The sequence below is a fragment of the Halomonas sp. N3-2A genome, assembly GCF_002216165.1.
Classification (GTDB): domain Bacteria; phylum Pseudomonadota; class Gammaproteobacteria; order Pseudomonadales; family Halomonadaceae; genus Vreelandella.
The window spans coordinates 302,780-533,465 of record NZ_CP022286.1; the positions used below are offsets into that span (position 1 = coordinate 302,780).

Consider the following 230,686-nt stretch of genomic DNA (forward strand, 5'->3'; position numbering starts at 1 on the left):
CGCTGCGCCCGGGTAAGACCACTAAGCGAATTCTTTGGGTGCCGCTTGGGGTTAAAAAAATTGCGTTTTCGTTTCTAGCCAGTGAAGCCGCGTTGGCGAACTTAACGGCAGAGTGGGTGTGGTTAACACCTTGGTTCGCCCGGAGCCGTTTGGCACGACGCTTAATCAATAACCACGCCAGTTTCAAAGGCATGAGAACGCGCGACGTTGTACGGCACTTTCACATTGAGTCTGTGGCTCAAGGGTGCAATTGGCGTCGAATTGCCTTGGCGGAATATAACCAAACCCACGCAAAGCAGCATGTGTCTGAAGATTATGCGCGTTGGGTAAGTACCACCGAGAAAGAGGCTGTTGAAGATCCTCAATCGATTATTGCGGGCCTGAAAACCGCGCCGCTATTCTCGATTATCATGCCGGTTACGCTGAGTGATTTAGAGCAGGGTGAAGCGCCTTTCATTGCCACCATTAACTCTTTAAAAGCACAAAGTTACTTTTTTTGGGAAGTCTTTATTGTGCTTTCCGCTGAGATCACCGATGCGCAGCGAAAAGCGTTAGAGCGTTATATTCCCACCACTAGCCGTATTAACTTGATCCATAGTTATCATCGCACCTTGGCAAAGTTAGACCATCAAGGGTTCATTCAAACCCAGGGCGATGGGGTCATGCGGATTAGCTGGGGCGACCAGTTAGCGAAGGAAGCGTTGTGCCAACTGGCAAGAGCCTGGAATGATCATCCTGAAGCACAGCTGTTTTATAGTGATGAAGATGTACTGGGAGCAGATGGCAAGCGTTGCAAGCCAAACTTCAAACCTGGCTGGAATCCGGATTTATTGCTTTCGACCAACTACATTGGTCGTGTAGCGCTCTATAAACGGCGGTTGCTATGGCAACTGGAGTCTGAGCAGACGGATTTGCTGTCTCATCTGACCAGCCGAGCCGCGGTTGATTATGCGTTGGCACTCACCTTTATGATGTGGAACGTGACTCATGGCAATGAAAAGTCGGTGTGTCATTTGCCTGCCATGTTGTATCACCGTAGTGAAGACTTTCCTCATCCGCTTCACCAGCAGGATGCTATTTCGTTGGTCAGTAGCGTATTGAAGCAGCAAGTGGCTAGCGCAAAAGCGGTAGTCCACCCTGGTTTGTTGGAAAGCTCAGTGCGAATTGAGTGGCCAATTCCTAATCCCGCGCCGCTAGTGAGCTTATTAGTGCCTACTCGCAATGGCGTTGATATTTTGCGGCCATGTGTGGATGCCATTTTAGAGCGCACCGCCTACTCTCACTTTGAGCTGCTGATTCTGGACAACCAGAGCGACTGTCCTGAAACCATTGCCTACATGGATGCTGTGGCAAAGCGCGATCCGCGTGTTCGGGTATTGCGTTGGGATCATCCGTTTAACTACTCAGCGATTAATAATTTTGGCGCGGCGCATTCCCATGGCAGCATCATTGGTTTGATTAATAATGATGTGGAACCGGTAAATGAGCATTGGTTAACCGAGATGGTAAGCCAGGCCTGCCGCTCTGAAATTGGTTGTGTCGGGGCCAAACTCTATTACCCAAACGGTATGCTGCAGCATGGTGGGGTAATACTTGGTTTGGGAGACGTAGCAGGCCATGCGCACCGCTTCTTCCCACGTGAAAGTGATGGTTACGCGGGGCGTTTGAAGTTGGTTCAGAACTTATCCGCGGTGACCGCTGCTTGCCTGCTGCTGCGCAAGAATGTGTTCAATAACGTGGGCGGCTTAAACGAGAAGAAATTAAGCGTTGCCTATAACGATGTTGATTTGTGCTTAAAGGTTAGACAAGCAGGTTACCGTAACTTGTGGTCTCCGTTTGCTGAACTTTACCACCATGAGTCTATCTCTCGCGGAGCTGACGATACACCGACTAAACGCGCCCGCTGGCTGAGTGAAGTTGCTTATATGCGCCGTACTTGGGGAAAGCACTTGGACAGCGACCCTGCTTACAATCCCAATTTAACGCTTGTGCATGAAGATTTTTCGCTCAAGTGAGGGGGGAGAGTGAGGAGGAGTTACTCCACGCGTTGGGTCGTTCTTAGCGATGGTGGTCTGCCGACTGAAGATATCTACTTTCTTGAGTCGGCTGCTCCGGCAATGCGAACTCAGGGGGCAATGATTGAGCGCGCTGTTACTTCGCGCTCTTTTGGTGCAGCTTGGCGTCATGGCCGCTCTTTTTTACACCAGTATGCTGGCGCAAATGTGTTGCTATGCCGCTCGCTGCCGTTGAGCTGGCTGCGCTGGCTTGAACGGCATCGCCAAGCATTCGGCTATATCGGTTATCTCATTGATGATGATATTGGGGCGGCCGCCAATGACCCTACTTTGCCGCCAGCTTATCGAAAGCGTATGGCGCGCGTTGCTAAGCTTCAACCCCGCTTAGTGGCATTAAGCAATGAAGTAATTGCTTGCAGCGCTGTTTTGGCTGAGCGTTTTCGTCCTCTTCACCGCTGCGTCTCAGTCTTAACGCCTCCTCTTATCGCTACGCTGCCAATAAAGACCCACTTTGAGTCATCTCCTTCATCCTCAGCACCGTGGCGGATCGGTTTCCACGGTACTCGAGCGCACCTGAATGACTTAATGAACATTGCTCCTGCGTTGCAGGCTATTCAGCAAACTCGCAACGACACACAGCTTGAGCTGATGCTGGGTAAGCATACGCCAACAGCTTTGGTAGAATTACCCAACGTTTTGGCACCAGACCCGTTACCTTGGCATGCTTTTCGCACTTATCAGGCTAAGTGTCAGTTGCACATTGGTTTGGCGCCGTTGTTAAACACACCCTTTAATCAGGGCAAGTCATTTATTAAGTTTCTCGATATTGCTGCGATGGGCGGAGTGGGTGTCTATTCTAACCGTTATCCTTATACCGAGGTGGTTAGACATGGAGTCAATGGGCTGTTGGTAGAAGATTCACCGCAGGCATGGCAGGCTGCCATCGAGCAGTTACTTAATGATCCAACCGCGACGGCTAAAATGGCGCAGCAAGCCGCAAAAGACGCCAGTGAAATCGGTGACCCGCAGCGTGCACTAAGGTTTTGGCAAGCGCGTGCGGGTTAGCCAAATATTAATCAGGGAGCAATTAGAATGGATGCCATCGTTAAGGCGTTTTTTGATGAAACTCCAGATGCCAACATTGCCAAAGAGCGTGTGGCATTTGGAACCTCTGGTCACCGAGGGCGTGCCACAGATCGCACCTTTAACGCTGCGCACATTTTCGCGATTACTCAAGCGGTGGTGGATTACCGCTCTGAGGCAGGCTATCAAGGCCCTATGTTCCTTGGCTACGACACTCATGCACTTTCAAAGCCTGCATGGGAGTGTGCGTTGCGGGTGCTGGCCGCCAATAAGGTGCCTGTATTCATTGAAAAAGATAGTGGTATTACTGCCACTCCACTGGTCAGTCGGGCAATTTTACAGCATAACCAGCTCAATCATCAGGCAACATCAGACACTGCGTTAGCCGATGGTTTGATTATTACGCCTTCGCATAATCCACCTGAAGATGGCGGTATAAAGTACAACCCGTCGCATGGTGGGCCAGCGGATACTGAAGCAACGAAATGGATTGAGCTGCGTGCCAATGCCTATTTGCTACGTCAGTTATGTGATATTTCGCTGGTGCCCTTAGAGCAGGCGCTGGCGCATGCGCAAGCGTATGATTTTACCGCCCACTATGTAGCTCAGTTGGGCGAGGTGGTGGACATGGCCGCTATCCAAAACGCTAACCTCACTCTTGGCGTCGACCCCATGGGTGGAACAGCGCTGCCAGTATGGCAAGCAGTGGCTGAGCACTATGGCTTGAACCTTGAGGTGGTCAATACATCAACAGATGCCAGTTTCGATTTTATGCCGTTGGATCATGACGGCAAGATTCGTATGGATTGCTCTAGCCCTGATGCCATGGCTAACCTGTTAAAGATCAAAGACCGCTTTGATCTCGCTTTTGGTAACGACCCTGACGCTGATCGTCACGGCATTGTGGATGCCAATGGTCTAATGAACCCGAACCACTTTTTAGCGGTGTGCGTGGATTATTTGATTGGCCATCGTCCTGAATGGGCAGAAACGCTCAACATCGGTAAGACGCTGGTATCTTCTTCAATGATTGATAGGGTTGTGGCTTCCCATCAGCGTGAGCTTTATGAAGTGCCGGTTGGCTTTAAGTGGTTTGTTGAAGGGCTGCACGATGGTTGGCTCGCTTTCGGTGCTGAAGAGAGTGCTGGTGCGAGCTTGTTAACGCGCGATGGAAAGGCTTGGTCTACTGATAAAGACGGCATTGCGCTTTGCTTGTTAGCGGCTGAAATTACGGCGGTCACCGGGAAAACGCCCAGTGAGTACTACCGTTCATTAACCGAACGCTTCGGCGAGCCATTCTACAAGCGCGTTGATACTGCCTGTACCGCTGAAGAAAAAGCAGCTTTTAAGAAGCTAACTGCTGACAGTGTTACGGAAACCACCTTAGCCGGTGACCCGATCACCGCGGTATTGGTTAATGCCCCCGGCAACGGCGCAGCCATTGGTGGTTTGAAGGTGACGACTAACAATGGCTGGTTTGCTGCCCGCCCCAGTGGTACTGAATCGCTCTATAAAGTGTACGCTGAAAGCTTCAAAGGCCCGCAGCATTTAGATGAGTTAATTGAAAGCGCCACCGCGCTGCTTTCTGGCGTGCTAAAAGAGTAAGCGTGACTTATTCGTTGGTTCCTAGCGAGAGTCGTTACACCGCGCTACGGTAGGTGCAGAATATTTATTTTATTGGTTTTGCAGTGCGAGGTAAGCCCACAGCGCACCCGCAATAGAAAGGACGTTAATGATGACCCAAGTGCGTAAAGCGATTATTCCGGTAGCCGGTTTTGGTACACGCCTGCTACCCATCAGCAAGGCGATTCCCAAGGAGATGGTACCCGTTGTGGATCGTCCGCTCATTCAACACGTGGTGGAAGAAGCGCTAGCGGCGGGTATTAATGAAATCATTCTGGTAACTCGGGCTGGGAAATCAGCCATTGAGGATCATTTTGATGCTCACTTTGAGCTTGAGCATTCATTGGCCAGTAAAGGCAAGAGTGCGTTGCTGGAGACGCTATCGGCCATTTCACCCAAAAAACTCAAAGTGACCAGCGTTCGCCAACCAAACGCAAAAGGCTTGGGCCATGCGATTTTCTGTGCTGCGCACCTGTTAGACAAAGACGAGCCATTTGCCGTCATCCTTCCTGATGTATTGGTAAAGCCCCAGGTTGGTAGCAATGCCTGTGATTTAGGCAGCATGGTAGAGCGCTGGGGTGCCAACGATGCTTCGCAAATTATGGTGGAAGCGGTGCCTAAGGAAGACGTTTATCGTTATGGCATTGTTGACTGTGATGAGCCTGCTGCCGGTGAGAGCGCCAACATGCGCGGTGTGGTAGAGAAGCCAGCGCCCGAAGATGCGCCTTCACGCCTTTCTGTTATTGGTCGCTATGTGCTGCCATATCGCATCATGGAGTTGCTGCGTGACCAGCCACCTGGTGCGGGTAATGAAATCCAGCTAACGGATGCCATCGACCGTTTGATGCAGGAAGGAAAAACCGTGCAGGCGTTCCGTATGCATGGCCGCACCTTTGACTGTGGTCATATTGAAGGCTGGCTGCAAGCTAACACAACGCTTGCCCGTGAAGCAGGTTATGACGTGTAAGGTCAACGGCCAATAACATTGGTAAAAGAAGCCGCTCAGCTCACCCTGCAGCGGCTTTTTTTTGCCATTAACACCAGACGCTGCACCGTTTTCTCGCCTATTGTTCACCCGCCGCGGGTGCCTCATTCGCTCGTTCCTCGCGAGATTCGTTACACCGCGCTACGGTAGGTGCTGTAGGCTGATTTAGCGGGTTTTGTAGCGCGGCGTAAGCGTCAGCGCACCCGCGGGGGAGTATGGAGCGTTGCTTACGTGGCTAATACGACGCGGGTGCCTCATTCGCTCGTTCCTCGCGAGATTCGTTACGCCGCGCTACGGTAAGTGCCGTAGGCTGATTTAGCGATGTTTGTAGCGCGGTGTAAGCGTTAGCGCACCCGCGGGGGATTTTGGATTCGAAAAGCGCCTTGGCTAAAAAATAACATCGACAACAATCATATCGGTGTAGGTGCCCGCTGGTGGTGTGTTTTGTCCCGGTAGAATGTCGCCTCGGTAAGTGAAGCCCTGGCTTGTTACGCCACTGGGCGTGCCGGGGTTGTTGTCGGCAGAGGAGGAGGGGCGTCGTTCGCTGCCGGTATTGCCCCAGCGGTCGTTACCGGTAGTGCCTTTGTAAAGTTGGTACTCCAGGTAGTGACCATTGTTCTCCATGCGGCGGATGTTGGCAGCAGGATGCTGACCATCACTCAATCCTACTGAGTAGTCGCTACCTTTTGTGCAGGTAATATCGATGGTTTGCGTCACTGGGTCGAATCCGGCGATCAGTGGGGAACTTCCAAAGTTCAGGTCGGGCGCTTGAATGGCGCAGTCTGGAGTGACGGTCAGGTTAATGGTGATGGTGTTGGTGCCCGAGCCGGTACGATAGCTGAGACACACAAGCGCGCCTAGATTACAGATGCGCCAGTTCCAATTGACAGTCAAGGTGTCAGTGTACGTGCCGGCGGCTACATTGGCCGTGGGTTGGGTGCGAAACTCCATGGGGATGTCGACGTTTTGGCCGCCAAGCAGGCCGAGTAGATCGATGAGTACCGAGTTGAAATAATTGTAGGTTGTGTTGAGAAAGATCTCTTCATTCTCTGAGGCCAGCGCGAAGATGCGAAAAGGAATGGCGTCACCGCTGGCAACATTGACCAGCTCCCCTTGGTTAGCGCTAGTGACCGTTGCGCGAATCCATTGGTCAGACACAACCGCGAGCCCTAGCACAGACCCACGGCAAACAGCACCCGCATTGGGTTGGGCGGATGTGTCGTGTGGTGTATTAGTGATGGCGAAGGAACTGATGTTACCAAAGCTAGCGCTGGTGCTTGGGCTTACCGTGCATGCCCAAGCCGTAGGCGTAATCGATAATAAAATCAGCAATATAGCTCCGGTCAGCCAGCGGTGATAGCAGCGATAAGTTGTGAGTGGCATTGGTTGGCGCTCCTCTAAGTACAGGGGTGAGGCTCTAGTCGCTGGATATCATCGATGCGGGTATCAATAGATAGGCTGAGCACGCACGCGCTACCATTGGGCAGTGTTACTTGTAGTTGATTGTCACTCTTTAGGCCTTCGAGATACGTCAGTCCATCCCAGCCCACCAGCGCGCTTGCACCGCTGTCAGTGATAACACGAGAGCCTAGCGGCAGTGGCTCGCCTTGCCTGTCTAGAATGGCCAGTGTCGCAGCAATAACACGTTCAACCGGGAAGCGCAGCAGGTAGCCGCTACCTGGGTTTACCGCTACGCGCTGCTCAATTGTTGGGACATTGAGGTTGGCGGAAAGGATCAGTGGGTCGATCTCGTATTTACCAGCGTAGTAGGCGCGGGCCCAGGGGACGAGCAGGTGGCCGCTGCCACGGGTATGGCCGACTAATTGATTCTCGTAGCGAACCGGCACGCCTGCTTGGCCATCGGTGCTGACGACGACAAATCCATCGCGCACGTAATTGGTCGCGAACCACTGGTTGTCCATGTGTACCAGCGATCCTCTGGCATCGGCATAACGTGTGTCATTGCCGCCGGTGCCGAAAATGCCACCGCGTAATTCAGTGGAGGCTCCCCGCCAAGCTACCTCAGCCTGACGGTAGCTGCTTTCGGTGTCGCGGTGTTCATAGGCGAGGTTCCAGCCCCAGCCGCCTTGTATGGGTGGGGCGTGAGCATATTGGACTCTGCTGGTCATTCCTCCGTTATTGTCTCGGCGTACGCTGGTGCTTAATGTGCCAGGACGGCTGCTTAGCGGCACTGTTATCTGGGCTAGGGTGTTCCAGCCACCGCCTATCTCACGGTTGGCAGAGAGCGAGAGATGCATGCGATCCCATAGAGAGCGGTTGTACGACAGGTTAAACAGCTGAGTACGGCTATCGTCACCGGTCTGGATGTCAAAGTAGCCGCCAGCAAGCGACCCGTGCGTGCCAAGATTTAACCCCCCGGTAAACTGGGTAACTTTCCGCTGCGTATTTTCGCGTGCCGCGTTGTGAATGTGGCGAGATAAATCGGTGAAATCAGCCTGTTCTACTTGGTGGCGCAGGGCGATGTTAAAGCGGCGACTCCGGTAGCGGTATCCGGCCGTGTAGGCATTACCGGTGACGCCTTCGCTGCGGCTTTGGCGGTAGGCTGTCTCTAGCGTGCCTAGCTGCCATAAGCCAAACGTGCCACCAGCGCCTGCAGTGGTTAAATCGTCGCTGGCTTCGGTTTGCAATTCCATGGTGAATTGATTGTTGATGCCGCGCCGATAGCTGCCGGTGGCGGCCATTCCGCTATAGGCAAAATCACGCTGGCCGAAGTGGCGGCGCGGGGCACCTGCACTGAAACTGAAGGTGCTTAAGCCGGGTTGTAGCAGTTCGCTGGAAACATAAAACGGTAGGCTAGTGGACACTCTTCGCCCCAGGCTATCGGTGGTCACAATGGTGGCTTCGCCAGCGCCGGTGACCATGGGCATATTGGTGACAGTGAAGGGACCCGGCGCTAGTTCCATTGAGGATTGCTGCGCGCCATCGATGAACAGATCGAGGGTCGTGGGAATCGCTACTTCGCCGCTGAATTCAGGTAGTGGGTGGGTGATGATATCGGGGCGAAGGGCAAAGTTCCGGGAAACCTGGATGCCGCCAAGACGCACTGCATTCGTCCAACCCAGTGGTCTGGTGATGACGTCTCCTGCGCTGTACTGAAGCATCCGCTGTTGATCTGCGTACTCCCAGCGGGTATCGAAACGCCGGTAGCCGTTATCTTGTCCACTCTCTCCTGTCACTGCCTCGCGGTAAATGCCAGAGGTGCTTAAAGTTCCCGCTGCACCAAACACTCGCGCTTCGTGCCCTAAGCTGGCAAGTGTCGCGCCACCCGGAGTGTCGCTGATATAAGCGTCGTAGTTCAGCAACGCGCCAGGGCTGGTGTTGAGTGCGAATATCTCGTTTTGAGGTGAATTAGTATGAAACTGGTGAGGTAGCCAATGGGGAGGTACTTCCAGGTATAGCCGTTGGCTGGGGCTGTGATAGCGCGCTTCTAATCCATCTAATTGGCTGATATTAATGATGTTATCTTGATGGTTCAGGTGTTCATTAGGAAGGCCTAGCTGTTGGAGTACCTCTCGCTTGATGAACAGTTCGCCGCTCTGTTGGGTAACGTGCTCGATACGCTGGGTGGAGCGTTGATTGACGATGATCTCCAGGTGGAGTTCCGAAACTGCCTGGATATCACCCGCGCGTGGCGGTGGAGGCAATGCCTGGCCGATAGCAGGAAAAGACACCACCGTTAAAAGTAAAGCGCAACTGCCCAACATGAGCCATATCGGGAGATGCCAATGGATACGTGGGAGCATGCTGGCGCCTACTCGGCCGCAATGCGATAACTGACTCCCGAAATATGAGCACGAAGCTCGCCAGTAGGTCTTATGTCTTGAGGTAGTGGCCAGCGTCGTACCTGCCCGGGCAGTACATAACCAAGCAGCCCATTAGTGACTTCGTTGCGTTGCCCTGGTTGCTCAAAGGTAACTTGGCTTAGGCGCACATGATGCTGACCCGTGTTGCGTATTTCTAGTTGCGATTGCCCCTGATGTGTTACGAGTCTCCAGGTTAGGCCGGGATAAGGTGTGTTACTGGAGGCTGGGCGTTCGGGTGGCAGTGCTCCTTCACCATATAAAAACAGTGGTAACGAGTAGCGCAGCTGCAAACGGATGGCTGCGCGCGACGCATGCTGAGCTTCGTCATCGGGGGCTAATGTTGGGATTTCGTCAACAATAATGCGATAGGCTTGCTCTTCGCCAATTGGCGAGGGTTCTTGGCGGATCAAGCGCACCATCTGGCGTTCCCCGGGGGCAATCGCCGTCATGGGTGGGCTACCCACAACGCCTTGTTGAGATTGGTAGTGATTTTCTCCTCCTGCCTGAGACCAAGAAAAAATCCGCACCTGCATATTGACCGTTTCGCTACCTCTGTTTTCCAGCCAAAGTGCACTCGCCTGTTGATGGCTTTCGATCATCGGGTAAATGGGCCAAATCAGCAGAGAGTTAGCTGAGGAAGGACCTGCAAGAAGGCTTAGCAGGATGAAAATCCCAATGATGTGGCCAAAGCGCCTTTCCAGCATAGCTGTTCTCCTCAATCGAGCTTGAACCCTTCGCTGCGATGTCACCACTCCAGCGTAAGTACGAGTTCGTCGCGGTAACTACCTGCTGGGCGGTTGCCTGGCAGCGTTAACCTGCCCCAGATGGGGAGGGTAATATCATTAGGGCTGGACGTGGTGTCTAAGGTGATGGGCTGGTCAATGCCAATCGCGTTCTGTGAAGCGGCATCCTGGTAGAGTTGGTAGGCCAGTGTTTCGCTGCCATTTTCCCGCTTGAGCTGTCGATCACTATCTGGCTGAAGTCCGCCATCAATACGCATATTTAGTGAAATTCCTGGTGTGCAGCTGAGCGTAAAAGACCCGGAGGCAAGCAGCGCTACATTGCGCGTTTCCTGGGAAAGCGCTGAGGCGGTGCCAAAGGCTAGGCTTCCTAGCACCCCAACCTGGGTGCCTTCTGAAGGAACTTCGTTATTGATTAGGCAGCCAGGCGTAATGGTGGCTGACACCATGAACGTGTCGGTGGGAGAGGCCTGCGCCAGTCCCGCCGCTATCATCATCGGGGCGACGAGTCGCAAACGCCGAGCCATTCGAGAAGCTACCAGGACAGTTCAACATTCAGTGTGTCTTCATAAGTGCCTGCAGGTAGGTTGCCAGGGTCACCAAAGGCGCGCCCGTAAAGCTCAATTGCCTGTGGAGCATTGGCGAATGCGCTGAGTACGATGGTGTCATTTACAGCCAGTGCCGTCGTTCGTGCTGTATCCGTGTACAAGGTGTAACCGACAAATGCCGTTGCGGCAGTATCTTGCATGGCATGGACAGCGGGGGAGGCTTGGTTGTCATGCAGGCCGCTGAGCAAGGTGAAGGTGGGGGTTACTCCAGGTGAGCAGAGTACTGAGATGCCTCCAGCACCAGCTACTTGAGCATCTGACTCATCAAACAGCGCAGAGTGGGTGCCGAATGCCAAGCTGCCGAAGTCGACGGCAGCACCTTCCTCGTTATTAATCGAGCAGGCGTCTTCAAGGGTGATTGAGGCATCGATGGTTCCACTAACGGTCTGGGCTTCTAGTGAGGAGGGAGAGAAAATGAGTGCAGCAATGACAGTGCCTAGTCCGGTGGCTCGAGAGTAGCTTGAGGTCAGCATAATAAACTCCTTAGAGATTAACTGCTTACAGCGTTGCCCATAGGAAGGAGCATTTCGCTTGATTGACTCAAGGTCTGACTCAAGACCTGATCTAAGACCTAAATGCTCAGTAGAATTTGTTAAATTCACACATATTCTTAAGTTAGCACGTAATACTAAAAAAGCACTGTCGGAGTATTAGGAGCTTAAAAAATGGATCGGCGACATCATTTGTGTGTTTAAACACTGATTGAACTGACTTCCCAGCAAGCGTGCACTGTTGTTTACCTGACGTTTATTTTTCGTTTATTAGCGTTCGTTAATTGCACCAAAGCGGGGCGATAAGGCTACCACTTTAGTCTATTTTTAATGTTTTTCTGGCCTATACCGAACCGGCATAGGGTATGCAGGTTTGCGTGCTCGCAGTTAAATACGTCATCGCTCTGGCCAGCAAATCGACGTTTTTAACTATAAAAGGGTGTCTGTATATGCCTTATGTTCACGATACGCTGACACGTTTAGCGAAAAGTAGCCCTGCACAAACTGAGTTTTATCAAGCCACTGAGGAAGTGCTTGAGTGTCTTCGCCCACTGTTCGAACGTGCGCCGCATTACCATCAGCACAGTATTATTGAGCGCATTGTTGAGCCGGAGCGTCAGGTCATGTTCCGGGTGAGCTGGGTGGATGATGCTGGTCGTGTACAAGTCAACAAAGGCTATCGCGTGCAATTTAATTCGGCGCTTGGCCCTTACAAAGGCGGTTTGCGTTTTCACCCCAGCGTGACGTCGGGCACCATTAAGTTTTTAGGGTTTGAGCAAATCTTCAAAAATGCGTTAACGGGGTTACCGATTGGCGGTGGTAAGGGCGGCGCTGACTTTGACCCAAAAGGGAAGTCTGACAACGAAATCATGCGTTTCTGTCAGGCGTTTATGTCGGAGCTTTATCGTCATATTGGGCCGCATACCGATGTGCCCGCTGGGGACATTGGCGTTGGTGGACGAGAAATTGGCTATCTATTTGGTCAATATAAGCGTTTAACGGGCCGTTACGAGGGCGTGTTGACGGGGAAAGGCCTAAACTGGGGTGGTTCCCTCGGTCGCAAAGAGGCGACTGGCTACGGTGCGGTTTATTTTGCCGAGAACATGCTGGCAGCGAAAGGCGAAGCCTTGCGTGGTAAAACCTGCTTGGTATCTGGCGCGGGCAATGTGGCGATTTATACGATTGAGAAGCTCTATGAACTGGGTGCCAAGCCCGTTACCTGTAGTGATTCCAAGGGGACTATTCACGACCCTAGCGGTATCGATTTAGGCTTGCTAAAACAGTTAAAAGAAGTCCAGCGTGACTCGTTGGAAAGCTACCTGCATGAGCACCCGGAAGCTCAGTATGTTTCGGCTCGGGATTACCCGCAGGATGGCCACGCGGTTTGGCGTATTGAAGGCGAGGCAGCATTTCCTTGTGCGACGCAAAACGAGCTGACCGAAGCCGATGCCAAAACACTGTTGGCGAATGGCGTTACCTGCGTGAGCGAGGGAGCTAATATGCCTTCCACTAAAGAGGCGGTAGATGTCTTTTTAGAAGCTAAGATTGCCTATGGCCCCGGCAAAGCAGCGAATGCAGGTGGCGTGGCGACGAGTCAGTTGGAGATGGCCCAAAACAGCAGTATGGAGCAGTGGCCGCTAGAGAAAGTTGACCAGAAGCTTAAACAAATTATGGCGGATATTCATCGTCAGTGTGCGGATACGGCAAGTGAGTTTGGTGAACCTGACAATCTTGTGTTGGGTGCTAACATTGCGGGCTTCCGCAAAGTGGCCGATGCGATGATTGAGCAGGGCGTTATCTAATCGCTTTTATTAGCTAAACCACATACACTGTCGTAACACAGTCCTTTCCCTCTGGGGAAGGGCTGTTTTCGTTGGTGCGTTTTATGCTCACTGACATCACTATTGATTGCTTTCCAAGGAGAGTAGAGATGGGGCAGCGTCCTCCTATTATCATTAATCGTCTTGATGCTGAACGACTTCAGCGCCTGATTGATAATGCATCTGAAAAAGACATGATGGTGGCGGAGCTACTGGAAGAGGAGCTGGAGCGCGGAGAGGTGCTTGACCCTCAGGATATCCCTGAGGATGTGGTCAGTATGAACAGCCAGATACGCTTTACGGACCTGACCCGCGAACGTCAGATGATTCGCACATTGGTGTATCCTCATGCGCTTGAAAGCGTTGAGGATGGCATTTCGGTGATGGCGCCAATTGGCGCGGCGTTAATTGGCTTACGCGTGGGCGATGTTATTGAGTGGCCGCTACCGAACAACACCGAAGTACGCCTACGCATTGATGCGATTTTCTGGCAGCCCGAGCGGGAGAAGCAGTTTCATCGCTAAGTAAGTAGTGACAAGTAAGTGGTGGCGACTCTCGGCCCTGGAGGGGAGTGTTTCAATAAAGCTATCAAGTACGAACTGATGCCTAATGGCGAACGGGTCGCAAAGCGCGCCAGTTCGCCGTGTCCTTATCACTACTGCCCTTATCACTACTGTCCTATCAACTCAGCTAGCTGTATCGCGGAAATCTTTACCTCGCGAATTGCTCGCTCACTATCCAGGTCATCCATCGCGACGACCCCAACACACGCTTCCATACCACTGCGAGACCGGGTAGTCGGGATGTGGGTGGCTACGCCAACCGCGCCGCGTTGCAGTTGCCCCCGCGTGAGGCTATAGCCTTCAGCGCGGGCTTGCTTTACCTCAGGGCTGTCCTCTTCCTGCGGTGCTCGTCCTGCCAGAATTGCGATACCCGCCGCGCCTTGTGTTAATGGATGACGGCTGCCAACGCGATATCCCACACGCAGCATTCCTTCTTCAGGCTCAGCGACCAGCGTCACCATGCACTCTTCCCCTTGGGCTAGCGAAATAAACGCAGTCGCGCGGGTTGCTTTGGCCAGGGTTTTTAACAGTGGCAGGGCGACCGCATGGAGCTGGGGTTCAAAACGAGAAGCTAGCAAAGTAATGCCTGCGCCTAGCCTAAGGGTGCCTCCCTGTGTGCGGGTAAGCAGGGCATGTGACTCGAGCGTAGCGACGATGCGGTAGGCGATAGTCCTGTGTACTTCAAGCTCCTCAGCAAGCTTAGCAATGCTGATACCTTCATTATGCTCGGAGACTATTTTTAAGGCGAGCAGGCCGCGATCAAGCGTTTGAAGCGTGGACGACATCAGTGGAGAACCTCGAACAGACGTTTGCGTATGGGTAATGAAGGATCGACAAGTATGGCGCAGTACCTTGGGGCTGCAAACATGTATTGACGGTGCGCGACTCTTCATCTATTTTTTTGTCTCTATAATAGATTATAGTTGTGCGTTAATAGATACAAAAAATAAAACAAACAGTTTGTCGAGCGTTCCCTCCTTGGAGACATCATGACCACACCTGTACGCCAGCCCGATGGAATGGCAGAAGGCTGTCCTTTTCATCAGCCCGCTCATGCAACTAGCCATGCCACTAGCCAAACAACGCTGACATCACCGACGGGGTGCCCCGTCTCGAGTGATGCTGCTGCCTTTGATCCTTTCGGTGCGTCTTACCAGCTCGACCCCGCCGAGGCACTACGCTGGTCTCGCGAGCAGGAGCCGGTATTCTTCAGCCCTAAGCTCGGTTACTGGGTTGTCAGCCGCTATGAAGAAGTAAAAGCTGTTTTTCGTGACAATCTGACCTTTTCTCCCGCTATCGCGTTGGAGAAACTGACGCCAGCGCCTCCCGAGGCGGTAAAAATTCTCGAAAGCTATGGCTTTGCAATGCGTCGCACCATGGTCAACGAGGATGAGCCAGACCACATGGAGCGCCGCCGCCTGCTGATGGAGGCTTTCCTGCCTGAGAACCTCGAGAAGCATGAGGCATGGGTTCGCGAGTTAGTGCGTAGCTATATGGATCATTTCATCGATAAAGGCCGCGCGGATCTGGTAGAGGAGATGTTTCGGGAAATTCCCATGACCGTGGCGCTGCGCTTTCTGGGGGTGCCCAGCGAAGATGCCAAAGAGCTTCGCAAATTCTCCGTTGCTCACACGCTTAACACCTGGGGCCGCCCCTCGCCAGAACAGCAACTGAAGATCGCTGAAGACGTAGGGCAATTCTGGAAAACGGCGCAGACTATTCTCGATCGCATGCGTGAAGATCCAACGGGCGAGGGGTGGATGTATGATTCGATTCGTATGCATAACCAGCACCCCGAGGTTGTGCCTGAGAGTTACCTGCGCTCAATGATGATGGCGATTTTGGTAGCTGCCCATGAGACGACGGCTTTCGCCACCACGAACGCTTTCCGCATCCTGCTATCGAACCGTGATTCTTGGAATGATATCTGTGAGAACCCGACGCTAATTCCCAGCGCCATTGAGGAGTGTCTCCGTGCCGCTGGCTCGGTGGTGGCTTGGCGACGTATCGCTACTGAGGATGCTGACGTAGGGGGTGTGACGATCCCCAAAGGCGGCAAACTGTTGTTGGTGCAAGCGTCGGCGAACCGTGACCCACGACATTTTGAAAACCCTGACGAGTTTGATATCTACCGCCATAACTCAGCAGAGCATTTCACCTTTGGTTACGGTGCGCATCAATGTATGGGTAAGAATATTGCCCGCATGGAAATGCGTATTATCCTTGATGAATTTGTCCGCCGTTTACCCCATATACATCTCATTGAGGACCAAGCATTCGAGTATCTGCCCAATACGTCTTTCCGTGGTCCAACCTCGCTTTGGGTGGAGTGGAATCCTGAGCAGAACCCTGAACGTCGTAACCGTGCGGTACTTGAGAACCCGACACATTTCCATATTGGTGCGCCTATTAAAGAGGATATTGTGCGTCGGGTTTTAGTCGCTGAGGTAGAGCGCGAAGCCGAGGAAGTCGTTCGGATCGATCTTGTCGACCCCTATGGCCGTGAGTTACCGGACTGGTCACCTGGCTCACATGTCGAGCTGGTCTCAGGCGAATGGCGGCGCTATTACTCGCTGTGTGGAAAGCGCAATGACCGGCATCGTTTGTCTATTGCTATTTTACGTGAGCCTACGGGGCGTGGCGGGTCATTACATTTTCACGAAATGATCAAACCAGGTGACGTGCTGCACATTGCTGGCCCAAAGAATCATTTTCACCTGGATGAGACGGCAGAACGCTATACCTTGATAGCAGGCGGTATTGGTATTACGCCGATTCTTACCATGGCGGATAAACTTGAGGCATTAGGTAAACCTTACACACTCCACTATTGCGGCGCCGGGCGGCAAACCATGGCCTTTTTGGAGCGCGTCGAGCGTGACCACAGCGCAGCGCTAACCGTTCATGCAAGCGATGAGGGCTGTCGGCTTGATATCTCGACCGCACTTAGTAACGTAGCCAAGGGTGACCAGGTCTACTGCTGTGGCCCTGAACGAATGTTAGAGGCGCTCGAGGTATTGGCGCAGAACTGGCCTGAAGGCGTCTTACATGTTGAGCATTTTTCGGCTCGCTCAAACATCCTTGATCCTGAGCAAGAGCATGCCTTCGAGGTAATGCTTAGCGACTCTAACGTGACACTTCAGGTCGGGAATGACCAGACCTTGCTTGAAGCACTGACAGCGTTTGGCGTTGATGTGCCCAGCGACTGCTGTGAAGGTTTGTGCGGTACCTGTGAAGTCGCTGTTGTCGAGGGGGATATTGATCACCGTGACTTGGTACTCAGCCGTGCTGAGCGGGCTGCCAGTGATCGTATGATGACCTGCTGTTCGAGAGCTAAGGGGGATCGTCTTGTACTCGCTCTCTAATCGCTAACAATTTACCAGCAACAACTAACAACACTAAAACGCAAGACGTTGCACGCTAATCCTGTAATCAAAGAGAGGACATTAATAATGAAAAAACTCGCCACACTGACAACACTGTCTGCCTTGATGGCATTAGGCACTTTACAGCATGCCACCGCCGCGACTGAATTGCAGATTAGTACTTGGGCGGGCCCTAATCACGGCGTTAACACTATTGTTTGGCCAACATGGGGGAGTTGGGTTGAGGAAGCTACCGAAGGGCGCGTCACTGTTAACGTTGTTCACGATATGGGGCCGCCAGGCTCACAAATGGAATTAATCGCAGATGGCGTTGCCGACGTTACTTGGCTTTTTCATGGCTTAATGCCGGGGCGTTTCGAACTGACCAAACTGCCCGAGCTACCCACGTTTGAGGATTTCTCGTCCGAGTCTGCGTCGGTGGCTTATTGGCGCACCCATAACGAGTTCCTAGCCGAGGCTAATGAGCACCGAGGGGTTGAGGTGATCGGGGTTGGGGTACATGGGCCGGGTGCGCTTTATCTTGGCGAAGAGATTGATAGCCTTGGCGACCTAGACGGTAAGCGTGTTCGCATTGGTGGCGGCATTATGGCAGACATTTCGAATGCACTTGAGCTGACCGGCGTAGCACTACCCCCCGCCAGCACTTATGAGGCTGCTACACAGGGCGTTATTGATGGCGCAATGCTAACACTTGAAGGGCTCAAAAGTTTTCGTCTAGCGGAAGTGTTGCCCTACACCGTTCAGATGCCGGGTGGTTTTTATCGAGGCAGTTTCTCGCTGGTTATCAACCCTGATACATGGGCCTCGCTTTCTGAAGAGGACCGCACAGCCATTGAAAGCGTGTCGGGAGAACGACTTTCTCGTTTGTTTGGCTACATGATGGATGTGGTGGATGAGCGTGGCGTCGAGTTCGCGCAACAGCAGGGCAACACGTTTGTGGAACTGCCCGCCGAAGAGCTTGAGCGTTTCCAACAAATAGCCGCAGATCTTCCAAGTCAGTGGGAGGCCGAGGCTAATGAGCGTGGTGTTAACGGTGAAGCCGCACGCAGTTTCTTCCTGGAGCAGCTCGACGTTATAGATAGTGAAGAAGGGTTGAGTGCTGAGGAAGTGGTTGACCAGAGCATGTGATGTGTCCCTGCCCGAGGCGCTGTTGTGCTTCGGGCAGCGGGTTATTTTTTCTGTAGGTTATCGACAGAGATCTCGACATCCTGAGGGCGTTGTAGCACGTTAAGCAGCACGATAGCGCGTTCTTCGCCTTTGCAACGTTTGAAAACGGCTTCTAGATCTTTGAAGGGGCCGTCGGTGATCGTCACTTTTTCCCCAGCGCAGAAGTAGCTGTGGCTGCCTTCTTGATGATGCGGCTGTGCGCGAAGGGTATCTACCAGGGCATTCGGTACGGCGATCGGCGTGTTGCCAAAGGTGAGTAGGCGCAGCACGCCGCGGGTAGAGCGAATTGGCCGCCAGTTGCTGACGGTCTGATCCAGCCGAATAAACAGGTAATAGGGGAAAAGTGGCTCGGTTACCAGCGTGAGTTTGCCTTGGCGCTTACGTTTAGCGTTTAGCACTGGGTGGAACACCTCGTACCCTTGATTGGTGAGGTGTTCTGCGGCGCGAAATGATTCGCCGCCTTTGCATTGAATCACATACCAGCAGGGGTTAGCCCGCTCTGCTTGGGTTTCGAACTCCTCCATAAATCACCCTTTGGCGTTTGCGAGCAGTAGCGCGAGTGCATCCAGCGTTTGGTCAACATGGTCTTTCGTGTGTTCACAGGAAAGAAAAAAGCGTAGTCGAGCACTTTTTTCAGGAACCGCAGGATACAGAATAGGCTGCACGTTAATGTGCTGTGCAAACAGCGCATGGGAGAGGTGTGCCGCGAGCGGCGAGCTACCCACAATAACGGGTACGACGGCAGAGCCAATGCTATGACCGGTGTCCATTCCCCTGGCTTGAGCCTGCTCCAGGAAGTAGTGCGAGATTGCCTGTAGCTGGGTAACGCGCTCGGTTTCCTGGGGCATTAATTCCAGTACTTTAAGCGAAGGCGCGGCCACTTGGGCGGGCATGCCGACACTGTAAAGAAAACCGGGTGCAAAGTAGCGCAGTGTTTCAACCAGCGCTTTATTGCCGGCAATATAGCCCCCGCAGCCTGATAGCGTTTTGCTCATAGTGCCCATCCATATATCAACATCGGCTGGGTCAATCGCAAAGTGTTCTCGTAAGCCTAGGCCAGTGTCGCCCATGACGCCAAACGAATGCGCTTCGTCGACCATCAGCCACGCCTGATGGCGCTGCTTTAGTTCAATAAAGCGGGGTAGGTCGGGGATGTCGCCATCCATGCTGTAAAGCCCTTCAATGACGATAAGAACGCGTTCAAATTGATGGCGATGGCGGCTTAACAGAGCATCGAGTGCGGCGGGATCGTTATGGCTGAAGGATATACGCTTGGCGCCGGAAAGCTGTGCGCCGACTAACGAGCTGTTGTGGATGTACTCGTCGTGAAGCACAAGGTCTTTAGGGCCCAATAGGTAGCCAAGGGTAGACACATTTGTTGCGTGACCGCTGACAAAAACAACCGCGTCTTCAACACCATAGATGTTGGCGATTGCTTGCTCTAGTTCGCCGTGAATAGGTCGTTCACCCGAGACGACGCGACTGGCAGAAACGGAGGTGCCGTAGTGAGCCGCTGCGTCGGATGCCGCTTGAACCACCCGTGGGTCACCGGAGTAACCCAGGTAGTTGTAGCTGGCGAAATTAATGCACTCATGCCCATCAATCACGCTGGTGGCACCGGCGAGGCCGTCATGGACTTTAAAGAACGGGTCTATCAGCCCGAGCTGTTTAGCGCCCTGGCGCATCATGACTAGCTGCTGATAACCCGGGTGGGCATCAAATCGTGTAAAGCGCTCGGGAACAGTCCGAGTTGCCTCGACGCCTGAGATAGCAGGGGCCTGGGTGCTGGTGGCACGGGGCGTTGGGCGCTTGCGTGCCTGTTCCAGCAGCTGTCGTTTCAGTTCAGAGCGCTTTACGGTCATGGTGTCTCGGTGGTAGATGTTGAAGCCGACTCATTGTTGAGCCCGTCCGCCCCGTGGCGAGCGGCCAGAGAGGCTAACGCATCTTGTGGCGCTTCTTCAACATCATTGTCATGCTGATGTAATTTTTGAATCAGCACACCTGCCAGTTTGCTAAGTGTTGACGCTTCACTCAACACCATCACCGGTACTTGCACGTTCAGGCGGTTCTCGATGGCGGTCATCAATTCAACGCCCATGAGCGAATCAAACCCCATATCGTACACCGAGCGATTGATGTCGATTTTCTCTTCATCAATCAGCAGGATACTAGCCAGTTCTGCGCGCAGTAGGTCGGTAATGGTGCTGTGCAGCTCTTCCGGTGAGAGGTCGGCCAGTAGCGCGCTGATATCGTCATCGTGGTCAACGCTGCCATCATCATCGCTGGTGCGGGCAATTTCGTTAAATCGTGGTGCCTGGGCGGTGGGCAAGAAACGCGCCAGTGCTCCCCATTCAAGCTCAAGAACACCAAGGCTTGGCCCAGGCGTCAGCAACATTTGTTCGAGCACCTTGAGGGCGTCATCAGAGCGCAGCGCAGAACCGCCTAAGCGCTCTTGCAACGCATCGCGGGTGCGCGTGTTGCGCGCCAGGAAACCGACATCTTCAATAGCCCCCCAGCGGACGCAGGTAGCGGGTAGTCCAGCGGCGCGACGGCGGGCAGCAAAGGCTTCTAGCCAGTGGTTGGCGGCAACGTAATTGGCCTGTCCTGGGTTACCAAATAGCGTGGTCGCCGAGGAGTAGAGCACAAAGAAGTCGAGTGAGATATCCTGGGTGAGAGCATCCAGGTGACGGGCACCGTCAATTTTAGGAGCCAGCACCTTTTGAATACGCTCGGCATCTAAGTTGCGAATCAAGCCGTCGTCGATCACTGTGGCGGCATGCACGATGCCACGCAGCGGGCTAAGTTCGCGTTGCACGCGCGCCATAACGCTTGCTAGCGCGTCGTAATCGGTAATATCACAGGCTGCAGCCAGTACCTTCACGCCTTGGGCTTCAAAGGCCGCAATAGCGGCTTGGGCTTCTTCGCTAGCGGGGCCGCTGCGGCTTAGCAGGATAAGCTGACGTGCACCTTTGCTGACTAACCATTGAGCCGTTTTTAGGCCAAAGCCACCCAAGCCGCCGGTCACTAGATAGCTGGCGTCGGCTGAGAGTGTCATAGCGCCGGTGCCTAATAGCTCGTTACGCGGTGGAGCAATCGGCTGTTCGTAGGTGACTACCACTTTGCCGATCTGGCGTGCTTGCTGCATATAACGGAAGGCATCAATCACTTGGTTGTGACTGAACGCCGTGAACGGCAGCGGGCTGAGTGTGCCATCGTTAAATAGCGCCATCATTTCACCGAACAGGCGCTGGGTGAGGGCAGGCTGCACTTTCATCAACTGGTCGGAGTCGATGCCGAAGTAGCTTAAGTTGTTGCGGAACGGGCGTAGGCCAATATGCGTGTTTTCATAGAAGTCCCGTTTACCTAATTCCAGGAAGCGACCAAACGGACGTAGTGCGCGGAGGTTTTGGTTAATCGCTTCGCCTGCCAATGAGTTCAGTACGACATCCACGCCTTCGCCTTGCGTATCCTCTAGGATCTCTTCGGCAAACGTCAGCGAGCGGGAGTCGTAGATACGCTCTTCACCCATAAGGCGCAGGAAGTCGCGCTTCTCTTCAGAGCCAACGGTGGCGTAGATATCGGCACCCAGCCACTGGGCAATTTGCAGCGCGGCAATACCCACACCGCCAGCGGCACCGTGAATCAGCACTTTCTCACCGGGCTCCAGACGTGCCAGATGTTTTAGCGCGTAGTACACGGTGAAGAACGTGGTCGGTATCGTCGCGGCGGCAGCATAGCTGACGCCTTCAGGCAGAGGTGCGACAGCGTGCTGGCTGGCAATCAGTTGGTCGCTGAAGCTAGCGGGTCCAAAGCCCACGACCGCCTGGCCAGGAATGACGTGTTGAACATTGGCACCAACAGCAAGCACCTCGCCCGAGAACTCAAGCCCCAGGGTCGGGCCAGCGAAGCCATTTTCAATCGCTTCATCAGACAGTAAGCCCAGGGTGTACATGACATCGCGGAAGTTGAGTCCCGTCGCTTTAACGCGAATTTCTACCTCATCCGCGCCAAGTTCAGGCAGTGGGCGTGGCCGCCACTGTAGCTGACGCAATTGCCCGGGTAGGGCAAAGCCCAGCGTCATTGCCTGATGAGGCGCAGTACTTGCCTGCTTGACCGGGTGAGGAGCAGGCAGGGTGCGCAGGCGGGTAGCAAACCGCTCGCCTTCAACCGTTATTACCAGCTCGTTTTCGCTATCTGGCGTAGCAAGTGACGCTGCAAAGGCGTTTAACGTCGCATCGCTGGGCGCGTTGGGTAGATCGATCAGCGTGACGCTATGGCCAACCGCTTCATTGGCGAGCGAACGACCAAAGCCCCATAGCGCGGCGTCATCGCCTGTACTGGCAGCCTGGGTCGGTAGCCAAAGCGTGACACGGCTGCCTTGGCTTTCCAGCCCACTGGCTTCTAATGCCAGTGACCACTGTTGTGCCGTGTGGCAGCGCTGAGTTTGAGCAGCGGTTGTACAGCCCTTAAGCCCACGCAGATCGATCACATTGAGTGCGGCAGGTACGTCTTGGCGTTCACCTAACGCTGTATTTAACAGGGCTTGCGGGATTGCGTCGCTGACGGTTAGCCATGTATTGGCGGTGCCTAACCGCTCTGCGAGCTGGGCAGCAAGTGCTTCGTGCTCAGCGTCAGAGACAATCAAATGGTAGGCCTCTGCTGGCGTTGGCGTCAGCGAGTCATTGTTTGCTGTGTACTGGCCATGCAGTAGGTAAGCACCATTCTCTTCCAGCTCAACCGGCGGCGAAACGCTGAGACCTTGTTGCGCTAACCATTCGACTAGGTTGTCTTGTTCCAGGGCAGTTTGGTCGATGCCGGGAGTGGCCAGTAAGTCATCAAGCCAACGGCTCGGGTGAACACCAATCAGCATTACCTGGGCGCCAGGCGCAAGCTGGCCAGGCAACGCCTCAATCAACTGGCGGGTACGTTCAGGCTGGGTCACGTCCACGCTGATAAACGCCAGCTGGGCTTTCTCAGCAGGGCTAAGCGTCGGCAGTGAATCTTCCAGTGGCTGAATATCCATCAGCGGGAAACGCTCTTGCAGCTGTTCCGCCTGATGGCGAGCCGTGTCGCTGGTAGTGATGGCACGGTAGTGGTGCGCATCTTTAGCGATAGCCGTATTCGCTAGCTGTTCAAGCAGTCGCTGGCCAAGAGCGGGGGTGCAGGGGCCGGCTTCTAACAACTGCAGCCGCTGACCGGCGGGCAGCGTGGCTAGCGTAGCTTCCATTAATGCGCCAAGCTCGGCAGCTAACACTTGCCAGCCGCTTTCGCCGATAAGGACGCGATTAATGCCTGCTAGGTGCTCAGCGGTAATGCCTAGGCTTTCAAGCGTGTCGTTGCCGCTGGTCAATTGCTTACGGTGTAGCCCTAAGCGACCCACCATATGAATCGGGGCAAAATAATCGGGGTAATCCTGCACCAGTAACTGCCAAATGGTTTCCGGTGCGAGCTGATCTTCGCCAGCGTTAACATTAACACCAGCAAAGGCTTCGCTAAGGCTATCGAGCAGCGGTGATACTTCTTGGGCATAGCGTTGACCGGTACTGGCGGTAAACGCATCGCTTAGCCCAGCCAACCGGGCGATTGCACTGCCTGGCAGTGAAAGCGTCGCAGCGTTTAGCGGAGCAGGCGTTAACTCTACATCCAGGTAGCTAAAATGCTGGTGATGGGCGCGGTTTAAGCGAATCGCCTTGAAGCGGGTTTCGCTAAGCACGGCCACGGCGTTACCGGCAGCGTCATACAGTTCGAAGTCGGCGGTGAAGGAGTGGGGCGCGCGCTTACCCATGACTGCTCGCGCTAGCACCGGGGCACCGGCTTCAGCGTTCACCTGGATGCGTCCAACACGAACCGGCACGAAGGCTAGCTGGGCTGCAAACTCGCTGTGCTGAGCCAGCAGCGGAATGAACATCTGAAAAGCACTATCCAAAATGCCCGGATGAACGTGCAGCGTATCGAGCTGCGACTGGACACTATCGGATAGGGTAATTTCACCAATAACGCTGTCGCCTTCAATCCAGCCACGGCTAATGGCTTGGAACGCAGGTCCGTAATGCAGCCCGATACGTTCGGCCATCTGCAAGTGCTCGGCCAGGGTATAGTCTGGCGCGCGGCTTGGCAGGCTTGGTGCTTTTCTGTTGAGCAAGAAGCCGCGGCTTTCGCGCATGCGGCGGGCAACGGCATTTAGCTGCCATTCGCTACCGGTGGCTGGCTCGCGGGAGTGGATGGCTAAGCGGCCGTCGTCTGGATCCAGCGTTAAGCGCATGGTGCGCCCGTTGTGGCCATCCAGCAGTAGCGGAGCGCGAATCTCCAGCTCTTCAATGTCCAAAAGCGGTGTGTCTTTCTGCTGCAGGGCCGCTGCTAGCGTTAGCTCGACAAACCCCGCGCCCGGGAAGACGGCGCCTTCGCCGACGACGTGGTCGGCCAGCCATGGCTGGCGCTTGGTATCCAACTGGCTTTCCCAGGTGTGATCCTGCTGCGCCAATGGGTAGCCAAGTAGCGGGTGCTGATAATAGCGGGAAAGCAACCCTTGACCATCGTTGGTGCCTTGCACCCAAAGCTGGGTGCGTTGCCAGGCGTAGTGTGGCAGCAGGGCGCGCTGGCCTTCTACGGGGAAGAAGTGGTGGCTATCGAGGCTTAAGCCGCTTAGCAGCACTTGGCCGAGGCAGCGGATTAAACCATCTGCGCCTGACTTATGCCGTTCAATGGTGCCTAGCACTAACCCGCTGCGCTCTTGCTGGCGTAAAGAGTCGTTTAGATAGCGGCGCAGGATGGGGTGTGCACCGACTTCCACAAAGACGTTGTAACCCTGCTCAATAAGCACCGTAGCGGCGTTATCAAATAGGACGGGCTCACGAATATTGAGCCACCAGTAATGGGCATCCAGCTGTGTGCCTTCACTGATGGTGCCGGTAACGGTGGACACATAAGGAATCTGCGTGGCGCCTGGACGAATGTCAGCCAAGGCTTCCACGACGCCTGCTTTGATGCTGTCCATGGCGGGGCTGTGGAAGGCGTAGTCCAGTGGCAGGCGCTTTGCGAAGGTGCTCTGTTCGCTAAGGGCTGCTTCAATGGCGCTTAGCTGGTCACGGTCACCCGCTAACGTAATGCCTTTGGGGCTGTTAATGCCTGCCAGGCTAATGTTGCTAAATTCGGCTTTTTCAAGCCAAGGGGCGATCTCTTCCGCGCTGATGGCGACAGCAGTCATTTCCCCAAGGCCACGGGTTTTGCCCTGGTAGAAGCTGCGGTAATAAATAACTTTAACGGCGTCTTCTAACGTTAATGCGCCGGATGCCCACGCGGCAGCAACTTCGCCAACGCTGTGGCCGAATACGGCGGTGGGCACGATACCCTTGGATTTAAGCCATTCGGTTAACGCGACCTGCAGTGCGAACAGGGCGGGTTGAGCGATTTCGGTGCGCTCAAAGCGGCCTTCTTCGCTGGATTCTTCCTGGTTACGGCCCGCAAGCTCGTCACGCAGCGAAAAATCACCATGCTTCTGGAACAGCGCATCCACACGATCAATGGCGTCGCTAAACGCGGGTTCGCTGTCTAGCAGGTCATGCCCCATGGTTTCCCATTGGCAGCCGTTACCGTCGTAAACAAACACCGGACCCCGGGCGTTAGCTAAGCGCTCCAGTGTCACAACGCTGTTGGCTTCACCTTCAGCAAACTGGCTGAGCGCGCTGGCGGCGGCTTCCGGTGTTTGGGCGAAACACAGCGCGCCAAAGGTGTGTTGTTCGCGGTGGCTGTTCAGCGTGTGGGCGATATCATAGAAAGCATGGTCGCTTTCGCGTAGGAAGTTAGCTAGCCCACGGGCATTCGCCGCCAAAGCTTCCTGGCTTCGTGCGCTAACGCGAACGGGTAGCGCAAAATCGGGCACTTGGCGGGGTGCTGGTGCTTTTTCGGGGGCACTTTCCAGGATGACGTGAGCGTTGGCGCCACCAAAACCAAAGGAGTTAACGCCAATGACCAAGCGGCCTTGCTTTTTGAGCGCTTGGGCTTTGGTGACAACGCTAATGTTCCACTCATCAAATTTGATGCGTGGATTAAGATTGCGTATGCCAATCGTAGCGGGCACTTCACGGTGCTGCAGGCTGTACAGCGCTTTAGCAAGCCCGGCAACGCCTGAAGCCGTTTCTAAATGACCCAGGTTGCTTTTCACTGAGCCTATCAGCAGTGGTGTTTTACGATGCTTGCCGAGTGCTTCGCCGATAGCTCGAGTTTCAATGGGGTCGCCAACGGCGGTGCCGGTGCCGTGAGCTTCAAGGTAGTCGATCTCGTCCGGCGAAATGCCAGCATGTTCGTAGGCACGGCGCATTAAATCAATTTGGGCGCTGGGGTTGGGCACCGTCAGGCCAGATTTGTGGCCGTCAGTGTTCACCGCTGAGCCTGCTACCACGGCCAGGATATTGTCGCCATCGGCCACGGCTTGATCATAATCTTTTAGCAAAAACAGCCCGGCACCCTCGGAGCGCACGTAACCATTACCGGCCTCATCGAAGACTTGGCAGCGGCCGGTGGGCGAGAGCATGCTGGCCTTAGAGAAAATAATAAAACCATAGGGGTGCAGGTGCAGGCTGATGCCACCTGCTAGCGCCATATTGGTTTCGCCGCTGCGAATCGATTGGCATGCCTGGTGGAAGGCCACCATGGAAGAGGAACAGGCGGTATCCAGCGACATGCTGGGGCCGTGTAGATCAAAGACGTAAGAAAGTCGGTTAGAGGCGATACTTGAGGTATTGCCTGTCGCGGTCGAGGCATCAATCGCCGCCATGTCATCGGCAAGGCGATAGGAATAATCAAGGCTGGCGATGCCAAGGAAAACGCCGCACTGGCTGCCGCGCAGGGTGCTGGGCACGATGCCCGCGCTTTCCATGGCTTCCCAGCTAAGCTCTAACAGCATGCGCTGTTGCGGGTCCATGTTCGCCGCTTCACGGGGCGAAATGCCGAAAAACTCTGCGTCGAATCCGCTGATATCGCCTAGGCTACCCGCGGCAAAGGTGACGCTGGTGCCGGGATGGCGTTTGTCCGGATGCTGGAAAGCATCGAGGCTCCAGCGGCCGGGGGCCACTTGGGTGACGAGGTCTTTTTCGGCTTGCAGGTCCTGCCAGAACGTTTCAGGTGTGGTGCCGGGGAAACGATGGGCGGCGCCGATAATGGCAACGCGTTTAGTCATTCTTGCTCCTGAGGTTCTGGTTCTGCCTTGATCACATCGCTACTTATATCGCGTCCAAACGCTCGTTTAAATAGGTAGACGCCAAGTTCGTTTGCTTCCAGCGTGCACGACGTGCGCTCAATAGGCGTCTTATCATGCAAATTACGATCTACTTCCGTTGACCATATCATGTACGGGGTGCTGCTAGCAGGAGGCGAATAGTGCCTATATGCGGCAGGCAGTATGGGTACGTGGTCACCGTACCAGCCCAGCAGCCCTGGTCTTATAGCAGAGTTTAGCGCTGCTTTAACGCTTCCGAGCATTTTATCTGATTCACCCAAATGGTGCAGGTAAACAGCCAAATCGCGTAAATGATGCGGTAGCGGCCACGGCGCTGCTGGCAATGTTGACGCTACACTGGCCTTTTCCGGTGCTTCTAAGTGTAAAGGGCCGTGATTCTCCATGGTAATCACAAACACAAAGAGAGGCCTATTATCGTTATCTTCAAGCAGGCGTCCAACTCTTCGTGCAACGGCTTGGTCGCCAATGTACTGACCATGCTTATCCTGGCTTTCGAATGCGCTAATGTCGATAAACGTCTCAAACCCCAGTTTGGGAATAACGCTGTCTCGCATGTAGAAGGTAGCGGGATAAGGATGAACACAAACCGTTCGATAGCCTTGGGCTTTGAATGCGCTAGCAATGCTGGGCAGTGTGTGGCGCGACAGCGTACGGTAAGGATTAAACTGGCGCGGTCCCCAGGCATCAGGCGCTAGGCCCGTTAAGACAGCGCATTCGGTGCGCACCGTGTTTGCGCCCCATGCGGGCACATTCAGCGCTCCCTGCACGACAGCTTCCTGGCAGGTAGCATCATAATTCGGCAGTAAGTCAGCGGCAATCTCGCTACACCATGGGCGAGGATCAAAAAACGATTCACTTTGTACCAGTACAACGTTTGGCTTGGCCGCATCGGCGTCTAGCTCAAGGCTGTGCTGATCAAGTGACGTATGTTGAGCAAGTGGCTGAAAGGGCGATGCATCGGCTGTGGGCGGTTGTGAGCGCATCAGGGCAATGCCGTATGCCCACAGGCTGGAAAATAGCCCCAGTCGATCTAGGTCAACGGTAGGGGTAAGCGTGATAGGCGGCAGTTTGCGCCACCCTAGCCAAACGAGCAGCGTACCGGTTGCTATCAGCATTAGGCTATTCGCTAGAAACGCTGTGCCGCCCCATTGGCGGACCAGTGATGGTTCAAAAACCAAAAAGCTACCAATGGCAACCGCACCGGCGCTGCTAGCCGCAATGGCGAGACCAATGCCGAAAAAAGGCACGTACAGACGCGGGTGCAAGATAGCATCCCAGAAGTATTCAAAATCGTGACAGATAAAGGGTTCGTTCAGCGTGCGTGATTTAGTGTTGCTGGACTGCACGACCACGAGTTGCAGCGATAAGATAAAAACAACAGCAAACCAAGGGCGTTGCAGAAGCAGCATAAAGGCGCCAAACAGCAGTAACCAGCTACCAAGGTGCAGCGTGTTTGCGGCTATGCCGCGTTTCCAAAACGGTTGTGGGCGAGGGCTCAGCAGCGCCTCGAACAGCACACTACCTAACAAGCCTACTAAAAGTGGGCTAATAAAGGTGGATGATAGAAAGAACGCCACGCTACGCGCCCCCGATATGATTAAAGCCAAGGCGTTTGATGAGCCATTGAGAAATGCCTGCCGGTAGCACGGCCAGCCACCAAGTACCGAAATTCAGCGGGAAGGGAAAGCTGATACGGGCGCGGTTAGCGGTGATGCCACGTTGTATGGCGTTGGCGGCCCGCTCTGGCGGCCATTCCCAAGGCTTGGGGCCAGGCATGGCATTGCACATGGCGGAAGTGACGTAGCCAGGCATTACCACGGTCACACCAATGCCATGGGGTTCGAGTAAGCCTCTTAGACCTTCTCCGTAGGCTTTGATGCCTGCTTTGCTGGCGCTGTAGCTTGGCGTTGTCGGTAGGCCGTGCCAGCCCGCCAACGAGCTAATAAACACCAATTGACCGCTGCCGCGTGCTTGCATGGCGGGAACCAGTCGTTGGGCCATTGCAATGGGGGCTTTTAAGTTGACATCGAGTAGCGCTTGAACCTCGTCCCACGGTTCTAGCGTGTTTGCGCTTGGATGAGTATTGATACCCGCATTGGCAATCACAATATCTGGAACGTGCTCGGCACATAGCGCATCAAGCCATGCGTTGAGCTCGCTTGCGTCGGTCAAGCTGGCTGATGATAGCGACACCTGTGCGCCTTTTTCTCGACACGCCATCGCCAACTCTTCAAGCGCCTGCTGGTTGCGGCCATGTAGCACCAAGTGCGTAGCAGGGGCTGCATAAGCACGGGCTAGCGCCCCGCCTATTGCACCGGTGGCACCGGTAATCAGTACGCAGCGGGGTGCATTAGCAGGGCAAGAGGTCGTTACATCAACGTTCACACCAACGCTCACAGCAACGTCTCCAGTGGTGAAGGGCAGGCTTCTAGTATACGCGCTGCATTGTTCACCGCTAAATCGATACTGGGTTGGCAGTAAAAACCACCATTAATTTGCGTCGTGTACATCACCGTGTTGCGAAAATAGCCAAACAGCGCTTGGCTGGGCAGCGGCGGTTGGTGCCAAAACTCATCTAAAGAGCCTTCGTAGGTGAGGCCCGCTAAATTGTAGATGGGGTCGCTGAGCGCAAAGGTAGGGCACTGTTTTTCAAGAGAAACAATGCCGACCGTGCTGTTTACTGTGACGGTGCCCGTGGCGTGTTTAAGCAATGGATTGAGATTGCCTGACTCTAGGTAAACGATGCGTCCATGTAGGCCGTAAAAACCTTCCAGCCGTTTAATAATGTTCGGGTAATTAACCAGCCCCATATCCAGCGGGTGGTTTTTTATACACAGCAGCGCATCACTAGGGGCGTGTAGCGCAAATGATCCCATCACGTGATCCATCACCTCTTCCATATTGGCATAAGGTGAGTGGTCGCGAATCTGCGCATCGGTGTTGAGCTGCAGCGGCAACATAAAATAAGGCTTTCCGCCTTCGATAAGATTTTTAATCCGCGCAGCATCACGCTTTTTCCAGTACTTAAGTAAGGTAAAGCGTTTGGCGTAGCCCGCATACTCCACCGGCGCAGTGATGGGCGCATGGTTACGATAGTGGGGAGCCACCAGGGGATTCGCTAGCCCCGCTAGGTGATAGCACATGTCGTGAGCGGCACGGATTTTAAAAGACGAGCGAAAGCGAACCGGTGCAGGGAGTTTGGGCAGCGCTTTACCCGTTTCAAAAAACCACTTGGGGTCTCTGGGGAGTAGTGAGTGGCCATTAACACCCTCGCGTTCAAGGGTGACCCAGAAAGGGCGAAAGTAGCCTTCTTCAAAGACATGGGTACGAATGCCAGCCGCGGCTGCCAAGTCAACCGCGGGGCGGTGAATCGGACGCCGGTCACCAAACAGCACCTGATCAGTAATGTCGTAACGTTGCCACAACGACTGGATATAAGCCGGTAGCTCGCTAAGCGGGCCGCGAAACAAATGGTTTTGGCTGTGGGTACGCTGCCAGTAGACGATATCGCCAGCGTTGAAGTTAACCTTTACCACGCGGTGACCATCGTCGGTTAGCCGACGGGCGAGACGCTGGTAAAAGGGCGAGCAGACGCCTTGGAGAAATAAGAATGCACGCTTTTGCTTCAACTTAATGACTTCCAATGAATAAGTTACGATAGCAGCGATATAGCCGCTGCTTCCATGTAAGCATGTGTTTTTGAGACTTAACTTGTTCTAATTTAGCCTGCTCCAACAGGCTGACTACCGTTTCAGCATTACACAGCTGTCGAGAGCCGGGATCGACATAGCTTGGGTATAGCAGCAGTGTTCCTGCGACTAGCGCATCCAGCGACAGCGCCCGGTTGCGTCGTGGGCAGTGCATGGCATCCTGGGTTAGCCCCCAGCCAGCGTAAAACGGAAGGCCATAGGTGCATACCAGGCGTCGACGAAGTAGCGCTTCAAAGCCAGTGAGCGAGCTCATGGTATGCACCGCATCAACGCGTGCTAACAATACGGTGATATCGATATGACTAGCGTCGAGATCATACAGGCGTTTGGCGTTGGTATCGAGTGCTCCGATACGCGCACCGGTAATCACGTCAGGGTGGGCTTTGTAAATAATAAAAGCATCGGGGTTGGTGTCCCGTACGGCTTTTAACAGCGCACTGTTAGTACTTATCTCTGGCGACCCTGTGGCAATTGACGCATCGCTTTCTACCTGGCCAGGCACCAAAATAATGTGCTTATTGGCGGGCAATTCAATGGCTGCTTTGCCCGGTACATTATATTTGGAAAGCTTCAATGCGACCAAACGTTCGCGCAATCGTTCCGCTCGCTCTAATAAGTCATCGCTGAAATCAGCGCTATTGAGCAACGTTTCAAGCTCGCTGGGCTGGCTTGGGTCGTAGTAAATGCCCTGTCGATCAATGACCAAAGAGAGTGGCTGAGTGAGGTCTACCCCCAGGCCCACGGAGCGTATAAAGCCGTCTTCCATTCGCCATAGTGCATCTAGATGGTCTCGGTGGCGGGCTTTAAAGTCATCGTTAATACGGCTGGACCACACCAGTAGGTTGGGTTTTTCAGCCTCCGTTGAGAAAGCGGCTGGCAACTCTTTTTGATATTCAATGCTTGCCGCTGGGCCAAGAAAGTGGCCAATGAAGCGCTTCTTCCATGAAGAGAAGCCACAGGCTAACCACTCACCACGCAGGCGCTCTTGCTGACGCTTTTGGTCGGCAATCAGAGCAATCGTTTCTTCCAGCGTCGCGGCCTTGCCTGTGTAGGGGTTGGCATATCGGGTGTAACGAAGATAGGCGGCGGCAAATACCTCTTCCAAACGCCGAGAGACTCTTCTACGTGTACAGCTGAGCTGATCGTGCGTTAATCCCCATCCCGCATAGAAGGGCAGGCCAAAGCAGTGCACTTGCTTACCGGCCATCAAGGCTTCGAAACCTAACTGGCTGGTGACGACATAAACGGTTTTGACTCGGTCAAACAGTGCCCAGGGGTTAATGTTATCGCTGATGATATGGCAACGAGGGTGATCGTGAGCATCTGCTAGATGCCCCTGCTTTTTGCCTGCGATAACGTCAGGATGTACTTTAATAAAAATATCGGCATCAGGGTGGTTGTTTAAAGCGCAGGCTAACATTTGCCGAAAACTGTCTGCGTTAGCGCCGCCATAGTGAATAGAGGCATCGCCTGCCGTTTGATCCACCACTAATACATTGTTAGTCCCAGAGACAGTGTCAGTCCCAGCAACGGGAAGCGAGTAATCAGGCGCGTGGTTGTATTTCGATAAGCGATAACGCGATAGTTGCTCAATGCAGCGCGTGGCCTGGGCAAGCTCTTCGGCGTCAAAGGTGGCATGATTGAGCCAGTTTTCTAAATCACTAGGTCGAGAGGCGTCATAATAGATGCCCGTGTAATCGACGACCATGCTATGCGGCTGATAGCCTTCGACGCCTAGTCCTAAAGAACGAAGAAAGCCATCCTCAAGAGCGACATACGGAAGGCGGTGACGAGCGGCATAATGGCGAGCACCATCACTTGTGGGTTTGAGCCCCCAGCCAATCACCGCATTCGGTTTCGAGCTCAGTGGCCTAATGCGTGAAAAATGCGAGTATTCAGGCAAAAAAGAAGCAAGCGCGTTGATCTTGGTAATACCGGGAGATGTATAGCCTGCTATTAGTTTTGCCATGAAAGAGCCGAAATAGTGTCAAAAACAAGCGGAAATATAAACGCAAACAATTAAAGCGGCGAACATACGTGAAAAGGTCTAGCTTATCAATTAAGCCTAAAGTGGTCTTACGGTAAGAGGGTTCCTTGTTACATAATGATACATATCAAAAGCACAACCACGTTGAATTTCACCAACGCGCACTTCTTCCTCCATTTTGGTAAGTTGTCGGTTTGTAACGCGATTGGGGCAGGCTCATTGAACGAGGACGTAGCAAGCGTTAATAAAATGGTGGTGATTGGTGCGTCTGGCTGCTGCCTGCAAACGATCGATGTTTAGGAAATCGATGCTGAGTAAATCAATCCTTAGTTCTTTAAAAGGCCGGCTGCTGCTGGGGCTTTTGTGTGCGCTGTTGATACTGGCTGGGTTGGTATTAGGGATGGCGTGGCAGGTGGGCAAAACCATGGTGCAAGAAGCGAATATGGCCCACATGCGTTATGAAGCCGACCTGATTGCGGACGAAGTTACCCAGCAAATCGACCACCGCTTTCAAGCGTTAGAGCGACTAAGCGACATCCTTGGAATGTCGAACGACCCTGAATGGCTTGGCTATGAGCTGCGCAAAAACGATGCACTATTGGCATGGTTCGACGCTATCGTTGTCAGCAATAGCAACGGCAGAATTGTGTCTGATTGGCCAGCAGTGGCGGGGCGTGTAGGCCTTGAAACAGCAGAACTTGAATATTTTAGAATGCTCAGAGGCACGCGAAGGCCTTATGTGAGCGAGCCGTTTGTTGGCCGGGCTAGTGAAATGCCAATGGTGTTAGTCAGTGTGCCCCGGCTAGACAGCGATGGGCGGTTCGGGGGCATGATTGGCGGGGTCGTCAGTTTAAATAGCAGTGGATTATTCAAACGCCTAGCAACCATTCGATTGGGTAGTGAAGGTTATGCCGCGGTTTCTACTGCCACTGGCCGAATATTATATCACCCGAATAGGGCGCTCATTAACAACGATAGCTTTGATGCAACGTCTATCCCGTTGTTGGACTTAGCGCTCGATGGCTGGCAGGGCGATGGCGTTGGTAAGTTGCTTGATGGCCGAGTGGGTCTACAGTCCTATGCGCAGGTATGGTCGGCGAACTGGGTGGTAGGGCTTTACCTTCCTCTAAAGCAAGCTCAATTACCGCTATCTGGTTTTATCCATAAGCTATGGTGGATTTGGTGCGCCGCTGCGGTCTTAATGATGCCTGTTTTATGGTGGTTGCTGGCACGTATTTTAATGCCATTAAATCTGCTTGAAACACAAATTGATGAAGTAGGGCTTGGCCGCCGTTCAGGCGTTGATCTTGCGACCAATATGCAAGAGCTAAAACAAGTAGCCAGTACCTTTAATCGTGTTGAGAACGAGCGTCAGCTGCTAGTAGGGCACCTTCAAGAGCGTGAAGCATTTTTGGATTCGGTGCTCAATGCCTCGCCCCAAGGAATGTTTGTAGCTGACTTTGGCGGCGACATTACCTATATGAACCCCGCGCTATTAGATATCTTGGGTATTGAGCCTGATCTGCCTATGGAAGCTTGGCTTGAGCAAATCCATATAGATGATCGTTCCGGCGCGAAAGATATGTGGATACATAGCTTAAAAACCGGCAATGACTACGTGCGTCAACTGCGCTTTATACGCAGTGACAAAGAGATGCTTTGGCTTGAGATTCACGCCCGTGTGGTCATGCTTTCCCAGGGGGGGAACTCGCTTGGCTTGGTGGGTGTGGTAAAAGACATTACCGAACGCCGAGAGCAGGAAGCGCTTCAACGTTGGGAAGCCGAGCATGATCCATTAACTGGTCTGCTCAACCGCCGTGGTTTTGAGCGTCGTCTTGAAGAGGCCTTTGCCGACTTCCGGAAAACCAGCACGCCGTCAGCGCTGCTACTGTTCGACCTTGATCACTTCAAGCCGATTAACGATGAAGGTGGACATGCGTTAGGGGACGAAATGCTGCGACGTATTGCCCAGGTAGTCGCGTGGGAGGTTCGCCGCAGCGACCACGTAGCACGCCAAGGTGGCGATGAGTTTGGGGTGCTGCTGCCGAGCTGTACCTTAGGCCAGGCAGAACGCATTGCTGAATCGCTACGCCAAGCGGTGAGCGAAGTGTCGGTTTCCCATGAAGGCAAAGAGTACACCGTGACGTTGAGTATTGGTGTGACCAGCTTCGATGAGAACGACACTAACTACAACGTGGCACTTTCCCGAGCGGATGCCGCCAGTTACGAAGCCAAAGCGCATGGACGTGACAGTGTGGTGGTCAAACTGCCAAAGGCACTAGACCCAATGTCGTTATTTGAATAACGGTGACATTTGAAGTGCCTTTGGCCTTTGCGTCTTCGGGTTAGTCTTCTACTAAGACCCTTATTTATTCCCATCAGTCGACAAACCCCGAGTGACGGTAGAATATAAGCGCCTGCTTATTCGAATGAGAGTGCTTTCGTGAACCTACTTGAGCTATTTTCCCGCACGCTGGATATCACATTACCTGTTTTTACCATGGTGTTCGTCGGCATCGGCTTAAAGCGCCTAAAGTGGATCGACAGAGAATTTGTTTCCACAGCGTCCGCTCTCGTCTTCAAAGCAACGCTCCCCACGCTGATTTTTTTGAGTTTAATAAAAGCTGATCTAAGCGTTGCGTTAGATGTGCCGTTACTGCTGTTTTTTGCCGCCGCGACACTTGGCCAGTTCCTGATCAGTTGGCTATGGGCGAGCTATCGGGTGCCTAAAGCCGACCGCGGTATTTATGTTCAGGGCGCGTTCCGGGGTAACTGCGGCATCGTAGGGTTGGCACTGGCAGCGGGAATGTACGGTAACTACGGGCTTTCTGCCGGTAGCCTGCTACTTGGCGTGGTGATTGTGATGTATAACGCGCTTTCGGTGGTGGCTCTGGCAGCTTACCAACCTGGGCAATCGACAAATTGGCGCAGCCTGTTAAAGCATATCGTCACTAATCCACTGATTATTTCTGTGATCGCCGCGCTGCCATTCACAGCGTTCTCAATTCCACTGCCCAGTTGGCTGATTACCTCAGGCGATTACTTCGCCTCGCTAACGCTACCGCTGGCATTGATCTGTGTCGGCGCCACGCTCTCGGTCGCCACCATGCGCAGCGGCAGCCAAATCGCATTAAGCGCCAGTAGCATGAAAATGATTGTGCTACCGCTGCTTTCCACGCTAGCAGCGTGGGCGGTGGGGTTCTCTGGAGAGCAGCTAGGGTTGTTATTTCTATTCTTCGCCAGCCCAACCGCCGCCGCCAGCTTTGTGATGGTAAAAGCAATTAACGGCAATGTAGCGCTGGCCGCCAATATCATCGCGATAACTACCTTAATGGCCAGCGTCACCGTCACCAGCGGTATCTTTGTGCTGCGCCTGCTAGGATGGATTTAACTGCGCGGTTGGCTGACACTCTCCAACACGCTATACTATGCGCCCCATAAGTCCCTGTAGCTCAGTAGGATAGAGCAGCCGCCTCCTAAGCGGCAGGTCGCAGGTTCGACTCCTGCCAGGGACGCCAACGGCCATTCTTGAGACGTCCTGAGAAGGCCTAAAAAAGAGTACAATACTCTGAAATACAAGGTTTTTGGCTCCTCATCGTTCCTCGCTGTTCCTTCCAAATCCCGCTGCTAAATGGTATACAGAATGGTATATGCCTCCATTCGAAGATGCTCGGTATACCGCCATGGCACTAACTGTTCGACAGATAAACTCAACCAAACCTAGCACGAAAATTTTAGCCCTCAACGATGGCCAAGGATTAGAACTTAGGATCTGGCCCGATGGCCGCCGTGGCTGGCGTTTGCGCTACACACGCCCTAACGGCAAGCGCAACATGATTAGCCTTGGAAAATACCCAGAAGTGAGCCTTGCTGAAGCCAGAGAGAAGCGGGCAGATATCAGACGGCTAGTATCCCAAGGCGTCGACCCCGTTGAGCAAAAGCAAAACGATAGGCGGCAGCAACAGTACGCTGCACAAAACACGTTTGAGGTGCTGGCCATGGAGTGGCACGCGAGCATGGTGCCGCGTTGGAAAGAGACCTCTAAGCGGGCCAACGATAGTAAGCGGGTGCTAGAAATGTACGTTTTCCCGAAGGTGGGTAGTCGCGCCATTGAGAGCATTTTGCCCCTTGAATGGCTGGAAATCCTGCGCACGTTGGAAGACTTGGGGAAATTTGAGCAAAGACGCCGCCTACATGCCTTCTGCAGGGATATCTATCGCTATGCCATCATAACGGGAAGGGCTAGTTTTAACCCTCTCACCGACCTCAATACAGCGCTTAAACCCTATAAGCGAGGAAGCTTTCACCACATATCTCAGGAGGAGCTACCCGAGCTTGTGCGTGATATTGAGGAATACGATAAAAGCCCGATGGTGCGTATCGGCTTAAAGCTATTGTTACTGACTGCTGTGCGCCCAGGTGAGCTGCGCATGGCTGAGTGGAAAGAATTCGACCTGCAAGCCGCTGTTTGGAAGATCCCCGCCGAGCGTATGAAGATGGCAAGGGCGCATCAAGTACCTTTGCCCACTCAAGCTATTCACGAATTGCGCTATCTGCACAAGTTAACGGGCACATTCAAATTACTGTTCCCAGGTCGCAACAACCCCCGTAAGCCGATATCCGATGCCGCCTTTAACATGGCCTTAAAGCGTCTTGGCTATGAAGGGCGGCACGTACCCCACGGCACTCGCCATGTGGTGGCCACCGGCTTAAAAGAGTTGGGCTACCCCAGAGAATGGATAGAACTACAGCTGTCGCACAAGCTGCCAGGGATCGAGGGCGTTTACACCCATGCCCAGCACATGGCCCCGGATCAACGGCCCGCCATGATGCAGTTTTGGGCGGATTACCTAGATAACATTAGCGCCGAGGTTTAAATGCGAATTAAGCTGCCTATCAAATGTCCTGAATGCGGAACGAAAACCCGGACTAGATCAAGCCGTAAAATGACAGATGGGTATCATGTTTTATACCAAGAGTGTACTAACAAGAAGTGTGGCATTAAGTTTAAAGCTGAGGAGGTATTAGGTGATACGACAATCGATGCAGTAGCGGAAAACTTCGATTTAACGAGTTTAAACCCCGATGCATGTGCGTTGATGATTATCGATCAGCAGCAGGCGGATATGTATTATCCCTATTTTAGAAAGCGCAATAACGAGCGCGCAGAGTACAACATGCATCGGCTGCTGAGTGCATGGCGTGAAAACTCGCTGCCTATCATCCATGTTCGTCATCTCTCTGGTGATCCAGAATCTCCCTATTCCCCCGGCCATCCTGGGGTCCGTTTTAAACTTGGTTTAGAGCCTCTCGCTAACGAAGAGATTTTCGATAAAAGCATCACGGATGCTTTTTTACGCTCCAACATTGAGGATTGGCTGCTTAAGCGATCCATTCGCCAACTCGTAGTGGTGGGATCGACCAGTGAAGGGGCGGTAGAGGCGACGGTAAGAAGCGCCTCTAACTTAGGGTTCACCGTATGGGTTCCCGATGACGCTTGCTACACCTTCGAGAAATTTAGTTACGACGCCGTGGATATTCTTCCCGAGACCATCCATACCCTTGCCATGACGAACCTGCACCAGGGTAATTCTACGGTAGTGGATACCACGTTAGTGCTTCACGCAATCGAGCATGCCATTGCTACCAAGGAGGGGTAGAGCAATGGCCAGCGCCGTAGCTGAGTGACGATTTAGGCAACTGCGTGTTGTAAATTTTCCGTTTTCTACAACAGGTGAATACTGGCTGGTTTTTATGTAACATTTTGAATTTAAAATACAAAATAAGTTTGCCCAACGGGTGACGCTTTATCAACGTGTTATAAAGAGGTTATTAAACACTTTCTGTTGTATATCCATACAGTTCTTACAACAGCGCTTTCTGGTAGTCCTCCTCGTTCCTCGTCAAGCTAGTGGTGTCTCAAGCGTAAGGCTTGCAACGTCACCACTAGCTGAAGGAACCCACCTTATGGCTCATCAACAACCAATGTCCTCTCTGTCATCCAAAGCCGCTTTGGATACGCGGCTAGCTGCCCGGAATCGTTCGCGTGCCATCCCGTTGTGCGGGAATCGTGGCACAACGCGCATCGATGGCGCGTCATTTCGATAACCGTCAAGCTTCATAGGGCCACTAGGGCACTTGCCTGGAATGACACCGCGAGGACACAAATCAATGCCTGAACTCACCACTCACACACCGCCTTTCAGAACGGTGAATAAGATCCAGCTAGGTAATCGTCTGCTGCGTCGCAAGGAGGTCGAGCAGAAAACCGGTAAAAGCCGTTCGGCCATTTATGACGGTATTCGCCAGGGCACTTTCCCGGCCCCAGTGCCGATTGGCGGCAAAAGCGTTGCTTGGCTAGAGGAGGAGGTGGATAGCTGGATTGCTAACTGCCTGGAGGAACGCAAACGCCAAACCTTGGGAAGCCGCCCAGCACCGCTACGCATGACCACACACCAACCGGAGCGCCACGTATGAGCCAGTTTGAATTCACCATTAACGGAACAACGCTGAAGCTCACCGCTGACGATGTGGTCAAGCTTGAAGCCGCCATGGTAGATGCCACCAAATCACCCAGCCGAAAGGCCTTCCGTAAAGGGTCGACTGGTGATATCAGCGCTAAATGGTTAGATGGCCAGCGTGATGGCCTGGAACGCTTCAACCGCCATCAGCCCCCCACAGAAATATTGACCGACTGCTAACCCCCTAAACCTGCCAATGCCATAACGCTGCTGGGCCAAGCCCAGCGGGTATGGGGAAGTTTTGTCCAGAGATCGCAAAAAAGGCCCCAGAGCGGGGAGCGCTGGGGCCAAAGGGAACAGATAAACAAGGAGAGATGAGTGAAAAATCTTAGCAGGGTGTTTGCCGTTTTCGAACTGAAAGACTTGCGAGGAACGCTCGGGAATGCTTATCATGGTTTTGCTGTAGCAAAATCTACAGCCGGGCGTGAGAACCCGACTTCACAAAGGCGCTACAGCGCCCCTACCATTGCAGGCGCTTTTTTCATGCCTGTAATGTGTCGTTATGGCGGCTGTGCGTGGGCACGCTTCGGCGTGGCCGGTTTTCTTTGTGGCCGGTTTCTCACCCCGCGTACGGTCGCCTCCAATCGTGTGAGAACGGTTGTTGGTGACTCCAAACACAAAGGAGTCTTACCCATGGCCAATCACAGCCAAGGTGCGTCTACGCACACCCACGTTTCCCCCTCGCATGTTGCTATCGCGCTAATCGGTGCAAAACTGATTGCCTACCGTGTTAACCGTAAGCCTGCACAGCTTCACCAGCTGTTGGGTATGGCACGCATGGCCACCGCGCTAAATCTCCTCTCTTACCAAGAACATGACCAACTTCTCGTCGAGCTTGAGCGCTTGTGTGTCGAGGAGGTGGCTCATGACTAAGTTCACGAATTCCCCACGGCTTGAAGATGCGGTTTGCCTAACAGAAGCCGAATGCTTGTTAGTTGATCCTCGCGCCGATGGCGACACGCTGTTTGAACACGCAGAAATGCGCCTGGAGGCCGTCAGCAATTTGATGCTGTCGCTTTGCCAACTGGATACGCCAGGGGCCAGCGCCGATGCGCGTGATTTAGCCAATGTGGCTATCGCATCGCGAATTTTACTGGCCGATGCGTCTGACCTTTTCCTAGTGGCGCGCAAAACCGTCAGCCGCCAAATACCGCCTGCCAAGAGGGAGGCGAGTCATGGCTAAGACGACCGTTCAAAAGATTCAGCAAGTGGCCATCGCCGCATTAAACGACGCTGAAACATTACTCGCCGAATGGCTACCCGATGGGGCACGCCAGGGCAGTGAATGGGTAGCACGCAACACGGCCCGCGATGATCAAGGAAAAGGCTCGTTTGGTGTCTCGCTCACCAGCGGCAAGTGGAACGACTTTGCTGACTCAGACGCCCATGGTGGCGATTTGGTGTCGCTACTTAGTTACTTGCGCGGCTGTCGGCAGGTAGACGCCGCCATGATGATCGATCAGCGCTTAGGGCTGGGTATTTTCCATCGCAACGGTGAGGCGCAAGCCTCACCCCCCATTGCCGTTACCCCCACCAAGACCCAGCTACGCCAGCAGGCGGAAGCGCAACGCCTGTTGGCCCTGCAAAAGGCCGCAGAGTTAGCCAAAAAGCTGTGGCTGAGTGGCCAGCCCGCTTGCCCTGGGCATGCGTATTTGGTGCGTAAGGGGATTAGCGCTTACCGCCTACGCCAAACCCCCAAAGGGCAGCTAATGGTGCCCCTTTACGCCAACGGTGAATTGGTCAATGTGCAGTTGATCGATGCTCAAGGGAACAAGCGCTTTTTAAAAGGCGGGCAGGTGCAGGGGGCTTACTCACCCCTTGGCCATGTACTGCCTGGAAAAACGCTGTACGTCTGCGAGGGCTGGGCAACGGGAGCCACTATCCACGCCCATACCCGCGAACCCGTAGCGTGCGCCATGCATGCGGGCAACCTTGAGCCGGTGGCGCGTGCGTTATGTGAACGCTATGGCCACCTAGAAATGGTCATTGCAGGCGACGATGACCGCGCTACCCCTGGAAACCCTGGACGTCATGCCGCCAATGCTGCCGCGCTGGCAGTGGGGGCATTGGTGTTGTTCCCGGCTTGGCCGACAGAAGCCCCGCATAGCCTGACCGATTTTAACGACTTGGCGTGCTGGTATCGCCAACAAGGGGGCCGCCATGAGTGAGGTTAAACGTGAGCAGCAAAGCCACCTTGCGCTTGTTGGCCAACCGACTGCGCCGGAGATCGACACGTTAGAGCGCCCAAGCTATGCCGTGTACGAAGGGCAAACCCTGGTGGATGGCAAGCTGTTTCGAGCGGGCACATGGTTTCACGGCATCAAACAAGGCCAGGGTGATGATATTGGTCAACCGTTTGATCTATGGATTTGTGGCCCACTGCATGTGGATGCTGAAACGCTCAACAGTGATGACGGCAGCGTCGGCCGCTTACTGCGCTTTAAGCACCGGGGCAAGGTCATTGAATACGTCATGCCCATGGAAGCACTGGCCGGGAAGGGCGAGGAGATCCTAAAAGCCCTTTTCCGCCAGGGCTTAAAAGTGGAGTACCACCAGCGCCGCTATGTGCCTGCCTATATCGCCAGTCACCACGACTTAAAGCGCGTGCTGGCCACCACCACCAAACCGGGCTGGCACGATGCAAGCGGGGCGTTTGTACTCCCCGGCAAAATTTTAGGCGGTAAGGACGTGCGCTTTCAGGACAGCGGCAAGGGTGCCCACCTATTTTCTGAACGGGGCACGCTGGAAGGCTGGCAAAGCGAGCTAGCCCACTACTGCCAGGGCAACCCGGTACTGATTCTATCGGTTTGCTGCGCGTTGGCGGGGCCGCTGCTTTCAAAGGTAGGCGTAAACGGTGGTGGTGTGCATTTGGTGGGTGACTCATCGAGCGGTAAGTCACTGGCCCAGGCTATCGCCGCCTCAGTATGGGGCGACCCCAGTCGTTTTGCCGCGTCTTGGGATATGTCGCGGGGCGGTATCGAGATTGAGGCATCGTCCCGTAATGACACGGTGCTGATTCTGGACGAGATAAAACGTGCTGACCCCAAGCGGGTACAAGAAATGGCCTACGCCATCGCTAACGGCACCGGTAAAGGCACCATGACCCGCGAGCGGGAAGGGCGAACTAAGCTCTACTGGCGTGTTTTAGCGCTTTCCAGTGGGGAGCGGTCACTGTCTGAACATGCGGCCATTTCAGGTAATGCCGCCCACGCCGGGGCAGAGCTGCGCATGGTGGATGTTAACGCGGGCACACGCACCTACCGTGCCTTTGATGACGTTCACGGCATGAGCGGGGCTACCTTTCATAGAAAGCTAACCACAGCCACTGCACACCACTACGGCATGGTGGGGCCTGCGTTCGTGGAGCACCTCATTAAGGAAACCGACCCTGACTACTTTTATCAGCGGTTCGCTGAGGTGCGGGGAGGATTCAATTCTGACGGCCCGCAAGCGGGCAGGGTCGCGGATCGCTTCGCCATTATTGGACTAGCGGGAGAGCTGGCATCCACCTACGGGATTTTACCGTGGGAAGAAGGCACCGCCGCTAACGCATGTAGTCAGCTATTCCGCGAGTGGGTCGCCAGGGTTGGCGATGGGAACGCCGAAGATCGACAAATACTTAGCGCGCTATCGGACTTTATCGCTATGCACGGTGATAGTCGCTTTTCCAACATCGCCGCTGAGCTGCCTAATCCTGGCATCAAGCACCGTGCGGGTTACTACGAGATAGAGGACAGAAAACGCCTTTATCTGTTCAACCGTGCCTCACTAACAGAAGCGGCCGCGGGGTATGGCAGAGACCGCGTGATACGCACTCTGGAAACCTACAACGTGTTGGCCAAAACCGATAGTGGCCGCCGCCAGAAAAACTACCGCCTGCCAGGAGGAGGGAGCACGCGCTTTTTTGTCATTGATCCCGACAAGTTGGACGGCGAGCGAGGGGGCGAATGATGCAGAGGCTTTTTACGCGTGAACCTAGTTTCTGTGGCAACACTGGCTACAACGGCAACGCCCAGCAACCATGCGGGTTACAGGTGTTGCCTATTAATAAGAGAGGTGGCTACAAAGGCAACACATATCTTTATATCTATATAGATCCTGACTCTGTCTGTTGCCGTTTTAAAAAAGCGGCTACAGGTTGCCAAAAAAAATATCAATTAAATCAATGCTATTGCCGTTGTTGCCACGTTGCCCCCGTTTTTCAAAATCAGACAGGGGAATTATATATGGGAGGTATTGAGAACTATTCCCATATTTGCAAGGAGGCGACCCCTTTCCCTTCCTGGCAGGCGTTTTTCACCCAGCTAAACATTTCCCGTTGGTGGGGCCTTGGCTCCACCGTTTCACCCGCGCACCCATGCCAACCGTGAGGCCAACATGACCCAGCAGTCACCAGAAACCACCCCAGCCGCTAAACCGGAGAGTCAAAACATGGAAGCAGCCAACATGCGTTACTTTAAAGCCCCCGACATTGTTGCTACCGGGGTCACAGCGGCAGAACTAACCGCACAGGTGAATAGGGAGAGAGCCACTTACTTAATACGTCGTGAGAAGCTCGAAGATGTGACTAATGAGCTAACAAAATTACGGAAAACGCTGAGTGCGTTAGGCCAGCAAGAGAAAGGAGTGGATGCCGAATGGCGGCAAGAATTCGTGAAGGGCTTCGGCAAACAGAGCAAAGCGGTACGTGACAAGCTCAAGCAAAAGGGGCAGTGGGCCTCAGAAGCTAGCCAGATCAAGGAAATGATAGCGCTGCTGGAACCGCAAGCGGAATGGCTCAAAATGCAGACCCACGCTGCGCGCCTCTCGCTACGAATAACCGCGCGTCGCCTTGATGATCTTTCATCGCACAATCAGCTAATGAATAGCCTGAAAGAAATGAGTGAAAGCGAGAGCATGGCAAAATTTAGCGCTGCTGTGCCGCAGCTTTTTGAGCGTATCGAGGTAGGCACCTATAACGATACAAGTTTCATGATTGGACTAGGTATTGATGTTGCTATCCAGCCAGGGAAAAGCATCACGCCACACATGACCAATGATGATCACAGGCACGCATCCCGTGAAATTCGCCTGCGTCAGTACGCAGCGCTGGGTGAACTGCTGGTTAGTTTCTTGCCAGAAGTGGGTGGCCAACAAGCCATGCCAGCGACCCAGCTACCGCCGCGCCTCGAATGTGAGGCGGTAAAGGGTGAGTACGCATCAAGCCTGGGCTTTGCCCGCCGTTTAAAAGACCTTGAGCTGCAAATGGAGTATGTACCGAGCCTGGACGATTTAGATAGCGCCCAAGCCTAACCTCTGCTATTCACTAGCTTACGGCCAACGCCCCGCCTTTTTGCGGGGCTTTCGCATGTTAGGGCTAGGAATCCAAGCTCTGGCTGTCGTCCACCCGTTCAAGCGGGAGAGACGCATGTGCTAGTTTATATCCATTATTTTTTGGAGAAAAACAGCAATGGAAGTCACTATCGGTAATGATTCTGAATTGATCAGGCAGGCTCAAGGTATCCGTTATCAGGTGTTTACACGTGAACAGCAGATTCCTGCAGAGCTTGAACTGGATGGACTGGATGAGGAATCATTCCACGCGCTGGTAACGGACAACGGTGAACCCATTGCAACGGCCCGGCTAACAGTGAAAGAAGACGGCTCTTCTACCATGGCCAGGATAGCGGTCAGTGAGGTATGTCGAGGAATGGGCGTCGCTTCGAAAGTTGTTCAGGCAATGATGCAATATGCCCAGGAGTTAGGTGTCACTTCCATTGAGATCCATGCCCACACTTACCTTAGAGATTACTACGAAAGGTTTGGATTTGAGTTCATCAAGGAAGTAGAAGTCGTGGGCGAACATCAACTGATTGAAATGCGGTATCAGACAGCGCATTCATAACCAAACATTCTCAAGGTCGCTCTAGCGGCAGTTTTGACAGTCATAGGCGTTCGCCCTAACCGCGACCTACGGCGCGCTATCGCTTCGCAGCTCAGAAGATAAGATCCGTGGCCGCCAGTACACCGCGCTAAGTAAGGATGCTGCATCGGCGAAAGAAGCTGGTAGGTGACCAACGCCCCGCCTTTGTGCGGGGCGTTGTCGTGTTAGGCAGGTAGAAAGGAGGGCGGAAGGGTAGCCAGCCTTGTACGAGCGCCTACAGGCCTTCATGCGGCGATGTTGCCAGCCAATCTGCCCCACACCGGCCGCGACCCACGCCGCGCCATCGTCACCCCGCCCCGCCCGCGCGCTAAATGTAGTGGTTTTTATGCACCTCTGCACCCGCCGCCAAGCCGCGCCACTGCTGGGCTGGCTGGTGGAAAATCGGTGCATGAAAATCATGCGTTTTCATGCGAGGTTATGCAGTTTCAATGGATAGGATGGGGAGCAATTAGCTAAAGCTGGGCTATCGGCTGGCCGATAGCTAAAAAGGGCATTCTTGATAAGGCCTAGCAGTACCGAGGTGTTACGGTGAGTAGTGACACAAAATGATCTAAAGTCTCAGATCATTGGGTTGTACAGACCTAGAAAAATGGTGAATACTGCTTAAATATAATGAAGCATGAGTGCATGACTGATGAGAGTTTACTAGCTTGCAATTATTGAACTTTTGAACACCAACCCCTCAATTGGAGTTGCTGAGACGCATTATCATTATTTTTTTACAGGGGCTTAGCCGCTCCAGCTAAGCTTTTCCATGAGCCATTAAACTCAATGTTCAGGTTAGTCCAGACGCGCAGTGGGTATGCAGGAAAATGGAGCAAGCACAAAAAAAACAAATCTTAAATATAATTATTTTAATGGGTAGTAGCATTATAGGATTGAGTGATCTTGCAGGCTGTATTTACAGAAGAAAGTAACGATATGTTTTAAACATAGAATGAACCGTTTAGTAAATGTTAATTTCAAATAAGAGCATATATGACGATAAATTACAGACCATTAATCGAATCTTTGGCTTTATGGCTAAAAGAACAGGCTCATGCAGTACGTGTTATAGGCGGGATATTTCTACTTTTGGCCTTGGTTCTGGGGATTGTTTGGAGCATGGGTGTAGAGCTGGAGCCTATTGCGTTCGTTTTAAGCTTGTTGGCGTCTGTATTTCTCTCCTTGCCTTCTGTAGCTGAGTACATACTTCCTGACCGAAAGCCAATCCGTCATATGTCTTTCGATGAGCTTTTGCGCTTGATTGACGAAGAAGAGCCAAGTGCTTGGAAAGTTTTGCATACAGATTGGGCTGCTGAAGCATTTCTACGCTCTGATCCTAGATTGCGCTTTAGAACGAGGAACGACGAGGTGGGCGTCGAATGTGATGATTTTAAAGAGCCTTGGGCAAATCAACATCCCAACCCTAGAGCGATTACTTATTGGTACGACTACTTTTATGATGGGAATTTAATTGAGAGATTCATACTAGTTGATGTGGATGGCAATAGGGCGACATTGCCGCTTCCAAAGCCGGGAACTACATATGTTCCCATGAGGCTATATCGTATAGCCAAGATATTTGAGAGAAATAATGAAGTTGATGACTATATGCAGCGTTCGGGCTTATCGATTCATGACTCTTAATCGTCAGTACAGCAACAGATTTTTCGTTGTAGCTTTAAAGCCATGCTTGCTGAGTGTCTTAGTTATTCACTAAAAAGTTGGATTAAAATTGAAACTATTGAAATCTCTTCTACCTGAAATACTAGGAATGCTTTTTGGTATCATCATATTGGCATTTTCTTATTTGTTGATTTTATTTGTGCTTCAAGTTGAAAGATCAGGTTTCTACTTGGAGATTATAAGTGGTATGAATGCAACGTCAATAAGTATATTTGTGGCTGTTTTTCTTTTTCTTGTTAAAGAAGTGCTGGAGTATAGAAGGAAAAGAAAAGCAAGATTAAGAAAGATTGGCGCGCTGAAAGCTATTATCTCAGAAGAGATAGAGTTGAATCATTGGACTTGGCTAAAAATCAAAGATTTAATAGAAACAGTAAAGAGTGAGCCTAGTGATACGCTATACAAAATAATTAAGTCAACATCAGGCACAGAGAAGTTCGAGTACTATAATAAAGATGGTGGAGGTGGGCAGTCTTTCCCAAAAGTATATGAGCATTTAATAGATAAACACCTCACTGAAATTGCTGAGTTAAATGAGAATTTTTATATTGCTGCCATTAACTACACTAAAGCTTTGGCAGAACTTAGTCATTTGAGGGCTGGTGCATACGATTTTATTCATGAGACACCGCAAGGAAGGCATTATGTCGAAGGTTTTGTTAGCTACGCATCGGATCAGCTTCCAAAAATATTCACAGATATGGAAAAGTGTTATCAAATTTGTAGTGGGGAGGAACTTTATAAACACCGAATGCGATGAAGGAACGCTTGATGATTTTTGTTAAGTGTTATGCACAGGAATAATATCCTTTTTACTATGTTACATAATAGAGAGTTATTTATCACTGTTTAGCAAAGTGCTATGTAACTAGGAGGCCTTAAAATGTTTGAAAAGCTATTCGATGTTTTTTCAAGACGTGAGCAGAAGCCCTCGAAGGTGGTGGTTAAACCGCTAACTAAGGAGTTTCGAAACAGGGTTTTGATGTTGCTGCATGACACTCTGCAATATCAATTTTACGCATTTTTGGGTGGACTGCACCAGAAGGCTGCATATCTCTATGGCACATTTGGGCTCTCCGAAACATCTTCTCATTCATCGCCGGAAGATGATTTGCTGAATTTTTTAGACACCTGCAGTGATGAACATTTTCTTGATATGATTGAGCTAATCTTTCGCTCGAATCTCCCTGGTATTACGTGGCCTGATAATCCACTAATTCAGGGCATCAACGATTTTTTACGTATTGACGCACTGCCTTACCATCTGACCGGATACTCAATGGAAGAAATTGAATCATCTTTCCATGGCACTCCGGCCATGTCGATGCGAATTGCTGAATTTCCTCAAATCATTCGTAAGGATAGCGAGGTGTTGCATCAAAGCGCGATGGAGCCCGCACTTACACTGTTGAATGCACCAGAGTTTAAGCATGCAAATGACGAGTTTTTGAAGGCGCTGGAAGATCATCGAAAGAGAGATCATCGAGATTGCCTCACTAAATGTGGCAGCGCGTTTGAAAGTGTAATGAAAGTGCTCTGTGCTAAGAACTCGATTCCATTCAGGGAAACAGACTCCGCTTCTGTGCTGCTCAAGGCGTTGTTGGGTAATGGACAGCTTGATCAATTCTGGGAACAGCCTTTGATTTTGATAGCAACTCTTAGAAATCGCCTAAGTTCATCGCACGGGGCCGGAGCTCAAGCCAAAGTCATATCGGAGCATGTGGCCACATACACAGTGAATTCAACGGCCTCTGCTATACTACTCCTTTGCTCTGAGTTTGGGTGAAAAGTGTCACATAACAAATATTTGGAAAACTATTTTAGTTGAAAAAATTAAGATTAACTGGGGTGCACAATTTGCTTTTGAAGTTGTACTGTTCCAGCTTGATCCACAGCAAGCTATATATTATTCGTTGTTGTTGGCGGTATTAGACAATTAGATAAGGCCCAAACTAGAGGGCGGTATCAAAAGGAGATCAAGATAAAAAATGGCTAACTTTATAGAAACTGAAATGTTGCCCGTCAGCAAGTATTTGGCTACCTCTAAGATTGTTAGGGTTCCAGAGTTTCAGAGAAGCTACGCTTGGACAGAAGAAGAAGTGTCCCAGCTCTGGGATGATGTCGTAGAAGCTATTGAAAATCAGAGAGGTGAGTATTTTATAGGCCCAATAGTCGTTAAGAATTCAGGCGAATTTTTAGAGCTTATTGACGGGCAGCAACGATTAACTACGGCCCTGATTTTGATCAGTATTATTCGCAGAATGTTCAGGTTTTCAGGAGATAATGAACGAGCGGACTGGTTTAGAAATAAGTTTTTTGGTGAACAGGATATAATGACACTAAAAACTTCCGAAAAATTTTTTATGAATGAGGAAAATAATGATATTTTCAGAATTTTCGTCATTGCGGACGCAACAAAAGATCAGATTAAAGCAAGACAGAAAGTTTATCTCAAGAAAAACTCAAACTATCTGCTCTTGCAATCAATTTTATCGCTTTGGGATCTTGTGGAAAGTTATATAGCAGGTAATGAAAATAAGTTGTTGGAACTGCATAATTACCTTTTTGAGAAAGTGAAAATACTAGTGCTGAGTGTTCAAGATGAAGCTGACGCCTATGTTATTTTTGAGACTTTGAATGATCGTGGCAGATCTCTCGATACTATGGATTTGCTTAAAAATCATTTGTTTTCAAAATCAAAAAGCTATATTGATGAAGTAAAAGAAAAGTGGAGTTCAGTTAAAGAGAATTTGTTGGAAATAGATCCTAAAAACAGGTTTTTGTCGCATTTCTGGTCTTCGTTCTATGGGAGAAGTTCAAAAACAGGTTTGTTCAGACTTATTAGAGATCAAATATCTTCACCACAAGATGCAGTAGGGTTTTCTAATAAGATAGCTAGCGCTTCACGCATATATTCTGCTTTACAAAATCCAAGTAGTTCATATTGGGATAATCACGAACAAGAAACACGAAAGCATGTGCTGACATTGAGGCTTTTAGATTCGCAGCAAAGCTTGCCTGTTTTGATGGCTGCATCAGACAAATTCGAGATCAATGAGTTTAAAAAATTAACTCACGTCTTAGTGGTTATGGCTGTTAGATACAATCTCATTTGTGAAGGTCGAACAGGTGTGTCATCCAATTATTACTCGGAAATACCGAAGAAAATTAGAAACGGAGAGTACTCTAAATCTGCTCATGTATTTAGGCATTTAAAACCGATTTATCCCAGTGATGATGAGTTTTTTACTTCATTTATTACAAAAACGCTATCAGATACAAAACGTGCTAGATACTTATTGATAGAGATTGAGAACAATTTATCTGGCGAAGAAAAAGTTGTGAATTCTGACCCAGATAAAGTAAATCTGGAACATGTTATGCCGAAAAACGGAAATCAGTTTTGGACTTCTGAAATGACAGGTATTGATAATGAATCTAAAGGCTATTACGTGAATCGCCTCGGAAACATGGCGTTGGTATCGAAAGATAAAAACAAAAGGGTCGGTTCAAAGTCGTTTGAAGAAAAGAAAGAACAATTATTTTCTTTACAAGTTGAATTCAAACTAACACGCATTATAGCGGAAGCCAAGACATGGGATAAAGAAGCTATTGATAATAGACAAACGTTGTTAGCTAACGAGGCGATTAAAACATGGGCAGTTGAAGTCGTATAAAAATGGCGTATTCGGCTAGCTAAGCCTGTGGCTTCGCTAGCCACATATCCGACTGTTATACGAGTGTCGGCTAAAATATTCCATTGGGCTAAATAACCCATATGTGTTACGAAAAAAGCCGTCAGTGATTGGGGCTATATAAGAGAAGCCGTTAGCTGCTACCGACGTAGGTGCTGGTATACAGCGTGGTATATTGTTTTTTTATTATTTAATTTAAGCACATTAAAATCATGTAGTTATTTGATTTTATCGACTCCTGCCAGGGACGCCAATAAAATAGTTATGTTTTTCATTCCTTTCTAGAATTCACCTTCTTTGTGTTTCGACCCCACAGACGACACCATAAGAAACGCTTGCTTAAAAGCTCGTATAAGCTGCTTCCATCAGCAGGGCTAACTAAGTACGAGTGCCAGCCAGACGCCCAGCCCTAGCTTATTTTTGGATTGGGCATCATGTGGTTAATCGTTAATAACCGCACTACACTTTGACCCACGTTGGGTTTTGCAATGGGCCTAGTCGCATTAATGGTGTGCTCAGCATCACTTTGGGTACCGCATGACTACTCCCAATTGATCCAATCACACGAAGTCCTTTAACTCCACGCGATTGAAGTCTCCTGTTTTGGCCGTTCTTTCTTGCGATTAGCTCTCTGTTTTTAGCAAGCAGATAACCGGTTTTTCTGAGTATCAAACACATCCATGAGGATAGGAGATACGTCCTTGAGCCATCACGAAATTCATAGAACTAATCGCGTCGGGTGGTTGCGTGCGTCTGTGCTTGGTGCCAATGATGGCATCGTTTCTACAGCGAGCCTTATTATTGGCGTGGCAGCAGCTTCAGCGTCACAAGAGAGTATTCTTTTAGCAGGCGTTGCTGGTTTAGTGGCAGGCGCTATGTCCATGGCAGCGGGTGAGTATGTATCCGTAAGCTCCCAGTCAGATACTGAAAATGCAGACGTAGCACTGGAAAGAAAATCGCTAGAAGATGATTTTGAGTTCGAGCAGCAAGAGCTTGCCGACATCTATGAACAAAGAGGTGTAGAGCCTCGGCTGGCACAACAGGTTGCAGAACAATTAATGAAACACGATGCGCTTGGTGCGCATGCCCGGGATGAAATTGGCATTTCTGTCGATGGCAACGCACGGCCAATTCAGGCTGCTCTTTCGTCAGCAGGGTCTTTTTTAGTAGGTGCGGCGTTGCCGTTAGGGGTCGCATGGTTAGCACCTGTGCATCTACTTATTGTGCTTGTCGCACTTTCATCATTAGTTTTTCTGGCGGCTCTGGGTAGCGTGGCTGCTCGTGCAGGCGGTGCCTCCACGATGGTTGGTGCCATCAGGGTAACCTTCTGGGGGGCTTTAGCCATGGCATTAACGGCAGGTGTCGGACGGATTTTCGGTGTCGTTGCATAACGTTAGTTGGATAAGGCTGGTTTTCGTTCAAGGCGGCGCTTCGTGATTACGGATAAGCAATTGCCAGCCCTAGACTGAACACCGTTGGCTGATGTCCAGCTCGCTCTGGTAGACCATCGTCGATATATCCAGCAGTTCCAGTACGCTGTGAACAGGTGGCCATGCGATGCAGGCGTTTCGGCAATCTGGCTTAAACACTCGATATCAATATTCCCGCGTTGAACAAAATCAGATGATAGCTACAGAGTACAAAAATTAACGGACGCTTAACGCAAGATTTTCCTAGTTAAATTTAGATTCTGTAGAGTGCTTTATTAATTTTTTATTTTGCATCGGCGATATTAAGGACTGCTTCGAATCCATCTTGTTTGCCTTTTGCAGGAGACTGCAGGTGTAAATGTATGTTGGCACCTGTGGCAATGGCATCTGCAATAGCGAGACCGAGACCAGAGCCAGACGCATCGGTTTTTGAGCGAGTAAAGCGGTTACGTAGCAGGTTGAGCTCATCTGCTGGCACGATATTTCCGCTATTGCGTACCCGAAAGTTACCGTCAGCGGATAGGATAACCTCCACAGGATGTTGGTGTGAGCCATGTTTGATCGCATTCTCGATCAGATTTCGAACCAGAATGGCGAAGGCATCAGGGTCGAGAAAAGAGTTCATTTCTCCCGCGGGCAGTGTCAGTGAAATTCTTCCCGGAGTCTGGCTTTCAAAATCCGCCACTATCAGGGCCAGAATGGGCACCAAGTTGTGCGTACGTTGCGCAATAGCGCCACCGCCTTCGGCTTTGGCCAGTTCGAGTAGTTTCTCCGAGAGTGCTGATAGGCTACGCAGTGCGACCTCCACTTCAGTAACATTATCCCTTAGCGCGTCACTATGGAGCTGGGTTTTCAAACGTTGAACCTTGGCAAGCGCCGTTGCCAAAGGGGTGCGTAATTCATGGGCACTATTAGCCGTAAAGCTGCGCTCAGCCTCAAGCGCACGCTGTAATCGTTCCAGCAAGCGGTTGACTGCGGCGGCAATGGGTTCAAATTCTCTAGGTAACTGATCAGCCGCTAAGGGAGTAAGATCTCCCGCCCCTCGGGATTCTATCGATTGCTTGAATTCAACCACTTGCCGCAACGAGCGCCAGACAATCCACCAGACCCCCAACAGGCTAATCGGAATCAACAATATCAGTGGCAGTAGCAATGCCAAGCCTGCTTCCAGGGCGGCTTCGTGTCGGTGGGTTAGCGGCTCGGCTACTTCTATGAAGAGGGTGCCACTAACAGCGGATGCGCCGTATATCCTGTGTGTAGAGGTATTTGAAAATCCTTCCAGAGGAAATGCGTTAAAAGCGCTGAGGTCGGCATCGTGAGATTGTAATAATAGGTTGCCTTGGCTATCTCTCACCAAATAAGTGAGGTATTCGTCGTGCTTTTTTAGGGTGGGCGCTATTCGATTTCTCGAATTGTTTTCTCGGTTCAGAATGTCAGTAACGGCCAATGGCAGAATGCGTTGGGCGGTTTCTTCAAGGGCGCTGTCGAAAACTTCATTCATTTCGTGTTGTGCGATAAGTCCAGAGGCCGTCACACCGCACAACCAGAGTAAAGTGACACCCAGGGTGAGGCCAACGCCGAGGCGTTTTTGTAAACTATTTTTATTGGCCATGTATTTCCAGTCGGTAGCCCATACCTCTCACCGTGACAATAGCATCGTGCCCCAGCTTTTTACGCAAACGGCTGACATAAACTTCGATGGTATTACTTTCTATTTCTGCCCCGAATGCGTAGAGGCGATCCTCAAGCTGTGAGCGTGACAATAAAATGCCGGGTCGCTGGATGAAACCTTCGAAAATCGCCCACTCTCGGGCTGTAAGCTCGACAGGCTGACCGTTGCGATGAATGCGGTGATCGTTCAGATCCACCACCAGGTTCCCAACATGGATGATTGGATTGGGATTGCCCCGGTAACGACGAGCTACCGCTGATACCCGAGCAGAAAGTTCAGAAAGATCAAAGGGCTTTATCAAATAGTCGTCGGCACCGGCGTTAAGTCCTTCTACTCGGTCAGAGACTTGGTCTCTGGCCGTTAGAATAATGACAGGTGCTGAATTTCCAGCGGTCCTGAGCTTGCGTAAAAAAGTCAGGCCATGGCCGTCCGGCAGCATAAGGTCGAGCAGGATAAGGTCGTAGGCAGTGGCCTTAACGCTGGCATCGGCAAAGCCCAGGGTTTGTACCCAGTCTACTGCGTGACCGTCATCGGCGATCTGATCGCGAACCGCTTCGCCAAGGCCGACCGTGTCCTCAACCAGTAGTACCCGCATTATTCACCTCTTATCTCACTTTCATATCTTCTTGTGGAAAAGATATTACCGCAAGTACCTGACATTGGCCTGAACAACACGGCTATGTCTGTTCTTTTGTCTGTCTTGCTTACAACCTGCATTTCAGCTTTCTGCGGATTATTAGCCGCGTTCAGGTCAGTGTCAGGTAAAGCTCATAACGTACGCGTTGTGACCTCTCGAGGAGATATCAAATGAAGACGAAAACAGTGGTTTTAAGCCTTGCCTTAGCCTTCATGAGCGCATCGCTGCTGGCAGATGATGACTGTAATGATCCGATGACCAACTGGCAGCCCCAGGAAAATTTACGCCAAAAACTGGAAGCTGAAGGCTGGACGGTATACCGCATCAAGGTGGACGACGGGTGTTATGAAGTGAAGGGGGAAGCACCTGGGGGCTTTCGTGCAGAAGCATCGTTTTCTCCCGCATCACTGATGTTGATGGAATTGGAACGAGAGGATGACGACGAAGATAACGATGATGATCGTTACCGCAATAACAGCGAAAAACGTGAAGGTACGCCGGGCAGTAACCCTTCGGCAGTATCTCGTAATGGCATTGTCAGTGGTCGCCCCAGCGTAACGGTTGAATGACCGGAAAGATGTTTAGCTGACCACCCTTTTATCAGGAGAGCGAAGATGAAACAGATTTTATCAGCCGTTGGCTTGGTCATCGCACTCGCCACCGCTTTAGCCATGCCTGCTTTTGCTCAGGCGCGTGAAGTAACTTTTACGATTGAGATGAAGAACTACGGTGGCGATGGTGCGTATCTGGCACTGTACCTTGCTGATGGGGAGGGACAGTATCAAGGGACTCTCTGGGTAGCTGGGGAAAAATCCAAATACTACAGTCACTTGAGTGGCTGGGCGCGTGGGAGTGGGTTGAATGCGGCCGAATATGATGGTCTAACCGGTGCGAGTTTAGCCAGTGGGCGCACTCTGAAAATCAACCTAGATCTAGATGATGCATTGATCGACAGTGGCTACGAGATACGGATTGATACTGCCGTTGAAGATATGCGCGATCATCGTGACGACATCGCCGTGCCGCTAACCAGCGAAAGCGCCGGACAACCGCAGGCAGGGCGTGGTTATATTCAATCGTTTCAATACGACCTTTGACAGGTGTGAGCAGGAGATAGCGCTATGTTACGACGGCTGCATGGACTCCCTGGTCTGCTTGTCGCATTGATTCTTACGGTGCTGACCATTTCGGGAGCAATTCTGGCACTAGCACCTGCGATGGATCGCGCTGCGGCAATGATTCCTGCTGCTGGTGAAGTGAGCGTGGCTGAGCTGGCAGGGCGGGTGGTGACCCATTACCCGGGAACCGAGCAGATCGTGCGTGGCGCGTCTGGTGAGGTGATCGTCTATTACTACCGCGATGGCCAGCCTGGAGCAGACCTAGTTAGCCCGTTGACCGGAGAGGGCATTGCACCCTTTGAGCCTTCGGTGTTTTTTATCTGGATGAAGGATCTGCATCGTTCGCTTCTGCTTGATAACGCCGGGCGAATGCTGGCTGGAATCATGGCCGCGGTGATGGTACTGCTGTGTATATCGGGAGTTTTGCTACTGGTTCGGCGTAGCGGTGGCTGGAAGGGACTGTTAAAGCCATTAACCGGTTCCGGTGGCACACGTATTCACACTGAACTGGCGCGATTTGCCGTTCTTGGGTTGCTGTTGTCGGCATTGACTGGCAGCTATATGTCAGCACAGCGTTTTGGTCTATTGCCCGAACCTATTGAGGCCGAGCCCATCTTTCCGGCTGAGGTCTCGGGCGGGCAGCCAGCACCGGTGGCAAGCCTGAATGCCCTCAAGAATGTTGACCTCAGTGATCTGCACGAATTGGTGTTTCCTTATCAGGGTGACATCCAGGATGTCTATTCTCTAACGACCCGAGAGGGAGCTGGGTTTGTCGATCAGGCGAGTGGCGAGCTGCTGAAGTATCAGCCGCGCTCTAAGGGTAGCGTGTTCCAACAATGGATGGTCGGTCTGCATACCGGTGAGGGGCTGTGGTGGTTGGGTCTAATACTGGGTGCGTCGGCGCTTACCGTACCGGTGCTTTCATTGACTGGGGTGAGCATCTGGTGGCAACGGCGGCGGTCATCAGGGCTGATGCTGGATAACGCCGATGTTGCTCAGGCGGATATCATTATTCTCGTTGGCTCTGAAGGTAACACCACCTGGGGCTTTGCCCGTGAGCTTCAGGCGAGCCTGAAAAAAGCAGGTTTTCAGGTGCATTGCAGCGAGATGAACGCATTGGCTGATCACTATCCACAGGCGTCCATGCTGTTTGTGCTGACGTCGACCTATGGTGACGGCGATGCACCTGGGACAGCACAGCGGTTTATGACCAAGCTTAATGATTTCGAGGATAAGAAAGCGCTGAAATACGCAGTGTTGGGTTTTGGCGACCGCCAGTTCCCGAAATTTTGTCAGTTTGCTGTGGATGTGGATGTCGCGCTGGATAAAAAAGGGCTGGCACGCTTATATTCCCTCGAACGGATTGATCGGTGCAATGCTGCGCAATTCAGTGAATGGGGCGACAGAATCAGCGAGCAGATGGGCGTTCCATTTACGCTTACCTATGAGCCATTGCCACCCGCGACGGTAACGCTGGAATTGGTAGAGCGCGCGGATTATGGGCTGGCTGTTCAGGCGCCGACCAGTATCATGCGTTTCAAAGCGACAGGCGCGAAGCAGGGGCGATGGTCGACGTTTCTCTCGCGAAAAAGCTCGCTACCGCTATTTGAAGCTGGCGACCTGCTTGGCGTTATACCTCCTAATGGGCAGACAGCTCGGTTCTATTCTTTGGCATCTTCTGATTCAGACGGGCTACTGGAGATATGTGTCCGCAAACAGCCCGGCGGCTTGTGTTCTGGTTATCTTCACGGGCTTAAACCGGGGGACTCTATCAATGGCTTTATTCGTCATAATCCCGAATTTCGGCCAGCGATGGGGAGTCATGCGACTATCTTGATTGGGGCGGGGGCTGGGATTGGCCCGCTGGCGGGGTTTATTCGCCGTAATACCGCCCGCAACCCGATGTATCTATATTGGGGTGGGCGCAATGCAGAATCGGATTTTCTCTATCAACCCGAACTGGGTAATTATCTCAACGACCGCCGTTTGACCGGGCTCAGTACGGCATTCTCTCAGTCTGATCAGCGAGTTTACGTTCAGGATAAGCTTAGGCAGGATCAGATAGCGGTGCGTCGCATGGTCGATGCTGGCGCTCAGATTCTGGTTTGTGGTGGCAGAGGGATGGCTGCCGGGGTTAAGCAGGCTCTGGAAGATATTCTCAGGCCGTTAGCTATTGACGTTGCAACGCTAAAGTCCCAAGGACGATACCTTGAAGACGTTTATTGAAATGATGAGGCAACTGATACGCCGATATTGATCTCGATCAACTAACGGTGCTGCGCTGATTGAAACTCCTCGTACAAGTGCGGTCGGTGAACTATCTTGTCCAAGCAGGTTTGAGCTGGGCAATGCCGCTGACTGCCGAGTTGTTTAGACGCTCAGAAAGGCTTTGAGTGTGAAGTTGACGACAGGAGACGCACCATGGCTAAGGATGATAAGTCAACGCCTGTATCGGAAAGTGATCTCGCCTCGCGGTTCCCGACTGCCTATACCATCCTCTTCGGCCTGATCATTGTCGTCGCTGCTTTGACCTGGATTATTCCGGCCGGACAATATGATCGTGTCATGAATGAGGAGGTCGGGCGCGAAGTGGCCGTGCCCGGCACTTATCAAACCGTTGACCCCAACCCCCAGGGCGCGGTCGAGGTTATGCTGGCTCCCACCGCCGGGTTCTACGATCCGGACAGTTACGTGGCCAATGCCATTGATGTGGCGCTGTTCGTTTTGTTCCTGGGGGGCTTTCTGGGGGTGATGAACGCAACCGGCGCCATCGATACCGGCATCCGCAGTGCCATGAGACATCTGCAAGGCCACGAAATCTGGGTAATCCCTATCTTGATGACCCTGTTCGCCCTGGGTGGAACGACTTATGGTATGGCGGAGGAAACACTCGCCTTCTACGCCATCCTGATACCGGTGATGCTGGTGGCTGGATACGACACTGTTACTGGTGTTGCCATTATTCTGCTCGGCGCCGGGATCGGCGTACTGGGCTCCACCATCAATCCCTTTGCCACCGTTATCGCGGCTAACGCCGCAGGCATACCGTTTACCGATGGTATCGTGCTGCGTTTTATCCTGCTGATTGGTGGCCTGCTGATCTGCATCGGTTATGTCATGCGCTATGCCCACCGTGTCAAAGCCGACTCCTCCCGCTCGGTGGTGGCCAAGCAGTGGGGCGCCCACCGTCAACTGTTTCTGCAAGGGCACGATGAAGAGAGTCATAGCGCAAGCCTGACCCGGACTCAGATCATTGCGCTGATTATCTTCGGATTGACTTTTGTCATCATGATTTGGGGCGTCTCCTCCCAGGGCTGGTGGATGGCGCGTATGGGAGCTCTGTTCTTTGGTGCCGCCATTGTGATTGGCCTCATTGCCCGGCTGGGCGAAAAGAAATTGACCGGTAGTTTCGTCGATGGCGCCCGGGATTTGCTCGGAGTTGCACTGGTGGTGGGCCTCGCCCGTGGCATCGTGGTGATCATGGAGCAGGGTATGATTGCCGATACCATTCTGCACAGCGCAGAAACCTCGCTGGGTGGTCTGCCGGAGCTGGCGTTTATCAACCTCATGTTCTGGATTGAGGTCGGCATGAGTTTCTTCGTGCCGTCTTCCTCCGGGCTGGCCGTCCTGTCCATGCCGATTCTGGCACCGCTGGCGGATTTCGCCAATGTTGGGCGCGATCTGGTAGTGACGGCTTTCCAGGCTGCCAACGGGCTGGTCAATCTGATCAACCCTACCTTTGCGGTTGTGGTTGGCGGACTTGCTATCGGGCGGGTGTCCTACGATCGCTGGCTCGCCTTTATCTGGCCTTTGCTGCTTATTCTGACCGTGTTTATCAGCGTGATTATCAGCATCGGGACACTGTTTTAAACACTATTTTAAACACTGTTTTGAACACTGGTTAAAAGGAATTTTGTCATGTCTGAACAAACTCTTGGAGTGCACTCAGAAACCGGAACTCTGCGCCAGGTGATTGTCTGTCGGCCCGGGCTGGCCCATCGGCGGCTAACGCCGTCAAACTGCGACGCCTTGCTGTTTGATGATGTGTTCTGGGTTAAGCAGGCACAAAAAGATCACGATGTGTTTGCCAATCTGATGCGCAGCAGGGGGACCGAGGTACTGGATGTCAATGAGCTACTGGCACAAACGCTGGAGATTCCCGAAGGACGGGGCTGGATTCTGGATCATCGGATTAACTGGAATCATATCGGCGTTGGCATGGTGTCGGATCTGCGGGCCTGGATGGACGAGCTGCCCGGTGGTGAGTTGGCGAAGTTTCTGATCGGAGGTCTTGAGGTAACGGATCTGCCTTTTGATTCGGCGGGGCTGTTTGGTAACCATCTCGGACCATTCGGATTTGTATTGCCTCCGCTGCCGAATTTCCTGTTTACCCGGGATAACAGTGCCTGGGTTTATGGCGGGGTAACACTGAACCCGATGCACTGGGCTGCCCGCCAGCCAGAAACCCTGCTGATGACCGCTATTTATAAATTTCACCCGAAATTTGCCGGCAAGGTGACGGTGCATTGGGGGGATCCGTTGCAAGACCATGGCCTGGCCACCCTGGAGGGTGGGGATATCATGCCCCTAGGTAATCGCACGGTGCTGGTGGGCATGGGTGAGCGATCTTCGCCCCAGGCCATTGGTCAGCTGTCAAAGGCTCTGTTCGATGGCGGCATGGTCGATCGGGTGATTGCCTGCCAACTGCCCAAATCCCGCTCAGCCATGCACTTAGACACGGTATTCACCTTCTGTGGTGGCAACGTGGTGACGGCCTTCAAGGAGGTGGCGGATGCCGTGGTCTGCTATGACCTGAGGCCCGGCGAAGGTGGCAAAACATTGGCCTTCAAGCAGGATCGCCGCCATCTGTTTGAGGTGGTGGCCGAGATTCTCGGGTTCCCGGCGCTGGAGGTTGTACCCACGGGGGGGGATAGCCCGGAAGAGCGCGAGCGCGAACAGTGGAACGACGGTAACAACGTACTGGCACTGAGCCCCGGGGTGGTGGTGGGTTATGACCGCAACGACGATACCAATGCTGCGCTTGAAGCAGCGGGCATAGAAGTGCTGGCCATACCCGGCGCAGAGCTGGGCCGGGGCCGAGGCGGAGGGCGCTGCATGAGTTGCCCAACCATCAGGGATGCTGTCTGACTGCTAAGGAGAAGGTCCATGGCATTTAATCTCAAGAACCGACATTTTCTGACGCTGCGGGATTTTACGCCGCGCGAAATCAGTTTCCTGCTGAAATTGTCCGCTGATCTTAAAACCGCCAAGTACGCTGGCACTGAGGTGCCAAGGCTGCAGGGCAAGGACATTGCGCTGATCTTCGAGAAGAACTCCACGCGAACCCGGGTCGGGTTCGAGGTGGCCGCCTATGACCAGGGTGCGCGAGTGACTTATCTGGGGCCCACTGGCACCCACATAGGCCACAAAGAATCGGTGAAAGACACCGCGCGGGTGCTTGGACGGGTCTACGATGCCATTGAGTATCGAGGTTTCGGGCAGTCGGTTGTGGAGGAGCTGGCCCAGTATGCTGGTGTGCCGATCTACAACGGTCTGACCAACGAGTTCCATCCGACCCAGATTTTGGCAGATTTACTAACCATGCAGGAGCAGGTGGAAAAACCGTTGCGCGAGATAGCCTTTGTGTTTATCGGCGACGCCGCCAACAACATGGGCGATAGCTTGCTGATCGGCGGCGCCAAAATGGGTATGGACGTGCGGCTGTGCGCGCCTCAGGCCTGTTGGCCGAAACAGGCGGTGCAAGACGAGGCAAAGGCGCTGGCGGCGGAAACCGGAGCTCGCATCACCATCACCGATGATATTGACGCCGCCGTTGCCGGTGTCGACTTTGTTTATACCGATGTCTGGGTCTCGATGGGTGAACCACAAGAAAAGTGGGCCGAACGCATCAAGCTGCTGATGCCTTACCAAGTCAATGCGGCCCTGATGGCGAAAACCGGCAATCCCCGGGTGCGATTCATGCACTGTTTGCCAGCTTTCCACAACACCGAAACAGTGGTTGGCAAAGAGATTCAGGAGGCTCATGGCATTGATGCCATGGAGGTGACTGACGAAGTATTTGAAAGTCCGGCCTCCATTGTTTTTGATCAGGCCGAGAACCGGATGCATACCATCAAAGCCGTCCTCGTGGCGACCCTGGGAGACTGACATGTTGGTGGTCGCAGCTTTGGGCGGTAACGCTCTTCTGAAACGCAGCGAGCCGCTGACTGCGGTGGTTCAGCGCAACAATGTGAAAACGGCGGCACTGTCGCTGGCGGATATCGTTCGAGCCGGACACGACCTGGTGATTACCCATGGCAATGGGCCGCAAGTGGGGTTGCTGGCGTTACAGGGCGCGTCCTACAAGCCGGATGAAGCCTACCCGCTAGATGTTCTGGGCGCGGAAACCGAAGGTATGATCGGCTATATGATCGAACAGGAACTGGAGAATGCTCTGGAGCATGACCGACCCGTCGCGACGCTGCTGACGCAAGTGGTGGTAGACCCGAAAGATCCGGCTTTTGCCAAACCGACCAAGTTTGTCGGGCCTGTCTATGAGCGCGAGGAAGCTGAGCGCCGGGCGGCTGGTGCGGGCTGGAGTATTGCGCCGGACGGTGACAAATGGCGGCGTGTGGTACCCTCTCCCAAACCCCTCGAAATACCCGATCTGCGCGTGCTGCAGCTATTGCTGGAGCAGGGCGTGGTCGTGGTCTGCACCGGCGGTGGCGGAATACCGGTGCTGCGGCAGGAAGACGGCAGCCTGATGGGCGTTGAAGCGGTCATCGATAAGGATGCCGCCAGCGCATTGTTGGCCAGAAAACTGGGGGCGGATGCGTTGCTCCTGTTGACCGATGTGGATGCAGTCTACCGAGACTTTGGCACCGATCAGGCGACACCGGTTTCCGCATTGACGGTGGCTGAGGCGCGAGCATTGGAATTACCTGCTGGCTCCATGGGCCCCAAACTGCGTGCCGCCTGTGAATTTGCTGAAGCGGGGGGGCTCAGCGGCATTGGCCGGCTGCAGGATGCCATTGCCATTCTTGACGGATCGGCAGGCACGCGGGTGTCTACCGATGCATAGTACGTGATGATGACTCAACATGACGCCCACGATCGGGTCGAACCAGACAATGACACTGGGACTATTGTCGCCATTCGTGGGGGAGTCGTCGATGTCAAGTTCGCGAAGCTGGTACCTGCTATCCGAGAGCTCTTGTATGTCGGGAAAACAGCCCTGGAGGTTGCCGGCCTTGAGGATAATGGCATCGTTCGTTGCATGGCGTTGGGGCCGGTCAGGGGGCTAGGGCTAGGTATGTCGGTTCGGGCCACCGGCGCTCCGATCAGCGTGCCGGTCGGCGACGCTGTCCTGGGCCGCATGCTTAACGTGTTTGGTACGCCTATCGACCGCAAGCCCGCACCAGTGACGGTGGAGCGCCGCGCCATTCACCAAGCACCGCCACGGCTGGAAGATCGTGTCGTTCGCAGTAAAGTACTGGAGACCGGCATCAAGGCCATCGACCTACTGTCTCCCATCGAACGAGGCGGTAAGACTGGCCTGTTCGGTGGTGCTGGTGTGGGCAAGACCGTGCTGATCACCGAACTAATCAACAATACGGTGCAGCAATACAAGGGGGTAAGCCTATTTTGCGGCATCGGCGAACGTTCCCGCGAGGCGGAAGAACTCTACCGTGAAATGGGCGAGGCTGGCGTACTTGATAACACTGTCATGCTATTCGGGCAGATGAACGAGGCGCCAGGTGTGCGGTTTCTGATTGGCAAAACGGCCCTCACTATGGCGGAGTATTTCCGCGATGAGCAGCACCGAGATGTGTTGCTGCTGATCGACAATATTTTTCGCTTTGTCCAGGCGGGCTCTGAAGTATCTGGGCTGCTGGGTCGTATGCCCTCGCGGGTGGGCTATCAGCCGACCTTGGCGACCGAGCTGGCGGAGCTGGAAGAAAGAATCACCTCCACTCGCAGCGCAGCGATCACCTCGATCCAGGCCGTTTATGTGCCCGCCGACGATTTCACCGACCCAGCCGCTGCCCATATCTTCTCTCATCTTTCGGGCTCGGTCGTGTTGTCCCGTAAACGCGCCAGTGAAGGCTTGTATCCGGCCATTGATCCCCTGGCCTCGTCCTCAGTAATGCTCACGCCGTCGGTGGTAGGGCAGCGTCATTATGACATCGCTCGGGGCGTGCGCCGAACCCTGGCCGAATATGAGGAACTGCGCGATATCATCGCCATGCTGGGCATCGAGGAACTGTCAGCCGCAGACCGGGCAACCGTTGCCCGCGCTCGCCGGCTAGAGCGGTTCCTGACCCAACCCTTCTTCACCACGGCGGCCTTTACCGGTACCGAGGGACGACGCGTGACCACCGTTGAGACCCTAGAGGGTTGTGAAACCATCCTGAACCAGACCCATTTTGAGCGTAACGAAAGCGACTATTACATGATCGGCGCACTTTCCGATCTGGAGACGGTGGTATGAGCCAGTCAACGATGATGCAGGTGACCTTGAGACTGCCAGCCATGACCCTGCATCAGGGCCCGGCAAGTCGGCTGTTTGCCGTGGCGGAAAACGGTGCTTTCGGGATGCTGCCAAACCATATCGATTTCGTCACCGCCCTGGTGCCTTCGGTGTTAATCCTGACTCTAGCCGATGGTGAGGAGCAGATATTTGGCATCGACGAGGGGATACTGGTGAAAAAGGGCCATCAGGTCGAGATTGCTATCCGGCGAGGTGTCCAGGGAACGGATTTGGCCTCGCTGAAGGAAACCGTGCAAAGAAACTTTATTGAGGTAGATGAAGATGAGCGCGTGGCACGTTCCGCCCTGGCGCGTTTAGAGGCGGGCATGGTGCGGCGGTTTGCCGATCTGCAGCGACCCAAAACGCCATGACCAAGCCGCGAAAATCTCCGGTGGATGACATCGGCCGTCGTGCGAGGCGTCTGAGAAAGGCACGGGAGGAGCCCGGTACAAGTCCCCTGCGGGGCCTGGGTGTATTCGGCATGATCGGCTGGTCGATCGCGGTACCCACCGTGGCAGGCGCCTTTTTTGGCCTGTGGCTTGATCGCAACATGCCGCAGGATTTTCAGTGGACCATTGCCTTGATTCTGGGGGGCGTAGCCCTCGGCGGCTTCATTGCCTGGGCCTGGGTCAGCAAGGAAAGCGGGAGTGACCGTAATGATGATTGATTGGCATGCTGTGATCATCGGCTTTGGCACCGGTGTTACCGTCAGTATCCTGTATTTCTTGGGCTTGGCACTGAGTGTCCGTCTGGCGCTGCGCCTGACACGCCCCGTCTCTTTGCTGCTGCCTAGCGCCGCGCTACGGATCGGCCTGCTGCTGTTGGCAGGCTGGCTGGTGACCGATGGAGGAACCCTGGGCTGGGCGTTCGCTGGTTATGTGTTGGCCTTCTTCATCGTGCGTTTCAGCGCCACCCTAATGGCCCGGTTACCCCGGGTGAAGGAGGCCAAATGCAACTGACACCCGACGAAACGACGGTCTTCACTCTCTGGGGCCTCGGTATTAATGAAACCGTCGTCAACACGTGGATTCTCATGGCCTTGCTGACCGGCGCTTCGATCCTCGTGACCCGGAGACTACGGCCGGATGTACCGCCGAATCGCTGGCGAACCACCCTGGAAGTGATCGTCACCGGGATCCAGAGGCAGATCGAGGAAATCTCGCCGCAGTCGTCTCGCCATGTCCTGTACTTTTCGGGAACGCTGTTTCTGTTCATTGCATTATCAAATCTACTACTCGTAGTGCCTGGCTTCACGCCGCCTACGGCTTCGCTCTCCACTACCGCCGCCCTGGCCTTGGCGGTGTTGATTGCCGTCCCGCTGTTTGGCATCACTCAACAGGGCATTCGCGGTTACCTGAGAACCTACATCCAACCATCGGCCATCATGCTGCCCTTCAACATCATCAGTGAGTTCTCTCGGGGCATTTCGCTGGCTATCCGCCTCTACGGCAACGTGATGAGCGGCGCGGTCATCGCCGGCATACTGCTCGGCGTGGCGCCGTTCTTCTTTCCCGTAGTGATGGACGTGCTGGGCCTGCTGACCGGTCTGATCCAGGCTTACATCTTCGCCATCCTGGCTACCGTCTATATCTCGTCGGCAACGGCCATTGTCAAGAAACCGGAAAACAAGGAGGAAGATCAATGACAGATGCAGCCTTTATTGCGGCCATTTCTATCTTCACTGCGGGACTGACGGTGTCGTTCGGCGCCCTTGGCCCGGCGCTGGGTGAAGGCCGCGCCGCAGCGGCCGCTCTTAACGCCATCGCTCAGCAGCCGGACTCGGCCTCCATGCTGTCGCGAACCCTGTTCGTGAGCCTAGCAATGATCGAATCTACCGCGATCTACTGTTTTGTGGTGGCGATGATCGTGCTGTTCGCCAACCCGTTCCTGGATCAGTTTATGCAAGCCACCCAAACGACAGCAGGCTAGGCCATGTCGATTGACTGGGTTACGGTTCTCGCTCAGATCGCCAATTTTCTGGTGCTGGTCTGGCTGCTCAAGCGTTTTCTTTACAAGCCTATTTTGAATGGCATCGATTCCCGCGAGGCCGAGATCGCGGAGCAGATGGGGGAGGCGGCACGCGCCCAGCAGAAGGCGGAAGCTGCTGAGGTGGATTTCGTAACACAGAAACAGCAGCTACTGGCCGATCAAACCGCTCTGGAGGCACAGGTTCGCCAGGAAGCCGAACAAAAGCGGAACGCCCTGTTGGTTGAGGCCCGGGAGACACTGGAGCAGGAACGGCTGGATTTGCAGGCGCACCTGGCGCGTGAGCAGGAACGCTTCACGACGGAGTTGTACAAGGCGAGTGCCGAAACGCTTTACCAACTGGCTAGCCGGGCGCTGCACGATTTGGCCGACGAACGTCTGGAGGCGCGCATTGCCCTACACGTCATCAGCCAGCTGGCGCCGCCGCTGTCGGAAGAGTTGGCCGCCGCGGCTAGCAATGCCCAAGGCGCGGTTGTCACCACTCATGCCCCGCTGCCGGAGGGCGCACGGCAAGAGGTGGAAGCCGCTCTCCAGGGGCTAGTGCCAGGGCTTTCCTTGCGTTTTGCCACAGATGACAGTCAGTCCCCCGGGATGGTCCTGCGAATCGGCAGTATCCAGCTCGACTGGACGGTGGACAGCTATACCGACGAGCTGGTGGGTCTGCTGGAAGAGCGCCTAGCAAGTGGCGAGTCGGGCAGGGTGCACAATTATGGCGGATGAATCGCGGCTGACTGGCGTGCAGGGGTTTATCGACCTTCTGCTGGCCAGCTCAGCACCCTCGCCGGTACTGGCCGAAGTAGGCACGGTGGCTGCAGTGGGGGATGGCATTGCGGTGGTAGCCGGGTTGGGGCGTGCCTTGGTGGATGAGCTGCTGGTGTTTGCCTCTGGGGTTCGCGGCGTGGTGCTGGATCTTGAGCCGGATCGGTTAGGGGTCGTTTTGTTAGGCCCTTCCGAGCAGGTGAAGGCCGGAGAGGATGTCTGGCGTACCCGCAAGGTAATCAGTGTGCCGGTGGGGCCGGGACTAATGGGACGTGTGGTCGATGCCACGGGCCAGCCCCTGGATGGCAAGGGCAAGGTGACCGCCGTGGCCGAACGACCAGTGGAAGCCCGGGCACCCGATATTCTCAGCCGCGCTGCTGTTAGCCGCCCCCTGGCGACCGGTCTCAAGGCGATCGATGCTGCGGTGCCCGTCGGCCTGGGGCAGCGAGAATTGATCATCGGTGATCGGCAGACAGGCAAGACGTCTATTGCCGTGGATACCATCCTTAATCAGGCCCGTTCAGAGGTCCTGAGTATCTATTGCGCCATCGGCCAGCGCGGGGATGCGGTTGCCAGAGTCATCGAAACGTTGAGGGCGAGCGGACAGATGGCGAAGACGATCGTGGTAGTTGCCGGTGATGAGAGCGCGCCAGGCCTTGCTTACATCGCTCCTTATGCGGCGATGACGATGGCGGAGTACTTCGCCGATCAAGCCCAGGATGTATTGGTCGTCTTCGATGACCTCACGCACCATGCACGGTCCTACCGTGAACTCTCGCTGCTGCTGCGGCGCCCGCCGGGACGCGAGGCATTTCCGGGGGACATCTTCTATGTGCATGCCCGGCTGCTCGAACGCGCCGGACAGTTCACCCCAGAGGCCGGAGGAGGTTCCATTACCGCCTTGCCCGTGGTGGAAACCCAGGCGGAAAACCTGTCGGCCTATATCCCGACCAACCTCATCTCAATCACCGACGGCCAGATCTATCTGTCACCGCGGCTGGTGCGCAAAAACCAGTTCCCGGCAGTCGATCTCGGAGTGTCAGTGTCGCGGGTAGGCGGCAAGGCACAGCACCGCGCGTTTCGGGAAGTTGCCGGTAACTTACGCGTCACCCTCTCCCAGTTCGAGGAGTTGGAAGACTTTGCCCGCTTTGGCACCCGGCTGGATGACGCCACTCGGGCGCGTCTGGTCCGAGGTGCTGCGGTTCGGGCGGCTTTGCGCCAGCCTGAGCGGGACCCGATACCGGCGGTGGAGCAGCTAATGGTGTTGCTAGCGGCGATGGACGGCATGTTCGACGGGCTGTCGGAAGCCGAGGTGGTAGCTGCTATGGAAAGCGTTAGGGCATCGGTGGGGGACACCTTGACTAGGATCGCAACGCGAATCGCCGATAACCAGCCTCTGGATGAGGATGACCGCGCTTCTCTGTTGAAGGTAGCACGTACCGCCCTGAGTGTACCGGAGCACGGCCGTGACGCAGACACTTGAAGCCCTGACCCGCCGTGATGAGACGCTCACCAGCATTCGCGGGATCGTTCACACCATGAAGACCATCTCCGCCATCAATGCCATGCCCTATGAGCGTGCCGCCAGATCTATCGAGGCCTATCATCGGACGGTGCGAAGTGGGCTCAGAGCCTTTGTCGCCAGAACCGGCTCCATCGCCTTGCCACAAGCGGAACCTGTCGACACCATCGTGGTGGTGTTCGGTTCCGACCATGGTCTGTGCGGTAACTACAACGAGGTACTTGCCGAGAAAGTTCAGACCGAAATCGCGCCGCTAAAAGCAGCAACCTCGGGTGTTCGGATATTGTGTGTTGGCGCCCAGATGAATGATGCCCTGGCGGGGCAGGGTCTCAGTCCCGAAAGTGTTTTTTTGCCACCGGCCTCGGCGGATGGCATCGGACGCCTAGCGAGCAGCATCGTAACCCGGCTGGATGACATCGGGCACGGCGAGCCTCACAACCGGAAAGTCACGCTGGCCTTTACCCAGCGAGCCGGTCGCGGGCAGCACGAGCCGGTGCTGGTGCCGCTGCTACCCCTGGGGCAGGCGTTCCTGGCGGAGCTCGCCGATCGACCCTGGGAATCCCGCTCCCTGCCCGACTATTCAATGCCGCCACCTGAGCTGTTTGCCGCCTTGTTGCGCAGCCATATCTTCGCCAGTGTCTTTCACGCCTCGGCGGAGGCCATGGTCACCGAAAATGCCGCACGGCTTGCTCTGATGCAGCAGGCAGAACAATCAGTAGACGACCGGCTGGACGAGGTCAAAGGGCAACTGAGGTCGGTTCGTCAGGATGACATCACCACTGAGCTGCTGGATGTCATCATTGGCTTCGAGGCATTGCGCAGCAAGACGCGCTGAACCAAAGGCCATGAGTGCGGAGACAGATGCTACTGACGCTCAATAAGACTGCCACTGACGCATAAAGCCCCACACCCTTTACCCGCAAGGAAAAGAACTGATGGCTCACCATCACGATCATGCTCCCCGCAGTTTCGGCCGGGCGTTTACCATCGGGGTAACACTGAACCTGGCATTTGTGATAATCGAAGCTTTTTATGGCTGGAAAACTGGCTCCCTGGCCTTGCTGGCCGATGCGGCTCATAACCTGAGTGATGTAGGAGGGCTGCTACTGGCCTGGGCTGCCTTTGGTGCGGCGCAATTGCAGCCTAATATGCGCCACAGCTATGGTTGGCGCAAAGGCTCCATCCTGGCCAGCTTTGTGAATGCGGTGGTCCTGCTGGTCGCTATGGGTTACTTGGCTTGGGAGGCCATTGATCGCTTGCAAATGCCGTCGCCAGTGGCCGCGGGTACCGTGATGGTGGTAGCCGGCATTGGGGTGGTGATCAATTCGGTGACCGCCTGGTTATTTCTGGCTGGCAGCAAAGGCGATCTGAATATACGAGGGGCCTTTCTGCATATGGCAGCCGATGCCCTGGTGTCCCTGGGTGTGGTGGTCGCTGGTGCCGCTTATCTTTGGCAGGGCTGGGGCTGGATTGATCCAGTCATGAGTCTGGTCATTGCACTGGTGGTCGTCGTCGGCACCTGGTCGCTGTTCCGCCGATCGCTGCACCTGCTCTTTGATGGTGTTCCCGAAGAAATTGATTTGGAGAAAGTACAAACGGAGCTGCTGGCATTACCCAGCGTGGTGTCCGTTCACGATCTCCACGTGTGGGCTATGAGCACAAGTGACAACGCCATCACCGCTCACTTGGTCATGGCAGACGGTGGGGGTGACCATGACCAGCTGCTGACGCTGGCGACAGAGATGTTGCACGAACGTTTTGAAATCCGTCACACGGTGCTGCAACTGGAGGGCGAGGCCTATGCCGCAAATTGTCCCACCGCTTGCGGCTGTTAAGGCCAAAATGGCTTAACGGGTTTGACAAGAAGTGGTGGCAATGAAGCCGTGGCCGCGATGGCCTATCGACTGAATGAAACCATCTGCCAGTGATTCAAGTACAGAGTTACCGACGCCCCCAGCCTCGATGACCTCGATAACGCCTAAGAATGACCTAGCTAGTGTATGACCAACGCCTCGCCTTTGTGCGGGGCGTTCGCATGTTAGCGCTAGGAATCCAAGCTCTGGCTGACGCCCACCCATTCAAGCGGGAGAAACCCATGTGCTAATTTATAGCTATTATTGTTTTGGAGAAAAACAGCAATGGAAGTCACTATCGGTAATGATTCTGAATTGATCAGGCAGGCTCAAAGTATTCGTTATCAGGTGTTTACACGTGAACAGCAGATTCCTGCAGAGCTGGAACTGGATGGACTGGATGAGGAATCATTCCACGCGCTGGTAACGGACAACGGTGAACCCATTGCAACGGCCCGGCTAACGGTGAAAGAAGACGGCTCTTCTACCATGGCCAGGATAGCGGTCAGTGAGGTATGTCGAGGAATGGGCGCCGCTTCGAAAGTTGTCCAGGCAATGATGCAATATGCCCAGGAGCTAGGTGTCACTTCCATTGAGATCCATGCCCACACTTACCTTAGAGATTATTATGAAAGGTTTGGATTTGAGTTCATCAAAGAAGTAGAAGTCGTTGGCGAACATCAACTGATTGAAATGCGGTATCAGACAGCGCATTCATAACCAAACTTTCAAGGTCGCTCTAGCGGCAGTTTTGACAGTCATAGGCGTTCGCCCTAACCGCGACTTAGAGCGCGCACTCGACACCCCGCCCCGCCCGCGCGCTAAATGGTGTGGTTTTTATGCACCCCTGCACCCGCCACCAAGCCGCGCCACTGCTGGGCTGGCTGGTGAAAAATGGGTGCATGAAAATTATGCGAATTCATGCGGGTTTATGCGCTTTTAACGAATAGGATGGGGGACAACAATCAAAAGCTGGGCTATAAGCTGGCCGATAGCTAAACAGGACATTCCTGACAAGGCCCTGAAGAGCCAAAGCATACCGGCGCAGGATGGCCTAAAGTCGCAGCTTAATGGGTTGCACAGGTGTAAAGGAATGGGCAATACTGCTAAAAATAATTAAAACGGTAAGGGAGCTTATAAATATCAATACGCTAGTGCCCATTATCTGCAAATCACCAGTATCCGAAAAGGGTGCCAAGGAGAGATATCATTGTTTGGCTACAGATTCTCTCAGCTGTTCCGGTTCAGGAACCGTTGCATCTCATCTTTACAGTGGCTTTCGATCTAAAGCGGGTATGGCTACAAAGGCGGTAAGCAAGGTCATTGGGGGTATCATGCATGCACGACAATCGGTGCTATGTAGCCGAATAAGGCTTGGTTTAATTAACTTTCAGAGTTTTAGAGGGTCTGCATACTGACGGTATAACATTCTTAAACGCGGGTGTTCGCTCAAGTCAAAAAACGAGCATGATGTCTAGCTACCGTTCGCTCTACAGATGGAGATTTATGCCACATAAACTTACAGGCAGGGATGGAATAGCTATAACTATTCCTGATGGAGGACACGGGCTTCAAGGCCGTGACGGACACATGGTTGCGATTCCAAAAGATGGGCATGGTTTGCAAGGCAGAGATGGACGAATGGTAGCAATTCGAGCTGGTGGTCATGGCTTACAGGGGCGCGACGGAAGGATGGTTTATATCCCTAAAGGTGGACATGGCCTTCAAGGACGCGATGGAAGAATGGTCGGAATTCCTGCTGGAGGCCATGGCCTTCAAGGACGTGATGGAAGAATGGTCGGAATTCCTGCTGGAGGCCATGGGCTGGAAGGTCGCGACGGCCGTATGGTAGCTATACCAAAAGGAAAGTATGGTGTTGAAGATGAGAAAGGTCGTATTCGAGTCAAGAGTTAACAAAGTAATTAATTTGCTCCCTGCGGTCGTCGTACACTCGTTACTCGCGCCGTATATTGCTGGCGTTAAATGTGAACATAAGAGGTACGGGTGAGTATATCGAAAGAACTATTTGAAATAGCTGCTACCCTCCGACAATACGAAGAGTTTTCAGCGCCGGAATTGGATGAACTTAATTCTGCTGCTAAAGCTATTGGTAAGGCATGGTCGGGATCGTGGTTTGGTTATCACTCGAAGGTTTACTACGCGGATTTTCAAGAGCCGCCTCCTGGAGCTGTCTTTAGTCAAGAATGGGGCATGCAGGATGCTTTTTCGATGGGTAGCCGTGGAGATTGGAGAGAGTACAACTATGATGACGTTGTGTCTCTGATTAAACATGAAGCGGGTGAGCCTGAGTTATCTGAGTTATCTGAGAAGGCCGATATCGCAAAAAATGCGTATGAAGACGCCAAGGCTAAGGCCGAGTCGCTTGTGTACGCCAATATTAATATAGAAGCAGACAAGTTTACTAAGCGACTAGTGGATGAAATAGAGTCTGATAAGATTCTAACGGCGACGGATTTAATTAAACACCTTCGCCCAAGTGGAAAGATGATCTCCCGTGACATGATCGCGATTGAAAAGGGATTAGTTACGCCACCACATGTTTCAGTGATTTCTAGAGTTTTCGCACTGAAACAGCCATTTATGGCATGTGGGAATCTTAAAGAAAAAATTATAAAACTTGCAAGTCATATGCAAAATTTGGAGAAAAGTAAAGCTGTAGAAGAAAGGATTGGCACAAATGTTTTTATAGGTCATGGGAGGTCTCACTACTGGAGGGAGTTGAAGGACTTCGTGAGTGATCGATTAAGCTTGCCTTGGGACGAATTCAATAGAGTACCTGTTGCGGGTGTAACTAACATTACCCGACTAGCACAAATGCTTGACCAAGCATGTATAGCCTTCCTTGTAATGACCGCAGAAGATGAACAAATAGATGGCAACTTGCATGCAAGAATGAATGTTATTCATGAAGTGGGGTTGTTTCAAGGACGACTTGGATTTGGTAGGGCAATTGTACTTTTAGAAGAAGGTTGTCAGGAGTTCAGTAATATCCAAGGGCTTGGTCAAATTCGATTTCCGAAAGGTAACATCTCTGCGATTTTTGAAGATATAAGGCAAGTCTTAGAGCGAGAAGGGATCGTTGAGTAATAGGTTAGCAAATGGTAATGCAGATGACGCTCTTTTCTTACGTGATTGATTATAATGTTACCCTTTGAGGAGGTGAAAATTGAGCTACAAAAATAAAACTTACGTCATTTTTGATGGTGATGAAGATATGTGGGCATACCGGTTTATGAAAGGGTGGAAAGCTAACGATAATGTTGATTTTAACTTCTTTGATGCTCATGATTTAAATCCACTTACCGATCGTGCAGGAGAAAATACGGTTAAGAAAAGATTGCGAGAAAGGCTCGGGGACACTAAGCAGGCAATAGTTCTTGTTGGAGAAAAGACAAAGTTTTTATATCGTTTTGTGCGCTGGGAAATTGAAACCTGTATAAATCTCAATATACCAATTATCGTTGTAAACTTGAATGGAATGAGGAGCCAAGACGGAGATCTTTGCCCTCCAATTATTCGTGATGAATATGTAGTCCATATTCCTTTCAAGTTGAAAATAATTCAGTATTCCTTGGATCATTTTCCAAACGAGTACCATCAGCGCAGTCAAAGTGATAAAGGGCCAAGATTATATAACGATTCCATCTACACTGGGCTTGGACTCTAATGGAAGACAAACAGTATCCGGCTTTATATTGTGCGACGAACAAGGCGTCAATAGATGCCCAGAACCAGTACTTGAACTTTGTTAGAATGTATTCGTTTCTTCTTATTGCGGCATCGGGCTTGGGTGTTTACGGGATAAATGAAAAGTCATCTGCAATTATAGCGGCAGTGCTCGTTATAGGATCTATTTTCCTTTCTGTGATGATGCTTTTAAGAAGAGATGAAGATACGTGGTATCGGGCCCGGTCAGTCGCTGAGTCTGTTAAAACTAGTTCTTGGCGCTTCATGATGAGATGTGAGCCATATCTTGATGCGACTGATGTACGGGAAGTGAAATCTCGCTTCAGGACGCGATTGAACAGAATCTTGAGTGAGCATAAAAACTTAGCAGAGCATTTTGGTGGTGAGGTATCTGAGCAAGAGCAGATTACTGATAAGATGTGTGAAGTAAGAAGTCTTACTTGGGAGCAAAGAGTCGACTTTTATCGTACATATAGAATTGATGAGCAACGATCCTGGTACGCAAATAAATCTGACTGGAATCGAAGAAAAGGAAGGCTCTGGTTTGCTATTTTAATTGGCTGCCAAACCTTAGCTGTTTTGTTTTTGATTTTAAGGGTAGCTTATCCAGACTGGGGATACTGGCCAGCAGATGTATTTGTTGTTGCAGCGGGATCGGCTTTAACTTGGATTCAGGTCAAACGATTTAAGGAGTTAGCTGCCGCATATGGATTGACCGCTCAAGAAATTGGATTTGTAAAAGTTGAGTTAGGGAAGATCGATTCTGAGAAAAAATTGGCTGATTTTATTGCTGACAGCGAGAACGCATTTTCTCGTGAGCATACCCAATGGCTGGCTCGTAAGGACTCATTATAATAGGGGCATCAAGCGCATCTGTTTGACTGGTTTTCACCTGCGCTCCAATTCAGTCTAAAATTCGGGTTTTTTAAAAGGTTAGCAAGAGTCTATGCAGAAACCAACAGTATTTATCAGTCACTCTTCTGTAGACAAAGATTTGATTTTTCAAATTAAATCCTTGGTAAGAGGACGTACTTCTGGAACAGTTGATCTATTTCAGTCAAGTGATGGTGAAAGTATTCCTTTTGGTAATAACTGGATTCATCAAGTAGAAGAGAACCTGAATAAATCCAAAATCATGTTTGTCTTTGTTTCACCAAGATCTGCGATGTCTAGCTGGATTTATTTTGAGGCTGGATTCGCCTATTCTAAGGGCATTAAGGTAATTCCGATTGGAATAGATGGGGTCGATATAGGAAGCCTGAAACCACCATTGAATTTGCTTCAGGGGTTTAATGTTTCTAGTGCTGAAGGACTAAATAATATAATTGCAGTGCTTAATCGAGAGTTCGGCTGTAGCTATTCTGAGTCTTTTTCCAATTCAGATTATGATCGGCTGTCAGTATTTATTTCCAATGATAAAGAATCAAGTAAAAAGGTTCTAAATATAATTGACAATGTAGAGCTTTTGTTTCCAAATAAAATGCGTCGCGATAATGAAGGCTTTTCAATCATTGACGATCCACTTGCACAAGTTGAAAAGCTTTTAACCGATAGTGATATTGATTTTAGACGTGTAGATGAAAATACAGTGCATACTCACGGAACCATAATTAGATATAAAGAAGGGAGTGGAAGTGGGGTTGTCATAGTATTAGACCCCTTTTGCCTTAAGTTAAATGAACAACTGATTAATGATCTCGTGAAAGTGTTGTATCCGGAAGAATTATTGATTAAGCACTGGGCTAGAGTTTTTTTTAATGAAGATGTATTGTTATTAACAAAAGATTTTAAGGTTTCTTCTAAGCTACATGTTTATGGCTTTTCTATGTCTGACTTGAATGGGAAAATGCATAGATATGAATCGCTCGATTTTGCATTAGAACCTGCCTTTGGTACTGCAAGAAATAGAGATTATGAAAGTGAAAACTTGCGGGTTGTATATGATGCTGGCCAGTTTGACACCGATTTACTGTGTTCATTAATAGAAGAACTTATGAAAGCGGGAATTGTTCTGCCATCAAGAAATTCGTAACAATCGGTTGCGCAGCGTCTATTGTCTCGAAAATTCGCCGCTCTAGACCGGTTATTAAACTGTAGGATATATCAAGCCTGCTCTGAATGTCCGCGCTTCAAGACGAAAACCGCATATGTGTGTTTTCAACAGTAGACACAGTGATTGGTGTTATCAATTGTAGACTGTTAGAGGGCTGAAAATAAGGTGCTGGTATACTAGGTGGTATATTGATGCTTGGTAATTTTGTTAAATTATATATATTTCATAATCTTATGCGTTTTTTTTAGCTCCTGCCAGACCCCGACTCCATTCTCCCTTTATCATCTATTTCTCCATTTCGACAGTTAGTCTCTCTTGACTGCCCCAACTTTGCCGGTATCAGGTATGCTCTTGGTATGCCATTTCTGCTGCACCTGCTAAGGACATTGCTATGCGTTTCCAACCCGCTATTGCCATTACGTCGCTTGTGATGATGTCTTCGTTACTGCTGCCTACTTCGCTTCTGGCGCAGGATGCCCATATTGGCAGCGTGCGAACGGAGTTTAGGTTGATTGGCCCGAACAGTACGATTGAAGTGGAGCGCTTCGACGACCCAAAAGTACAGGGAATCTCCTGCTATCTCTCTTACTCTCAGGTGGGCGGCTTATCTGGTGCGGTCGGGCTGGCTGAGGAAGCTAGCGAGGCGAGCGTGGCTTGTCGGCAAACGGGAGAGATCGTCTTCGACCCTGACGAGGTAGACGAGCAAGAGGTCGTTTTTAACCAGCGCCGCTCTGCGTTGTTTAAGAATATGCGCGTGGTGCGCATGCACGATGCTGAAACCGAAACCTTTGTGTACTTAACTTACAGCACCAAGCTAGTGGATGGTTCGCCCAAGAATGCGATTTCGGCGGTCCATTACGGTGGATTTTAAGAAGGGTTAGCGGGGGTTCCCCAGCATCTGTGTCCAGAAGGTGGTATAGCGCGAATCAGCATTGCTGGCCTTGGCCATGCCCATTTCGGTGAAGGTGCCATTCATCATATTGCGGCAATGGCCGGGGCTCTCTAACCAGCCGTTTACCACGGCGGCGGCAGATGTATGCCCAGCGGCAATATTTTCACCCAAGGCTTGCCACGTGTAGCCATGTTGATTGGCGCGTTGCTCAATTCCTGTGCCGTCAGTATCGGTATGGCTAACGTAGTCGTTGTTGGCCATGTCGCTGGCGTGCATTGCGGCAGCGGCCTCCAGTTGGCAGCTCCAGGTTAGTGGGCTGGCTGCTGGAAATGCTTGATCGCCACATTGACGGGCGTTGTTTCGTGCCTCGTTCACCAGTCTTAGCATTTCCTGTTGCTGATCAGTCAGGCCACACGCGCTGTTGGTGCTGTCGCTATAAGTAATGTCGCCGTGTGAATCACCCACGGCCTGAGTGCCGCTGCCTATCAACATCAGTGCTATCACGCTGAATAGTGCCCAGTGGGTAGGGCGCTTTAAAGTGGGGTTAGCCGTTAAGTTGTTCATTTTCGCCCATGTAGGGGCGGCCTCTTTTTTAGATTAATTTTATCCGAAAGCGATACCCGATAAAGGCCTGCTTGCGGGTCGGAAATGCTGAGGCACGCGCCTTGATCGCTTTTTGTACCAATCCTGCCTGCAGCCTAGCCACCATTTTCGGTGTCATCCAACCCCATCGTCCAGTTTTTAGTGTATATGCTAAAAATATATTTTGACGTTTTTTATAAATGTAGATATTTTTGTTAGTCATTACGGTTGATGCTGCCTATCTGAAAATGAAGAAGCTGGCTCGCTAGTGCTTTCGGAAGTACAGGCAATGGCGTTGTAGCGAGTTCGTGGGAGGCGCGGCCAGCGTTTGAGAGCACGCTCTAATGTCATGGCAAAAAGGAAAACAAGATGAGTGAGTTACCCGATATTTTGATACCTGACGCATTTATTGGCGGAGAGTGGTGCGGTGCTGAAAAGCGCTTTGCGGTCACTAATCCGGCAAATGGTGAGCTATTAGCAGAAGTCCCTGACCTGGATGCTGATGGTGCACGAGCAGCGGTTGCCGCAGCAGAGGCAGCAGGGCCTGGCTGGAAAAAGCGTACTGCTAAAGAGCGTGCAACGCTGTTGCGCGCCTGGTTCGACGCCATCATGGCGCACCAGGAAGACCTGGCTCGGCTAATGACGTTGGAGCAGGGCAAACCACTGGCAGAGTCCCGCGGTGAAGTGGCGTATGGCGCGTCATTTGTCGAGTTTTATGCCGAAGAGTCCAAGCGTATGGCCGGTGAAACCTTGCCGGGCCATGGTGTCGATAAACGCATTCTGGTGTTTCGCGAACCGATTGGCGTTGTGGCCGCCGTTACGCCCTGGAACTTCCCGCTGGCAATGATTACCCGTAAATGTGCCCCCGCTTTAGCGGCAGGCTGTACGGTGGTTATCAAACCTGCAGAAGCAACGCCACTGACGGCGTTGGCGGTGGCGCGCTTGGCTGAACTTGCTGGCCTGCCCGCTGGGGTGATCAATGTGGTCACTGCCAGCCAGCCTGCACCGATTGGCGAGGTGCTAACCACCGATCCGCGCGTGCGTAAGTTCTCTTTCACAGGCTCAACGCCGGTGGGTAAAAAGCTGCTTGCTCAGTGTGCCGGTACGGTCAAAAAAGTATCGTTGGAGTTAGGCGGTAACGCACCTTTCATCGTGTTTGATGACGCCGATCTAGACGCCGCCGTTGAAGGAGCTGTTGCCTCTAAGTATCGCAATTCTGGCCAGACCTGCGTGTGTACCAACCGCTTCTTGGTTCAAAGTGGCGTTTACGACGCTTTTGTCGAAAAGCTGGCTAAGCGCGTGTCGCAACTGAACGTGGGCAATGGGCTGGATGAAGGCGTTATGCAAGGCCCATTGATCAATCAGGCCGCAGTTGAAAAGGTCGAGTCCCACATTGCTGATGCGTTGGAAAAGGGTGGCCGTTTGGTCTGTGGTGGCAAGCCCCACACGTTGGGCGGTACGTTCTTCGAACCGACGATTATTGCTGATGTGACCGACAGCATGCGGGTTGCCCGTGAAGAGACGTTTGGTCCCTTAGCGCCTGTGTTCCGTTTCGAGACGGACGAAGAAGCCATTGCCATGGCGAATGCGACTGAGTTCGGGTTGGCAGCTTACTTCTATGCCCGTGACTACCGCAGGATTTGGCACGTTATGGAAGGGCTGGAGTACGGCATGGTGGCGGTTAACGAAGGCATTCTGTCTACCGAGTTAGCGCCCTTTGGTGGGGTGAAAGAGTCTGGGCTGGGCCGTGAAGGCTCACGTCATGGGCTTGATGAATTTACCGAGTTGAAATACGTCTGTGTTGGCGGCCTGTAAGCGATTTTCACTAATTAACTGAGGAATGCAGTAAATGAAGATGAGCAATGCACAGCTGAATGAGCTTAAACAGAAATATGTCGCTAATGGTGCCGCCAGCCCTGCAACGCAATTTGCGGACCGTGCTGAAAACGCGATTATCTGGGATGCGGATGGTAACCGTATTATTGATTTCGCGGGTGGTATTGGCGTGCTTAATATCGGCCATTGCCATCCTAAAGTCGTCGAAGCGGTTAGGGAGCAGTTGGGCCGGGTGATGCACACTTGCCAAACCGTTATTCCTTACGAAGGCTACGTGAAAGTCGCTGAAAAACTCAGTCAGCTCACGCCTGTGCGCGGCCATGGCAAAGTTATGCTGGTTAACTCCGGGGCTGAAGCGCTAGAGAATGCCGTTAAGATTGCGCGTGCCGCCACCGGCAAGAATAACGTGATCTGCTTCGATGGCGGCTACCATGGCCGTACCTTTATGACCATGGCAATGAACGGCAAAGTGGTGCCTTACTCGGCTGATTTCGGCAGCATGCCGGGGAATGTTTTCCGTGCGCCTTACCCCGTTCCGTTCCATGGGGTAAGCGAAGAAGACGCTATCCGCGGTCTTAAAATGACGCTGAAGACCGATGCCAATCCAAGAGACACCGCGGCTATCGTGATTGAGCCTGTGTTGGGTGAAGGTGGGTTCTATCCTGCACCAGCCAGCTTCCTTAAAGCGGTGCGTGAAATTTGTGACGAGCACGGCATGCTGATGATCGTCGATGAAGTGCAGTCTGGTTTTGGCCGTACCGGTAAGCTGTTTGCCATTGAGCACAGTGGTGTTGAGCCTGACCTTATGACCATGGCCAAGAGCATGGCTGGTGGCATGCCGATTTCAGCCGTGGTGGGAACGGCTGAGCATATGGATGCGTGTGGCCCTAACTCGCTGGGTGGCACCTATTCAGGTAGCCCGGTTTCTTGTGCGGCCGTGTTAGCGGTACTTGAAGTATTCGAAGAAGAAAAGATTCTTGAGAAGAGCCAAGCCTTAGGAGAGGTTCTGGGGCAGCGCTTTACCCAGTGGCAGCAGCGCTTTGCCTGTGTTGAAAACGTGCGTCACTTAGGTTCGATGGCGGCACTGGATCTTGTTGCAGCTGATCAAACCCCCGACCCAGAGCTTGCAGCGGCCATGTGCAAACGTGCCCGGGAGAAGGGGCTTATCCTGCTGTCGTGTGGGCTTTACGGTAATACGCTCCGCTTCTTGATGCCGGTCACCATTGAAGACAGCATCCTTGAAGAAGGGTTGGCGATTGTTGAAGAATTGCTTGAAGAGCTTACAGCGTAATAGCTGGAGTCTCATTGGTTAGTTAAGCGCCAATAGAAGCTTTTGTAGAGAGCGCTGATAAGTGTGCTGATATATAGAGAGTGTTGATAGAAGCCGGTGCAGCTAGTCTGCATCGGCTTTTTTTATTGCTTGTTGCCGTTGTTATTGAGTGCGAGGGCAGAACACGTTCAAACAGCTGTTACAAGGTGTGCTATTATTTTGACCCACTTTGCAAAATGCATACTCATGAATTCATCTTTCTTCCCAGACGAAAAGGCGGATGCCAAGGAAAACTTGGGTATTCGTGCCTACAAGCTACTTAAAATAGATATTATTAAAGGCACTTTTCAGCCTGACGAAAAATTACGGATGAGTGTGCTTAAAGCGCGCTATGACCTGGGTATTGGTCCTCTGCGAGAAGCACTTTCCCAGCTTGTTGCTGAGCATCTAGTGGTGGCTATTAGCCAGCGTGGCTATCGTGTGGCACCCATGTCGCTCGCTGAGCTTAACGATATATACGATGCCCGGGCGCAGGTTGAAGCGATGATGTTGGGGCTTGCGATAGAGCGTGGCGATGATGCCTGGGAAGCTAATATCTTGGCAAAGTCTTATCAATTAGCAAAGCTGACGGAAATGAGTTCGTCAGAAGGGCTGTTAGATATTTGGGATAGACGGCATAGTGATTTTCACACCGCGATGGTGGTTGGCTGCAACTCTCCGCATTTGATGAAAGTGCGCGCTGGGCTGTTTGATAAAGTTCAGCGCTACCGCTTTTTGTGGCTTAAGGAAACCGTGTTTTCTGCTCAAGCCCTTGAAGCAAAGCGCCAAGAGCATGCCGCCTTAGTAGATGCCACGCTTGAGCGCCGAAAGGATGAAGCAGTGGCATTGATGCACGAACACTTGATGTCTCCTGTGCCGATTATTGCCCAGGTGATGCGCCAACAAAGTGTTGCATAAGGCAACAGAAGGCAGCGAAGAAACGTTAAAAGAAAAGGCCCTAATCATTAGGGCCTTTTTAGTTGGGTTTCTGCCGATAGCCGTTTGATACGCTTGTTTAGAACAGTAAGTTGGGCAACCACAGCGCAATACTTGGGAATAGTACGATAATTGCTAACCCCACTATCTGTAGAGCAACATACGGCAGAGCTGAACGATAGATATCGACGATAGTAATGGATTTTGGTGCGACTGATCGCATATAGAACAGGTTATACCCAAAGGGCGGTGTCAGATAAGCGGACTGCATACTGATAATAAACAGCACCGCAAACCAGGTAGTATCGAACCCTAAGTCACGTACGATTGGCACATAAAGCGGAATCGTGATGAACAGGATCGCAAAGTCATCGAGGAACATGCCCAGTGCAAAAAAGCTAATCAGCATGATGATGATGACGGTATAGGGCGACAGCGAGAAGTCATTAATAAAATCACTGACGATCATACCGGCGCCTAAGCCCATATAGATACGGCTAAAGAATACCGCGGCAATGGCAATCCAGAGCAACATACCGGTTATTTTGGCCGTGCTGAGCATCGCGTAGCGCAGCAGGCTCCAGTTAAGCCGGCCTCTCAGCGCTGCAATCAGCATGGCACCGCCAGCCCCGACTGCAGACGCTTCGGAAGGCGAGGTTACCCCTCCGATAATGCAGCCCAATACGGCCGTGACCAAAAGGCCTGGGGCAATCACATGGCGCAAAGACATCAGCTTTTCTTTGGCACTAAAGCGTTCTTCTACTGGCGCAGCGGGACCTAGAGAAGGGTTTATGCGGCAGCGTATCAATATATAGGCCATGTAAATAGCGGCAAGCATTAGGCCAGGCACTAAGCCAGCAGCAAATAGCTTTCCTACCGATTCACGGGCCAGAAACGCATAGACAATCATTAAGATGCTAGGTGGGATGAGAAAACCCAATGCACCACCCGCCATGATAGTGCCGGTGACTAGCCGCTTGTGATAGCCCCGCTTGAGCATTGCCGGTAATGCAATGATCCCTAGGCTGACGGTAGCTGCCCCTGAGACTCCCGCCATGGCAGCGATAAGGGCGCAGATCAGAATGGTGCCAATCCCGAGCCCGCCAGGAAGGCTGCCCATCAGCTTATGCATCATCTCGAAAAGATCATCGGTAATACCGGAACGTTCCAGTACCAATCCCATAAAGATGAACAGCGGGAGGGCCACCAGGAGAAAGTTGTCCATGGTGCTGTATGCCGATGAGAGCAAGAAGTCCAAGCCACCAGGGCCAAACATCATGTAGGCACTTCCCATGCCCGATATCATCAACGCCCACGCTAGCGGAGCGCCTATTGCCATTAGGACGATCATGGAGAGAAACATGATCGCCGTAATTATCATGGGGTCTAAATTTAACATAGGGATACCCTTTGCATGGCATATCCACAAGGACGTGCCGGGGTGTGTCTCTTATTTTTCACGGTAAAACCACGTTGAAATAGAGCGAGGGTTAAGCAGCTCTCTGTTTAAACAGAGTCGGGCTGTATTTAATCAGCGTCGCTAATGTCGTCTCGCGGATCATCATAGGGAATGCCAAGTAAACGCACGATGGCCCTCACTAGCTCTGCTACGCTCTGCAGAATTAGCAATCCAACGGCAATTGGAATGGTCGCTTTTATCGGCCAAAGTGCTGGACGCCAAATGCTTCGGTTGGAATACTCACCAATTAGCCAGGAGCGGTGGGCAAATTCCACGGCCATGGTGAAAAATACACTCAGCACCAAGATACCCAGTGAGAACACAATCACGTCACACAACGCCTGCATGCGGAAGGGCAGCAGGCGATAGATGACATCACTGCGCACGTGGCTTTGGTGGCGTAAGGTATAGCTGCCAGCCAGGATACTCAGCGCACCGAAGAACATCGTCGCTAGTTCGTGCCCCCACACAGTGGGGGCATTGAGTACATAGCGAGCGACTACTTCATAGAGCAGTACACCGATAATACCTAGCGTCAGCCAAGCGGTGACTCGTCCGACCCAGTCGGAAAGCCCATCCTGAAAGCGTAGATATCGGTTGATCTTACTCACTCAATCTTCCTTGCGCTTTGGCGTTATTAATCAAGATTTCAACGGCTTGGGCATTTCGCTCAGAGCGTGCCGCTTCCTCTTCCCAAATCGGCAAAGATGCTTCGGCTAGGCGTTGTGAATCTTCTGCTGGCAAGGTGGCGAATTCAAACAGCTCACCTTCATCGATGATGCGTTGGTTGCCTTCTTCCAGCCAGTTGTGAACGTCTTCCAGGTACTGAGCCAGCTCATCTACCAAGATCTGCTGCTGCTCTTCGCTCATCCGTTCCCAGGTGCGGGGGTTGATGAATGCGTTTTCTGTCCAGCCTGGGTTGAGTAAGTTGATATCGGTGTAGTAGCCCGCCACTTCATTAATGCGTAGCTGTTCGTACTCAACAGGGCCACCGTAAATGGCACCGTCGATAACGCCTGTCGAAAGCGCGACGTAGAGTTCTTCACCTGGAATAAAGGCTGTTGGAATATCAAATTTTTCCAGCACCGTTGCAATGGAGCTGGTTGCGCGGATGCGCATGCTGGAAAGATCTTCCAGGCTGGAAACAGGCTCTCGGGTGACTAAGCCATAATCGCTACCAAAGCCGCGGCCAATCAGCTTAACGCCTTGCTCTTCGTAAGCTTCTGCGATGAGCTCATCAAGGCCTTGGTTGGCAAATATATCGTGTGCTTCTTCAGCGCTTACCCATGCTCCAGGTAGGCCCCCTTCGATCGTGCCGATACCCACCGTGCCAGGCCAGTAACTACCTACACCATGGCCGATATCGATGCTCCCACGGGCAACGGCTTCGACAAACTGGTCGCTGCTGACTAGTTCGCCGCCACGGAAAAATTGAATGTTGATAGTGCCATCACTCGCTTCACTTACCCGTTCCCGCAAATCAGCTGCAATCTGATCCACTTCGGTGCCATAAAACGTGTGCATGCGTAAACGAACGGTATCGGCATAGAGCGCTTGGCTAGCCATGATGGAAGCGGCGATGGACGTCGCTAGGGCGCATTTCACGGATGTTGAGAGCTTCATAAAACCTCTTTGTTGGTAGCGATTAGAGTTATAGAGGGCATCCATGCTTCAGTTTCGAAACCATGTTGCGCCCCCAGTTTAATCACACGCATGGTGCTCAGGCTATAAAAAATTTCTATAAAATCGTCTAACATCAACATTTTTGCATTACGTTGACTGATGTCAAACCAAACTGAAACTGCGTCTATAAATTAATTTTTTATTAATTTTCATTGAGTTATTGTATTTTTGAGCGATAGATTGCTGATCAGGTGTATTAGGTAAGCGTTGATAAACGGTGTAGCCAACAGATCGTCGAGTCTGCTATTGGCCTAAATCCTCTTTGGGTGAGGCCTTAAGACAGCACTTGAAACAGGGTTTGAAACAGAGCTTGGAATACTTGCGGGTTTTAATGAGTTTTGGCGCTTGAATACACGCAGATTTGAATACATGCCGAGCAGAAGAGCTGCCCCGCCTACAGGCAGAGCAATCAGCGAAAGAGCCTTCCTTCTCATTAGGTTATTGCGTCCTAGCGCTGCTTTTTTTAATAAACGCGGCACGCGCTATCGTTAAGAATTGTTTAGTAGAGGTAGTGTGAGCGGTGGGGTCTTAACAATGAAAACGAATCAAGGATCTGATAATGAAATATCCACTAACCCTGTTAGCTGCCGCTGTTGCTGCCACTGTTACTTCTACCAGTTATGCGGCGCCGTTGCTGAGCGACCAAGCATTGCTCGTTGATAGCCCGGAACACTTGAGTGCCAATGCCTGGGTAGAAATCTCACAATCGGCTTTTGAAGGGAACGTGCGCGGTGTTCTGGAATTATTGGGCGAAGAAGCGGAGCTTTGCGCCATTATGAAAGCCGATGCCTATGGTCACGGCATTGCTAATTTAATGCCTTCCGTGATCGCGTTAGGTATTCCTTGTATTGGTGTGGCGAGTAACGAAGAAGCGCGAGTTGTTCGGGCATCTGGTTTCGATGGGCGTTTAATGCGCGTGCGCAGTGCGACACCAGAAGAAGTGCGCGGTGCCTTTGATTACGGCATGGAAGAGTTATTCGGCGATATAACGGCCGCTCGTCAAGCATCCAGCGATGCCGCTGAGGCAGGGGTAACACTGCGCTATCATTTGGGTCTGAATGCTGGCGGTATGGGGCGCAATGGCATGGCGCTTGATAATGAAGCAGGACGTCAGGAAGCGTTAGAACTTCAAGACTTAGCGTCGTTAGAACTGGTGGGCATCATGACCCACTTCGCCTTTGAGGATGAAGATTTTGTTCGCCAGGGTTTAGCAGCGTTTCACGAGCAAAGTGATTGGTTAATCGAGACGGCTAACCTGGATCGCGAGGCGCTAACGCTTCACGCCGCCAATTCATTTACCACCATGGAAGTGCCTGAAGCTCGCCTTGATATGGTGCGCCCGGGTGGCTTGCTGTATGGCGATCTACCCCATTATGAGCAGTTCAAACCGGTGATGTCGTTTCGCACGCGGGTAGCGTCGGTTAACGATTACGCGCAAGGCAGCGGAGTTGGTTACGATAACGTCAGAGTGTTGGAGCGCGATAGCTTATTGGCGAACTTACCTGTTGGCTATTCTGACGGCTATCGGCGTGTTTTCACAGACGCTGCCTTTGTGCTGGTCAACGGTGAGCGAGTGCCAGTCATGGGTAAAGTGTCAATGAACACAACCATGGTAGACGTGACGGATGTCGAGGGAGTGGCAGCGGGTGATGAAGTGGTGCTTTACGGGCTCCAGGGTGACGAGCGAATTACCATTGGAGAACTTGAAGACCTCAATGGCGCGCTACTTGCCGACCTTTACACGGTATGGGGAAACTCCAACCCGAAGGTGTTGCGTCCAAGCGATAGCGATACAGATACAGGTAGCGATAGCGAGTAATTATTGCCAATAAAGGTAGTAATGTACTGTGTTTGCTGACGACGCCACCCCGCTCAACTGAGCGGGGTGGTTTCGTTTGGGGGAAGGATTATTGCGCTGAGAATCGGGGCTGAGCGTCATAGGATCATGGCGGCTATCCAGCCAAAGGCAATCAGCGGAATATTGTAGTGCAGGAAGGTCGGTACAACGCTGTCCCAGATATGGTCGTGCTGGCCGTCGGCATTGAGACCGGCGGTTGGGCCAAGCGTTGAGTCGGAGGCCGGGGAGCCTGCATCGCCCAAGGCGGCTGCGGTGCCTACCAGTGCCACGGTGGCTAGCGGCGAAAAGCCAAAATTCAGCGCCAGGGGTACGTAAAGTGATGCGATGATCGGGATTGTTGAGAAGGAAGAGCCGATACCCATGGTAATGAAAAGGCCCACAAGCAACATAATCAATGCCGCTAAGCCCTTGTTATCACCAATTATCTCTGTAGAGCTGCTGACCAGCGCTTCAACCTCGCCACTGGCCTGCATCACACTGGCGAAGCCCGCCGCGGTGATCATGATGAACCCAACCAAGGCCATCATGCGCATGCCTTCGGTGAAGATGCCGTCCTGTTCGTGCCAGCGGAAGACGCCGCTTAAAGAGAGCAGTGCAAAGCCGAAAATTCCCCCCAGCACCATTGAACCGGTGTAGAGCTGAACGGCCACGGTGCCAACCAGTGCGATTGCCAGAACGGCTTTTTGCCAGCCTTTCAAATGCTGGGCCGCTTGCGCTGGGGTTTCATCGCCCTTGGCCAGGTCTCGGTCTTGGTAGTTACGCCCTTTGCGATAGCTAAATAACACAGCTACGGCAAGGCCCAATGCCATGCCACCAATAGGAATCACCATTGCCATGGGTACCATCTGACGGGTGACTTCCAGTCCAAATTCGGCACCACTTTCATTGAGGTTGGTGAGCAAAATATCGTTCAGAAAGATAGCGCCAAACCCTACCGGTAACAGCATATAGGGGGCGGTAATACCGAAGGTAATCACACAAGCAACGAGCCTGCGGTCGAGCTGAAGGTGATTCATTAGTTTCAGTAACGGCGGAACCAGTACAGGAATGAAAGCAATGTGTACCGGAATAAGGTTCTGAGAACTGACCGCGGCGGCCAGTAAGGCGGCCAGCAGGGTATAGGTCACCATACGGCGACTGCTGCCAGAATCATCAACATGAAAACGCGCAATGGCGCGGTTTGCCATTACTTCAGTGATGCCCGAACGTGATAGCGCGACGGCGAAAGCGCCCAGCACGGCATAGGCCAGGGCCACGGTAGCGCCGTTGCCAAGACCGTCATTAAAGGCATCAAGGATGGCATTGATCGGCATGCCCGCATAAAGCCCACCCACCAACGTTGCGACGATTAAGGCAAAGACAACGGAAACGCGAGCCAAGCTGAGGCTGACCATCACTAAAATGGCCAAAACGATAGCATTCATGAATAGCTACTCTTGTCGTTGGATTTAGATTTAGCTGGATTTAGATTTAGCTGGAATTGAATGCGGTGAAGCCCCGCAGCTTGTTGCTGCGGGGCAAGAATGGCCGCTTAGTGCTGGCTTGGCAGGGTGCCAGGGCGAAGCAGGTGGCTCAGCGTTCTGGCTGCCAACAAGTTGCTGGCTGCTTCAATGTCTGGCGCAAAGAAGCGGTCCTGTTCGTAGTGGGTGACATGTTCACGCAGCAACTGCTTGGCTTGTTCCAGCGGTGCAGTGGTGGTTAGGCCGTGGCGCATGTCCAGCCCCTGGCAGGCGCCTAGCCATTCAATGGCGAGAATGCCACGCACGTTATCGGCCATTTCCCATAAGCGTTTGCCCGCTGCCGGGGCCATGGAAACATGGTCTTCCTGGTTGGCTGAAGTGGGCAGGCTATCCACGCTGTGCGGGTGCGCTAACGCTTTGTTTTCACTGGCAAGCGCGGCTGCAGTTACCTGGGCGATCATAAACCCAGAGTTGACGCCGCCTTTCTCGACCAGGAAGGGCGGTAACTGGGACATGTGTTTGTCCATCATCAGCGAGATGCGTCGTTCCGCCAGTGAGCCAATTTCGGCAATCGCCAAGGCTAAGTTATCAGCCGCCATGGCCACCGGTTCGGCATGGAAGTTGCCGCCGGAGATGATGTCGTCGGTATCTTCAAACACCAGGGGGTTGTCGGATACCGCGTTGATTTCCACCGCCAGTATGTCGGCAACATGGCGAATCTGTGTCAGTGCTGCACCCATCACCTGTGGCTGGCAGCGCAAGGAGTAAGGGTCTTGCACTTTATCGCAGTTGGCGTGAGAGTTGCCGATGTCGCTGCTCTCGCCGAGTAAATGTCGGTAGGCCGCCGCCGCATCGATCTGGCCACGTTGGCCACGTACTTCATGAATGCGCGCATCGAACGGTGAGCGTGAGCCCAGCGTGGCTTCAACCGTCAGTGAGCCGCAAACCGTGGCGGCAGCATAGAGGTCTTCGGCATCGAACAGACCGCGTAGCGCGTAAGCCGTTGACACCTGGGTGCCGTTGAGCAGCGCAAGACCCTCTTTGGGGGCCAGGGCAATCGGGCTAAGACCGGCGACTTTTAGCGCTTCTTCGGCACTGAGCCACTCGCCTTTGTAGCGTGCTTTGCCTTCACCAATCAGTACCACACTCATATGGGCCAGTGGCGCGAGATCACCTGACGCACCCACAGAACCTTTGAGCGGAATATGCGGATACACCTCGGCGTTGATCAATGCGATAAGGGCATCAAGCACTTCACGACGAATACCGGAAAAGCCGCGTGCCAGGCTGTTAACCTTAAGCACCATGATCAGCCGCACAAGGCTGTCATCCATCGCAGCGCCCACGCCGGTGGCATGGGAAAGCACTAACGAACGCTGCAGTGCTTCCAGGTCTTCATCGGCGATACGTGTTTGAGCAAGCAGCCCGAACCCGGTGTTAATACCGTAGACCGTGCGGTTTTCCTCGACTACCCGATTGACACAATCGACGCTTTTTTGGATCGCCTCGTCGGCACTGCTAGGCAGGCTAACCGTGACGGGGGATTGAAAGACCTGGCGCGCCTGCGCCAGTGTCACTTTGCCGGGCTGAATATCGAGATGGGTCATTATGAGTGCTCCTTGTAGTTGTTGAATTAGCTCTTCAGCATCGGCAAATCGAGGCCGTTTTCACGGGCAGATTGTTTGGCAATGTCGTAGCCTGCATCGGCATGGCGCATAACGCCAGTGCCCGGGTCGTTGCGCAGCACGCGGCCAAGGCGTGCGTGGGCATCATCGGTGCCGTCGGCGACGATAACCACCCCAGAGTGTTGTGAATAGCCCATGCCGACACCACCACCGTGGTGTAGCGATACCCAAGTCGCGCCACCGGCGGTGTTAAGCAGGGCATTCAGCAGCGGCCAGTCGGAGACCGCGTCGGAGCCATCCATCATCGCCTCGGTTTCGCGGTTGGGGCTTGCCACGGAGCCGGAGTCCAGGTGGTCACGGCCAATCACGACGGGTGCTTTAAGCTCGCCGTTTTTGACCATCTCGTTGAAGGCTTGGCCAAGACGCGCACGATCTTTCAGGCCGACCCAGCAGATACGTGCCGGAAGGCCTTGGAAGCTGATGCGCTCGCGGGCCATATCCAGCCAGTTATGCAGGTGCGGGTCGTCAGGGATCAGCTCTTTGACTTTCTGGTCGGTTTTGTAAATGTCTTCCGGGTCGCCTGAAAGCGCGGCCCAGCGGAAGGGGCCAATTCCCTGGCAGAATAAGGGGCGGATATAGGCGGGTACAAAACCAGGGAAGTCGAAGGCATTTTCAACGCCTTCTTCTTGAGCCATTTGGCGAATATTGTTGCCGTAGTCGAAAGTGGGTACGCCCATCTTCTGGAAGTCGAGCATGGCTTGTACATGCACGGCCATCGACTGCTTGGCCGCTTTTACGGTGGCTTGTGGTTCGGATTTACCACGTGCCACGTACTCTTCCCAGGTCCAGCCTGCAGGCAGGTAGCCGTGTAGCGGGTCGTGGGCACTGGTTTGGTCAGTCACCATGTCGGGCTTAACGCCACGCTTGACCAGTTCGGGTAATACATCCGCGGCATTCGCACATAGGCCAATCGAGACGGCTTTGCCTTCGGCAGTGTAGCGTTCGATACGCGCTAACGCATCGTCGAGATCGTCTGCTTGTTCATCTAAATAGCGCGTGCGCAGGCGGAAGTCGATGCTGGTTTGCTGGCACTCGATATTTAGCGAGCAGGCGCCGGCCAAGGTGGCGGCGAGTGGTTGAGCGCCCCCCATACCACCCAGACCCGCAGTGAGAACCCAGCGGCCTGTCAGGTTGCCGTCGAAGTGTTGGCGGCCCGCTTCCACAAAGGTTTCGTAGGTGCCTTGGACAATGCCTTGAGAGCCGATGTAAATCCATGAGCCTGCGGTCATCTGGCCGTACATCATTAGGCCTTTACGATCCAACTCGTTGAAGTGTTCCCAGTTGGCCCAGGCGGGGACCAGGTTGGAGTTGGCAATAAGTACCCGCGGGGCGTCTTTATGGGTTTCAAATACGCCTACCGGCTTGCCGGATTGCACCAGTAAGGTTTGCGTGTCCTCCAGGCGCTGCAGGGTCTCAACGATTTTGTCGTAGCACTCCCAATCACGCGCAGCGCGGCCAATGCCGCCATACACCACCAAGTCCTCGGGGCGTTCGGCCACGTCAGGATGGAGGTTGTTCATTAGCATGCGCAGCGGGGCTTCGGTCAGCCAGCTTTTGCAACTGAGCTGGCTGCCGGTAGGGGCAGCAATCTTACGGGATGCGTCGTGACGTTTGTCGTTAGTGGACATGGCGAAACTCCTCTTGAGTCATCGGTTTGTTATTAAAGGGCTAGTAATAGATGGATTAACGAATCCAGGCGCTAGGTGTCGAGCGCCAACTGAAAGACAATTCGTGCTGCCGCGCGGGCCGTACGGCTATCGATATCGTGATCTGGATTTAGCTCGGCGAGATCAGCTAAGCGCAGCTTGCCGCTGTCGCGAATGGTCTCAATCAGCGGTTCAATCAGTGCGAGTGAGACGCCGCGAGCGGCGGGAGCACTGACGCCAGGGGCTTCCCCAGCGGGCAGTACATCCAGATCGATGGTCAGATAGAGGTGATCGCAACGCACCATGAAGCGCTCCAGGTCGCGCCGAATGCACTCAAGGTGGGCCGGTTGAAAGTCCCGGTCTTCACGAACCATGACGCCGAGTTGTGCAGCACGGTTAAACAGTGCGCGCGTGTTGGCAGCGCGGCTTACACCTAAGCAGGCGTAGCGAAACGGCCAGCCGCGCTTGGCGCATTCATCAGCAATTTGCGTAAAGGGGGTGCCCGAAGAGCGCACATGAGAGGGATCGCGCAGATCGAAGTGGGCATCAAAATTGATAATGCCGATGCGTGGTGCTTTTTCACCGCTATCAGCGAGATGCTGGGCAAGCCCCAGCCAGCTACCGTAGGCCACCTCATGGCCGCCACCTAGCACAACGGGAAAGTGTTCAGCCTTAAGCAACGCTGCTAATCGATCGGCGAGGGCTTGTTGGGCGGTTTCCAGGGCGTCGCCTTCGCAACGTACATTTCCCGCATCATAGGCGGGGCCTGTACGGTGCCACGCCAGTGGTGCTAGCGCTTTACGCAGTGCCGAAGGGCCTTGTGCGGCACCGGTACGCCCTTGGTTTCTGGCTACACCGGCATCGCTTTCAAAACCTAGTAAAGCACAGCCCGGTGCTACCGTTGGGCTAAGCGGTTGGATCTTTTGATGCCAGCGCTCACTGTTGGGTTCTGGGTCTGTTCGGCCCGTCCAGAGTGACATGTCGAGTTCAGGGGCAGTGGCTTTACTGTTAATGGCCATGGGTAAGCACTCCCTGGAACATGCGCTGACGAAGGCGTCCTGGTTGTACGGCGTAAGCGAGCTCGGCGGGTGCATCGATATCCCATACACAGAGGTCGGCTTCTGCACCTTCGTGGATGCGCCCTTTGCCCGATAGGCCTAGCGCAGTTGCCCCATGGGCTGTCATGCCCGCCAGTGCCTCTTGGGGAGTCAGGCGGAACAGCGTGCAGGCCAAGTTGAGCATTAGCGTGGGCATAAACAGTGGGGAGCTGCCGGGGTTGGCGTCGGTAGCCACCGCCATTGGAACGCCTGCGCTGCGCAGCGCCGCAATCGGCGGTTGTTGCGTTTCACGAAGGGTATGGAAAGCACCGGGCAGGATTACCGCCACACTACCGGCCTCATGCATGGCAGCGATGCCAGTGTCATCCAGGTACTCAATGTGGTCAGCAGATAGGGCTCCGTGGCGTGCGGCCATGGCCGTTCCGCCCAGGTTAGAGAGCTGTTCGGCGTGTGCCTTGATGGGTAGGCCGTGGGCCTCGGCGGCTGCAAACACTCGCTCGCACTGTTCCACCGAGAAGGCGATTTTTTCGCAGAACACATCAACCGCATCTGCCAGGCCTTCAGCCACTGCTGCGGGGATCATTTCCTGGCAGACAAGATCAATATAGCCGTCGCTGTCATCTTTGTATTCTGGGGGGAGGGCATGGGCGCCCAGCAGCGTCGTGACGACGTTGACTGGCAGCATCTTGCCGAGACGGCGCGCGACACGCAGCATCTTCAGTTCATCTTTGACGGTAAGCCCGTAGCCAGACTTAATCTCCACGGTGGTAACGCCGTCAGCAATCAGTGCTTCAAGACGCGGTTTAGCGAGTCTTAGCAGCTCATCTTCGCTAGCTTCACGCGTGGCACGAACGGTACTGAGAATGCCGCCACCGCGTTTAGCAATCTCTTCATAGCTAGCCCCTTCAAGCCGCGCTTCAAACTCTTCAGCCCGGGAACCGCCAAAGACAAGGTGGGTGTGGCAATCCACAAGACCAGGGGTCATCACACCGCCACTGCCCATCTCTGTGCAGTTATTGGCGAGTTGCTCGTCGAACTCACTCATGGGCGACAAGGTGATGATGTGTGCCCCTTCGGTAATAACGGCCATGCGGTCGGGCAATGTCCGCAAGCCATCGAAGACGCTGATATCGCGCCAGAGGCGACGATCCGTTGCATTCGGCATGAGGAGCTCCTTTCAAAGGCGATGTTCAAAAATTTATTTTCAAATCTTAATGTATATACAATTAAGGTCAATATGAGCCAATTCGTCAAGCTGCTTGTTACAAAATAGCGCGAAGGGTGAAATACATGAAAAGATGAGGTGTTGCTGTTTTTGGTATTTTAAACAGTTTGTTATGTGTTTTTTGATGTTAATGAAGGCTGTTTTTAGGCTGATTTATTAGACTAATGTCTATTTATATTGGCTGGGAGTGCTCTTCAATTGGTGTGTATATGTATATACATTAAGTGTTGAAGATACGTGGAAGGCTCACTAAACGCTGTTACACAACAAGAGGCATGCTCATGCTCCCTCCCAATACTACAACCCGCCAGCGGCCCAGCGCCGCGCTGATCCTCAAACTGTTTTTGCCAAGTGCGCTGGGGATTTTGATTTTCTTCGTGCCTGTCGAAATTGGCGGTCGCAGCACTATATTGCTCGACCACATGGTGACTGGTGCCCGGAGCTGGCTAGGAGATGCAAGTGGCTTCTATGCGCTGGCGCTGATTGCCGCTGGGGCTGCGTACCCGTTGATTCGAGGCTACTGGAATCGAAACGTTACCGAGCGCATTTTTACCGCACTAAAATTGCTTGGGGTAATGGCTGCCCTGATGGCGCTGACTGGCTGGGGGCCTGCCTTTCTGCATGAACCCGATATGCTGCCTTTCCTGTTTGAAAAGCTGGTGATTCCCGTTGGTTTGATCGTTCCTATTGGCGCGATTTTCCTGGCCTTGTTGATCAGTTATGGGTTGCTTGAGCTTATTGGCGTGCTGGTTCAACCCGTAATGCGGCCCATTTGGCGAACGCCAGGACGTTCGGCAATCGATGCGGTCGCTTCATTCGTGGGCAGTTACTCTATCGGATTATTGATTACCAACCGGGTGTATCAGGCGGGTCAGTATTCCGCGCGGGAAGCGGCCATTATCGCCACGGGGTTCTCTACCGTCTCGGCAACGTTCATGATCATTGTGGCGCGCACGCTGGATTTAATGGCGGTGTGGAACGCCTATTTTTGGCTAACGTTAGTGATCACGTTTATCGTCACGGCGGTCACCGTTCGTTTGCCGCCATTATCGCGTATGGATGACAGCGCTGAAGATGGTGAACCGACGGCGGAGCCAGGCAAACGCTTGCTAACGGCATGGCAGACCGGGTTGGAAGTGGCCGCCCGAGCACCGGCGTTGCATAAAAGTGTCGCGATTAACTTTAAAGAAGGGCTAGTGATGGCGATTAGCATCCTACCTTCGATCATGTCGGTGGGTTTGCTAGGCTTGCTTGCGGCTAAATACACGCCGCTATTTGAGTGGCTGGGTTGGCTGTTTTACCCCTTTGTGGCTGTGTGGGGCATTGCTGATGCTGCCGCGCTTGCCCAGGCATCCGCTGCTGGCCTTGCCGAAATGTTTTTACCGGCACTGTTAATGGCAGAAGCGGACTTTGTCGCGCGTTTTGCTGCAGGCGTTGTATCAGTATCTGCTGTGCTGTTCTTCTCCGCCTCAATTCCTTGCATCCTCTCTACGAGCATTCCGCTTTCTGTAGGGCGCATGGTGGTGGTGTGGTTTATTCGCGTTGCATTAAGCTTGATGCTCGCCATACCCACCGGATATTTGATGCAAGCGCTTATCAGCTAGGTTTTTACCAGCTAAGCGCTTATCCTCCAAGCCCTTCATTAAGACGCTTGGCGATGCACCGAGGAGCGCAGCTTGTAGCGGTCGCCTGGGTGCAGTAGGCGGGCATAGCTGATGAGCTGCTCGCCTGACCACGTGCGCCGTACCATGCTCAGGCAGGGGGTGGCGGTATCAATAGCAAGCCAATCGGCAGTTTGCTGGTCGACAAGCACGGCTTCGACAGTGTGCTCTACGTCAGTAATCGGGCAGGCCGCTACCAATACTTCATTGGGTGTGTGCAGTGAAAAATCACTGGTTAAGTAGTTGGGTACCCAGCGAGGGTTAACATAGCGGTTTTCAAGCTGAATAGGCGTGTCGTCTTCCAAATGTACCAGCAGCGTTTGAAACACGCGGCTACCCAAGCGAACGCCTAGCCGTAAAGCGACTTCGTCATCCGCTTCAATGGCTTCGCATACCAGTACGTGATTACTGTAATGGTGTCCCCTGAAGCGCACTTCATCGGCAATGTTATAGACCTCGACCAGGGATGACTCTGCCTTGCGATCTGTCACGAAGGTACCTAACCCAGGCTGGCGTGTTAGGTAGCCTTTTTGGACGAGATCACGAATCGCTTTATTAGCTGTCATTCGGCTTACCCCAAAATCTCGGGCAAGTTGCTCTTCGGGAGGGATCTGGTGGTGTGCTGGCCAGGCACCGCCCTGGATTTTCTCTAACAGGTGCTGCTGTATTTGCAGATAAAGTGGGGGAGCGCTGGTCATGAAGTGCCTTTCAAATGAATCTAATGTCTAACCCTATCCAGTGTACCTTGTGCAAAGGCCCAGGGCATCCTGTTGCTGGTTGGGCGTGTATTATGTACGAGGATTCATTGGCGTTGCCTGATTCGTTTAGTAATCGTCAGCATCGATAAGAAAGCGCTTATTTTAGGAGTTATTTTGCGCCTAAACTATTCTGGAGCACTGCCAGAGCGCGTTGGTTTTTTATTATTACCGCGCTTTTCAATGATGGCATTTTTTTCTGCGGTAGAGCCGCTACGCATAGCCAATCGTATCAGCGACCAAACGCTGTTTGAGTGGACGCTATTTAGTCGTGATGGTGAGCCAGTCACCGCAAGCAATGGCATGACGCTATTAGTCGATCAGACCATGGGTGGTGGTCTCGACCTGCCATCGTTGGCTGTATGTAGCGGCTTTGAGCCTGAAGACCATTTAAGTCGAGCGCTCATTTCATGGCTACATCGGCTTGATCAAGCCGGATGTGCTCTGGGTGGGTTGGACACCGGAGGGTTTATATTAGCTGCTGCCCAGTTATTGAAGGGGGAGCGGGTCACCTTGCATTGGGAGAGCTTGCCGGTCTTTCGTGAGCGTTTTCCAACGATTGAAACCACCGACGAGCTATTTGAGATCGGGGAGCGGCGTTTTTCCTGTGCGGGCGGTGCCGCAGCCATGGATATGGCCTTAGCCGTCATCGCCAGACGTCACGGGAGCAAATTAGCCGTCGATGTCTCGGAACAGCTTATTCATGAGCGGTTACGTAGCCGCAGCGACCAGCAACGGATGTCGTTAGCGCAGCGGTTAGGCACTCATAACCGGCGTTTAGTGGAAGCCGTTGCATTGATGGAAAGACATTTAGAGGAGCCTCTTGCTTTGGCTGAGATTGCACGCCGAAGCGGTGTGTCATCTCGTCAGCTGCAGCGGTTGTTTGAGGATCATCTTCATCAAACACCGCGCCAGTGGTATTTGTCACTTCGTTTAGCGCGGGCAAAGCGTTTGCTGATTGAAACTGATATGGAGATTTTAGCGGTGGGCGTTGCGTGTGGGTTTGGTTCGAGCTCCAGCTTTGCACGTGCTTTCCGTGCCCATTTTGGCTGTTCGCCGCGTGCCTCACGCGGTGCTTGAAAGGAGAGTTGTTGCTAAAAAGGGAAAGTACGCCAGGCGTCGCAGCTAAGCGCACCTGGCGTGACAGGGCAGAGTGCTAGGCCATTTTTCTGCGTCGGGCATCGAGCGTCTCGCGGAACAGCGAAATCAGCACACCAGCCGTCATCACTAGCACTACAACACTGAGTGGCAGGGCGGCTGCAATAAGGGCTGTTTGCAGCGCCGTAAGACCACCGGCAACCAGCAGTACCGCCGCCACTAAACCAATCACCACGCCCCAGAACACTCGGAAGCGTTTAGGCGGTTCATTGTCACCTAACGATAAAATGGTGGTTAGCACTAATGTGCCGGAGTCTGAAGAGGTGACAAACCAGCTCATTAGCAGAAATACCATCATGGCGGAGAGTATCCAGCCAAACGTGCCGCTGCCGACAATGCCATCAGCCGTGGCAAACAGTGCTGAGGGTAGGTTCCAAGCGTTAACCAGCTCAATAATACCGGCGCTACCAGGGCCATTCGTTGCATATAACTCCTGATACATGGCGTTGCCGCCAAAGATGATCAGCCAAACAAAAATGATCAGGGTAGGTACTAACAGAACGCCCAATACAAACTCGCGTAAGGTACGGCCTTTAGAAATTCGCGCGATGAAAAGACCGACAAAGGGAGCCCAGGCTAGCCACCAGCCCCAGTAGAAGATTGTCCAACCTTGTTGCCAAGCGGCGGTGCCTTCTTCATCCGCGTACCAAAGCCCCATGGGAATAAAATTGATAGCGTAGTCGAGCATGGTTTCGCCGAATGCCATGATGAGCCACAGCGTGGGGCCTGTAATTAGGAAAATGCTCACGACCACTAGGGACACCCAGATATTCATCTCGGAAATAAGACGAATACCGCCGCGTACGCCGGATACGGCTGAGAGTATTGAGATAACTGAAATACCCGCGATAAGTATTAACTGGGTATTTAGCCCTGGGTCGACCCCTATTAGCCGTTCTAAGCCAACGGCCATTTGGCTAACCCCAAGCCCCAGCGAAGTAGCGACGCCAAAGACGCAGCCCAGCACCCCAAGGATATCAAACAGGTGGCCGATAGGGCCGAAGATGCGTTCACCGATAAAAGGATAAAGCGCCGAGCGCAGTGCGAGCGGCAACCCTTTTCGATAAGCAAAATACGCCAGCGACATACCGACAATCACGTAGATGGCCCAGCCGTGAAGGCCCCAGTGAAAAACGGTGACGCGTAACGCATCGATAGCGCGCTCGTGACCGATGGCGGCGGCACCGGCCATGTCGGCATGAGGATTGTTGGGATAGCCAAAGGCGCCAGTATCGTCAAGGTAGAACACGGGCTCAGCGACGCCAAAAAACAGGATGCCAATGCCGATACCTGCAGAGAAGAGCATCGAGAACCACGCAAAGTTGCTGAACTCTGGGCGGCTGTCGTCAGTGCCAAGCCTTACGCTTCCATAGCGGCTGAAGACAATGAAGGCGCAGACTGCTAGTAGCAGCATGACGGTAATTAGGTAATACCCGCTAAACGTGCTCTCGATCCAGGCGCGAGTTGCTCCGAACACGCTGCCCGCTGTATCTGAGCCAAGCCCGGTGAAAAGTACGAAGAGCAGCACTAGGCCGCTAGCGGTTAGCGTCATTCCCTTGTGCATGCCTTGGAAGAAACCGCCTTGGGCGAGCTCTGTCACCATGTAGTCTGTACTGAGTTCGGCCTTGGGTGAGTTGTTATGCGAAGGCGGCGTGGGTCGGTGAGGGGAAGTTGGCGTAGCGATATGCTTGTCCTCTTGGGCCGGACGTCGGGCCGGCAATCCCGATCAACCGTCCGTGCTGGCGGACGGTTCTCATTATTTTTAGTGTTGCTTTGATATGTGGTTTTGCCGTGTCGTTATCGCCGTATGGCAATAGTGCGGCCGGCCAACTCTGGCCAGGCCGAAGGCTCAGCTTGGGGTAGAGCTGCAATGGCTTCTTCAACGGGGGCCGGGAAAGGCGCAGGGCGAGTGGTATCGATATCAATGCCCATCAGCATCTGCTCGCTGGTGGCAAGCAGGTTGCCTGTCTCATCCTGTAGCTTGAAGAAAGCATGCAGGCGTTTGGTATCGTGATCCAGCAGGGTCAGCTCCACGCAGAGTGGTTGCCCTTCGTGGGCCTCGCGGCGATAACAAAGATGCGTCTCAAGGGTGTAGATGGTGTAGCCGTAGCGTGCTCGGCCTGCGCTATCTAAGCCGATATGCTCCATGAGTTCTTCTACTGCCAGTGAGAAGACCCGGGCATATTCGGCGTCGTTCATATGGCCGTTGTAGTCGACCCATTCTGAGGCAACGCGGCTTTGTAAAATAATCATTAGATACGTCCTTCCAAACCTTCGGCTTCAGGCCAATATTTTTGTACTAAGCCGAGCAGTTCCACCAGAAAGTCATCACGGCGGCGATCCAGCTCGGCCACTGAGCGACCAGCGGCTTGATGCTCGCAGCCTTCTACCACGCGATCAATAAGCTCGTTGGTAAGCTCGGGAGCTTCAAGCTTTGTCCACGGTAGTTTTAACGCCGGACCGAACTGTTCAAGCATATGGCGCATCCCTGACTCGCCACCAGCCAAATGAAAGGTGAGAAAGGTGCCCATTAGTGACCAACGCAAACCACAGCCGTAGACGACGGCGGCATCTATCTCTTCGGTTGTTGCAACGCCATCATTGACTAGGTGCAGCGCCTCACGCCAGAGCGCTTCCATCAGGCGGTCAGCAATATGCCCCTCAATTTCCCGGCGCACGACCAGCGGGCGCATGGCGAGTGTTTGGTAGAGGGCCTGGGCACGCGCTAGCTCGTCAGACGTGGTGGCTTCCCCGCCCACCAGTTCCACGAGCGGCAGTAAATAAACGGGATTAAAGGGGTGTGCGACGATCACGCGGCCCGGTGCCCGTGTGCAGGCATGCTGCAAGTCAGTGGGTTTGAAGCCGGACGTTGACGATCCAATCAAGATCTCTGGGGCTGCTGCGGCATCCAGGGCGGCAAGCACCTCACGCTTAAGCGCGAGTCGCTCGGGTACGTTTTCCTGGATCAGGTCGGCACCTTCAACAGCTGCCTCAAGGCTTTCCACGAAGCGCAGCCGCTGGGGGCTGGCGCCCTCGGCTAGACCCTGGCGCTGCAAAGATCCCCATGCATTTTCAACGAAGGCGCGAGTACGCAGTGGCGCATCAGGGGCTGGATCAAAGGCCACGACGTCCCAGCCCCGAGCCAGAGCGCGCGCGATCCAGCCATTGCCAATCACCCCTGTGCCTATAACCGATAGCTGTTGACTCATGCCTGACCTTCCGTGGTTAGTGCGTTGGAGTGGCTGCTATGCGGATCGCGCAAGTTGAGGTGCACGCGAGTTTCTGCGGGTGTCATCACTCGGCCTCCCAGGTTGTCGATGACAGTGGCGGCTTTCTCAACTAATTGCCCATTAGTCGCCATTACGCCCTTTTTAAGATAAAGATTATCTTCAAGACCGACGCGGGCATGGCCGCCTAGTAGAACTGCCTGAGCCACCATGGGCATCTGATGTCGACCGATGCCGAAAGCTGCCCACTGAGCGTTTTCTGGCAGTTTATTGCGCATGGTCAACATCGTTTCAGTATCGGCTTCAGCGCCCCAGGGGATGCCTAAACAAAGCTGATAAAGAGGATCGCCATCGATCAGTCCTTCCTGCTGTAGCTGGCGTGCGAACCAAACGTGGCCCAGGTCGAAACATTCCAGTTCTGGCTTGACGCCAGCGGCCTGCACCAGGCGGGCGTGCTCGCGTAGCCAGTCGGCAGGGTTTACGTAGACCATGTCGCCGAAGTTGAGGCTGCCGCAGTCTAGGGTGCAGAGTTCGGGCAAAAGCTCACCGACTGGCTCATGGCGTTGGGCGGGCGTCTGGATATCCGTGCCGGGGCCGCCGCGTGTGGGGTCCTGGGCGTCAGGAATCCAATCACCGCCACCGCCAGCAGTAATGTTCATGACAATATCCACCTCGGCCTCGCGCACACGCTGCATCACCTCACGAAAATGCTCGAGAGAGTGGCTGATGCCGCCGGTTTCAGGGTCACGGACATGGATATGCGCAACGCTGGCACCGGCTTTGGCTGCGGTAATACAGTCGTTAGCGATTTGTTTAGGTGTGATAGGCACATGTGGGTTTTTGCCGGTGGTATCGCCTGCGCCGGTAACAGCGCAAGTTAAAATAACGTTGCGGTTCATTGGCCGCTCCTTGAGAGTGGTTCTAAGTAACGTGCTTCAGTATGGCTAAATAGCGTGATGATAATTGACAATAAGCGACGTTAAATATGCACAAAGCGTCGTTATTGATAAGTGGAGTTAATGCGATGCATCTTGAGGATTACCAAAAGTTTGACGCCACTGGCCTTGCTGACCTGATTCGCCGCCGAGAGGTAAGTCAAGCGGAGGTGTTCGATGCGGCAGTAGCTGCGATTGAAACGCTTAACCCATCTCTTCATGCAGTGGTTCGAACACGCTTTGAAAAAGCAAAGCATGAGTGTGACCAAGTGTTGGAAAACTCGGTGTTTGCGGGTGTCCCCACGCTAAGTAAAGACTTATTGATGGCGCTAGCAGGCGAGCCGCTGGCGTTCGGAAGTGCATCGTTATCAGCGTGGTGCCCTAAGCAAGATTCGCTGATTATTCAGCGTGTGCGGGCGGCAGGGTTAGTGGTGATGGGGCAAACGGCCACGCCGGAATTAGGGCTAATGGGGATTACAGAGCCTAAGGCATTTCCCCACCCGCAAAACCCATGTCGAGAGGGCTATTCCCCAGGCGGCTCAAGCGGTGGCGCCGCAGCGGCGGTCGCTAGCGGGATGGTGCCTATTGCGTTGGCAGGCGATGGTGGTGGTTCTATCCGCATTCCCGCCAGTTATTGTGGTTTGTTCGGTTTTAAACCTTCTCGCGGGCGGGTGCCGTTAGCGCCTGCCCACGGTGAAGTATGGCAGGGCGCGGTGGTCGAGCATGCCATCACCCGTAGCGTGCGCGATAGTGCAGCGTTGCTAGAACAGATTAACGGCATGGCGCCTTCTGGGCCTTACCCCGTTCCGCGGGAAACGGGCTATGTGGATGCCTTATCAGCCTCCTCTAAGCCGCTGCGCATCGCTGTGTCGCTGGGTAATTTTTTGAGTTACGGACTGGATACCCAATTAAGTACCGATGTGAAAATAGCGGTTGAGAAGGCCGCCAAGGCACTGGCCGACATGGGGCATGAGGTGGAGTGGTGCGAACCACCGGTTGATGGTGACGCCTTGGCCGATAGTTACCTGACGCTCTACCTTGGCCATTTAGCCGCTGATCTTCAGTGGGTAAGCCAGCAAACCGGTGTGCCGGTGCATCGGTTAGCCATTGAGCCGTCTACCCGCGCCGTTGGTAGGCTGGGCGCTAAGCTTTCGGCGAAAGATTACGAGCTAGCCAAGCGCTATTGGCACGAGGCTGCCGAACAGATGAGCCAGTTTCACCAGCGTTATGACGCCCTGGTGTTGCCGGTAGCCGCGGATACTGCTCCCAAAATAGGCGAGCTGTACCCCTCTGCGGCTCGCGAGCGATTAATGTCTCTGTTAGCGGTTCCTGGTGCATCAGCGCTGGCACTAAAAGCAGGGGTGTTAAAGCACCTGGCGGTGGATGCGCTCAGCCGCACCCCGTTCACGCAATTGGCGAATCTTACCGGTCAGCCTGCTATGTCGGTACCTTTCCATGTGGCGGCCAATGGATTGCCCGTTGGGGTACAAGTGGTAGGGCGCCTGGGTGAGGATAAGCAACTGCTACAGCTGGCGGCGGATATGGAGCGGCATGGTGGTGTGCTGGCCATGAAGTGCTTTTCAAATGAATCTAATGTCTAACCATATCCAGCGTACCTTGTGCGAAGGCCCAGGCCATCCTGTTGCTGATGAGGTTACTGTTTTCCAGTGTTGGTTTTGATTTTTGGCGGTGTATCGGAAATTTTTTTCTCTTTGGTGCGCCATTTAATCTTCACTTCCACTTCCTGTTTATCGCCTTCATCGCTTGCCCGCAGGGAAACTTGCAATAGCTGTTGAGGTGAAAGCACTAGGTCATCTCCATTTTCCTGAAAGGCTAACTCGCCTTCTTTGATGGCATTTGCCAGAGTGACCAAAAGCGCTTGGGTTGACTGACGATCCAGTAGTGAGTCGTGGCTGAACTTAGTTTTTGACTTCATTTAGTTAGCTCCCGCCAGTTTTCCTTTGCGGTTGGGTTTGAACACTTTTGCCTGGGGGTAATCGCAGCTAAGGCCTATAACACCGCGTTTTTTATCAATGAGTGTCACTCCGACACCCTGGCCATCTAGCCCTTCATTTTTTCTAGAGTGAGCATCCAGAGTGATATCGGCTTCGATATGGATGAGACCGTTTTTAAGCGTTACTCGTTGCCCAAAGTGCTGGTTGATATGACCGTGAACGAGTACTTGAATACCCGCCCGGCGAGCAACGTTGGCACCGTACGGGGTAAGGGGTAGGTCGACTTTGCGATATTTCGTTCTGAAGGTATTGGCGAGTGAGCCATAATAAAAGCTGAATAAATTTTGGCTCAACAGGTTCTTTTTGAAGGCTTGATTGGCATGCTTTACGCCATGATTAGCGAGTAGTTCGGCCATCTTGTCGTCAAGACCAGCATGCAGGAACAGAAATGAGCCACGCTTCTTTACGAGCTGCATCCGGCGAAAAAACCAGCCAAACTCGCCTGATTCTTTTAGGAACAGCGAGCGGCATTTCATGGCAGCCGCGTAGACTTGCTGGAGTGATAGGTCGACTTTTGCGCAATGTGCCTCAAAACTCTGGGCTTTGCTCTCCATCTTGCTAATTTCACGATCGATACCTTCAGGGGTAAGAAAACCTGCGGCATAGAAAGGGAAGTTCTCGAACCACGCCTCGCTTGGAAAAAGGGCTTTACGGCATGCAGCCTCAGAAGGTATCTCCCTGTCCCATTGAGTATCGGCTAAGTACTGGTCGAAGACTTCTTTGAACAGTGGAACCACTTTCTTGCCCATGCGAACAAAGAGATGCTGGCTTCCGGCATCTGTCTCGCGTTTCAGGGATAGTAGCCCCATGAGCAAGCGTAAATCATGGTTGCCGGCAAGCAGGGTGATGTTCGCGTTGAGGCGGTATAAGTGAGCTAAACTGCGTAGCATCGTCAGGTTGCTCGGCCCTTTGTCCAGACAGTCTCCACCCACCACAATTTCCGCTTTTGTACCGAACTTAGTCAGCTCGTATTCACACGGGTGCGGTCCATCCCGCTCAATCACTCCTGCGGCAATTAATGAGGCCTCAAAAGCCTCGGCATCGGCGTGAGGGTCGGAGATAAATACGACAGGCTGCTTGGGCCAGGCAAAGCAACTTTTCCGTGAGCGCTTTAGAAAGGTGCTCAATGCATCATCATGGTTGACCGAGCTTTGGTCATTAGGCCATGGGACCCAATCTGTCGGCAGGCGCGCCAAGATAGCATCATGATACGGTTGCTTGCTTACCTTCGGAATAAAGTCCAACGCGGTCATCGTCGCCATCTTATAAGTTGCCACCTTTTAATCGATTGGGTCTGCCAAGTGCCGGTGCTTCCAGTTTCCATACAATCGGTTCCAGCCTTCCGCCTGTTGCTCAAAAACGACGGGGTGTCCGTAAAACATACTTAACCGCTTAATATCGCTGAAGTGTATGACATTTAAATGATAGCTAGCGTGACGTATGGATGCGCCATGGCCAACAACCAGCTGTAGTCGGTTATCCGTTGCGCATCGTGATGGTGTCTTTAAAAGTGCCGTTAAGTGCGCCGCGACTCGTTCGCCTGCCTCGATCAGGGATTCTGCACCCTCGAAAGGCAGCTTGAAGTGGCTGGCTGATTTCCAGCCTTCTGGTAAGGGCGCTAGGCGAGGATCCTGGGCAACGATCCTTTCTATTTCCTTAACACTGAGGTTGGCCAGCGCTCCAACACTGCGTTCACAAAGGGCTGAGAAGCAGCGTGAGTAGGGGGGATCTGTAAAGAGTGTTGCTAGCTCTTCGCGGTAGATCTCAGCTGTTTGCCAGGCTCTTAACAGTGTCGAGGAGTGTATTTCGCTAGTCAGTTGGTAGCCTGACGTAGATAGCCACTCGCCGAATTGCCGAGCTTGCTGCCTAACGTCTGCTGCCCCTTTAGCGGTCAGCGGATAAGGCTGTAGGGCGCTAGGTGTGTCCGCCCGTTGTGCGTACTCACCATGCCTGATTAGAGCCAGTGCCACCATCAGAGAATGCCTTTGGCTTGCAGCAGTTCAATGGCACGCTCAAAGTCTATGCTGCCGGTAAGGCGCAGTACCTGAACGCCCCGTAAGTTATCGGCATAGGTCTCGACAGATTGAGTCTGTTCGGGAGGGAAATGGCCATCCGCCTGCTGAAAAAATGCCCCAGGGCTTTTGCGTAAACCCTCAAGTGCCTCTGGCGTTTTATCGCTATCCACACTGCTCAAACGTGTGGGTTCCATTGAGCTTAAGGACCAGTCAAGGAGTACCAGATTACGTAGCTTTCCGGAACTAGCTGTTTTGTTCTCGCCGTAGGCGTTGGGGATCAACACATCATATTTTTGCTCAAGATCCCACAGCTGACTTTTCGGCATGCGGTCCAGCTTGGCGCACTCCTCGCTGGTAAGCAGCGCAACCAAGCGTTCAGAGTTAAGCAGCGTGCCCGGGTTAACGCGCGGGTGTTTGGCGACACCGATAACATTGACCTGACCCTCTTGTGGCTTAAACAAAATCCGATCATTAGAGAGAAAGCACGCTTTTTCACTCTCTAGCGCTTTCAGCATTAATGTCGATTTGCCGCCACCTGAACTCGCGGCAATGGCGGTGGTAATGCCATTAATGTCAAAGGCTGATGCGTGGCCCAATAGGTAGCCGTCACGCTGATGATAATTAAGAAACTGGTTGTTGATAAAATTGACTACTTGAGATCGATGTTGGGTTAAATCGCCAGTCGCAACCGGGTCGGTTAACGACTGGAATAGCACCATTCCCGTACGCACTTTATGTATCCAGCGCCCTTTCGGTGTATCCACATAGGCTTCTTTCAGGCCAAGAGGACTGACTTTGTTGCGCTTAACGGGTATCCAATCGATCCCGCTGGTATCAAACTGCCTATCGAGCAGGAATATCCGTTGTTCAGTGTGAGGAGGGGACGTGTGAGGGGAGAGCGTGTGAGGAGAGGTACTTGCCGTCAAGCTGGCGTAGTACTGCTTAAGATAGTCCAGAATAGCTGGGTTATCAGCCAGCACACGCAGTGTCAGCCCGTGGAATACCAACGGTAGCTCGTAGAGACAAGCAGCCTTAGCCAGCATTATTTGCTTCTCATCAAACAGATGGGTCATTCGCTGGCCTCTACTTCAAGTTGGCTAAGGACATAATCACATAACTTTTCGCTGGCATCGATGCCACAGCCTTTTAACGCGCCGCTAAATCCGCCAAAGGCCGAAACCTCAAATACCACAGGGCCCTCATCGGTCAATGCAATATCTACGGTGGTAAAGCTTAGCGTGAAGCATGACTGGGCTTTTTGGCCAAGCTCAATCAGTTCCTGGCTTGGCTCATAGGCTTGATACTTTCCACCGCTGTGTATCGTTGTGTTCCATGCATCGCCACTGGCAACACGGGCATAGGTGCATAAATACTGGCCGCCCAGAAAGACCATGCCTAAGTCCTGACCACCTAAGTTAACGAATTTCTGTAGATAAAAAAGTCCATGTTTAGACTTAAACTTATTCAACTTTTGTGTGTTGGTCGCGACACCATCGGACGCTTTTAACACCACCATGCCTCGGGCTTTGGTCGAGTAGAGTGGTTTTAGGATTGCTGTTCCGAACACCTTGATGGCCTTTAATGCAGCCTCAATACTTTCTGTAACACGTGTTGATGGTAGAGCAATGCCGCCCGCGGCCAATGCGCCAGTGCCCTCAAGACGATTAATTAAACGCATTACCTCGCTTGGGCTGCTGAAGCAGCGCACTCCATCCGCTTCAAGGCTGTTAAGCATCCGTAAACGATCGTCTGCAGCAGGGGAGTACGTTTCGCTTATTTTTTTGATGATCACCCCGTCAAGCTCGTTGAGGACAATGTCTCGGTAGCGTAGCTTGCCTGTCTCTAGCTCTAGCACTACTTCAGACATATCGACGATGCAGCGGAAGCCGGTGTGCTTTTCCAAGTGATTTGCAAGAACTTCGGTTGACCACTTGCCAGGTATCCCGATAACTGCAATCCGCTTTTTAGTCATTAAAAATGTCCTCTAGGGGAAACCTGTAGTTCTCAAGTTCTTCAGGGTTCAGAAGTGTGATTGCTTCTAGCAGGTAGCTCGCTCTTAGCGCGAGTCGGTTGGCAAAGCTTTTGTCATATATAAAGCGCGTGGATGTCGCAAAGGAGCGCCCTAATGCAATGGCTAGACGCGCATCAAAACTTGTATCTTTATTGTCTTTGGCAAATCGACACGCAAATTGATATAGCTGTCGGATCAATGCCATTAACTCGGCCCGTGGGGAAACATCCATAATGGGCAGCCGATAAATGGATGCCATGAGTACTGATAAGTCCTGAACATAGTCAGAGTAAGAGGCTCGGTGCAGATCGATAAAATAGATACGGTCTTTGAATTCGTCATAAATAATGTTGTCGACGTTGAAGTCACCGTGGATCAGGACTGAAAACGGTGCCCGGATGTGCTGCTCAAGGTTTTCAACGTGATCGATCAACTGGTCAAAGCTTGGTCGAGACAGTCCACAAATTAGCTGGCCCGTACTAAGCAGGTTGGGGTGAGTGTGGCGGGTTTCCGGCATCCGTTTACGCAACTGCTGCATATACTTGGGCTGAGCAGACTCGTTGGTACGTGACGTCTTCCAGATTTTTCTCAACGTCCGCTGGAGTGTGCGGGTAAGTTGCTTGGCCGATTTCCACTGGCCGTTTAACAGCAGCGATTCAAGCGTCCGGCCGGGGAGGTGTTCGATCACCATCGAACCCAGCTCATCCCCCTGCTCGACATGATGCGAGAGCACCGTGGGCGCCACCTTGGGGTAGATCCGCTTCCATTGGTCTACCCCGTAAAGCTCTTCAATTACTTTCTGACTTTCCCCCTCTTTGTAGACTGCCATCATTTTGCCAGAGGTGGCGTGCTCGGCTTTAAGGGTAGCGATGGTGCTGCCGCTGCGGGTAAGCGCCAGCCGCTCAACGGTAAAATCGTCACTCTGGGCGGTCATTACGTGAGCGGCGTTTTGCAGCTGCTTGTAGTTTTGTAAGCGTACGGCGGGGCCAAAGTTAGCGGAGAGTAGGGCGTCGGCAAGCTCCGAAAGTAGATGAATCATGCGGTGAAGTTGAAAATCCACTACGGCGTTATTACGCATGCCCGAAGCGCCAGGCTCGAAAGCAGCGGTTAAGCGGGCGGTTATTTTGGGAATTCGGTGACCGACTTTCAGGCCTTGTCGAGTGTTTGCATCATCGACATTAATCATCACCAACTTCAATGATTTACCTATCGATCGAATCAGCTTGGCATACTCTTTACGTGACTTGTCTGGGAGCTGTTTCAGAGCATTGATAGCGGTAAACTCTTGGCAGGCCTGCCCCAGTTGGTCAAGCAATCTTGCCAAGCGCTCAAGCGACTTGGATTGTTGAAAACCTGCACCGTCGACTTTACGTCGATGTACATCAACCGCTACGGCAAGTTCAACTTTCTCCAGTAGCGTGTTCCGGTAACCCTTGCGATTAATTAGGCGTCGCGCAATAGAGCCACTTGGCTGAGTCACATAAACTTCAACTAACTCGAAGTGATTTTCGACTTCGAATCGTAGAAAATAAAAATGCTCTAGAATTGATGCGTTGATAGACTGCCTCACCGTAAAAAGTGTCAATCAAGGGGGGATTACTATAAGTAACTGTGCCATTTTTTATGTTACGTTTTCGTTACAATTCAAAGGGTTGTATGAAGAAAAATCGCTTTACTTGTGCTCATGTTAATATGCCCCGAGAGCTTTCTCAGGGGCAGGATTTGCGTCTTGCCAGATACCGTAAAACGCCGGAACTAGGGCCAAAAATACTTTTTTTCAGCGGTGGTTCGGCACTCAGGCACTTCTCTGAGGTACTGACAGACTACACTCATAATTCGATTCATCTTGTGACCCCTTTTGACTCTGGTGGCAGCTCCGCCGAATTGCGTCGAGCTTTTGCGATGCCTGCCGTTGGAGACTTGCGAGCTCGGTTACTTTCATTGGCTGACGATTCGGTGACTGGCCATCCTGACGTTGCTGCACTGTTTTCGCATCGTCTGACGGCTAATGAGCTGAAAGAAAGCGAAGAGAAGGCCGTGCTGGAGCAAAGCCTACAGGCCCTGGTGAGCGCTAAGCATCCACTGCTCAAGGCGATTGCAGAGCCTATGCGGTCGCTGATTCAGAGTTATATCACTGCGTTTTATAAACACATGCCACAGGATTTTGACCTCGCTGGGGCTAGCGTGGGGAACTTGATCTTGACCGGTGGCTACCTTATTCACAATCGCTCACTGGACCCGATTGCTTTTCTATTTGGTCAGCTCATCAAAACACGCGGCACTGTTCGCACAACAACTGACGCTGATCTTCAGCTAGAGGTGTTGTTAGAGAATGGCCAGACAATTATCGGGCAGCATTGCTTTACCGGCAAAGAAACAGCAAAAATTGATTCACCCATTAAATCGATAAAACTATCGGGGGAAGCGGATGATATCGATACTTTGGATGTCTCCAAAGTTTGTAAAGAAACTCGCTTACTCATCGACTCTGCTGAGCTGCTGGTTTTTCCACCGGGTAGTCTTTACAGCAGCATTATTGCCAATTTACTCCCCAAAGGCGTGACCAAAGCATTGGCTAAAAATCCAGCGCCGAGGGTGTATGTGCCTAGTTTGGGAACCGATCTTGAAACGTTTGGGATGACGTTGGTTGACCAGATTAGAATGCTCAATCACCACTTGTCACTCAAACCAGTGCCATTCAAGTCTATGTCATTCAAACCTCAAACGAGGTCGCCAGAACGACCCTTAATAGACTTTCTGCTGTTTGATTCGCAGTTACTGAGTGTTTCAACTGAGCAGATGGAAATCATCAGTAAGCAGATGGGTATTCAAATTATCGATACGGATCTTGCAGCGGATAACGCTGATATAGACCGTTACGATGACGTTAAGTTAGCAGAAGCCCTACTTGGGCTTACCTAATCCCCCGCTAAATCGAAAATAGTGTTGAACCCGCCAGAGACTTCCCCGGATTGTCTCGACTCGTAAGGATGCCCAATGGATTATCGATCGCGTGCCCAGCCCCGCCAATGGGTTATAAAAGCCCCGCTGATGAATTACCTCAGCGGGGCTTTTTGGCGCACTACTGGCTAACGATTAGCGAGATGCAGCGGGCACTTCATCACTGGTGAGTGTTGGCTCGGGCACTTGCTCCATTCGCTGGCGCTCTTGGTCAAGAATCGCTAGCGCCTGCTCCGGGGTAACGCGGGAAGCGGGTGTCACTAGACTTACCATCACGCCTGCTACCAGTGCTACAAGCACCGCCGGAATGCTTGGGTTACCCCAGAAGGCTGTCCAGTCGCTATTGGCGATAATCGTTAAAGAGGTCACCGACGCGCAAATTAGCGTGGCGATCGCGCCCTGCCAGTTGTAGCGGGGCCAGAAGCGACCGAGCATGGCACTCACAAACAGTCCTGACAGAATTGTCGAGATCATGCGGGTGATGTAGGTGATGACATTATCCGAGGCTAGTGCGAACAGCAGTGCCAGACCAATGGTTGCTACGAGTGCAATACGTGAGAAGCGTACAACATTTCGTGCGGAGGGCGTGCGGCCCGTTGCCAGCACATACAGATCGCGAATCAGCGTGGAAACGCCGGCAATCGCATCGGAGCTTGCACTCGACATGGTGGCGGAGAGGCCTGCTACCAACAGCAGTAAGCCCAGCCCAAGCGGCATGATTTCAGTGGCTAGAAAAGGGAAGGCGTAGTTGCTGTTTTCGAGCCCAGGGTTAAGCGCGTGAGTCGCCATGCCGATAATTGCGGGAATGATCGAGAAGCCCAGGTAGAGCGCGCCTGTAATTAAGAACGAGCGGCGTACCGAGCCCACTGATTTACCTGAATAGATGCGCTGACGAAAAGAGGGTGTTGCCAGTACGCCGATAGCAATAACGGCGGCAAGTGATAGTGCCGGTAGTCCGCCAATCTGACCAATGCCTAGAAAGCTCGTGGCGCCCGCATCCATACCCGCCGTAAGCCCTGAGAAGCCGCCAACCTCTACTAGCGCCAGCACTGCCATCAAGATAAAGCCTGCGAACAGTACGACCGCTTGAATAGTGTCAGTCCAGATAACCGCGAAATAACCGCCTACCACGCAGTAAATGCCGAAGCCCAGAGCAACCAGGATACGCGCAGTCGTTAGATCAATGTCCGCCATCCAAGAGAGGTAAAGGCCACCGCCAAGAATATGGGCACCCAGCCAGCCTATGCAGGCAATATAGATAAGCAGCGCGACCACATTGCGTACCAGCCGGTTGGCGCCGACGTAGTAGGCGAGTTCCTCGCTCATGGTCATAAAACGCAGCTTACGAACGGGGGCAAAACACACGGCGAGTAGCAAAACCCCAATCGCGCCGCCAATACCATATAACGCGCCAGCCCAGCCATTAGCGTAACCGAACCCAACAGCACCCATACTTGAACCAGTACCTACCATGGTGGCAACCGTGGTGCCGACGGTAAGAAAGAGCGGTACGCTTCGCCCGCCGAGTAAGAAGTCGTCGCCGCTGCCCCGTTTGTGTCTTGAAACCCACCAGCCAAACACGATCATGGCGACGATGTAGAGCACAAAGGTGGTGAGGAATAGTTGACTGTTCATGTTAACCTCTTATCGTTGTTGATCCGGCCGTTGCCGCGGCCGGAGGTAGGCAATGGAAGCGATTACCGCAGGGCTTTTGTCTTAATCACGCGGTAATCTGGCGCCGTGCCCTTGCCGGGGTGCGGCGCTTTTTGTGGTAATTATTTTTAGATATTTAGGCGCGATCTGCGCGGAAGCACTTCACGTCAACCTCAACTTTGCAATCCACCACCAAGTCTTGAACGCTGCAAATGCGTGCCGGGGGATTGTCGCCAAAGACCTCCTTAAACACTTTGTTGAAAGAGCTGAAATAGCGCGCATCGGTGAGCACGGTGGTGACATGTACGACATCTTCAACGCCGTAACCAGCTTCATGCATAATGGCCAGACAGTTGTTGAAGGCGAGGCGAGTCTGCTCAACAATGCCGCCTTCAACGACTTCGCCATCGGTCATGGGGGTTTGGCCGGAGACGTATAGCCAGCCACCGGCCTCTACAGCGCGGGCAAAGGGCAGCTTCTGACCGCCGGTGCCTACGCCGCCTTCGGTGCCGTATCGCGTAATGCTCATGAGGTTTGCTCCTAGTTGGGGTGAAAGGTGGGAATTGATTGCAAAATGCGCTCTGTTCTGCGCAGCATCCTGCCTGCGCGTTGGTCTGAAATTGTGCCCTGGTGATAGGCGATTTTGCCGTTCACTATGACCATCTCGATGCCTTTAGCGGCCGCAATAGGGGTCTCGTAATTGGCCGTATCTTCAAGAGTTTTCAGATCAAAAAGGGTGAGATCTGCATAGGCGCCTATGCGGATCACACCGCGATCTGTTAGGCCAAAATTAGCTGCCGAAAGGCTGGTCATTTTGCGCACCGCTTCGGCCAGCGGCATTAGCTTTAAATCGCGGCTGTAGTGAGCCAGTACACGCGGAAATGCACCCCAAAGGCGCGGGTGAGGGTGCGGGTCGTTCGGTAAACCATCGGAACCGACCATGGAGAGCGGATGCGCTAACACTTGCTGCATATCCGCTTCACTCATGTTGTGGTAAACCGCCCCCGCTGGCTGTAGCTGTTTGGCTGCGTCTAAAAGAGATACTCCCCACTCGGCGGCGATCTCTTTAAGTGGGCGGCGCGCCTGCTCTGGGTGCGGTGTCGACCAGGTAATGGTGATCTCAATCTCATCTGTCACTTGGCCGAGGTCAAGGGTGGAAGAGCCAGCGGTGTAGGGGTAGCAGTCGCAGTGAGCATGCTGATGCTGGGCGGCTGTCTCTAATTTACCCAACGCCTTACTAGCGCCTCCCCAATTACCCGCGCCGGCGCATTTAAGATGCGAGATCACCAGAGGCACCTGGCCACTGCGAGCAGTGGCAAATGCTTCGTCCATGGCATCTAGCAGACCCGCAAACTCATCACGAAGATGGGTGGTATAGACGCCGCCTGATTTCCCAACGGCGGCCACCAGAGGAGCCATTTCGGTGGTCGGCGCGTGTATCGCGTTGCGGTAGGCAAGCCCCGAACTAAGCCCTAATGCACCTTCATCCAACGCTTGGCTGAGCAACGCTTCCATGTTGGCAATTTCTTCTCGATTCGCAGGCCGGGTAAAGCTATCCATCACCTGGCTGCGTAGACTGGTATGCCCCACCAAGGCGGCGACGTTAATACTGGGTGTGGCAGCGTCCACGGCGTTGGCATAGGCGCTGAAGCTTGGATAGCGAAAGTCTTCTAGCTTGCCCAATAAATTCATGGGGTCGGGAACTTCGCTAGCGAGCGTCACGGGGCTGGCGCTGATTCCACAGTTACCCACCACCACCGTCGTTACTCCTTGTGTCAGCTTTGGCAGCATTTCGGGAGTACGAATAACATTGGTGTCGTCGTGAGTGTGGACGTCAATAAAGCCAGGAGCCAGATAGCGCTCTTGGGCGTCAATAATGGTGATGGCGGTGGCGTAGGGCATGTCGCCGATGGCGCAGATACGTTCGCCTTGAATAGCTACATCGGCACGAAAATGGGCTGCGCCGGAGCCATCCAATACGTTGGCGTTACGAATCAGCAGGTCGTAAACCATCTTAATCTCCTAGTGGCTGGCGGTTGTCGCCACCGCGATGGTCATCGAGGCTAAGTTTGAGACGGCGTAATTTAGTTCGTGAACGCTCACGGTGGCGCATGGCAAGTTCAAGCGCTAACACGTCGATGACCGCCAGCATGGCGTAGCGGGAAGCTGAAGGGTGATAGATGAAGTCGGTTTCCCGAGAGGTAATCGGTAGCACAATGTCGGATGTGTCGGCTAAAGGAGAATTCAGAGCGGTGATGGCAATCACTTTTGCGCCGTACTGCTTGGCAATTTGTGCAGACTCCACCATCTCCGGGGTGTAGCCGGTGACTGATAGCACGACGACGACGTCATTCGGCTCTAGGGTTGACGCTACCATGCGGGGCAAGAGTGCTTGAGGGTAAGCGCAGATCGCATAGCCCAGTCTCACTAAACGGAACTGAAACTCTTGGCAGAGAATGCTGGAGCCGCCTCCTGCGCCAAATACCAATATCTGGCGTGCTTGATCTAGCAGTTCAACCGCGCCTGCCACATTGGCCTGGGCGAGTAGGTCACGGTTAAGTGCCAAGGTTTGCGTGGCAATGTCATACACCACGCTTGAACTGTCTTCGGGGGTCGCTTCTTGTATAAAACGACGACCTGCTGCTAAAGCGCGTGTTAAGCGCGTCTTTAAGTCGCGCACATTCGTGCAGCCGATAGCGCGTGCAAATCGGGTGACGCTGGCATCACTTACCCCCGCACGCTGGGCGATGTCACCGATGCTTGCTTCAGTGACAAACTCGATGTCAGCAAATATCAGCTCGGCGACTTTCTTTTCAGCTTCGCGCAGGGCAGCAAAGTCAGTGGTAATACGTGACAAGATGTCGATTTCTTGGCTCACCGTGGACTCCTAGGGGTTGCCTGATTTAGAAAGTATGTTAGTTTCTAACTTAAAGTCAATAGTTGTGAAAATATCTAACATTGATGTGTTTCATTAAACAGAAAACTAAACAGGAAGTGGGCGAATGCAGACAATGCCATTAGTAATGGATAAAGGCGGTGTGGAATTGGGATCAAACCTTCTATCAGGTGTCAGCCTGCCCGCTGCCGTGGTGCATGAAGGCCCACTGGCTCATAACGTAGCGTGGATGCAACGATTCGCCGAGGCTCATGGCGCTCACTTGGCGCCCCATGGCAAAACCACCATGACGCCCGCGCTTTTCCATCGACAGCTCCAGGCGGGGGCGTGGGGTATCACGCTTGCCACTGCACCCCAGTGTCGTGCGGCCTTCACCAATGGTGTCACTCGGATATTGATGGCGAACCAACTGGTTGGTCAGGCCAATATGGCCATCATCGCCAGCCTGATTGAGCAGGGCGCGACGTTTTACTGTGTGGTCGATAGTCAGGAAAACGTGCGTCAGCTCGGGCGTTTCTTTGCGGAGCGTGATTTGAATTTGGCGCTACTGATTGAGGTAGGGGTCACTGGTGGGCGTTGCGGCTGCCGCAATAAGCAGCAGATTCTTTCTCTGGCAGAGGCAATTGCTGATGAGCCTGCGCTTTCACTAGTGGGGTTGGAAGGCTATGAAGGGGTGGTTCACGGGGATAACCCCGAAGCGGGTATTCGTGCTTATGCTCAATATCTGGTGGATGTAGCGGTAGAGCTTGAAGCGGCTGGCCGCTTTGCGCAAGAAAACCCAATCGTAACGGCCTCAGGTTCTGCTTGGTATGACGTGATTGCAGAAGTCTTTGAGGGCGCACCGCTGCAAGGTCGATTTACCCCCGTGCTACGGCCTGGGTGTTATGTCGTCCACGATCATGGGCTTTATCGTGAAGCGCAGTCAGCGGTATTAGACCGCCGACCGGATTTACAGCAGGGGCTTGAGCCTGCTCTGGAAGTGTTTGCCCAGGTGCAGTCGCTTCCCGAACCTGGGCTTGCCATTGTGGCGCTCGGTAAGCGTGATATTGGTCATGACCAGTTACCCATTGCCCTGCGTCGTTTCCGGGAAGCAGGTAGCCCCTCGCAGCCATTGCCTGTGGCTGGTTGGGAAGTGACGAAAATTATGGATCAGCACACTTTTGTGCGCCTTCCCGAAGAGGCTCTGGATGTCGAGGTCGGTGATATCGTCGCATTTGGCGCCTCTCATCCCTGCTTAACCTTCGATAAATGGCGCCAACTGCTGTTAGTGGATGATCAGTTAAACGTTAAAGAGCGTTTGGCCACCTACTTTTAAAAGAGGCCCTATGATCGCTCGCCGCGACGTCGCTTACGCGGCTAAGCGCGCAATAGCGGCGGGCAGTTCATGGGCGTGTTGAATACCAATGGCACCCTCGGGGGTAACTTCCTCGTTAGGGAAGTGGTTGAGGTGAATGACGTGCATGCCTGCTGCCAACCCCGCTTCCACTCCCACCGCCGCATCATCAATCACCACGCATTGTTGGGGGGAGTGGCCCATTGCGGCGGCGGCTTGGCGATAAAGTTCAGGGTTGGGTTTCCAGACGTTTAAGGTATAGGCGCTAAACAGCTTGTCGCCAAAATGGTGGCCTAGCTCGGTGCTTTCCAGCGCACAACGAATTTTGGGTTCGGGGCCATTAGACACCACGGCTTTGGGGTGGCTGCTTAACTGCTCCAATGCGGCAGCCATACCCGGTATTGCCACCAGCTCAGCACGCATGCGGGTTTCCATACGTGCCCGCATGCCTGCCTCAAGCTGAGAAAGCTTGCCGTCTTCCAATGTCTGAAAACGACGTTCCAGCGTTTGGACGATTGTCAGGAAACGTACCCCGCGAAATTCATCCATATATTGCTGTGCTGAGAAGGGTAGGTGAAATTCGGGAAGGATTTCACCCATCACCTCGGCAAGCAGTACTTCGCTATCCACCAGGGTGCCATCGCAGTCGAACAGTAAGCAGAGAGGTGTAGACGTGGTGTTAACAGCACTCATCGATATGCTTCCTCGTTGACCAGGCTGATAGGGCGTTCACCCTGAAGTGCCAAGCAAATATTATCCACCGCCCGCTGGGCCATGGCGTCGCGGGTTTCATGGGTGGCAGAGCCGATATGCGGCAGTGCGACCACATTGGGCATCTTCGATAGCGGTGACGAGGAGGGGAGCGGCTCCTGCTCAAATACATCCAGCCCGGCTGCTTGAATAACGCCGTTTTGCAAGGCGTCTATTAACGCGTTTTCGTCGACGACTTTGCCGCGCGCGATATTGATGAAGATGGCGGAGGACTTCATCTGCGCGAACTCATTCACACCAAGCAAATGTTCGGTGTCGGCAGTGAGTGGCACTGTGACACAGACGAAATCGGCCTCGGCCAACAGCTCGTTGAGTTCGCGGCGCTGCGCACCCAGCTCCTTTTCAAGGGCAGGTTTGTGCGATGCATTGGAGTAAAGTACCTGCATCCCAAAACCCAAGGCTCCGCGCCTGGCGACAGCCTGACCAATACGCCCAAACCCCACCATGCCGAGGGTTTTACCATGCACATCGCTACCAAATAGTGCGGGGCCAATGCTGGCCTGCCATTTGTCCGCTTTGACCCACTCGGCTAATTCAACTACCCGGCGCGCCGTGGCCATGATCAGAGCAAAGCCAGTATCGGCGGTGGTTTCGGTAAGCACATCAGGCGTGTTACACAGCATAATGCCGCGCTGGGTCAGTTCATCAACGGGGATGTTGTCATAGCCAACAGAGACGGTCGCGATGACTTTCAAGTTGGGCGCTGCGTCCAGCAACTGAGGGGTTATCGCCAAGCCGGAGCCGATAATGCCATGCGCTTGCGCTAGGTTGGAAAGCACGTCTTGTTGAGTGAGGTCTAATGGTTTGGATAGCCCAACTAACTGGGCGTGCTGTTCAAGTTCCGCCCATTGAGATGAGCTGAGCCGCCCTAGTACGATGACGCTCTTTTTCATGCTGCCTCCTGTCGCTTGGATGGTGTTTGCGAATGCTAGTGGCTTAGCGTTGTTCTAGTGCCTGCAACTGTTGGCGACTAGGTAAGCCTTCCATATCGCCCACTACTTGAACAGCCTGGGCGCCCACCAAGTTGCCGCGGTTCAATGCCTGCTGAGGCGTAAGACCATCTAATAAGGCGCTAATCGCGCCCACTGCGAAGCCATCGCCTGCGCCAACGGTATCGATTACTTCAGCGACTGGTTGACCAGGAACCAAATAACTTTCCAGTGAGCCGTTGATGTTTCCGCGATAGTAGCTACCTTCTGGACCCAGTTTAATAATGACAGCCTTAACACCGCGCGCCAGATAGAAGTCGGCAATTGCTTCAGGCGATTCGCAGCCAGTCAGCAAGCGCCCTTCGGCCAGCCCTGGCAATACCCAATCGGCACGGCTGGCAAGTTCATTTAAGGTAGTGCGCATGACGTTTTCGTTGGGCCAAAGTGACGGACGCAGATTGGGGTCAAAGGAAATACTCGCCCCATGAGTACGCGCCTGTTTCATTAAATGACGGGTAAGCTGGCAAGCACTTTCAGATAAGGCTGGGGTAATGCCGGTTGCGTGTAGGTGGGTAAGCGCCTGAAAGTCGACATTCTTAGCATCCTCAATAGAGAGATGGCTTGCGGCACTGCCTTGTCTGAAATATTCAACTCGTGGGTCAGCGCCATCCTGTGCCCGCTCTTTAAAGAGCAGCCCTGTGGGGCGCTGTGAGTCAGTGTGAATATGCTGGCTATCGATACGCTCAGTTTCCAGTGCTTTGCGAATAAATTGGCCGAAACTGTCATTGCCCACTCGGCTTAGCCAGCTTACCTGAAAGCCCAGCCTGGAGAGGCCTATCGCGACATTATTATCGGCACCCGCCAAACGGCGCTGAAAGTGCTCAATGTTTGCAAGAGGGCCGGGGGCATCGGCGACAAACATGGCCATGGCTTCGCCGAAGGTCAGTATTTTGGGTGCAGAATCAGACTGTGTCATAGGGCGTCTCACTCGTTTTGCTGCTGATTGGGAACGATACCATTTCGAGGTGTCAGTTGTACGGAGTCTCGCAACGCTGCAGGTAAGGGCTATCCGGAGGGGATGGTGCTACCCCGGGCAATTAGCGTTGGTGAGTGTCGGGCTTGCACGGCGAGCTTGCTTGCGTGCTGTGGAAGCTGATTAAGCAGGCAGGCGACGGCGGCTTGACCAATCGCATCGGTTGGCTGGGCAAGGGTGGTGATGCCTGGCGACACGAGTTCACACCACTCCAACTCATCAATGCCTAGTAAGCCGATTGATCCCATCGTGAGGCCAAGGTGCTGAAAGCCGCGCACCATCGCGAGCGTTACGTTGCCGTTAGCGCACAATATTGCCTTGGGAGCGCTGGCAGGACGTTGGGTAAACTCGCTTAATGTTGGTATGGCTGAATGTTCATCTAGGCTGCTTAGCACTAGCGTCTGGTTGTCCAGGCCTAGGGTTTTTACTTGCTGCTTAAATCGTTTCAGCCGTTCTTGTCGAGCGCTGGCATGTTCAGGCGCTTCACTTACATAAAGCACTGAGCGATAGCCTTGTTGCATTAAGTGATCCAGTGCCATATCAATCGCCTGGGTGTTATCGAGCCCAATAACCTCGGCATCGAGCTGGCGAATTTCGCGATCAAGCAGCACCAGCGGAATACCGCTGTGCATTAATGCTTGCAACTGAGATTCAGGTTGCCCCGCCGCATTGATGATTAGGCCTTCCACTTGGTAGGCGGCCAGCGACGCTAGTTGCGTTTGTTCTTGCTCTGGGTCGTTATCGGTATTACACACAATCAGCGAATAGCCATGGGCTCGAGCGGCCTGCTCCACGCCATGCACAGCGGCAACCGAAAAAGGGTTACGTATATCAGCCACTAGCATACCCAGCAGCCGTGAGCCTCCGCCTTTTAGGCCACGCGCCATGAGATTGGGTTGATAGCCCAATGTGTTAGCTGCCTGCTCAATTTGTGACTGGAGCTTGGGGGTTAGCCGTTCGCGTTCTGAACCGAAATAACGTGAGACGCTGGTTTTGGATGTACCCGCTAATTTGGCAACTTCGATGAGGGTGGCCCGAGATGACGGCATAAGTGGCGTGTTTCTTAAATAAATGGGAACGTTCCCAAGTTAGCTGTTTTCGATCCGAAAGACAATACTCGTGGTATGGCTTGGCATCGACAATTAACCCCCGTTGTCTTCACTATCGGAGCAAGCCTTCTGCTCTCAGGCAGGTTAAACTACGCGACTTTGAGTCAACGCTTGGCGCCATGCATGCATCCCCTTAATACATCAACAAGTCATATTTCAAACAGCCATATTGCAAAAGGCTATGAGCTAACACAGGCGGGAGATCGCTATTTCGATGGCTTGGTCGATAAGTTCTCCCGTTCGCTTTATCAAGCGCCCCGTGGCGAGCTGCGACTGGCGATGCTGGATTATTTGCTGCCGCAAATGCTGCGCCTGACAGCACAGCCAGTACTTGATGTTGGTGGTGGTTTAGGACAGCTCTCGGGCTGGTTTGCTGAGCGTGGACACGCGGTCACCATGGCAGAGCCTTCTCAGGATATGTTGGCCCATGCAAACGCATGGCATGACGAGCGACGTGCTGCAGGTGCTTGGCCACCAGAACAGCTTCGCTATCTTGCCGCGCCACTTCAGTCGCTGCCGCAGCAAGCGCCTGGGCCTTGGCCGCTCATCACTTGTCACGCTGTGCTTGAGTGGTTAGGAGAGCCTGAGCAGGCTGTGCAAACGCTGGCGAGTCTGCTTGCCCCCGGCGGGCAGTTAAGTTTGATGGTGTTTAACCGCGATGCGTTGCGTTTCTCCAACGTCATCAAAGGTAACTTACAAAAAGCGCTTAGCGACCAGCTTGAGGGCAAAGGTAAGCGACAGCGGTTAACGCCTATCTCACCAGTCACCCACGATGAAGTGTGCCTATGGGCAGCGAATAACGGCCTGCGCATGGATTCTGTTGCCGGGATACGAATTTTTCAGGATTACTTACGCCATCCCTCTGCGGAAGAGAGCGAGCAGGCGACACTGCTGGCACTCGAAAAGCAGTACTGCCGCCAAGATCCTCACTGGCGGTTAGGTCGCTATCTACTTTACACCTTCACCAAACCCGAGGCCGATGTATGAGCGCTCAACTGCCTGCTTGCCAACTCCTTGAACGTTTCTATGGCCAAGCGGCTAACTTATGGCCCGTTGCGCCGCCTGCTGATGCCTGGTTGCAAGCCCATTCCACGGCAATGATAAGTGGGGATGTGGCGCTGCGTGAACACTGGGCATCCGGCGGTAAAGCAGCCGCTAGCCCGTTTGATGCACCCTTTATTCAGCAGGCTGGGCAGGTGGTGCTGTTTTGGCCGAAGGCTCATCAACTGGGAATCTGGTGGCTAACATGGCTATGTCACGTGTTGCCTGAAAATACCCCGCTTGATGTTGTTGGTGAGCACCAGGGAGGCATCAAGCGCGTGCCTAAGATATTGAGTGAGTTGGGCATGCGCTGCGATAAGCTCGATAACGCTCGTCGTTGCTCGTTGTTTGCTACGCGCACGGTAGCGATGGGGCAGCCGGACAATGCGTGGCAAACCTTTGAAGCGCTGGATTTAAAACTGGTGAGTCATCCTGGCGTCTTTGGTCACGGCAAGGTTGATGAAGGCACGCGTTTAATGCTCGAAAGCATAGCGACTAGCTTGCCCAAAAAGCCGCTCAACGTGCTGGATATGGGCTGCGGCGACGGCATTATTAGTGCTTGGCTTGCAGCGCGAGGCCATCAGGTCACCGCCGTGGATGTCAGTGCGTTTGCGGTGGAGGCGTGCCGCCGAACGCTAGCAGCCAACCAGCTTAGTGGGCGAGTGCTTGAGAGCGACGTCTATTCAGCGCTTGGGGGAGAGCAGTATGATCTGATAGTGAGTAACCCTCCGTTTCATCAGGAGCGCGAGATTACCTATAGCCCTAGCGCACGGCTGATTTCAGAAGCTCCCAATCATTTATCGGCCAAGGGACAGCTTGTGTTAGTGGCGAATGCCTTTCTTCCTTATCCTGATGTGCTGGAAAGCACCTTCGGTAGTTTTGAGACCTTGGCAGATAATCGGCGCTTTAAAGTGTATCGAGCCGCTAAATAGCAAGCGCCACTGCTGAGACGACTATTTACGTCTATGATGCCATTTGTAAGCCGCGTTTCGGTGACTCGTGTAAAAGGAGATGGAAATGACAGGAAGCGTTCGTACGACAGCCGTAATTGGCAGTGCGTTGATCTTGGGCGGTTTGCTGGCGCTGGGGCTAGTGTGGGGAGGCAGTTACTTCAAAGGGGCAGCGGAGGTTTGGCAGCAATCTTCACGCAGCGTCACCGTGCGTGGCTTGTCCGAGCGCGAAGTGGCGGCGGATATGGTGCTATGGCCACTTAACTATACTGTTAATGCCAATTCGCTTTCTGACTTAGAGCAGCAACTTTCCAGCAATGAGCAGTTGATTCGCCAATTTCTGGATGCCCGTGGTTTCGATATGGGCAACGTCAGCGTAACGCCACCGCGTATCACTGATCAATTTAGCAATATGTATGGTGGCGAACGCCCAGACGAGCGCTATCGGGCTGAGGCTACGTTGTTGCTACGTACTGATAATGTTAGTGGGGTGATAGAGGCGGTGCCCCAAGCCACTGCTTTGGTACGTCAAGGCGTGCTGTTGTCGCCTAGCTATGAATACCGCACTGAGTTTTTGTTTACTGGCTTAGACGACATTAAGCCTGAAATGATTGCTGAAGCGACGGCTGATGCACGCAATGCAGCCCAGCAGTTTGCCGAGGATTCTGGTAGTGGTGTTGGGGGAATACGCCAAGCGACCCAGGGCTACTTTTCCATTGAAGATCTTGATAGCTATACACCCCATATCAAGCGAATCAGAGTCGTCACTACGGTAGATTACGCGTTAGAAGAGTAGTCCTTAGCGCCTCAAGTAGACGGTGATTTCATGCCAGGATAACGGATCGCCGTGATGGTGTAGAACGTCTCGCCATTGGGTGTGAGTACCGTGATATCGTCGTCTACTTCTTTCCCGAGCAGTGCTTTGGCCATAGGGGCATCGATACTGATCCAGCGCTTTTTGGTATCGATTTCGTCGTGGCCAACAATTCTAAGATGAACTTGCTCTCCGCTTTCATCTTCCAAATCGACGTACGCGCCAAAAAAAACCTTGCTGGTGTCAGCGGGCAGACGATCAACAATTTGCAGTTCGTCCAACCGTTTTGTTAGGTAGCCGATACGCGCAATAACGCGGTTTAACTCTTTCTTGTTATAGGTGTAATCGGCATTTTCACTGCGGTCACCCTGGGCGGCCGCTTCGCCGACTTTGGCCGAAATGGCGGGGCGTTTAACTCGCGATAGATGGTCCAAGACAGCGCGTAGGCGAGCCGCACCCTCTGCTGTGATCAGGTTGCTCTTAGGTTGTTGGCGCGGGTCTTTCGCTGGATCGCGCCAGCGCGTCATATTTCGGCCTTTCATTGCGTTTTTCACCTCCTCAAAGAGCACCAGCTTACGCTAATGGCAGTGTGGTTAACAAAGCGCTTATTTATTGGCGATTCATTCAAACGTTCGTTACATTATGGGTGTGGGTGATTTCAGACCCCAATACCAAACGTATTACTTGTTAGAAAGCACAAAAATAAACCAGGAGCTTATTATGCGCACACCCCCTTTTTCTCGGTTACTCATTGCAGCGGCGTTAGGCAGCGCCTTAGCGCTAGCCCCATTAAGCGTGTCGGCTTATGAAGGTGACGTATTCTCGCTAAAAAATCGCTGGGAACACACCGTCACTGAGATGCCAGCTAACGAGCGTGAGAGCACGCTTAAAGCGCTGGCCAGTGAGGCTGAGCAATTGGCTAGCCAGCATTCTGATCAAGCGGAAGTATTGATCTGGCAAGGCATCGTGCTGGCTTCCTATGCACGTGAACGCGGTGGGCTTGGTGCCTTAGGCACCGCGGGCGATGCCCGCGATGTGCTGGAGCGGGCCATTGAAATCGACCCACAAGGCGGCAATGGTTCGGCTTATGTCACGCTAGGAGCGCTATACGACCGCGCCCCAGGCAGGCCTTTAGGCTTTGGCAACAGCGATACCGCTGAGCGCATGTTTCAGCGCGCGCTAGAGATTCGCCCAGACGGTATTGATGTGAACTATTACTATGCAACTTTCTTGAAAGAAGAAGGCAATACCCAAGCTGCTCGCGAGCATGCCCAGCGCGCGGTGAATGGTACTGCACGCGAGGCTCGTCAAAAATCTGATGAAGCACTGCGCCGGGATGCCGAGGTATTACTCGGCGAGCTGTAGACTGTTAGCCAAGGCGCCTAGCGCTAAGGTTGATAGAAACGCTAAGGTTGATAGAAACGCTAAGGTTGATAGGCGCATTGGCATTCCCAGTGGTAAGCATTGATAATAGAACGATTGTTAACACTGGGAGTGCTTCATGGCATCTAGCCCTAATTCATTAGTGCCCGATGCGTCAGCGCCGCCTCAGTTAGGCCGAGACGATGTCGAGCTTATTCAGCGAGAGACCCTTTATCAGGGGTTTTTCCGTTTGGAAGCCTTAGAACTGCGTCATCGTCTGTTTGAAGGTGGCTGGAGCGGCACGATGCGGCGTGAGGTGCATAACCGCTTTGATGCTGTTGGCGTGCTGCTTTACGACCCTGCTCGTGACGCATTAGTACTTGTCGAACAGTTTCGTGCTGGCGCGATTGACGATCCGCTTTCCCCTTGGAAGTTAGAGTTGGTGGCGGGGCTGGCAGATAAAGGCGAGTCCCTTGAAGATGTTGCCCGCCGCGAAGCCATGGAAGAGTCTGGCTGCCAGGTTGGCGTGCTGACGAAATTGCATACTTATTATCCAAGCCCAGGGGCGTGTAACGAACGCGTGACGCTATTTTGTGGTTTAGTCGATACCCAGGGTATGGGGGGAATTCATGGCCTGGATGATGAGCACGAAGATATCCGTGTTCATGTGGTGGCTTTTCCGACAGCATGGGAACTCCTGGAACAGGGAAGACTCGATAACGCCATGTGTTTGATTGGGCTACATTGGTTAGCGAGCCAGCGCGCTTCGCTGCGTGCTGCTTCTCATCGAGCAGCGACAATGCCAAGCGAATCTGAAAAGGAGTGAACATGGCTAGAACCGCCTATGTCACCGATTTAAAGTCCCTGCAGGGCGAGTGTAGCGCCAACTATATGCGCATGCTTCGTTTGGTAGGTGATATGGAAAGTGGCCAGCGACGTGATATCGCGCTGCATGGCGATGACCAGCATTTCGGCGATTTACATCTTAAGATTCTGGAGCAGGCGCCCTATACCACGATGGTGGAAGTGACCCAGAGTGGGCCGCTGGATGCGGTTATTGAAGGCCCCAGAATGCGTGTCCATCTCTACCATGATGTACGTATGGCAGAAGTGACTGATTTTCAGCGTGAGCGCCACTTTAGTGGTCGCTATCGTTATCCGAATGCCAGAATGCACCAGCCAGATGAGAAGCTGCAGCTGAATCGCTTTCTAGGTGAGTGGCTGGCGCATGGCTTAGCCCATGGCCATGCCTATGATATGCCGGAGTTACCCTGATGCGGCTGGTTCAGATAACTGATTCGCACCTGCATGCCGATAAGGCGGCTCGCTCACGGGCGGGAATTCCGTGGCAGCAGTTTGAGCGTGTGCTGGAAGCAGTGATCGCTGAGCGGCCCGACATCGTCGTATTTAGCGGTGATGTAAGCCAAGATGAAACGGCTGCCTCTTATGCGTTGGCATGCCAAGCGCTGGCATCATTGCCGTGCCCATGGTTCTGGATTCCTGGCAATCACGATCAGCTTGCCTTTATGCAAGCGGAGCACCCGCTGGTGGAGGAAGTCGACCTGGCTCAATGGCGATTATTGCTGTTGGATACCCATGTGGAAGGCCAGCCGCATGGCGAATTGGGCGCTGAGCGCTTAAACGCACTGGCTGAGCGCCTAGAAGAAGATGGCCGCCCAACCTTGATTGTGATGCACCACCCCCCCGTTGATGTGGGCGCTGTGTGGATGGACGCTATTGGCCTTCAAGATCGCGAGGCGTTTTGGCAACTGTTAAACCGCCACCCTCAGGTTAAGATCATCCTGTTTGGTCATGCCCACCAAGCCTATGCCCAGTCGCACCGTACCGCGGATGGCAAGATTGACGTGTATGGTTGTCCTGCCATCGCAGACCAGTTCTTACCCGGCGCTGAGCAGTTTGCGATTGATGAAGCATCTCGACCCGGCTATCGAATCATTGATCTTCATGGCAGTGATTGGCAGACCTGGATTGAGCGTGTTGTCGTATAGTGTGTGCCTGTGATGACACTGTTAGGCAATAAAGATATAAAAAGATAGTTATTAATTCTTTTGGGTTATTATTGACTCGGCGTTACCCTATCCTCAAATAGCCGTCTTTCGGCCGCGTTGCCGTTAGTCGGAAAATAGCGTTTGCACGTGCAAGCACCGTTTTATGAGGGAGTAGGTAATGAACCAGTTTTCTGCGCCGTCAGCGTCCCAGCGTGAGGTGTCTGCCACACCTGACGCGGCACGTTTGACCCATCTAAAGCAGCTAGAAGCTGAATCGATACATATTATCCGGGAAGTTGCCGCTGAGTTTAGTAACCCGGTCATGATGTACTCCATCGGTAAAGACTCCTCGGTGATGCTGCACTTGGCGCGCAAAGCCTTCTACCCGGGGACACCGCCATTCCCGTTGATGCATGTGGACACCACCTGGAAGTTTCGTGAAATGATCGAGTTTCGTAACCGCATGGCAGAAGAAGCGGGGATGGAGCTGATTGTGCATACCAATGAGGAGGGGCGGGCTGCCAATATCAACCCCTTTGACCACGGTAGTGCGAAATATACCGATATCATGAAAACCCAAGCGTTGAAGCAAGCGCTGGATAAGCATGGCTTTGATGCGGCTTTCGGCGGCGCACGGCGTGATGAGGAAGCCTCACGCGCTAAAGAGCGTGTCTACTCCTTCCGCGATAAATACCACCGCTGGGATCCGAAGAGTCAGCGCCCTGAGCTTTGGAATGTGTATAACGCCAACGTTAACAAGGGCGAGTCAATTCGCGTCTTCCCACTTTCGAATTGGACCGAGCTGGATATCTGGCAGTACATCTATCTTGAGTCGATTCCGATTGTGCCGCTTTACTACGCCGCCAAGCGTCCTGTGGTTGAGCGTGATGGCATGCAGGTTATGGTTGACGATGATCGCTTGCCTTTGGCACCCGATGAAGTGCCTGAAGAGAAGTTTGTGCGCTTCAGAACGCTGGGCTGTTATCCACTGACCGGTGCGGTGGAATCAACGGCGGCGACACTGCCCGAGATTATTCAAGAGATGCTGTTGACCAAAACCAGTGAGCGTAGTGGCCGTGCCATTGATCGTGACCAGGTCGGTTCGATGGAGAAGAAAAAGCGCGAAGGCTATTTTTAAGGAGTAGGTCTAATGGCTCATCAATCCAATTTAATTGCTGACAATATCGAGCAGTACCTTCACGAGCACGAGAACAAAGACCTGCTGCGCTTTATTACCTGCGGCAGTGTCGATGACGGCAAATCTACGCTGATCGGGCGACTGCTGCACGACTCTAAAATGATCTTTGAAGATCAACTGGCGGCAATTACCCAAGCGTCTAAAACCAGTGGCACTACCGGTGATACGGTTGATTTGGCGCTGTTGGTAGATGGTTTGCAGTCAGAGCGAGAACAGGGCATTACCATTGATGTTGCTTATCGCTTTTTCTCCACCGAAAAGCGTAAGTTCATCATTGCGGATACCCCAGGGCATGAGCAGTACACCCGAAACATGGCCACGGGCGCTTCAACAGCCAGCTTGGCGATTATTTTGATTGATGCCCGTTATGGTGTGCAGACCCAAACTCGTCGCCATAGCTTTATTGCCGATTTGCTGGGTATTCAGCACTTGGTGATTGCGGTAAACAAAATGGATTTGGTGGAGTTCTCTGAGCAGCGCTTCAACGAGATTGTTGATGAGTATCGCGCGTTTGCCACCAACCTTAGCGCGCCGGATATTCGCTTTGTACCCATGTCGGCACTCAACGGCGACAACGTCGTCAACCCAAGTGATCAGACGCCTTGGTATTTCGGTACGGATTATGAAGGTAAAACGCTGATTGAGCTGCTGGAAAGTGTCGAAATCAGTCGTGACCAAAACCTCACTGATTTACGTTTGCCGGTACAGTACGTTAATCGCCCGAATCTGGATTTTCGCGGTTATTGCGGCACATTAGCGGCAGGTATTCTGCACCCAGGCCAGGAAGTAAAGGCGCTGCCATCGGGTAAAACGTCACGGGTTGAGCGAATTGTGACGTTTGACGGCGACTTAAGCGCCGCTTATCCAGGCCAAGCAATAACCGTCACCCTGGAAGATGAGATTGATATTTCCCGCGGTGATTGGATTGTTAGTGCCGACGCCGACTTACCGCTTTCTAATGCGTTCATGGCGGATATTGTATGGATGCATGAAGATGCACTGGCGCCGGGAAAACTGTATGACTTTAAGCTCGCCACCCGAGATCTATCTGGGCAGGTAAGTGCCATCGAGTACCAGATTGACGTTAATACACTTGAAAGACACGCCACCGACTCGCTGGGGTTAAACGCGATTGCTCGCTGTGAGGTAGAGTTAACAGCTGCGATTCCAGTGGATGACTATCGCACCAGTCCTGGCACTGGTAGCTTTATCATCATCGACAGACTGACCAACGTAACGGTTGGCGCTGGCATGATTCGCGGGACAGCCGATGCCCGCGAGCAGGTCAGTGGCGCTACTGATTGGGCAGCCTTTGAGCGTGATTTGAACGCGCTGGTGCGTAAGCATTTTCCGCACTGGGAAGCGAAGGATGTGCGCGACTTGCTGCGTTAACAGGGTCTGTTAGCAAGTACTGTTAGTAGGTACTGTTAGTAGGTACTGATAGCAAGTACTGGCAAGCAGGTACGTGAGCTGAACCAAAAAGCCGCCTTGGTCATTGACCAAGGCGGCTTTTACGTAAGGAGCAGCGCTACTGTGTGTTAGACGAAGACTGCGCGTTAGGGAAAAACAGCTGTTGGCCGTTGACGTCAAAATCGGCAATCGCTTGCTGTCCTTCTTCAGACACCAGCCACTGGTGCCACTGGGCCGCTAAATCATGCTTCAAGTGCGGGTGTTTCTGTTCAGAAAGCAGCAGAGTGCCGTACTGATTAAACAGCGCATCGTCGCCTTCAAATAACAGCGTTAAGTCTTGCGGGTTTTCAAACGCTACCCAGGTTGCACGGTCAGTGAATGTGTAGGCGTTCATACCTGCAGCGGTGTTTAGAGTTGGCCCCATGCCGCTACCTAACTCGCGATACCACTCACCTTGAGGGGTCACCTCTGCACCTTCCCATAAACGCAGTTCGGCACGGTTGGTGCCGCTATCATCGCCACGGGATGCAAAGGGCGATTCGCTTTCCGCGATACGTGAAAACGCCTCGGTGACATTGGTACTACTGCTCACATCTGCAGGGTCATCGCTGGGACCGACAATCACAAAGTCGTTATACATGACGTCCAGGCGCTCGCTGGCGTAGCCATCGGCGACAAACTGCTCTTCGCCCGCCGTGTCATGCACCAGCAGGCTATCGGCATCTCCTCGGCGGGCAATCTCAAATGCTTGTCCTGTCCCTACGGCGACCACACGCACATCAATGCCCGTGGTGTCGGTGAAGGTAGGAATAATCGCGTCAAATAGCCCTGAGTTTTCAGTGGAGGTGGTTGACGCTAAGGTGATGAAATCATCGTTAGCGAGCAGTGAGGCACTCCACGAGAGGCCTACTAATCCTGAGGTTAGTAAGCTAGCGGTAGTCAATATTGTGGTTTTTTTCATAGGGTTGCTCCTGGGGTTACCAAACAAGTTCGCCGCGAATAAAGGCTCCCGCTTGCGTGGAAGCTGGCGTGTTAAAAAAGTCTTGGGCCTGCGTGTGCTCTAGCACTTGGCCGCTATACATAAACACCACCTCATCAGCTAGGCGGCGTGCTTGATGCAGGTCGTGGGTGGTCATAATGATGCGCGTGCCGTTCTGGTGAAATTCATTTACCGCATCTTCAACCGCCTTGATAGCAGCAGGGTCTAGAGCAGATGTAGGCTCATCTAAGAACAGCACGGCAGGGTTAAGTAGCCAGGCACGAGCAAGCGCAAGGCGCTGCTGTTCGCCGCCGGAGAGCACCCGGGCAGGACGCTTGGCAAGCGCGACTAAGCCAAATTTTTCGAGTGCCTGCTGGGCCATGTGCTTGCGCTGCCGACGTGGCACTCCGCTAACTGCCAGGGCATAGGTCAAATTATCGATTGCCGAGCGGCGCAGTAGCACAGGGCGCTGAAACACCATGGCTTGGGCCGGTGGCTCTCCCTGCCAGCTAACGTGCCCACTACTGGGGGTGAGCAGGCCGTGTGCCAAACGCATTAACAGGCTCTTTCCTGCACCGTTGGGACCCATAATAAGTGTGCGCTGGCAGCCTGAGAGTGTCAGCGTGGTGGGGGCGAGTAAACGATGGCCGCGATGCTCAAAACTGACCTGATCAAAATGCAGCGTAGGCACGGTCGTCATAAGAGACTGGGGGAAACTCGCTGGTGGAAAAATAGACGCGTTCATCCCAATCGCCTCTTGGCCGTTTCACTGACCGTGTGAGCCAATGCATTAATGAGCGTCACAAGGCTAAGCAGCACGATGCCTAATCCCAGCGCGAGGGGGAGGTTGCCTTTACTGGTTTCCAACACAATGCTGGTAGTCATTACGCGGGTGACGCCATCGATATTGCCACCGACAATCATCACCGCACCGACTTCAGCGCTAGCGCGGCCAAAGCCTGCGAGTATCACGGTTAATAGTCCGAAACGTGCGTCCCACAGTAGAGTAGGCATCATCCGTAGCTGCTTCAGGCCAAGAGAGCGCAGCTGTTCGGCATACTCGTTATGCAGTGTCTCTACTTGCTGGCGAGTAAGCGCGGCAATAATCGGGAATACTAAAATGACTTGTGCAATCACCATGGCCGTTGGCGTAAACAGCAGCCCAAACTGACCTAGTGGCCCTGCGCGAGAAAGCAGCAGATAGACACATAACCCAGCGACCACTGGGGGAAGGCCCATGAGCGCATTGAGCAGCACAATCAACGCATTGCGGCCAGGGAAGCGCCAAAGAGCGAGTGCAGCGCCTAGTGGTAATGCCAGTACACAAGCAAGCAGTACGGCCAGCAGCGACACCTGCAGTGACAGCGTCACGATATCGATTAGCCCCTGATCCATGCCCAGAATCAAGGCAAACGCTGTGTAAAAGGGGTTCTCACTTGGGGACATTGACGTTCGCACCCTCATTTTTGTTATTCAGCATCGTTTTTAACAACCGACATCATGTGAGTTCAATCACCTTAGGTGCATCCGCTAGCATAATGTATGCAAACTTGATGTAATGCACTTTAGCCTGAAATATATGCAGCTATATGCAGTAAATTGCGAGGCGCATGAGCATGTTAAGGGAATTCCTCACCACGGCAGAGGTGGCCGACTACCTGCGCTTAAAAGAGCGAAAGGTGTATGACTTGGTGCGCCAGGGGCAGATACCTTGCAGCCGCGCTACCGGAAAATTGCTCTTTCCTCGTCAGCATATCGATATGTGGGTGCTCAGCCATTTAGAAGGTGACCAAGCGTTGCGTTCACCGCTGCCGTTGATAGTGGCGGGTAGCCAAGATCCACTGTTGGAGTGGGCGGTTCGCGAAAGCGGCAGTGATTTGGCTTCACTGTGCCACGGCAGTGGTGATGGCCTGCGCCGCTTGATGGAAGGAAAAGCGCTGTTGGCGGGTATTCACTTACTCAACTTTGAATCCGGGCGCTATAACGAGCCAGCGGCACTAGGGCTGGGGGGGGTGCGGGACTTAATCGTGCTGCATTGGGCGAAGCGCCAGCAGGGGTTGCTAGTGGCGCCGGGAAATCCACTGGGCATTCAAACGCTCAGTGATATTTCCCGGCAGAAGGCTACGCTTGCCCACCGTCAGCCTGATGCAGGTGCGGCGCAGTTACTGCGTTGCCTGCTACAGCGGTCAGCGATTGAACCGAGCACGCTCAATTGGGCAGCTAACGTTTCGTTGAGCGAAGATGATTTGGCCCTTTCCATTGCTCAAGGTGAAGCGGACGTTGGACTTGGGGTCGAAGCTGCAGCCCGTCGTCAACACCTACACTTTATACCGCTAATTGAAGAATCATTTGACTTGGTGATGCACCGCCGAAGTTACTTCGAACCAGCGGTTCAGGCGCTTATTTCATTTACTCGCCAGGAACGTTTTATCCAGCGGGCGGGGGCTTTGCAAGGCTATAACGTGAGCGGCTTGGGAGAAGTGTTGTACAACGCTTAGCAATATGGCTTTTGGCGGTTGAGGGACGCCCGTCATTACGCCACACTGGTGACCGTTTAGCTATTTAAAGAGCCATCACAGGAAGTGAACAATGTTGGGAATGACGCAAAATATAGCGGTTGCCGATGACGTGGCTGAGTGTTTTTCGTGTGGGTGCCAGTAATGGCGTGGTATCAACCGTGGGTAAGTTTTGCCAAACGGTTGGCTCACGTGGTGGCACAGCCTATGAAGCGCGACAGCGGTCATGGGGGGATGATGGTGCACCCCTACCGTGGTTATGGTTCCCAGCAAGAGGTGTTTGTGATGGGGCGCGTGTTTCGTCAGGCCGCGTTAGGTAGGGCGATACCTCGGCGAGGTATGTTGCGGGATACTGCGGATGTTGCTCGGCGTATCTTTCGTCGCGGCCTCGCGAATGCCAAAGTGGATATACGCATTGGCGATAATCAGCTGTGTCTAACGACTGACCGCGACGGTTACTTTGACGCTCACTTGCCGATCAGTACTGCATTACCGGTTGATGTTTCCTGGCATCGTGCCGATATCATGGTTCATGCTGATGGCCACCCGCCAATCCGCACCAGCGTCGAAGTTTACGTGCCGCCTCCCGAAGCAGATCTGTTGGTGATCAGTGATATTGATGACACCGTCATGTTCACCGGCGTCGCTGAAAAACTCAAAATGCTGTATCGCTTGTTTGTCCGTAAGCCGCATCGACGCACGGCTTTTCCTGGGGTGGCATCGCTTTATCAGGCGCTGTATCGAGGAGAAACTGAGAAAGCTGAACGGCCTATTTTGTATGTTTCCAGAGGGCCCTGGGCAATCTATGAGATGCTGGAAACCTTCTTTCAGCTTAACCGTATTCCTGTTGGGCCTATTCTATTCCTACGCGAGTGGGGGATTTCTCTGCGCCGTCCGTGGCCGCGGCGGGCCGAAGCGCACAAGCGTGATTTGATCGACCGCATGTTAGCGCTCTATCACGATATGCCGTGTATTTTGATTGGTGACAGCGGCCAGCACGACCCAGAGGTTTATACCGAGGTAGTAAAGGCATACCCCACACGAATCAAAGCGATCTATATTCGTCGGGTTGATAAAGACCCTCAACGGGAAGAGGCGATTCAGCGTTTACGGGATGAACTTGCCCATACTGATTGCGAATTAGTACTCGCCGCTGACAGTATTTTGATTGCCAAACATGCCTACTCTAAAGGCGATATTTCTGCCAGAGGGCTGCAAGCGGTACAACGGGATGTAGACGCGCATCACAATGATCCTGAATAGTTGCAGGTGAGTGCGCCTATTTTGTGCTCATGGTAAAACTAAACACGGGTTAGCGGGTCGTTAATTTAGGTTCTTAATCAGCGGTGAGTGTGATCATGGTCATTGTGTTAATCGTATTGGCGCTGGCCATTTTTGTTCTGCCTAACCTATGGGCAAAATGGGTATTGAAACGCCACACCCGTGGGCGGGATGACTATCCGGGTACCGGCGCGGAGCTTGCCGAGCATCTGCTACGTCGTTTAGGTGTAGAAGGCGTGAGAGTAGAGCGTAGCGAATTTGGTGATCATTACGACCCGGAATCGCGCTGCGTACGCCTTACCTCGGACCACTATGATGGCCGTTCACTGACGGCGGTGACCGTTGCTGCCCACGAGGTTGGGCACGCCATTCAGCACCATGAAGGCTACGCGCCTCTGCTAGCCCGAAGCCGTTTGGTTCAAGTAGCGCAAAAGGCAGAAAAGCTGGGCGCTATTTTAATGATGGCTGCACCATTTCTGTTTGTGCTCACAAGGCTGCCCGGTGGGCTGGCAGCGGTTATCGCCATGGCCGTCATTAGTTTTGGTACCGCCGCGCTGGTGCACCTAGTGACGCTACCCGTTGAGTTCGATGCCAGCTTTAACCGTGCACTGCCACTGCTTAAAGAGTACGTGCCGCCCTATGACATGCCCGGCGCTCGCCATGTGCTTACCGCCTGCGCGTTCACCTACGTTGCTGCTTCGCTGGCCAGCGTGATGAACCTTGGCCGTTGGCTGGTGATTTTGCGGCGTTGAGATTAGTGAGCGCTGGCCAAGCCCTGTTGAATAACAAAAAAACCAGCCCATCGGCTAATGCCAGCTACCGCACTGTCATTCCCGAGTGGGGTTATCGGGAATCCATCTTGATCTTGACCTTGACCTGCAGCAGCCCAGAATCCCAGGTCAACATGGATTCCCGCTAAGGGCCTGCGGGAATGACGAGGGCGTCTCGAAGGGCTGGGGTGGAGTCACCGTCAGGCACTTATTAAACAAAAAAAACCAGCCCATCGGCTAATGCCAGTCAGGCTTAACTGACTGGCATTACGCTCTATTGAGCGGCTTTTTTTGTCGTATGGGCAATGTGAGATGCTTACTTCTTGATCATCCGATAGCCGAACAACAATACCAAAGCACCTACAATAGCGGTCACAAAACTTCCAAAGCTGAAATCACCCATGGTGCCAAGCCCAACCAGTGAGCCAATCCAGCCACCGACAAAGGCGCCAGCAATACCGAGAAGAATGGTAACGATAAGGCCACCTGGATCTTTACCAGGCATAATCATTTTTGCAATCACACCGGCGATAAGGCCGAATAGAATCCACGCTAAAAAACCCATCTTTACTCCTTGATTAATATCCCATTAGTGAGCTTGTGCCTATATGAGCGATGACATTATGGGCTATCCCATAACGATCTAAGTAATTAAGAACTGTTACAAAAAAACGTGTTATTAACAGTACGATCATTACAAGCTTGATTGACACAAGCGTACGACACAGCCCATCAACACCCGTTTCGGTTGGCGATAATCACCGCTCGACGTGGTGCAGGGTAGCCTTCAATGGTGCGGGTTGGATCGCTGGGGTCGAGAAAATCGGCTAGCGATTGATAGGTCATCCACTCGGTTGAGCGCTGCTCATCAAGCGTTGTTAGCGCTTCGTCGACCACTCGCACATTGGTAAAACCGCACCGTTCTAGCCAGTGACATAGCGCTTTTGAAGAGGGCAGGAAGTAAACATTAGGCATCGCGGCGTAGCGTTCGCCAGGTACAAACACGGTTTGCTCATCGCCTTCCACCACTAGTGTTTCTAACACCAGTTCACCACCGGGGGTTAACGCCTCTTTTAGTTGCTGCAAATGCTCAAGTGGCGAAGGACGGTGGTAGAGCACGCCCATGGAAAATACCGTATCGAAAAATCCCAGCTTTTCCGGCACATCTTCAATGCCTACCGGTAGAAACTGCGTGCGGCCGCCGTCGGCATTGCCAACGAAGTGGCGCACCGCCTGAAACTGCCAATAAAAGCGTGGTGAAGGATCAATCACAAGCACAAAGGCTGCGCCTTCTCCGGCCATGCGCCAAGCGTGGTAGCCGCTGCCACCGCCAACATCCAATACCTTACGGTACTTTAGCGGCGCAAGATGCGGGGCGACTCTTTGCCATTTCCAGTCGGAGCGCCATTCGGTATCAATATCGATGCCACCCAAGCGAAAGGGGCCTTTGCGCCAGGGCGATAGTTTGCGCAGCAGATTAAAACACTGACGCTTTTGGCTATCGCTCAAAGCGACATCGACGCTCACTGTATCGCTGGTAAGATCGACGTGGCGCTCCTCGGGCAGAGCAGGCAGTTTGGCAACCGCTTTCTCCCAGGCGGACAGGTCGCCGTGGCGCTGGCGATCTAATCCATTGGCCAGCTGTTCGGGCAGCTTGGCAAGCCAGGGTGTCAGTGTGGCATCCTGGCTGGCTTGATCTAAAAATGCCTGATAAAGCGCGCGATGATCATCGGGTAACAGCGGCACCTTAACCCTCCTTGAAGGCGATCAGCGAGGTAAAGTTCAAGTACTGGAACCAGGTCATTGAGCGAGGAAAGCCCGCTAGGGCTAAGCGGCCATGTAAGGCATCAAGCGTGTCGGGAATTAGCACGTTTTCCAGCGCAGTGCGCTTTTGGCTGATTTCCATATCGCTGTAGCCATTGGCGCGCTTGAAGTCATGGTAGCGCTCAACCCGCCACGCGTTGTCCCGTTCATCGGCATCGATGGTTTTCTCCGATAAAATCAGTACGCCGCCCGGTTCAAGGGCATCGTAAAGCCGCTTCAGCAGCGCATCGCGATCGGCAGGGGGCAGAAACTGCAGCGTAAAGTTGAGAATGATCATGCCGGAAGGTGCATACTCAAGCGTGCGTATGTCGGCCTCCTCGATCTGCATGGCATGGTCTGGGCACTCTTCCAAAAAGGTTTGCTTGGCCCTAGCCACCATGGCGGGTGAAAGATCCACACCGGTATAGCGAAAGGCATCGGCGGGAAGTGCGCCCGCCAGTGCTAGGCCGGATGCGCCCAGCGAGCAACCTAGGTCGTAAACGTGAGCGCCATGGCGCAAATGGCGTTGGGCAATTAAGCTCAACATGCCGAGGATTTGCCCGTAACCGGGCACTGAACGGCGGATCATATCAGGGAAACACGCAACGACCTGTTCGTCGAAGGAGAACCTTGCCACCTTATCTAAGGGTGTTGAAAAGATAGCGTCGCGGTAAGATGCATCACTCATGGGCAAGCCAGGATTATTAATGAGGCTGCGTAGTTTACGCGCCCTTGATACACCAGAACAGACCTGTTTATAACAGATTCCTGCCGCACGGAAGGACGCCAAAGGAGAGGGCATATGGCTTCAGCAACACGCACAACCCCCGATACACTACCCGCATGGCAGACGTTGAAGCATCATGCTGACACGCTACAACACGTACACTTAAAAAATTTGTTCGGTGATGATGACAGTCGCTGGTTGAACTTCACGCGCCAAGTGGCAGGTTTAACCTTGGATTTATCTAAACAGCGTTGGGATGATGACACCCTTGAACACTTGCTGGCGCTGGCGCATGAAGCGGGGGTGCCAGGGGAGATTGATGCGTTACTAAGTGGGAAGCGTGTCAACGTCAGTGAAAATCGCCCCGCACTACATACAGCTTTACGGTTACCTGCTGATGCCACGCTTGAAGTAGAAGGGGAAGATGTGGTGGCCGCTGTGCATGACAGCCTTGCCCAAATGGAGCGTTTGGTGCAGCGCTTGCAGGCGGGACAGTGGCGTGGTGCAACCGGTAAGCCGATCCGGCATGTGGTGAATTTAGGTGTCGGCGGCTCGGATCTTGGCCCGTTAATGGTCACCCATGCGCTGGCAGATTATCGCCCAAAAGAGGGGCACTCATTGGACGTGCACTTTGCGTCGACCATGGATGGCTCCCAACTGGCGGATTATCTAAGTCGCTTTAATCCTGAAACAACCCTGTTTGTTTTATCGTCCAAGTCGTTTACCACTATCGACACGCTTTCCAATGCTAATACGGCCAAAGACTGGCTATTAGGAAAGCTTTCTGAGCATGGCGATCTTCCCAGTGCCGCGCCATTAAGCGCAGAGTTAATTGTTCGCCAGCACTTCATTGGTGTGTCGGCGAGCCCTGAAAAGATGAGTGAGTGGGGTATTTCCTCAGATCACCAACTGATGTTCTGGGACTGGGTCGGCGGGCGTTACTCCTTGTGGGGCACCATCGGCTTACCGATTGCGCTCGTTGTAGGTATGGATAACTTCCGCGAACTGCTGGCGGGTGCCCATGCAATGGACTGTCACTTCCGTGATGCACCGATGGAAGAAAACCTGCCAGTACTGCTGGGGTTAGCGGGTATCTGGAACGTCAATTTCCTGGATATTCGTGCCCATTCGATACTGCCCTACGATGGACGCTTAGAGTACTTTGCTGCCTATCTTGAACAGCTTGAGATGGAATCCAACGGTAAGTCAGTGACCCGCCAAGGCCAAGCGGTGAATTATTCAACGTGTCCAGTGCTGTGGGGGCAGCTTGGTCCCAACGCTCAACACGCCTTTTATCAGTTGCTTCACCAGGGCACCCAGCCGGTCGTATGCGATTTTATAGCACCGCTGAAGCGCTACGATGAGGTGGAAGACTCGGATACACGTCGCCATTTAAAAGCGCAGCACCGCCTAGCGCTGGCGAACTGCTTTGCTCAGTCACGAGTGCTGATGCTGGGGGATGATGCCCTAGAGGATGATGGCCCCCGCCCAGAGCACAAGCGCTACCGTGGGAACCAGCCCTCTACAACGGTCCTGTTGGACAAGCTAACACCCTTTACGCTGGGGGCACTGATTGCCCTGTATGAGCACAAAGTGTTTGTACAGGCGGTCATTTGGGATATTAACCCGTTTGATCAGTGGGGCGTTGAGCTAGGTAAGAAAATTGCCACCGATACCCAGGCGATCATTGATGGCGGCGGTGATATTTCCCGTATGGATGCTTCCAGCCGTGGCCTGATTGAGGCGTTTTGGGCGGCAGAGCAGGAGTAGCACGCTATTGTAATTTTCATGGCTGGATATACAGCTTTTTGCTTTTCCGCTATCCTGTGCCCTTTTGCCAGCCGCTAATGACTCGTTTCAGTTCGTTTTGTTTCAGTACGCTTTGTTTCAAGTACTTAAGAGCGGCTGCTAGCGCTATTTTTTTAGGAACCGATGTTACATGACCCAGTTTGATGCCTCCCAGTACGGCGCGAGTTCCATCGAAGTCCTGTCAGGGCTCGAGCCGGTGCGTAAGCGTCCCGGTATGTACACCGACACCTCGCGGCCTAACCACCTCGCTCAGGAGGTTATTGATAATAGTGTTGATGAGGCCCTCGCAGGGCACGCAACGGCTATCAGCGTGGTGCTGCATAGCGATGGCGCCATCGAAGTGCAGGATAACGGCCGCGGTATGCCGATCGATTTGCACCCTGAACATGGCGTATCGGGCGTCGAGCTCATCTTTACCAAGCTCCACTCGGGTGGCAAATTTTCCTCCTCCAGCTATCGCTTTTCCGGTGGTTTGCATGGGGTTGGCGTATCGGTGGTTAATGCCTTATCGCGCCGTTTAGATGTTGAAGTGACGCGTAATGGCGCGCGCCATGCCATGGCCTTTGAGTTTGGCGAAAAAGTCGAAGAGCTACACGAAATTGGTAAAGCGGCGAAAAAAGCGACGGGCACTCTCGTGCGTTTCTGGCCCGATGAGAGCTACTTTGACAGCCCAAAGCTTGCCCTTTCAAAGTTAAAGCACTTGTTGCGTGCCAAGGCCGTGCTGTGCCCTGGGCTGGCGGTTACGCTGATAGAGCCTGATGGCACCAAAACGGAATGGGCTTATGCCGATGGCTTAAAGGACTACCTAGCTGAAGCTACCGATGGCTATGAAGTGGTGCCGAATGAACCCTTTGTAGGCCATTTTAGCGACGACGAGCATGGCGTTGACTGGGCGATTCAGTGGTTGCCCGAAGGTGGCGACGCGTTGTTGGAAAGCTACGTGAACCTGATTCCCACGCCCCAGGGTGGCACGCATGTTAATGGCTTCCGTTCAGGATTGTTGGAAGCGCTGCGGGAGTTCTGCGAATACCGCAGCCTGTTGCCCCGCGGCATTAAGCTGACCGCCGATGATTTATGGGAACGAGCCTCTTTTGTGCTCTCGGTTAAAATGCTTGATCCTCAGTTTGCCGGACAGACCAAAGAGCGGCTCTCCTCACGCACGATTGCGGGCTTCGTGTCTGGGGTGTTGAAAGATGCTTTCTCGCTGTGGCTTAACCACCACATTGAACAGGCCGAACAGCTGGCCGAAATGGTGATCAGCGCCGCCCAACAGCGCCAGAAAAAGTCCAAAAAGGTCGCTCGTAAAAAAGTTACTTCTGGTCCCGCGTTGCCAGGCAAACTCGCCGACTGTTCCGGCCAGGATCCTGCCCTGAGTGAGCTGTTTTTAGTCGAAGGTGACTCGGCAGGTGGTAGTGCCAAACAAGCGCGCAACCGTGAAACTCAAGCCATTCTTCCGCTGCGCGGCAAAATCCTCAATACCTGGGAAGTCGATACCCACGATATCTATGGCTCTCAGGAAGTGCACGATATCGCCGTGGCGATTGGTGCCGACCCCGGCAGTGCAGATCTTGAAAAACTGCGCTATCACAAAATCTGCATCCTGGCGGATGCGGACTCCGATGGCCTGCACATTGCGACGCTGTTGTGCGCGCTGTTTGTAAAGCACTTCCCCAGTCTGGTGGATGCCGGGCATGTGTTTGTCGCCATGCCGCCGCTTTATCGAATCGATTTAGGTAAAGAAGTGCACTATGCCCTGGATGAGAGCGAGAAAGCCGCCATTCTCAAGCAGTTGGCGAAAAAACGTGGCACGCCCAATGTTCAGCGCTTTAAAGGCTTGGGTGAAATGAGCCCGCTACAGCTGCGTGAGACCACCATGTCGGTAGAAACTCGTCGCCTAGTGCAGTTAACGCTGGAAGAGGGCGATGGCACGATGGAAATGATGGATATGTTGCTGGCCAAGAAACGCGCCGGTGACCGCAAAAAGTGGCTGGAAGATTACGGCAATCTCGCTGATGTAGAGGTGTAGTTACAGAGATAGAGGCGTCATCAGTCTGGTTGTAACGACTGTTTTAGCGACTTTTTAGCGACAGTTGCAAAGCCAGTTATAAAGACCGGAGGCGTGAGCCCAATCTGCTAGGCAAACGTTAATAGGCATTATTACAGTGCCATGCTATTTGGCCGATAGTTGAATAAGTAGCTTACATACTAAGACGCGTAAAAAACGCTCATAGACAGGGGAATAGCTTTGTTCAACACAATCTCTCGGCAGTTAACGTTGTCTGCAGTGGTGCTCACACTACTAATGGCTGTCAGTATTTACGGCGTGATGGCCTGGCGTGGTCAGCCGTTGGTGATCGATGCAAGTCAGTCATTGATTGAGCGTACGGGCGGCTCTATCGTGAATGCGCTGAATGGCCAGCTGGCTCGCGTCGAGGGGAATACCTCGAGCTTAGCGGCGTTGGCCGAATCGCTTCCTCAAGATGAAGCGATTTACCAGCAAGCACTGCCCAATGTGGTCGATGATAACGGCAATATGACAATTGCCGGAGGCGGTATTTGGCCTGAGCCAGGCGCATTTTCGCCGGGTGTCGAGCGCTTCAGTTTTTTCTGGGCACGTAATGCTCAGGGAGCGTTGGAGTTTCTGGATGACTACAACGCAAGCACTATTGCGCCATACCACGACGAAGCATGGTATAGCAGTGCTCGCGATGCGACGCCAGGGCAGTGCGTTTGGTCTGCTGCCTACCGCGATCCAGCGACAGGGGTTGCCATGGTGACCTGTAGTGTTCCGTATTATATCGATGGTGCTTTTTCAGGTGTAGCGACCATTGATATGCAGCTAGGCGGCGTGGCCGAGTTTCTTGCAGAAAATGGCGGTGGCACAGGCGGTTACGCCTTTGTACTGGATAATGAGCGCAATGTCATTGACCTGCCGGGGGTGGAGCAAGCCGCTGATGAGATGAAAAGTTTAGCTGACGTTGCCCGTGATATGCCCTGGCTTCAGCCCGTTGTTACGGCGATCACGGCTGGCCGTGAACAGGCGAGTGTCGAAAATGCAGGTGTGTTAGCAGAAGCTGCTGAGGTGCGTTTATTTGACATGCCACGTACGGGGTGGACGCTGGGGTTAGTAACGCCTAGCGAGCAAGTCACGGCTTTGGCACGCACGTTAACACGTGATTTACTGCTATTTATTGTCCCCTTGTTGGCACTTTTGCTGGGGCTTGGGTGGTGGGGTGGGCGTATTTTGCTAGCGCAAATACGCAGTACTACGCGTCAAATCGATCAGCTGGGGCAGGATGACTCGAGTCGCGAGCTGACGATCTATCGCGAGGATGAGATTGGCGAACTGCGCCGTGCTGTTAATCGATACTCGGAGAAGCTACAGCGGCTATTTGGTGATGTGCGGAGCGTGGCCGATGCCATCGCCAGCGAGTCCACTGAAATCGCGGCAGGCAATACGGAGCTTTCTAGCCGAACAGAACAGCAGGCGGCTTCTCTTCAGGAGACGTCATCAACGATGGAAGAGATGGCGGCTACGGTGAAGCGAAACGCTGATAACGCTCAAGAGGCCGACCTGCGGGCAAAAGAATCGGCGGATAAAGTAAAGCGCGGCGGCCAACAGGTATCGAGGCTGGCGCAATCCATGGAAGCGATCAACGAAAGCTCTGTTGAAGTCGCTTCAATTGTTCAAGTAATTGAAAATATTGCTTTTCAAACCAATATATTAGCGCTGAATGCCTCGGTAGAAGCAGCGCGTGCGGGTGAGCACGGAAGAGGCTTTGCGGTGGTTGCCAGTGAAGTACGTGAGCTTGCCTCGCGCAGTGCTGCATCGGCCAGAAATATTAATGGGCTGATCAAAACCACGTCTGAGCAGATCGCGACGGGCAGTGGTTATGCTCAACAAGCTGAGTCGGCTATGAAAGAAATTGTGGTCGCCATTGAGGAAGTAACGGCACGCATTAGCGAAATCAGCCAAGCTTCCAGCGAACAAACCAATGGCATTGACGAGATTAACCGTGCGGTAACGCAGATGGATACGGTGACCCAGCAGAATGCGGGCTTGGTTAGCCAGGCCGCAGGGGCTGCTAATGAACTGTCGTTACAGGCCCAGCGCTTAAAAGGCTTGCTGGACGAGTTTCACGGCGGTGCGCAAGCGGTATCCCAGGCTCCAGCACTGTCGAATGCATCGCATGAAAAGTATCAATTAACATAGCGTGCCATGCTAAGTGGCCGCGTGTCCGCTTATCAGCCGCCCCGACTGGGGCGGTTTTGTTGTTAAGGTAGGATATGATCGACATGGATATTCAGGTAGCAGAGGGTGACGTCGAACGGCTGTCCCTGCGCGATTACACCGAAAAAGCGTACCTCGACTACTCGATGTACGTCATTTTAGACCGCGCCTTGCCCAATATTGGCGATGGGATGAAACCTGTGCAGCGACGCATTATTTACGCCATGCGTGAATTGGCGCTGCACGCCAATGCCAAGTACAAAAAGTCGGCGCGTACCGTCGGTGATGTGCTGGGTAAGTTTCACCCCCATGGCGACAGCGCGTGCTATGAAGCAATGGTGCTAATGGCCCAGTCGTTTAGCTATCGCTATCCGCTGGTGGATGGGCAAGGCAACTGGGGTAGCCCTGATGACCCCAAATCCTTTGCTGCCATGCGCTACACCGAAGCCAAGCTGTCTAAGTTTGCAGAAGTACTGCTCAGCGAGTTAGGCCAGGGCAACGTGGACTGGACCCCCAATTTCGATGGCACGATGCAAGAGCCGGTAGTGCTTCCAGCGCGTTTGCCGCACGTGTTACTCAACGGCGGTACCGGCATCGCGGTTGGGATGGCAACCGATATTCCACCTCACAATGTGTCTGAGGTGGTAGAGGCGACCTGTCACCTGTTGCGGAACCCGGAAGCGACCACTGTCGACCTGATGGAGTTTGTGCCGGCCCCCGATTTCCCCACCGATGCCGAAATCATCACGCCGAAAGAAGACCTGCGCAAGCTCTACGAATCAGGCCGCGGTTCGGTCAAGCTGCGCGCTCGTTATGTGCGCGAAGAGGCCAATATCGTGATTACCGCTGTGCCTTATCAGGTCAGCGGTGCCAAAGTATTGGAGCAGATCGCCGCGCAAATGCAGGCCAAAAAGCTGCCGATGGTAGCCGACTTGCGTGATGAGTCCACCCATGAGGAGCCTACTCGCCTGGTGATTGAGCCACGCTCTAACCGCGTGGATGTTGAATCGCTGATGGCGCACCTGTTCGCCACCACGGATTTAGAAAAGAATGTGCGGGTGAACATGAACGTGATCGGCCTGGATGGTCGCCCCCGCGTGATGCCGCTACCCGATATGCTGAGCGAGTGGCTGCGCTTTAGGCGAGCGACAGTGCGCCGTCGTTTAGAGCATCGTTTAGGTAAAGTCGAAGACCGTCTGCATATTCTTGAAGGCCTACTGACGGCTTACCTCGACCTTGATGAAGTGATCCGTATTATTCGTGAAGAGGATGAGCCTAAGCCAGCATTGATCGCTGCGTTTGGTCTTTCTGAGCGGCAGGCAGAGGCGATCCTAGAGCTGCGATTGCGCCATCTTGCCAAGCTGGAAGAGATGAAGATTCGCGGTGAGCAGGATGAGCTGGAGAAAGAGCGCAAGTCGCTGCAAGGCTTGCTGGGTAGTGAAGCTAAGCTAACCACGTTAATTGAAAAAGAGATCCGCGCGGCAGGTAAAGAGCATGGTGATGCGCGTCGTTCGCCGCTGGTTGAGCGTAGTGAAGCAAAAGCGCTCTCTGAAGTAGAGTTGTTAGGCGCTGATCCGATTACCGTCGTGTTGTCGGAAAAAGGCTGGATTCGTGCGGCGAAAGGCCATGATATCGATCCGGAAGGGCTCTCCTATAAGGCTGGCGATAGTTTCCAACTGGCGGCCCGTGGTAAAACCAATCAACCTTTGGTGTTGCTAGACGACACTGGCCGCGCTTATACCCTAGCAGCGCATAACCTACCTAGTGCCCGAGGTCAGGGTGAACCCGTTACCGGCCGTGTCAACGTGTCGGCAGGTGCGCGCATGGCAGGGCTAATGCTGGCGCCGCCCACCAAGCGATACGTATTGGCCAGTGATGGTGGTTATGGTTTTGTCGCGCAGCTCGAGGCGCTGACAGGCAAGAATAAAGCCGGTAAAGCGGTACTGAGTGTTCCCAAAGGGTGCAGCGTTATGGCCCCAGTGGAAGTGCCGGAAGGCGAAGGCCATTGGGTAGCGTCGGTTTCCAATGAAGGCAGGCTGCTGCTGTTCCCGTTAGACCAATTGCCTGAAATGGCCAAAGGGAAAGGCAATAAAATGCTCGATATTCCCGGTCCGCGTGCGGCTCGCCGTGAAGAGTTTGTGCGCGATATTGCCGTTGTGGCAGAGGGGGGTGAACTCATTATTCATGCCGGTAAGCGTAAGCTAACCCTGAAAGCCGACGATCTCGCGTATTATCGTGGTGAACGTGGTAGGCGAGGCAGCAAACTACCTCGCGGTTTCCAAAAAGTAGATTGTTTAGAGGCAGGGGAGTAAGTCATGGCAACACGTTATTTGATTCGTGCGACCGGGGTTGCGCGCCCAGGGCAGTTAGCTGGCCTGGGTAATGCGTTGGCGGCTGGGCGTGCCCGGCTGTTGGATATTAATCAAAGCGTGACGTTTGGCATGCTCTCTTTGGAAATACTGGTGGGGCTTGATCAGGACAGCGCTTTGGAAGCCGCGCTTAGTGAAGCGGGAGATACGCTAGGCTTAGACGTGCAGGCAATTGCGGTGAGTGGTGACGACTATCAGCGCTGGAGTGAGCAAGCCAGCCAACCAAGACTCATCTTAAGCCTGCTAGCCCCCAAGCTGCCTGCTGGCATATTAGCTGAAGTAGGATCGCTGACCGCAGAGTTTGGTCTCACTGTTGAGCTAATTCACCGTCTTTCAGGCCGCGAAGCGCTTGAAGGTGACTCGCCTGCTAACGGTGCTTGCGTTGAATGTTGGCTCAGGGGCAGTGATGTAGAGCTAGAAGCCCTACGCGAAAAGGCGCTCGCGCTAGGTGCCCAGCATGGTGTCGATATTGCTATTCAAGAAGATACTATCTGGCGTCGGCATCGTCGTTTAGTGTGTTTTGATATGGACTCGACGCTGATCAAGACGGAGGTGATTGACGAGCTGGCTCGCCGCCATGGGGTCGGAGATGAAGTCGCCGACGTGACCGAGCGAGCGATGCGTGGCGAGCTGGATTTTCAACAAAGCTTCCGCGAGCGTATGAGTAAACTAGCCGGTTTAGACGAGTCGGTCTTGAAAGAGATTGCTGCCGAGCTGCCCTTAATGGACGGTGTTGAGCGGCTAATGGCGAACTTAAAGCGTTTTGGTTACCGCACGGTGATATTGTCTGGGGGCTTTACCTACTTTGCTCGCCATCTTCAGGAGAAGCTCGGTTTTGACGAAATCCACGCCAACGAGCTGGTCATTGAAAATGGCAAAGTAACCGGTGATGTGAAAGAACCGATTGTCGATGCGCAGCGCAAGGCCGATCTACTAGAGCAAATCGCGCTACGCGAAGGTTTTACTTTAGAGCAGACGATTGCCGTTGGTGATGGTGCCAACGATCTTAAAATGCTGGCAAAAGCGGGGCTTGGGATTGCGTTTCGCGCCAAGCCGATGGTTCGCGCACAAGCTCGCCAGGCAATTTCAACGTTGGGAATTGATGCGGTACTGTATTTAATTGGCTATCGGGAAGCAGATCTGATCGACTGACTGATAGCGCCGCTAAGTGAACAGGCGGTGCTTTAGCACCGCCTTAGCCCTAGTCTAGTTGGCAGTATGGGCGTTAACACCGCCATACTCGGCACGCAGGGCTTCTAGTTTAGCGACCTCATTTTCGCTAAGCGATGGCGAGTTCCAAAGTGGCTCACCTTGCGCGTTATTTATCCCCAGTAGCGTTAAGGTTAGCTGTGTATCGCGGGGAATCTGATCATTACCCCAGGGGCCGAAGCGGTTGGGGGCAAGACTCCATTGTGCGGTCTCGCCGGGGGCTAGGCCGCCAGCAATAACATAGTAAAACGTTTCATCTACCCACGCTGTCTCGCGTCCTGGGCTGGTCAATACGCCATGTAAAAACAGTTCTGATACCTCTTGGTCAGAACCATTCGTTACCTGAAGATCAATCACGGGTTCGAATGCGCCATAGGGGCTGGTGCTGATGTAGTAATCGGCACTTTCAATGCTTACTTGGGCGCGCTGTTGTTGATCGTGTTCAGCCCGCGCTTGTTTGGTTTCTAGACGATCAAGCGTTTGCAGCGCCTGCTCGCGTTCGCGGGCACGGCGTTCGCGCAGCATTTTATCAGCGCGCTCTATAATTTCATCACCCGTTAGGCCATGCATGTAGGCATTCGCTGACTCGGCAATTTCGGCGGCATTCATACGTTGGGCATTGAGTAAATCGATGCCGCTAAACGATGACATGGCAATGATCGTTAATGCTTGATCAAACTCATCGCGCTTGTAGGCGGGGAGTGAGTCGCGCACTTTCTCAACCGAAACTACGGCGGCTGGCATTGAGCTTGTGTCTATTTTGGGGTCTGAGCAACCCGCTATCATCAACGTGGTTAATGACAGTGCCGACAACCTAAGCAGGCTCCACATATAATTACCTCAAAACAGGCTAACAAAACGCAAGGAGCTTACCGGAAAGAGTCGCTTCCCACTACTATCTCGCGTCGTTGACATATAAAAAACGCTGGCGTTTCAGCCAGCGCTTAGCGATCAAGAACGGCTGTTCCTGTCTTTTAACCATGGCCCTTGTCAGGGTGCGGGACAGGTTTTTCACCAACTTCTTCTGAGCGGAGTTCTACCGGTTTGCCCTGGGTTTTATCTATATGCTTGAGCTGCATGTGAAGACCCGTTTTGGCGAGCAAGTGAGCGCTAACCGGTGCGGTAATGAATAAAAACAGCGTGATTAGCAGTTCTTGTACGTCAGGCTTGCCATCGATACTCCAAAAGTAACCCATTGAGGCGACAAGCATGCAGCCTATGCCGAGTGTGGTGGCCTTGGTGGGGCCATGCAGGCGCATGTAGAAGTCTCTTAGGTGAGCGAGACCCAGCGAGCCGATAAAGACGAAAATACCGCCTGCAACCAACAGTAGTGAAATCAGCGCTTCGACAAAAAACGACATGGGCGCATCTCCTGAGACGTGACACGGTTCATTCGATAATATCCCCGCGTAAAATGTACTTACATACGGCCACCGTGCTGATAAAACCGAGCATGGCAATTAACAGCGCAGACTCAAAGTAGGTCTTGCTGTTGAGCCACAGCCCCAGCAGTACGATCAGCGCAATTGAATTGACATACATAGTGTCGAGCGCCAGCACGCGATCTGGCAGGTCGGGGCCAATGGTTAGGCGATAAAGATTCATCAGTAGCGCCATTACCACTAGCGCTAAAGTGATCACGAGTGCGGCGCTTAGCATTCGTAAATCTCCTTAAGGGGGCGCTCATAGCGCTCGCGAATTTGGGCAATTAGGGCGTCCTCGTCGTCTACATCAAGTGCATGAATGAGTAACGATTTTCCGTCCATCCTTAAGTTCGCTGAAACTGTTCCTGGGGTTAGGCTGATGGTGCTTGCGAGAAGCGTAATAGTGAAACGTTCCTCAAGCATCAGCGGGTATTCAATAAAGTGGGGTTTGACTTTACGCCAGGGATTAGCAATTAAGTACGCAACTTCGAAGTTGGCGATGACGATATCGCCTAGTACGCGAAACACAAAACGCAACAGTTTAAGCGGTTTACCAATGCGGGGGCGTGCGTCCCAAAAGCGATGGGTCAATAACGGAATAAGGATGGCCAGCGCGCCGCCTAGCACGATCTGACCGAATGCAAAGCTACGCACAAGCAGTAGCCATACCAACAGCAGCAGCAGTGACAGTACCGGCGTAGGGAGCCAAGCGCGGGGGGCAATCATTGGGCGTCTCCAGCATCAGGCAGAAGCGAATTAATCAACAGCTGCGGGTTGGCCAACTGTTCTCCCGTGGCTTGGGTATAGCTACTCACGGGCCCTGCAAAGGCGACCATTAGTGGTGCCGCGCTAAGCAGCCACAGCATGCCAATCCATTGGTAGCGAGAGAGGTTGCTGCCGCTTGGGCTGCCACGGTGGCTGCGCCAAAACAGCGTAGAGCCTGCGCGAGATAGCGCAATTAACGACGCAAGGCTCGTTAATAGTAATAGCGGCCAAAGCCATAGGCGCTCACCACCTTCGGCGGCGTTAAGCATGAGTGCCTTCCCTAACGCACCGGATAGTGGCGGTAACCCGGCCACGGCAATGGCACCGATAAAAAAGGTAAGCGCTAGTGCATTTCCTTGCACCAATGGTCGGCCTTTTACGATGCGCGTGCCGGGTTTGCCCCGCTGTAGGCCAATCATCTCCGCTAGCAGGAAAAGTCCGCCGGTAATCAGTGTGGTGTGAATGAGGTAATAGAGGAGTGCTGATGTCGCGGCCGGAGAGCGCATGCCAATGCCAGCCAGTAGCGTGCCTACCGAAATAAGCACCAGATACGCTACCAGCAGGCGTAAATCACGTGCGGCGATAACGCCAACACCCGCGGCGGCTAGCGTTGCTAGCGCTAACCACCATATCCATGGCTGTTCCAGTGCGACTAAACCGCCTGCCTGATCGCTGAATATCAGTGAATAAACGCGCAAAATCGCGTAAATCCCCACCTTCGTCATAATGGCGAATAACGCTGCCACGGGGGCGGGGGCTGCTGCATAAGCGCGGGGAAGCCAAAAGTAGAGTGGCAAAATAGCCGCTTTTAAACCGAAAACTACCAGCAGCATTAATGCCCCGGCGGTGACTAAGCCTTCGCGTTCGGCGGGCAGGCTAGCCAGCTTATGCGCCATATCGGCCATGTTTAGCGTGCCCGTTGCGCCATATAAAATACCCACGGCGATTAGGAACAGTGAGGAGCCTGCTAAGTTAAGCACGACATAGTGAACACTGGCTTGGATACGTGCTTTACCGCCACCGTGTAGCAGTAATGCGTAAGAGGCCAGGAGTAGCACTTCGAAAAATACGAAGAGGTTAAACAGGTCGCCGGTTAAAAAGGCCCCGTTAATGCCTAGCAATTGCCATTGAAATAGGCCATGGAAGTTACTGCCTTTTTCATCATCACCGCCGCAGGCAAAAATGACCGCACCGACCGCTAAAATTGCGGTGACTAACACCATCAATGCCGATAAGCGATCCAGCACCAGCACCACCCCAAACGGGGGTTGCCAGTCGCCCAGCGCGTAGTAAGTAATGTCACCACTCGCCGCTTGGTTGACCAGCGCTATTGAGACGAACAGCAGAAGTATCGAAGCGACAACGCTGACGGTGCGCTTATAGCGCACTAAGCCCTGGCGTTGATAAAGCAACAAAATACCCGCGACTAACGGTAGCACCACGGGTAAAACAATTAGATGCTGAATCATTCGTGGTCTTCCTTTTTGCCGTCGACATGGTCGTTACCTACTTCGCTGCGTGCACGCATGGCCAGGATGACCACAAAGGCGGTCATCGCAAAACCAATCACGATCGCTGTTAATACCAGTGCCTGGGGTAGCGGGTCAGCAATGTTTGTGCCTTCATTTACTAGCGCAGCGCCATCCGTGGTTAAGCCGCCCATGGAAAACAAAAATAGGTTGACCGCGTAGGAGAGCAGCGTCAGACCAACCACAACGGGGAACGTACGCCCGCGCAGTGTTAGATAGAGTCCGCACGCAGTTAATATGCCCGTTGTAATGGCATAGAGCATTTCCATTAGTGGGACTCCTTGTTAGTGGGCGTACTCGAATCATCGCTTGCTTTGGGTTCGGTGACGGGTCGGTGTGGCGTGGTGACTTTACCCAGGTTGGCCAGAATCATCAGCGTTGCACCGACAACCGCTAGATAAACGCCAAGATCAAAGAGCAGAGCGGTAGCCAGTTCAAAGGTGCCAATCAGTGGCAGCGTAAAGTAGCCGAAAGATGAGGTCAGGAACGGATAGCCCAAAAGCCAGCTACCCAGCCCTGTGAGTGTTGCAATGGCAACGCCTACCACGGCCACCGGTTGGAAGGGGAAGTTTAGGCGCTCTTGTGCCCACTCAACGCCGCGTGCCATATACAGCAAGATAAGCGCCACAGCCGTAATCAAGCCGGCGATAAATCCGCCGCCAGGCTGGTTATGGCCGCGTAAGAAGATAAACGCAGAAACCAGCAGCGCTAGTGGCAGTAACGTCATAGAAATCGACGTTAAAATGGCGGGATAGCGATCAGGCGACCAAACACGACCTTCACCATCGCTATGTGGGATAAACAACCGTAGCCGGTTTAATAGTTTAAAGATGGCTAAGCCTGCAATGGCCAGCACCGTAATCTCGCCAAGCGTATCGAAGCCACGGAAGTCGACCAATATCACGTTGACGACGTTGTACCCGCCGCCGCCAGGTTTACTGTTTTCAACGAAGAACTCAGATATCGACAGCGTCTCACGTGTCATCACCGCATAGTTAAGGCTAGCCACCACTAAGCCTAATGCGCCTGCCAGTAACATATCCCGTACGTTGCGCTTGGGGCTCGATTCACGCGGCGTTTTTTGGGGTAAGAAAAATAGCGCTAACATCAGCAGTATCATGGTAACAACCTCTACCGATAGCTGTGTCAGTGCCAGGTCTGGGGCAGAAAAGCGTGCAAAGGTGAGGGCAACGAATAAGCCTACGACCGAAAGCATCAGCAAAGAGATTAGCCGGTAGCGGTGGGCAGCGGCAGTTGCTACTCCCCCGAATATCAGCATGCCGGCACCTAATAAAACAATGCCATCAATTGGCTGATTACCTTTTGAACCGGTTAGGCCGTCAATGCTCGCTAGGCCAATCACACCCATCAGTAACGCCGCGAAAAGCAGCCAACCCATATAGCGCTGAAGCGAGTTTCCTTCAAGCTTGGTAATAAGCTGTTCGGCACGATAACCCAGAGTGACGATAAAGCGCTCAAAGATGCGGCGCGCATCAATACTGGGGAATGATTGCACAAAGCGGCGTAGATTCTTATGGCGCCAGTAGAGCGTGATACCCACAACAAAGGCCAGCCCACTCATCATCAATGGCAAGTTGATGCCGTGCCAAATAGCTAAATGGAAATCAAGCGGCTCGCCCAATACGGCTTGGGTCGCCAGTTGTAAAATGCCGGTGGCAAAAAAGGCTGGAAAGAGTCCGACCAAGACACATAGGGCCACTAGGATTTCCACGGGCAGGCGCATTAAATGAGGTGGTTCGTGAGGCGCTTTAGGTGTTGCTTCTTTGGCTGGTTTATAAAATACCGCATGTACCAAACGCAATGAATAAGCCACTGAAAGCATGCCACCTAACGCTGCCAATGCCGGTAGTAACCAACTAAGTCCGCCTAGTACCGGGGTGGCGAGTGTTTCGGTAAAGAACATCTCTTTGGAGAGGAATCCGTTAAGTAACGGCACACCTGCCATGGCTGCGGCGGCCAATGTGGTCAACAGCGCTGTAACAGGCATCGCCTTTTTCAGGCCGCCTAATTGCTTGAGCTCTCGGGTGCCCGTTTCATGGTCGATAATTCCTGCGCTCATAAATAGGGCCGCTTTGAAGGCCGCATGATTCAAAATATGAAACAGAGCTGCTAACACTGCCATTGGGCTACCAATACCCAATAACACGGTGATCAAGCCTAGGTGGCTGACGGTTGAAAACGCCAAAATTCCTTTTAGGTCGGTCTTAAACAGGGCAAACCAAGCGCCGTAGAGCAGCGTGATAGTACCTATGAGCGGCACCACTACGCTCCAAAGCTCGCTGCCAGCAATCGCCGGGTGTAAACGTGCCATCAGAAAAATACCTGCTTTCACCATGGTGGCAGAGTGCAGATACGCTGAGACTGGCGTTGGGGCCGCCATGGCATGAGGTAGCCAAAACTGGAAAGGGAACTGAGCTGACTTGGTAAATGCACCGAGTAGAACTAGTCCAAGCATCAGCGGATAGCGAGGATCGGCGACGACGGCAGCGCCGCTGCTAAGTACATCGTCCATTCGATAGCTGCCGGCCATGTCACCCAGCAGTAGGAGACCCGCTAGCAGGGCCAAACCGCCAGCACCGGTAACGGTAAGCGCCATGCGGGCACCTTTACGGGCATCAGTACGGTACGACCAAAAGCCAATCAGCAAAAATGACGAAAGGCTGGTTAGTTCCCAGAATAACCAGAGTAAGATGAGGTTGTCTGACATCGAAATGCCCACCATCGATGCCATAAACAGCATCAGAAAGGCATAAAAACGTCCGAATGGCTCCTCTTTATCTAGGTAAAAATGTGCATACAAAAGAATCAGCAGACCGATGCCAATAATCAAAAGATTAAACAGCAACGACAGGCCATCTAAACGGAATGCCAGCTCAAGGCCTAGCTCAGGCATCCATGCCGCGTTAAAACGCAGCGCTTCACCTTTTAACAGGGCGGGGATCTGCAACAGTGTCAGCAGCAGGGCAACAGCGGGCAGTATGCTTGTCGCCAGCGAGCACAGGGTGCGGCCGCGCTTGGCATTTAATGCCGGCACCAGCACGCCTAACAGGGGCAGTAAGGCTATCCACAGCAGTGTCATGGGCTTATCCAGCGCAAAAAAATCGTGAAACACCAAGGTGGCAATCGCTACCTGGGTGGCGGAGATACTTCAAGTGAAACAACAGGATATCACTTGTATAGTAAGTACGTGATTTTAGTATAAAGTGATGCCGTTAACCGTTTAGAGACTCCCTGTTCCATGAGTGAACCATTCAATACCTGGCAAGCCCGCTTCGAAAAGCTGCGCTCGAACAAGCTGTTTGAAGGCGCCGTGATTTCCATCATTGTGATTTCTGCCTTGGTAATAGGCGCGAAAACCTATGAGGAAACCTCCCGAATAGAGCAGTGGCTGCTTTACCTTGATATTGCCGTAACCGTGTTCTTTCTGATTGAGATTTTGATCAGAATGGCAGCCGAGCGCAACTTAGTCAGCTTTTTTAAGAAAGGTTGGAATGTTTTCGATTTTCTGATAGTGACCGCTAGCCTGATCCCCATGGACGACTCGGAGATGGTATTGCTGGCACGCTTGCTGCGAATTTTCCGTGTTTTGCGCTTGGTGTCGATGATTCCTGAGCTGCAAATGTTGCTGGGAGCGTTGGTGAAGTCGGTCCCCCGGATGGGCTATGTCGTACTGCTGATGTTTATCATCTTTTATATCTATGCTGCTCTGGGTAGCTTTTTATTCCATAACGTTGACGACTTTTTATGGGGTAACATTTCCGTAGCGATGCTCACGCTGTTTCGCATCGCTACGTTTGAAGATTGGACTGACGTCATGTATGCCACCCAAGAGGTCTATGCTTGGAGTTGGGTCTATTATTTGACGTTTATATTCCTTACCGCGTTTATTTTCCTCAATATGATGATTGGTATCGTGCTCGATGTGATGCAAAAGGAGAGTGCGCAGATGGAGTTGGATAGCGGTGAAGGAGATTCTGCTCAGCTTCAAGCGTTGCGTAGCGACGTGCATACGTTAAAAGCGCAGCTTGATCGTATGGAGGCTGCCATGGCCCATAAAGGCACCCCATCAACTTCAAGTGACCAAACCGACCAACCTAAAACAGGGTTGCCAAAAACAGAGTAACGACAGGAGCGACGTCATGATGTTGTCCGATCCCTCTAAAAAATATCGCCCCTTCGTGGCCGTTGAATTGCCTGATCGCCTCTGGCCTAGCCAGCGTATCGACATGCCCCCGATTTGGTGCAGTGTAGATTTGCGTGATGGCAACCAGTCGTTAATCGACCCCATGGATCAAGAGCGCAAACAGCGTTTGTTCGATCTACTGCTGAACGTTGGTTTTAAAGAGATTGAGGTGGGCTTCCCATCGGCATCACAAACTGACTTCGACTTTGTCCGTTCGTTGATTGAGCAGGATAAAATTCCTGATGATGTGACGATTCAAGTGCTGACCCAGGCGCGTCCGCATTTAATCGAACGCACGTTCGAAGCCCTTAAAGGCGCTAAAAACGCCATTGTGCACGTCTACAATGCCACCGACCCGATGTTTCGGCGGGTAGTGTTTAATGTAGATAAAACAGAGTGCGTGCAGATCGCCGTTGATGCCACGGCGCAAATCCGCGATTTAATGGCCGCTAATCCAGACACTCACTGGACCTTCCAGTACTCGCCTGAACTATTCACCACCACGGAGATGGACTTTGCGGTGGAAATTGTCGAAGCGGTAATGGATACCTTCGGGCCTAGCATTGATAACCGGATGATCGTTAACTTACCGGCCACCGTAGAAGTCGCAACACCCAATAACTATGCTGATCAAATTGAGTGGTTCTGTCGCCATGTTAAAAAGCGCGATACGCTGATTGTCAGTGTGCATCCGCATAATGACCGCGGTACTGGCGTGGCGGCGGCGGAATTGACGCTAATGGCCGGTGCTGACCGGGTGGAAGGTACGCTGTTTGGCAATGGCGAGCGTACTGGGAACGTGGATATCGTGACGCTTGCGATGAACCTTTATACTCAAGGCGTTCACCCGAACCTGGACTTCTCCAACATTACGCCCATTATGCGCGAGGTCGAGTACTGCAATCAGTTACCCGTCCATCCGCGCCATCCCTACGTTGGCGATTTAGTATTTACCGCGTTTTCAGGCTCGCATCAGGATGCGATTAAAAAAGGCATGGCAGATCGTCGTGCGCATCCTGAGGCGCCTTGGGATGTACCCTATTTACCTATCGACCCGCTGGATGTGGGGCGTAGCTATGAAGCAGTAATTCGTGTTAACAGTCAGTCTGGAAAAGGCGGTATTTCCTATCTGCTGGAACAGGAGCACGGCATTGAGCTGCCGCGCAGGCTGTCTATTGAGTTTAGCCAAGTCGTGCAAGAAGTCGCTGACCGCACTGGGCGCGAAATTACCTCACAAATGATTTACCAGGCGTTTGCTGATGAGTACCTGGAGCAGCATTCGCCGCTGGCGCTGATAAGTCATCGCCTTTCCTCTGAGCCAGAAAGCCCAAAAGTTGCGCTTGAAGCGATACTGGAAAGCGGAGATGAGCGCCAAACGGTAACCGGTGAGGGCAACGGCCCCTTGGCCGCGTTTGTGAAAGCGCTGGTGGCTAGCGGTCAAGAGGTGGAAATAATTGATTACCATGAGCACTCCCGCGGACAAGGGGCCGATGCTGAAGCAATCGCCTATGTTGAGGTGCGCATTGATGGTAAAGCAGTGTTTGGTGTCGGCAGCGACGAAAGCATCACCAGCGCGTCGATGAAAGGTGTGCTCAGCGCCATTAACCGTCATCACTCCACCCAAGCGCCGGCTGCCAATGTGACTGCAGAGACGCTAGGCTAAATCCCTTGGCTTGAAGTGATTGCTAGCAGACCTATAAGGAGGCGTTGGCCTCCTTATCGTTAGCTAATGTGGTGATGACAGCTAGCATGGTTATGGGAACTACAGCGGCGTCTTGCTAGTCTTGCCAGGCACTTCGCGGACTAAGCGGGGCATCAAGAAGCCTGGCAAGTGTTCAAGTAACTGCTTAACCAGTGTTTTGGCTTCCTCATCGGGGACGTCAAAATGGGCGGCACCTTGCACGGGGTCGACCACATGCAAATAGTAAGGCAGCACGCCCGCTTCAAACAGGCGTTCGGACAGAGTCGCCAACGTACTGACGCTATCGTTTATTCCGCGTAGTAACACGCTTTGGTTGAGCAGCGTTACACCTGCTTGCTTTAAGCGTGTGCAGGCATCAATGACCGCTTGGTCAATCTCATTGGCGTGGTTAATATGCAGTACCATGACTTTTTGCAAGCGTGTCGCCGCTAGCCAGTCAAGAAGTGCATCATCAACCCGGTCGGGTATCACCACGGGGAGGCGCGTATGAATGCGCAGCCGCTTGAGATGCGGAATATTTTCAAGCTGCTCCACCAGCCACGCCAGCTGACGATCGTTGGCGGCCAACGGGTCACCGCCAGAAAGAATCGCTTCGTGAAGGGTGGTATCGGCGCGCAGGTAATCCAGTGCTTCCTGCCACTGCGCTCTGGAAGGAGAGTTGTCACTGTAGGGAAAATGGCGCCGGAAGCAGTAGCGGCAGTTGATTGCACAAGCGGGGCTGGCAATTAACAGCACGCGGCCAGCGTACTTATGAATGAGCCCCTTAACAGGCTGATGCTCTGCTTCTTCTAGCGGGTCGGTGACGTAACCTTGCGGTGTTGAGGCTTCATCGCTTACCGGCAGTACTTGGCGGAGCAGAGGGTCATTGGGGTCGTTGGGGGCAATGCGCGTAAGATAGGCGTCGGGAACACAGATTTCAAACAGCTGGTGCCCAGTAGAAGCACCAGGTAGCCAGCTGTCGTCCAAGTTTAAACGCTTGCACAAAGTGGCTGGGTCGCGAATCGCTTGGGAAAGCTGCCGCTGCCATGACGCGTAAATCTGGGTAGACGGGCGCTTATCAGCGATAATAATGTTCTCCTGCAAAAAAGCCCTCCTTCGGGTTATCATGCGCGCACTTATTAGACGACGCTTACAACGACATTATCAACGGCGAAGCATGGCTTCGCGCACTATGTTACTGAAATAAAACACTGAGAGGCATCATGGCGAACTATTCTACCAATGAATTCAAAGGCGGTTTGAAAGTAATGCTCGACGGCGATCCTTGTTCTATCGTCGAGAACGAACTGGTCAAGCCAGGCAAGGGTCAGGCATTTAACCGCGTTAAGCTACGCAACCTGATGACTGGCCGTGTTGGCGAGCGTACTTTCAAATCCGGTGACTCACTGGAAGGTGCCGATGTCATGGATCTGGAGATGGAATATCTCTACACCGACGGCGACATGTGGCACTTCATGAAGACGGATGGTTCCTTCGAGCAGTACGCCGTTGAAAAGAAAGCATTGGGCGATACTGAAAAATGGCTCAAGGAGCAGGTGCCTTATATTATTACGCTTTGGAACGATAAAGCGATTTCCGTTACACCACCCAACTTCATTGAACTGGAAGTGGTTGAGACGGACCCAGGTTTGAAAGGTGACACTGCCCAGGGTGGTTCTAAGCCTGCCACACTTTCATCCGGTGCGGTTGTGCGCGTACCGTTGTTTATCAACCAGGGTGAAGTGCTGAAGATTGATACACGCTCTGGCGACTATGTTTCTCGAGCATAAGTGTTTCTCGAGCATAAGCGCTGCCGAGTGACCGGTAGTTAGTTAGCCGCGAAAGCATCTACTTTATAAAGCCACGTGATGACCATGCGTGGCTTTATAGCATTGGAGGGGACGTAAATGACGGCTAGCTGGCAGCCAACGGCAAGTATCGAAACGTTGCGCGAGCGTGCACGCTTACTCGCTGGGGTGCGTGCGTTTTTTGCTGAGCGGGATGTGCTGGAGGTGGAAACGCCGGTGTTGGGGCAGGGAGGCAGCACCGATGTGCACTTAGTCTCGCTGTCTAGCATGGCGCGTACTGATAAAGGCCAGCGTAGACTATGGCTGCAAACGTCGCCCGAGTTTCATATGAAGCGCCTGCTGGCCGCAGGTAGTGGGCCGATATTTCAACTAGCTAAAAGTTTTCGTGATGGTGAAATTGGCAGCCGCCATAATATTGAATTCACTATGCTTGAGTGGTACCGCCCAGGGTTTACCCTGGCACAGCTGATTGATGAGACGACCACGCTGGTTGCTAACGTGCTGCCGAGTTTTGCAGGCCCCGTGGTGCACTATCGTTACCGTGAGCTGTTTCATACCTACTTAGCGGTAGACCCCTTTACGACCTCTATTGAGACATTGCGTACGTTGGCTGCAGAGCGTGGCCAGATGCCGGCACATGCGCTAACAGAAGAGAGTCGCGATACTTGTCTCGACCTGTTAATGAGCATGGTGATTGAACCAACGCTTGGCCAAAACGAGCTGAGTGTTGTGTTGGATTATCCTGCCAGCCAAGCGGCCTTGGCGCGCCGCCATCAAGACGCAGATGGTGAATGGGTAGCCTCTCGCTTTGAGCTTTATCTCAGTGGTGTTGAACTGGCGAATGGTTATGATGAGCTAATTGATGCTGAGGAGCAGCGGCTGCGTTTCAGTGAAGATAATGCCGAGCGTCGCCGTTTAGGTTTACCTGAGGTTGATGTTGATGAGCAATTGCTAGCAGCGCTAGACCATGGAATGCCAGAAAGCGCTGGGGTGGCATTGGGCATAGATCGGCTTATTCAGCTGGCGCTGGGTAAAGCACGCCTGGAAGACGTGCTTACATTTTCAACGGCTAATTGTTAGCACTAATGTCTCGCGTTTTAAGGCTCGCCCAGTGTTTGGCCCATTTGTACCTTGGCGCCCAGCGGGTTGTCTTCAAACGTCACCGGCTTGGCAAAGCACATCACCACCGTTGAGCCCAGTTTGAAGCGGCCCATTTCAGCGCCTTTTTCAAGCGTGATTGGTTGCCCGAAACGCATGCGCTGAGGGTGTCCTGAAAGCGGCGTCACTTGGCCTGCCCAGACAGTCTCGATCGCCGCGACGATCATTGCACCTACCAATACCATGGCCATTGGGCCGTGCTCGGTATCGAAAACACACACCAATCGCTCGTTACGAGCAAACAGCCCTGGCACGTAGTTAGCGGTTGCTTGGTTGACCGAGAAGAGCCGCCCTGGCACATAAATCATCTCGCGCAGGGTGCCTGTAACCGGCATATGTACCCGGTGGTAATCTCGAGGAGAGAGGTAAACAGTCGCAAAACTGCCGCCCATAAACTCTTCGGCTAGCGCGCTGTCGCCACCTAGCAGGGTTTGGGCAGAAAACGTGTGGCCTTTCGCTTGTACTAACTGACCTGCCTGTAAACGCCCGAACTGTGACAGGGTGCCATCAGCAGGGCTTAGCAGGCCCTCTCCCAATGGACGAACATCGGCTTTCAAAGCGCGGGTGAAAAAGTCATTAAACGTTGCATAAGCGGTGGGGTCTGGCTCCAGCGCTTGGCTCATGTCCACATCAAAACGTTTGATAAACGCCTTAATTAACCTGTTCTTCACCGCGGGAGCATCGCACTGGGCGAGCTTGCCTGTTAAACGCGAAAGCGCATGGTGGGGGAGCGGGTACTGAATTAGGGAAAACGCTTTTTGGGAAACAGTCACAGTCGTATCTTCACTTCTCAATCGGTGTGTCGTCGCGGTTGCCCCATTCGCCCCAAGAGCCCGCATAACCACGTATATTAAAGCCCAGCGCTTTACCGACTAACCACGTGAAGCTGCTGCGATGATGGCTTTGGCAGTGAGTAGCAATTTCCATATCGGGCGTTAGGCCGAGTGCACCTAGTTCGGTCATTAGCTCAGCGTAATCGCGGATGCGAAGTGCGCGATTGCGATCCATGGCGTTTAGCCAGTCCATGTTGACCGCTCCCGGAATATGACCAAGGTGCTTATTGTTGCCTTTTTCACCATCAAACTCGCCTTTAGAGCGAGCATCCCAAACGGCGAACTGTTTATCTGCGAGCTTTTGTTTGATTTCGTCGCAGGTGATTAAGGCGTGCGGGTTTAAGATCTCCGCTCGGTACTCGCTTGGTGTTGGTGCGGTGGATTCAGTGCTTTCTGCCAAGCCGGAATCTCTCCATGCATGGATGCCGCCATTCAAATAGGAGTAACGGGTGTGGCCGATTAGTTCCAGTGTCCATAGCAGTCGTGCTGCCCAGCCGCCGCCTTCATCATCATAAGCGACGACGTGAGTATCCCGGGTTAGGCCAAGTGCGCTGAACAGTCGTGAGAGAAATTCAGTGCTCGGCACATCGTTAGGTACCGGTCCTTCGCCACGCATTAGGTAGCGAAAATCCAGGTAAATAGCACCCGGTACATGGCCTTGGCGATAGCTATCGCCATTCACTGGCACATCGATAATTAGCAGCTGTGGATTATCCAGGTGTTCTTGAAGCTGCTCGGGCTCAACAATCAGCGGCAGTAGGTTGGTTTCCGATGAATGGCTAGCGGTGCTCATTGACAGCTCCCTATGCTTAGCAATTGATATATCAGGCATCAAGCTAATAAAAATTATGCGTTTAAGCTATCGAGAATGCGCCGATAGCTGGCAAAACGTTCTGGATGAATCTTGCCTGCCTCGACGGCTTCTAGTAAAGCGCAGCCTGGCTCGTTGCGGTGGCGGCAATCTCGGAAGCGGCAATGGCCAATGAACGGATGAAACTCAATAAATCCATCGGTCACTTCCTGTTCATCAAGATGGATCAAGCCAAACTCGCGAATACCCGGTGAATCAATGAGCTCGCCGTCAGTCACTTCGTCACTACTCATCGCATAAAGCCGAGCGGTGGTGGTGGTATGGGTGCCTTTACGCGAATCTTCTGACAGAGCGCCAATGCGCAAAGTTTCATCGGGTAGCAGAAGATCAATCAGTGATGATTTGCCCACGCCACTCTGGCCGACAAACACAGAGGTTCGCCCTTCAAGCTGCTGGCGTAGATCATCTAAGCCAGCTTCATTGGCAGTGGTAGTGCGCACCACGGTGTAGCCCAGAGAGTGATAGCGCTCAAGCAATTCTCCCAGTTTGCCACCGTCTTCTGGTAGCAAATCGGTTTTGTTGAGCACCAGCACGGGGGTAATACCTGTTGCTTCGGCAGCGACCAAATAACGGTCAATCAGATTGGGGTGAGGAGCGGGCTCTACCGCAAAGACGATCAGCAATTGATCGATGTTGGCCGCCACAGGCTTAAGCTGGCCCCGCGGGTCTGGGCGCTTTAGCACGCTGTCGCGCTCCTCGCGGGCCACGACGACGCCAGAGCCATCCTGGCCTGCTCGCCAAATCACCCGGTCGCCGGTGACCAAGCCATCTAGGTTGGCGCGAAGGTGGCAACGCACGGGCGTACCATCGGCATCGCGCACTTCTAGTGTTCGCCCGAAGTGAGCCATAACTCGGCCTGGTTGTTCGGCACCATATTCGCCGGCGGCAAGTTTTTCAGCGTCTTTCACATCGCGCTTTTCAGCACGTTGGGCACGTTCCGCTTGGACTTTATCGACTCGCCACTGTTGCTGGCGACTTAATTTACGTTTGCTCATGACCACCTGATGCTCGGTACAATAGTGGCATTGTACTCACCTGGGCAGTCTACTGTCCTGCATTGGGTGCTGGTTAAGGCAATATAAGCCACACTTTAACTCTAATCGCCGTATTAAGTGGCGGTACTGGCCAAGGAATGAATGTAATGAGCGAGCAAACTGCTGACAACGCCACCCCGCGGGATGATTTGCTAGTGTGGATAGACTTGGAAATGACCGGTCTGGATCCAAACAAAGAGCGCATCATTGAAGTGGCCACATTGATTACCGATGCCGATTTAAACGTCGTAGCGGAAGGGCCGGTGATTGCGGTAAAGCAGCCCGATAGCCAACTGGCACAAATGGATGACTGGAATCAAAAGACCCATGGGGAGAGTGGACTGGTTGCGCGCGTCAAAGCGAGCACCGTGACTACCGCTGAGGCCGAGCAGCAAACGCTCGATTTTCTTCGCCACTATGTGGTCTCTGGCTCATCGCCTATGTGTGGCAATAGCATTCACCAGGATCGGCGTTTCCTTGAGCGTGAAATGCCGGGTCTTTGGGCGTTTTTCCATTACCGTAATTTGGACGTATCGACCGTTAAGGAGTTGGCAAAACGTTGGAATCCAGGTGCCTTAGCAGGATTTAAAAAGCAGAATGTCCATCTGGCGATGGATGACATCAAGGAGTCGATTGCCGAGTTGGCTCACTATCGGAGTACGTTCTTACGCCTCGAAACGCTAACAGACGAAGAGGAGTAAGGTCGTTCAGAGAAGTGGCTAAGCGCCGTCAGTAGCAATTTTCGCACCGCGCTTGAGGCGCTGCTCCTCAAGCGCCCAAGCAACGTGCTCACGCACTAAACTGCTGGGGTAGGCTCTTCTTGCCCACAAGGCTGCCTCTACCGCGCGACTCCAGGGTGCATTGCCCAGGCCGATGGCGAGATTGCGCAGCCAGCGTTCGTAGCCAATACGCCGGATGGGGCTGCCTGCTGTTTTATCCAAAAATTCGTCCTCGCCCCAGGCAAACAGGCTAAGGAGGCCGGCGCGGTCAAGGTCATGGCGCGGCGCAAAGTCATCTTCCTGGGTAACGCGGGTGAAGCGAGTGAAAGGACACACCAACTGACAGTCGTCGCAACCGTAAATACGGTTGCCCATGGCGCGGCGAAACTCAGTAGGTATCGCGCCGCGGAGCTCAATAGTGAGATAAGAGATGCATTTGCGCGAGTCGACGACCTTGTCATCTACGATGGCACCGGTTGGGCAGGCGGTGCGACAGGCGCTACAGCTGCCACAGTGCTCCTGAGTAAACGGTGCATCGATAGGCAGCGGCAAGTCGGTATACAGCTCGCCGAGGAAAAAAAGCGAGCCCGCCTTGGGGTTGAGTAGCATGGCATTTTTACCAAACCAGCCAAGGCCTGCTTTTTGCGCTAGGGCGCGCTCCATGACGGGCGCTGAGTCGACAAATGCGCGATAACCAAACGAGCCGACTTGCTGCTCGATTTTTTTAGCGAGTTGCGCCAAACGTTTGCGCATTAATTTATGATAGTCGCGCCCCAGTGCGTAGCGTGAGACATAGGCACGGCTAGGTTGGCCCAGCACTTTTGTACTTTCTACTTCAGCGGGTAAGTAGTCCATGCGCACGCTGATAACTCGCTGGGTGCCGGGTTCAAGCTCCTCCGGGCGGGTGCGCTTGGTGCCATGTTTCGCCATAAAGCTCATGTCACCGTGGTGACCTTTTTCAAGCCAAGCATCTAGGTGTTTTTCATGAGCTGCTAGCTGAGTGTCTGTAATACCCACTTGCTGAAAACCTAACTCTCGACCCCATGTTTTGATTAGGGCCGCAAGACGCGTCAAGTCATCATCAGATAGTGAAAAGGTGGTGGAGTTTTGCATGGTAAATCAACGGTAGCGCGTTAAGCGCGCTATGCTAACGCATAAGTGGTTATCAACCTACTAGTGCCCAACTGTCACCAGATTAAGGAGAGATCGTGCCCACGTTAAGTACTTCCTCGCTACGCCCCCTTTATACAGCGGCTCAAGTGCGTGAGCTTGATCGGCGTACGATTGCCGGCGGCATTGAAAGTTTTGCCTTGATGCAGCGAGCAGCCTCCAGCGCATGGCACAGTTTCCGCTCCCGCTGGCCGCATGCACGAAGCGTGACAGTGCTGTGTGGTAGCGGTAATAACGGGGGTGATGGCCATGTGCTTGCGGCGTTGGCCATGCAGTCCGGGCTTAAAGTGCAGCGTATCTCACTTAGGCCTTTAGAGGCGTTGACGGGGGATGTTGCTCGCGCTGCCGAGCTGGCATCGGCGGCGGGCGTTGGTTTGGACCAGTGGCAGTCAAGTACCACCTTGGTGGGTGAGGTGATTGTTGATGCACTGCTCGGTACCGGGCTGTCGGGTGATGTTGCCGGAGAAATAAGGCCGGTGATTGAAGCGATCAATACGTCGCATCAGCCGGTATTGGCGTTGGATATTCCCTCTGGCATCTCGGCAGACACGGGTGCCGTCATGGGGCTGGCCGTCAATGCAACCTGCACGGTGACGTTTATAGGCGACAAAATTGGCCTGCATACTGGCGATGCACCTGCTTATACCGGTGAAATTGACTTCCGTCCGTTAGGTGTCAAGGCGCAAGCGTTTTTTGATATACCGCCCAGCGCATGGCGTTTGGACGATGAACTTTTGGGTGAGGTATTCACGCCGCGCTCCCGTATCAGCCATAAAGGTGATCTGGGGCATATCGTGGTAATGGGAGGTGCACCAGGGTTTGGTGGTGCGGCGTTGCTCGCTTCTCAAGCGGCCGCGCGTTTAGGCGCCGGTAAGGTCAGCTTGGCAACGGCGCCTGAGCATGTGACTGCTAGTTTGATGCGCTGCCCTGAGGTAATGGCCCATGGTGTTCGCGGTGGCGCCGATGCGAGTCATCTGCCTTGCCAGGCAGATGTAATCGTTGTTGGGCCGGGGCTGGGTCAAGAAGCCTGGGGGCAAGCGATATTGCAGAGTGCCTTGCAATTAGATGTGCCATTAATTGTTGATGCGGATGCACTCAACCTGTTGGCTAGTCGCTGGCCTGATGAGCGGCGTGATAATTGGGTATTAACACCGCACCCGGGTGAGGCGGCTCGGTTGCTAGGCTGTTCCGTCGCCGATATTCAAGCAGATCGCCCAGCGGCTGCCCGAGCCTTGCAGCGAGCGCGGGGCGGCGTTGTGATTTTAAAGGGGGCGGGTAGCTTAGTGGCGGGCCCCAGTGGGTTGGTGATATGCCCTTATGGCAATCCGGGGATGGCTAGCGGCGGCATGGGAGATGTGCTGAGCGGGATGCTAGGTACACTGGTTGCTCAGAACGCCAATATGGAGCGCGGAGCATGGCTTGGGGTGATGGTGCATGCGCTGGCAGGCGATGAAGCGGCTAAAGCAACGGGTGAGCGTGGCTTGCTGGCAAGTGATCTGGCATCCTATGCACGAGTGTTAATTAACCCGTGAAGGCGGCCTACATGCAAGTGCAATTGAATAATGAAGTGTCTCACGTTGCCTTTGGTGAGGCATTAGGGCAGGCGCTGCAAGGTCACGGGCGTGTTTATTTAGAGGGCGACTTAGGCGCAGGAAAAACAACATTGACGCGTGGTATATTGCGCGCTTATGGCTACCAGGGGGCGGTTAAAAGTCCTACTTATACTCTGGTAGAGCCCTACGAACTGGGTGCGCAGCGCATTTATCATTTAGATTTGTATCGTTTAGCAGATCCAGAGGAGCTTGAGTTTATCGGCGGGCGAGATGTACTTGCCGATGACGCGCTCTGTTTAATTGAGTGGCCGAGCCGAGGTGAGGGTTGGCTCCCCGCACCAGATTTGCGAGTGGTGCTGGAGGTGGCTGATCCTGGTCGCTTGGTTACGCTAACCGCAGAAACTGACTTGGGTGAACGGGTGATCAGCGAGATGGTTAGCAAGCATGGCAGTGAAAAGCTTGAAAGTGGTGTAACTCAATGGCTATAAACAGCGCACTAAACTACCTGACACGCAATGTGTCGTTTGGCTGTGTTCTGATGGTGGTAGGTGTGTCATCGCTACAAGCGGCAACGGTAGAGAGCATGCGGTTGTGGGCGGCTCCTGATCATGCGCGTTTGGTGTTTGATTTGACGGCAGCCGCAAACGCTAATGTATTTTCCCTTGAGAACCCGTCACGGTTAGTCATTGATCTTGATGAAAGCTACCTAGACACCGATGTATCTACGCTGCCATTGGATGGGAGCGCCATCGATGAAGTACGAACGGGGGTTCGGGATGGTGGCGGACTTCGCGTTGTTCTGGAGCTTAACCGTGACATATCCCCACGTCACTTTTCATTGCCACCCAACGACCAGTATGGGCATCGTTTGGTGGTCGATCTTGAGTACCCTGGCGAGAGTGCGGTCGAAAACCCCATTGATCCGATAGAGGCGATGATTCGCGATCAAGAAATCCTTGCCCAAAGAGCTAATACTCAGGCTCAGGCACAGGAGCAGTCACCAGGGCAAGTGGTCGCTGAAGAGATATTGCCGCCAACGGTAGCGCCAACAACTACCGCGGTTCAGCCAGCTCAACCGCATCCGCAGCGGGATATTATTATTGCTGTTGATGCTGGGCATGGCGGCGAAGATCCTGGCGCGATAGGTCCTTCTGGAACACGTGAGAAAGATGTAGTACTGGAAATTGCGCGACGCCTTGCCGCAGAAGTAAACGGTACGCGCGGTTTTAAAGCGGTACTCATTCGCGATGGTGATTACTACTTGGGGCTTCGTCAGCGTACCCAGCTTGCTCGGGATCAGAAAGCCGACTTTTTTGTATCGATACATGCCGATGCGTTTTCCAGCCCGCGGCCCCAGGGAAGCTCTGTTTATGCACTTTCCCAGCGAGGCGCAACGTCTGAAACTGCCCAATGGCTGGCGGATAGCGAAAACCGCTCCGACTTGATTGGTGGTGTTGACGGCAGCCTTTCTTTGCGTGACAAGGATCAAGTGCTGCGAGGTGTGTTGCTAGACCTCACGATGACGGCAACGTTAAACGATTCGCTGTCGATTGGTGGTCAAGTGCTCGACCAATTAGGCCGTATCAACCGTCTCCATAAGTCTCGTGTTGAACAAGCCGGTTTCATGGTGCTGAAATCGCCCGATATTCCGTCGCTACTTATCGAAGTTGGCTTTATTTCTAACCCTGATGAAGAGCGTCGCCTGAGGGATCCGGTCCATCAGCGTGGGCTATCAACGGCTATTTTCAATGGTTTGCGTGATCACTTCGAGCGCAATCCGCCGCCAGCAAGTCTATTGGCGTGGCAGCGCGATAATCAGCGTCGACCGAGCGGTAACGAGTACCGTATCCAATCGGGAGATACATTGTCAGCTATTGCCGTACGCCATGGTGTGCCAGTGAATCAGCTGAAGCAGGCCAACGATATTAACGGTGACGTTATCCGTGTTGGCCAAGTGCTACGTATTCCACGTTCATGATCATAAGTTTCTGAGGTGACGGTTGTCTGAATTGATCTCTTCGCCTACGCGCATTCATGTACTTGATCCTCGTCTGGCAAACCAAATTGCCGCGGGGGAAGTTGTCGAGCGCCCTTCGTCAGTGACAAAGGAGCTGATTGAGAACGCCATTGATGCTGGCAGCCAGCGAGTTGAAGTGGAGATAGAGCAAGGCGGCTCTCGGCTTATTAAAGTGCGCGACGATGGTATTGGTATAGGTGAACAGGATTTGCCCCTGGCGCTTGCTCGTCATGCAACCAGCAAAATCAACAGCCTTGAAGATCTAGAGGGCGTGAGTTCGTTGGGCTTTCGTGGCGAAGCGTTGGCCTCGATCAGCTCTGTCTCACGGCTGGAGCTGATCTCTAATGCTGAAGAGGACCCCCGACAAGGGTGGCGAGTCGTCGCCGAGGGGCGTGGTATGGAGGCGCGGGTAACGCCTGCGCCACACCCCCGTGGCACCAGTGTCGCGGTACGCGATCTGTTTTTTAACACCCCCGCGCGGCGCAAATTTTTACGCACCGAAAAAACAGAATTTGCCCATGTTGAAGAAGCTTTTCGTCGCCAGGCGTTATCACGTTACGACGTAGCTTGGGTGCTGCGCCATAACCAGAAAGTGGTGCATCAATTGCCACCAGGAGTGACGCCAGCCGCACGCGAGCGGCGTATTGCTTCTCTATTGGGTAAAAACTTTATTGAGCATGCTCGCTACATTGAACGTGAAGCGGGTGGGTTGCGTATTAGTGGCTGGGTCGGCTTGCCTACGCACTCTCGTTCTCAGGCGGATCAGCAATACTTTTTTGTCAATGGTCGCGTCGTTCGTGATCGGTTGGTTGCCCATGCTGTTCGTCAGGCTTATCGCGACGTGTTGTATAACGGTCGTCATCCGGTGTTTGTGCTGTACCTGGAACTTGATCCTGATGTCGTCGACGTCAACGTGCATCCAACGAAGCATGAAGTGCGGTTTCGCGATGGTCGGATGGTGCACGACTTCCTTTACTCTAGCCTGCACCACTGCCTTGCTTCTTCTAAGCCTGCTGAAGAAGAGCAGAGCACGCCCTATGGGCATGAAGGTGAAGTAGCAGAGGCGGGTGTCACGGGAAACACCAATGAGGCCGATGTTCCAGCGCCTGCTCCCCGTTGGCAGCAGCAGGGTATGGCGCTATCAGACTCACCTGAGCGCCATCCTGGGGCAGAGCGAGTGCGGCGTTTTATGCAGGGCTACCAGGCGCTGCATCCGGATCATGAAGAGTCGCTATTAACGCCGCAGCCGAGCGCGCCGAGCATTAATACATCAAAAGCGACAGAAGTGCGTGAGGTTCCGCAGGCGATGCCTGAGCATGATGCAACCTCAGCGCCGCCGTTGGGCTTTGCGCTAGGGCAGTTGCACGGTGTTTATATTTTGGCGCAAAACGCTCAAGGATTGGTGCTCGTAGACATGCACGCCGCTCACGAGCGGATCGTCTACGAGCGCATGAAAAACCAGCTGGCCGCAGCCAACGGAATTGATACGCAGCCGTTGCTGGTGCCAGTTTCCCTGGCCGCCAGTCGCGCCGAAGTGGCAACCGCTGAAAGTGAGCGCGATGCTATTGCCCAGTTAGGCGTTGAGCTAGATGTGGCGGGGCCAGAAACCTTGTTAGTCCGTCAATTGCCAGCTCTTTTGGCTCAGGCAGATCCGGAAGCCCTGATACGTCAAATGCTCGAAGAGCTGTCGCGGTTTGGACGCACCCATCAGGTTGAGGCACGCATTCATGAGTTGCTGTCGACCATGGCATGCCATGGTAGTGTCCGTGCAAATAGACGCTTAACCATCGATGAAATGAACGCCTTGCTGCGGGATATGGAGCGCACTGAGCGAAGCGATCAGTGCAATCATGGCCGTCCAACCTGGACGCAAATGAGTATGAAAGCACTCGACCGCCTGTTCTTACGTGGACAGTAGCGGCGTGGTTAGTTAAGACAACGAAAGGAGTGCTAAGAGCAGATGGTTGATACACGCCCCTGGGCGATTTTTCTAATGGGACCCACGGCCGCTGGTAAAACCGATACGGCGATGGCCCTACATGAGCGTCTGGGGCATGAGCTGATCAGCGTCGACTCAGCGATGGTATATCGCGGGATGGATATTGGTAGTGCCAAGCCGAGTGCTGCCGAGTTGGCGCGCGCGCCGCATCGTTTGATTGATATTCGTGATCCATCTGAGCCGTATTCGGCCGCTGATTTTCGTGAAGATGCGCTGCAGGAGATGCGGCAAATCAGCGCGGCAGGCAGCGTGCCATTATTGGTTGGCGGGACGATGCTCTACTTCAAGCGTCTGGTGGAGGGCGTGGCTAACTTACCCGCCGCAGACGCCGCCATACGTCAACGGTTGGAAGCTATTCGGCAGAATGAAGGGTTGGCGGCACTTCATCGTATGCTGGCTGAAGTGGATGCCGATTCAGCGCAGCGCATACATCCCAATGATCCACAGCGCTTAATGCGCGCGCTTGAAGTATATTATGTCAGTGGGCGTCCTATGAGCGAGCTATGGGCGGAACAGCAGCCAGAAACCTTTCCCTGGCGGGTGATGTCGATAGCATTAGCCCCTAGTGATCGCCAATTGCTACACAACCGCATTGCGGTGCGTTTTAAAACAATGTTGGCTGAGGGCTTGATAGATGAAGTCGCCGCCCTCAAACAACGTTCTGACATCCATCTTGGCTTGCCAGCAATGAAGAGTGTTGGCTATCGTCAAGTATGGGAGCACTTAGACGGTAAGTACGACGAAAACGAGTTAATTGAACGTGGCGTGATAGCAACTCGCCAGCTCGCTAAGCGGCAGCTTACGTGGTTAAGAAGTTGGCCGTCGCTTACGTGGGTAGACTCACAGCAGCCTGACGTATTGGATAAGGTGCTGAAATTCGTGCGTGAAAGCGGTGCTTAGCGTAAGATAGTGATTTCGTAAGCAAGTGTTTTCGAGTGGCCGGCTGGCTCTTTTGACAACACCAGGCCTTTCGGGCAACAAGATTGCGGCGCAGCACCAGTAGGGCGCGCCATTTATAACCAACCCCAACGACAGTTTTAGGGAGAGCAACATGTCCAAAGGGCAGTCCCTTCAAGACCCGTACCTGAACATTTTGCGCAAGGAGCGCATTCCGGTCTCTATTTTCCTGGTGAACGGCATTAAATTGCAGGGCCAGATTGAATCATTTGACCAGTTTGTCATTTTATTGCGCAATACCGTCAGTCAGATGGTTTATAAACACGCTATTTCCACGGTAGTGCCTTCGCGCAACGTGCGTTTGCCGGCACAAGATCCAGCCGCGCCCGACGCGGACATCTAACACCGTTGGATAGCTAGAGAGTCCACGAGGTATTGATTGTTTTTTGAGCGCCCAGATGCCGGTGAAACGGCAGTACTTGTTCACGTTGACTTTCATGATGAGCAAGCACGTGAAGACCCGGGTGAGTTCTTAGAGCTCGTGCGCTCTGCTGGCGCAGAGCCCGCGACATTACTCACTGCTAGCCGACAGCGCCCTGACTCCCGAACGTTTATCGGGTCAGGCAAGTTGGAGGAGCTGCGAGCACTGCTCGCAGCTCACCAAGCAGAACTGGTGATCTTCAACCATAGCTTAAGCCCCTCCCAAGAGCGCAACCTTGAGCATGAGCTCAAGTGTCGAGTGCTTGATCGTACCGGTTTAATACTCGATATTTTCGCGCAGCGGGCACGAACCCATGAGGGTAAGCTGCAGGTAGAGCTTGCCCAGCTTGAATATATGTCCACTCGCCTAGTGCGTGGTTGGACCCACTTAGAGCGTCAGAAGGGCGGTATCGGTTTACGCGGCCCTGGTGAAACGCAGTTAGAAACCGACCGTCGTTTGCTGCGCGGGCGCATTAAGTCGATTCATAAACGGCTCGATAAAGTACGCAGCCAGCGCGACCAGAACCGTCGTGCACGTTCACGTGCCGAGATTCACAGCGTTTCATTAGTTGGCTATACCAATGCCGGTAAATCGACGCTGTTTAACGCGCTTACCAATGCTGAGGTATACGCAGCTGACCAGCTATTTGCCACGCTTGACCCGACACTTCGTCGTCTCGAAATTGCCGACGTTGGCCCTGTGGTGATGGCCGATACAGTCGGTTTTATTCGCCATTTGCCCCACAAATTGGTTGAAGCGTTCCGAGCAACGCTTCAAGAGGCTGCGGAGGCATCGCTGTTGGTGCATGTAATAGATGCTGCTGATCCTGATCGTGATGCCAACGTTGAGCAAGTCGATCGTGTGCTAAAAGAGATAGGCGCTGATAGCGTGCCAGTTCTCAAGGTCATGAATAAAATCGACCGTCTTGATAGTGCACCGCGAATTGAGCGCGATGGCCACGGCGTTCCTGAGGTTGTTTGGCTCTCTGCTCGGCAAGGGCAAGGCCTTGATTTGCTGCATGAGGCGCTAACCGAACGTTTAGCAAATGATGTTATTGGCTTCTCGCTGACACTGTCTCCGGAGCAGGGTAAGCTGCGTGCAGGCCTACATGAGTTGAACGCAGTTCGAGAAGAATATTTTGATGAGCAAGGACAGTCTGTTTTAGACGTGCGCTTGCCCAGACGTGATTTCAATCAGCTCATGGCTCAACTTGGTGAGCGTGCCAATACCTATTTACCCGTCGCTTTACGCGAAATTGACGAATGGTAGTCAATAGGCTGCATCCGCATATATAGGCTTAAATTTAAGTGAGCTTGGGTATGTGAAGCCTATGTGAACTCGGGTAGAAGTATGGTACAAAATTTATATAGTAATAATATTAAAAGCACCATGCCTTGCTAACTGTGAGGCTAAGTGCAGGTGAACACCTGAGTGGAGAAGAAGTATGGCCTGGAATGAGCCTGGTGGTGGCAACCAGCACGACCCCTGGAGCAGTGGTGGCCGGCGTGGTAATAACGGCGGTGATCGTGGTGGAAGTAATGGTGGAGGTGATAATGGTGGCAACAATCAAGGTCCGCCCGACCTCGATGAAGCACTAAAGAAATTCCAAGATAAATTAAACGGAATGCTGGGTGGCGGTGGCAAAAAACGTAATGGTGGTAACGGGAGTGGTAAAAGCGGTGGTGGTAAGCCGCGTAACTCTCTAGCGCTACCTGGTTTGCTGGTCGTTGTCGCTTTAGCTATCTGGGCCGCATCCGGTTTTTATCTGGTCGACCAGTCTGAGCGCGGCGTCGTGCTACGTTTTGGTGAGTATCAGGGCATCGTAGACCCAGGCCTGCAGTGGAACCCGCCGCTAATTGACGATGTTCGTATGGTGAACGTGACCCGTGTTCGGTCAGTTTCCCAAACACAGTCTATGTTGACGCGTGATGAAAACATCGTTGAAGTGGAAATCTCTGCTCAGTATCAAGTGGCCAATCCACGTGACTTCGTATTGAACGTACGCGATCCAGCACTTTCTATCGAGAATGCCTTGGACTCCGCCTTGCGTCACGTTGTGGGTGGTACTGACATGATCGACATTTTAACCTCTGGTCGTGAAATTTTAGGTAGCTCTGTGGCAAGCCGCCTCCAATCTTATTTGGATGCTTACGGCGCTGGTATTCGTCTCCAGACAATTAACATTGAGTCAACCTCTGCGCCTGCACCCGTTATCGATGCTTTCGATGATGTTATTCGTGCACGTGAAGATCGTCAGCGTACGATCAACGAAGGGATGGCCTACGCTAATGCCATTATCCCGGCGGCTCAAGGCCAAGCGCAGCGTGTCGTTGAGCAAGGTCAAGGTTATAGAGAGTCGGTCGTGGCTGAAGCGCAAGGTCAGGCTAACCGCTTTAACGCATTGTTGACCGAGTACCGCAACGCACCTGACATTATGCGTGAACGTATGTACCTGGATGCGATTGAAGACGTCTTTGGTAATACTCCCAAGGTACTGCTGGATGTCAGTGAAAATGCGCCTTTGATGTATTTGCCATTAGATCAAATGCGTGGAGGTAGCGCTGCTGGCAGTAATGCTTCTTCCAGTAACAGTGGTGATGGTAGTAGTGAGTCGATTGATCCGCGGGTGCTTGATTCGTTGCGGGGAAGCCAGAGTAGCTCGTCATCCTCGTCATCAAGTAACCCCATTCGCAGGGAGGGCCGCTAAATGATTAATAATCGATCCCTGCTAATCGTAGGTGGCTTGGCCGCTGTGGCTTGGCTAGCTAGTAATAGCTTGTATGTAGTGGATGAAACCGAGCGTGCCGTTAAGCTGCGTTTTGGTGAAGTCATCGAAGAGAATATTCAGCCAGGACTGCATGTCAAAATACCGATCGCGCAAACGATTCGTAAATTCGATACGCGCCTGCTGACTCTTGATACTGATACCAGTCGTTATCTGACCCTGGAGCAGAAAGCGGTTATTGTCGACTCTTACGTCAAGTGGCAGGTGATAAACCCCACGCGTTACTACGAGGCGACTGCAGGCGATGAAATGATGGCGATTCGCCTGATTCAGCCGCGCGTAGATGAAAGCTTACGTAACGAGTTTGGTCGCTTGAATCTTCAGGAAATTATCGCCGAACGTCGCGATGATCTGATGACAGGGCCTACCGCTGAGCTAGATGAGCTGATGCGTGATGAGCTTGGTGTGGCGATACGTGACATTCGCATCAAGCGTATCGACTTGCCAGAAGATGTCTCGGCAGCGGTATTCGAGCGGATGCGTTCTGAGCGTGAGCGTGAAGCGCGTGAATGGCGTGCGCAAGGTCAGGAAGAGGCTGAGCGTATTCGCGCTAACGCAGATCGTCGGCGTCAGGTACTGCTCGCCCAGGCCAATGAGCGTTCTGAAACGCTGCGTGGTGAAGGCGATGCAGAAGCAGCGGCAATTTTCTCCCAGGCTTATGGTCAGGATCAGGAATTCTTCGCTTTCTGGCGCAGTTTGAACGCTTATCGTGAAAGCTTCGCAGGTGATAACAACCTGCTGGTGCTGGAGCCGGATAGTGATTTCTTCCGCTATTTGCGTAGTGCGGTTCCTAGTAACGGAGAGTAGTTATATGTGTGCCCAGCCCCGCAAGGTTATGCAATCCTAGCGGGGTTCATCTGGCGCACAAACGTGATAGACTTAATTAACCGGGCGTCGCCCGGTTTTTTTGTGGCCCTCATTTCACTAGCGCTTGTCCATGAACGCCTAAAACGCGTCATGATGTAGCTGCTTGTTTGGGCCTTCATTGTCTCGCAGGATTGTTCACATGACCATCGCTGACCGCTGGCTATTGCCCGACGGCATGGATGAGGTGCTGCCGCCTCAGGCAAGCCGCATGGAAGAGCTGCGCCGTGCGCTGCTTGATCTCTACCATTGCTGGGGCTACGACCAAGTAATGCCGCCGCCGGTGGAGTTTTTGGACTCCTTGCTTACGGGTACCGGCACCGATCTAGATCTTCAGACGTTTAAATTAACTGACCAACTAACGGGTCGCATGATGGGTGCATCTGCCGATGTGACTCCTCAGGTGGCGCGTATGGATGCCCACTCCCTTAAGCGGCAAGGACCGGTTCGATTGTGCTACTGCACGAATGTGCTGCGCGCTAAAGCCGACCAGCACCAGGGTGGGAGAAGCCCTGTGCAGGTAGGGGTCGAGCTGTTTGGTCACGCAGGTTTAGAAGCTGACAGTGAAATTATTCATTTGGCACTGGCCAGCTTAAAAGCAGCGGGCGCTGATGAAATTCACCTGGCGCTGGGCCATATTGGCATTTATCGTAGCTTTGTCGAGGCAGCTGCGCTTAGCGATGAGCAGGAGCGGGCGCTGTTTGAAGCACTGGCGCTGAAATCGCCGGGCCAGTTAGCTGAACTCGTTCACCGCAGTGTCAGCGATCCAGCCTTGGCGGATATGCTGATAGCGCTTGGTGAGCTGCATGGTGATGCAAGTGTGTTAGGGCAAGCACGAGACCGTTTTGCCGGTGCCCCCGCGCCGGTGAGGGCGGCACTTGACCAGTTGGAAGCGCTCTATAAAGGCGTATTGGCGCGCTTTGATGTTTCGCTCTATTTTGATTTAGCGGAGCTGCGTGGTTATCAGTACCACACTGGTATGATGTTTGCTGCCTATGTGCCTGGTTATGGCCATGCATTGGCCAAAGGTGGGCGTTATGATGACACTGGCCGTGCTTTTGGACGTGCGCGTCCGGCGACCGGTTTTTCTATGGATTTAAAACAATTGGCATCCCTGGCGCTGGCTTCACCCAGCCAGGGTGCTGTTTGGGCGCCTGCCCAAGAAGAAGAGTCGCTTAACGCTGCCATTGCTGCGCTGCGTGAGCAGGGTGAACGCGTGATTCAAGCGCTGCCTGGGCAGCGTACTGGGCCGGCGGAGCACAGTTGTGACCGCCGTCTTGAGTTTATTGACGGTCGTTGGCAGACAATGACCCTGACACAAGAGACGAGTGCATAATGGGTAAGAATGTCGTAGTCCTGGGTACCCAATGGGGTGATGAAGGCAAAGGCAAGATTGTTGACCTGCTCACCGAATCAGCCTCAGCAGTGGTGCGCTTTCAAGGCGGTCATAACGCAGGCCATACCTTGGTGATTGACGGTGAAAAAACGGTTCTTCACCTGATTCCCTCTGGTGTGCTGCGTCCAGGTAAAACCTGTGTGATCGGTAATGGCGTCGTATTGTCGCCTGAAGCGCTGATCAAAGAGATCCGTGAGCTTGAAGAGAAGGGCGTGCCGGTACGTGAGCGCTTGCGCCTGTCACCAGCTTGTCCGTTGATCCTGCCTTACCATGTGCGTTTGGACCAAGCACGTGAAAAAGCGCGCGGCATTGCTAAGATCGGTACCACTGGTCGTGGAATCGGGCCGGCTTACGAGGATAAAGTTGCCCGTCGTGGTCTGCGTTTAGGCGATATGCTTCACCGTGAGCGTTTTGCCTCGAAGCTTGGCGAGGTATTGGACTATCACAACTTTGTGTTGGTGAACTATCACGGCGAGCCAGCGGTGGACTTCCAGGAAGTACTGGATAGCGCTATGCAGATGGCCGAAGAGCTACGGCCTATGGTTACAGACACCGTTAGTATGGTGCATGATCTGCGTAAAGCCGGTGAGAACATCCTATTTGAAGGTGCTCAAGGCTCGCTGTTGGATATTGATCACGGTACCTATCCCTACGTCACCAGCTCTAATACCACCGCTGGCGGAACGGCTACCGGTTCAGGTGTTGGCCCGCTTTACCTGGACTACGTACTGGGTATCACCAAAGCCTATACCACCCGCGTTGGCTCTGGCCCATTCCCGACCGAGCTTTTTGACGACCATGGCCGTCATTTAGCCGAGCGTGGGCATGAGTTTGGAGCAACCACGGGTCGCGCGCGCCGTTGTGGCTGGTTTGACGCCGTAGCATTGCGTCATGCGGTGCAGATCAACTCAGTCTCTGGTATCTGCTTAACCAAGCTTGATGTTTTGGATGGCCTGGAAAATATTCGTGTGTGCGTGGGCTATCGTAGTAAAGATGGCGATGTGCTGGATAATCCGGTTGATTCCGAAGGCTACGAAGCTGTTGAGCCGCTGTACCATGATCTACCAGGCTGGAAAGAATCTACCCTGGGCGCCAAGAAGGTTGAGGATCTGCCTGCCAATGCACGTGCTTACATCAGCTTCTTAGAAGAGCAGGTAGGTACCAGCATTGATATTATCTCAACTGGCCCTGACCGTATGGAAACCATTGTCCTGCGTAACCCGTTTGAAGGCTAAGCGAGCACTCATGCATAAATAGTGTGTGTTTGTCAGCTGCTGAGATAATTGAGTAGTTGAAAAAAATTGAGTAGTTGAAAAAAGGGGGCGAGTAAATCGCCCCTTTTTGCTTTTTAGCATCCGTATTGAAGCTAAAAGTCGATGCCGCGACGGGCTTGCAGGCCATTGTTAAACGCGTGGCGTACCTCTTGCATCTCTGTCACTGTATCCGCCATTGCCACTAAATCCCGATGAGCATTGCGTCCGGTAATAATCACCGTTTGCTCTTGCGGTCGATTGATCAGTGCTTGCTTAACCGTATCAATATCTAGATAACCGAACTTCAACATGTAAGTGATTTCATCCAGAACCACGAGGTAAGTTGCTGGGTCTGCGAGCATTTTTTCAGCTTCTTGCCATACTGCTTGGCAAGCTTGGGTATCTGACTCGCGATTCTGGGTATCCCAAGTAAAGCCCGTGGCCATGATGGCAACACTGAGATTTGCGTCTTCCTCCAGCCGATTGCGTTCACCGCACTCCCATAATCCCTTAATAAATTGCACGACACCAACTTTATAGCCATAGCCAAGCGAGCGAGTGACGGTACCCCAGGCGGCAGTCGTCTTACCTTTGCCATTGCCCGTATTTATCAGCAACAGCCCACGCTGCTCAGTAGCGTTGGCCACTTTCTCGTCAACGCGGGCTTTCAGTTTTTCCATCGACGCTTTGTGACGTGCATCGCGATCGCTCATGGTCGGTGTCCATCGGTAAGTGATTAAGTAAATGATGGCTAGGTTAATTCATCCAGCGCCAATTTAATATTGCTGTGGTTAAGTCTTGTATAGTTAATGGAGGATTCTGTTCAAGTTTTGGGGGTGCCGAAGTTAGCGCTGCAAGACACATTATGTAAGAAATTGGCCGGGTAGGGGCTAGCTGCTCTAGAATAGTGGGTCATGTCTTACTAGGAATGATGCCATGCCCTCATTTGATATTGTGTCAGAGTTTGATCAGCACGAAGCGTCTAACGCTATCGACCAGGCAAATCGTGAAGTGCAGTCGCGCTTTGATTTTAAAGGTGTTGACGCCAGCTTTTCACTTGAAGGAGAGAAAGTTCAGCTTGAGGCTGAGGTTGATTTCCAACTAAAGCAAATGCTCGATGTGTTGCGCAATCGACTGATCGCGCGGGGGATTGATGCCCGTTGTATGGATATTCAAGACCCGGTGTTGTCTGGCGTGAAAGCCCGTCAGGAGGTCGTTCTAAAGCAGGGGCTTGATCAGGCTGAAGCAAAAGATGTGGTTAAGCGTATCAAAGCCAGCAAGCTAAAAGTACAGGCTCAGATTCAGGGTGAAAAAGTGCGCGTTACGGGTAAAAAACGCGACGATCTTCAGAGCGTGATGGCGCTTTTACGTGGCGAAGAGGGGCCTGAACTACCGTTACAGTTCGATAACTTCCGTGATTAATTAACTCGATCGACAGTCATACGATGGTGCAGCGTTAGGCGCTGCACCATCAAATAATTTATAAGCTTACAGGAGTCACGCACTATGTCTGATCCGCAGCCGGTTTATTTAAGCGACTATCAGCCGCCCGCCTACCTAGTTACCCATACCGAGCTGACGTTTGATCTTGACCCTGCAGCAACCCGCGTGAAAGCACGCCTGCAAATAGAGCGTCATCCAAGCGCTGATTCACAAGCGCCGTTAGTGCTTAACGGTGAACATCTGACGCTGATATCACTCGCTATCGATGGCAGCCCTTTGTCTGATGCTGCGTATCAGTTAACGGATGAGGCGCTGCACATAGCGGATGTGCCAGAGACCTTTATGCTGGAGAGTGAGGTGGAGCTAGCTCCCAGCAGTAATACTGCGTTGGAAGGGCTGTACCAATCTAACGGCATGTATTGCACCCAGTGTGAGGCAGAAGGCTTTCGGCGAATTACTTATTACCCCGATCGTCCTGATGTAATGGCCACTTTTAAGGTAACAGTGATTGGTAACGCCACCAGTGAGCCAGTGCTACTCGCCAATGGTAACCCTATTGATCAAGGTGCGTTGGAAAATGGCCGTCACTTCGCAACCTGGGAAGACCCGCACCCGAAACCCTGCTATCTGTTCGCTTTAGTCGCCGGTAATTTGCATAAGGTGGAAGATTCTTTTGAGACTATGAGCGGTCGCAACGTGACGCTGCAGTTATGGGTCGAGCAAGAAAACCTAGATAAAACCGAACATGCGATGGCCTCCCTTAAGCGTGCCATGGCATGGGACGAACAGACCTATGGCCGTGAATACGACCTTGATCTGTTTATGATTGTGGCAGTGAATGACTTCAATATGGGAGCAATGGAAAACAAAGGGCTTAATATATTTAACTCCGCTGCGGTATTAACTCATCCCAATACCGCGACGGACGCAGCCTTCCAAAATGTGGAAGGGATTGTTGCCCATGAATATTTTCACAACTGGTCAGGCAATCGCGTGACTTGTCGTGATTGGTTCCAACTCTCTTTAAAAGAAGGCTTTACCGTATTTCGTGACCAGTGCTTTTCCGCCGACACCAACTCGGCTCCCGTTAAGCGCATTCAAGACGTGTCGTTTTTCCGCACTGCTCAGTTCGCCGAAGATGCAGGGCCGACGGCGCATCCGATCCGGCCAGACCACTTTATTGAAATCACCAACTTTTACACCCTGACGATTTACGAAAAGGGCGCAGAGGTTGTGCGCATGCTGCGTAATTTACTGGGTTGGGAAGACTTCCGTCGCGGCTCAGATCTTTATTTTGAACGTTTTGATGGGCAGGCAGTGACCATCGAAGACTTTGTGGGCTGCATGGCCGAGGTGTCTGATGTAGACCTTGGTCAATTCATGCGTTGGTACTCCCAGGCAGGTACGCCTGAAATAGATGCGCACGGTGAATACGACTATGTCCATGGGGAGTATCATCTCACTCTGCGCCAACGTACCCCCGCGACTCCAGGACAATCAGACAAACTGCCGTTACACATTCCCGTACGTATGGGGCTAGTGGGCACCAAGTCGGGGCAGGACCTGACATTAACACTGTCGGGTGAAAAGCTAGGTAACGACGCGGTTATTCATCTCACCGAAGATGAGCAGAGGTTTGTCTTTACTGATGTTGCTGAAGCGCCAGTTCCTTCACTGCTGCGCGATTTTTCTGCACCCGTGAAGCTGCACTTTCCCTATTCGCGTGAAGACCTTGCGTTTTTGCTGACGCATGACAGCGATGGCTTTAACCGTTGGGATGCCGGCCAGCGGCTTGCGATGCTGGCGTTAGATGATCTAATCGCTGCACACCGTAATGGTGTTGAAAAGGTCATGGATAGCCGTGTTGTGGAAGCCTTTAGAACGCTGCTTACCGGCGCTATGAGCGATAAAGCGGTGCTGGCAGAAATGCTGACGCTACCCTCTGAAGCCTATATTGCCGAGCAGCAGCCGATTGTAGATGTGGACGCAATACACGCCGCTCGCGAATTCGTGCGTCAGTCGTTAGCCGTTGCGCTGCGTGATGAATTTGTCGCCGTGTATAAAGCGAACCAACGCGATGAACCCTACGCGCCAACGCCTGAACAGATTGCCCAGCGTAGCCTCAAAAACGTCGCCTTAACGTATTTAATGGCGATTGAGGACGAAGAGGGCATTGCGTTTTGCGAAACGCAGTTTGCTGCGGAACATAACATGACCGATGTTCGTCATGCGCTGACCTTGTTGGTTCATAGTGACCGTGATGATATCGCGTCTCCAGCACTGAAGACCTTTGGCGAAAAATGGGCACATGACCCGTTGGTGATGGATCAGTGGTTCACCATACAGGTGTCACGCCCACAGCCAGATGTTCTTGAGCGTGTGCAATATCTAATGCAGCACCCAGCATTTTCAATTAAGAATCCTAATAAAGTGCGTGCTTTGATCGGAGCATTTGCCCAAAATCGGGTTAATTTCCATCGTTTAGATGGTAAAGGATACGCGCTGTTAGCCGATGCGGTTATTGAGCTGAATCGCCTGAATCCCGAAATAGCTGCACGGCTGGTGACACCGTTAACCCGTTGGCAGCGTTTCGACGAAGAGCGTCAACAGTTAATGCGCGACGAGCTTGTGCGTATTAAGCAGGAGCCTTTATCGTCAAACGTATTCGAAGTTGTTGAGAAAGCGCTGGCATAAGGTAAGCCAGCGAACTAACCATGGAGAGGGAATGCGCCGGTGACAGATGCACAGCAGCACTATTTACTGATTATTAACGGTAAGTCTGCCGGTAACCCGGCGCTGCGCGAAGCTGTTGAAGAGCAGCGCAAGGCAGGGATGTCAATCATCGTACGTTCGACCTGGGAAGGCGGCGATGCCGCTGAGTTCGCTGCCCAATCGGTCGAGCTGGGCGCCACGCGGGTCATTGCCTGCGGTGGCGATGGTACCGTCAATGAAGTGGTTAACGGGCTCATGCGGATTGCTCATGATCTGCGACCAGCGCTAGGTATTGTACCGTTAGGCAGTGCCAACGATTTTGCTACTTCCCTCGGTTTGCCGCTGGAGCCAGGGCCAGCGCTTGAGGCTGCAAGGCACTTGTCTCCAGCGCCAATTGATGTGATCAGAATGACCGCTCAGTCAGGCGCAGAAGAAGCGGTTAGTTATTACGTCAACATGACAACTGGCGGATTTGGCGCCGAAATTACCTCATCAACCCCCAAAACGCTAAAGCGCATGTTAGGTGGTGGCGCATATTCCCTGATGGGCGCTTTAAAAGCATGGCGGCATCGCAGCTATTGCGGCACGTTGCATTGGGGGGATCAACAGCAAGAAGTATCGCTATTACTGCTCGCACTGGGCAATGGTCGCCAATCTGGCGGCGGGCAAGTATTGGCGCCAAGAGCTAAGCTCGACGATGGCCGTTTCGATGTGCTACTGGTCAAGGACTTTTCATCAGCGGCAGAGTTGCCGAGGTTGCTGAATGAGCTGCAGCAGTTTCCAGCCGAAGGGCGCTTTGTGCGCTATTTTACCGCCAGCCAGCTGTCGGTGACGACTCAGCCAGATGACGAGCCTTGGCCGTTAACCTTAGATGGAGAGGCGCGTCGCTATGAGCGATTTTGCGTCGAAGTCGTGCCACTTGCCTTGAAAGTGCTGCTGCCGGAAGGGTGCTCACTATTGACGGCTAATGATCGCCACTAAGTGTTTTTTATTACTTGAATCACTATTAAGGAGAAAGCCCAATGGTAAATCGCTTTTGGATGCCACTACTGGCCAGTCTCGCGCTGCTGCTAAGCGCCTGCGGCGATGCTCAGGAAGATGCCACGCCAGAAAACGAAGAGAGCACCTCTAGCAGTGACGTTGATGCTCAACAGGCACCTATTGCTGCAGATGGCAGCGAAGAGACGGATGAAGCCGCTAGTGCGGATGATATCGAAGAGGACATTGAAGCGCGTCAAGCGGCAGAGGAGCTAGAGGAAGCAGAGGCGCTGAAAGATGACAGTAGTGATGCATCGGAAGCCTCAACCTCGCCCAATAACGAAGAGGTGCAGGCAGATGAAGACACGCTTGCAGCGGACCCCGAAGATGCTCTCGATGAAGCCAGTGCTATGCCTGGCGAAACCACTCGTTCAGATGTCGATGACGTTATTGCTGAGACCGAGCGCCGCTTTGAAGAAGCCCAGCGTCGCTTAGATGAGCAATTTCAAGAAGTCGAGCAGCAGTCACCGACCTTGGAGCCGATGGATGGTGACGCTCCAACCCCAAGTTGGGAAGCGGAGTCCAGCTTACCCAGTACATCAGACTTAGATGATCATTTGGAAGCCACCGACGTAGATGCGCTGATTGAAGACACTGAGCGACGTTTTGAAGAAGCGCAAAAGCGTTTAGAAGAGCAGTTTGAGGCCCTCGAGAGTGAGCAACCGATCAGTGAAAGTATGGACAGTGAAAGTATGGAGAGTGTTGGTGAGGAGCAAGACACTGAGCGTGCTCAGGAGTAATGTGCTTACATAATCAGGGAATATGAATAAGGCCCGCTGCATGAGCGGGCCTTGTTTTATTCCTCTGGTGTTAGACCGGACGAATGTTAGAAGCCTGAAGGCCTTTTTTACCCTGTGTTACCTCAAAGCTGACTTTTTGACCGTCTTGCAGGGTCTTGAAACCTTCAGCTTGAATTTCGGAGAAGTGGGCAAATAGATCGTCACCGCCATCATCAGGAGAGATGAAGCCGTAACCTTTGGTCTCGTTGAACCACTTGACAGTGCCAGTCGCCATCGTCCATATCCTTAACATGCTTAATGATTGGGCATGCATCCATTGTGAATGCCTGCCAAAATTAATGTAGAAGCAAATAATTCAGACGTCCAGTTGCGGACCTAAGATTTTTTAACTTTTGGTGGGCTTCCTCTTATGACGCAAATCGGCTTTATCGATGCTCAGTTTGTCTCGTTCCTTGTGGCGATAACGCTGCTATCAATAAGCCCTGGGGTTGATACGCTGCTCGTCATTCGCAACACTGCTCGTGGTGGTGTTCGAGATGGTGTTGCAACAAGTATTGCTATTTGCTGCGGGTTGTTTGTCCACGCGACTGTTTCAGCGCTGGGTATTTCGCTGATACTGCTGCAGTCGGCCTGGGCATTTAATATGCTAAAACTGGTGGGGGCTGCCTACTTGATTTGGCTAGGTATCTCCAGTCTGCTGGCGGCGCGTCGTGGTACTCCCTTGCCTGTTGGGGGCGTAGTGATAAGCGGCTCTCCAGTGACATTTTGGCAACCCATCAAAGAAGGGTTGCTGTCCAATGTCTTGAACCCCAAAACTGTGGTGTTCTATATGGCATTTTTACCCCAATTTATTTCGCCTTCTGATCCCGCGCTGCTGAAATCATTATGGCTTGCCGGGGTTCATTTCGTGATTGCCAATATCTGGCAAATTAGCGTGGTGCTAATGGTGGGCGGGGCAAGTAAATGGTTGGCCAGCGCTCGTTTTGCACAAACGCTCAATGCCGCTACCGGTGTGGTGCTGGTGGTATTTGGCGTTCGTTTAGCGTTAGAACAGCGCCCGGTATAACCGGGCGCTGTATCGGTGGGGGGTATGTCGAGGTTATCGGCTTACAAGCAGCGCGCGGTCATAGCGAACGGCCTGCTCACTCTCACTAAGCAGTGAGACACCCTCGCTGTTGCCGCCGTTTGCCAGACTTTCGAAAATAACCCGATAGCTCAACACGGCCTGCACATAATCTCGGGTTTCCCGGAAAGGAATGCTTTCTACAAATAGGTCAAATGATTCCATGCTGTTGTTGCCTAGCCATTGATCTACTCGGCCTGGTCCTGCGTTATAAGCGGCGGTGGCGGCCAACCGATTGCCTTGATAGCGTTCCAGCTTGTCACGTAAGTAGGTGCTACCTAAGCGAATATTAAGCTCAGGTTCTAAAACGCCGTAAGGACCTGGATCATTTAGCCCCAGTTGACGACTAACTTGGCTAGCAGTCCCTGGCATTAACTGCATTAACCCACGGGCACCGGCAGGTGAAAGGGCGACTGGGTTGTAAGCACTTTCACGACGGGTAATGGCCATCAGTAAATAAGGGTCGACGCCGGTTATACGGCCCCAATGCAGGAAGCTATCACGATAGGCCGCAGGGAAACGCCAATCCAGCGCGTCCCACATTTCAGCTGCAATCGTGGTTTGCACTAAGCGAGCATGCCACTGCTGGTGAGCGGCGTAATCGGCGAGCGCCCGCGCCTGATAGGGTGTGCCATTCTGTACGGCATACAGCCACTCGCTGTTGGCTAGCCCATCTTCGCCTATACGTAGGAGTGCTTCGGTGCGCTGAACCACCGGCAGGCGTGCCGTTTGTGCCCTAGTGGCTTCGTCAAAATGGTTGCGTTCTAAGTTGAGCTGGTAGGGTTGGTTGAGTTTTTCGGCAGCAGCAAAGCCATAGAAACTTCGGTCGGTTGCTGCTTGTTGGTAACGCGCTAACGCTGCGTCACGATTACCCAGTTGCTCATTGGCCCTGGCTAGCCAGTACTGCCAGCGGCTACTTTCCTGCTGACTGCTAGGCATTTCAGTGATCCAGTGGACGACGTCGGTCCACTGTCTTTTGGCCAGAGCGTCGCGAACGCGCAACTCTAATACGCGTTCGCTGTTCAGCGAGGGTAGGACGCTGTCGACCCAGGAAAGGGTGCCAGGAACGTTGCGTACAAGTGCATAAAACGCAAGTTCTTCTTCGATCGCTTGGCGGTCAGTATGGGCTAAGTTGAGGCGTGGCCCAATGGCTTGCCACGTTGAGAAGGCTGCTGGGGTGTTTTCACGCGTGTAGCGCTGCATGGCGGCTTTATAAAACGCCGCCGTGGCAGCGCATTCAGGGCCAAGACAGGTAGGCGCTGAGGCAAGCGCGCCTGATGAGTTTTTGACCGTTTCAGCGGTATTCAGTGCTGTTTGCCACTGACTGCTCAACAACCCGCCTAAATAGCTGCTTAAGCGCTCTTCGCCCGCCTGCCAGGCGAGCATTTTACGCTCCCAAATTGCCGTGGCATCAATGGTGCCATCCGCGCGAAGGCGATTGAACAGCGGGTCGCAGGCATCTGGCTGGGAGCTACCCACGAGCCACAGCTCAAGCCCCGCTTCGCGAGCTTCAGCAGGTGCTCTATCCAAGAGAGCTGTGTAGTAGTAACACTGACGAGCAGTGCCTGTTGGTACGCCGTCAGCAACGGCAAGCAGGTCGCCAAATCGGCCCGCATAGCCATACTTTGCGATCGCTTGGCCACGCATCCATTCTGATAGCGGTGAATCAGCATGGCGCTCGATAAACTGCAGCACTTGACTGGGGGCTGCATTAGGCAATTGGCTACGTAGGCGATGGTAGTCAACATAGCCGCTAAGGATATGCCCCTCTATCGCGCGGTCATTGATCTGTTGCCACTGCTGTTGACGTGCAGCTTCAAGTGCCTCACGCATCGCTGAGTCAGATGTTGCCCAGGAGGCAGTTGGTAAACCGATGAGCATTGCCGCAAATAGGCTGCGAAATGTTAATCGAAATGGCGAAGCTTGCATGGCACTCCCTCTTGCTCGCTAATGGTGTCTAGCCGCTATAGTGCTAGAACTGTATTGCTGGGTCGATGATGAACTAAATGTGCCAACAATGTTCTGATAATTACGAAACCTGGAGGATTCAATAACGATGGCACGAATGTCTACGTGGTGGTTGTTTCGACGGCTCAAAACACGTGTATGGGCAGTGAAACGCATTGGCCGAGCTCTAAAGCTGTTTTTGCCTATGACGCGTGACGTGCTGCGAGGCAGTTTTCGCCCTATTCCCTGGTCGGCCTTTGGGCTGATGGCGCTAGCACTTGCTTATCTTGTCATGCCTTTTGATCTTATTCCCGACTTTCTCGTAATGATTGGCGTTGTTGATGATGTTTTGATCGTAGGTTGGTTACTTAATCGTGTCGATACCCACCTGTCAGAATATCGTAATTGGAAATATGCAGAGGAAGCGCCAGCCGCTTCTTCTCACTCACCTTCTTGAAATCCCGCCGCTTATCCCCATATTGAGTTCACAACCTTTTTCGCTCCTGCCTTACGTTAGGCAGGAGCACCAAGCACAACGTGATTAATGAGGGCTAAGCGCATGACGACGGCAACCCAGGAAGAAACTCTTGGCTTTCAAACGGAAGTTAAGCAACTCCTAAATTTAATGATTCACTCCCTGTACTCTAACCGGGAGATATTTTTACGCGAGCTGATCTCTAACTCAGCTGATGCCTGTGACAAGCTGCGTTATGCCGCACTTGATAACGATGCGCTTTATGAAGGTGACAGCGAGCTGCGCATTGAAATTGAGCATGACCGCGAGGCTAACACCATCACGCTACGTGATAATGGCATTGGCATGAATCGCGATGATGTCATTGCGAATCTGGGTACTATCGCACGCTCAGGTACCGCAGAGTTCCTTAAGCAGCTCTCTGGCGAGCAGCAGAAAGACGCTAAGCTGATTGGCCAGTTCGGGGTAGGTTTCTACTCTGGATTTATCGTTGCTGATGAAGTGACGGTACGCACCCGCAAAGCGGGCACTGACGCCTCAGCAGGGGTCGAGTGGCGCTCAAAGGGTGAGGGTGAATTCACCGTTGCTGATATTGAGTGTGAACGTCACGGCACTGAAATTACGCTGCATCTTAAAGACGATGCTAAAGAGTTTGCCGACGACTATCGCCTGCAAGGGCTAGTGCGCAAATACTCCGATCATATTGAAGTGCCCGTGCGCATGCCTAAAACCGAAACGGCGAAGGACGACGAAGGCAACGATATTGAAGGCAGTGAAATCACCACGTGGGAAACGGTGAACGAAGCGACTGCATTATGGGCGCGTCCGAAAAGCGATGTCACTGAGGACGAGTACAAGGCATTTTACAAGCACGTTGCCCACGATTTTAGCGACCCGCTGACCTGGAGCCACAATAAGGTCGAGGGTAAGCTGGAGTACACCAGCCTGCTGTATGTGCCGGGTCGTGCACCGTTTGACATGTTCGATCGTGATGGCGCGCGAGGCGTTAAACTGTATGTTCAGCGTGTGTTCATTATGGACGACGCGGAGCAGTTCTTGCCCCTGTATCTGCGCTTTATCAAGGGCGTATTAGATACTCGCGATCTCTCTCTGAACGTTTCTCGTGAGCTGCTCCAGCAAGACCCCAAGGTCGATAAGATCAAGGGTGCGTTGACCAAGCGTGCGTTGGATATGCTCAAGAAGTTGGCGAAAGACAATGAGCAGTACCAGACCTTCTGGAATACATTTGGCAGCGTGCTAAAAGAGGGGCCAGGTGAAGACGCCGCCAACCGCGAAAAGATTGCTGGCCTGCTCCGTTTTGCTTCAACGCATACCGATACTGCCGCCCAGGAGCAGTCACTGGTCGACTACGTTGAGCGTATGAAAGAGGGGCAGAAGAAGATTTACTACGTGGTCGCCGACAGCTTTAATGCGGCGAAAAACAGCCCGCACTTAGAGATCTTCCGTAAGAAAGGTATCGAGGTGCTGCTGCTATCGGACCGTATTGACGAGTGGCTAATGAGTCATCTCACTGAGTTTGATGGTAAATCGTTTGCCGATGTGGCTAAAGGTGAGTTGGACCTTGGCGATGTGGAAGACGAGGAAGAGAAGAAAGCTCAGGAAGAAACAGCTAAAGCTAAAGAAGACTTGGTTAAGCGCGTCAAGGAAGCGCTAAACGAGGGTGTTCAAGAGGTGAAAATCACCCACCGCTTAACCGATTCGCCCGCCTGTGTCGTGCTCCCTGAGCATGAAATGGGCTATCAGATGCGTCGGATTATGGAAGCCGCTGGCCAGCCATTGCCCGAGGTGAAGCCGATTCTGGAACTAAACCCCAACCATGCTCTGGTGGCGCGTCTGGAAAATGCTGACGGCGACCTGTTTGGCCAGTTGGCGCATATTTTGCTGGATCAGGCGATCATCGCTGAAGGTGGTCATCTTGATGACCCCGCTGCCTATGTTAAGCGGCTTAATAACGTCTTGACGGCTTGATGAGTCAGTAGTTGATTGACGCGGCCCGCTTGGATATCCAAGCGGGCCGCTTGTTTTAATAGAGATGATGATAAAGTAAGCGCTAAACGCACGAGACCAATGATCAGGATATCGTCATGGCTGATGAGCAGCAGATGAATGTCGCAGTGCTGGGGGGCGGAAGTTTTGGTACCGCTCTGGCGAGTATTGCAGCAGATAATGGCGCAAAGGTGCGCCAGTGGATGCGCGATGAAGCTTTGGTGACGCAAATAAATCACGAGCATCGCAATGGGCGCTATCTACCACATTATGTAATTAATCCCGCCGTCATCGCGTCTACGGATCTTCAATCGGTGCTAGAAGACGCTGAGTTAGTGCTGATTGCTATCCCTTCCAAAGCGTTTCGCAGTGTTGTTCAGGCTGCCAAACCCTGGTTAACCCCGGAGCAAATTCTGGTCAGCACCACCAAAGGTATTGAGCAAGATAGCTTTTTGCTAATGAGCCAAGTGCTTGAGCAGGAAACTGGCTTTCCCCACGTTGGCGTTATCGCAGGGCCTAATTTAGCGTCCGAAATCGCTGATAAGCAGTTGACCGCCACTGTCATTGCCAGCGCCGATGCGCTTACCAGAACGCGGGTGCAGCAGGCGTTAGGCTGTCGTTATTTTCGCGTCTATGCCAGTAATGATCGCCATGGCGTTGAGCTAGGTGGGGCGCTTAAAAATATCTACGCCATTGCCGCAGGTATGGCGGCAGCGCTGGGAATGGGGGAGAACACTCGCAGTATGCTGATGACGCGAGCACTTGCAGAAATGAGCCGCTTTGCAGTTGCGCAGGGTGCCAACCCGATGACGTTTTTAGGCTTGGCTGGCGTCGGTGATTTAATCGTTACCTGCTCTTCAAATCTATCCCGTAACTATCGGGTTGGCTACGCCATGGGGGAAGGGCGAGGTCTTGATGAGGCGGTATCGGCATTAGGTCAAGTCGCTGAAGGGGTAAATACCGTCAAGCTTGTCTGTGCTAAAGCGCGTGAAATGGGTGTTTATATGCCGCTGGCTGAGGGCTTGAATCGCGTGCTGTTTGAAGGTGTTCCGGCTCAGGAGATGGCACGCACTCTAATGATGGGCGAGCAAAGCAGTGATGTGGAATTTATTCTGCCGCGTGAGGCTGTTCAGCAAGCCCACCGTGAAAATGGAGGCAGGAATGCCTAGTGTGCTAGTTATGCGCCATGGTGAGGCTGCCTCGGGGTTTCCCGATCAATCGCGCCGATTAACGCCTCGTGGTGAGCTTGAAGCCGAAAAAATGGCTCGCTGGTTGGCCATGCGTATTGAGCAGGGTGAACTATCTTACCCCACGATTTATGCCAGCCCTTTTGTGCGAGCTCAGCAGACAGCTCAGCGGATCTGTGATGCTTTGGGTGTGCAACTTAATACATTGGCGTTTATTACCCCGGAGGATTCACCGAGTGATGTCAGTGAATGGCTGCTAAATCAATCTGCAGATGCCCCGATGATGCTCGTCAGCCATATGCCGCTGGTGGGTGAGTTGACGGGCCTGTTAGTAGAAGGCGTGCCGAGCCAGGGGATTGGCTTTCCTACCGCCGCCATTGCAGAGCTGGAGGCTGACGTGTGGGCCGCCGGTTGCGCGCAGCTAAAACGCTTTACCCAGCCAAGCCAGTTGTTATAACGCTTATAGACACAAAAAAAGCGGCTGCCGAGGCAGCCGCTATGACATTGCTGTCACTCGTCGGTTGACGTTACAGCAGTGCGTCCAGCTTCTCTTTTAACAAGCCATTAACTTGCTGCGGATTCGCCGTACCGCGAGATGCCTTCATGACTTGGCCAACGAAGTAACCAATCATCTTGCCGCGTTTCTCTGGCTCAGAATCACGATATTGAGCAACCTGAGCCGGGCTCTCTGCGATAACCTGGTCAATCATCGCTTCGATCGCGCCAGTATCCGTTACTTGCTTCAAGCCTTTTGCGTCAATGACGGCGTCGGCGCTCTCGCCTTGGCCATTCCACAGTGCTTGGAAGACTTGCTTAGCGGCTTTGCCGTTAATGGTGTCATCCAGTACGCGGCTAATCAGCTCGCCGAGCTGTTTTGCGGAAACCGGGCTGTTTTGAATGCTTAGGTTCTCACGGTTAAGTGCACCCGAAAGCTCCCCCTGTACCCAGTTGGCGGCCTGTTTAGCATCGCCGCACACTTGCTGTACTTCTTCGAAAAACTCGGCCATTTCTCGGCTAGCAGACAGTACGTGGGCATCATAGGCCGATAAGCCTAGCTCATTCTGGAAGCGCGCCCGCTTGTCGGCAGGAAGCTCTGGCAACTGGCTGCGAAGGTGATCAAGGTAAGCTTGATCTAACACCACGGGTAACAGATCCGGGCAGGGGAAGTAGCGATAGTCGTTAGCTTCCTCTTTGGTACGCATGCTGCGGGTTTCATCGCGCTCAGGATCAAACAGGCGGGTTTCCTGTACGACCTTGCCGCCGTCTTCGATCAGCTCAATCTGGCGCTCGACCTCATAAGCAATCGCGCGCTCAACAAAGCGGAACGAGTTGACGTTTTTGATTTCCGCGCGGGTGCCGAAGGCTTCTTGGCCTTTAGGGCGCACTGAAACGTTAACGTCGCAGCGCATTGAGCCTTCCGCCATATTGCCGTCGGAAATGCCCAAATAGGTCACAATAGAGTGAATCGCTTTGAGATACGCGGCGGCCTCTTTTGCACTGCGCATATCCGGTTCAGAGACGATTTCCAGTAGCGGTGTGCCCGCCCGGTTAAGGTCGATGCCCGTCATGCCGTGGAAGTCTTCGTGCAGCGACTTACCAGCGTCTTCTTCAAGATGGGCGTGATGAATGCGAATACGCTTGGTCGATTCGTCATCTAGGGTGATTTCAACATCACCTGCGCCGACGATCGGATGATACATCTGGCTGGTTTGATAACCCTTGGGCAAATCGGGATAGAAGTAGTTTTTACGGTCGAACACCGATATTTCAGGAATATCGGCATGTACCGCAAGCCCAAATTGAACGGCCATGGCCACGGCCTGCTCGTTCAGCACAGGCAGAACGCCGGGTAAGCCAAGGTCAACAGCACAGGCTTGAGTGTTCGGTTCTGCACCAAAAGCGGTGGAGGCGCCGGAGAAAATTTTCGAACGAGTTGCGAGCTGAACGTGTACTTCCAGCCCAATCACGGTTTCCCATTGCATTAGGCGTTCTCCTCGGCAAAAGCAGGGCGTTGTAAGTGCCAATCAGTGGCTTGCTGGAACTGGTGAGCCACGTTTAGCAGCTGTGCTTCTGCAAAGTGGGTACCCAGGATCTGCAGACCTACCGGACGGCCATTGGAAAAGCCTGCGGGAACGCTGATGCCAGGAATGCCGGCTAGGTTAACGGCGATGGTGTAAATGTCCTGTAGATACATGGACACCGGATCTTTCTTAGCGCCAAGATCAAACGCGGGCGTTGGCGATGCGGGGCCCATCAGCACGTCTACGTCTTCAAAGGCGTCCAGGAAGTCCTGTCGAATCAAACGACGCACTTTCTGCGCTTTGGTGTAGTAGGCGTCAAAAAAGCCTTCAGAAAGCGTGTGTGTGCCAATTAGGATGCGCCGTTTTACTTCATCACCGAAGCCTTCCGCGCGCGACCGCGTGTAGAGATCAATAAGATCAGCCGGTGCATCGCAGCGGTGCCCGAAACGCACGCCATCATAGCGGGAGAGATTCGAGGACGCCTCGGCAGGGGCGATAACGTAATAAGCCGGAATCGCATAGTGGGTATGCGGCAGGCTCACTTCGCGTACGGTCGCTCCTAATGATTCATATACTTTCACTGCCTCGCGGACCGCTTTTTCGACGTCAGAGTCTAAACCATCGCCAAAGTACTCCTTTGGCAGGCCGATTTTGAGGCCAGAAAGCGGTGCGTTGAGCGTTTCTGTGTAGTCGGGCACGCCGCGGGCAACGCTGGTGGAATCACGTACATCATGGCCAGCAATAACATTGAGCAGGTGCGCGCAGTCTTCAGCACTTTTCGCCATAGGGCCAGCCTGATCGAGGCTAGACGCATAGGCAATAATGCCATAGCGAGAAACGCGGCCATACGTAGGCTTCAAGCCAGTAATGCCGCAAAATGCCGCGGGTTGGCGAATAGAGCCGCCGGTATCTGTGCCCATCGCAGCAGGGACAAGGCCTGCTGCTACTGCGGCGGCACTGCCACCTGAGCTGCCACCGGGAACCGCAGTAAGGTCCCAGGGATTTTTTACGGCGCCAAAATAGCTATTTTCGTTGGAAGAGCCCATAGCGAACTCGTCCATGTTGGTTTTACCCAGGCTAATGGTGCCAGCAGCGTTGAGTTTCTCTACCACGGTGGCATTGTAAGGCGCGATAAAATTATCGAGCATTTTTGAACCGCAGCTGGTTTTCACCCCTTGCGTACAAAAGATATCTTTCAGTGCGAAGGGAATGCCTGTTAGCTTGCCAGCCTTGCCTGCAGCACGCGCATTGTCGGCAGTTTCTGCCTGATTAAGTGCTTGCTCGGCGGTGACAGTAATAAAGCTATTGAGCGTGCCATCAGCTTGCTCGATACGCTGTAAAAAGTGTGAAGTCAGCTCTCGGCTGGAAAGCTCACCGCTTTTCAGGGCGGCGGCAAGCTGCGTTACGGTTTTATCATGCATGACCCGGAAGCTCCGTTCGGGGGCGAATAGAAAGAGCAGAAAATAGCGGCCTGTGCGTGGTAATCTGGCTACTCCACCACGCGGGGTACGAGATACAGGCCATTTTCTACTGCCGGAGCACAGCGCTGGAAAGCGTCGCGCTGGTTAGTTTCCGTGACTTCGTCGGCTCGCAGCCGCTGTGTGGCATCCAGCGGGTGCGCAAGCGGCGCAACGCCGTCGGTGTCCAGGCTTTGTAGCTGGTCGACCATGTCCAGGATGCGGCTTAGATCGTCGACAAAACCACTGGCTTGGTCATCGCTAACGGCGAGTCGGGCCAAGTGTGCGGCCCGGCGCACATGAGATTCTTCAAGCGCCATGATCGAATTTTCCTCGCAAACGTGATGGAACATATTCCGCGTTCAGCGGTATACATACGGTCATCTTAAATTCGTCTTGTGTAGCAGACGTAGAAAATAGCCGCAAAAGGTACCACATATTGGCCCTAACGGGCAGTATTAGGCACGACTCGTGCTTGCTGCCAAGGGGTAGCGGTGATACCGTTTGCATCCGCACAGGGTTCCCGGTCTGCACTAGGTAACAACATCCATGTTCAAACGTTTGAGGGGGCTGTTTTCCAGCGATCTGTCGATCGACTTGGGTACGGCCAACACACTGATTTATGTACGCGGTCGTGGCATCGTTCTCGATGAACCGTCCGTAGTCGCTATCCGCCAGTCTGGCAACATGCGCAGCGTGGCATCGGTTGGCACCGACGCCAAACGTATGCTCGGTCGCACGCCAGGCAATATTACCGCCATCCGCCCGATGAAAGATGGTGTTATTGCCGACTTCACCGTGACAGAGCAGATGCTTCAGCACTTTATTCGTAAAGTGCATCAAAGCACCTTCTTAACGCCCAGTCCTCGCGTTTTGGTGTGCGTTCCCTGCATGTCAACGCAGGTTGAACGGCGCGCTATTCGCGAGTCGGCGGAAGGTGCTGGTGCTCGTGAAGTGTTTTTAATCGAAGAGCCGATGGCCGCCGCAATTGGTGCCGGGCTTCCGGTTGAAGAAGCGCAGGGCTCAATGGTGGTTGATATCGGTGGTGGTACTACCGAGATTGCCATTATTTCGCTCAACGGCGTGGTTTATTCAGAATCTATTCGTGTCGGTGGTGACCGCTTTGACGAGGCCATCACTGCGTATGTGCGTCGTCACTACGGCAGCCTGATTGGTGAAGCCACCGCCGAGCGCATTAAAGAAGAGATCGGTTGTGCCTATCCGGGCGGCGAACTGCGCGAAATTGATGTGCGTGGACGTAACCTGGCAGAAGGCATACCGCGTAGTTTCACACTGAACTCCCATGAGATTCTCGAAGCGCTTCAAGAAACCTTGGGTTCTATTGTGGCGGCGGTCAAGAGTGCCCTTGAGCAATCACCACCGGAACTGGCTTCTGATATCGCTGAGCGTGGCTTGGTGCTGACAGGAGGTGGCGCACTGTTGCGTGATCTCGATAAATTGATCGCCGAAGAGACAGGCTTGCCGGTGATTGTGGCTGAAGATCCGCTCACCTGTGTGGCCCGCGGTGGCGGCAAGGCACTGGAAATGATTGATCAGCATACCTTCGAGTTGCTGTCGAGCGACTGATCGTAGCGGTTTATCGCGGGGGATTGCCTATTAAACCGCTATTTTCGCACGCGTCATTGCCAGGGTATCGGCTATTCTTCTGTGTGCTATTGGCAAGCATTTTAATGTTTGCCGATCAGCGATTTACCCGCATGGAAGATGTGCGCGCCCAAATGACGATGATTGTTGCCCCCATTCAGTGGGTCGTTAGCGTGCCTAGCGATCTGCTTAACTGGGGGGCACTTGCGCTTTCTGACCAGCAAGCGCTCGTCGATGAGAATCGTCGTCTGCGTGAGCAAATTTTGACGCTTTCACATCGTGGTCAGCGGTTGGCGAATCTGACCGCGGAGAATGCCGAATTACGTGATCTTCTGAAGGCAGCTCAGCGTAGAGATATTCCTTACATAACCGCTGAGCTGCTGTCGCTAGATAATGATCCTTTTAGTCATCAGATGGTGGTTGACCGAGGGCATCGAAATGGTGCCTATGTTGGTCAGCCGGTGATTGATGCTTTTGGCTTAGTGGGGCAAGTGACCGCTGTGTCGGCGTACTCAAGTCGCGTTCTGTTGCTGGCTGATGCGAGCCATGCATTGCCCGTTCAGGTGAATCGCAATGGCTTGCGATTCATTGTGCAGGGAGCTGGTCGTTACGGCAGCGTGAAAGTTTTGCATGTGCCTGATACCGCCGACATTCGCGAAGGTGATCTGCTGACCACGTCAGGGTTGGCAGGGCGCTTCCCGCCAGGCCATCCCGTTGCTAGGGTCACCGACGTTTACCACGACCCAGGTCAGCCTTTCGCTCAAGTGACCGCAGAGCCCTCTGCTCAGTTGCAGCGTTCACGTCACTTCCTATTGTTGTTCCCGCCGCCCCGTGAAGAGATAGAGGATACTATTTGGGGAGAGGGTATGGATATTTCAGCCGCTGCACTGCACGCTGCCCAGCGTATTGGTTTGCAGCAGGATGCTGCACGAGAGGTGCAGTAATGGCTAAGACGCCGGTCGTATCGCTTATCTTTGTCTGGTTTACGCTTGTCCTTGCATTGTGCTTGCAAGTGATGCCTTTAGCAGAAGGGTGGCAAGTCTACCGTCCTGAATGGATAGGGCTAATGCTGATTTACTGGTGCATGCGAACGCCGGATAGAGTGGGTGTTTTTCATGGCTTTGTTATCGGCATTCTGATGGATTTGATCGAAGGTACCGCGTTAGGTCAGCATGCTCTGATCTTGTCGCTGTTGGCCTTCTTATGCGCCCTGGTTTACCCCCGCTTTCGCGCTTACTCTTTAGTACAGCAGTCTGTTCTCGTACTGGTCTTATTAGGCTTGGTGCAGTTGATTGAGCAGTGGTTACGCACGCTGACGGGGGATTTTTCAATCCATTTGTCTTTTTTGATTCCATCACTGATCAGTGCTGTTCTGTGGCCCTGGTGGTCTACCATGCTTAAAGCGCTCGAACAGCGTTTAGCTAGCGTTTGATAAGCTGCTGGAGTTGCTGTAATGGATAGTTCACGTTCTGCATCGTCGCCTGTGTTATGCCTTGCCTCGGCATCGCCCAGACGTAAGGCGTTGTTAGCATCGATAGGTGTGGCGGTCGAGGTCATGCCAAGTGACGTAGATGAAACGCCGCTCAAGGGTGAATCTGCGCAAGCTTATGTGGAGCGCTTGGCGAGTGCGAAAGCGCAAGCGGCTGTTTCAAGAACAGCCCTTCCTGTACTCGGTTCAGATACGGCCGTGGTGATTGATGATCAGATATTAGGCAAGCCAATTGATGAGCATGATGCAGCCGTTATGCTTAAGAAGCTGTCTGGGCGTCGTCATAATGTATTAACAGCGGTCGCTGTGGCTGGCCCCAAGGGTGTACTCTCTTGTTGTGTGACAACGGTCGTCAAGATGCGCGTAATAAGTCAGCAGGAAATTGCGGACTATTGGCAAACCGGTGAGCCAGTAGACAAAGCCGGAGGATACGCCATCCAAGGTTTAGCCGCTGTGTTTGTTGAAGAAATTAAGGGCAGCCATTCAGCAGTCGTGGGGCTGCCACTCTATGAAACAACACGCTTGTTGTGCCAGCAAGGGGTGCCAATCTGGTCGGGTTGCTATCAGCAGAGCTAACCGCCATTTCGCCGCCTGCTGTGTTGGCAAGGATACTGTGACTCAATAAGGAATTTTGCATGAGCGGTGAAGTCCTCATCAATTTAACGCCAATGGAGACTCGCGTTGCGCTGGTGGAAAATGGTGTCTTACAAGAGGCGCTCATTGAACGCTCACGTAGGCGCGGCATTGTAGGTAATATCTACAAAGGCAAAGTAGTGCGTGTACTGCCTGGTATGCAGGCTGCTTTTGTTGATATTGGCCTTGAGCGCGCGGCGTTTATTCATGCCCATGAGGTAATGCCATCAGGGACGCCTAATGATGAGCAGCAGACTATTGGTCAGTTGCTACATGAAGGTCAGGCGCTTGTCGTTCAGGTTACCAAAGATCCCATTGGCACCAAGGGTGCCAGGCTCACTACCCATCTCTCGATTCCGTCACGTTATCTTGTCTATATGCCTGACTCTCCCCACCATGGCGTGTCTCAGCGCATTGAAGATGAGCGTGAGCGGGAGCGTTTGAAAGCGCTGCTAGATAAGGGGATTGACGAGCAGACCATCGAGGTAACCGGTGGCTTCATCGTGCGCACTGCGGCAGAAGGGGTTGGTGATGAAGAGCTGGCGGGTGACATGTACTTCCTGCTGCGTATTTGGCGCAAAGTCAGTGAGCGTAGAATAACGGCGGCGTCGCCTAGTGTGATCTACGATGACCTGCCGTTGTTTATGCGTACATTACGGGATGTCATGCGCGATGATATTGAAAAAGTGCGCATCGATTCCCGCGAGAACTTTGTCAAACTGGTCGAGTTCGCTGAAGAGTTTATGCCAGATGCGGTAGACCGTATCGAGTATTATCCAGGCGAGCGACCCATCTTTGATCTGTATAGCGTTGAAGATGAAATTCAAAAAGCACTGGGGCGTAAGGTTCAGTTGAAGTCCGGTGGCTATCTGGTTATCGACCCGACAGAAGCGATGACCACGATTGATGTTAATACCGGTGGTTATGTCGGTCATCGTAATCTTGAAGAGACGATTTTTAAAACCAACCTGGAAGCGGCAACTGCGATTGCCCGTCAGCTAAGGCTACGCAACCTTGGCGGCATCATTATTATCGACTTTATCGATATGGTGGATGTAGAGCATCAGCGCCAAGTGTTACGCGTGCTTGAGAAAGCGCTTGAGCGTGATCATGCGAAGACGAAGTGCACCGGGGTGACTGAGCTGGGCTTAGTGCAGTTGACCCGTAAACGCACGCGGGAAAGCCTGGAGCAAACCTTGTGCGAAGCTTGCCCAACATGCAGTGGGCGCGGGACGTTGAAAACGCCTGAAACTGTTTGTTACGAGATTTTTCGCGAGATATTGCGCGAAGAGCGTGCCTACAGTGCCGAAACGTATATGGTGCTTGCCTCTCAACCGGTGGTTGACAGACTGTTGGACGAAGAGTCTGCGGCGGTTGCCGACCTGGAAACGTTTATTAATAAAACCATTCGTTTTCAGGTAGAGCAACACTACTCCCAAGAACAGTACGACATCGTACTAATGTAATGATAGCGTTACGTTCATTCTCTCGATGGTGCCTAGTAGCGATCGCCTCGCTACTAGGCGGCCTTGCTGTCTTTCTATTGTTGGCGCGCTTATTAGTTAGCCAATCCAGTCTGCTAACACCGAAAATAGAAGCGTTATTAGAGGCCCGTGTGGGGGTGCCCGTTACTATCGAGCACCTATCGCTGTCGTTGGCGCGTAACGATCTTGTTTTGCAATTAGAGGGCGTGCATTCAGCGACGCCTGACGGGCAGCAATTAGTATCCCTTGAAAGTGCACATTTGCGGCTTGATGGTTGGGCGACATTGAGAAGCATTGCACCCGTGTTTAATGATGCGCGCATCACAGGCCTTGAATTTCATCTATATCAGCAGAGAGATGCTGCTTGGGGTTGGCCGGCACCAGCAGAGCTGCCGATTGCTATGTCTCAGGAGCCAACGGTTGATTTAGCGGCGCTGGACGCCTGGGCAGGGCTTATTCTTCGCCAGCGATTGTGGGTAGATAATACTCGTCTGGTGCTGCATGGAAGCCAGCAGGCCGTCACCTTGCACGCGCCTACCTTACTGCTCAATGGCGATGAGCGGCGAACGCGCTTGGAAGGTGCCGTCACGATCTTAGAATCTCAAGGTGTGATTTCGCAAGGAGCAGGGTCTCAAGAAGTTGAGGCCCAAGAAGCACAGGCACAAGAAACGCTGCCGGCCATTGCGATGAACGTGGAGATGCAGCCTGGAGAGCAGGGTTTCCGTGATTTTTCAGCGGCCCTGCAACTGGACATGCAACTGGATCATCTAGTGGCACTAGCCGCTGTTTTACGTCCCGACCGTATGCCTTCCCTAGAGCAAATGGGAGGCGAGGTTACGTTGTGGGGGCGCTGGCATGCCGGGCGCTTAGATGAGGTTCGCTTGGCTGTCGATGTTCCACAGTTGACCCTGCGCCACAAGATTCAATACGCCGTACTGCAAAACATTCAGGCCAATGGCCTTTGGCGGCGAGACGGTGAGGGCGGCGAAGCCTGGCTTAGTGGAGATGCTGAAAACGTCGAGTGGGCGCGTCCAGAAGGTGGAAGTGGTGGCCCAGCCTTACCGCGGCATTGGTACTTATCCCACCAGCCTGATCAATGGGAGGTGCGCACCAGCGCATTTGAACTGGCTTCTTTGGCGGCTTGGCGCGACTATATTTTGTTGCCTGAATCGCTTACTCGAGTGTTACAGACACTATCACCCCGTGGCCAGGTCCAAGGTTTGCGTTTAGGTCAGCATGAAGGCCATTGGGGGGTTGATGCGGCGTTAACCAATGTGGCGGTGCTGCCTTGGGAGCAAGCACCAGGAGGCGGCCCGTTAGATGCTTGGGTACAGGCAAGAGACTTTCGCGGCAGAGTAACGTTTAACAGTGCTGGAAGCAGCTCGCTTAATTTTCCTGAATTGTTTGAATCACCCATGCTGTTGAGCCATGCCGAGGGTGTGGTGGAGTGGGTGTATGACGGCCCGAGCACCATGATCAGTGGTAGGGATCTACGCCTAGATTGGGATGGTGCCGCAGTGAGTGGCGGTTTTGGTCTGATTGCGAGTGAACAAGGCGGCCAGTTTGGGCTTGATATTGCGTTTGCCAATGTTGATGCGCTTAATTACCCGCTCTCTCAGTGGCTGCCCGTCAAAGCTCTTGACCCTGAACTTCGTGAGTGGCTATTAACCGATATAGGCGGTGTTGTTCCCCATGGCTCGCTCAAGCTTAGCTTTCCCTTTACTGGGGAAGAAGCAGGTTCAGAAAGTCAGTTTGCAGATCAAATCTCCTCCACGTTGGCCCTCTCTGTCACCCAGGGGCGATTACCTATCGCGCCTGAGTGGCCCATGCTTGAGGAGGTCGAGGGCAGATTGGTTTGGAAGGATCAGGTGTTGGAGGCGGCTATTCAGCATGCTGAAAGTCAGGGCATTAACGTCTCTGATGGGGTGCTAAAGATGGCTGATGAGACGCTTAATTTGTCGGGAAGTGTCAGCAGTGATAGTGATTCACTGCTGGCGTTTCTCCAGGCAATGCCTGAGATTGATCTGCCTCTGCTTAACGATGTTCGTGCAGAGGGCCGGATCGAGGGTGACATCGCTTTATCGTTACCACTGAGCGCGCCGGACTCATTGGCGCTGGAGATTAATGCTCGACCAAATGTCACAACGCTTGCTTTTCAGCCTGTCGACATTCCGCTAGAAGATCTTCAGGGGGAGGTGACGTGGCAGCAGCACGGTGAAAAAAGCGCTTTGCTCGGGCATGTCTCGGGTCTGTGGTCAGGTAATTCCATCGAAGCGGATATCAATGTTCCGGACGATGGTATTGCCTTGAGCGGTAACATTGATGTCGCCACCTTATTTCAACTGGCCAATATTCCCGCTGAACAAGCTCGCCAGCTGTTTGAGGGGCGTGCTCAGTGGCGTGGGCAGGTCAACCTACAGCCATCACCGTCGATCGTCCTTGAAAGCCGCTTGCTTGGTATTACAAGCAGGTTGCCAGCGCCATTTAGCAAGTCCGCTGAACAGCCATGGCCATGGCGGTTAAGTGCGGACTTCGACAGTGGCCGCTTAACAACACAGTTAGCCGATATCGTTAATGCTCGCGTACAGCTTGATCATGATGAGCTGGCAGGGGTAATTGCTTTGGGCAGTGCTGCCACACCGAGTGGCTGGCCAACACAGCCAGGTTGGAGCGTTGTCGCTCAGGTTGAAGAGTTGCCTCTCGATGACTGGCAGGAGGCGTTGTCACCGTTGATGCAGGCGTCATCTTCGTCGAATGGCGATAGTGAGGATACGCCAATATCAGTCATACTTAGTACGCCTTGCGTGCATTTCCGTGATGCGTGTTTTGGTCGCTTAGAAGCGACAGGCAATATTGAAGGAGACCGCTTGGCTATGCAGTTAAGCGGTGACCTTGTGTCAGGTCGAGTGACTTATCAGCCCGGTAGCGCGCTGCCGCTTGATATCGCTATCTCGTCGCTGGAAGTAGATCGGCTATTTGATATGCCTGCTGCAGCGCATGACAGCAGTGCGCCGACCCCTGGCTCTTGGATGGATGCTGTTGAAACGCAGCACACCACACCAATTGCCATGCCAGAATGGCTTAACCAGCTGCCGGATGGCAGGCTCAGACTAGCCGATATTGGCGTTGGGGAAGGGCGTTTCGGACCGTTAACCGCTTATTGGCAAAGCCAGGGGCAACGTTTTACTCTTTCCCCGGTCGGCCTGACATTAGGGCAGCTCTCTGCCCGCGGAGAACTGGTATGGGAAGGCGACGCTAACAGTAGCCATACCCGCGCTGATGTTTCGATACAGGGGGGTGATGTAGGCACTGCGTTAGAGCGTCTAGGCCAACCAGTCGCCATGCGTAGCCGCTCCACGGATGTCAGCGCAGCGCTGACGTGGCCAGGCGCTCCCTGGCAATTTGAATTAAGTCGGGCGGAAGGCGATATTCGAACCGATGTACGTGATGGGCGCTTTGTGACGCTGGAATCAACACCGGCTCGCTTGGTTGGTCTGCTTAATTTTGACAATATACTGCGCCGCTTGCGTTTCGATTTTTCGGACGTGACGGGACAGGGAACTGCGTTTGATCGGGTGCATGGCACGGCAGATGTCGCCGCGGGCCAATTACTGCTGCGCGGTCCGCTTTCCATTGAAGCGCCATCTACCACGCTAACCCTGACGGGAAGCGTCAATCTTATACAACGTGAACTTGATCAGCGACTAGGCGTCACACTACCTATTAGCCAGAGCTTGCCTATCGCAGCCATAGCCGTAGGTGCTCCGATTGTAGGTGGCGCTCTTTTTGTAGCGGACCAGCTGTTTGGTAGCGCGTTAGATCAAGCAACCACTATCCACTATCGCGTGCGAGGTCCGTGGACGTCGCCGCAGATCACTCTAGAAGGCCCTTAATGACCGCACATAAGAGCGATGTAAATACCGCTGTTTCCATTTTGTTGACACCGAGTGGCCTGGATTTGGATGCCTTAGATACAGGGCTGTCTTATGCCATGGGAGCGGGTATTGATTATGCCGACCTCTACTTCCAGCGTACTTGGCAAGAGGGGTGGGTGCTGGAAGATGGTGAAGTAAAAGAAGCCAGCTATAACATTGATGGCGGCGTTGGTGTGCGCTCCTTAGCAGGTGAAAAGACAGGCTTTGCCTACTCCAATCAAATTACCGCAGATGCGCTAATGGATACTGGCCGTACAGCAGCGGGCATTGTAAGAAGTGGTAAGCAGCTACCTGGACAGCCGGTAGTGGCTGTCAGCGCTGTCGGTCGTTATGCAGGGCTTGATCCGTTGGCGGGGCTTACCGCTGACGAAAAAGTGGCAATGTTAAAAGAAGCAGACCGCATCGCGCGTGCAGCTGACCCCTGTATTAGCCAAGTGAGCGCCTCATTGTCAGGCACTTATGAAGTGGTGTTAGTGCGTGCCAGTGATGGCACCTTAGCGGCAGATATCCGCCCATTAGTCCGTTTTAATGTGAGTGTTATCGCGGCTAAAAACGGTCGGCGAGAGCGAGGCGGTGCTGGCGGGGGCGGTCGTTACTCTATGTCCCGGCTGCGAGATGAAAACGTAGCGGAGCGCTATGCAAAAGAGGCTGTTCGCCAAGCCTTGGTTAACCTAGAGGCAGTCGATGCACCTGCTGGTCAAATGCCGGTTGTTCTCGGCGCTGGCTGGCCAGGTATTTTGCTTCATGAAGCGGTGGGCCATGGACTAGAAGGCGATTTTAATCGTAAGGGCAGTTCAGCGTTTGCAGGGCAGATGGGGAAACGTGTTGCGGCGAAAGGTGTGACGGTTGTCGACGATGCTACCGTTGCTGACTGCCGTGGTTCGTTAAGCGTGGACGATGAAGGCACGCCAGGGCAATACACGCCGCTGATTGAAGACGGTATTTTAACTGGCTATATGCAAGACAAGCTTAATGCACGGTTAATGGATATGGCACCAACGGGTAATGCGCGGCGTGAATCTTTTGCCCATTTGCCGATGCCGCGTATGACCAATACTGTCATGCTGGCAGGCCAGGATGAACCCGCCGACATTATCAAAAGTGTTAAGCGCGGTATCTATGCGGTCAGTTTTGGTGGCGGTCAGGTCGATATTACATCGGGCAAGTTCGTATTTTCCGCTAGCGAAGCCTACCTCATTGAAGATGGCAAAATTACTGCGCCTGTTAAAGGGGCAACCTTGATTGGCAACGGTCCTGAGGCAATGGGGCGTGTTTCAATGATTGGCCATGATATGGAAATGGATACAGGAATAGGTGTCTGCGGCAAAGAGGGGCAGGGAGTGCCGGTAGGCGTCGGTCAGCCCACCCTTAAGCTGGATGAGCTGACGGTCGGCGGTACCCAGTCTTCGTGACTTGATTGCCATCACTAGGTCTTTATTCACGAAGGTGGCTATTCAGAAGCCTATGCACCTCTCTGCGGCCACGCGGTGAGCCAAGCCCTGGCAGGCAGTACTATTGCCGTGCCCGATCCGCAAAACGATGAAATTGCCGCTTGGGGCTATCAAGCCCTGCAACCGCACCAGCAAGCATTAATAGGCGAATGGAGCCAACAGTGGGAACAAACAACCCGATGACACCTCTTTATAACCGCGACGGTTGGGTTTGGCAGGACGGCGAATGGCGCACCTGACTGAGCTGTTTTGAGGGTGTGCGTGCATACGCTGGCCCTAACGGCACGCATTTATTTCGTGCTGCTGAACACGCTCGCCGCTTGGCAGAAAGTGGCCATTCTCTGGATATGCCGCTGTCGTTTAACGAAGCTGAATTGATCAATGCCCGGTGCGAGTGCCTGACCAATAATGGCCTGAATAATGCCTACCTGAAACCTATTGTATTTTTTGGTCTAAAGGCTTAAGGCTACGGGCCCGGGGGCTAACTAATCATGTGATGGTGGCAGCGTGGTATTTAGGCCCCTATATTTCACCACAGGCCGCCACCCACGGTTTGCGCGCTGGGTGTGCCGCCGTCAATATCAGCCTCTGACGGGCGAAAACCAACGGCCACTACGTCAACTCGATATTGGCACTGAACACGGCGATCAAGGCTGTGCTCGATGAAACCATTATACTTGACCCGGAGGGCTATGTGGCTGAAGCCTCGGCGGCGAACGTCTTCTTTCTCCGCAATAGCGTGCTGCACACTCCGGAAGTGACCTCCTGCCTGCAAGGCTTCACCCGAGATAGCGTGATTCAACTGGCGCAAAAAGTGCTGGGTATTGAAGTGTGTGAGCGGCGGGTTAGCCGTGATGAGTTATACACCGCCGACGAGGCGTTTTTAACTGACATCTCTGCGGAAATACTTCCTCTACGTGAGCTGGATGGACGCTATATCGGTGGACGGACGGGAGCGTCGAAACGAGGTGGGTCGATTGATGCTGATAGTGTCACAGGCAAGCTACAGCGTCTCTATCGTCAGGCGGTGCGGGGTGAGCTTGAAGCGTTTCAGCGCTGGCTGGCACCCATTGCAATGCAAAGAGTGAGTTGAACGCCTACAGCTTTATTAATCTCGGCTCAAAATCACTACTTTCAGGGATGCATTGAAGTAGTAACCACGCAATAATAGTGGCCAGATAGCCTGCCGAGTACAAGGATAGCATGTCATGACAACCAGTGAGCAGTTGCTACCTATTCCGGTGTTGTTGGTCGAAGATGAGCCAGAAATGCGTTTACGCTCAGCACGTATTTTACGCGATATTGGCTACCATGAATCAGCTATTGATCATGCCGATTGTGTTAAGAGTGCGCTGGAGTATCTCGCCAATCAGACGCCCTCTATGGCACTTGTTGATCTCGGTCTGCCTGATGGCAGTGGCGCTGATGTAATTGCAAGCTTTCGTCAGCACAGTCCTGCTATGTTGATTTTGGTCATTTCTGGGATGAGCAGCCAAGAAGCTATTTTGGGTGCGCTGATAGCAGGAGCCAACGGCTATTTACTAAAAGAGAGGGATGATCTAGAAATCATGCTTTCAATCCGCTGTGTAATGAGGGGGGGGGCACCAATTGACCCTTTTTTGGCTAGAAGTATCATCGATAATTTTATGCTCTTCAATAAAAGCAAAGTGGGTGGAAAAGAGGGTCACAGTGAAAAAACCTTGAGCGCCGTATCGGAAAGCCATGAGACGCTCACCTCACGACAAATGTGTATTTTACAGCTGGTGTCAGATGGCTTGAGCAATAGGGAAATTAGTGAGCACCTTTGCATTTCCAAGTATACTGTTGAAAGTCATATAAAAAATATTTATCAAAAGCTTACAGTATGCAATCGTGTTTCTGCCGTTATTACCGCACGTTCTTTGGGGCTACTCTCATAATCTTGAGCTTGGCTTCTTCACCGCTATCTGCCGCTCAGCTACCCTGCAGTGAAGACATTATTAGTGCAGAGGTCGCTAAGGTGTCTTCTATTCCAGTTCCCCTGCATACGCCTGATGATGTATGGAGTGAAGTTAGCCTACCCGACCTGCGCTGGCATGAGCGCTGGCCTGATTATCAAGGATGGGCATTATACCGTATAACGTTTCGGGCTGACTGTTTTCAAAAGGGGCAGTTGGATGACCCTTTAACGCTGGTAATCAGCTATTTGAATGCCGCTGGCGCAGTCTATGTAAATAGCCAGTTATTGCATCGTGATATTTCCTTGAGCGAGCCATTAACCCAAGGGGTAAATACGCCGCGTCACTGGGTATTAACAGACTCTGATAGCCATGCCGATAACCTGAATACTCTCCATGTTTATGTGAAAGGGGTGCCTCAGCGTATACCTGCTGGGCTAGGTAGCATAGTCATTGCGCCCTACCATGAGGCCATGCCCATTTATAACACTTGGCTGTGGAGCAAACTGCGCATTCCCTGGATAAGCATTATGGTTTCGTTTGCTTTTGGTTTGACAAGCCTAGTGGTATGGATAAAGAATCGGCAACTAAAAGTGTTCTTCTGGTATGGCGCTGTTAATTTAGCCTGGGTGTTTTTTTATGGCGTGTTACAGTTACAGGATCCCTGGCCACTATCTGGTACACAGGCGATATTAAAAGTGAGCAGCATAGCCTTTGTGTTCTATGTGGCCTGCTTCTGTATGTTGCTATGGAGATTTGCTGAGCGCAGGTCACCACGCTTGGAGTCTAGCCTATGGACAAGTGTGGCGATCGCTAGCGTAGCGTTGCTTTATGTGCCGAACTCCTCTTTGAGGCCCATCGTTGATGTGGCTGTGTTTCTGCTGTTTGTTATTCTGCTATTAAGTGTATTCATCCAGTTCATTATCTTTACCGTTGCATATCCCCGTACGGAGCGTGTCATTGTTTCTGCTACCTTAATTATTTTTGCCCTGATTATGCTCCACGACCTTTCCTTGATTTTTGCCTCTGCTAAGAGCGGAGAGCTCACTATGTGGGCTCCCTATGCTACGTTACCGGCAGGTGTCTGTATGGCAGTAGTGTTGACTTTGTTTAGTCGACGCACTATCCAGCGGCTAACATCATTCAACGCAGAGTTGGAAAGTGAAGTCGAGGCGGCGCGTCAAACGTTACACAAGCAAATGGAAGAGCAGCAACGCTTGCGTATTGCTAACTCAAAACTTCACGAGCGCTTGAAATTAGGACGTGAGCTTCATGACGGTTTAGGAAGTTCGCTGGTGAGTGCCATTGCTCGTATGGAAAGGCATCAAGGCACTTCTCAGCATAATACTAAAACGCATCGAATTGCTCTCGCGACACTCAAGCTGCTGCGTAATGATCTCCGGCATATTATTGATAATGCTTTTACCTCCTCACAGCAAGCCTCCTCAGAGCCAGGGCCATGGATTGCCCCTATAAGGCAGCGTTACAGTACATTATTTGATGAACTGGACATGCGTTTGATTTGGTGTATCCCGACCAAGTGGCACCAGCCCCCCACTGCAGAGCGGTGTATGGCACTGGCACGCATTATGGAAGAAGCACTTACCAACATTATCAAGCATAGCCGAGCCAAAACGGCACGTATTACCATACGCCAAAATAGACATAACATCTTTTTGGCGATTGAAGACGATGGCATTGGCTTTGATGTGTCGCTAGTGAAAGAGGCCGGTTTTAGCGTTGGTATTCAAAGTATGCAAATTCGTGCCAAGGGGCAGTCAGGACATTTATGGTCCCACTCTCACCCTGGTATTACTCGCTTAGTAGTACGACTGCCGAATAAGGAAGTTTTGGGCACTAAGCGCTGGAGTGACGAGTCGCTGGAACATCCTGGTGCCGTGCATAGTTAATGCTGTCTTATTGTTGATTTTGTAGTGTCAAAGAGGCAACTCCGCTAGTGGATATCGTCCCTATGCATCGCGAGTCGCCTACTTTTCTCTAAAACTTTTCGTTGGTTTTCGGTAACAGCCTGGGCTGCGTGGATCAGTCGTATTCGGCAAGATTTAACGGTCTCAAAGCCTTGCTATCTTGTACTGAGAATGATCAGAAACGATAGCTTGTTGAAGCCCAGACGGTAGGGGTGCGCTGCTGGTTATCAGCCTGGGCATCGCCGCCATCCAATTTCCATGCGCTACTGACATTTAGGCTAATGCGTTCATGTTGATAGCGCAGCCCGATACCGGCTCCCGAAAGCGACCGTGTGTCATCATCGTTATCGCCTCCAGGGGTGCGTCCGCCATCTACAAATACATACGGCACCATGCTGTTGCCTACATGGTAACGAGCCTCTAGTTGAGCTAGCCAGCCACGACTATCCGACCCTTCGCCAACGGGATAAGCGCGTACTCCGTATGGCCCTCCTAAAGAGAAACTTTCAGAGCCGTCAAGACTATCAACATCTGCCCACTGGGCATTGACGCGGCCATATATTTCAAAACCACTGCCTAGTGCTTGAACCCTGGCTGCGTCCAGCGTTATGTAAGTAAAGCCGTAGTCAGCATCGTCCAATCCAGTTTTTGCTTGGGAGAGTGTGCCAGGTGCCAGTGTCACTGTGCCGTAGGTAACACCCCCTGCACCTAAAGCATCCCGGTGATCAAAACGTATACCCAATGGTAAGCTATGGCTACTAGTGGCTTGGCGATAGTTAAAGAGATCAATATCATCGTGCAGGTCTTTATAGAGATATCGTGCGCTTAATGACACATTAGACTGTTGGCTTCGTACTAGTGGATAGTAGACACCCATAGAATAAGCGTCCGCTGTGCCGGTATACCCTTCAAATCCTTTACCGAGAGCATAATCGGTATAAGCATAACTTAGTTCACCGCGCAGACCGCTGGTACCCAGTGGGCTTGAATAGCGTAAATCGCCTAACCAGGTACTCTCGTTGGAGTAAAGGCTAGTGAGGCTTAACTCGTCGCCCAACGTCGCTAAATGATGTGCTGAAAGGCTAACTCGGCCACGGTATTCCCCGGAAAAACGGCTACCGTGGTTATCAGCTCCAATGCTACCCATAATACGCTGACGGCTATGCACTTGAACCTCCAAATCGCCCTCACCCAGGTCGGTGCCAGGGCGCATAATAGGGGTGAACGATACTCCTGGCAGGTCACCCAAAAGCAGCACTCTACGCTCCAAAGAAGTAGACTCAATAGGCATGCCTGTACGTAAAGAGGATAACCAGGGGCTGGTAGCCGCGGCTAGAGTAGGGTCATCGCTGGTAGCCGTCACTTGACCATAGCGCCCTTCAACTACCTGAAGCTCAAGTATGCCATTATCCAGTGATTGTGCAGGAATAAGGGCTTGTGCAAAAGAATAGCCGTTATCGCGGTAATGCTGGCTGATTCGGTTAGCAATCGCCTGAATGCCCGCCAGATCCTGTGGGCGATTTATCTGATCTTGAACAAGTTGGAGAAGCTCGCTGGTGGTGAAGTGGCTATTACCTCTAAAGCGAATACTGTTCAAACTGATTTGCTGTCCACCTGGGGTAGCCTCAGCAAGCGGCTGCCCTTGGAGGTTCAACTGAACCGTTGAAGATTGAGGGCCAGCAGTGCGGGGCTCGCTTTGTTGCAATATCTGCCCTGCATCGGGCGGTAGTTGAGCGAAAGCGCCACCGCTCATTAACAAGTAAGTGCAAAGAGACAGATTGTATTTTAATCGATTAGCTGGTCGAAAGAGGGGGCTGGTGTAGGCCCGTGAGTAGCGCTGTTTCATTCAGTACTCCATCTAAGTTGTTCAGCCAGCAACATATTGGCGAGACTATTTTTGGTAGAAATTCCTGGCTCCGAAATGGCTTGCCAAACACCCTTGCGATGGTTCCAGGCGATACGGTAACAACGATTCATAAACACGGCTTCCAGGTGATTCCCGTGGTTCATCATCGCTGTGTATGAAAAACGGGGATAACAGTGATGAGAGGTACTTATAAACTCCGCACCCATGTAGGCAGAATTTAAGCAGGTACTCCCGTCTATCGTTATCCCTGTAATTAGGTATATTGAGGTTAAAACCTGAAAAGGAATTACCCGCGATGAGGCTGCTTGGTCGCGGGTAATTCAGTGGCGTCCCTTTGCCAGTCTTCATAAGGGACGCCGTATTCTGGTTAGTGCTCGTCCTCGCTGTTGTTAGATAATTGAATACCGTGTTGGATGACCACCAGCGGCATAGTGCCATCCTGGACGTTATCGAGAGTCGTGGCACGCGCATTATTGCTCGCGGCGTTAGCCATTTCCTGTTGCAACATGTTGATGGCAACCTGAGCACGCCAATCAGGGTGACCCTGTTCCGGCTCGGGCTCGGGCTCGGGCTCGGGCGTTGGCGTTGGCTCAGGTTCAGGCGTTGGCTCAGGTTCAGGCGTTGGCTCTGGCTCAGGTGTTGGCTCTGGCTCAGGTGTTGGCTCTGGCTCAGGTGTTGGCTCTGGCTCAGGTGTTGGCTCTGGCTCAGGTGTTGGTTCTGGTTCTGGCTCAGGCGTTGGTTCTGGCTCAGGTTCTGGCGTTGGCACTGACGCTATGACTAGCTCGCCAGGCTCGAAGGTAATCGCGTAATTGGTATTGTGGTTGTCCGTTACCGTGCCCTGTTGGATCGTGTATTGGCCTGCCCCTTCTCCTGCATCACGTTCGAGCTGGCCTGCGAGGTGTTCACCTTCGGCGAGGCCACAGTCGGCGCTAAGCGCGCCGCAACCGGCTTGCCAGGTCAACTCGGGGTCAGGGCTATTTTCGGTTTTACGCTGATGGTCAGCGGTGACGGTCACGGGTCGGCGTTGGACGGTCAGGGTGCCGTCCACAAAGGTCAGGTCGTAGTTGCCATCGGTGCCGCTGGCGGTGTGCGTGTAGGTACCGGCGTCGGTGCCGCTGCCGCCGGTGGTGGTTACGTCTGCCAGCACGCTGGCGTTTTCACCACCCACCAGGCCGGTGGCGGTAAAGCCGCTGACGTTTTGCAGGCCGCCGTTGTAGGTGGTTGTGTTGCTATTGGCGGTAACGGTGGCCGTTGCCTTGTCGATGGTTAAAGCACCGTCCACAAAGGTCAGGTCGTAGTTGCCATCGGTGCCGCTGGCGGTGTGCGTGTAGGTACCGGCATCGGTACCGCTGCCGCCGGTGGTGGTTACGTCAGCCAGCACGCTGGCGTTTTCACCACCCACCAGGCCGGTGGCGGTAAAGCCGGTCACGTTCTGGCTGCCGCCGCTGTAGATGGTCGTGTCGCTATTGGCGGTAACGGTGGCCGTTGCCTTGTCGATGGTTAAAGCACCGTCCACAAAGGTCAGGTCGTAGTTGCCATCGGTGCCGCTGGCGGTGTGCGTGTAGGTACCGGCGTCGGTGCCTCCTGAAGGGCCCAGCGAGACCAGCTGGTTGATAGGCACGGTGTGGAAGCGCTGCAAGGCGTTGAGCTAACGTGTACTAATGGCCCGTGAGGCTTGACCCTATAACACCCAAGGGGTCTGGTCGTAGTGATAATGAAAACCGGATACGCGAATCAAGCCCAACGTGACACACGAAGGACTTGATAGGAAAGAGACGACACAAAGCATCAGTTACATGTTCAGCATGATATACATGACCAGTTACGCCTGACGACCATAGCACGCGTGAACCACCTGATCCCATGCCGAACTCAGAAGTGAAACCGCTTAGCGCCGATGGTAGTGTGGGGTCTCCCCATGCGAGAGTAGGTCATCGTCAGGCACTTATTTAACAAAGAACCCAGCCCATCAGCTGGGTTTTTTGTTTGCGCGGAAGAAAATCAATTAGGGACGTTCCCAAGTCACTGCACCGTCATTCCCGAGTGAGGTTATCGGGAATCCACCTTGACCTTGACCTGCAGCAGCCCGAAACCCCAATTCAACATGGATTCCCGCTAAGGGCCTGCGGGAATGACGAGGGCGGTGCGGAGGTATAACAATGTGGCCACCTCCCGAAGCGTGCACCGCACGTCATGCTCAAGTCGCCACACGTCATTCCTGAGCCACTGAACCGTCATTCCCGAGTGGGGTTTATCGGGAATCTACCTTGGCCAGCAGCAGCCCGAAACCCCAGCTCAACATGGATTCCCGCTAAGGGCCCGCGGGAATGACGAGGGCGGCGCGGAGGGCTGGGGATAGTCATCGTCAGGCAATTATTAAAAAAAACCAGCTTCAGTTGAAGCTGGGGTTTTTTGTTGGTCGCTGATAATGTTTTAAGCGCATCAAGCAGATAAATTATCGCTACTAATCTCACTACTTAGAAAGCATTTGAAAGAAAGTGCTATGATGCGGCGATTAGCGGGGGCATTTTATTCTGAATAGATGTTCACCTATGACATGAAATTACTTTCGAGGTGAAAGGGTGAGTGAAACAGTACCCACATCGTGGCTTGTCTATTGCCGCCCAGGGTTTGAAAGCGACGCTCTGGCTGAAATGCAACACCACGCCAAACAGCACGAGGTGAGTTGCGAACCTGCACAAGGCGAAGGTTGGGTGAGTTTAACGCGCTTAGATAAAGATCCGATTAATGATTTGCATCGTAAAGCGGCGTTTAAGCAACTTATTTTTGCTCGCCAAAGTCTAGCTGCACTGCCTGCGCTCACGCTGTCCCGAGATGATAGGCTTACGGCTATTCTCGATCAGGTAAAGTCGAGTCGTTGGAGTTTTGAAGAAATTTGGCACGAAACGCCAGATACCAATGATGGCAAAGCATTGGCAGGCTTAATTAAAGCGCTGACTAAGCCATTGCAGAGTATGCTAAAAAAACGGGGCGCACTGCGCGGTAAAGCCGGTGCACGTCGTTTACATATTTTCTGGACGGATGGTGATCGTGTTCAGTTGGGTATGAGTTTTCCTGACAATCGAAGTGAGCTGATTAATGGTATACGCCGCCTACGTTTCCCATCTCGTGCACCAAGCCGATCAACGCTGAAGTTAGAAGAGGCATGGCATGAGTTTATTCCACGAGAAGAGTGGGATACACGGCTTGCGGATCATATGCAGGCAGCAGATTTAGGGGCCGCCCCAGGTGGTTGGACTTGGCAGTTAGTCCAGCGTGGCATGTATGTTTATGCCATTGATAATGGGCCAATGGACAAGCAGCTAATGGCTACGGGGCAGATAGATCATCTTAAAGAAGATGGATTTACTTGGGAACCGCCGCAACGAATGGATTGGCTAGTTTGTGATATCGTCGATAAGCCTGTGCGCGTGTTAGCAATGGTGGAAAGATGGTTAACTCGGAAATGGTGTCGAGAGGCAATTTTTAATTTAAAACTGCCCATGAAGAAACGCTGGGACGAGGTTAATCGCTGTATTAGCACTTTGGAAGATGCGTTGGAAACGGCGGGAGTGCGCGCTACGATTACATGTCGCCACCTCTACCATGATCGGGAAGAAGTGACGGTTCATGTAAGGCTCGCTCACTAATTTAAAGGTCGGCGGAGTAACGTAAGGGTGTTAACAGCCTGGTTCGTACACGCGGACAGTTTCGTCTTCTGTTAACAGAGGTAGAATGCTCTGCATGGCCGCTGCACGTGCTTCACTTGAATGCCACTCTTTCCAAGCCCGAAGGTCGCGCCATTTGGTAATCATCAGGCGGCGATCTGTATGGCCAAGTTCGACGAGCGTTTCTCCACCGACAAATCCTCGTACGCCAAGTGAAACGCGCATTGCTTCGCGGGCAGCCAGTTCATATTCTTCTTCCAGGCCAGGCATAATACGCCGTTCAATGATTACTTTGATCATGCTGTCTGTTTCCTAAACGAGATTGTAGATGACTGATAATACGTATGACCCAAGTGCCTTTGATGCATCGTTAGACACAACGGGTTTATATTGCCCTGAACCTATTATGTTAATGCATAATAAGGTGCGTGATATGACGCCAGGGCAGGTGTTGAAGGTAATAGCGACAGACCCTGCAACGACTCGCGATGTGCCAAAATTTTGTCAATTTTTGGGACACCAGCTACTGCAGCAAGAGGAGTCTGATGACCACTACGTGTATTTTATTCGCCTAGCGTAAAGCTTCTGCAGCTATGCGAGGCTAGCCATTAATATTGGCTTTAGGCTCTGGCTTTGATTGGGTAGCCTCGCAAGTGCTTAGTTAAGATCACCCCTCTTTATTTGGAACAACCATCATCGCCAAAGCTTCCAGTGTCGCAGGGTCTTCATCCATTATGCGGTTAGCGATATGGCGTTGAAAAAAGTAAACCGTGCGATGGCGAGAGTGGGCATCGTAAAGGCACTTATCGCCCAGTAGGATGGGGGACATCGTGGCTTGCTGTTCATCGGCAAGAACTGCTTCAACGCTTCCATCGCTATAGAGGCGCCATCCATAGACTTGCTTCATATTCCAGGGTGCATCGGGATGATTCATGCATAAAGCATGAGTGCCAAGGGTGTCTGGAAGCTGTTGAATCAGCGTAACCTCTCCTGACGCTTCATACTCGAAGTAACTGGCTGAGGCCATTAGCTCGTCGTATTTATGATCAGGAGGAAGGGCGAAAATTTCTTCAGTTTCTGGATCGCGGTAGCCAATAAACTGGCCATTTTCATGGCTGTCGAGTTCATGACAAGCAGCGAGCTTTTCCATCCATGGCACAAGGCCAATGATGTTACCGTTCTCTTGCAGCCCCCAGGCCAAAATAGGTAGGCCGTAATACGTGTCGGGACTCGCAGCGAGCTGGTAGACCATCTCTAACCCATCTAGCTCAGGGGCTAGGCGGATCAAACATTTTTGCGCCTGCTGACGCTGACGCACGGTTTCCAGGTCGATGACCTGGGCAGAGCGGGGTGACAGGGATGCGCCCATAATGTCCCTCCTTGTGCTGCGTGGTCACGACATCGGTAAACAGCGTATGCTGCCTACCACTTAGTTCACCAATAGCACAGGTTGCCCAGAAGGTTAAGGGGGTTTGTGATTTTTAATTATCGGAGCAGCTAGTAAATTGATCTCGCAGCGCTTGGTGTTGTGCTTTTACTTGTCGGAGCTGCTGCCAGGGAGCCTGCGGGTTATTCAATGATAACCAGGTGTTCTGATAGTTTTTAACCGCTTCAGGTGGCGTTATTTGGTGCGCATTAATTAGTCGGTTAATTGCTGTAAGCCACTTGAGGGAAATCTGCTCAACTTGATTAAATCCTGCTGGAAGGTCATCTTGCAGGCATTCGCTAGTGGTTAAGCGCGTTGACTCAAGTGCTATGTTTGCCTCCGTTAAGCGTTGGTGGGCGAGTAACAGTGTGCGTAAAATTTCTGCTGTTAATGGCCTCTCTTGCAGCGCTTTAAGGTGGTTTTCAAGTGCTGAAGAGTCCTGTTGCCATGCTTGGCTAAATTGGTGCGTCACCATTCGCTCAAGGTAATCAACGGCAACCAGTTGATTGTCAATATTAGGTAGTTCAGCGCTGTTTAGGGGGGCACTTGCTCGGGAAAAGCTTTTTTCCCACTCTTCAGAATCAAAAATGGCATTCCAGCTGACCGCTGGTAGCTGTTCTGTCTTAAGCTCAGTTAGTTCAGCCAACCGCGCCTTATTGTCATCACTTAGGCCGTCAGGAACATCACTGTTCCAGCAGGCACTTAGGCGTTGCCATAGTGCGCGTTCGTAAAGCCAGTGCTGGCTAGGGGGAGCAACGCGCCCCAACTGATTGTTCCGCGCTGCAATGAGTGATGTTATCTGACACTCACGTAACGCATAGATATTGAGCATACCCTCTCGGGTTTCAGGAATATTGAATAGCCGCTCTCGACGTTCAGGAAATTTACCAATATTAGGTGGAGGGTGACGCTCAATATCGGCAATTGCAAGGTCGCTAGTGAGCTGTTGGTGATACTCTACCCAGGGCTGTTCAGCACCATTGTTTCCGCAGCTCACTAGTAGCAAGCTGGCACTGGCAGTCAGCCATAATATAGGTTGTGGGTAGAGCGCCATTGCTTACTCCTGTTGGCTAATCCACTTTAACCGCCAAGCAAGTAATAGTGCGGCTGTGCTGAGCCCCGCAATCAGGCCCATCCAGTAACCATGGACCCCCAGTGGGCCAGACATACCGCCTAGACCGTGAGTTCCCAGCCAGTGACCACCGCCTAAACCGACAATCCAGTAAGAAAGTACGGTAATGACCATCACGATTCGGGTGTCTTTATAACCTCGTAATGCACCTGCTAAGTTGACTTGAAGTGAATCGGATAGCTGGAAAATGACTGCCAGGGATATGATGGTGAGCGCCAAAGCCTGGATGTCGGTATTGGAGGTGTACAACGCAATCACCGGCACCGCTGTAAACCAAAGTAATGTACTGTTGATGACGGCCACAATGACACTGATCACGATACCGTTCCAAGCGACAGTGCGCGCCATAGCAGAACGTTGTTGGCCCAATGTATTACCAACACGTACGGTAAGTGCCATGCTCAATGACATCGGCAGCATAAACAGAATAGACGTGAAGCTTAGGGCAATTTGGTGAGCCCCGACTGTGACCTCTCCGAAACTGGCAATAAACAAGGCTATCAGGGTAAATAACGTCACTTCCACGAAAATAGCCACACCGATGGGCATACCCACTACGACAAGCTCGCGGATGCCGGACAGTGTTGGTGGGGTTAGCGTTTGCCAAATTGAGACGCTTTGATAGGCGTGTCCTTTACGGGTATAGAGGGCCATTGCAACGGCCATTGTCCACATCGAGAGTGCTGTAGCGATGCCGCAGCCGAATGCGCCTAGTGCCGGTAGCTGTTGCAGAGCGCTGGGTAGTCCATCACCCAATAGGTTAACTAAGCCATCACCGCCATAGATAAGTAAATAGTTACTGGGAATATTAACGGTTAGCCCCACCAAACTAATCCATAACGCGGGCCGGGTGTGATTCATGCCATCTGAAAAGGCTCTAAGCGCCTGAAACAAGGCGATTCCGGGCATGCCGAAGGCAACCGCGGAAAGGTAGGCAGCAGACTCTCTTGCAACCGCTGGAGGAACCCCCATAAGTTCGAAGATAGGTGTCACGACTGTCCACAGCAATACAGCGGCAGTGAGCCCGAGTACTAATGCGACCCACAATGCCTGGTGAACCGCAGGGCGAATATCACTGTTTCGCTTGCCACCCAAAAGGTGCGCCACGATAGGCGTAAGGCCCATTAATGTACCGGTCATAAATAGCATCAGTGGCATCCACAGGCTTGAGCCAACCGAAACGGCAGCTAAGTCGGTGGCGTTATGCCTGCCGGTCATGATGACGTCGACCACGCTCATACCCGCCTGCGCGAGTTGAGCACCACAGATGGGTAGTGCTAACGCTACCAACGTGCGTGTTTCTGGCCAATAGATGGATTTTATATTGCTAGTAAAGCCGCCCACGGTATGTTTCCTGTTTAGCAAAGTGACCCAACAAAAGCCGATAGAGTAGCAGGAGTTACTAGGATCTCGGTAGCTGTCTAATGATTTGCCATCTCTTTATCATCTGGACAAGGCGCGGGTATACTTTACGAAATGAACGACGACGTAGGTATATAGTGACTCAAGAGCAGGAGCGTTGGACGCTTCACGACATAACGGCGCTGTTTGATGGTGTGTTTTTAGCACGCTATCAGACGCGATTAATCAAAGGTGGCGATGAACCCCTATATCGCCCAGCTACATCTGAAACACCTTATCATCAGGTGATTTTTGCGCGCGGTTTTTTTGCTAGTGCGCTGCACGAGATCAGCCACTGGTGCATCGCAGGAGAGAAGCGTCGACAGCTGGAAGATTACGGGTACTGGTACTTGCCTGATGGGCGCGACGCCCAGCAGCAGCACGCCTTCGAACAAGCGGAGATTGCCCCGCAGGCGCTGGAAAAGCTGTTTACCCACGCCTGCGGACGCACATTCCACGTTAGTGTCGATAATCTAGGTGGGGACGTTGAGGTTGATCGAGATGCGTTTGCCAACAAAGTAGAGGCCAGAGCAGCACGTTATTTAGCAGAGGGGCTGCCATTGCGTGCCAACGCTTTCTTTATCGCATTGACACGCTATTATCAGCATCAAGATACCTTGGTGCAGGCCATTAAACAGGGGCAGCGAGAACTTGACGTGGCGCTGGTCGCGTCGGCTTAGTCTTTCTCGGTAAGCTGTTTGTGAAGCGTTAGCATTACTTCAATTTCGTGCTCGGGCCGCATCGGTTCGAGCCCCATGTCGTTAAAAATTTCGCTGCGTAAGCGGTGCCAATCTCTCGCGCTAATCGCTTCATAAAGCACCTGTGCCGGCGCTAATTCAACAAAAGGATCCAAGCCATAGGTGTCAAAGAGTCGAGCCAGCGCTGCTTCATCCTCGCCGTTATCGCTGGTATACAGCGTAGCCGAGAAGTGATCGGTCTCTAGTTCACGTATGACATCCAAAGGGCTGACGCCGAGGCTTTCTAGCTCTTCAATGCTATAAGACCCCATCACGTTCGTGTCTTCACTGATCCAGCTATCGTCAGGCTGAATGAGTGTTTGCTTAATGCGACCATCAGGTAGAGACCAGGCAATAGCCAGCGGCAAGCCGTCATCTTCGCCCGTCTCAATGGCAATAAATCCTGGGTAATCAGCCACGCTTCGCTCCTTTTAAGCTTCCGCATCAAGGCGGAAAAAATGCTGGGCAGTGCGGGTTGTTGCGTTCCCCAGCTCGGTTTCAGTCACGTCATGCCACTGGGCAATCTCTCTTACAATCCATGGTAGCAAGGCTGGCTCGTGACGGCGTCCTTTTAGTTTGGCTGGAAGATTGCGAGGCAGCAGGTAAGGACAGTCAGTCTCTACCATTAACCTTTCTAACGGAATATCTTTCACTATTGAGCGAAGGTGATGACCTCTGCGCTCATCACAAATCCAGCCGGTTAAGCCAATATGAAGATCTAAATCGAGATAGCCGTGCAGCGTATCTCGGTCAGCGGTGAAACAGTGAATAACGGCTTGGCTGATGTCGTCTCGCCAGCTATACAGCATTTCACGCATTCGTTGCCCCGCGTCGCGTTCGTGCAAAAATAGCGGTAAGCCACTTTCAGCAGCGAGCGCCAACTGAGCTTCGAACGCTCGCTCTTGCTCGTGAGGCGTTGAAAAATTGCGATTAAAGTCCAGTCCACACTCGCCCACGGCAACCACTTCAGGTTTTTGATGAAGCGCTTTCAACTGGCGCGCCACATCACTATTCCACCCGCTAGCATCGTGTGGGTGAACCCCGGCAGTGGCATATATGCCTGGGGTCTGTTTAGCCAGCTCTACGGCTTGCTCAGCGTGTTCAATATCAGTACCCGTCACTATTAAGGTAGCTACATTGGCCGCTTTCGCCCGTGCAATGACATCAGCTAAATCACGCTGAAAGCTCTCGTGAGTCAGGTTAGCGCCGATATCCACCAAGGGGGCACCAGAGCGAAACTGCAGCGCCTCGGGTAAAAAACTATCCACAGCACTTGTCGCCAAGCGTCACACTCCCAGTGTCAGTTAAAGATTCGATAGCAGCCAGCTCCCGTTAATTATTTAGCCAGCTGTAAAACGCCATTGTAACGCTGGAGAGTAACAACGACTAATGGTCTATCCCGGGTAGGTGTCTCAATCGAATGGCACGAATTGCAAAAAAACTGGCTCGATAGGTAAACAGTAAAGCGGTTTTTACTTTTAACATGAGGATGAAGCATGAAATAAATCGGGCTTAAGGCTCTTTTAATAACAACAATAGACAGGTGAAAAGCATGCATCTATCACGTCATTGCGCTATTTCTGCGCTATCGGCTGCGGTCATTACGGCTAGCTATGCCCCCAGCGTGGCCGCCAGTGAAGGTATTTCAGATAATGAAATCCGCATTGGTTATCTAGCTGATATGTCGGGCGTTTATCGCGACCCCATAGGCCCATTAGGGCAAGATGCCATTGAGATGGCGATTGAGGATATTGGCGGCAGCGTACACGGTGCCCAAGTTGTCGTCTTTAGCGCTGATGATCGCAATAGCCCTGACGTTGGCTCAAGCGTGGTGCGTGAATGGATTGATGAACGCAATGTCGACATGGTCACTGGCCTAGTGGCTTCATCGGTTACATTAGCAGCAGTAGGCTTGTTAGAAGAGGCGGATAAACTTGGCTTAGTGAACGGTGCTGTTTCTTCCAGTGTCACTAACGAGCACTGCTCTCCTAACCATATCCACTGGGTTTACGATACCTGGGCGATGTCTAACGGTACGGCCAAGGCAATTACTCAGGAAGGCTATAAAAACTGGTATTTGCTCAGTGCCGACTATTCGTTTGGCCATGCACTTGAAGCGGATGTAGAGCGAGTGGTCACCGAAAACGGTGGAACGATAGTCGGTAGCGCGCGCCATCCCTTCCCGAACAGTGACTTTTCCTCTTTCATGCTGCAAGCCCAGGCATCGGGTGCTGATGTAATTGCGCTCAATAATGCCGGTGGAGACACCATCAATGCGGTGCAAACGGCAGGCGAATTTGGCATTACTCAAGCCGGGCAGATTCTAGCAGGCATGGTGCTGTTCAGTACTGATATACGCAGCATTGGATTGGAGAGCGCTCAAGGACTGCAGTTCACTAAAGCATGGTATTACGACTTAAATGATGAAACGCGTGCCTGGGCAGAGCGTTTCCGTGAGCGCACCGGCAGCATGCCGACCATGGTGCATGCAGGGCTCTATTCCAGCACCCGCCACTATTTAGAAGCCATAGAGGCAGCGGGAACAGACGACACGCAAACCGTTCGTCAGCAGATGGCCGATACCCCCATTAACGATATTTTTGCAACGAACGGCTACATTCGTGAGGACGGCCGTATGGTGCATGACATGTATCTCGTTGAAGTGAAAACACCGGAAGAGTCAGCTGATGAGGATGACCTCTTCAGAGTTGTGCGCACTATTCCCGCCGAGGAAGCATTCCGGCCACTTTCTGAAAGCGTTTGCCCACTCGTCAACAATTCGTAAAACGCTGAAGCCCTAACAACACATAACAATAAGGACTTGGCATGGAACAGACACCCTTAATTCACCGTAATACGATTGGCGCTGCGCTAAACCGCAGCGCTCGCAAATATTCTCACCAGCTTGCGTTAACGTTTGGTGAACGAACCTGGAGCTATCAATCGCTTAACAATGCCGCTAACAGCGTAGCTAGTGGCTTGTTAGCGGCCGGTCTTTCTCCTGGGGATCGGTTGGCGGTATACGGTAAAAACTCAGATGCCTATGTCATTGCCTGGCTTGCTGCCACTAAAGCGGGCTTAGTACATGTGCCTATTAACTTTGCGCTAAGTAGTGATGAACTGCGCTATATCCTTGAGCAGTCCGGGGCGAAAGGAGTGCTAAGCGATAGTTCGCTAGCTGACAAAGTGCAGCAGGCAACCCAAGGGTTAGCATTAACGGTCAATGGAACACTGCATGCTGATCAACAAGATAGTCAGTTAGGTCGTTTTGATGTCTTGGCTTATGTGCATTCCTCGCCATCAACAAGGGAGCCAGCGGTCGCAGTAGAGGGAAGCAGCTTGGCGCAGCTGCTCTATACCTCTGGCACAACCGCAGCGCCTAAAGCGGCAATGATGACCCACCAAGCGCTGATGGCGGAATATATGGCCTGCATGGTGGAGTTGGATATCAAGGGAAGTGACGCCATGTTGGCCGCTCTTCCGCTTTACCACTCCGCACAAATGCATGTTTTTTTGATGCCGGCTTTACTACTGGGCGCCCCCATTCATTTGCTTGAAGCACCGCTTCCGGATAGCTGTCTGGCGACGATTACCAAACAAAAAATCGTATCGTTCTTTGCGCCGCCCACGGTGTGGATCAGCTTGCTACGTCATCCTGACGTTGATCAGTTCGATTTAACCACACTCAAGAAAGCGTACTATGGCGCCTCGATCATGCCGGTGCCTGTGTTGGAAGAGATGCAGCAGCATTTCTCCGATGTTGGTTTATATAACTGCTACGGGCAGAGTGAAATTGCCCCCTTGGCAACGGTATTACGCCCAGAAGAGCATGCTGAGCGTCCTGCGTCGGCGGGGCGACCGATACTTACGGTGGAAACACGCATTGTTGATTTGGAAATGAACGATGTTCCCTCGGGTGAGCATGGCGAGATTGTCCATCGTTCGCCGCAGTTAATGACGGGCTACTGGGATAAGCCGGAGATGACCGCTGAGTCTTTCCAAGGCGGCTGGTTTCACTCTGGTGATGTGGGCTACTTCGATGAAGCAGGCTACTTATATGTCGTGGACCGGATTAAAGACGTTATCAATACGGGGGGCGTGCTGGTTGCCAGCCGTGAGGTGGAAGAGGCGCTGTTTAAGCACTCGGCTGTTTCGGAAGTAGCGGTGGTGGGGCTACCTGACGAAAAGTGGATTGAAGCGATTACCGCCGTCGTTGTGGTGAAAGAGGGGCAAGTGGTTAGCGAGGATGAACTCATCCTTCATACAAAAAGCTTGATTGCACCCTACAAAGTTCCTAAGCGTGTGGTGTTTGCAGAGGCTCTACCAAAAAGCACCGCAGGTAAAATTCTTAAACGTCACCTGCGCCAAGACCTAAAGGAGTGAGCATGGACGAGCAAACACAAGCGCTGTTTCATGACATGATCAGCCGCTGCTTAGCGCAGCAAGTAGCGCCTTTCTATGACCAGTGGGAAGCGGACGGTGAAATACCGCGCTCTTTATGGCTAGCGCTGGGTGCCGCTGGTCTATTGGGGATTGATCTTGATGAGACCTATGGTGGCTCAGGTGCCGATATTGCCATCACCCAATTGGCACTGGAGGAGATGTCTCGGCAAGGGTTTGGTGGGCTAGCCAGCGCTTACAATATTCACGCCAATATCGTGATGCCTTACCTGCAAAATTTAGCCACTGATGAACAGCGCGAAACCTGGCTTCCCCGCATGGCAAGCGGGGAGTGGTTGGGGGCGATTGCCATGAGCGAGCCGCATGCTGGCAGCGACCTGGCGGCGATGAAAACCCGCGCCACCAAAACAGCCGATGGGTGGCTGCTTAACGGCAGCAAGCTGTTTATTACCAATGGCCAAGTAGCCGATCTCGTTATTGTCTGTGCAAAAACAGACCCCAGTGCAGGTGCAAAAGGGGTCTCGCTGTTTTTGGTCGATACGTCACTTCCCGGTTTTTCTCGTGGCAAGCCCATTAAGAAAATTGGCCAGCACGCCAGCGATACGGCAGAACTAGCATTTGACCAACTGCAACTGCCTAACAGTGCCTTATTAGGGGAAGAGGGCGCTGGGTTTCGCTATCTAATGCAAGAGCTGCCCCGGGAGCGCTTAGGCGTAGGTGCGCAAGCGCTTGGCGCGGTAGAGGGCGCGTTGGCATTAACGCTTGATTACGTTACCCAGCGTCACGCATTTGGTCAGCGCGTGGCCGACTTTCAAAATACCCGCTTTACGCTGGCTGAGATCAAGGCACAGCTGGATGTCGCGCGTGCCTACTTTGATCAGTGCGTTAATAAGTACCGCCACGGCACGATGACAAGTACCGAAGCCGCGATACTCAAATTACAGCTTAGCGAGCTGCAGTGTCGTGCTGTTGATCGGTGCCTTCAGCTGTTTGGTGGTTATGGTTATACCCATGAGTATCCCATTTCACGCTTCTATTTAGACGCACGTGTGCAAACTATTTACGCCGGTAGTTCTGAGATTATGAAAGAAGTGGTCGCACGCTCGCTGTTGGGCAAAGTGGCTTAAGCGCTTTTCTTAAGTACTTTTCTTAAGCCCTTTTCTTAAGTCCTTTTCCGCTGTGCGTCATTACTAAGGAGAGATTATGCAACTGGATAGCGTTGTTATTGTAAGCGGTGCTCGTACCGCTATTGGCGGGTTTGGTGGGTCGCTCTCATCTCTTGCGCCCCATGAGTTAGGTACTATCACTGCTCAGGAAGCATTGCGCCGTGCGGGCATTGCTGGCGCTGATATCGACCACTCTGTGTATGGCCATATTATTACCACTAGCCCAGAAGATGCCTATCTTGCCCGTCATATCGCGTTGAGTGCGGGAGTGCCGAAAGAAGCCGGTGCCTTTAATGTTAACCGGTTATGTGGTTCCGGCGTGCAGGCAGTGATATCCGCTGCGCAGCAAATCGCTCTGGGCGACAGCCGCTTAGCATTGGCAGGTGGGGCTGAGTCGATGTCGCGGGGTGCTTATCTACTGCCGCCTCAAGCACGCAATGGCATACGCCTAGGCGATGCCAATATCCAGGATCTTACCCTCGGCATTCTTAGTGATCCATTTGGCAGCGGACATATGGGCATGACCGCTGAAAATATCGCCAAGCAGTATGGCTTAAGCCGCGAGCAGCTAGATCAGTTTGCGGTGGATAGCCATCGTAAGGCGGCAAAAGCCATTGCAGAAGGGCGTTTTGACGCGCAAATCGTGCCTGTTGAGGTGACAAAAGGAAAACAGACGGTTTCCTTTGCCCGTGATGAGCATGTGCGAGAAGGCGTTGAGTTAAGCGATTTAGCACGGCTTAAACCGGCCTTTAAAAAAGAGGGAGTGGTTACGGCAGGCAATGCCTCTGGGATCAACGATGGCGCAGCGACCTTGGTGCTGGCGCATGCTGATGAAGCACAGCAGCGCAATTTAACGGTTAGGGCGCGACTGCGCGTGGCAACCACCGCCGGTGTGGAGCCTTCGGTAATGGGGTTAGGGCCAATCCCTGCGGTGAAACGCTGCCTCCAGCAGGCAGGGCTGACGATCAATGACATTGATGTGATTGAGTCCAATGAAGCCTTTGCGGCACAAGCAATGGCGGTTGCCGATACGCTGGGTTTCCCAGTGGAAAAACTCAACCCGAATGGTGGTGCGGTGGCGCTCGGTCATCCAGTAGGCGCGACCGGTGCCATCTTGATCCTAAAAGCCTTACACGAATTGGAGCGACGTCAGGGCCGCTATGGTTTGATCACGCTGTGTATCGGCGGTGGGCAGGGCATTGCGCTGTTAATAGAGCGCGAATAACAAACGGTTTTCCAATAACAATCGACAGGTGTGTTTTATGTCTACGATAACGCCAAAAATACTTCCTTCTACGCCCTCTGCGACTAGCTTGCCGCTGTTAATTAGCGACTTGCTGGAGTCAGGTGTTCGAATGGCGGGGAACAACCAGATTGTTTATCGAGACCAGAGCCGTCATGACTATCAACGTTTTCGTGAGCGGGTACACCAGCTTGCCCATACGCTAACAGCACAGGGCGTTCAGGCGGGTGATGTGGTGGCGGTGCTGGACTGGGACAGCCATCGTTATTTAGAGTGCTTTTTTGCCATTCCCATGATTGGTGCCGTGCTACACACCGTCAATGTACGTTTGGCGCCTGAGCAAATTCACTACACGATGGAGCACGCTGAAGACGTCTTTGTGCTGGTACATGAGGATTTCGTACCGCTACTGGAGCCGCTGGCTGATCAACTACCTAATATACGCGGTTACCTACTTTGCCAAGAAGCGGCGAGTCAAGAAACACAAAGCACCGTCAGCACGTCGCTGCCATTAGTGGGTGAGTTTGAGGCGTTGTTAAGTGAGCAGCCAACTCATTACGAGTTCCCTATTTTTGATGAAAATGCAGTGGCTACGCTGTTCTACACCACGGGCACCACCGGCAATCCGAAAGGGGTGTTTTTTACCCATCGCCAATTAGTCCTACACACACTAGGCGAAGCCAGTACCTTCCAAGCACCGGGTTTTGAGCTGCTCAACCGTGACAAGGTCTACATGCCCATCACGCCGATGTTCCATGTGCATGCCTGGGGCGTGCCTTACACCGCCACGTTGATGGGAGCGACCCAGGTGTACCCTGGCCGCTATGAGCCGGAAATGTTGGTCAAACTGTTGGTGAACGAAAAGGTCGATTTCTCCCACTGCGTGCCAACGCTGTTAAATATGGTGGTGAGCGCTGACGCTATCGCATCGAAAAAAATTGATTTAACCGGTTGGAAGGTGCTTGTCGGCGGCAGTGCGCTAACCCAAGCCCTGGCTAGCCGTGCTTGGTCACTCGGCATTGATACACGTAGTGCCTACGGCATGTCAGAAACCTGCCCGCTGCTAACCGCTGATATTTTACCTCAGGATGTTGCCGAGGCTGATTTTGAAACGCAGCTTCCCTGGCGGTGTAAAGCTGGTTTACCCGTGCCCCTAGTGAAATTGCAGGTGGTTGATGCCAATGGAGAGCCGTTACCCCATGATGGCGTCAGTGTTGGTGAAGTGCGTGCCCAGGCACCCTGGTTAACCCAGGCGTACTACAAAGAAGAGAAACGCAGTGAAGAGCTTTGGCGGGATGGATGGCTGCATACCGGTGATGTTGGCTCGATTGATGAGCATGGTTTCTTGGCCATTAGCGACCGTATTAAAGATGTCATCAAAACCGGTGGAGAGTGGCTCTCTTCACTTGAGCTGGAAAGCTATATCAGCCAATGTCCAGGTGTCGCTGAGGTGGCGGTCATTGGCGTTACGGATGATAAATGGGGTGAGCGTCCAGCAGCGCTGGTTGTTCCCAGCGACGTCAATAACCCGCCCACGGCAGAAGAGGTACAGGCGTTTATGGAGCAGTTCGTCGAACAGGGCAGCATTAATCGCTGGGGTATTCCATCGCTGATTCGTTTCGTAGATGAAATTCCTAAAACCAGTGTGGGTAAGCTGGATAAAAAGCGCATTCGCACTGAGATATAAACGCTAGCGTTTTATGCCCGCCGTTTGCGCCTTGCGGTAAGCGGCGGGTGAATTCCCCGTCCACTGTTTAAACGCTCGGCTAAGACAAGCAAGGTCTTCAAATCCTAGTTTTTCTGCGATGGCTGTCAGTGGCTGTGTGCTGCGAGTGAGTGCTTGAATAGCATAGTCGCGACGGTATTCGTCTTTAACCGCCTGGAAATGGGTACCTTCAAGTTTCAGGTGCCTTGAGAGTGTGCGCACGGACATATGTAACGCGTCGGCCACATGCTGAACCGTGCATGAGGTGGGTAAGTGACGGCTAAGATGTTCGCGAACGCGATGAGTAATCAAACGATCTTCAAAAGAGACGTAGAACCAGTCAGCCGGTGCGCGTTGTAGAAATGCGCCAAGATGCTGTTTCGTTTGGCGTATGGGGTGGTTTAGAAACACCTTATCAAAGTAAACAGCTGTTTGCGGTTGATCAAATTTTAGCTTGCCGGGATAGAAGTAGAGATAGTCAGCACTGTGAGCGGGTTGGGCGTAGCCGCACTCCATCAGGATAGGTGGAATTTTGCGTGCGATCATCCAGGAGGCGATACCGTGAAACAGTTTCAACATCAATTCATGAATCAATATTCGACTGCCGTGAAGCGGGGCGCGTTCTTCAAGCGCCATCCGAGCAAAGTCGCCTTCAATAGTAAAGTCGTAGCCGAAATCATCCAAGAGAATCCGAAAAAACTGCGTATAGCGGTGAAGCGCAACATGCAGCGTAGGCGCATCTAGCAAGCTCAAGCACAGCAGCTTTAGCGTTCCACAGCGTAGCGGCCTGGAGAAAAAGCATGGCGTCTCATCATCTATCTCAAGGGCGAGGAGGCGGTAAAGTTCGGCAAACTGCTCAACAGTGACTCGGCCGTTCGGTGCGCTGAGTAGAAAGGGAGAAATTCCAGCAAGCTCCAGATAGCGGACAGGGGAATGATCAGTGGCGGGTAAGCCACACAGTAGTTCGTTCACAAAGTGCATTGAGACGGTAACGGTCACGATGTCAGCCCTAAACGAGTAGCTTGGCGCTACCTTGTTATTATCACGTGATGGTGGGACGTTAGCACGATGTGTCGTTTGGCTCTATAAGGGCTCTCCTTAACGCGAGCGCATGCGTTACACTGTGCGCCTCATGATGAAGGAGGACACTGCGTGACCTTGTTACGACTCGAACAGCTGCAACTCGCTTACGGCACCCAAGTACTGCTTAACCGCGCCGACCTAACGGTTGAAAAAGGCGAGCGGCTGGCGCTGGTCGGGCGCAACGGCACCGGTAAATCAACGCTATTAAAACTAGTCGCGGGCGATATTCATGCCGATGATGGTTCCATTTGGCGTGCGCCGGGCTTGAAGATTGGCGTATTGTCCCAGGAGCTACCTGAATCCTCAGGCATGACGATTTTTGACATGGTTGCTCAGGGGCTGCCGGAAGCGGGGGAATTGCTTTCTGAATACCAGCACCTGATCAATGATCCAGACCCCGACATGAATCGCATGGCCAAGCTGCAAACCCGCATCGAGGCTATCGACGGCTGGTCTTTCCATCAGAGCATTGACGTCGTACTCACTCGTTTAGGGTTACCCCCTGAAGCTGAAATGAGCGCGCTTTCCGGTGGCTGGCGCCGCCGTGTTGCGTTGGCGCGTGCCTTGGTTTCTGAGCCGGACTTGCTGCTTCTTGACGAGCCTACCAACCATCTTGATCTAGACACGATTGCTTGGTTGGAAGAGCAACTGCTGGCCTTCAACGGCGCGGTATTACTGATTACCCACGACCGTGCCTTTTTATCTAAGCTGGCCACCACGATTCTTGAGCTAGACCGAGGCAAGCTTGGTCGTTATCCCGGTAACTATGCCGAGTATCAAGAGCGTAAGCAGCACGAGCTAGAAGTAGAAGCGCGGGAAAATGCGCTTTTCGATAAAAAACTGGCCCAAGAAGAAGTCTGGATTCGTCAAGGCGTCAAAGCGCGGCGTACACGCAACGAAGGGCGTGTGCGTGAGCTTGAGCAGATGCGTTTGGAGCGTAGCCAGCGACGTGAACGTCAGGGGACTGCCAACCTCACTGTCGACAGCGGCGAGCGTACTGGTAAGCGGGTAGTCGAGCTGAAAGGCGTAACACAGCGCTTTGGTAATGATGTCATTCTGCGTGATGTAAATCTTGAAGTGATGCGCGGCGACCGCATTGGTTTCCTTGGTCGCAACGGTGCAGGTAAAACAACGCTGCTGAAAATCTTGCTAGGCGAGCTTGCTCCAACAGAAGGTAGTGTTCAGTTGGGGACCAATTTAAAGGTCGCTTATTTCGATCAATTACGTGCCGGTTTAGAGCTGGAAAAAACCGTCTACGACAACGTCGCCCAAGGCAGCGATCGGGTAACCGTTGGTGGAAAAGATCGTCACGTGATGAGCTACCTTCAGGATTTCCTATTCACGCCAGATCGTGTTCGACAGCCGGTGAAAGCCCTTTCTGGCGGCGAATCCAACCGTCTGTTGTTAGCCAAGCTGTTTACTCAACCTGCCAACGTATTGGTGTTGGATGAGCCTACCAACGACCTGGATATGGAAACCCTGGAACTGCTTGAAGAGCTGCTGCTGGACTTTGATGGCACGCTGCTCCTGGTCTCTCACGACCGGACATTTATGGATAACGTCGTGACCAGCATGCTGGCTTTTGAAGGTGAGGGGGTTGTGCGTGAATACGTGGGTGGCTACACGGATTGGATTCGCCAAGGAGGTAAACTGCCACCTGCTCCGTGGGAAGGCGCTGCCCGCCAGAACACTGAACCGACCAGCATTGCAGTTGAAAAAGCGCCAGAGAAGCCGGTTGCTGAGCCTGTTAAAAAAACCGTTAAGCTCTCTTACAAAGTGCAGCGGGAGTTAGATGCGTTACCTGCGGAGATTGAGCGCCTTGAGAATGAAGTAGAGGCGTTAGAGCAAGAGATTGGCGACCCCGCTTTCTATCAGCAAGAAGCCAGTGCCGTCACAGCAAAATTGCAAGCGTTAGAGAACGTACAGCAAACGCTTGAAACGGCAATGGAGCGTTGGATGGAGCTTGAGGCGATGGCCAGCGGTGACTGACACCAGCAGCGAATGAGTAAAGGCACCCAATGGGTGCCTTTCTACACGAGTTACTCGTCGCTCTCTTCACCTTTTTTGCCGACCCGAACGGCCAAAACGTCGCACTGCGCGCCGTGAAGTACGCCGGTAGACGTGGAGCCTAGCAGCAGGGCAAAGCCATGGCGCCCATGCGAGCCAACAACGATCAGGTCGACATTGTGCTCTTCTGCAAAACGATGAATTTCCGTGTCTGGCATGCCGACGACGACATGTTGATCAGCAGGCTCGACGTGAGGGGCGGCAATCTCAGTCAGCCGCTTCTTCGCGTGGTCATCCAGCTGGTCTTGAATGCTGGTGAGATCCATCGGAATGTCACCACCGTAAGCGAAGCCCAATGGCTCAAGGGTATGCATGATCGAAATCTTGGCGTCGTCATTGCGAGCGGCAATCGCGACCGCACGCTCCAAGATTTTATGGGAGTCTTTAGTTAAATCAACGGCTACTAAAATGTGGTGATAGCTCATGGCTTATCTCCTTCGTGATAATTAACAAAGAGAACGCTTTGTTAGATGACCTTTACTTTAGGCTTCAAGTGCCATCTTAACAACGATCTATGTCATGCTTTTTTAAGTTAACCCGATAGTATGACTAATTTTAACATCCATGCTGATGGCCAGTATTTGCGACTAGGAGAAGTGGTTAGATGGAGTGGCTTATTATTATTTTTATATCGCTGTTTGTTATCGCACCGGTAATGTGGCTTAAGCCCAGCCCGCGGCAGAAGCGCCATATGGCGCTGCGTTTGAGTGCCGCCAAGAAGCACGGGGTAGTGATCAAGATGGAGAAGCCCCCGTTGCATAATTTTCGAGGCACGATGCCCGCCTATCGGTGGTATTTTTCCCATCACGCGCCAGGGCCTGATTTTGTGTTAGTGCGTGAATCGAACGCAAGTGAAGCG

Annotated in this window: 198 protein-coding genes, 1 tRNA gene, 1 rRNA gene and 2 pseudogenes (2 of these 202 cut by a window edge); 123 read left to right on the top strand and 79 right to left on the bottom strand. The window is 52.9% G+C overall.

The window, feature by feature from the left end; translation table 11 throughout:
* From CEK60_RS01310 to CEK60_RS01325, 4 genes are all read left to right on the top strand, one after another.
* On the top strand, positions 1 to 2,015 hold the 3' portion of the coding sequence (locus CEK60_RS01310; protein ID WP_089037482.1) for a glycosyltransferase family 2 protein. The gene continues 298 nt to the left of window position 1, outside the view; only the last 2,015 of its 2,313 coding nucleotides appear in the window; its start codon lies beyond the left edge, outside the window; it ends in the stop codon at positions 2,013 to 2,015.
* 9 nt (positions 2,016 to 2,024) lie between these two features.
* A complete protein-coding gene (locus tag CEK60_RS01315; RefSeq protein WP_089037483.1) occupies positions 2,025 to 3,080 on the top strand; it encodes a glycosyltransferase in 1,056 nt (351 codons plus the stop codon).
* Between the two features lie 27 nt (positions 3,081 to 3,107).
* A complete protein-coding gene (gene pgm / locus CEK60_RS01320; protein WP_089037484.1) occupies positions 3,108 to 4,703 on the top strand; it encodes a phosphoglucomutase (alpha-D-glucose-1,6-bisphosphate-dependent) in 1,596 nt (531 codons plus the stop codon).
* A gap of 130 nt (positions 4,704 to 4,833) precedes the next feature.
* The gene (locus CEK60_RS01325) at positions 4,834 to 5,688 is read left to right on the top strand and encodes a UTP--glucose-1-phosphate uridylyltransferase (protein ID WP_089037485.1); all 855 of its coding nucleotides are present in this window, start codon (positions 4,834 to 4,836) and stop codon (positions 5,686 to 5,688) included.
* 405 nt (positions 5,689 to 6,093) lie between these two features.
* Here the strand turns inward: CEK60_RS01325 and CEK60_RS01330 are convergent, their stop codons facing one another.
* The 5 genes from CEK60_RS01330 to CEK60_RS01350 are packed head-to-tail and all read right to left on the bottom strand — an operon-like array spanning position 6,094 to position 11,351.
* Positions 6,094 to 7,089 (bottom strand): Csu type fimbrial protein, encoded by a 996-nt coding sequence (locus tag CEK60_RS01330; protein WP_089037486.1) that lies wholly within the window; start codon positions 7,087 to 7,089, stop codon positions 6,094 to 6,096.
* Positions 7,090 to 7,103: 14 nt separating this feature from the next.
* Positions 7,104 to 9,470 carry a fimbria/pilus outer membrane usher protein gene (locus CEK60_RS01335; protein WP_089037487.1) on the bottom strand — a complete coding sequence of 789 codons (2,367 nt, stop codon included), beginning with the start codon at positions 9,468 to 9,470 and terminating at the stop codon, positions 7,104 to 7,106.
* A gap of 8 nt (positions 9,471 to 9,478) precedes the next feature.
* On the bottom strand, positions 9,479 to 10,234 hold the full coding sequence (locus CEK60_RS01340; protein ID WP_089037488.1) for a fimbrial biogenesis chaperone: 756 nt from the start codon (positions 10,232 to 10,234) through the stop codon (positions 9,479 to 9,481).
* Positions 10,235 to 10,275: 41 nt separating this feature from the next.
* Positions 10,276 to 10,797: a Csu type fimbrial protein gene (locus CEK60_RS01345; RefSeq protein WP_198361442.1), complete on the bottom strand. Its 522-nt coding sequence runs from the start codon at positions 10,795 to 10,797 to the stop codon at positions 10,276 to 10,278.
* A gap of 8 nt (positions 10,798 to 10,805) precedes the next feature.
* Positions 10,806 to 11,351 (bottom strand): Csu type fimbrial protein, encoded by a 546-nt coding sequence (locus CEK60_RS01350; protein WP_089037489.1) that lies wholly within the window; start codon positions 11,349 to 11,351, stop codon positions 10,806 to 10,808.
* Positions 11,352 to 11,818: 467 nt separating this feature from the next.
* Between CEK60_RS01350 and gdhA the strand changes: the two genes are divergently transcribed.
* Both gdhA and rnk read left to right on the top strand, forming a co-directional pair.
* Complete coding sequence (gene gdhA, locus CEK60_RS01355) at positions 11,819 to 13,171, top strand: NADP-specific glutamate dehydrogenase (protein ID WP_089037490.1); 1,353 nt, start codon at positions 11,819 to 11,821, stop codon at positions 13,169 to 13,171.
* 128 nt (positions 13,172 to 13,299) lie between these two features.
* Positions 13,300 to 13,713 carry a nucleoside diphosphate kinase regulator gene (rnk, locus tag CEK60_RS01360; protein ID WP_038485867.1) on the top strand — a complete coding sequence of 138 codons (414 nt, stop codon included), beginning with the start codon at positions 13,300 to 13,302 and terminating at the stop codon, positions 13,711 to 13,713.
* A gap of 146 nt (positions 13,714 to 13,859) precedes the next feature.
* On the opposite strand, the gene CEK60_RS01365 is transcribed toward rnk, so the two are convergent.
* Positions 13,860 to 14,537: an IclR family transcriptional regulator gene (locus CEK60_RS01365; protein WP_198361443.1), complete on the bottom strand. Its 678-nt coding sequence runs from the start codon at positions 14,535 to 14,537 to the stop codon at positions 13,860 to 13,862.
* A 204-nt stretch (positions 14,538 to 14,741) separates the two neighbouring features.
* On the opposite strand from CEK60_RS01365, the gene CEK60_RS01370 reads away from it, so the two are divergent.
* Positions 14,742 to 17,117: a cytochrome P450/oxidoreductase gene (locus CEK60_RS01370; protein ID WP_089037491.1), complete on the top strand. Its 2,376-nt coding sequence runs from the start codon at positions 14,742 to 14,744 to the stop codon at positions 17,115 to 17,117.
* 87 nt (positions 17,118 to 17,204) lie between these two features.
* Entirely contained in the window at positions 17,205 to 18,266 is a 1,062-nt protein-coding gene (locus CEK60_RS01375) for a TRAP transporter substrate-binding protein (RefSeq protein ID WP_089037492.1), read from the top strand.
* 41 nt (positions 18,267 to 18,307) lie between these two features.
* Here CEK60_RS01375 and rfaH read toward each other — a convergent pair whose 3' ends face one another.
* From rfaH to CEK60_RS01410, 7 genes are read right to left on the bottom strand one after another with little or no spacing between them, the layout of a single operon-like run.
* Entirely contained in the window at positions 18,308 to 18,829 is a 522-nt protein-coding gene (gene rfaH, locus CEK60_RS01380; RefSeq protein WP_089037493.1) for a transcription/translation regulatory transformer protein RfaH, read from the bottom strand.
* 3 nt (positions 18,830 to 18,832) lie between these two features.
* Entirely contained in the window at positions 18,833 to 20,167 is a 1,335-nt protein-coding gene (locus CEK60_RS01385) for an aminotransferase class I/II-fold pyridoxal phosphate-dependent enzyme (RefSeq protein ID WP_089037494.1), read from the bottom strand.
* Positions 20,164 to 27,480: a type I polyketide synthase gene (locus CEK60_RS01390; protein WP_089037495.1), complete on the bottom strand. Its 7,317-nt coding sequence runs from the start codon at positions 27,478 to 27,480 to the stop codon at positions 20,164 to 20,166. Before CEK60_RS01390 ends, CEK60_RS01385 begins: the two co-directional genes overlap by 4 nt.
* Complete coding sequence (locus CEK60_RS01395; protein ID WP_089037496.1) at positions 27,477 to 29,117, bottom strand: LTA synthase family protein; 1,641 nt, start codon at positions 29,115 to 29,117, stop codon at positions 27,477 to 27,479. Before CEK60_RS01395 ends, CEK60_RS01390 begins: the two co-directional genes overlap by 4 nt.
* Position 29,118: 1 nt before the next feature.
* Positions 29,119 to 29,937, bottom strand: coding sequence for an SDR family NAD(P)-dependent oxidoreductase (locus CEK60_RS01400; RefSeq protein ID WP_232471452.1), 819 nt, complete (start codon positions 29,935 to 29,937; stop codon positions 29,119 to 29,121).
* Positions 29,934 to 31,169: a capsule biosynthesis protein gene (locus CEK60_RS01405; RefSeq protein ID WP_089037497.1), complete on the bottom strand. Its 1,236-nt coding sequence runs from the start codon at positions 31,167 to 31,169 to the stop codon at positions 29,934 to 29,936. The genes CEK60_RS01400 and CEK60_RS01405 overlap by 4 nt, the downstream gene beginning before the upstream one ends.
* A 1-nt stretch (position 31,170) precedes the next feature.
* The gene (locus tag CEK60_RS01410; protein ID WP_089037498.1) at positions 31,171 to 33,219 is read right to left on the bottom strand and encodes a capsular polysaccharide biosynthesis protein; all 2,049 of its coding nucleotides are present in this window, start codon (positions 33,217 to 33,219) and stop codon (positions 31,171 to 31,173) included.
* A gap of 325 nt (positions 33,220 to 33,544) precedes the next feature.
* Between CEK60_RS01410 and CEK60_RS01420 the strand changes: the two genes are divergently transcribed.
* From CEK60_RS01420 to CEK60_RS01505, 18 genes are all read left to right on the top strand, one after another.
* A complete protein-coding gene (locus tag CEK60_RS01420; RefSeq protein ID WP_089037500.1) occupies positions 33,545 to 35,542 on the top strand; it encodes a sensor domain-containing diguanylate cyclase in 1,998 nt (665 codons plus the stop codon).
* A gap of 138 nt (positions 35,543 to 35,680) precedes the next feature.
* Positions 35,681 to 36,628: an AEC family transporter gene (locus CEK60_RS01425; RefSeq protein WP_089037501.1), complete on the top strand. Its 948-nt coding sequence runs from the start codon at positions 35,681 to 35,683 to the stop codon at positions 36,626 to 36,628.
* A gap of 50 nt (positions 36,629 to 36,678) precedes the next feature.
* Positions 36,679 to 36,755 (top strand) — tRNA-Arg (locus CEK60_RS01430).
* A gap of 132 nt (positions 36,756 to 36,887) precedes the next feature.
* Positions 36,888 to 38,114: a tyrosine-type recombinase/integrase gene (locus CEK60_RS01435; protein WP_089037502.1), complete on the top strand. Its 1,227-nt coding sequence runs from the start codon at positions 36,888 to 36,890 to the stop codon at positions 38,112 to 38,114.
* Positions 38,115 to 38,897, top strand: coding sequence for an isochorismatase family protein (locus CEK60_RS01440; protein ID WP_089037503.1), 783 nt, complete (start codon positions 38,115 to 38,117; stop codon positions 38,895 to 38,897).
* Positions 38,898 to 39,408: 511 nt separating this feature from the next.
* Positions 39,409 to 39,714 (top strand): helix-turn-helix transcriptional regulator, encoded by a 306-nt coding sequence (locus tag CEK60_RS01445; RefSeq protein WP_089037504.1) that lies wholly within the window; start codon positions 39,409 to 39,411, stop codon positions 39,712 to 39,714.
* Positions 39,711 to 39,938 carry a hypothetical protein gene (locus tag CEK60_RS01450; RefSeq protein WP_089037505.1) on the top strand — a complete coding sequence of 76 codons (228 nt, stop codon included), beginning with the start codon at positions 39,711 to 39,713 and terminating at the stop codon, positions 39,936 to 39,938. Before CEK60_RS01445 ends, CEK60_RS01450 begins: the two co-directional genes overlap by 4 nt.
* Before the next feature lie 453 nt (positions 39,939 to 40,391).
* Entirely contained in the window at positions 40,392 to 40,631 is a 240-nt protein-coding gene (locus CEK60_RS21960) for a hypothetical protein (protein WP_157697974.1), read from the top strand.
* Positions 40,624 to 40,941 carry a hypothetical protein gene (locus tag CEK60_RS01460; RefSeq protein WP_089037507.1) on the top strand — a complete coding sequence of 106 codons (318 nt, stop codon included), beginning with the start codon at positions 40,624 to 40,626 and terminating at the stop codon, positions 40,939 to 40,941. Before CEK60_RS21960 ends, CEK60_RS01460 begins: the two co-directional genes overlap by 8 nt.
* Positions 40,934 to 41,926 carry a toprim domain-containing protein gene (locus CEK60_RS01465; RefSeq protein WP_089037508.1) on the top strand — a complete coding sequence of 331 codons (993 nt, stop codon included), beginning with the start codon at positions 40,934 to 40,936 and terminating at the stop codon, positions 41,924 to 41,926. The genes CEK60_RS01460 and CEK60_RS01465 overlap by 8 nt, the downstream gene beginning before the upstream one ends.
* Complete coding sequence (locus CEK60_RS01470; protein WP_089037509.1) at positions 41,919 to 43,709, top strand: DUF927 domain-containing protein; 1,791 nt, start codon at positions 41,919 to 41,921, stop codon at positions 43,707 to 43,709. Before CEK60_RS01465 ends, CEK60_RS01470 begins: the two co-directional genes overlap by 8 nt.
* A gap of 378 nt (positions 43,710 to 44,087) precedes the next feature.
* On the top strand, positions 44,088 to 45,050 hold the full coding sequence (locus CEK60_RS01475; RefSeq protein ID WP_157697975.1) for a hypothetical protein: 963 nt from the start codon (positions 44,088 to 44,090) through the stop codon (positions 45,048 to 45,050).
* A 157-nt stretch (positions 45,051 to 45,207) separates the two neighbouring features.
* Positions 45,208 to 45,642, top strand: a complete 435-nt coding sequence (locus tag CEK60_RS01480) for a GNAT family N-acetyltransferase (RefSeq protein ID WP_027958988.1) — start codon at positions 45,208 to 45,210, stop codon at positions 45,640 to 45,642.
* A 1,017-nt stretch (positions 45,643 to 46,659) separates the two neighbouring features.
* The gene (locus CEK60_RS01485; RefSeq protein ID WP_089037511.1) at positions 46,660 to 47,310 is read left to right on the top strand and encodes a hypothetical protein; all 651 of its coding nucleotides are present in this window, start codon (positions 46,660 to 46,662) and stop codon (positions 47,308 to 47,310) included.
* An 88-nt stretch (positions 47,311 to 47,398) separates the two neighbouring features.
* On the top strand, positions 47,399 to 48,106 hold the full coding sequence (locus tag CEK60_RS01490; protein WP_157697976.1) for a hypothetical protein: 708 nt from the start codon (positions 47,399 to 47,401) through the stop codon (positions 48,104 to 48,106).
* 123 nt (positions 48,107 to 48,229) lie between these two features.
* Complete coding sequence (locus tag CEK60_RS01495) at positions 48,230 to 49,132, top strand: DUF7014 domain-containing protein (protein ID WP_089037513.1); 903 nt, start codon at positions 48,230 to 48,232, stop codon at positions 49,130 to 49,132.
* A gap of 202 nt (positions 49,133 to 49,334) precedes the next feature.
* The gene (locus tag CEK60_RS01500) at positions 49,335 to 51,023 is read left to right on the top strand and encodes a DUF262 domain-containing protein (RefSeq protein ID WP_089037514.1); all 1,689 of its coding nucleotides are present in this window, start codon (positions 49,335 to 49,337) and stop codon (positions 51,021 to 51,023) included.
* A gap of 719 nt (positions 51,024 to 51,742) precedes the next feature.
* A complete protein-coding gene (locus CEK60_RS01505; protein WP_089037515.1) occupies positions 51,743 to 52,432 on the top strand; it encodes a VIT1/CCC1 transporter family protein in 690 nt (229 codons plus the stop codon).
* 322 nt (positions 52,433 to 52,754) lie between these two features.
* Here the strand turns inward: CEK60_RS01505 and CEK60_RS01510 are convergent, their stop codons facing one another.
* Both CEK60_RS01510 and CEK60_RS01515 read right to left on the bottom strand, forming a co-directional pair.
* Positions 52,755 to 54,083, bottom strand: a complete 1,329-nt coding sequence (locus CEK60_RS01510) for a sensor histidine kinase (protein ID WP_089037516.1) — start codon at positions 54,081 to 54,083, stop codon at positions 52,755 to 52,757.
* A complete protein-coding gene (locus CEK60_RS01515) occupies positions 54,073 to 54,738 on the bottom strand; it encodes a response regulator (protein WP_089037517.1) in 666 nt (221 codons plus the stop codon). Before CEK60_RS01515 ends, CEK60_RS01510 begins: the two co-directional genes overlap by 11 nt.
* Before the next feature lie 212 nt (positions 54,739 to 54,950).
* Between CEK60_RS01515 and CEK60_RS01520 the strand changes: the two genes are divergently transcribed.
* The 24 genes from CEK60_RS01520 (at position 54,951) to CEK60_RS01635 (ending at position 77,180) form a co-directional block, all read left to right on the top strand.
* Positions 54,951 to 55,349, top strand: coding sequence for a PepSY domain-containing protein (locus tag CEK60_RS01520; protein WP_089037518.1), 399 nt, complete (start codon positions 54,951 to 54,953; stop codon positions 55,347 to 55,349).
* Positions 55,350 to 55,394: 45 nt separating this feature from the next.
* The gene (locus tag CEK60_RS01525) at positions 55,395 to 55,877 is read left to right on the top strand and encodes a DUF2271 domain-containing protein (protein WP_089037519.1); all 483 of its coding nucleotides are present in this window, start codon (positions 55,395 to 55,397) and stop codon (positions 55,875 to 55,877) included.
* Positions 55,878 to 55,901: 24 nt separating this feature from the next.
* Positions 55,902 to 58,124: a PepSY domain-containing protein gene (locus tag CEK60_RS01530; protein ID WP_089037520.1), complete on the top strand. Its 2,223-nt coding sequence runs from the start codon at positions 55,902 to 55,904 to the stop codon at positions 58,122 to 58,124.
* A gap of 195 nt (positions 58,125 to 58,319) precedes the next feature.
* Positions 58,320 to 59,768, top strand: coding sequence for a YfcC family protein (locus CEK60_RS01535; RefSeq protein ID WP_089037521.1), 1,449 nt, complete (start codon positions 58,320 to 58,322; stop codon positions 59,766 to 59,768).
* Between the two features lie 48 nt (positions 59,769 to 59,816).
* Entirely contained in the window at positions 59,817 to 61,046 is a 1,230-nt protein-coding gene (locus tag CEK60_RS01540; protein ID WP_089037522.1) for an arginine deiminase, read from the top strand.
* 18 nt (positions 61,047 to 61,064) lie between these two features.
* Positions 61,065 to 62,066 carry an ornithine carbamoyltransferase gene (locus CEK60_RS01545; protein ID WP_089037523.1) on the top strand — a complete coding sequence of 334 codons (1,002 nt, stop codon included), beginning with the start codon at positions 61,065 to 61,067 and terminating at the stop codon, positions 62,064 to 62,066.
* Between the two features lies 1 nt (position 62,067).
* A complete protein-coding gene (gene arcC, locus CEK60_RS01550) occupies positions 62,068 to 62,979 on the top strand; it encodes a carbamate kinase (RefSeq protein WP_089037524.1) in 912 nt (303 codons plus the stop codon).
* Positions 62,980 to 62,988: 9 nt separating this feature from the next.
* Positions 62,989 to 64,389 carry a F0F1 ATP synthase subunit beta gene (gene atpD / locus CEK60_RS01555; protein ID WP_089040821.1) on the top strand — a complete coding sequence of 467 codons (1,401 nt, stop codon included), beginning with the start codon at positions 62,989 to 62,991 and terminating at the stop codon, positions 64,387 to 64,389.
* The gene (locus tag CEK60_RS01560) at positions 64,386 to 64,799 is read left to right on the top strand and encodes a F0F1 ATP synthase subunit epsilon (protein ID WP_089037525.1); all 414 of its coding nucleotides are present in this window, start codon (positions 64,386 to 64,388) and stop codon (positions 64,797 to 64,799) included. Before atpD ends, CEK60_RS01560 begins: the two co-directional genes overlap by 4 nt.
* On the top strand, positions 64,796 to 65,095 hold the full coding sequence (locus CEK60_RS01565; protein WP_089037526.1) for an AtpZ/AtpI family protein: 300 nt from the start codon (positions 64,796 to 64,798) through the stop codon (positions 65,093 to 65,095). Before CEK60_RS01560 ends, CEK60_RS01565 begins: the two co-directional genes overlap by 4 nt.
* A complete protein-coding gene (locus tag CEK60_RS01570) occupies positions 65,076 to 65,387 on the top strand; it encodes a hypothetical protein (protein ID WP_198361444.1) in 312 nt (103 codons plus the stop codon). Before CEK60_RS01565 ends, CEK60_RS01570 begins: the two co-directional genes overlap by 20 nt.
* Positions 65,378 to 66,073, top strand: coding sequence for a F0F1 ATP synthase subunit A (locus tag CEK60_RS01575; RefSeq protein ID WP_089037528.1), 696 nt, complete (start codon positions 65,378 to 65,380; stop codon positions 66,071 to 66,073). The genes CEK60_RS01570 and CEK60_RS01575 overlap by 10 nt, the downstream gene beginning before the upstream one ends.
* Entirely contained in the window at positions 66,070 to 66,357 is a 288-nt protein-coding gene (locus CEK60_RS01580) for a F0F1 ATP synthase subunit C (RefSeq protein ID WP_089037529.1), read from the top strand. Before CEK60_RS01575 ends, CEK60_RS01580 begins: the two co-directional genes overlap by 4 nt.
* Before the next feature lie 3 nt (positions 66,358 to 66,360).
* Positions 66,361 to 67,134, top strand: coding sequence for a F0F1 ATP synthase subunit delta (locus tag CEK60_RS01585; RefSeq protein ID WP_089037530.1), 774 nt, complete (start codon positions 66,361 to 66,363; stop codon positions 67,132 to 67,134).
* Positions 67,124 to 68,656, top strand: a complete 1,533-nt coding sequence (locus CEK60_RS01590; protein WP_089037531.1) for a F0F1 ATP synthase subunit alpha — start codon at positions 67,124 to 67,126, stop codon at positions 68,654 to 68,656. The genes CEK60_RS01585 and CEK60_RS01590 overlap by 11 nt, the downstream gene beginning before the upstream one ends.
* Positions 68,640 to 69,530, top strand: coding sequence for a F0F1 ATP synthase subunit gamma (locus tag CEK60_RS01595; RefSeq protein ID WP_089037532.1), 891 nt, complete (start codon positions 68,640 to 68,642; stop codon positions 69,528 to 69,530). The genes CEK60_RS01590 and CEK60_RS01595 overlap by 17 nt, the downstream gene beginning before the upstream one ends.
* A gap of 100 nt (positions 69,531 to 69,630) precedes the next feature.
* Positions 69,631 to 70,530: a cation diffusion facilitator family transporter gene (locus CEK60_RS01600; RefSeq protein WP_089037533.1), complete on the top strand. Its 900-nt coding sequence runs from the start codon at positions 69,631 to 69,633 to the stop codon at positions 70,528 to 70,530.
* Between the two features lie 303 nt (positions 70,531 to 70,833).
* Positions 70,834 to 71,268 carry a GNAT family N-acetyltransferase gene (locus tag CEK60_RS01605; RefSeq protein ID WP_089037534.1) on the top strand — a complete coding sequence of 145 codons (435 nt, stop codon included), beginning with the start codon at positions 70,834 to 70,836 and terminating at the stop codon, positions 71,266 to 71,268.
* A 997-nt stretch (positions 71,269 to 72,265) separates the two neighbouring features.
* Positions 72,266 to 72,400: a hypothetical protein gene (locus CEK60_RS22765; protein ID WP_269768687.1), complete on the top strand. Its 135-nt coding sequence runs from the start codon at positions 72,266 to 72,268 to the stop codon at positions 72,398 to 72,400.
* Positions 72,401 to 72,552: 152 nt separating this feature from the next.
* The gene (locus tag CEK60_RS22305; protein WP_198361445.1) at positions 72,553 to 73,656 is read left to right on the top strand and encodes a TIR domain-containing protein; all 1,104 of its coding nucleotides are present in this window, start codon (positions 72,553 to 72,555) and stop codon (positions 73,654 to 73,656) included.
* Between the two features lie 79 nt (positions 73,657 to 73,735).
* Positions 73,736 to 74,236, top strand: a complete 501-nt coding sequence (locus CEK60_RS01620) for a TIR domain-containing protein (protein ID WP_089037536.1) — start codon at positions 73,736 to 73,738, stop codon at positions 74,234 to 74,236.
* The gene (locus tag CEK60_RS01625) at positions 74,236 to 75,111 is read left to right on the top strand and encodes a DUF4231 domain-containing protein (protein WP_089037537.1); all 876 of its coding nucleotides are present in this window, start codon (positions 74,236 to 74,238) and stop codon (positions 75,109 to 75,111) included. Before CEK60_RS01620 ends, CEK60_RS01625 begins: the two co-directional genes overlap by 1 nt.
* 91 nt (positions 75,112 to 75,202) lie before the next feature.
* Positions 75,203 to 76,288, top strand: coding sequence for a toll/interleukin-1 receptor domain-containing protein (locus tag CEK60_RS01630; RefSeq protein ID WP_089037538.1), 1,086 nt, complete (start codon positions 75,203 to 75,205; stop codon positions 76,286 to 76,288).
* A gap of 412 nt (positions 76,289 to 76,700) precedes the next feature.
* The gene (locus CEK60_RS01635; RefSeq protein ID WP_089037539.1) at positions 76,701 to 77,180 is read left to right on the top strand and encodes a CreA family protein; all 480 of its coding nucleotides are present in this window, start codon (positions 76,701 to 76,703) and stop codon (positions 77,178 to 77,180) included.
* A 6-nt stretch (positions 77,181 to 77,186) separates the two neighbouring features.
* On the opposite strand, the gene CEK60_RS01640 is transcribed toward CEK60_RS01635, so the two are convergent.
* Entirely contained in the window at positions 77,187 to 77,765 is a 579-nt protein-coding gene (locus CEK60_RS01640) for a CAP domain-containing protein (protein ID WP_089037540.1), read from the bottom strand.
* Positions 77,766 to 78,152: 387 nt separating this feature from the next.
* Here CEK60_RS01640 and CEK60_RS01650 point away from each other — a divergent pair, with 387 nt between their 5' ends.
* From CEK60_RS01650 to csiR, 3 genes are all read left to right on the top strand, one after another.
* On the top strand, positions 78,153 to 79,598 hold the full coding sequence (locus CEK60_RS01650) for an NAD-dependent succinate-semialdehyde dehydrogenase (RefSeq protein WP_089037542.1): 1,446 nt from the start codon (positions 78,153 to 78,155) through the stop codon (positions 79,596 to 79,598).
* A 40-nt stretch (positions 79,599 to 79,638) separates the two neighbouring features.
* Positions 79,639 to 80,910 carry a 4-aminobutyrate--2-oxoglutarate transaminase gene (gene gabT, locus CEK60_RS01655; RefSeq protein WP_089040823.1) on the top strand — a complete coding sequence of 424 codons (1,272 nt, stop codon included), beginning with the start codon at positions 79,639 to 79,641 and terminating at the stop codon, positions 80,908 to 80,910.
* Positions 80,911 to 81,135: 225 nt separating this feature from the next.
* A complete protein-coding gene (gene csiR, locus CEK60_RS01660; protein ID WP_089037543.1) occupies positions 81,136 to 81,846 on the top strand; it encodes a DNA-binding transcriptional regulator CsiR in 711 nt (236 codons plus the stop codon).
* A gap of 97 nt (positions 81,847 to 81,943) precedes the next feature.
* Here csiR and CEK60_RS01665 read toward each other — a convergent pair whose 3' ends face one another.
* The 3 genes from CEK60_RS01665 to dctP all read right to left on the bottom strand — a co-directional run bounded on the left by CEK60_RS01665 (position 81,944) and on the right by dctP (position 84,946).
* Positions 81,944 to 83,263, bottom strand: coding sequence for a TRAP transporter large permease (locus tag CEK60_RS01665; RefSeq protein WP_089037544.1), 1,320 nt, complete (start codon positions 83,261 to 83,263; stop codon positions 81,944 to 81,946).
* 128 nt (positions 83,264 to 83,391) lie between these two features.
* A complete protein-coding gene (locus tag CEK60_RS01670) occupies positions 83,392 to 83,934 on the bottom strand; it encodes a TRAP transporter small permease subunit (protein ID WP_038485821.1) in 543 nt (180 codons plus the stop codon).
* Positions 83,927 to 84,946 carry a TRAP transporter substrate-binding protein DctP gene (dctP, locus tag CEK60_RS01675; RefSeq protein WP_089037545.1) on the bottom strand — a complete coding sequence of 340 codons (1,020 nt, stop codon included), beginning with the start codon at positions 84,944 to 84,946 and terminating at the stop codon, positions 83,927 to 83,929. Before dctP ends, CEK60_RS01670 begins: the two co-directional genes overlap by 8 nt.
* Positions 84,947 to 85,565: 619 nt before the next feature.
* Between dctP and alr the strand changes: the two genes are divergently transcribed.
* Complete coding sequence (gene alr, locus CEK60_RS01680; RefSeq protein WP_089037546.1) at positions 85,566 to 86,825, top strand: alanine racemase; 1,260 nt, start codon at positions 85,566 to 85,568, stop codon at positions 86,823 to 86,825.
* Positions 86,826 to 86,941: 116 nt separating this feature from the next.
* On the opposite strand, the gene CEK60_RS01685 is transcribed toward alr, so the two are convergent.
* From CEK60_RS01685 to hutI, 5 genes are all read right to left on the bottom strand, one after another.
* Entirely contained in the window at positions 86,942 to 88,288 is a 1,347-nt protein-coding gene (locus tag CEK60_RS01685) for a Na+/H+ antiporter family protein (RefSeq protein WP_038485811.1), read from the bottom strand.
* A 107-nt stretch (positions 88,289 to 88,395) separates the two neighbouring features.
* The gene (gene hutH / locus CEK60_RS01690; RefSeq protein ID WP_089037547.1) at positions 88,396 to 89,931 is read right to left on the bottom strand and encodes a histidine ammonia-lyase; all 1,536 of its coding nucleotides are present in this window, start codon (positions 89,929 to 89,931) and stop codon (positions 88,396 to 88,398) included.
* Positions 89,932 to 89,957: 26 nt separating this feature from the next.
* Positions 89,958 to 91,637 carry a urocanate hydratase gene (gene hutU / locus CEK60_RS01695; protein WP_089037548.1) on the bottom strand — a complete coding sequence of 560 codons (1,680 nt, stop codon included), beginning with the start codon at positions 91,635 to 91,637 and terminating at the stop codon, positions 89,958 to 89,960.
* Between the two features lie 71 nt (positions 91,638 to 91,708).
* Entirely contained in the window at positions 91,709 to 92,674 is a 966-nt protein-coding gene (hutG, locus tag CEK60_RS01700; protein WP_089037549.1) for a formimidoylglutamase, read from the bottom strand.
* Complete coding sequence (gene hutI / locus CEK60_RS01705; protein ID WP_089037550.1) at positions 92,664 to 93,878, bottom strand: imidazolonepropionase; 1,215 nt, start codon at positions 93,876 to 93,878, stop codon at positions 92,664 to 92,666. Before hutI ends, hutG begins: the two co-directional genes overlap by 11 nt.
* 341 nt (positions 93,879 to 94,219) lie before the next feature.
* Here hutI and CEK60_RS01710 point away from each other — a divergent pair, with 341 nt between their 5' ends.
* Complete coding sequence (locus CEK60_RS01710; protein ID WP_232471455.1) at positions 94,220 to 95,542, top strand: YjiH family protein; 1,323 nt, start codon at positions 94,220 to 94,222, stop codon at positions 95,540 to 95,542.
* A gap of 38 nt (positions 95,543 to 95,580) precedes the next feature.
* Here the strand turns inward: CEK60_RS01710 and hutC are convergent, their stop codons facing one another.
* A complete protein-coding gene (gene hutC, locus CEK60_RS01715) occupies positions 95,581 to 96,297 on the bottom strand; it encodes a histidine utilization repressor (protein ID WP_089037552.1) in 717 nt (238 codons plus the stop codon).
* 174 nt (positions 96,298 to 96,471) lie between these two features.
* On the opposite strand from hutC, the gene CEK60_RS01720 reads away from it, so the two are divergent.
* Positions 96,472 to 97,434, top strand: a complete 963-nt coding sequence (locus CEK60_RS01720) for a GlxA family transcriptional regulator (protein ID WP_089037553.1) — start codon at positions 96,472 to 96,474, stop codon at positions 97,432 to 97,434.
* 76 nt (positions 97,435 to 97,510) lie between these two features.
* On the opposite strand, the gene CEK60_RS01725 is transcribed toward CEK60_RS01720, so the two are convergent.
* From CEK60_RS01725 to CEK60_RS01740, 4 genes are all read right to left on the bottom strand, one after another.
* On the bottom strand, positions 97,511 to 99,232 hold the full coding sequence (locus CEK60_RS01725; RefSeq protein ID WP_446718645.1) for a BCCT family transporter: 1,722 nt from the start codon (positions 99,230 to 99,232) through the stop codon (positions 97,511 to 97,513).
* 77 nt (positions 99,233 to 99,309) lie between these two features.
* The gene (locus tag CEK60_RS01730) at positions 99,310 to 99,765 is read right to left on the bottom strand and encodes a thioesterase family protein (protein ID WP_089037555.1); all 456 of its coding nucleotides are present in this window, start codon (positions 99,763 to 99,765) and stop codon (positions 99,310 to 99,312) included.
* The gene (locus CEK60_RS01735; RefSeq protein ID WP_089037556.1) at positions 99,765 to 100,721 is read right to left on the bottom strand and encodes an L-carnitine dehydrogenase; all 957 of its coding nucleotides are present in this window, start codon (positions 100,719 to 100,721) and stop codon (positions 99,765 to 99,767) included. The genes CEK60_RS01730 and CEK60_RS01735 overlap by 1 nt, the downstream gene beginning before the upstream one ends.
* Positions 100,718 to 101,638 carry a 3-keto-5-aminohexanoate cleavage protein gene (locus CEK60_RS01740; protein WP_089037557.1) on the bottom strand — a complete coding sequence of 307 codons (921 nt, stop codon included), beginning with the start codon at positions 101,636 to 101,638 and terminating at the stop codon, positions 100,718 to 100,720. The genes CEK60_RS01735 and CEK60_RS01740 overlap by 4 nt, the downstream gene beginning before the upstream one ends.
* Before the next feature lie 125 nt (positions 101,639 to 101,763).
* Between CEK60_RS01740 and CEK60_RS01745 the strand changes: the two genes are divergently transcribed.
* Positions 101,764 to 103,275: an amidase gene (locus CEK60_RS01745; protein ID WP_089037558.1), complete on the top strand. Its 1,512-nt coding sequence runs from the start codon at positions 101,764 to 101,766 to the stop codon at positions 103,273 to 103,275.
* Between the two features lie 53 nt (positions 103,276 to 103,328).
* On the opposite strand, the gene CEK60_RS01750 is transcribed toward CEK60_RS01745, so the two are convergent.
* From CEK60_RS01750 to CEK60_RS01775, 6 genes are read right to left on the bottom strand one after another with little or no spacing between them, the layout of a single operon-like run.
* A complete protein-coding gene (locus CEK60_RS01750) occupies positions 103,329 to 103,610 on the bottom strand; it encodes an amphi-Trp domain-containing protein (RefSeq protein WP_089037559.1) in 282 nt (93 codons plus the stop codon).
* Positions 103,611 to 104,942, bottom strand: a complete 1,332-nt coding sequence (locus CEK60_RS01755; protein WP_198361502.1) for a metallophosphoesterase — start codon at positions 104,940 to 104,942, stop codon at positions 103,611 to 103,613.
* A gap of 27 nt (positions 104,943 to 104,969) precedes the next feature.
* The gene (locus tag CEK60_RS01760; RefSeq protein WP_089037561.1) at positions 104,970 to 105,662 is read right to left on the bottom strand and encodes a histidine phosphatase family protein; all 693 of its coding nucleotides are present in this window, start codon (positions 105,660 to 105,662) and stop codon (positions 104,970 to 104,972) included.
* Positions 105,662 to 106,777, bottom strand: a complete 1,116-nt coding sequence (locus CEK60_RS01765) for an HprK-related kinase B (protein WP_089037562.1) — start codon at positions 106,775 to 106,777, stop codon at positions 105,662 to 105,664. The genes CEK60_RS01760 and CEK60_RS01765 overlap by 1 nt, the downstream gene beginning before the upstream one ends.
* Complete coding sequence (locus CEK60_RS01770; protein WP_089037563.1) at positions 106,774 to 107,676, bottom strand: GAK system ATP-grasp enzyme; 903 nt, start codon at positions 107,674 to 107,676, stop codon at positions 106,774 to 106,776. Before CEK60_RS01770 ends, CEK60_RS01765 begins: the two co-directional genes overlap by 4 nt.
* Positions 107,669 to 109,195, bottom strand: coding sequence for an aminoglycoside phosphotransferase family protein (locus CEK60_RS01775; protein ID WP_157697977.1), 1,527 nt, complete (start codon positions 109,193 to 109,195; stop codon positions 107,669 to 107,671). Before CEK60_RS01775 ends, CEK60_RS01770 begins: the two co-directional genes overlap by 8 nt.
* 143 nt (positions 109,196 to 109,338) lie before the next feature.
* Between CEK60_RS01775 and CEK60_RS01780 the strand changes: the two genes are divergently transcribed.
* Positions 109,339 to 110,637: a GAK system CofD-like protein gene (locus CEK60_RS01780; RefSeq protein WP_226924660.1), complete on the top strand. Its 1,299-nt coding sequence runs from the start codon at positions 109,339 to 109,341 to the stop codon at positions 110,635 to 110,637.
* Positions 110,638 to 110,811: 174 nt separating this feature from the next.
* Here CEK60_RS01780 and CEK60_RS01785 read toward each other — a convergent pair whose 3' ends face one another.
* The 4 genes from CEK60_RS01785 to CEK60_RS01800 form a co-directional block, all read right to left on the bottom strand.
* The gene (locus tag CEK60_RS01785) at positions 110,812 to 112,311 is read right to left on the bottom strand and encodes a sodium:solute symporter family protein (protein ID WP_089037565.1); all 1,500 of its coding nucleotides are present in this window, start codon (positions 112,309 to 112,311) and stop codon (positions 110,812 to 110,814) included.
* 154 nt (positions 112,312 to 112,465) lie between these two features.
* Positions 112,466 to 112,858, bottom strand: a complete 393-nt coding sequence (locus tag CEK60_RS01790) for a RidA family protein (protein WP_038485767.1) — start codon at positions 112,856 to 112,858, stop codon at positions 112,466 to 112,468.
* A gap of 11 nt (positions 112,859 to 112,869) precedes the next feature.
* Entirely contained in the window at positions 112,870 to 114,342 is a 1,473-nt protein-coding gene (locus CEK60_RS01795; RefSeq protein WP_089037566.1) for an N-acyl-D-amino-acid deacylase family protein, read from the bottom strand.
* Between the two features lies 1 nt (position 114,343).
* Positions 114,344 to 115,207: a MurR/RpiR family transcriptional regulator gene (locus CEK60_RS01800; protein WP_089037567.1), complete on the bottom strand. Its 864-nt coding sequence runs from the start codon at positions 115,205 to 115,207 to the stop codon at positions 114,344 to 114,346.
* A 124-nt stretch (positions 115,208 to 115,331) separates the two neighbouring features.
* Here CEK60_RS01800 and CEK60_RS01805 point away from each other — a divergent pair, with 124 nt between their 5' ends.
* A complete protein-coding gene (locus tag CEK60_RS01805) occupies positions 115,332 to 116,540 on the top strand; it encodes an amino acid deaminase (protein WP_089037568.1) in 1,209 nt (402 codons plus the stop codon).
* A gap of 33 nt (positions 116,541 to 116,573) precedes the next feature.
* Here CEK60_RS01805 and CEK60_RS01810 read toward each other — a convergent pair whose 3' ends face one another.
* The 4 genes from CEK60_RS01810 to CEK60_RS01825 all read right to left on the bottom strand — a co-directional run bounded on the left by CEK60_RS01810 (position 116,574) and on the right by CEK60_RS01825 (position 120,340).
* The gene (locus tag CEK60_RS01810) at positions 116,574 to 117,251 is read right to left on the bottom strand and encodes an HAD family hydrolase (RefSeq protein ID WP_089037569.1); all 678 of its coding nucleotides are present in this window, start codon (positions 117,249 to 117,251) and stop codon (positions 116,574 to 116,576) included.
* Complete coding sequence (locus CEK60_RS01815) at positions 117,248 to 118,222, bottom strand: 2-hydroxyacid dehydrogenase (RefSeq protein WP_089037570.1); 975 nt, start codon at positions 118,220 to 118,222, stop codon at positions 117,248 to 117,250. Before CEK60_RS01815 ends, CEK60_RS01810 begins: the two co-directional genes overlap by 4 nt.
* Positions 118,223 to 118,265: 43 nt before the next feature.
* On the bottom strand, positions 118,266 to 119,234 hold the full coding sequence (locus CEK60_RS01820) for a sugar kinase (protein WP_089037571.1): 969 nt from the start codon (positions 119,232 to 119,234) through the stop codon (positions 118,266 to 118,268).
* A gap of 89 nt (positions 119,235 to 119,323) precedes the next feature.
* On the bottom strand, positions 119,324 to 120,340 hold the full coding sequence (locus CEK60_RS01825; protein WP_089037572.1) for a LacI family DNA-binding transcriptional regulator: 1,017 nt from the start codon (positions 120,338 to 120,340) through the stop codon (positions 119,324 to 119,326).
* 183 nt (positions 120,341 to 120,523) lie between these two features.
* Between CEK60_RS01825 and CEK60_RS01830 the strand changes: the two genes are divergently transcribed.
* The 3 genes from CEK60_RS01830 to CEK60_RS01840 all read left to right on the top strand — a co-directional run bounded on the left by CEK60_RS01830 (position 120,524) and on the right by CEK60_RS01840 (position 123,187).
* Positions 120,524 to 121,387, top strand: a complete 864-nt coding sequence (locus tag CEK60_RS01830; RefSeq protein WP_089037573.1) for a methyltransferase domain-containing protein — start codon at positions 120,524 to 120,526, stop codon at positions 121,385 to 121,387.
* Positions 121,384 to 122,373, top strand: a complete 990-nt coding sequence (locus tag CEK60_RS01835) for a methyltransferase (protein WP_089037574.1) — start codon at positions 121,384 to 121,386, stop codon at positions 122,371 to 122,373. The genes CEK60_RS01830 and CEK60_RS01835 overlap by 4 nt, the downstream gene beginning before the upstream one ends.
* An 85-nt stretch (positions 122,374 to 122,458) precedes the next feature.
* Positions 122,459 to 123,187 carry an SIMPL domain-containing protein gene (locus CEK60_RS01840; RefSeq protein WP_089037575.1) on the top strand — a complete coding sequence of 243 codons (729 nt, stop codon included), beginning with the start codon at positions 122,459 to 122,461 and terminating at the stop codon, positions 123,185 to 123,187.
* A gap of 11 nt (positions 123,188 to 123,198) precedes the next feature.
* Here the strand turns inward: CEK60_RS01840 and greB are convergent, their stop codons facing one another.
* On the bottom strand, positions 123,199 to 123,747 hold the full coding sequence (gene greB / locus CEK60_RS01845) for a transcription elongation factor GreB (protein ID WP_084183742.1): 549 nt from the start codon (positions 123,745 to 123,747) through the stop codon (positions 123,199 to 123,201).
* Between the two features lie 178 nt (positions 123,748 to 123,925).
* Between greB and CEK60_RS01850 the strand changes: the two genes are divergently transcribed.
* The 6 genes from CEK60_RS01850 to cysN all read left to right on the top strand — a co-directional run bounded on the left by CEK60_RS01850 (position 123,926) and on the right by cysN (position 129,166).
* On the top strand, positions 123,926 to 124,570 hold the full coding sequence (locus tag CEK60_RS01850; protein WP_089037576.1) for a TRAP transporter TatT component family protein: 645 nt from the start codon (positions 123,926 to 123,928) through the stop codon (positions 124,568 to 124,570).
* Between the two features lie 136 nt (positions 124,571 to 124,706).
* The gene (locus CEK60_RS01855) at positions 124,707 to 125,393 is read left to right on the top strand and encodes an NUDIX domain-containing protein (RefSeq protein ID WP_089037577.1); all 687 of its coding nucleotides are present in this window, start codon (positions 124,707 to 124,709) and stop codon (positions 125,391 to 125,393) included.
* A gap of 2 nt (positions 125,394 to 125,395) precedes the next feature.
* Positions 125,396 to 125,842: a DUF1249 domain-containing protein gene (locus CEK60_RS01860; RefSeq protein ID WP_009721899.1), complete on the top strand. Its 447-nt coding sequence runs from the start codon at positions 125,396 to 125,398 to the stop codon at positions 125,840 to 125,842.
* A complete protein-coding gene (locus CEK60_RS01865) occupies positions 125,842 to 126,576 on the top strand; it encodes a phosphodiesterase (protein WP_089037578.1) in 735 nt (244 codons plus the stop codon). The genes CEK60_RS01860 and CEK60_RS01865 overlap by 1 nt, the downstream gene beginning before the upstream one ends.
* Before the next feature lie 178 nt (positions 126,577 to 126,754).
* The gene (cysD, locus tag CEK60_RS01870) at positions 126,755 to 127,714 is read left to right on the top strand and encodes a sulfate adenylyltransferase subunit CysD (protein ID WP_089037579.1); all 960 of its coding nucleotides are present in this window, start codon (positions 126,755 to 126,757) and stop codon (positions 127,712 to 127,714) included.
* A gap of 12 nt (positions 127,715 to 127,726) precedes the next feature.
* Positions 127,727 to 129,166, top strand: a complete 1,440-nt coding sequence (gene cysN, locus CEK60_RS01875; protein ID WP_089037580.1) for a sulfate adenylyltransferase subunit CysN — start codon at positions 127,727 to 127,729, stop codon at positions 129,164 to 129,166.
* A gap of 136 nt (positions 129,167 to 129,302) precedes the next feature.
* Here cysN and CEK60_RS01880 read toward each other — a convergent pair whose 3' ends face one another.
* The 3 genes from CEK60_RS01880 to CEK60_RS01890 are packed head-to-tail and all read right to left on the bottom strand — an operon-like array spanning position 129,303 to position 131,609.
* Positions 129,303 to 130,145, bottom strand: coding sequence for a substrate-binding domain-containing protein (locus CEK60_RS01880; protein ID WP_089037581.1), 843 nt, complete (start codon positions 130,143 to 130,145; stop codon positions 129,303 to 129,305).
* Between the two features lie 16 nt (positions 130,146 to 130,161).
* Entirely contained in the window at positions 130,162 to 130,908 is a 747-nt protein-coding gene (locus tag CEK60_RS01885) for an ATP-binding cassette domain-containing protein (RefSeq protein WP_089037582.1), read from the bottom strand.
* The gene (locus CEK60_RS01890) at positions 130,905 to 131,609 is read right to left on the bottom strand and encodes an ABC transporter permease (protein WP_089037583.1); all 705 of its coding nucleotides are present in this window, start codon (positions 131,607 to 131,609) and stop codon (positions 130,905 to 130,907) included. Before CEK60_RS01890 ends, CEK60_RS01885 begins: the two co-directional genes overlap by 4 nt.
* A gap of 164 nt (positions 131,610 to 131,773) precedes the next feature.
* Here CEK60_RS01890 and CEK60_RS01895 point away from each other — a divergent pair, with 164 nt between their 5' ends.
* The 3 genes from CEK60_RS01895 (at position 131,774) to CEK60_RS01905 (ending at position 134,712) form a co-directional block, all read left to right on the top strand.
* Positions 131,774 to 132,661 (top strand): helix-turn-helix transcriptional regulator, encoded by an 888-nt coding sequence (locus CEK60_RS01895; protein WP_232471456.1) that lies wholly within the window; start codon positions 131,774 to 131,776, stop codon positions 132,659 to 132,661.
* A 162-nt stretch (positions 132,662 to 132,823) separates the two neighbouring features.
* On the top strand, positions 132,824 to 133,942 hold the full coding sequence (locus tag CEK60_RS01900) for an App1 family protein (RefSeq protein ID WP_089037585.1): 1,119 nt from the start codon (positions 132,824 to 132,826) through the stop codon (positions 133,940 to 133,942).
* A 95-nt stretch (positions 133,943 to 134,037) separates the two neighbouring features.
* On the top strand, positions 134,038 to 134,712 hold the full coding sequence (locus tag CEK60_RS01905; RefSeq protein ID WP_089037586.1) for a zinc metallopeptidase: 675 nt from the start codon (positions 134,038 to 134,040) through the stop codon (positions 134,710 to 134,712).
* Positions 134,713 to 135,046: 334 nt separating this feature from the next.
* On the opposite strand, the gene CEK60_RS01910 is transcribed toward CEK60_RS01905, so the two are convergent.
* The 3 genes from CEK60_RS01910 to cmoA form a co-directional block, all read right to left on the bottom strand.
* Positions 135,047 to 135,295, bottom strand: a complete 249-nt coding sequence (locus CEK60_RS01910) for a GlsB/YeaQ/YmgE family stress response membrane protein (RefSeq protein ID WP_089037587.1) — start codon at positions 135,293 to 135,295, stop codon at positions 135,047 to 135,049.
* 167 nt (positions 135,296 to 135,462) lie between these two features.
* Positions 135,463 to 136,476 (bottom strand): tRNA 5-methoxyuridine(34)/uridine 5-oxyacetic acid(34) synthase CmoB, encoded by a 1,014-nt coding sequence (gene cmoB, locus CEK60_RS01915; protein WP_089037588.1) that lies wholly within the window; start codon positions 136,474 to 136,476, stop codon positions 135,463 to 135,465.
* Between the two features lies 1 nt (position 136,477).
* A complete protein-coding gene (gene cmoA, locus CEK60_RS01920) occupies positions 136,478 to 137,221 on the bottom strand; it encodes a carboxy-S-adenosyl-L-methionine synthase CmoA (protein WP_089037589.1) in 744 nt (247 codons plus the stop codon).
* Between the two features lie 114 nt (positions 137,222 to 137,335).
* Here cmoA and pgi point away from each other — a divergent pair, with 114 nt between their 5' ends.
* The 5 genes from pgi to serB all read left to right on the top strand — a co-directional run bounded on the left by pgi (position 137,336) and on the right by serB (position 146,821).
* Entirely contained in the window at positions 137,336 to 139,030 is a 1,695-nt protein-coding gene (pgi, locus tag CEK60_RS01925; protein ID WP_089037590.1) for a glucose-6-phosphate isomerase, read from the top strand.
* Between the two features lie 169 nt (positions 139,031 to 139,199).
* Positions 139,200 to 141,095 (top strand): DNA topoisomerase IV subunit B, encoded by a 1,896-nt coding sequence (gene parE / locus CEK60_RS01930; RefSeq protein WP_089037591.1) that lies wholly within the window; start codon positions 139,200 to 139,202, stop codon positions 141,093 to 141,095.
* Positions 141,096 to 141,314: 219 nt separating this feature from the next.
* Complete coding sequence (locus tag CEK60_RS01935) at positions 141,315 to 143,282, top strand: methyl-accepting chemotaxis protein (protein ID WP_089037592.1); 1,968 nt, start codon at positions 141,315 to 141,317, stop codon at positions 143,280 to 143,282.
* A gap of 74 nt (positions 143,283 to 143,356) precedes the next feature.
* Positions 143,357 to 145,612, top strand: a complete 2,256-nt coding sequence (parC, locus tag CEK60_RS01940; protein WP_232471457.1) for a DNA topoisomerase IV subunit A — start codon at positions 143,357 to 143,359, stop codon at positions 145,610 to 145,612.
* Between the two features lie 3 nt (positions 145,613 to 145,615).
* Complete coding sequence (gene serB, locus CEK60_RS01945) at positions 145,616 to 146,821, top strand: phosphoserine phosphatase SerB (RefSeq protein WP_089037594.1); 1,206 nt, start codon at positions 145,616 to 145,618, stop codon at positions 146,819 to 146,821.
* 54 nt (positions 146,822 to 146,875) lie between these two features.
* Here serB and CEK60_RS01950 read toward each other — a convergent pair whose 3' ends face one another.
* From CEK60_RS01950 to CEK60_RS01980, 7 genes are all read right to left on the bottom strand, one after another.
* Complete coding sequence (locus CEK60_RS01950; protein ID WP_332459887.1) at positions 146,876 to 147,709, bottom strand: DUF6694 family lipoprotein; 834 nt, start codon at positions 147,707 to 147,709, stop codon at positions 146,876 to 146,878.
* 143 nt (positions 147,710 to 147,852) lie between these two features.
* The gene (locus CEK60_RS01955) at positions 147,853 to 148,239 is read right to left on the bottom strand and encodes a Na+/H+ antiporter subunit G (RefSeq protein ID WP_089037596.1); all 387 of its coding nucleotides are present in this window, start codon (positions 148,237 to 148,239) and stop codon (positions 147,853 to 147,855) included.
* Between the two features lie 28 nt (positions 148,240 to 148,267).
* Positions 148,268 to 148,537: a K+/H+ antiporter subunit F gene (locus tag CEK60_RS01960; RefSeq protein ID WP_038485667.1), complete on the bottom strand. Its 270-nt coding sequence runs from the start codon at positions 148,535 to 148,537 to the stop codon at positions 148,268 to 148,270.
* Positions 148,531 to 149,028, bottom strand: coding sequence for a Na+/H+ antiporter subunit E (locus CEK60_RS01965; RefSeq protein ID WP_089037597.1), 498 nt, complete (start codon positions 149,026 to 149,028; stop codon positions 148,531 to 148,533). Before CEK60_RS01965 ends, CEK60_RS01960 begins: the two co-directional genes overlap by 7 nt.
* Positions 149,025 to 150,536 (bottom strand): monovalent cation/H+ antiporter subunit D, encoded by a 1,512-nt coding sequence (locus CEK60_RS01970; RefSeq protein ID WP_089037598.1) that lies wholly within the window; start codon positions 150,534 to 150,536, stop codon positions 149,025 to 149,027. Before CEK60_RS01970 ends, CEK60_RS01965 begins: the two co-directional genes overlap by 4 nt.
* Entirely contained in the window at positions 150,533 to 150,865 is a 333-nt protein-coding gene (locus tag CEK60_RS01975) for a Na+/H+ antiporter subunit C (protein ID WP_038485658.1), read from the bottom strand. The genes CEK60_RS01970 and CEK60_RS01975 overlap by 4 nt, the downstream gene beginning before the upstream one ends.
* A complete protein-coding gene (locus CEK60_RS01980) occupies positions 150,865 to 153,696 on the bottom strand; it encodes a monovalent cation/H+ antiporter subunit A (protein WP_089040825.1) in 2,832 nt (943 codons plus the stop codon). Before CEK60_RS01980 ends, CEK60_RS01975 begins: the two co-directional genes overlap by 1 nt.
* Before the next feature lie 159 nt (positions 153,697 to 153,855).
* On the opposite strand from CEK60_RS01980, the gene CEK60_RS01985 reads away from it, so the two are divergent.
* Together CEK60_RS01985 and leuA are read left to right on the top strand one after the other, a co-directional pair.
* A complete protein-coding gene (locus tag CEK60_RS01985) occupies positions 153,856 to 154,740 on the top strand; it encodes an ion transporter (RefSeq protein ID WP_089037599.1) in 885 nt (294 codons plus the stop codon).
* Between the two features lie 16 nt (positions 154,741 to 154,756).
* Complete coding sequence (leuA, locus tag CEK60_RS01990; RefSeq protein WP_089037600.1) at positions 154,757 to 156,463, top strand: 2-isopropylmalate synthase; 1,707 nt, start codon at positions 154,757 to 154,759, stop codon at positions 156,461 to 156,463.
* 99 nt (positions 156,464 to 156,562) lie between these two features.
* On the opposite strand, the gene epmB is transcribed toward leuA, so the two are convergent.
* On the bottom strand, positions 156,563 to 157,585 hold the full coding sequence (gene epmB / locus CEK60_RS01995) for an EF-P beta-lysylation protein EpmB (protein WP_089037601.1): 1,023 nt from the start codon (positions 157,583 to 157,585) through the stop codon (positions 156,563 to 156,565).
* A 119-nt stretch (positions 157,586 to 157,704) separates the two neighbouring features.
* Between epmB and efp the strand changes: the two genes are divergently transcribed.
* Both efp and epmA read left to right on the top strand, forming a co-directional pair.
* Positions 157,705 to 158,271 (top strand): elongation factor P, encoded by a 567-nt coding sequence (efp, locus tag CEK60_RS02000; protein ID WP_009721928.1) that lies wholly within the window; start codon positions 157,705 to 157,707, stop codon positions 158,269 to 158,271.
* A gap of 117 nt (positions 158,272 to 158,388) precedes the next feature.
* Complete coding sequence (gene epmA, locus CEK60_RS02005) at positions 158,389 to 159,369, top strand: EF-P lysine aminoacylase EpmA (protein WP_089037602.1); 981 nt, start codon at positions 158,389 to 158,391, stop codon at positions 159,367 to 159,369.
* Between the two features lie 17 nt (positions 159,370 to 159,386).
* Here epmA and asd read toward each other — a convergent pair whose 3' ends face one another.
* The 3 genes from asd to rsgA are packed head-to-tail and all read right to left on the bottom strand — an operon-like array spanning position 159,387 to position 162,146.
* Positions 159,387 to 160,220, bottom strand: a complete 834-nt coding sequence (gene asd / locus CEK60_RS02010; RefSeq protein ID WP_089037603.1) for an archaetidylserine decarboxylase — start codon at positions 160,218 to 160,220, stop codon at positions 159,387 to 159,389.
* Positions 160,221 to 160,230: 10 nt separating this feature from the next.
* Positions 160,231 to 161,073 (bottom strand): sulfurtransferase, encoded by an 843-nt coding sequence (locus CEK60_RS02015; RefSeq protein WP_089037604.1) that lies wholly within the window; start codon positions 161,071 to 161,073, stop codon positions 160,231 to 160,233.
* A 53-nt stretch (positions 161,074 to 161,126) separates the two neighbouring features.
* Positions 161,127 to 162,146 carry a small ribosomal subunit biogenesis GTPase RsgA gene (rsgA, locus tag CEK60_RS02020; RefSeq protein ID WP_089037605.1) on the bottom strand — a complete coding sequence of 340 codons (1,020 nt, stop codon included), beginning with the start codon at positions 162,144 to 162,146 and terminating at the stop codon, positions 161,127 to 161,129.
* A 146-nt stretch (positions 162,147 to 162,292) separates the two neighbouring features.
* Here rsgA and orn point away from each other — a divergent pair, with 146 nt between their 5' ends.
* A complete protein-coding gene (gene orn, locus CEK60_RS02025; RefSeq protein WP_089037606.1) occupies positions 162,293 to 162,886 on the top strand; it encodes an oligoribonuclease in 594 nt (197 codons plus the stop codon).
* An 18-nt stretch (positions 162,887 to 162,904) separates the two neighbouring features.
* Here the strand turns inward: orn and queG are convergent, their stop codons facing one another.
* Positions 162,905 to 164,017, bottom strand: coding sequence for a tRNA epoxyqueuosine(34) reductase QueG (queG, locus tag CEK60_RS02030; protein ID WP_089037607.1), 1,113 nt, complete (start codon positions 164,015 to 164,017; stop codon positions 162,905 to 162,907).
* Between the two features lie 95 nt (positions 164,018 to 164,112).
* Between queG and CEK60_RS02035 the strand changes: the two genes are divergently transcribed.
* The 11 genes from CEK60_RS02035 (at position 164,113) to CEK60_RS02085 (ending at position 177,301) form a co-directional block, all read left to right on the top strand.
* A complete protein-coding gene (locus CEK60_RS02035; protein ID WP_089037608.1) occupies positions 164,113 to 165,606 on the top strand; it encodes an NAD(P)H-hydrate dehydratase in 1,494 nt (497 codons plus the stop codon).
* Positions 165,607 to 165,617: 11 nt separating this feature from the next.
* Entirely contained in the window at positions 165,618 to 166,115 is a 498-nt protein-coding gene (tsaE, locus tag CEK60_RS02040; protein WP_089037609.1) for a tRNA (adenosine(37)-N6)-threonylcarbamoyltransferase complex ATPase subunit type 1 TsaE, read from the top strand.
* Positions 166,116 to 166,165: 50 nt separating this feature from the next.
* Positions 166,166 to 167,605 (top strand): N-acetylmuramoyl-L-alanine amidase, encoded by a 1,440-nt coding sequence (locus CEK60_RS02045; RefSeq protein WP_232471514.1) that lies wholly within the window; start codon positions 166,166 to 166,168, stop codon positions 167,603 to 167,605.
* A 22-nt stretch (positions 167,606 to 167,627) separates the two neighbouring features.
* The gene (gene mutL / locus CEK60_RS02050) at positions 167,628 to 169,562 is read left to right on the top strand and encodes a DNA mismatch repair endonuclease MutL (RefSeq protein ID WP_446718646.1); all 1,935 of its coding nucleotides are present in this window, start codon (positions 167,628 to 167,630) and stop codon (positions 169,560 to 169,562) included.
* A gap of 42 nt (positions 169,563 to 169,604) precedes the next feature.
* On the top strand, positions 169,605 to 170,543 hold the full coding sequence (miaA, locus tag CEK60_RS02055; RefSeq protein WP_089037611.1) for a tRNA (adenosine(37)-N6)-dimethylallyltransferase MiaA: 939 nt from the start codon (positions 169,605 to 169,607) through the stop codon (positions 170,541 to 170,543).
* 151 nt (positions 170,544 to 170,694) lie between these two features.
* Positions 170,695 to 170,943, top strand: coding sequence for an RNA chaperone Hfq (hfq, locus tag CEK60_RS02060; RefSeq protein WP_009099947.1), 249 nt, complete (start codon positions 170,695 to 170,697; stop codon positions 170,941 to 170,943).
* Positions 170,944 to 170,979: 36 nt separating this feature from the next.
* On the top strand, positions 170,980 to 172,290 hold the full coding sequence (gene hflX / locus CEK60_RS02065) for a ribosome rescue GTPase HflX (RefSeq protein WP_089037612.1): 1,311 nt from the start codon (positions 170,980 to 170,982) through the stop codon (positions 172,288 to 172,290).
* Between the two features lie 175 nt (positions 172,291 to 172,465).
* A complete protein-coding gene (gene hflK, locus CEK60_RS02070) occupies positions 172,466 to 173,728 on the top strand; it encodes an FtsH protease activity modulator HflK (RefSeq protein WP_089037613.1) in 1,263 nt (420 codons plus the stop codon).
* The gene (gene hflC / locus CEK60_RS02075) at positions 173,729 to 174,613 is read left to right on the top strand and encodes a protease modulator HflC (protein ID WP_089037614.1); all 885 of its coding nucleotides are present in this window, start codon (positions 173,729 to 173,731) and stop codon (positions 174,611 to 174,613) included.
* A 199-nt stretch (positions 174,614 to 174,812) separates the two neighbouring features.
* On the top strand, positions 174,813 to 176,006 hold the full coding sequence (locus CEK60_RS02080; protein WP_038485596.1) for an ATP phosphoribosyltransferase regulatory subunit: 1,194 nt from the start codon (positions 174,813 to 174,815) through the stop codon (positions 176,004 to 176,006).
* Positions 176,006 to 177,301: an adenylosuccinate synthase gene (locus tag CEK60_RS02085; RefSeq protein WP_089037615.1), complete on the top strand. Its 1,296-nt coding sequence runs from the start codon at positions 176,006 to 176,008 to the stop codon at positions 177,299 to 177,301. Before CEK60_RS02080 ends, CEK60_RS02085 begins: the two co-directional genes overlap by 1 nt.
* A 131-nt stretch (positions 177,302 to 177,432) precedes the next feature.
* Here CEK60_RS02085 and cobO read toward each other — a convergent pair whose 3' ends face one another.
* Positions 177,433 to 178,032, bottom strand: a complete 600-nt coding sequence (gene cobO, locus CEK60_RS02090) for a cob(I)yrinic acid a,c-diamide adenosyltransferase (protein WP_038485592.1) — start codon at positions 178,030 to 178,032, stop codon at positions 177,433 to 177,435.
* A 223-nt stretch (positions 178,033 to 178,255) separates the two neighbouring features.
* Here cobO and CEK60_RS02095 point away from each other — a divergent pair, with 223 nt between their 5' ends.
* The 4 genes from CEK60_RS02095 (at position 178,256) to CEK60_RS02110 (ending at position 183,252) form a co-directional block, all read left to right on the top strand.
* On the top strand, positions 178,256 to 178,741 hold the full coding sequence (locus CEK60_RS02095; RefSeq protein WP_038485589.1) for a YajQ family cyclic di-GMP-binding protein: 486 nt from the start codon (positions 178,256 to 178,258) through the stop codon (positions 178,739 to 178,741).
* Positions 178,742 to 178,825: 84 nt separating this feature from the next.
* Entirely contained in the window at positions 178,826 to 181,456 is a 2,631-nt protein-coding gene (gene pepN, locus CEK60_RS02100; RefSeq protein WP_089037616.1) for an aminopeptidase N, read from the top strand.
* Between the two features lie 39 nt (positions 181,457 to 181,495).
* Positions 181,496 to 182,455 (top strand): lipid kinase YegS, encoded by a 960-nt coding sequence (gene yegS / locus CEK60_RS02105; RefSeq protein WP_089037617.1) that lies wholly within the window; start codon positions 181,496 to 181,498, stop codon positions 182,453 to 182,455.
* A gap of 41 nt (positions 182,456 to 182,496) precedes the next feature.
* Positions 182,497 to 183,252, top strand: a complete 756-nt coding sequence (locus CEK60_RS02110; protein ID WP_089037618.1) for a hypothetical protein — start codon at positions 182,497 to 182,499, stop codon at positions 183,250 to 183,252.
* A gap of 70 nt (positions 183,253 to 183,322) precedes the next feature.
* Here CEK60_RS02110 and CEK60_RS02115 read toward each other — a convergent pair whose 3' ends face one another.
* Positions 183,323 to 183,526: a cold-shock protein gene (locus tag CEK60_RS02115; protein WP_009721950.1), complete on the bottom strand. Its 204-nt coding sequence runs from the start codon at positions 183,524 to 183,526 to the stop codon at positions 183,323 to 183,325.
* Between the two features lie 135 nt (positions 183,527 to 183,661).
* On the opposite strand from CEK60_RS02115, the gene CEK60_RS02120 reads away from it, so the two are divergent.
* The gene (locus CEK60_RS02120) at positions 183,662 to 184,318 is read left to right on the top strand and encodes a LysE family translocator (RefSeq protein ID WP_089037619.1); all 657 of its coding nucleotides are present in this window, start codon (positions 183,662 to 183,664) and stop codon (positions 184,316 to 184,318) included.
* 33 nt (positions 184,319 to 184,351) lie between these two features.
* Here the strand turns inward: CEK60_RS02120 and CEK60_RS02125 are convergent, their stop codons facing one another.
* Positions 184,352 to 186,304, bottom strand: coding sequence for a transglycosylase SLT domain-containing protein (locus tag CEK60_RS02125; protein WP_089037620.1), 1,953 nt, complete (start codon positions 186,302 to 186,304; stop codon positions 184,352 to 184,354).
* Between the two features lie 127 nt (positions 186,305 to 186,431).
* Here CEK60_RS02125 and CEK60_RS02130 point away from each other — a divergent pair, with 127 nt between their 5' ends.
* From CEK60_RS02130 to sixA, 4 genes are all read left to right on the top strand, one after another.
* Positions 186,432 to 186,779 carry a YkvA family protein gene (locus CEK60_RS02130; protein WP_089037621.1) on the top strand — a complete coding sequence of 116 codons (348 nt, stop codon included), beginning with the start codon at positions 186,432 to 186,434 and terminating at the stop codon, positions 186,777 to 186,779.
* Positions 186,780 to 186,881: 102 nt separating this feature from the next.
* Entirely contained in the window at positions 186,882 to 188,786 is a 1,905-nt protein-coding gene (gene htpG / locus CEK60_RS02135; protein WP_089037622.1) for a molecular chaperone HtpG, read from the top strand.
* 116 nt (positions 188,787 to 188,902) lie between these two features.
* Positions 188,903 to 189,973 carry an NAD(P)H-dependent glycerol-3-phosphate dehydrogenase gene (locus CEK60_RS02140; RefSeq protein ID WP_089037623.1) on the top strand — a complete coding sequence of 357 codons (1,071 nt, stop codon included), beginning with the start codon at positions 188,903 to 188,905 and terminating at the stop codon, positions 189,971 to 189,973.
* Complete coding sequence (gene sixA, locus CEK60_RS02145; RefSeq protein ID WP_089037624.1) at positions 189,966 to 190,448, top strand: phosphohistidine phosphatase SixA; 483 nt, start codon at positions 189,966 to 189,968, stop codon at positions 190,446 to 190,448. The genes CEK60_RS02140 and sixA overlap by 8 nt, the downstream gene beginning before the upstream one ends.
* Before the next feature lie 70 nt (positions 190,449 to 190,518).
* Here sixA and gatB read toward each other — a convergent pair whose 3' ends face one another.
* The 3 genes from gatB to gatC all read right to left on the bottom strand — a co-directional run bounded on the left by gatB (position 190,519) and on the right by gatC (position 193,789).
* A complete protein-coding gene (gatB, locus tag CEK60_RS02150) occupies positions 190,519 to 191,973 on the bottom strand; it encodes an Asp-tRNA(Asn)/Glu-tRNA(Gln) amidotransferase subunit GatB (protein ID WP_089037625.1) in 1,455 nt (484 codons plus the stop codon).
* Entirely contained in the window at positions 191,973 to 193,433 is a 1,461-nt protein-coding gene (gatA, locus tag CEK60_RS02155; protein ID WP_089037626.1) for an Asp-tRNA(Asn)/Glu-tRNA(Gln) amidotransferase subunit GatA, read from the bottom strand. Before gatA ends, gatB begins: the two co-directional genes overlap by 1 nt.
* 68 nt (positions 193,434 to 193,501) lie before the next feature.
* Positions 193,502 to 193,789 (bottom strand): Asp-tRNA(Asn)/Glu-tRNA(Gln) amidotransferase subunit GatC, encoded by a 288-nt coding sequence (gene gatC / locus CEK60_RS02160; RefSeq protein WP_083005849.1) that lies wholly within the window; start codon positions 193,787 to 193,789, stop codon positions 193,502 to 193,504.
* 229 nt (positions 193,790 to 194,018) lie between these two features.
* On the opposite strand from gatC, the gene CEK60_RS02165 reads away from it, so the two are divergent.
* From CEK60_RS02165 to CEK60_RS02215, 11 genes and pseudogenes are all read left to right on the top strand, one after another.
* Complete coding sequence (locus tag CEK60_RS02165) at positions 194,019 to 195,056, top strand: rod shape-determining protein (protein WP_009721960.1); 1,038 nt, start codon at positions 194,019 to 194,021, stop codon at positions 195,054 to 195,056.
* Positions 195,057 to 195,079: 23 nt separating this feature from the next.
* Positions 195,080 to 196,018: a rod shape-determining protein MreC gene (gene mreC / locus CEK60_RS02170; RefSeq protein ID WP_089037627.1), complete on the top strand. Its 939-nt coding sequence runs from the start codon at positions 195,080 to 195,082 to the stop codon at positions 196,016 to 196,018.
* On the top strand, positions 196,018 to 196,506 hold the full coding sequence (gene mreD, locus CEK60_RS02175; RefSeq protein ID WP_038485544.1) for a rod shape-determining protein MreD: 489 nt from the start codon (positions 196,018 to 196,020) through the stop codon (positions 196,504 to 196,506). The genes mreC and mreD overlap by 1 nt, the downstream gene beginning before the upstream one ends.
* Positions 196,507 to 196,527: 21 nt before the next feature.
* Positions 196,528 to 197,139: a Maf family protein gene (locus tag CEK60_RS02180; protein WP_089037628.1), complete on the top strand. Its 612-nt coding sequence runs from the start codon at positions 196,528 to 196,530 to the stop codon at positions 197,137 to 197,139.
* Between the two features lie 59 nt (positions 197,140 to 197,198).
* Positions 197,199 to 198,662, top strand: coding sequence for a ribonuclease G (gene rng, locus CEK60_RS02185; RefSeq protein ID WP_089037629.1), 1,464 nt, complete (start codon positions 197,199 to 197,201; stop codon positions 198,660 to 198,662).
* Positions 198,662 to 202,573 carry a YhdP family phospholipid transporter gene (locus CEK60_RS02190; protein ID WP_089037630.1) on the top strand — a complete coding sequence of 1,304 codons (3,912 nt, stop codon included), beginning with the start codon at positions 198,662 to 198,664 and terminating at the stop codon, positions 202,571 to 202,573. The genes rng and CEK60_RS02190 overlap by 1 nt, the downstream gene beginning before the upstream one ends.
* The gene (gene tldD, locus CEK60_RS02195; protein WP_089037631.1) at positions 202,573 to 204,027 is read left to right on the top strand and encodes a metalloprotease TldD; all 1,455 of its coding nucleotides are present in this window, start codon (positions 202,573 to 202,575) and stop codon (positions 204,025 to 204,027) included. Before CEK60_RS02190 ends, tldD begins: the two co-directional genes overlap by 1 nt.
* 18 nt (positions 204,028 to 204,045) lie before the next feature.
* Positions 204,046 to 204,249 (top strand): annotated as a pseudogene (locus CEK60_RS02200) (class II histone deacetylase); the annotation flags it as partial.
* A 56-nt stretch (positions 204,250 to 204,305) separates the two neighbouring features.
* Positions 204,306 to 205,159: pseudogene (locus CEK60_RS02205) on the top strand (aminotransferase class IV).
* Positions 205,160 to 205,274: 115 nt separating this feature from the next.
* Positions 205,275 to 205,985 carry a response regulator transcription factor gene (locus CEK60_RS02210; protein ID WP_089037632.1) on the top strand — a complete coding sequence of 237 codons (711 nt, stop codon included), beginning with the start codon at positions 205,275 to 205,277 and terminating at the stop codon, positions 205,983 to 205,985.
* Between the two features lie 80 nt (positions 205,986 to 206,065).
* A complete protein-coding gene (locus CEK60_RS02215; RefSeq protein WP_157697978.1) occupies positions 206,066 to 207,913 on the top strand; it encodes a sensor histidine kinase in 1,848 nt (615 codons plus the stop codon).
* 193 nt (positions 207,914 to 208,106) lie between these two features.
* On the opposite strand, the gene CEK60_RS02220 is transcribed toward CEK60_RS02215, so the two are convergent.
* The 3 genes from CEK60_RS02220 to CEK60_RS22315 form a co-directional block, all read right to left on the bottom strand.
* Complete coding sequence (locus tag CEK60_RS02220) at positions 208,107 to 209,777, bottom strand: ShlB/FhaC/HecB family hemolysin secretion/activation protein (RefSeq protein WP_232471458.1); 1,671 nt, start codon at positions 209,775 to 209,777, stop codon at positions 208,107 to 208,109.
* Positions 209,774 to 210,004: an ESPR-type extended signal peptide-containing protein gene (locus tag CEK60_RS22970; protein WP_089037634.1), complete on the bottom strand. Its 231-nt coding sequence runs from the start codon at positions 210,002 to 210,004 to the stop codon at positions 209,774 to 209,776. The genes CEK60_RS02220 and CEK60_RS22970 overlap by 4 nt, the downstream gene beginning before the upstream one ends.
* Positions 210,005 to 210,165: 161 nt before the next feature.
* The gene (locus CEK60_RS22315) at positions 210,166 to 211,419 is read right to left on the bottom strand and encodes an MBG domain-containing protein (protein WP_446718647.1); all 1,254 of its coding nucleotides are present in this window, start codon (positions 211,417 to 211,419) and stop codon (positions 210,166 to 210,168) included.
* A 206-nt stretch (positions 211,420 to 211,625) separates the two neighbouring features.
* Here CEK60_RS22315 and rrf point away from each other — a divergent pair.
* Positions 211,626 to 211,741: ribosomal RNA gene (rrf, locus tag CEK60_RS02235) — 5S ribosomal RNA — on the top strand.
* Positions 211,742 to 212,380: 639 nt separating this feature from the next.
* Positions 212,381 to 213,448: a 23S rRNA (cytidine(2498)-2'-O)-methyltransferase RlmM gene (gene rlmM, locus CEK60_RS02240; RefSeq protein WP_089037635.1), complete on the top strand. Its 1,068-nt coding sequence runs from the start codon at positions 212,381 to 212,383 to the stop codon at positions 213,446 to 213,448.
* A 30-nt stretch (positions 213,449 to 213,478) separates the two neighbouring features.
* Here the strand turns inward: rlmM and CEK60_RS02245 are convergent, their stop codons facing one another.
* A complete protein-coding gene (locus tag CEK60_RS02245) occupies positions 213,479 to 213,766 on the bottom strand; it encodes an antibiotic biosynthesis monooxygenase family protein (RefSeq protein WP_089037636.1) in 288 nt (95 codons plus the stop codon).
* 28 nt (positions 213,767 to 213,794) lie between these two features.
* Between CEK60_RS02245 and tusA the strand changes: the two genes are divergently transcribed.
* On the top strand, positions 213,795 to 214,046 hold the full coding sequence (tusA, locus tag CEK60_RS02250; RefSeq protein WP_089037637.1) for a sulfurtransferase TusA: 252 nt from the start codon (positions 213,795 to 213,797) through the stop codon (positions 214,044 to 214,046).
* An 87-nt stretch (positions 214,047 to 214,133) separates the two neighbouring features.
* Here tusA and CEK60_RS02255 read toward each other — a convergent pair whose 3' ends face one another.
* The 3 genes from CEK60_RS02255 to CEK60_RS02265 form a co-directional block, all read right to left on the bottom strand.
* A complete protein-coding gene (locus CEK60_RS02255; protein WP_089037638.1) occupies positions 214,134 to 214,835 on the bottom strand; it encodes a hypothetical protein in 702 nt (233 codons plus the stop codon).
* A gap of 112 nt (positions 214,836 to 214,947) precedes the next feature.
* Positions 214,948 to 215,946 (bottom strand): DUF3080 family protein, encoded by a 999-nt coding sequence (locus CEK60_RS02260; protein ID WP_089037639.1) that lies wholly within the window; start codon positions 215,944 to 215,946, stop codon positions 214,948 to 214,950.
* A gap of 3 nt (positions 215,947 to 215,949) precedes the next feature.
* Positions 215,950 to 217,368 carry an MATE family efflux transporter gene (locus CEK60_RS02265; RefSeq protein WP_089037640.1) on the bottom strand — a complete coding sequence of 473 codons (1,419 nt, stop codon included), beginning with the start codon at positions 217,366 to 217,368 and terminating at the stop codon, positions 215,950 to 215,952.
* A 155-nt stretch (positions 217,369 to 217,523) separates the two neighbouring features.
* On the opposite strand from CEK60_RS02265, the gene CEK60_RS02270 reads away from it, so the two are divergent.
* Positions 217,524 to 218,105, top strand: a complete 582-nt coding sequence (locus CEK60_RS02270) for an elongation factor P hydroxylase (RefSeq protein WP_089037641.1) — start codon at positions 217,524 to 217,526, stop codon at positions 218,103 to 218,105.
* Here CEK60_RS02270 and CEK60_RS02275 read toward each other — a convergent pair.
* Together CEK60_RS02275 and CEK60_RS02280 are read right to left on the bottom strand one after the other, a co-directional pair.
* Positions 218,102 to 218,581: a hypothetical protein gene (locus CEK60_RS02275; protein WP_038483013.1), complete on the bottom strand. Its 480-nt coding sequence runs from the start codon at positions 218,579 to 218,581 to the stop codon at positions 218,102 to 218,104. The two genes, CEK60_RS02270 and CEK60_RS02275, sit on opposite strands and share 4 nt — an antisense overlap.
* Before the next feature lie 12 nt (positions 218,582 to 218,593).
* Positions 218,594 to 219,445 carry a TatD family hydrolase gene (locus tag CEK60_RS02280; RefSeq protein WP_089037642.1) on the bottom strand — a complete coding sequence of 284 codons (852 nt, stop codon included), beginning with the start codon at positions 219,443 to 219,445 and terminating at the stop codon, positions 218,594 to 218,596.
* Between the two features lie 269 nt (positions 219,446 to 219,714).
* Here CEK60_RS02280 and CEK60_RS02285 point away from each other — a divergent pair, with 269 nt between their 5' ends.
* From CEK60_RS02285 to CEK60_RS02305, 5 genes are all read left to right on the top strand, one after another.
* Positions 219,715 to 220,947, top strand: coding sequence for an ABC transporter substrate-binding protein (locus tag CEK60_RS02285; protein WP_089037643.1), 1,233 nt, complete (start codon positions 219,715 to 219,717; stop codon positions 220,945 to 220,947).
* Positions 220,948 to 220,988: 41 nt separating this feature from the next.
* Positions 220,989 to 222,545, top strand: a complete 1,557-nt coding sequence (locus CEK60_RS02290; RefSeq protein ID WP_089037644.1) for a fatty acyl-CoA synthetase — start codon at positions 220,989 to 220,991, stop codon at positions 222,543 to 222,545.
* 2 nt (positions 222,546 to 222,547) lie between these two features.
* Entirely contained in the window at positions 222,548 to 223,690 is a 1,143-nt protein-coding gene (locus CEK60_RS02295; protein ID WP_089037645.1) for an acyl-CoA dehydrogenase family protein, read from the top strand.
* A gap of 76 nt (positions 223,691 to 223,766) precedes the next feature.
* On the top strand, positions 223,767 to 224,954 hold the full coding sequence (gene bktB / locus CEK60_RS02300) for a beta-ketothiolase BktB (RefSeq protein ID WP_089037646.1): 1,188 nt from the start codon (positions 223,767 to 223,769) through the stop codon (positions 224,952 to 224,954).
* 37 nt (positions 224,955 to 224,991) lie between these two features.
* Positions 224,992 to 226,659, top strand: a complete 1,668-nt coding sequence (locus CEK60_RS02305) for a fatty acid--CoA ligase (protein ID WP_089037647.1) — start codon at positions 224,992 to 224,994, stop codon at positions 226,657 to 226,659.
* A 3-nt stretch (positions 226,660 to 226,662) separates the two neighbouring features.
* On the opposite strand, the gene CEK60_RS02310 is transcribed toward CEK60_RS02305, so the two are convergent.
* Positions 226,663 to 227,676, bottom strand: coding sequence for an AraC family transcriptional regulator (locus CEK60_RS02310; RefSeq protein WP_089037648.1), 1,014 nt, complete (start codon positions 227,674 to 227,676; stop codon positions 226,663 to 226,665).
* A 153-nt stretch (positions 227,677 to 227,829) separates the two neighbouring features.
* Here CEK60_RS02310 and CEK60_RS02315 point away from each other — a divergent pair, with 153 nt between their 5' ends.
* Positions 227,830 to 229,749 (top strand): ATP-binding cassette domain-containing protein, encoded by a 1,920-nt coding sequence (locus CEK60_RS02315; protein WP_089037649.1) that lies wholly within the window; start codon positions 227,830 to 227,832, stop codon positions 229,747 to 229,749.
* Between the two features lie 50 nt (positions 229,750 to 229,799).
* Here the strand turns inward: CEK60_RS02315 and CEK60_RS02320 are convergent, their stop codons facing one another.
* On the bottom strand, positions 229,800 to 230,252 hold the full coding sequence (locus CEK60_RS02320; protein ID WP_038483043.1) for a universal stress protein: 453 nt from the start codon (positions 230,250 to 230,252) through the stop codon (positions 229,800 to 229,802).
* 179 nt (positions 230,253 to 230,431) lie between these two features.
* Here CEK60_RS02320 and CEK60_RS02325 point away from each other — a divergent pair, with 179 nt between their 5' ends.
* Positions 230,432 to 230,686, top strand: the 5' end (the start) of a protein-coding gene (locus CEK60_RS02325; protein WP_089037650.1) for a preprotein translocase subunit YajC. The gene runs 288 nt beyond the window's last position; 255 of the gene's 543 nt are visible here — the first part of the coding sequence; its start codon is at positions 230,432 to 230,434; its stop codon lies off the right edge, out of view.

Coding starts and splice junctions, on each gene's coding strand:
- CEK60_RS02120 (WP_089037619.1), top strand. CDS start 183,662: ATGACGCAAATCGGCTTTATCGATGCTCAGTTTGTCTCGTTCCTTGTG.
- CEK60_RS01895 (WP_232471456.1), top strand. CDS start 131,774: ATGAGCATGTTAAGGGAATTCCTCACCACGGCAGAGGTGGCCGACTAC.
- CEK60_RS02285 (WP_089037643.1), top strand. CDS start 219,715: ATGCATCTATCACGTCATTGCGCTATTTCTGCGCTATCGGCTGCGGTC.
- CEK60_RS01785 (WP_089037565.1), bottom strand. CDS start 112,311: ATGAACAGTCAACTATTCCTCACCACCTTTGTGCTCTACATCGTCGCC.
- miaA (WP_089037611.1), top strand. CDS start 169,605: ATGGTTGATACACGCCCCTGGGCGATTTTTCTAATGGGACCCACGGCC.
- CEK60_RS01730 (WP_089037555.1), bottom strand. CDS start 99,765: ATGATTATTTTACAAAGCCGCGTTGCCTCAGAATGGGTCGACTACAAC.
- CEK60_RS02080 (WP_038485596.1), top strand. CDS start 174,813: ATGACCATCGCTGACCGCTGGCTATTGCCCGACGGCATGGATGAGGTG.
- leuA (WP_089037600.1), top strand. CDS start 154,757: ATGATGTTGTCCGATCCCTCTAAAAAATATCGCCCCTTCGTGGCCGTT.
- CEK60_RS22970 (WP_089037634.1), bottom strand. CDS start 210,004: ATGGGTGCGGAGTTTATAAGTACCTCTCATCACTGTTATCCCCGTTTT.
- cysD (WP_089037579.1), top strand. CDS start 126,755: ATGAACCAGTTTTCTGCGCCGTCAGCGTCCCAGCGTGAGGTGTCTGCC.
- CEK60_RS01820 (WP_089037571.1), bottom strand. CDS start 119,234: ATGACACAGTCTGATTCTGCACCCAAAATACTGACCTTCGGCGAAGCC.
- CEK60_RS01790 (WP_038485767.1), bottom strand. CDS start 112,858: ATGAGCATTACGCGATACGGCACCGAAGGCGGCGTAGGCACCGGCGGT.
- atpD (WP_089040821.1), top strand. CDS start 62,989: ATGACTCAACATGACGCCCACGATCGGGTCGAACCAGACAATGACACT.
- CEK60_RS01345 (WP_198361442.1), bottom strand. CDS start 10,797: ATGGCTCGGCGTTTGCGACTCGTCGCCCCGATGATGATAGCGGCGGGA.
- hutG (WP_089037549.1), bottom strand. CDS start 92,674: ATGGCCATTAACAGTAAAGCCACTGCCCCTGAACTCGACATGTCACTC.
- gatB (WP_089037625.1), bottom strand. CDS start 191,973: ATGCAATGGGAAACCGTGATTGGGCTGGAAGTACACGTTCAGCTCGCA.
- mreD (WP_038485544.1), top strand. CDS start 196,018: ATGGCTAAGACGCCGGTCGTATCGCTTATCTTTGTCTGGTTTACGCTT.
- CEK60_RS01975 (WP_038485658.1), bottom strand. CDS start 150,865: ATGGAAATGCTCTATGCCATTACAACGGGCATATTAACTGCGTGCGGA.
- CEK60_RS01465 (WP_089037508.1), top strand. CDS start 40,934: ATGGCTAAGACGACCGTTCAAAAGATTCAGCAAGTGGCCATCGCCGCA.
- CEK60_RS01450 (WP_089037505.1), top strand. CDS start 39,711: ATGAGCCAGTTTGAATTCACCATTAACGGAACAACGCTGAAGCTCACC.
- CEK60_RS01575 (WP_089037528.1), top strand. CDS start 65,378: ATGCAACTGACACCCGACGAAACGACGGTCTTCACTCTCTGGGGCCTC.
- CEK60_RS01825 (WP_089037572.1), bottom strand. CDS start 120,340: ATGCCGTCATCTCGGGCCACCCTCATCGAAGTTGCCAAATTAGCGGGT.
- CEK60_RS02260 (WP_089037639.1), bottom strand. CDS start 215,946: ATGGCGCTCTACCCACAACCTATATTATGGCTGACTGCCAGTGCCAGC.
- serB (WP_089037594.1), top strand. CDS start 145,616: ATGGCAACACGTTATTTGATTCGTGCGACCGGGGTTGCGCGCCCAGGG.
- parC (WP_232471457.1), top strand. CDS start 143,357: ATGATCGACATGGATATTCAGGTAGCAGAGGGTGACGTCGAACGGCTG.
- CEK60_RS01745 (WP_089037558.1), top strand. CDS start 101,764: ATGCATCTTGAGGATTACCAAAAGTTTGACGCCACTGGCCTTGCTGAC.
- cmoA (WP_089037589.1), bottom strand. CDS start 137,221: ATGAGTGATGCATCTTACCGCGACGCTATCTTTTCAACACCCTTAGAT.
- gatA (WP_089037626.1), bottom strand. CDS start 193,433: ATGCATGATAAAACCGTAACGCAGCTTGCCGCCGCCCTGAAAAGCGGT.
- CEK60_RS01340 (WP_089037488.1), bottom strand. CDS start 10,234: ATGCTGGAAAGGCGCTTTGGCCACATCATTGGGATTTTCATCCTGCTA.
- htpG (WP_089037622.1), top strand. CDS start 186,882: ATGACGACGGCAACCCAGGAAGAAACTCTTGGCTTTCAAACGGAAGTT.
- CEK60_RS01850 (WP_089037576.1), top strand. CDS start 123,926: ATGCGCACACCCCCTTTTTCTCGGTTACTCATTGCAGCGGCGTTAGGC.
- CEK60_RS02295 (WP_089037645.1), top strand. CDS start 222,548: ATGGACGAGCAAACACAAGCGCTGTTTCATGACATGATCAGCCGCTGC.
- CEK60_RS01985 (WP_089037599.1), top strand. CDS start 153,856: ATGAGTGAACCATTCAATACCTGGCAAGCCCGCTTCGAAAAGCTGCGC.
- hfq (WP_009099947.1), top strand. CDS start 170,695: ATGTCCAAAGGGCAGTCCCTTCAAGACCCGTACCTGAACATTTTGCGC.
- CEK60_RS01865 (WP_089037578.1), top strand. CDS start 125,842: ATGCGGCTGGTTCAGATAACTGATTCGCACCTGCATGCCGATAAGGCG.
- CEK60_RS02125 (WP_089037620.1), bottom strand. CDS start 186,304: ATGCAAGCTTCGCCATTTCGATTAACATTTCGCAGCCTATTTGCGGCA.
- rsgA (WP_089037605.1), bottom strand. CDS start 162,146: ATGAGCAAACGTAAATTAAGTCGCCAGCAACAGTGGCGAGTCGATAAA.
- rnk (WP_038485867.1), top strand. CDS start 13,300: ATGGGGCAGCGTCCTCCTATTATCATTAATCGTCTTGATGCTGAACGA.
- CEK60_RS01500 (WP_089037514.1), top strand. CDS start 49,335: ATGGCTAACTTTATAGAAACTGAAATGTTGCCCGTCAGCAAGTATTTG.
- gabT (WP_089040823.1), top strand. CDS start 79,639: ATGAGCAATGCACAGCTGAATGAGCTTAAACAGAAATATGTCGCTAAT.
- CEK60_RS01585 (WP_089037530.1), top strand. CDS start 66,361: ATGTCGATTGACTGGGTTACGGTTCTCGCTCAGATCGCCAATTTTCTG.
- CEK60_RS01635 (WP_089037539.1), top strand. CDS start 76,701: ATGCGTTTCCAACCCGCTATTGCCATTACGTCGCTTGTGATGATGTCT.
- gdhA (WP_089037490.1), top strand. CDS start 11,819: ATGCCTTATGTTCACGATACGCTGACACGTTTAGCGAAAAGTAGCCCT.
- pepN (WP_089037616.1), top strand. CDS start 178,826: ATGTCTGATCCGCAGCCGGTTTATTTAAGCGACTATCAGCCGCCCGCC.
- CEK60_RS01890 (WP_089037583.1), bottom strand. CDS start 131,609: ATGTCCCCAAGTGAGAACCCCTTTTACACAGCGTTTGCCTTGATTCTG.
- queG (WP_089037607.1), bottom strand. CDS start 164,017: ATGCAAAACTCCACCACCTTTTCACTATCTGATGATGACTTGACGCGT.
- CEK60_RS01835 (WP_089037574.1), top strand. CDS start 121,384: ATGAGCGCTCAACTGCCTGCTTGCCAACTCCTTGAACGTTTCTATGGC.
- CEK60_RS01495 (WP_089037513.1), top strand. CDS start 48,230: ATGTTTGAAAAGCTATTCGATGTTTTTTCAAGACGTGAGCAGAAGCCC.
- CEK60_RS01880 (WP_089037581.1), bottom strand. CDS start 130,145: ATGAAAAAAACCACAATATTGACTACCGCTAGCTTACTAACCTCAGGA.
- CEK60_RS01560 (WP_089037525.1), top strand. CDS start 64,386: ATGAGCCAGTCAACGATGATGCAGGTGACCTTGAGACTGCCAGCCATG.
- CEK60_RS01830 (WP_089037573.1), top strand. CDS start 120,524: ATGCATCCCCTTAATACATCAACAAGTCATATTTCAAACAGCCATATT.
- CEK60_RS01480 (WP_027958988.1), top strand. CDS start 45,208: ATGGAAGTCACTATCGGTAATGATTCTGAATTGATCAGGCAGGCTCAA.
- hutC (WP_089037552.1), bottom strand. CDS start 96,297: ATGACCAGCGCTCCCCCACTTTATCTGCAAATACAGCAGCACCTGTTA.
- bktB (WP_089037646.1), top strand. CDS start 223,767: ATGCAACTGGATAGCGTTGTTATTGTAAGCGGTGCTCGTACCGCTATT.
- CEK60_RS02180 (WP_089037628.1), top strand. CDS start 196,528: ATGGATAGTTCACGTTCTGCATCGTCGCCTGTGTTATGCCTTGCCTCG.
- dctP (WP_089037545.1), bottom strand. CDS start 84,946: ATGAAGCTCTCAACATCCGTGAAATGCGCCCTAGCGACGTCCATCGCC.
- CEK60_RS02255 (WP_089037638.1), bottom strand. CDS start 214,835: ATGGGCGCATCCCTGTCACCCCGCTCTGCCCAGGTCATCGACCTGGAA.
- CEK60_RS01410 (WP_089037498.1), bottom strand. CDS start 33,219: ATGGCAAAACTAATAGCAGGCTATACATCTCCCGGTATTACCAAGATC.
- CEK60_RS02190 (WP_089037630.1), top strand. CDS start 198,662: ATGATAGCGTTACGTTCATTCTCTCGATGGTGCCTAGTAGCGATCGCC.
- CEK60_RS01955 (WP_089037596.1), bottom strand. CDS start 148,239: ATGTCGTTTTTTGTCGAAGCGCTGATTTCACTACTGTTGGTTGCAGGC.
- CEK60_RS01385 (WP_089037494.1), bottom strand. CDS start 20,167: ATGACCGTAAAGCGCTCTGAACTGAAACGACAGCTGCTGGAACAGGCA.
- gatC (WP_083005849.1), bottom strand. CDS start 193,789: ATGGCGCTTGAAGAATCTCATGTGCGCCGGGCCGCACACTTGGCCCGA.
- rfaH (WP_089037493.1), bottom strand. CDS start 18,829: ATGGAGGAGTTCGAAACCCAAGCAGAGCGGGCTAACCCCTGCTGGTAT.
- CEK60_RS02045 (WP_232471514.1), top strand. CDS start 166,166: ATGGTGGTAGGTGTGTCATCGCTACAAGCGGCAACGGTAGAGAGCATG.
- CEK60_RS01960 (WP_038485667.1), bottom strand. CDS start 148,537: ATGCTAAGCGCCGCACTCGTGATCACTTTAGCGCTAGTGGTAATGGCG.
- CEK60_RS01665 (WP_089037544.1), bottom strand. CDS start 83,263: ATGTTAAATTTAGACCCCATGATAATTACGGCGATCATGTTTCTCTCC.
- CEK60_RS01440 (WP_089037503.1), top strand. CDS start 38,115: ATGCGAATTAAGCTGCCTATCAAATGTCCTGAATGCGGAACGAAAACC.
- pgi (WP_089037590.1), top strand. CDS start 137,336: ATGGCTTCAGCAACACGCACAACCCCCGATACACTACCCGCATGGCAG.
- CEK60_RS02015 (WP_089037604.1), bottom strand. CDS start 161,073: ATGAGCACCGCTAGCCATTCATCGGAAACCAACCTACTGCCGCTGATT.
- CEK60_RS01905 (WP_089037586.1), top strand. CDS start 134,038: ATGGTCATTGTGTTAATCGTATTGGCGCTGGCCATTTTTGTTCTGCCT.
- CEK60_RS02165 (WP_009721960.1), top strand. CDS start 194,019: ATGTTCAAACGTTTGAGGGGGCTGTTTTCCAGCGATCTGTCGATCGAC.
- CEK60_RS01740 (WP_089037557.1), bottom strand. CDS start 101,638: ATGAACCGCAACGTTATTTTAACTTGCGCTGTTACCGGCGCAGGCGAT.
- CEK60_RS01565 (WP_089037526.1), top strand. CDS start 64,796: ATGACCAAGCCGCGAAAATCTCCGGTGGATGACATCGGCCGTCGTGCG.
- CEK60_RS01325 (WP_089037485.1), top strand. CDS start 4,834: ATGACCCAAGTGCGTAAAGCGATTATTCCGGTAGCCGGTTTTGGTACA.
- CEK60_RS21960 (WP_157697974.1), top strand. CDS start 40,392: ATGGCCAATCACAGCCAAGGTGCGTCTACGCACACCCACGTTTCCCCC.
- tsaE (WP_089037609.1), top strand. CDS start 165,618: ATGCAAGTGCAATTGAATAATGAAGTGTCTCACGTTGCCTTTGGTGAG.
- CEK60_RS01780 (WP_226924660.1), top strand. CDS start 109,339: ATGTTACGTTTTCGTTACAATTCAAAGGGTTGTATGAAGAAAAATCGC.
- CEK60_RS01950 (WP_332459887.1), bottom strand. CDS start 147,709: ATGTGGAGCCTGCTTAGGTTGTCGGCACTGTCATTAACCACGTTGATG.
- CEK60_RS01815 (WP_089037570.1), bottom strand. CDS start 118,222: ATGAAAAAGAGCGTCATCGTACTAGGGCGGCTCAGCTCATCTCAATGG.
- CEK60_RS01810 (WP_089037569.1), bottom strand. CDS start 117,251: ATGAGTGCTGTTAACACCACGTCTACACCTCTCTGCTTACTGTTCGAC.
- cysN (WP_089037580.1), top strand. CDS start 127,727: ATGGCTCATCAATCCAATTTAATTGCTGACAATATCGAGCAGTACCTT.
- pgm (WP_089037484.1), top strand. CDS start 3,108: ATGGATGCCATCGTTAAGGCGTTTTTTGATGAAACTCCAGATGCCAAC.
- CEK60_RS01970 (WP_089037598.1), bottom strand. CDS start 150,536: ATGATTCAGCATCTAATTGTTTTACCCGTGGTGCTACCGTTAGTCGCG.
- hutI (WP_089037550.1), bottom strand. CDS start 93,878: ATGCCGAATGCAACGGATCGTCGCCTCTGGCGCGATATCAGCGTCTTC.
- CEK60_RS02290 (WP_089037644.1), top strand. CDS start 220,989: ATGGAACAGACACCCTTAATTCACCGTAATACGATTGGCGCTGCGCTA.
- CEK60_RS01625 (WP_089037537.1), top strand. CDS start 74,236: ATGGAAGACAAACAGTATCCGGCTTTATATTGTGCGACGAACAAGGCG.
- CEK60_RS02130 (WP_089037621.1), top strand. CDS start 186,432: ATGGCACGAATGTCTACGTGGTGGTTGTTTCGACGGCTCAAAACACGT.
- CEK60_RS01535 (WP_089037521.1), top strand. CDS start 58,320: ATGGCTAAGGATGATAAGTCAACGCCTGTATCGGAAAGTGATCTCGCC.
- CEK60_RS02115 (WP_009721950.1), bottom strand. CDS start 183,526: ATGGCGACTGGCACTGTCAAGTGGTTCAACGAGACCAAAGGTTACGGC.
- tldD (WP_089037631.1), top strand. CDS start 202,573: ATGACCGCACATAAGAGCGATGTAAATACCGCTGTTTCCATTTTGTTG.
- CEK60_RS01900 (WP_089037585.1), top strand. CDS start 132,824: ATGGCGTGGTATCAACCGTGGGTAAGTTTTGCCAAACGGTTGGCTCAC.
- CEK60_RS01640 (WP_089037540.1), bottom strand. CDS start 77,765: ATGAACAACTTAACGGCTAACCCCACTTTAAAGCGCCCTACCCACTGG.
- CEK60_RS01600 (WP_089037533.1), top strand. CDS start 69,631: ATGGCTCACCATCACGATCATGCTCCCCGCAGTTTCGGCCGGGCGTTT.
- epmA (WP_089037602.1), top strand. CDS start 158,389: ATGACGGCTAGCTGGCAGCCAACGGCAAGTATCGAAACGTTGCGCGAG.
- CEK60_RS01375 (WP_089037492.1), top strand. CDS start 17,205: ATGAAAAAACTCGCCACACTGACAACACTGTCTGCCTTGATGGCATTA.
- CEK60_RS01365 (WP_198361443.1), bottom strand. CDS start 14,537: ATGTCGTCCACGCTTCAAACGCTTGATCGCGGCCTGCTCGCCTTAAAA.
- CEK60_RS02210 (WP_089037632.1), top strand. CDS start 205,275: ATGACAACCAGTGAGCAGTTGCTACCTATTCCGGTGTTGTTGGTCGAA.
- rng (WP_089037629.1), top strand. CDS start 197,199: ATGAGCGGTGAAGTCCTCATCAATTTAACGCCAATGGAGACTCGCGTT.
- cobO (WP_038485592.1), bottom strand. CDS start 178,032: ATGAGCGATCGCGATGCACGTCACAAAGCGTCGATGGAAAAACTGAAA.
- CEK60_RS01795 (WP_089037566.1), bottom strand. CDS start 114,342: ATGGTTTACGACCTGCTGATTCGTAACGCCAACGTATTGGATGGCTCC.
- CEK60_RS01910 (WP_089037587.1), bottom strand. CDS start 135,295: ATGGGTTTTTTAGCGTGGATTCTATTCGGCCTTATCGCCGGTGTGATT.
- CEK60_RS01350 (WP_089037489.1), bottom strand. CDS start 11,351: ATGCTGACCTCAAGCTACTCTCGAGCCACCGGACTAGGCACTGTCATT.
- efp (WP_009721928.1), top strand. CDS start 157,705: ATGGCGAACTATTCTACCAATGAATTCAAAGGCGGTTTGAAAGTAATG.
- CEK60_RS01605 (WP_089037534.1), top strand. CDS start 70,834: ATGGAAGTCACTATCGGTAATGATTCTGAATTGATCAGGCAGGCTCAA.
- CEK60_RS01485 (WP_089037511.1), top strand. CDS start 46,660: ATGACGATAAATTACAGACCATTAATCGAATCTTTGGCTTTATGGCTA.
- CEK60_RS02220 (WP_232471458.1), bottom strand. CDS start 209,777: ATGAAACAGCGCTACTCACGGGCCTACACCAGCCCCCTCTTTCGACCA.
- CEK60_RS01685 (WP_038485811.1), bottom strand. CDS start 88,288: ATGAATGCTATCGTTTTGGCCATTTTAGTGATGGTCAGCCTCAGCTTG.
- hflK (WP_089037613.1), top strand. CDS start 172,466: ATGGCCTGGAATGAGCCTGGTGGTGGCAACCAGCACGACCCCTGGAGC.
- CEK60_RS02245 (WP_089037636.1), bottom strand. CDS start 213,766: ATGATCAAAGTAATCATTGAACGGCGTATTATGCCTGGCCTGGAAGAA.
- CEK60_RS01520 (WP_089037518.1), top strand. CDS start 54,951: ATGAAGACGAAAACAGTGGTTTTAAGCCTTGCCTTAGCCTTCATGAGC.
- CEK60_RS01590 (WP_089037531.1), top strand. CDS start 67,124: ATGGCGGATGAATCGCGGCTGACTGGCGTGCAGGGGTTTATCGACCTT.
- CEK60_RS01710 (WP_232471455.1), top strand. CDS start 94,220: ATGCTCCCTCCCAATACTACAACCCGCCAGCGGCCCAGCGCCGCGCTG.
- CEK60_RS01470 (WP_089037509.1), top strand. CDS start 41,919: ATGAGTGAGGTTAAACGTGAGCAGCAAAGCCACCTTGCGCTTGTTGGC.
- CEK60_RS01540 (WP_089037522.1), top strand. CDS start 59,817: ATGTCTGAACAAACTCTTGGAGTGCACTCAGAAACCGGAACTCTGCGC.
- orn (WP_089037606.1), top strand. CDS start 162,293: ATGAGCGAGCAAACTGCTGACAACGCCACCCCGCGGGATGATTTGCTA.
- CEK60_RS01525 (WP_089037519.1), top strand. CDS start 55,395: ATGAAACAGATTTTATCAGCCGTTGGCTTGGTCATCGCACTCGCCACC.
- CEK60_RS01885 (WP_089037582.1), bottom strand. CDS start 130,908: ATGAACGCGTCTATTTTTCCACCAGCGAGTTTCCCCCAGTCTCTTATG.
- CEK60_RS01735 (WP_089037556.1), bottom strand. CDS start 100,721: ATGAGTCAACAGCTATCGGTTATAGGCACAGGGGTGATTGGCAATGGC.
- CEK60_RS01515 (WP_089037517.1), bottom strand. CDS start 54,738: ATGCGGGTACTACTGGTTGAGGACACGGTCGGCCTTGGCGAAGCGGTT.
- CEK60_RS01460 (WP_089037507.1), top strand. CDS start 40,624: ATGACTAAGTTCACGAATTCCCCACGGCTTGAAGATGCGGTTTGCCTA.
- CEK60_RS02095 (WP_038485589.1), top strand. CDS start 178,256: ATGCCCTCATTTGATATTGTGTCAGAGTTTGATCAGCACGAAGCGTCT.
- CEK60_RS01335 (WP_089037487.1), bottom strand. CDS start 9,470: ATGCTCCCACGTATCCATTGGCATCTCCCGATATGGCTCATGTTGGGC.
- CEK60_RS02110 (WP_089037618.1), top strand. CDS start 182,497: ATGGTAAATCGCTTTTGGATGCCACTACTGGCCAGTCTCGCGCTGCTG.
- tusA (WP_089037637.1), top strand. CDS start 213,795: ATGACTGATAATACGTATGACCCAAGTGCCTTTGATGCATCGTTAGAC.
- hflC (WP_089037614.1), top strand. CDS start 173,729: ATGATTAATAATCGATCCCTGCTAATCGTAGGTGGCTTGGCCGCTGTG.
- CEK60_RS01435 (WP_089037502.1), top strand. CDS start 36,888: ATGCCTCCATTCGAAGATGCTCGGTATACCGCCATGGCACTAACTGTT.
- sixA (WP_089037624.1), top strand. CDS start 189,966: ATGCCTAGTGTGCTAGTTATGCGCCATGGTGAGGCTGCCTCGGGGTTT.
- parE (WP_089037591.1), top strand. CDS start 139,200: ATGACCCAGTTTGATGCCTCCCAGTACGGCGCGAGTTCCATCGAAGTC.
- CEK60_RS01650 (WP_089037542.1), top strand. CDS start 78,153: ATGAGTGAGTTACCCGATATTTTGATACCTGACGCATTTATTGGCGGA.
- CEK60_RS02305 (WP_089037647.1), top strand. CDS start 224,992: ATGTCTACGATAACGCCAAAAATACTTCCTTCTACGCCCTCTGCGACT.
- CEK60_RS01965 (WP_089037597.1), bottom strand. CDS start 149,028: ATGATTGCCCCCCGCGCTTGGCTCCCTACGCCGGTACTGTCACTGCTG.
- CEK60_RS01630 (WP_089037538.1), top strand. CDS start 75,203: ATGCAGAAACCAACAGTATTTATCAGTCACTCTTCTGTAGACAAAGAT.
- CEK60_RS01420 (WP_089037500.1), top strand. CDS start 33,545: ATGCTGAGTAAATCAATCCTTAGTTCTTTAAAAGGCCGGCTGCTGCTG.
- CEK60_RS02320 (WP_038483043.1), bottom strand. CDS start 230,252: ATGAGCTATCACCACATTTTAGTAGCCGTTGATTTAACTAAAGACTCC.
- CEK60_RS01530 (WP_089037520.1), top strand. CDS start 55,902: ATGTTACGACGGCTGCATGGACTCCCTGGTCTGCTTGTCGCATTGATT.
- CEK60_RS01330 (WP_089037486.1), bottom strand. CDS start 7,089: ATGCCACTCACAACTTATCGCTGCTATCACCGCTGGCTGACCGGAGCT.
- CEK60_RS01860 (WP_009721899.1), top strand. CDS start 125,396: ATGGCTAGAACCGCCTATGTCACCGATTTAAAGTCCCTGCAGGGCGAG.
- CEK60_RS01510 (WP_089037516.1), bottom strand. CDS start 54,083: ATGGCCAATAAAAATAGTTTACAAAAACGCCTCGGCGTTGGCCTCACC.
- CEK60_RS01805 (WP_089037568.1), top strand. CDS start 115,332: ATGCAGACAATGCCATTAGTAATGGATAAAGGCGGTGTGGAATTGGGA.
- CEK60_RS01445 (WP_089037504.1), top strand. CDS start 39,409: ATGCCTGAACTCACCACTCACACACCGCCTTTCAGAACGGTGAATAAG.
- CEK60_RS01840 (WP_089037575.1), top strand. CDS start 122,459: ATGACAGGAAGCGTTCGTACGACAGCCGTAATTGGCAGTGCGTTGATC.
- hutH (WP_089037547.1), bottom strand. CDS start 89,931: ATGACCCATCTCGATATTCAGCCCGGCAAAGTGACACTGGCGCAGGCG.
- CEK60_RS02140 (WP_089037623.1), top strand. CDS start 188,903: ATGGCTGATGAGCAGCAGATGAATGTCGCAGTGCTGGGGGGCGGAAGT.
- CEK60_RS01765 (WP_089037562.1), bottom strand. CDS start 106,777: ATGACCCATCTGTTTGATGAGAAGCAAATAATGCTGGCTAAGGCTGCT.
- alr (WP_089037546.1), top strand. CDS start 85,566: ATGAAATATCCACTAACCCTGTTAGCTGCCGCTGTTGCTGCCACTGTT.
- CEK60_RS01855 (WP_089037577.1), top strand. CDS start 124,707: ATGGCATCTAGCCCTAATTCATTAGTGCCCGATGCGTCAGCGCCGCCT.
- CEK60_RS02085 (WP_089037615.1), top strand. CDS start 176,006: ATGGGTAAGAATGTCGTAGTCCTGGGTACCCAATGGGGTGATGAAGGC.
- CEK60_RS01750 (WP_089037559.1), bottom strand. CDS start 103,610: ATGAAGTCAAAAACTAAGTTCAGCCACGACTCACTACTGGATCGTCAG.
- CEK60_RS01980 (WP_089040825.1), bottom strand. CDS start 153,696: ATGACACTGCTGTGGATAGCCTTACTGCCCCTGTTAGGCGTGCTGGTG.
- CEK60_RS01545 (WP_089037523.1), top strand. CDS start 61,065: ATGGCATTTAATCTCAAGAACCGACATTTTCTGACGCTGCGGGATTTT.
- CEK60_RS01760 (WP_089037561.1), bottom strand. CDS start 105,662: ATGGTGGCACTGGCTCTAATCAGGCATGGTGAGTACGCACAACGGGCG.
- CEK60_RS22765 (WP_269768687.1), top strand. CDS start 72,266: ATGGCCTTCAAGGACGCGATGGAAGAATGGTCGGAATTCCTGCTGGAG.
- CEK60_RS01580 (WP_089037529.1), top strand. CDS start 66,070: ATGACAGATGCAGCCTTTATTGCGGCCATTTCTATCTTCACTGCGGGA.
- greB (WP_084183742.1), bottom strand. CDS start 123,747: ATGAAAGGCCGAAATATGACGCGCTGGCGCGATCCAGCGAAAGACCCG.
- CEK60_RS01755 (WP_198361502.1), bottom strand. CDS start 104,942: ATGACCGCGTTGGACTTTATTCCGAAGGTAAGCAAGCAACCGTATCAT.
- arcC (WP_089037524.1), top strand. CDS start 62,068: ATGTTGGTGGTCGCAGCTTTGGGCGGTAACGCTCTTCTGAAACGCAGC.
- CEK60_RS01390 (WP_089037495.1), bottom strand. CDS start 27,480: ATGACTAAACGCGTTGCCATTATCGGCGCCGCCCATCGTTTCCCCGGC.
- CEK60_RS01370 (WP_089037491.1), top strand. CDS start 14,742: ATGACCACACCTGTACGCCAGCCCGATGGAATGGCAGAAGGCTGTCCT.
- CEK60_RS01770 (WP_089037563.1), bottom strand. CDS start 107,676: ATGACTAAAAAGCGGATTGCAGTTATCGGGATACCTGGCAAGTGGTCA.
- hutU (WP_089037548.1), bottom strand. CDS start 91,637: ATGTCCACTAACGACAAACGTCACGACGCATCCCGTAAGATTGCTGCC.
- csiR (WP_089037543.1), top strand. CDS start 81,136: ATGAATTCATCTTTCTTCCCAGACGAAAAGGCGGATGCCAAGGAAAAC.